194 protein-coding genes, 3 tRNA genes and 2 pseudogenes (1 of these 199 running past the window's edge) are annotated in these 230,686 nt (G+C 60.4%); 97 read left to right on the top strand and 102 right to left on the bottom strand.

The features are described 5' to 3' along the window. Together WN982_RS19855 and WN982_RS19860 are read right to left on the bottom strand one after the other, a co-directional pair. Nucleotides 1-333: the 5' end (the start) of a hypothetical protein gene (locus tag WN982_RS19855; RefSeq protein ID WP_341313600.1), read on the bottom strand. 408 nt of this gene lie to the left of the window's left edge; the window shows 333 of its 741 coding nt (coding positions 1-333); its start codon is at nt 331-333; its stop codon lies off the left edge, out of view. Nucleotides 334-392: 59 nt separating this feature from the next. Next, on the bottom strand, nt 393-1,856 hold the full coding sequence (locus WN982_RS19860) for a hypothetical protein (RefSeq protein WP_341313601.1): 1,464 nt from the start codon (nt 1,854-1,856) through the stop codon (nt 393-395). 710 nt (nt 1,857-2,566) lie between these two features. On the opposite strand from WN982_RS19860, the gene WN982_RS19865 reads away from it, so the two are divergent. Beyond that, entirely contained in the window at nt 2,567-2,749 is a 183-nt protein-coding gene (locus WN982_RS19865) for a hypothetical protein (RefSeq protein WP_341313602.1), read from the top strand. Nucleotides 2,750-2,813: 64 nt separating this feature from the next. Here the strand turns inward: WN982_RS19865 and WN982_RS19870 are convergent, their stop codons facing one another. Beyond that, complete coding sequence (locus WN982_RS19870) at nt 2,814-3,452, bottom strand: sel1 repeat family protein (RefSeq protein WP_341313603.1); 639 nt, start codon at nt 3,450-3,452, stop codon at nt 2,814-2,816. 83 nt (nt 3,453-3,535) lie between these two features. On the opposite strand from WN982_RS19870, the gene WN982_RS19875 reads away from it, so the two are divergent. The 4 genes from WN982_RS19875 (at nt 3,536) to WN982_RS19890 (ending at nt 10,590) form a co-directional block, all read left to right on the top strand. Then, nucleotides 3,536-3,679 carry an H-NS family nucleoid-associated regulatory protein gene (locus tag WN982_RS19875; protein ID WP_341313604.1) on the top strand — a complete coding sequence of 48 codons (144 nt, stop codon included), beginning with the start codon at nt 3,536-3,538 and terminating at the stop codon, nt 3,677-3,679. Nucleotides 3,680-4,150: 471 nt separating this feature from the next. Beyond that, nucleotides 4,151-7,621 carry an AAA domain-containing protein gene (locus WN982_RS19880; RefSeq protein ID WP_341315849.1) on the top strand — a complete coding sequence of 1,157 codons (3,471 nt, stop codon included), beginning with the start codon at nt 4,151-4,153 and terminating at the stop codon, nt 7,619-7,621. Next, nucleotides 7,618-9,108: a phospholipase D-like domain-containing protein gene (locus tag WN982_RS19885; RefSeq protein WP_341313605.1), complete on the top strand. Its 1,491-nt coding sequence runs from the start codon at nt 7,618-7,620 to the stop codon at nt 9,106-9,108. Before WN982_RS19880 ends, WN982_RS19885 begins: the two co-directional genes overlap by 4 nt. A gap of 510 nt (nt 9,109-9,618) precedes the next feature. Further along, complete coding sequence (locus tag WN982_RS19890) at nt 9,619-10,590, top strand: DUF2971 domain-containing protein (RefSeq protein WP_341313606.1); 972 nt, start codon at nt 9,619-9,621, stop codon at nt 10,588-10,590. A 246-nt stretch (nt 10,591-10,836) separates the two neighbouring features. On the opposite strand, the gene WN982_RS19895 is transcribed toward WN982_RS19890, so the two are convergent. From WN982_RS19895 to WN982_RS19935, 9 genes are all read right to left on the bottom strand, one after another. After that, on the bottom strand, nt 10,837-11,421 hold the full coding sequence (locus tag WN982_RS19895; RefSeq protein ID WP_341313607.1) for a hypothetical protein: 585 nt from the start codon (nt 11,419-11,421) through the stop codon (nt 10,837-10,839). 382 nt (nt 11,422-11,803) lie between these two features. After that, the gene (locus WN982_RS19900) at nt 11,804-12,064 is read right to left on the bottom strand and encodes an AlpA family phage regulatory protein (protein ID WP_341313608.1); all 261 of its coding nucleotides are present in this window, start codon (nt 12,062-12,064) and stop codon (nt 11,804-11,806) included. A 138-nt stretch (nt 12,065-12,202) separates the two neighbouring features. Further along, nucleotides 12,203-13,543 (bottom strand): integrase arm-type DNA-binding domain-containing protein, encoded by a 1,341-nt coding sequence (locus WN982_RS19905; protein WP_341313609.1) that lies wholly within the window; start codon nt 13,541-13,543, stop codon nt 12,203-12,205. Between the two features lie 204 nt (nt 13,544-13,747). Further along, nucleotides 13,748-14,932: an integrase arm-type DNA-binding domain-containing protein gene (locus tag WN982_RS19910; RefSeq protein WP_341313610.1), complete on the bottom strand. Its 1,185-nt coding sequence runs from the start codon at nt 14,930-14,932 to the stop codon at nt 13,748-13,750. 164 nt (nt 14,933-15,096) lie between these two features. Next, nucleotides 15,097-15,172 (bottom strand) — tRNA-Ala (locus WN982_RS19915). A 64-nt stretch (nt 15,173-15,236) separates the two neighbouring features. After that, complete coding sequence (locus WN982_RS19920) at nt 15,237-15,587, bottom strand: c-type cytochrome (RefSeq protein ID WP_341313611.1); 351 nt, start codon at nt 15,585-15,587, stop codon at nt 15,237-15,239. Next, nucleotides 15,584-16,375 carry a BON domain-containing protein gene (locus WN982_RS19925; protein WP_341313612.1) on the bottom strand — a complete coding sequence of 264 codons (792 nt, stop codon included), beginning with the start codon at nt 16,373-16,375 and terminating at the stop codon, nt 15,584-15,586. The genes WN982_RS19920 and WN982_RS19925 overlap by 4 nt, the downstream gene beginning before the upstream one ends. A 26-nt stretch (nt 16,376-16,401) precedes the next feature. Continuing rightward, nucleotides 16,402-16,989 (bottom strand): phosphoheptose isomerase, encoded by a 588-nt coding sequence (locus WN982_RS19930; protein ID WP_341313613.1) that lies wholly within the window; start codon nt 16,987-16,989, stop codon nt 16,402-16,404. Nucleotides 16,990-17,194: 205 nt separating this feature from the next. Then, nucleotides 17,195-17,719, bottom strand: coding sequence for a YraN family protein (locus tag WN982_RS19935; protein WP_341313614.1), 525 nt, complete (start codon nt 17,717-17,719; stop codon nt 17,195-17,197). On the opposite strand from WN982_RS19935, the gene rsmI reads away from it, so the two are divergent. Beyond that, on the top strand, nt 17,718-18,593 hold the full coding sequence (rsmI, locus tag WN982_RS19940; RefSeq protein ID WP_341313615.1) for a 16S rRNA (cytidine(1402)-2'-O)-methyltransferase: 876 nt from the start codon (nt 17,718-17,720) through the stop codon (nt 18,591-18,593). The two genes, WN982_RS19935 and rsmI, sit on opposite strands and share 2 nt — an antisense overlap. A gap of 124 nt (nt 18,594-18,717) precedes the next feature. On the opposite strand, the gene WN982_RS19945 is transcribed toward rsmI, so the two are convergent. Next, entirely contained in the window at nt 18,718-19,350 is a 633-nt protein-coding gene (locus WN982_RS19945) for a septal ring lytic transglycosylase RlpA family protein (protein ID WP_341315850.1), read from the bottom strand. Between the two features lie 608 nt (nt 19,351-19,958). Between WN982_RS19945 and WN982_RS19950 the strand changes: the two genes are divergently transcribed. The 3 genes from WN982_RS19950 to WN982_RS19960 all read left to right on the top strand — a co-directional run bounded on the left by WN982_RS19950 (nt 19,959) and on the right by WN982_RS19960 (nt 21,778). Further along, entirely contained in the window at nt 19,959-20,603 is a 645-nt protein-coding gene (locus WN982_RS19950) for an MBL fold metallo-hydrolase (RefSeq protein ID WP_341313616.1), read from the top strand. Then, entirely contained in the window at nt 20,600-21,229 is a 630-nt protein-coding gene (locus WN982_RS19955) for an exonuclease (RefSeq protein WP_341313617.1), read from the top strand. The genes WN982_RS19950 and WN982_RS19955 overlap by 4 nt, the downstream gene beginning before the upstream one ends. A 90-nt stretch (nt 21,230-21,319) precedes the next feature. After that, nucleotides 21,320-21,778 (top strand): Lrp/AsnC family transcriptional regulator, encoded by a 459-nt coding sequence (locus WN982_RS19960; protein WP_012431468.1) that lies wholly within the window; start codon nt 21,320-21,322, stop codon nt 21,776-21,778. Between the two features lie 55 nt (nt 21,779-21,833). Here the strand turns inward: WN982_RS19960 and WN982_RS19965 are convergent, their stop codons facing one another. The 3 genes from WN982_RS19965 to WN982_RS19975 form a co-directional block, all read right to left on the bottom strand. Further along, nucleotides 21,834-23,078 carry a cation diffusion facilitator family transporter gene (locus tag WN982_RS19965; RefSeq protein ID WP_341313618.1) on the bottom strand — a complete coding sequence of 415 codons (1,245 nt, stop codon included), beginning with the start codon at nt 23,076-23,078 and terminating at the stop codon, nt 21,834-21,836. Nucleotides 23,079-23,332: 254 nt separating this feature from the next. Then, complete coding sequence (locus WN982_RS19970) at nt 23,333-23,635, bottom strand: H-NS histone family protein (protein ID WP_115099403.1); 303 nt, start codon at nt 23,633-23,635, stop codon at nt 23,333-23,335. A gap of 394 nt (nt 23,636-24,029) precedes the next feature. Further along, nucleotides 24,030-24,692, bottom strand: coding sequence for a pyridoxamine 5'-phosphate oxidase family protein (locus WN982_RS19975; RefSeq protein ID WP_341313619.1), 663 nt, complete (start codon nt 24,690-24,692; stop codon nt 24,030-24,032). A gap of 200 nt (nt 24,693-24,892) precedes the next feature. Between WN982_RS19975 and WN982_RS19980 the strand changes: the two genes are divergently transcribed. Next, nucleotides 24,893-26,104, top strand: a complete 1,212-nt coding sequence (locus WN982_RS19980) for an MFS transporter (RefSeq protein ID WP_341313620.1) — start codon at nt 24,893-24,895, stop codon at nt 26,102-26,104. A 257-nt stretch (nt 26,105-26,361) separates the two neighbouring features. After that, nucleotides 26,362-27,813, top strand: a complete 1,452-nt coding sequence (locus WN982_RS19985) for a collagen-like triple helix repeat-containing protein (RefSeq protein ID WP_341313621.1) — start codon at nt 26,362-26,364, stop codon at nt 27,811-27,813. Between the two features lie 140 nt (nt 27,814-27,953). On the opposite strand, the gene WN982_RS19990 is transcribed toward WN982_RS19985, so the two are convergent. The 3 genes from WN982_RS19990 to WN982_RS20000 all read right to left on the bottom strand — a co-directional run bounded on the left by WN982_RS19990 (nt 27,954) and on the right by WN982_RS20000 (nt 31,827). Next, complete coding sequence (locus WN982_RS19990; protein WP_341313622.1) at nt 27,954-28,970, bottom strand: cupin-like domain-containing protein; 1,017 nt, start codon at nt 28,968-28,970, stop codon at nt 27,954-27,956. Nucleotides 28,971-29,110: 140 nt separating this feature from the next. Then, nucleotides 29,111-30,256, bottom strand: coding sequence for a branched-chain amino acid ABC transporter substrate-binding protein (locus WN982_RS19995; protein WP_341313623.1), 1,146 nt, complete (start codon nt 30,254-30,256; stop codon nt 29,111-29,113). 467 nt (nt 30,257-30,723) lie between these two features. Further along, nucleotides 30,724-31,827 (bottom strand): nitronate monooxygenase, encoded by a 1,104-nt coding sequence (locus tag WN982_RS20000; protein WP_341313624.1) that lies wholly within the window; start codon nt 31,825-31,827, stop codon nt 30,724-30,726. Between the two features lie 274 nt (nt 31,828-32,101). On the opposite strand from WN982_RS20000, the gene WN982_RS20005 reads away from it, so the two are divergent. Beyond that, entirely contained in the window at nt 32,102-32,800 is a 699-nt protein-coding gene (locus WN982_RS20005) for a dienelactone hydrolase family protein (protein WP_341313625.1), read from the top strand. Between the two features lie 170 nt (nt 32,801-32,970). Then, complete coding sequence (locus WN982_RS20010) at nt 32,971-34,491, top strand: amidase family protein (protein ID WP_341315851.1); 1,521 nt, start codon at nt 32,971-32,973, stop codon at nt 34,489-34,491. 108 nt (nt 34,492-34,599) lie between these two features. Here the strand turns inward: WN982_RS20010 and WN982_RS20015 are convergent, their stop codons facing one another. The 4 genes from WN982_RS20015 to WN982_RS20030 form a co-directional block, all read right to left on the bottom strand. Then, nucleotides 34,600-35,892 carry an MFS transporter gene (locus WN982_RS20015; RefSeq protein WP_341313626.1) on the bottom strand — a complete coding sequence of 431 codons (1,293 nt, stop codon included), beginning with the start codon at nt 35,890-35,892 and terminating at the stop codon, nt 34,600-34,602. Between the two features lie 251 nt (nt 35,893-36,143). Continuing rightward, nucleotides 36,144-36,458: a high-potential iron-sulfur protein gene (locus WN982_RS20020; protein WP_341313627.1), complete on the bottom strand. Its 315-nt coding sequence runs from the start codon at nt 36,456-36,458 to the stop codon at nt 36,144-36,146. A 216-nt stretch (nt 36,459-36,674) separates the two neighbouring features. After that, on the bottom strand, nt 36,675-37,781 hold the full coding sequence (locus tag WN982_RS20025) for an NAD(P)/FAD-dependent oxidoreductase (RefSeq protein WP_341313628.1): 1,107 nt from the start codon (nt 37,779-37,781) through the stop codon (nt 36,675-36,677). Between the two features lie 478 nt (nt 37,782-38,259). Beyond that, nucleotides 38,260-39,237: an AAA family ATPase gene (locus WN982_RS20030; protein WP_341313629.1), complete on the bottom strand. Its 978-nt coding sequence runs from the start codon at nt 39,235-39,237 to the stop codon at nt 38,260-38,262. Between the two features lie 305 nt (nt 39,238-39,542). On the opposite strand from WN982_RS20030, the gene WN982_RS20035 reads away from it, so the two are divergent. The 13 genes from WN982_RS20035 to WN982_RS20095 all read left to right on the top strand — a co-directional run bounded on the left by WN982_RS20035 (nt 39,543) and on the right by WN982_RS20095 (nt 54,490). Next, on the top strand, nt 39,543-40,037 hold the full coding sequence (locus WN982_RS20035) for a hypothetical protein (RefSeq protein WP_341313630.1): 495 nt from the start codon (nt 39,543-39,545) through the stop codon (nt 40,035-40,037). Between the two features lie 64 nt (nt 40,038-40,101). Further along, entirely contained in the window at nt 40,102-40,902 is an 801-nt protein-coding gene (locus tag WN982_RS20040; protein WP_341313631.1) for an endonuclease/exonuclease/phosphatase family protein, read from the top strand. Nucleotides 40,903-41,432: 530 nt separating this feature from the next. Continuing rightward, on the top strand, nt 41,433-42,203 hold the full coding sequence (locus WN982_RS20045) for a ferredoxin--NADP reductase (RefSeq protein ID WP_341313632.1): 771 nt from the start codon (nt 41,433-41,435) through the stop codon (nt 42,201-42,203). Nucleotides 42,204-42,761: 558 nt separating this feature from the next. Continuing rightward, complete coding sequence (locus WN982_RS20050) at nt 42,762-43,712, top strand: ATP-binding protein (RefSeq protein ID WP_341313633.1); 951 nt, start codon at nt 42,762-42,764, stop codon at nt 43,710-43,712. Between the two features lie 10 nt (nt 43,713-43,722). After that, on the top strand, nt 43,723-44,379 hold the full coding sequence (rqpR, locus tag WN982_RS20055; protein ID WP_341313634.1) for a response regulator transcription factor RqpR: 657 nt from the start codon (nt 43,723-43,725) through the stop codon (nt 44,377-44,379). 147 nt (nt 44,380-44,526) lie between these two features. Beyond that, nucleotides 44,527-45,918: an amino acid permease gene (locus tag WN982_RS20060; protein ID WP_341313635.1), complete on the top strand. Its 1,392-nt coding sequence runs from the start codon at nt 44,527-44,529 to the stop codon at nt 45,916-45,918. Nucleotides 45,919-46,857: 939 nt separating this feature from the next. After that, nucleotides 46,858-47,376, top strand: coding sequence for a (2Fe-2S)-binding protein (locus WN982_RS20065; protein ID WP_341313636.1), 519 nt, complete (start codon nt 46,858-46,860; stop codon nt 47,374-47,376). A gap of 10 nt (nt 47,377-47,386) precedes the next feature. Beyond that, entirely contained in the window at nt 47,387-49,771 is a 2,385-nt protein-coding gene (locus tag WN982_RS20070) for a xanthine dehydrogenase family protein molybdopterin-binding subunit (protein ID WP_341313637.1), read from the top strand. Nucleotides 49,772-49,794: 23 nt separating this feature from the next. After that, complete coding sequence (locus WN982_RS20075; RefSeq protein ID WP_341313638.1) at nt 49,795-50,592, top strand: xanthine dehydrogenase family protein subunit M; 798 nt, start codon at nt 49,795-49,797, stop codon at nt 50,590-50,592. 139 nt (nt 50,593-50,731) lie between these two features. Further along, complete coding sequence (locus WN982_RS20080; RefSeq protein ID WP_341313639.1) at nt 50,732-51,619, top strand: MoxR family ATPase; 888 nt, start codon at nt 50,732-50,734, stop codon at nt 51,617-51,619. Between the two features lie 5 nt (nt 51,620-51,624). Beyond that, the gene (locus tag WN982_RS20085) at nt 51,625-52,908 is read left to right on the top strand and encodes a VWA domain-containing protein (RefSeq protein WP_341313640.1); all 1,284 of its coding nucleotides are present in this window, start codon (nt 51,625-51,627) and stop codon (nt 52,906-52,908) included. Beyond that, complete coding sequence (locus WN982_RS20090; protein ID WP_341313641.1) at nt 52,899-53,495, top strand: carbon monoxide dehydrogenase subunit G; 597 nt, start codon at nt 52,899-52,901, stop codon at nt 53,493-53,495. The genes WN982_RS20085 and WN982_RS20090 overlap by 10 nt, the downstream gene beginning before the upstream one ends. Continuing rightward, nucleotides 53,468-54,490, top strand: a complete 1,023-nt coding sequence (locus tag WN982_RS20095; protein WP_341313642.1) for an XdhC family protein — start codon at nt 53,468-53,470, stop codon at nt 54,488-54,490. The genes WN982_RS20090 and WN982_RS20095 overlap by 28 nt, the downstream gene beginning before the upstream one ends. Before the next feature lie 756 nt (nt 54,491-55,246). Here the strand turns inward: WN982_RS20095 and WN982_RS20100 are convergent. Continuing rightward, complete coding sequence (locus WN982_RS20100; RefSeq protein ID WP_341313643.1) at nt 55,247-55,990, bottom strand: PepSY-associated TM helix domain-containing protein; 744 nt, start codon at nt 55,988-55,990, stop codon at nt 55,247-55,249. Between the two features lie 329 nt (nt 55,991-56,319). Between WN982_RS20100 and WN982_RS20105 the strand changes: the two genes are divergently transcribed. Further along, a complete protein-coding gene (locus WN982_RS20105; protein WP_341313644.1) occupies nt 56,320-58,221 on the top strand; it encodes a DUF3857 and transglutaminase domain-containing protein in 1,902 nt (633 codons plus the stop codon). A gap of 33 nt (nt 58,222-58,254) precedes the next feature. On the opposite strand, the gene WN982_RS20110 is transcribed toward WN982_RS20105, so the two are convergent. Together WN982_RS20110 and WN982_RS20115 are read right to left on the bottom strand one after the other, a co-directional pair. Continuing rightward, nucleotides 58,255-59,283 carry a serine/threonine protein kinase gene (locus tag WN982_RS20110; RefSeq protein WP_341313645.1) on the bottom strand — a complete coding sequence of 343 codons (1,029 nt, stop codon included), beginning with the start codon at nt 59,281-59,283 and terminating at the stop codon, nt 58,255-58,257. A 90-nt stretch (nt 59,284-59,373) separates the two neighbouring features. Continuing rightward, nucleotides 59,374-59,586, bottom strand: coding sequence for a hypothetical protein (locus WN982_RS20115; protein WP_007179664.1), 213 nt, complete (start codon nt 59,584-59,586; stop codon nt 59,374-59,376). A 382-nt stretch (nt 59,587-59,968) separates the two neighbouring features. Here WN982_RS20115 and WN982_RS20120 point away from each other — a divergent pair, with 382 nt between their 5' ends. Both WN982_RS20120 and WN982_RS20125 read left to right on the top strand, forming a co-directional pair. Beyond that, nucleotides 59,969-60,112, top strand: coding sequence for a hypothetical protein (locus WN982_RS20120; protein WP_341313646.1), 144 nt, complete (start codon nt 59,969-59,971; stop codon nt 60,110-60,112). A 230-nt stretch (nt 60,113-60,342) separates the two neighbouring features. After that, on the top strand, nt 60,343-60,528 hold the full coding sequence (locus WN982_RS20125) for a hypothetical protein (protein WP_341313647.1): 186 nt from the start codon (nt 60,343-60,345) through the stop codon (nt 60,526-60,528). Nucleotides 60,529-60,687: 159 nt separating this feature from the next. Here WN982_RS20125 and mgrA read toward each other — a convergent pair whose 3' ends face one another. Beyond that, complete coding sequence (gene mgrA, locus WN982_RS20130; protein ID WP_341313648.1) at nt 60,688-61,731, bottom strand: L-glyceraldehyde 3-phosphate reductase; 1,044 nt, start codon at nt 61,729-61,731, stop codon at nt 60,688-60,690. Nucleotides 61,732-61,913: 182 nt separating this feature from the next. On the opposite strand from mgrA, the gene WN982_RS20135 reads away from it, so the two are divergent. Then, nucleotides 61,914-62,120, top strand: a complete 207-nt coding sequence (locus tag WN982_RS20135; RefSeq protein WP_341313649.1) for a DUF3185 family protein — start codon at nt 61,914-61,916, stop codon at nt 62,118-62,120. Nucleotides 62,121-63,016: 896 nt separating this feature from the next. On the opposite strand, the gene WN982_RS20140 is transcribed toward WN982_RS20135, so the two are convergent. Then, nucleotides 63,017-63,778, bottom strand: coding sequence for a phytanoyl-CoA dioxygenase family protein (locus WN982_RS20140; RefSeq protein WP_341313650.1), 762 nt, complete (start codon nt 63,776-63,778; stop codon nt 63,017-63,019). A 473-nt stretch (nt 63,779-64,251) separates the two neighbouring features. On the opposite strand from WN982_RS20140, the gene WN982_RS20145 reads away from it, so the two are divergent. Beyond that, entirely contained in the window at nt 64,252-64,623 is a 372-nt protein-coding gene (locus tag WN982_RS20145) for a hypothetical protein (RefSeq protein WP_341313651.1), read from the top strand. Between the two features lie 175 nt (nt 64,624-64,798). Here the strand turns inward: WN982_RS20145 and metK are convergent, their stop codons facing one another. Then, nucleotides 64,799-65,989 (bottom strand): methionine adenosyltransferase, encoded by a 1,191-nt coding sequence (metK, locus tag WN982_RS20150; protein WP_341313652.1) that lies wholly within the window; start codon nt 65,987-65,989, stop codon nt 64,799-64,801. Nucleotides 65,990-66,268: 279 nt separating this feature from the next. Here metK and WN982_RS20155 point away from each other — a divergent pair, with 279 nt between their 5' ends. The 9 genes from WN982_RS20155 to hslU all read left to right on the top strand — a co-directional run bounded on the left by WN982_RS20155 (nt 66,269) and on the right by hslU (nt 75,788). Further along, on the top strand, nt 66,269-67,153 hold the full coding sequence (locus tag WN982_RS20155) for a lipid A biosynthesis lauroyl acyltransferase (RefSeq protein ID WP_341313653.1): 885 nt from the start codon (nt 66,269-66,271) through the stop codon (nt 67,151-67,153). Between the two features lie 83 nt (nt 67,154-67,236). Then, entirely contained in the window at nt 67,237-68,100 is an 864-nt protein-coding gene (gene dapF, locus WN982_RS20160; RefSeq protein WP_341313654.1) for a diaminopimelate epimerase, read from the top strand. 77 nt (nt 68,101-68,177) lie between these two features. Further along, nucleotides 68,178-68,909, top strand: a complete 732-nt coding sequence (locus WN982_RS20165) for a DUF484 family protein (RefSeq protein ID WP_341313655.1) — start codon at nt 68,178-68,180, stop codon at nt 68,907-68,909. A 32-nt stretch (nt 68,910-68,941) separates the two neighbouring features. Continuing rightward, nucleotides 68,942-69,865, top strand: coding sequence for a tyrosine recombinase XerC (gene xerC, locus WN982_RS20170; RefSeq protein WP_341313656.1), 924 nt, complete (start codon nt 68,942-68,944; stop codon nt 69,863-69,865). Between the two features lie 88 nt (nt 69,866-69,953). Next, nucleotides 69,954-71,156: a class I SAM-dependent rRNA methyltransferase gene (locus WN982_RS20175; protein WP_341313657.1), complete on the top strand. Its 1,203-nt coding sequence runs from the start codon at nt 69,954-69,956 to the stop codon at nt 71,154-71,156. A 188-nt stretch (nt 71,157-71,344) separates the two neighbouring features. Beyond that, the gene (locus WN982_RS20180) at nt 71,345-72,439 is read left to right on the top strand and encodes a GTP-binding protein (protein WP_341313658.1); all 1,095 of its coding nucleotides are present in this window, start codon (nt 71,345-71,347) and stop codon (nt 72,437-72,439) included. A gap of 629 nt (nt 72,440-73,068) precedes the next feature. Continuing rightward, on the top strand, nt 73,069-73,488 hold the full coding sequence (gene dksA, locus WN982_RS20185) for an RNA polymerase-binding protein DksA (protein WP_006050516.1): 420 nt from the start codon (nt 73,069-73,071) through the stop codon (nt 73,486-73,488). A 407-nt stretch (nt 73,489-73,895) separates the two neighbouring features. Further along, nucleotides 73,896-74,432, top strand: a complete 537-nt coding sequence (gene hslV, locus WN982_RS20190) for an ATP-dependent protease subunit HslV (protein ID WP_091797221.1) — start codon at nt 73,896-73,898, stop codon at nt 74,430-74,432. 9 nt (nt 74,433-74,441) lie between these two features. Then, on the top strand, nt 74,442-75,788 hold the full coding sequence (gene hslU / locus WN982_RS20195; RefSeq protein WP_341313659.1) for an ATP-dependent protease ATPase subunit HslU: 1,347 nt from the start codon (nt 74,442-74,444) through the stop codon (nt 75,786-75,788). Between the two features lie 140 nt (nt 75,789-75,928). Here hslU and WN982_RS20200 read toward each other — a convergent pair whose 3' ends face one another. Then, nucleotides 75,929-76,471 (bottom strand): response regulator transcription factor, encoded by a 543-nt coding sequence (locus tag WN982_RS20200; protein WP_028197735.1) that lies wholly within the window; start codon nt 76,469-76,471, stop codon nt 75,929-75,931. Further along, nucleotides 76,468-77,778 (bottom strand): ATP-binding protein, encoded by a 1,311-nt coding sequence (locus tag WN982_RS20205; protein WP_341313660.1) that lies wholly within the window; start codon nt 77,776-77,778, stop codon nt 76,468-76,470. The genes WN982_RS20200 and WN982_RS20205 overlap by 4 nt, the downstream gene beginning before the upstream one ends. 194 nt (nt 77,779-77,972) lie before the next feature. Here WN982_RS20205 and WN982_RS20210 point away from each other — a divergent pair. Then, nucleotides 77,973-78,872, top strand: a pseudogene (locus WN982_RS20210) (hypothetical protein); the annotation flags it as partial. A gap of 40 nt (nt 78,873-78,912) precedes the next feature. Here WN982_RS20210 and WN982_RS20215 read toward each other — a convergent pair. After that, entirely contained in the window at nt 78,913-79,137 is a 225-nt protein-coding gene (locus tag WN982_RS20215; protein ID WP_341313661.1) for a cysteine-rich CWC family protein, read from the bottom strand. A 269-nt stretch (nt 79,138-79,406) separates the two neighbouring features. On the opposite strand from WN982_RS20215, the gene argB reads away from it, so the two are divergent. The 7 genes from argB (at nt 79,407) to WN982_RS20250 (ending at nt 86,676) form a co-directional block, all read left to right on the top strand. After that, nucleotides 79,407-80,306 (top strand): acetylglutamate kinase, encoded by a 900-nt coding sequence (gene argB, locus WN982_RS20220; protein WP_341313662.1) that lies wholly within the window; start codon nt 79,407-79,409, stop codon nt 80,304-80,306. A 227-nt stretch (nt 80,307-80,533) separates the two neighbouring features. Beyond that, the gene (locus tag WN982_RS20225) at nt 80,534-81,325 is read left to right on the top strand and encodes a pyrimidine 5'-nucleotidase (RefSeq protein WP_341313663.1); all 792 of its coding nucleotides are present in this window, start codon (nt 80,534-80,536) and stop codon (nt 81,323-81,325) included. Then, nucleotides 81,292-81,984 (top strand): nucleoid occlusion factor SlmA, encoded by a 693-nt coding sequence (slmA, locus tag WN982_RS20230; protein WP_341313664.1) that lies wholly within the window; start codon nt 81,292-81,294, stop codon nt 81,982-81,984. The genes WN982_RS20225 and slmA overlap by 34 nt, the downstream gene beginning before the upstream one ends. 282 nt (nt 81,985-82,266) lie before the next feature. Next, nucleotides 82,267-83,412, top strand: a complete 1,146-nt coding sequence (locus tag WN982_RS20235; RefSeq protein ID WP_341313665.1) for a homoserine O-acetyltransferase — start codon at nt 82,267-82,269, stop codon at nt 83,410-83,412. Further along, nucleotides 83,409-84,017 carry a methionine biosynthesis protein MetW gene (metW, locus tag WN982_RS20240; RefSeq protein WP_341313666.1) on the top strand — a complete coding sequence of 203 codons (609 nt, stop codon included), beginning with the start codon at nt 83,409-83,411 and terminating at the stop codon, nt 84,015-84,017. Before WN982_RS20235 ends, metW begins: the two co-directional genes overlap by 4 nt. A 14-nt stretch (nt 84,018-84,031) precedes the next feature. Next, nucleotides 84,032-85,426, top strand: a complete 1,395-nt coding sequence (locus tag WN982_RS20245) for an AmpG family muropeptide MFS transporter (protein ID WP_341313667.1) — start codon at nt 84,032-84,034, stop codon at nt 85,424-85,426. Nucleotides 85,427-85,446: 20 nt separating this feature from the next. Beyond that, a complete protein-coding gene (locus WN982_RS20250; protein ID WP_341315852.1) occupies nt 85,447-86,676 on the top strand; it encodes a M48 family metallopeptidase in 1,230 nt (409 codons plus the stop codon). A gap of 58 nt (nt 86,677-86,734) precedes the next feature. Here WN982_RS20250 and WN982_RS20255 read toward each other — a convergent pair whose 3' ends face one another. The 5 genes from WN982_RS20255 to gatC form a co-directional block, all read right to left on the bottom strand. Further along, nucleotides 86,735-87,514 (bottom strand): exodeoxyribonuclease III, encoded by a 780-nt coding sequence (locus tag WN982_RS20255; protein ID WP_341313668.1) that lies wholly within the window; start codon nt 87,512-87,514, stop codon nt 86,735-86,737. Nucleotides 87,515-87,560: 46 nt separating this feature from the next. Then, on the bottom strand, nt 87,561-88,400 hold the full coding sequence (locus WN982_RS20260) for a PPK2 family polyphosphate kinase (RefSeq protein ID WP_341313669.1): 840 nt from the start codon (nt 88,398-88,400) through the stop codon (nt 87,561-87,563). 133 nt (nt 88,401-88,533) lie between these two features. Next, entirely contained in the window at nt 88,534-90,009 is a 1,476-nt protein-coding gene (gatB, locus tag WN982_RS20265; RefSeq protein WP_341313670.1) for an Asp-tRNA(Asn)/Glu-tRNA(Gln) amidotransferase subunit GatB, read from the bottom strand. Between the two features lie 5 nt (nt 90,010-90,014). Then, the gene (gatA, locus tag WN982_RS20270) at nt 90,015-91,502 is read right to left on the bottom strand and encodes an Asp-tRNA(Asn)/Glu-tRNA(Gln) amidotransferase subunit GatA (RefSeq protein WP_341313671.1); all 1,488 of its coding nucleotides are present in this window, start codon (nt 91,500-91,502) and stop codon (nt 90,015-90,017) included. Nucleotides 91,503-91,655: 153 nt separating this feature from the next. Beyond that, nucleotides 91,656-91,955 (bottom strand): Asp-tRNA(Asn)/Glu-tRNA(Gln) amidotransferase subunit GatC, encoded by a 300-nt coding sequence (gene gatC / locus WN982_RS20275; RefSeq protein ID WP_341313672.1) that lies wholly within the window; start codon nt 91,953-91,955, stop codon nt 91,656-91,658. A gap of 379 nt (nt 91,956-92,334) precedes the next feature. On the opposite strand from gatC, the gene WN982_RS20280 reads away from it, so the two are divergent. The 5 genes from WN982_RS20280 to rodA all read left to right on the top strand — a co-directional run bounded on the left by WN982_RS20280 (nt 92,335) and on the right by rodA (nt 98,706). Then, the gene (locus tag WN982_RS20280) at nt 92,335-93,378 is read left to right on the top strand and encodes a rod shape-determining protein (protein ID WP_004189550.1); all 1,044 of its coding nucleotides are present in this window, start codon (nt 92,335-92,337) and stop codon (nt 93,376-93,378) included. Nucleotides 93,379-93,531: 153 nt separating this feature from the next. After that, nucleotides 93,532-94,581, top strand: a complete 1,050-nt coding sequence (mreC, locus tag WN982_RS20285) for a rod shape-determining protein MreC (RefSeq protein ID WP_341313673.1) — start codon at nt 93,532-93,534, stop codon at nt 94,579-94,581. Next, nucleotides 94,578-95,090, top strand: a complete 513-nt coding sequence (mreD, locus tag WN982_RS20290) for a rod shape-determining protein MreD (RefSeq protein WP_341313674.1) — start codon at nt 94,578-94,580, stop codon at nt 95,088-95,090. Before mreC ends, mreD begins: the two co-directional genes overlap by 4 nt. Nucleotides 95,091-95,231: 141 nt before the next feature. Continuing rightward, nucleotides 95,232-97,547: a penicillin-binding protein 2 gene (gene mrdA, locus WN982_RS20295; protein WP_341313675.1), complete on the top strand. Its 2,316-nt coding sequence runs from the start codon at nt 95,232-95,234 to the stop codon at nt 97,545-97,547. A gap of 10 nt (nt 97,548-97,557) precedes the next feature. Next, nucleotides 97,558-98,706, top strand: a complete 1,149-nt coding sequence (gene rodA / locus WN982_RS20300; protein WP_341313676.1) for a rod shape-determining protein RodA — start codon at nt 97,558-97,560, stop codon at nt 98,704-98,706. 89 nt (nt 98,707-98,795) lie between these two features. On the opposite strand, the gene WN982_RS20305 is transcribed toward rodA, so the two are convergent. The 14 genes from WN982_RS20305 to def all read right to left on the bottom strand — a co-directional run bounded on the left by WN982_RS20305 (nt 98,796) and on the right by def (nt 111,522). Then, nucleotides 98,796-99,443 (bottom strand): tetratricopeptide repeat protein, encoded by a 648-nt coding sequence (locus WN982_RS20305; RefSeq protein ID WP_341315853.1) that lies wholly within the window; start codon nt 99,441-99,443, stop codon nt 98,796-98,798. A 50-nt stretch (nt 99,444-99,493) separates the two neighbouring features. After that, nucleotides 99,494-100,276 (bottom strand): aldolase/citrate lyase family protein, encoded by a 783-nt coding sequence (locus WN982_RS20310; protein ID WP_341313677.1) that lies wholly within the window; start codon nt 100,274-100,276, stop codon nt 99,494-99,496. A 206-nt stretch (nt 100,277-100,482) separates the two neighbouring features. Continuing rightward, the gene (queD, locus tag WN982_RS20315; protein ID WP_341315854.1) at nt 100,483-100,926 is read right to left on the bottom strand and encodes a 6-carboxytetrahydropterin synthase QueD; all 444 of its coding nucleotides are present in this window, start codon (nt 100,924-100,926) and stop codon (nt 100,483-100,485) included. A 9-nt stretch (nt 100,927-100,935) separates the two neighbouring features. Continuing rightward, nucleotides 100,936-101,568 (bottom strand): 7-carboxy-7-deazaguanine synthase, encoded by a 633-nt coding sequence (gene queE / locus WN982_RS20320; RefSeq protein ID WP_341313678.1) that lies wholly within the window; start codon nt 101,566-101,568, stop codon nt 100,936-100,938. A 73-nt stretch (nt 101,569-101,641) separates the two neighbouring features. After that, the gene (gene queC, locus WN982_RS20325; RefSeq protein WP_341313679.1) at nt 101,642-102,373 is read right to left on the bottom strand and encodes a 7-cyano-7-deazaguanine synthase QueC; all 732 of its coding nucleotides are present in this window, start codon (nt 102,371-102,373) and stop codon (nt 101,642-101,644) included. 432 nt (nt 102,374-102,805) lie between these two features. Next, a tRNA-Phe gene (locus WN982_RS20330) sits at nt 102,806-102,881 on the bottom strand. 96 nt (nt 102,882-102,977) lie between these two features. Beyond that, nucleotides 102,978-103,667: a response regulator transcription factor EsaR gene (gene esaR, locus WN982_RS20335; protein ID WP_341313680.1), complete on the bottom strand. Its 690-nt coding sequence runs from the start codon at nt 103,665-103,667 to the stop codon at nt 102,978-102,980. Then, a complete protein-coding gene (locus WN982_RS20340) occupies nt 103,668-106,082 on the bottom strand; it encodes a PAS domain-containing sensor histidine kinase (protein ID WP_341313681.1) in 2,415 nt (804 codons plus the stop codon). Further along, complete coding sequence (locus WN982_RS20345; RefSeq protein ID WP_341313682.1) at nt 106,072-106,671, bottom strand: DUF4390 domain-containing protein; 600 nt, start codon at nt 106,669-106,671, stop codon at nt 106,072-106,074. Before WN982_RS20345 ends, WN982_RS20340 begins: the two co-directional genes overlap by 11 nt. Continuing rightward, nucleotides 106,668-108,107, bottom strand: a complete 1,440-nt coding sequence (gene rsmB / locus WN982_RS20350) for a 16S rRNA (cytosine(967)-C(5))-methyltransferase RsmB (RefSeq protein ID WP_341313683.1) — start codon at nt 108,105-108,107, stop codon at nt 106,668-106,670. The genes WN982_RS20345 and rsmB overlap by 4 nt, the downstream gene beginning before the upstream one ends. A 177-nt stretch (nt 108,108-108,284) precedes the next feature. Continuing rightward, nucleotides 108,285-109,142: a zinc metalloprotease HtpX gene (gene htpX, locus WN982_RS20355; RefSeq protein WP_341313684.1), complete on the bottom strand. Its 858-nt coding sequence runs from the start codon at nt 109,140-109,142 to the stop codon at nt 108,285-108,287. A gap of 103 nt (nt 109,143-109,245) precedes the next feature. After that, nucleotides 109,246-109,887: a LysE family translocator gene (locus WN982_RS20360; RefSeq protein ID WP_341313685.1), complete on the bottom strand. Its 642-nt coding sequence runs from the start codon at nt 109,885-109,887 to the stop codon at nt 109,246-109,248. A gap of 113 nt (nt 109,888-110,000) precedes the next feature. Beyond that, on the bottom strand, nt 110,001-110,987 hold the full coding sequence (gene fmt / locus WN982_RS20365; RefSeq protein ID WP_341313686.1) for a methionyl-tRNA formyltransferase: 987 nt from the start codon (nt 110,985-110,987) through the stop codon (nt 110,001-110,003). 31 nt (nt 110,988-111,018) lie between these two features. After that, nucleotides 111,019-111,522, bottom strand: a complete 504-nt coding sequence (gene def, locus WN982_RS20370) for a peptide deformylase (RefSeq protein WP_341313687.1) — start codon at nt 111,520-111,522, stop codon at nt 111,019-111,021. Nucleotides 111,523-111,764: 242 nt separating this feature from the next. Here def and dprA point away from each other — a divergent pair, with 242 nt between their 5' ends. The 3 genes from dprA (at nt 111,765) to WN982_RS20385 (ending at nt 116,328) form a co-directional block, all read left to right on the top strand. After that, a complete protein-coding gene (gene dprA, locus WN982_RS20375; protein WP_341313688.1) occupies nt 111,765-112,946 on the top strand; it encodes a DNA-processing protein DprA in 1,182 nt (393 codons plus the stop codon). Between the two features lie 89 nt (nt 112,947-113,035). Then, nucleotides 113,036-113,413 (top strand): thioredoxin family protein, encoded by a 378-nt coding sequence (locus WN982_RS20380; RefSeq protein ID WP_341313689.1) that lies wholly within the window; start codon nt 113,036-113,038, stop codon nt 113,411-113,413. Between the two features lie 251 nt (nt 113,414-113,664). Beyond that, complete coding sequence (locus WN982_RS20385) at nt 113,665-116,328, top strand: DNA topoisomerase III (protein WP_341313690.1); 2,664 nt, start codon at nt 113,665-113,667, stop codon at nt 116,326-116,328. Between the two features lie 160 nt (nt 116,329-116,488). Here WN982_RS20385 and WN982_RS20390 read toward each other — a convergent pair whose 3' ends face one another. Continuing rightward, on the bottom strand, nt 116,489-117,577 hold the full coding sequence (locus tag WN982_RS20390) for a LysR family transcriptional regulator (RefSeq protein ID WP_341313691.1): 1,089 nt from the start codon (nt 117,575-117,577) through the stop codon (nt 116,489-116,491). Nucleotides 117,578-117,908: 331 nt separating this feature from the next. Next, the gene (locus WN982_RS20395) at nt 117,909-119,765 is read right to left on the bottom strand and encodes a phosphoenolpyruvate carboxykinase (GTP) (protein ID WP_341313692.1); all 1,857 of its coding nucleotides are present in this window, start codon (nt 119,763-119,765) and stop codon (nt 117,909-117,911) included. A gap of 383 nt (nt 119,766-120,148) precedes the next feature. Between WN982_RS20395 and WN982_RS20400 the strand changes: the two genes are divergently transcribed. After that, nucleotides 120,149-121,162 carry a D-2-hydroxyacid dehydrogenase family protein gene (locus WN982_RS20400; protein ID WP_341313693.1) on the top strand — a complete coding sequence of 338 codons (1,014 nt, stop codon included), beginning with the start codon at nt 120,149-120,151 and terminating at the stop codon, nt 121,160-121,162. 74 nt (nt 121,163-121,236) lie between these two features. Here WN982_RS20400 and WN982_RS20405 read toward each other — a convergent pair whose 3' ends face one another. Together WN982_RS20405 and WN982_RS20410 are read right to left on the bottom strand one after the other, a co-directional pair. Then, complete coding sequence (locus tag WN982_RS20405) at nt 121,237-122,112, bottom strand: patatin-like phospholipase family protein (protein ID WP_341313694.1); 876 nt, start codon at nt 122,110-122,112, stop codon at nt 121,237-121,239. A gap of 49 nt (nt 122,113-122,161) precedes the next feature. Continuing rightward, complete coding sequence (locus tag WN982_RS20410; protein WP_341313695.1) at nt 122,162-122,566, bottom strand: PaaI family thioesterase; 405 nt, start codon at nt 122,564-122,566, stop codon at nt 122,162-122,164. Nucleotides 122,567-122,766: 200 nt separating this feature from the next. Here WN982_RS20410 and WN982_RS20415 point away from each other — a divergent pair. Continuing rightward, a tRNA-Lys gene (locus WN982_RS20415) sits at nt 122,767-122,842 on the top strand. 318 nt (nt 122,843-123,160) lie between these two features. Here WN982_RS20415 and WN982_RS20420 read toward each other — a convergent pair. Genes WN982_RS20420 through WN982_RS20450 form a run of 7 tightly spaced genes read right to left on the bottom strand, consistent with a single transcriptional unit; the run spans nt 123,161 to nt 130,999 of the window. Next, nucleotides 123,161-123,913 carry an inositol monophosphatase family protein gene (locus WN982_RS20420; RefSeq protein ID WP_341313696.1) on the bottom strand — a complete coding sequence of 251 codons (753 nt, stop codon included), beginning with the start codon at nt 123,911-123,913 and terminating at the stop codon, nt 123,161-123,163. Between the two features lie 21 nt (nt 123,914-123,934). Further along, nucleotides 123,935-124,894, bottom strand: coding sequence for a LacI family DNA-binding transcriptional regulator (locus tag WN982_RS20425; RefSeq protein WP_341313697.1), 960 nt, complete (start codon nt 124,892-124,894; stop codon nt 123,935-123,937). A 19-nt stretch (nt 124,895-124,913) separates the two neighbouring features. After that, nucleotides 124,914-126,434, bottom strand: coding sequence for a glycerophosphodiester phosphodiesterase family protein (locus WN982_RS20430; RefSeq protein ID WP_341313698.1), 1,521 nt, complete (start codon nt 126,432-126,434; stop codon nt 124,914-124,916). Continuing rightward, on the bottom strand, nt 126,424-127,482 hold the full coding sequence (locus tag WN982_RS20435; protein ID WP_341313699.1) for an ABC transporter ATP-binding protein: 1,059 nt from the start codon (nt 127,480-127,482) through the stop codon (nt 126,424-126,426). The genes WN982_RS20430 and WN982_RS20435 overlap by 11 nt, the downstream gene beginning before the upstream one ends. Continuing rightward, nucleotides 127,479-128,312: a carbohydrate ABC transporter permease gene (locus WN982_RS20440; RefSeq protein WP_341313700.1), complete on the bottom strand. Its 834-nt coding sequence runs from the start codon at nt 128,310-128,312 to the stop codon at nt 127,479-127,481. Before WN982_RS20440 ends, WN982_RS20435 begins: the two co-directional genes overlap by 4 nt. A gap of 9 nt (nt 128,313-128,321) precedes the next feature. Then, nucleotides 128,322-129,641, bottom strand: a complete 1,320-nt coding sequence (locus WN982_RS20445; RefSeq protein WP_341313701.1) for an ABC transporter permease subunit — start codon at nt 129,639-129,641, stop codon at nt 128,322-128,324. Further along, complete coding sequence (locus tag WN982_RS20450) at nt 129,641-130,999, bottom strand: extracellular solute-binding protein (RefSeq protein WP_341313702.1); 1,359 nt, start codon at nt 130,997-130,999, stop codon at nt 129,641-129,643. The genes WN982_RS20445 and WN982_RS20450 overlap by 1 nt, the downstream gene beginning before the upstream one ends. Before the next feature lie 668 nt (nt 131,000-131,667). On the opposite strand from WN982_RS20450, the gene WN982_RS20455 reads away from it, so the two are divergent. The 3 genes from WN982_RS20455 (at nt 131,668) to WN982_RS20465 (ending at nt 135,536) form a co-directional block, all read left to right on the top strand. Continuing rightward, nucleotides 131,668-132,867: a porin gene (locus WN982_RS20455; protein WP_341313703.1), complete on the top strand. Its 1,200-nt coding sequence runs from the start codon at nt 131,668-131,670 to the stop codon at nt 132,865-132,867. A 91-nt stretch (nt 132,868-132,958) separates the two neighbouring features. Then, the gene (locus tag WN982_RS20460; protein ID WP_341313704.1) at nt 132,959-133,228 is read left to right on the top strand and encodes a SemiSWEET transporter; all 270 of its coding nucleotides are present in this window, start codon (nt 132,959-132,961) and stop codon (nt 133,226-133,228) included. A 1,720-nt stretch (nt 133,229-134,948) separates the two neighbouring features. Further along, nucleotides 134,949-135,536, top strand: coding sequence for a LysE family translocator (locus tag WN982_RS20465; protein ID WP_341313705.1), 588 nt, complete (start codon nt 134,949-134,951; stop codon nt 135,534-135,536). Between the two features lie 39 nt (nt 135,537-135,575). On the opposite strand, the gene WN982_RS20470 is transcribed toward WN982_RS20465, so the two are convergent. From WN982_RS20470 to WN982_RS20500, 7 genes are all read right to left on the bottom strand, one after another. Further along, on the bottom strand, nt 135,576-136,421 hold the full coding sequence (locus WN982_RS20470) for an AraC family transcriptional regulator (RefSeq protein WP_341313706.1): 846 nt from the start codon (nt 136,419-136,421) through the stop codon (nt 135,576-135,578). A 127-nt stretch (nt 136,422-136,548) separates the two neighbouring features. Beyond that, on the bottom strand, nt 136,549-137,343 hold the full coding sequence (locus tag WN982_RS20475; RefSeq protein WP_341313707.1) for an ABC transporter substrate-binding protein: 795 nt from the start codon (nt 137,341-137,343) through the stop codon (nt 136,549-136,551). Nucleotides 137,344-137,438: 95 nt separating this feature from the next. Beyond that, a complete protein-coding gene (locus tag WN982_RS20480) occupies nt 137,439-138,593 on the bottom strand; it encodes a pyridoxal phosphate-dependent aminotransferase (RefSeq protein ID WP_341313708.1) in 1,155 nt (384 codons plus the stop codon). A 295-nt stretch (nt 138,594-138,888) separates the two neighbouring features. Next, on the bottom strand, nt 138,889-140,289 hold the full coding sequence (gene dbpA / locus WN982_RS20485; protein ID WP_341313709.1) for an ATP-dependent RNA helicase DbpA: 1,401 nt from the start codon (nt 140,287-140,289) through the stop codon (nt 138,889-138,891). A 36-nt stretch (nt 140,290-140,325) separates the two neighbouring features. Continuing rightward, nucleotides 140,326-140,526 carry a hypothetical protein gene (locus WN982_RS20490; RefSeq protein ID WP_341313710.1) on the bottom strand — a complete coding sequence of 67 codons (201 nt, stop codon included), beginning with the start codon at nt 140,524-140,526 and terminating at the stop codon, nt 140,326-140,328. Between the two features lie 135 nt (nt 140,527-140,661). Then, nucleotides 140,662-141,093 (bottom strand): Cd(II)/Pb(II)-responsive transcriptional regulator, encoded by a 432-nt coding sequence (gene cadR / locus WN982_RS20495; RefSeq protein ID WP_115099320.1) that lies wholly within the window; start codon nt 141,091-141,093, stop codon nt 140,662-140,664. 49 nt (nt 141,094-141,142) lie between these two features. Next, nucleotides 141,143-141,421, bottom strand: a complete 279-nt coding sequence (locus tag WN982_RS20500; RefSeq protein ID WP_341313711.1) for a hypothetical protein — start codon at nt 141,419-141,421, stop codon at nt 141,143-141,145. 114 nt (nt 141,422-141,535) lie between these two features. On the opposite strand from WN982_RS20500, the gene WN982_RS20505 reads away from it, so the two are divergent. Next, entirely contained in the window at nt 141,536-143,611 is a 2,076-nt protein-coding gene (locus WN982_RS20505) for a heavy metal translocating P-type ATPase (protein ID WP_341313712.1), read from the top strand. Between the two features lie 27 nt (nt 143,612-143,638). Here WN982_RS20505 and WN982_RS20510 read toward each other — a convergent pair whose 3' ends face one another. Beyond that, nucleotides 143,639-144,682 (bottom strand): helix-turn-helix domain-containing protein, encoded by a 1,044-nt coding sequence (locus WN982_RS20510; protein WP_341313713.1) that lies wholly within the window; start codon nt 144,680-144,682, stop codon nt 143,639-143,641. A gap of 327 nt (nt 144,683-145,009) precedes the next feature. Here WN982_RS20510 and adh point away from each other — a divergent pair, with 327 nt between their 5' ends. Beyond that, nucleotides 145,010-146,530 carry an aldehyde dehydrogenase gene (gene adh, locus WN982_RS20515; protein WP_341313714.1) on the top strand — a complete coding sequence of 507 codons (1,521 nt, stop codon included), beginning with the start codon at nt 145,010-145,012 and terminating at the stop codon, nt 146,528-146,530. Nucleotides 146,531-146,593: 63 nt separating this feature from the next. Continuing rightward, nucleotides 146,594-146,989: a DUF779 domain-containing protein gene (locus WN982_RS20520; RefSeq protein ID WP_341313715.1), complete on the top strand. Its 396-nt coding sequence runs from the start codon at nt 146,594-146,596 to the stop codon at nt 146,987-146,989. A gap of 4 nt (nt 146,990-146,993) precedes the next feature. Here WN982_RS20520 and eutC read toward each other — a convergent pair whose 3' ends face one another. From eutC to eat, 3 genes are read right to left on the bottom strand one after another with little or no spacing between them, the layout of a single operon-like run. Then, the gene (gene eutC, locus WN982_RS20525) at nt 146,994-147,791 is read right to left on the bottom strand and encodes an ethanolamine ammonia-lyase subunit EutC (RefSeq protein ID WP_341313716.1); all 798 of its coding nucleotides are present in this window, start codon (nt 147,789-147,791) and stop codon (nt 146,994-146,996) included. Further along, complete coding sequence (locus WN982_RS20530; protein ID WP_341313717.1) at nt 147,788-149,182, bottom strand: ethanolamine ammonia-lyase subunit EutB; 1,395 nt, start codon at nt 149,180-149,182, stop codon at nt 147,788-147,790. Before WN982_RS20530 ends, eutC begins: the two co-directional genes overlap by 4 nt. Nucleotides 149,183-149,225: 43 nt before the next feature. After that, nucleotides 149,226-150,629, bottom strand: coding sequence for an ethanolamine permease (gene eat, locus WN982_RS20535; RefSeq protein ID WP_341313718.1), 1,404 nt, complete (start codon nt 150,627-150,629; stop codon nt 149,226-149,228). A 255-nt stretch (nt 150,630-150,884) separates the two neighbouring features. On the opposite strand from eat, the gene WN982_RS20540 reads away from it, so the two are divergent. The 10 genes from WN982_RS20540 (at nt 150,885) to WN982_RS20585 (ending at nt 163,640) form a co-directional block, all read left to right on the top strand. Then, on the top strand, nt 150,885-151,751 hold the full coding sequence (locus tag WN982_RS20540; protein WP_341313719.1) for an AraC family transcriptional regulator: 867 nt from the start codon (nt 150,885-150,887) through the stop codon (nt 151,749-151,751). A 522-nt stretch (nt 151,752-152,273) separates the two neighbouring features. Further along, entirely contained in the window at nt 152,274-153,728 is a 1,455-nt protein-coding gene (locus tag WN982_RS20545; protein WP_341313720.1) for a DUF3375 domain-containing protein, read from the top strand. A 2-nt stretch (nt 153,729-153,730) separates the two neighbouring features. Next, nucleotides 153,731-154,372, top strand: a complete 642-nt coding sequence (locus WN982_RS20550) for a DUF4194 domain-containing protein (protein WP_341313721.1) — start codon at nt 153,731-153,733, stop codon at nt 154,370-154,372. After that, the gene (locus WN982_RS20555; protein ID WP_341313722.1) at nt 154,365-157,739 is read left to right on the top strand and encodes an ATP-binding protein; all 3,375 of its coding nucleotides are present in this window, start codon (nt 154,365-154,367) and stop codon (nt 157,737-157,739) included. The genes WN982_RS20550 and WN982_RS20555 overlap by 8 nt, the downstream gene beginning before the upstream one ends. Continuing rightward, nucleotides 157,736-158,311: a DUF3322 domain-containing protein gene (locus WN982_RS20560; protein ID WP_341313723.1), complete on the top strand. Its 576-nt coding sequence runs from the start codon at nt 157,736-157,738 to the stop codon at nt 158,309-158,311. The genes WN982_RS20555 and WN982_RS20560 overlap by 4 nt, the downstream gene beginning before the upstream one ends. A gap of 382 nt (nt 158,312-158,693) precedes the next feature. After that, nucleotides 158,694-158,936 carry a SymE family type I addiction module toxin gene (locus WN982_RS20565; RefSeq protein ID WP_341313724.1) on the top strand — a complete coding sequence of 81 codons (243 nt, stop codon included), beginning with the start codon at nt 158,694-158,696 and terminating at the stop codon, nt 158,934-158,936. 727 nt (nt 158,937-159,663) lie between these two features. Next, nucleotides 159,664-160,107: a hypothetical protein gene (locus tag WN982_RS20570; protein WP_341313725.1), complete on the top strand. Its 444-nt coding sequence runs from the start codon at nt 159,664-159,666 to the stop codon at nt 160,105-160,107. 169 nt (nt 160,108-160,276) lie between these two features. After that, on the top strand, nt 160,277-161,842 hold the full coding sequence (locus WN982_RS20575) for a recombinase family protein (RefSeq protein WP_341313726.1): 1,566 nt from the start codon (nt 160,277-160,279) through the stop codon (nt 161,840-161,842). Further along, nucleotides 161,839-162,741, top strand: coding sequence for a plasmid partitioning protein RepB C-terminal domain-containing protein (locus WN982_RS20580; protein ID WP_341313727.1), 903 nt, complete (start codon nt 161,839-161,841; stop codon nt 162,739-162,741). The genes WN982_RS20575 and WN982_RS20580 overlap by 4 nt, the downstream gene beginning before the upstream one ends. Beyond that, a complete protein-coding gene (locus WN982_RS20585) occupies nt 162,738-163,640 on the top strand; it encodes a plasmid partitioning protein RepB C-terminal domain-containing protein (protein ID WP_341313728.1) in 903 nt (300 codons plus the stop codon). The genes WN982_RS20580 and WN982_RS20585 overlap by 4 nt, the downstream gene beginning before the upstream one ends. A 235-nt stretch (nt 163,641-163,875) precedes the next feature. Here the strand turns inward: WN982_RS20585 and WN982_RS20590 are convergent, their stop codons facing one another. From WN982_RS20590 to WN982_RS20620, 7 genes and pseudogenes are all read right to left on the bottom strand, one after another. After that, nucleotides 163,876-164,844, bottom strand: a complete 969-nt coding sequence (locus WN982_RS20590) for a DUF6708 domain-containing protein (RefSeq protein ID WP_341313729.1) — start codon at nt 164,842-164,844, stop codon at nt 163,876-163,878. A gap of 180 nt (nt 164,845-165,024) precedes the next feature. Beyond that, nucleotides 165,025-165,309: pseudogene (locus WN982_RS20595) on the bottom strand (PAAR domain-containing protein). Between the two features lie 213 nt (nt 165,310-165,522). After that, nucleotides 165,523-166,041, bottom strand: coding sequence for a hypothetical protein (locus WN982_RS20600; RefSeq protein WP_341313730.1), 519 nt, complete (start codon nt 166,039-166,041; stop codon nt 165,523-165,525). A gap of 188 nt (nt 166,042-166,229) precedes the next feature. Further along, entirely contained in the window at nt 166,230-167,198 is a 969-nt protein-coding gene (locus WN982_RS20605; RefSeq protein WP_341313731.1) for a hypothetical protein, read from the bottom strand. A 10-nt stretch (nt 167,199-167,208) separates the two neighbouring features. Continuing rightward, nucleotides 167,209-169,770 (bottom strand): T6SS effector BTH_I2691 family protein, encoded by a 2,562-nt coding sequence (locus WN982_RS20610; protein WP_341313732.1) that lies wholly within the window; start codon nt 169,768-169,770, stop codon nt 167,209-167,211. A 36-nt stretch (nt 169,771-169,806) separates the two neighbouring features. Then, a complete protein-coding gene (locus tag WN982_RS20615; protein WP_341313733.1) occupies nt 169,807-170,610 on the bottom strand; it encodes a DUF4123 domain-containing protein in 804 nt (267 codons plus the stop codon). Nucleotides 170,611-170,618: 8 nt separating this feature from the next. After that, a complete protein-coding gene (locus tag WN982_RS20620; RefSeq protein ID WP_341315855.1) occupies nt 170,619-173,162 on the bottom strand; it encodes a type VI secretion system Vgr family protein in 2,544 nt (847 codons plus the stop codon). 386 nt (nt 173,163-173,548) lie between these two features. Here WN982_RS20620 and WN982_RS20625 point away from each other — a divergent pair, with 386 nt between their 5' ends. The 3 genes from WN982_RS20625 (at nt 173,549) to WN982_RS20635 (ending at nt 174,796) form a co-directional block, all read left to right on the top strand. Beyond that, a complete protein-coding gene (locus WN982_RS20625; protein ID WP_341313734.1) occupies nt 173,549-174,211 on the top strand; it encodes a hypothetical protein in 663 nt (220 codons plus the stop codon). A 96-nt stretch (nt 174,212-174,307) separates the two neighbouring features. Continuing rightward, nucleotides 174,308-174,571: a hypothetical protein gene (locus WN982_RS20630; RefSeq protein WP_341313735.1), complete on the top strand. Its 264-nt coding sequence runs from the start codon at nt 174,308-174,310 to the stop codon at nt 174,569-174,571. 54 nt (nt 174,572-174,625) lie between these two features. Further along, nucleotides 174,626-174,796 carry a hypothetical protein gene (locus tag WN982_RS20635; RefSeq protein ID WP_341313736.1) on the top strand — a complete coding sequence of 57 codons (171 nt, stop codon included), beginning with the start codon at nt 174,626-174,628 and terminating at the stop codon, nt 174,794-174,796. An 89-nt stretch (nt 174,797-174,885) separates the two neighbouring features. On the opposite strand, the gene WN982_RS20640 is transcribed toward WN982_RS20635, so the two are convergent. After that, nucleotides 174,886-175,401, bottom strand: coding sequence for a hypothetical protein (locus WN982_RS20640; protein WP_341313737.1), 516 nt, complete (start codon nt 175,399-175,401; stop codon nt 174,886-174,888). Nucleotides 175,402-175,469: 68 nt separating this feature from the next. Further along, nucleotides 175,470-175,634, bottom strand: a complete 165-nt coding sequence (locus WN982_RS20645; protein WP_341313738.1) for a hypothetical protein — start codon at nt 175,632-175,634, stop codon at nt 175,470-175,472. A gap of 63 nt (nt 175,635-175,697) precedes the next feature. On the opposite strand from WN982_RS20645, the gene WN982_RS20650 reads away from it, so the two are divergent. Both WN982_RS20650 and trfA read left to right on the top strand, forming a co-directional pair. After that, nucleotides 175,698-177,470 carry a DUF6880 family protein gene (locus tag WN982_RS20650; protein ID WP_341313739.1) on the top strand — a complete coding sequence of 591 codons (1,773 nt, stop codon included), beginning with the start codon at nt 175,698-175,700 and terminating at the stop codon, nt 177,468-177,470. Nucleotides 177,471-178,982: 1,512 nt separating this feature from the next. Next, a complete protein-coding gene (gene trfA / locus WN982_RS20655) occupies nt 178,983-179,810 on the top strand; it encodes a plasmid replication initiator TrfA (protein WP_341313740.1) in 828 nt (275 codons plus the stop codon). Nucleotides 179,811-179,994: 184 nt separating this feature from the next. Here the strand turns inward: trfA and WN982_RS20660 are convergent, their stop codons facing one another. The 8 genes from WN982_RS20660 to WN982_RS20695 form a co-directional block, all read right to left on the bottom strand. Beyond that, complete coding sequence (locus WN982_RS20660; protein WP_341313741.1) at nt 179,995-180,198, bottom strand: hypothetical protein; 204 nt, start codon at nt 180,196-180,198, stop codon at nt 179,995-179,997. Nucleotides 180,199-180,322: 124 nt separating this feature from the next. Further along, complete coding sequence (locus WN982_RS20665; protein WP_341313742.1) at nt 180,323-180,475, bottom strand: hypothetical protein; 153 nt, start codon at nt 180,473-180,475, stop codon at nt 180,323-180,325. Between the two features lie 140 nt (nt 180,476-180,615). Then, nucleotides 180,616-180,996: a hypothetical protein gene (locus WN982_RS20670; RefSeq protein WP_341313743.1), complete on the bottom strand. Its 381-nt coding sequence runs from the start codon at nt 180,994-180,996 to the stop codon at nt 180,616-180,618. Beyond that, nucleotides 180,971-181,300: a BPSL0761 family protein gene (locus tag WN982_RS20675; protein ID WP_341313744.1), complete on the bottom strand. Its 330-nt coding sequence runs from the start codon at nt 181,298-181,300 to the stop codon at nt 180,971-180,973. Before WN982_RS20675 ends, WN982_RS20670 begins: the two co-directional genes overlap by 26 nt. A 446-nt stretch (nt 181,301-181,746) precedes the next feature. Beyond that, a complete protein-coding gene (locus WN982_RS20680; protein WP_341313745.1) occupies nt 181,747-183,594 on the bottom strand; it encodes a TniQ family protein in 1,848 nt (615 codons plus the stop codon). Further along, nucleotides 183,591-184,577 (bottom strand): TniB family NTP-binding protein, encoded by a 987-nt coding sequence (locus tag WN982_RS20685; protein ID WP_341313746.1) that lies wholly within the window; start codon nt 184,575-184,577, stop codon nt 183,591-183,593. Before WN982_RS20685 ends, WN982_RS20680 begins: the two co-directional genes overlap by 4 nt. Further along, nucleotides 184,574-186,607 carry a transposase family protein gene (locus tag WN982_RS20690; protein WP_341313747.1) on the bottom strand — a complete coding sequence of 678 codons (2,034 nt, stop codon included), beginning with the start codon at nt 186,605-186,607 and terminating at the stop codon, nt 184,574-184,576. Before WN982_RS20690 ends, WN982_RS20685 begins: the two co-directional genes overlap by 4 nt. Continuing rightward, the gene (locus WN982_RS20695; protein ID WP_341313748.1) at nt 186,604-187,428 is read right to left on the bottom strand and encodes a hypothetical protein; all 825 of its coding nucleotides are present in this window, start codon (nt 187,426-187,428) and stop codon (nt 186,604-186,606) included. Before WN982_RS20695 ends, WN982_RS20690 begins: the two co-directional genes overlap by 4 nt. A 193-nt stretch (nt 187,429-187,621) precedes the next feature. On the opposite strand from WN982_RS20695, the gene WN982_RS20700 reads away from it, so the two are divergent. Beyond that, nucleotides 187,622-187,909, top strand: coding sequence for a DUF6471 domain-containing protein (locus tag WN982_RS20700; RefSeq protein WP_341313749.1), 288 nt, complete (start codon nt 187,622-187,624; stop codon nt 187,907-187,909). A 278-nt stretch (nt 187,910-188,187) separates the two neighbouring features. Here the strand turns inward: WN982_RS20700 and WN982_RS20705 are convergent, their stop codons facing one another. Beyond that, a complete protein-coding gene (locus tag WN982_RS20705) occupies nt 188,188-189,867 on the bottom strand; it encodes a hypothetical protein (RefSeq protein ID WP_341313750.1) in 1,680 nt (559 codons plus the stop codon). A gap of 1 nt (nt 189,868) precedes the next feature. Further along, a complete protein-coding gene (locus tag WN982_RS20710) occupies nt 189,869-190,069 on the bottom strand; it encodes a hypothetical protein (protein ID WP_341313751.1) in 201 nt (66 codons plus the stop codon). A gap of 933 nt (nt 190,070-191,002) precedes the next feature. On the opposite strand from WN982_RS20710, the gene WN982_RS20715 reads away from it, so the two are divergent. Both WN982_RS20715 and WN982_RS20720 read left to right on the top strand, forming a co-directional pair. After that, a complete protein-coding gene (locus tag WN982_RS20715; protein WP_341313752.1) occupies nt 191,003-191,203 on the top strand; it encodes a BPSL0761 family protein in 201 nt (66 codons plus the stop codon). Between the two features lie 51 nt (nt 191,204-191,254). Then, the gene (locus WN982_RS20720) at nt 191,255-191,671 is read left to right on the top strand and encodes a helix-turn-helix transcriptional regulator (protein ID WP_341313753.1); all 417 of its coding nucleotides are present in this window, start codon (nt 191,255-191,257) and stop codon (nt 191,669-191,671) included. A 300-nt stretch (nt 191,672-191,971) separates the two neighbouring features. Here WN982_RS20720 and WN982_RS20725 read toward each other — a convergent pair whose 3' ends face one another. Further along, nucleotides 191,972-192,154, bottom strand: coding sequence for a hypothetical protein (locus WN982_RS20725; protein WP_341313754.1), 183 nt, complete (start codon nt 192,152-192,154; stop codon nt 191,972-191,974). Nucleotides 192,155-192,243: 89 nt separating this feature from the next. Between WN982_RS20725 and WN982_RS20730 the strand changes: the two genes are divergently transcribed. Genes WN982_RS20730 through WN982_RS20740 form a run of 3 tightly spaced genes read left to right on the top strand, consistent with a single transcriptional unit; the run spans nt 192,244 to nt 198,350 of the window. Beyond that, nucleotides 192,244-193,782: a class I SAM-dependent DNA methyltransferase gene (locus WN982_RS20730; protein ID WP_341313755.1), complete on the top strand. Its 1,539-nt coding sequence runs from the start codon at nt 192,244-192,246 to the stop codon at nt 193,780-193,782. Then, nucleotides 193,779-194,960, top strand: coding sequence for a restriction endonuclease subunit S (locus WN982_RS20735; protein ID WP_341313756.1), 1,182 nt, complete (start codon nt 193,779-193,781; stop codon nt 194,958-194,960). The genes WN982_RS20730 and WN982_RS20735 overlap by 4 nt, the downstream gene beginning before the upstream one ends. Continuing rightward, complete coding sequence (locus WN982_RS20740; RefSeq protein WP_341313757.1) at nt 194,961-198,350, top strand: DEAD/DEAH box helicase family protein; 3,390 nt, start codon at nt 194,961-194,963, stop codon at nt 198,348-198,350. Between the two features lie 172 nt (nt 198,351-198,522). Here WN982_RS20740 and WN982_RS20745 read toward each other — a convergent pair whose 3' ends face one another. Both WN982_RS20745 and WN982_RS20750 read right to left on the bottom strand, forming a co-directional pair. Beyond that, on the bottom strand, nt 198,523-204,774 hold the full coding sequence (locus WN982_RS20745; RefSeq protein WP_341313758.1) for a DEAD/DEAH box helicase: 6,252 nt from the start codon (nt 204,772-204,774) through the stop codon (nt 198,523-198,525). An 8-nt stretch (nt 204,775-204,782) separates the two neighbouring features. Continuing rightward, a complete protein-coding gene (locus WN982_RS20750; protein WP_341313759.1) occupies nt 204,783-208,118 on the bottom strand; it encodes an STY4851/ECs_5259 family protein in 3,336 nt (1,111 codons plus the stop codon). Between the two features lie 645 nt (nt 208,119-208,763). Between WN982_RS20750 and WN982_RS20755 the strand changes: the two genes are divergently transcribed. Then, on the top strand, nt 208,764-210,590 hold the full coding sequence (locus WN982_RS20755) for a DUF262 domain-containing protein (protein WP_341313760.1): 1,827 nt from the start codon (nt 208,764-208,766) through the stop codon (nt 210,588-210,590). 370 nt (nt 210,591-210,960) lie between these two features. Further along, on the top strand, nt 210,961-211,065 hold the full coding sequence (locus WN982_RS20760; protein WP_341313761.1) for an H-NS family nucleoid-associated regulatory protein: 105 nt from the start codon (nt 210,961-210,963) through the stop codon (nt 211,063-211,065). A 305-nt stretch (nt 211,066-211,370) separates the two neighbouring features. Here the strand turns inward: WN982_RS20760 and WN982_RS20765 are convergent, their stop codons facing one another. Continuing rightward, a complete protein-coding gene (locus WN982_RS20765) occupies nt 211,371-211,718 on the bottom strand; it encodes a DUF3732 domain-containing protein (protein WP_341313762.1) in 348 nt (115 codons plus the stop codon). Between the two features lie 637 nt (nt 211,719-212,355). Here WN982_RS20765 and WN982_RS20770 point away from each other — a divergent pair. Together WN982_RS20770 and WN982_RS20775 are read left to right on the top strand one after the other, a co-directional pair. Further along, entirely contained in the window at nt 212,356-212,766 is a 411-nt protein-coding gene (locus WN982_RS20770; protein WP_341313763.1) for an H-NS histone family protein, read from the top strand. Between the two features lie 60 nt (nt 212,767-212,826). Beyond that, nucleotides 212,827-213,351 carry an H-NS family nucleoid-associated regulatory protein gene (locus WN982_RS20775; protein WP_341313764.1) on the top strand — a complete coding sequence of 175 codons (525 nt, stop codon included), beginning with the start codon at nt 212,827-212,829 and terminating at the stop codon, nt 213,349-213,351. Nucleotides 213,352-213,421: 70 nt separating this feature from the next. Here the strand turns inward: WN982_RS20775 and WN982_RS20780 are convergent, their stop codons facing one another. Together WN982_RS20780 and WN982_RS20785 are read right to left on the bottom strand one after the other, a co-directional pair. Beyond that, entirely contained in the window at nt 213,422-213,670 is a 249-nt protein-coding gene (locus WN982_RS20780; RefSeq protein WP_341313765.1) for a hypothetical protein, read from the bottom strand. A 53-nt stretch (nt 213,671-213,723) separates the two neighbouring features. Next, nucleotides 213,724-214,035: a hypothetical protein gene (locus tag WN982_RS20785; protein WP_341313766.1), complete on the bottom strand. Its 312-nt coding sequence runs from the start codon at nt 214,033-214,035 to the stop codon at nt 213,724-213,726. Between the two features lie 814 nt (nt 214,036-214,849). On the opposite strand from WN982_RS20785, the gene WN982_RS20790 reads away from it, so the two are divergent. The 7 genes from WN982_RS20790 to WN982_RS20820 all read left to right on the top strand — a co-directional run bounded on the left by WN982_RS20790 (nt 214,850) and on the right by WN982_RS20820 (nt 220,879). Then, on the top strand, nt 214,850-215,998 hold the full coding sequence (locus WN982_RS20790; protein ID WP_341313767.1) for a hypothetical protein: 1,149 nt from the start codon (nt 214,850-214,852) through the stop codon (nt 215,996-215,998). A gap of 145 nt (nt 215,999-216,143) precedes the next feature. Then, entirely contained in the window at nt 216,144-216,359 is a 216-nt protein-coding gene (locus tag WN982_RS20795) for a hypothetical protein (RefSeq protein WP_341313768.1), read from the top strand. A gap of 1 nt (nt 216,360) precedes the next feature. Further along, complete coding sequence (locus tag WN982_RS20800) at nt 216,361-216,825, top strand: hypothetical protein (protein WP_341313769.1); 465 nt, start codon at nt 216,361-216,363, stop codon at nt 216,823-216,825. A gap of 534 nt (nt 216,826-217,359) precedes the next feature. Further along, nucleotides 217,360-218,088 (top strand): hypothetical protein, encoded by a 729-nt coding sequence (locus WN982_RS20805; RefSeq protein WP_341313770.1) that lies wholly within the window; start codon nt 217,360-217,362, stop codon nt 218,086-218,088. After that, entirely contained in the window at nt 218,081-218,572 is a 492-nt protein-coding gene (locus WN982_RS20810) for a hypothetical protein (protein WP_341313771.1), read from the top strand. Before WN982_RS20805 ends, WN982_RS20810 begins: the two co-directional genes overlap by 8 nt. Then, nucleotides 218,569-220,593 carry a hypothetical protein gene (locus WN982_RS20815; RefSeq protein ID WP_341313772.1) on the top strand — a complete coding sequence of 675 codons (2,025 nt, stop codon included), beginning with the start codon at nt 218,569-218,571 and terminating at the stop codon, nt 220,591-220,593. Before WN982_RS20810 ends, WN982_RS20815 begins: the two co-directional genes overlap by 4 nt. A gap of 118 nt (nt 220,594-220,711) precedes the next feature. Then, complete coding sequence (locus WN982_RS20820) at nt 220,712-220,879, top strand: hypothetical protein (RefSeq protein ID WP_341313773.1); 168 nt, start codon at nt 220,712-220,714, stop codon at nt 220,877-220,879. Nucleotides 220,880-220,949: 70 nt separating this feature from the next. Here WN982_RS20820 and WN982_RS20825 read toward each other — a convergent pair whose 3' ends face one another. The 3 genes from WN982_RS20825 to WN982_RS20835 all read right to left on the bottom strand — a co-directional run bounded on the left by WN982_RS20825 (nt 220,950) and on the right by WN982_RS20835 (nt 226,412). After that, a complete protein-coding gene (locus WN982_RS20825; RefSeq protein ID WP_341313774.1) occupies nt 220,950-224,057 on the bottom strand; it encodes a DEAD/DEAH box helicase in 3,108 nt (1,035 codons plus the stop codon). Nucleotides 224,058-224,103: 46 nt separating this feature from the next. Further along, the gene (locus tag WN982_RS20830) at nt 224,104-224,865 is read right to left on the bottom strand and encodes a virulence associated protein (RefSeq protein ID WP_341313775.1); all 762 of its coding nucleotides are present in this window, start codon (nt 224,863-224,865) and stop codon (nt 224,104-224,106) included. A 242-nt stretch (nt 224,866-225,107) separates the two neighbouring features. Continuing rightward, a complete protein-coding gene (locus WN982_RS20835; RefSeq protein ID WP_341313776.1) occupies nt 225,108-226,412 on the bottom strand; it encodes a reverse transcriptase domain-containing protein in 1,305 nt (434 codons plus the stop codon). Between the two features lie 674 nt (nt 226,413-227,086). Between WN982_RS20835 and WN982_RS20840 the strand changes: the two genes are divergently transcribed. After that, nucleotides 227,087-227,479, top strand: coding sequence for a hypothetical protein (locus tag WN982_RS20840; RefSeq protein WP_341313777.1), 393 nt, complete (start codon nt 227,087-227,089; stop codon nt 227,477-227,479). A 732-nt stretch (nt 227,480-228,211) separates the two neighbouring features. Here the strand turns inward: WN982_RS20840 and gyrB are convergent. Then, nucleotides 228,212-230,683, bottom strand: coding sequence for a DNA topoisomerase (ATP-hydrolyzing) subunit B (gene gyrB, locus WN982_RS20845; RefSeq protein WP_341313778.1), 2,472 nt, complete (start codon nt 230,681-230,683; stop codon nt 228,212-228,214). Nucleotides 230,684-230,686 lie beyond the last annotated feature (3 nt).

Genomic DNA, 230,686 nt, shown 5'->3' on the forward strand with positions numbered 1-230,686 from the left:
GAGATGTGAAAGGTTGGCATTCATCTCGCTTTTGCCGGTTCCGTCGCCCGGATTGCATTCCTCGAACACGGGCCGCGCTGTGGCGGTGTAGTCATTGTCGAGGACGAACACGGACAGTAGGTATCCGACCGGGATGCGCTGCGTTATCAATTGCTCTAGAAACGCTTGAAACGCTTGCTTTTGCGTAAAGTTCAGCGGGTCGGTCTTGTCGACGAGCAAGACAAATTGCCCCCCCGGTCCGCTAACCGGGCACATACGCTGGTCTAACTCCGTTGTGCGGGTGAGGCGCATGTAGAAAATGGCAGTGCCGAGAATCGCGAGGGAGAAGAACATGATGACCGTTCCCCATACCACGTGACGCGTTCGACGTCGGGCGGCTGCTCGGCTACTCCTCATGCTGCCACCGCTTTGAGTGAACGCGAATTGGCGCGGGGCGGAAGGTGGTCCTCAAGGGCAGTAAGCGTGTCAAACTCTTGATTGAAGGACGACTGAATCGCAGCGCGCAGCGTCTGAACCTTCTCGAGCAGCGTTTGTACGCGCGCTTGTTGTGCCTCGAAGGCTGCTCGGTTTTCTTCGAGTTTGAAGTTTGGCCACTCGACTTCCACTAACGTCGGCATCACCGAAAAGCTCGCAGGCGGAGGGGTCCCTTTTCTATGCATCACGTTTTCGGTGCGGAACAATGTGATGAGCGCTTGGTGGCACCGTTGAGCGTTAAGCATCGCGCTCTGAAGGCGCGATAGTGTCTTTGTCTTAATCCCGAGCGACGCCTCCTGCCGCACGAGAAACGCTTGCGCGGCTTTGATGTTTTCGTCGACCAGTTCCAGCGCCTCGTCCTTGAGTGCCGCCAGTTCATCGCGCACGTCCGAAATTTCTTCCTGGTAAGCATCGTGAGCCTCGTCCGCTTCCCGCGAATGCCGTCCGTACCCCGGATAGGTGTCGTCGAAAAGGACGCCGTCAGCGAGCGCGGCAGTGGCGAAGAGCATGCTGAGGCCAAAGAGAAGCCAAGACGTAATGTCGTCAAACCCGAAAGGAGTATGTTTAAGGGTCTCCAACGCGATTTTTCCCGGGGCGTCGATGTCGGCGACCAAGGCGGCACGATAGTGCGCGATGGTGAGGCTGACGCTTGTCATCGTGACAAACGCGGCAATCAAACCGAGGCTCCCCAATACTTTACGAAGCCGACTACGATGAAAGAGATTGGGCAGGAAAAACCGCCCGAGGCTGGCAGCGAGCGCCACGTTGACCAGCGCAAGCCCCGCCGCGTACACGAATCCGCTTATCAGCCCCCCCTCCAAGCCTGTCGCAAAGAGCGCCGAATTTACGCCGCCCTCCACCACGATGAGCAGGACGAGGACGGCAATCCGAAGGAACGTCCCGGCACTCTGCGGATAGCGGGCACTGCGCACCAATCGATTCTGCTGCCTGAATTCATCCAGCGCCGTATCGCATCGAGCGACCTCTTCCTTGAGTTCGCGCAAAACGGCGCTTCGTTCGGATAAGAGCGCGTTTGCCTTACGTGCGAATTCCTCGGCGGCCTGTGCCGCGTGGTTCACGACCGTCGTGACGTCCAATCGCGACAGGTCTCCATTGACAACAGCGAGTCTGCTGGCGGCCCAATCGAGGTAGCTTGCCCGAGCCTTATCGATGCGCTGAACAATCTGTGCCTCGATGCCGGCCGGAATGGTGGAATCGGGGGCGGGCTGCCCTGCTTCTCCCAAGCGTTTCGCTTCTTCGCGCAGTTGGAGTTCTTCCGCGATATCAGCTTCGTTGGGTTCGGGAGGGAACTCCGGCGAACGTGTCTCCTGTCGTCGCGACGGCGAAAAAAACCACGCGATACACCGCTGCCACAGGCCCATGTCAGCTTCTTTTTAATCTATATTTTTGATAAACCGTTCGCCGCTCGTTTTTGTCAGAGTCGGTCGAACTCCCCGAGAGATACTGGAAATAACCATATCTTAGGTACCGCGCTTGGCATTGTTCGCCAGCGTACTCATGACGAAAAGATTGTCGTCAGCATACGCGCCGTCGTTGTTCGCCCGACCAATTGACCGGCTGGCATACACCCCCGGTCCCGCTGGGTATTGTTACCACCGCTACCAGACCAATTGGATGGTCGGCGTTTTCTTGACGCTGATACCACTTTCGTCGCAATCGGCTCGACACGCCCAGCGCACTGGAGACGTGCGTGCGCCCAGTGTTATGGCGTTCGATGACGTCGGATTAGCGTCGAGTCTTGGCGCCCAACCGAAGTGCGTCAGTTCCACCCGAGCTCGCGTCGTGCTTCCACGTGGCATTCGTGCTCCATTTGTGGCAACCCGATTGCGCTTCCTAGCTTCGGTTACGGCTGATTTGGCGTACCCCTTGAGACTGGTAAACCCTTGCCTCGCCGTCGGTGCAATTCCACTGTAGTCGAACACAGCGCCACGCTCGGCAGCGTGGGACGATTGTGTTCGGTGATGCCTTTGGCAGTTTGAAAGCAAACCTATGCCATTCGAAATGAAAAGTGCGTCAATCACATTGAAACGCATATTGATATGTCGATGGGCAGCGTCGAGGGTCTAGGTTTTTGATTGATGGCGCCGGTGCGGTGACGGATACGGGCGCGGCGAGCAAGCCAAAAACTGGCACGAAGAAGCCCGCGACAAAGACGGTGGTAGCGAAGAAGGCACCGACGAAGAAACTTGTTGGGGCCAAAAAGATGGGCGCGACGACGAATGTCGCGGCCGCGCCGGAAGCTGCGGCTGCTTAGTTGACCGTGTAAGCGAGTTCACAGAGTTCGCTTTTTTTGCGCCGGCACGCGCGATTGGCGTGGTTTACCTCGCGCGGGCCCGCAATGCGTCCAGACGAGCGGCGCATTTTGCGTTCGAGCCACCGCGCTTGTAGGCCTGTGCCGCCTTTGCGCTGTCGGGGACGACGTCGCCGGGAGCACTCGTATCCCAGCATCCCTCCCAGTACAAGCCAAGGTTGTACGCGGCCGACCGGTGTCCAAGCTCCAGTGCCGTGGCATACATGCCCTTGGCCATCTCTAGGTCGGGGTCCATGCCGCGACCAAGCCGCGCACTGTCCGCGAGAGCTGCTGCCGCCATGCCGCGCAGCGGCTCACTTGCCGTATCGTCCTTCAGCACGTCGCCTAGGATGACGTGCCCTCCCTCGTAATCCGCAGGTCCACCTGTCTCTGTGACAAGAGACAGTGCAAGCGCGACTCGGAGGGACGGGTGCCGGTCAGGGCCAACCCGTTCAAGCAGCCGCCGGCCGAGGTAAGGCGCGCCAGACAGCGGGCTTGTGAGCAAGCCATTCGCAATGGCCGCGATAGATTCAAGTGAAAGAAAGCCAACCTTGTTTGCCGATACAACGTGCCGGAAGAACTTATCCACGTCGAGTGACGGGTCGCCCTCGCGAAGTTGTGCCCACTCGTGTTCAATCTGGCTAAACCAGCTGGAATCTATGGACATCAGATTTTCCGTCCTTTGGTGAGTGATGAGAACGATGATACCTCACCGCTACTGTCGACTGACGCCGCAGGGCGGACGAGGCCTTGACTTGCCCGGGCAACGCTGGTCAACCCGGAGGTCCGCAGCCGGCGCTCTATCGTGACCCCAAGTCGGGTGCGACGTGGAGCAGCCGTGGACGGGCGCCGGGCTGGTTGGCTAATGCTACGGGCAGGACAACGTTTTGGTAGGGTGAACGGGGGCTGCGCCGACAGCCATATCTGCGACCGCAGCCATTGGGAAAGCACTAGCCGACCACTGGTGCAGACCGATACGCGAAACCGAATTCCGTCCCTCGTCTTCTCTGAAAAAGGACGGGTGGCTCGACTTCGAATCTATGATGAAGTTATCTGGTCAGTCTGGTTGAGACCGAGAACCGCGTCGCCGGATGGACGGCAACGGATATTTTGAACACTTTTCCCGACGCGTCGAAATAGCGTCAAACTGTCTCAAGCGCGGCCGCCGGCCTCGACTTGCAATGCCAAAAATGCACATGCCAAGAGTCGCTCAAAGCATTGATTCTCGAAACGTGGCAGCGAAAATAAAATGGCAGTTCCATTTCGCGAGACCGCCCGATTCTGCAACAATATACGTCGTGTTCAGTGAGAAAACCAGCGCTGATAAAAAGGGCACAGCCAATGAGCGGCGACACTTCAAACGGGATGAGATTTCGGTCAACAATAACCCTTGCGGGCACCGGTCCCAGGTTTTTGTCGAATGGACGGTATGTAATCAAGGGCGCGCCACGCCGTGGCGGACTAGCCTCGGTATTCAAGGCATACGATACCCAGTCCGAGTCTCATGTCGCCGTTAAGATTTTCAGGGCAGACCCGACAGACGAGGTGGTCGAGGAGTCATTTCGGCGGGAGACGCAGGCTCTGCGGGACCTCCGACATCCCAACATCGTGAATATTTTCGACTCTGGTATCGATGACGAGACCGGTGAACATTTTATCGCGATGGAATGGGTAGAGAACGAACTCTCGTCTGTCTTGGACAGGAAGCGCTACGACGAGTGGGGAGACTATTTCGCAGCCATCGGGCGACCAGTATTAGAAGCTCTTGCCTTTGCCCACACCCGCGCAACAGCACATCGCGACATTAAGCCGTCGAATATCTTAATACATCTCGACGGAACGGTTCGGGTTTGCGACTTTGGGATTTCGAAGATAAGGGATTTTCTTGAGCCAGGCATCACCTTGGCTCAGTACGCTTCAATGCCTTTTGCCCCACCCGAACTCGACGATGGCTCATTTACATACAGCCGCGACGTTTTCGGCTTCGCAGCCTTGAGCGTTTTCTCTCTATGCACTGCGCCTTGCTCCACTCACGCCGCATTAGTCGCTGCTGCAGACACGATTAGTGTCCCGGAGCCTGTTCGAGTGCTGTTGAAGCGCTGCCTCGCGCTGGAAAATCCGGCAGAACGGCCTTCCGACGCCGCAAGTCTTCTGATTGAGTTCAGCAGACTGGAGCCACGGCGCGTGGAGGAGAAGCTGGGAACTGTGTTGATTAGTTTGACGAAGAAGGTCAATTCCGTCATCGAGTTCGACCTAGGTCTGCGGAGTGATGCAGAGTGTGTTCGTTTCATCGAATCAGACCTCACGAATGCGAGCTGCGGACGTCAGCCGGCGATAGCCGGTACTGAGGGTCGGTCTGCAGCATCAGGGAAGGGTGCATTGAGACTCATCGGAGAGAAATATCGTTATATCGCAGCGATATCTGATAATGAGCAAAAACTAGTGCTGACGGCTGCTGTAGGCATGACGGCATTCCAAAGCGAGAAGTATCGAGAAGAAACATTGCAGTGTCCTTTCCGGTTGGTCGCGGCAGACGCTGCTGCTCATCTTTCTGAGCGCAACATCGTTACACTCATCGAGACGCTCGATGAGTTCGATGCTGAACAGAAGGTTGTTCTTTTGCAGCAAAGAAAGCACCGTATGTACAAGACGTGGCTTGACCTTCTTTCCGCGAAGACAGAGCTTGAACGCATGCGCGAGCGCCGCATCTACTATTCGGGCGTCGAGCTTCTTTCCGCGTTTGTACTCCAATTTGACTTGTCTTCGACGCTGGCTGACCAGGGGCTCGAAGAAGCTGACGTAAAAATTGTCCTTCCAGAATCGGGAGACTTCTTCGGCCAGATTGTGTCGGTGGCTCAAGACACGTTGGTGGTACGAATCAGCGACAGAAACAAGGTTGCGCCTGATGAACTTCCCGAACACGGCCACTTGGTCGTTGACACTGCGAAAGCCGACGCGGCTCTTGACAAGCAGAAAACCGCGTTAGACGCAGTGCGTTATGGCAGAGCTGTCAACTCATCTCTCGGCGACTATATCGTTGAACCCGAAACTGTGCCTGCATGCGTTCCAGTCGATGTCGACTTCATCCAACCGGAAATCGACGACGATAAGAAGGACGCGATTCGGATTGCTCTCGCCGAGCCGGCCTTGATGGTGATTCAAGGACCACCCGGGACCGGTAAGACCACGCTCATTTCTGAGATGGTCCTCCAGACGTTGCGTCGACAGCCGACCGCACGGATTCTTTTGACTTCGCAAACGCACGTCGCGCTGGATAACTCGTTAGAGCGAATTTCAAAACTGAGTGAGGACTCCGTTAGAGCGGTCCGAATAGGTCACGACGACGATGACAGAATATCCGAGTCTGCTAAGCGTCTGCTGATTGACCGAAAGATGCCAGCGATGCGACGAAGTGCTATAGCCGCAGGAAAGCAGTTCATTGAGAATTGGGCCGCGACCCGCCAGTTACGCTTGGAGGACATCCGGCTCGCTATGGCGTTGGAGCGACGTGCCGGCTTCCTTGAGCGCCATGAAGTAGTCATACATCGTCTTAGCGACCTTCAGTCAGCGCTTTCTGAAGACAAGCGACGCACATTGGAGCCGGACGAACTGGTCGAGATTGAGCAGGAGGTGTCTAGCCTGCTGGCTGAGGAGCGTGCCTTGACTAAGGACGTTCAAGAGACCCTGTCCGCGATTCGCCAGCTTGAATCCGACGCAAGCGCCGTGTCGCATCTTTCAAAGTGCGCCGCAAAGGAACTCCGCGAGTGGGCGGATGCATACGCAAATCCCGGGGACCAAGCGACGGCTCAACTCCGCAAACTGCTCGCCGCGCATGCCGACTGGGAGAGTAGATTTGGACGAGCTCCAGAATTTCGGGCAGCAGTGATTTCCGCATCCCAAGTTGTTGCCGGAACATGCCTCGGCGTCATGGCAATACCTGGACGGAATGAAATTGTATATGACCTCTGTATCGTCGATGAGGCGTCGATTGCTACACCCACCGAGGTTTTAGTTCCAATGGCTCGAGCGCGCCGAACCATCTTGGTTGGCGACAAAAAGCAGCTATCACCGTTTCAAGACCCCGAGCTGAGTGCCAAAGGTCTGCTTGAGAAATACAAGCTCACGCCCGAAGACCAAAAGGCCACTCTCTTCGACCACTTGAGCAACGGTTTGACCGAGGGTCTGCGCAAAGTGCTGGCGACGCAACATCGTATGGTCCCGGCAATCGGGAACATGATTTCAGCGTGCTTCTACGATGACGGACTGCAAAGTGGTCGAAAGGATGCGCCCAGTTATCTTGCAGCGGCGATGCGTCGCCCGGTCACGTGGTTTACGACCAGCAAGTTTCAAAATCGGGCATCTCACACCGTCGGGTCATCTCACTACAATGAGCTCGAGATTCAGATTATCGTAAAGCTGTTGGCGAGGTTTGATTTCTCAATCTCGAAAGGTTCGGACAAGAAAAAGAGCATCTCTGTGGCTGTGCTTACCGGATACGGTGAGCAGAAACGTAGACTTCGCACGGCGATTGAGCGTCGCAAGAAGGAATGGTCCAGCTTCTCCGAGATTTACGTCAATGTCGTCGACGCGTTTCAGGGGCGGGAGGCCGACGTGGTTATATTCTCGGTGACGCGCTCTGAAGCGAACGGTTTAGGCTTTTTGAAAGACCTCGAGCGAATCAATGTCGCCCTGTCGCGTGGCAAAGACTACGTCGCGATAGTCGGCGACGACGCTTTCTGTCGAGGCGCCGATGCTCGTAGAAATCCCTTGAAAGCTGTTCTCGAACATATGAGCGCGCATCCCCAGGACTGCGTGGTCGAAGAGGCAACAAAGTGAAAAAGCTTGAGGACATTCTTCAATCGGCTGCTTATGCGCGGCCGGGATACGTGCTGGCGACCTTCAAGGAAGCCGCAGCACCAGTGTTTAGGCTCAATGCTCGCGTCTTGACGCTTGCCAAGAAGCCGCTCAATCCCATCGAAGAGGGTTATCTGCGAGCCATCTCTGCCGGGCTGACAAACACCGCCGAGATTTCACAGTTTTTAGGACTGCCCTCGCAGCTCCTGACCGGAACGCTGGCAGCCTTGAACGCCAAGGAATACGTTCAGTATTCAAGGGCGACATCCTCCGTGTCGGCGTCCGTTTCACTCACGTTCAAGGGACGCATCGCACTTGCAGAGCTGATATCCATCGTTCCCGAAGAGCGGATGGTGCGATTGGCATACGACCCGGTCCTTAAAAAAGTGATATTTGCGCCTACGTCGTCACTTTGGAAGCCGGCTGAGATTCGTGAATCTGGAAGATTAGAGTTACCTCTTTGTGGAGCCAGAAAACCCGAAGCTTCTGAAGTATCTCTGAGCGAAGTAGACAAAATCCTTAAGCGCTTTCCACGTCGTGACGAAGCTGTCCCTAATCTGCTGGGTATTCAGCGTATCGAGCGAGCGGAACTCAACTTCATTCCGTGCCTCGCGCTTTACTACCGAGCTGTTTCGGGCAATGACGTTCAAGTTGCGTTTGTGTTCGAGGATAGATTCGACGGCAGCAGCGATTTTTTCGACGAGGGCTACGAGTTAGCATTCAGTCGTCTGGGAGGGCCGGAGCTTATTGGCTCGCGGCATGTATCCGAATCAGCGCAGGTTGAAAATCTCTCCGCACTGTTCCCAGACACAGACTCCGCGGCGCAGATGGCCAAACTCGCCGAGCTAGAGCAGGAAATCGCCTCTTCGCAAGAGCATGAGGCGACACCACCAGAGGCGCCGATTGATTTCAAGGTTGACAAAGCGACGAGGGCGCAGTCGCGGCTTCGCGACTTGACGCAACGATTCATCCGATGCCATGAGCACCCTAAAATGCTTGAGAAGGCGCTATCTGAAACCTCGGAGCGTCTACTTATCATTTCTCCATGGGTTAGGGCTCAAGTAGTGGACAAGTCGTTCAGAGAGTCACTGGAAAGGCTGCTCAAAAAGGGAGTCAAGGTACATATAGGATATGGGCTGGCGGAGGACGACGGAAACAAAAAGCCGAAGGACGCGGCACGCGGGAAGGTGCCAATTTCTGACTCGACAAGGCGAGATTTCGAAAGGCTGGCCAAGGCTTACGCAAACTTCAAGGTGTACTTCGTCGGAAACACACATCGAAAGCATCTTGTGTCGGACCAGCGCTTTGCGATTGTTTCCAGTTTCAACTGGCTCTCGTTCAAGGGAAGTCCCGATGACCGCGCGCGCGATGAACTTGGTTTTATGGTGACTGAGCCGGAACACGTCGAGAAACTGTTTCTAGATGGAATCGAACTTCTTCAGCAAGGTTACGACCATCCGGCACAGTAGTATCTACCGCATCTTTGAACAACGCGCATCTCCTTGATGATGCGCTGTCGCGGCCAGCATATCGACAGCATGCTTGGCTGCCAGACCTAACACTATGAGAATGGAATCCGTTACCTCAATTGTGACCTACGCTAGCGCGCTGGCGGCCTTTGTGGCAGCCTTATTTTGGTGGTGGGCGTCTGTCGCAACCGTTGAATCGGACTACGACGGAGCGTTTCCGCAAGGCGTAACGTACCTGACATTCCACGGCGGCCGCGGACCAATCCAAAGAGCCAAGAATGGAAAAATTATCGATATAACTGCCACAACGGCATGGCAGGGTCGGTTGAACTCCTTTGCGGCCCAAGCCGCTGCTGTCGCAGCCGTTTTGCAGGGAGTAGCCATAATGCTGCCGAAAGCATAGCGTCGCACGGCCTTTTTACTATGCAGGTCAGATTCCATCCAACCAGTGACCGAATGCGCGCCACGTTACGCGACGACCTGCTTCAGCTAACTTACAGTGAACCCGCCATGAGCACGCGTCAATACTCCCTCGAAGAGCTTCACAGCCAGTTGTCTCTGCGAACGAAGAAAGGTGTGAATTTCCCTGAGGCGCGGCCGTTGATTGCGCACTATTGCTCCACAGGTACGTTAGAGTCGATTCTCAAAAACCAGCAAATTTGGTTTTCAAATCCTCTTTTGATGAACGACTCCGAAGAGTTAGCTTTCGGCATGCTATGGGGCCGGGAGCGTTTTCGCAACCATGAGGGGCTGAAGAAAGCGCTCGGCTCGCGCGAGCATTACGACCTATTCAGGAACCACCTTGAGCATCTCTTCGACGGATTCGAGCGTGAAGGAGCATTTGATGTCTATATCGCCTGCTTTGCGGAGCATCATCCAGATAACCGGGATGGCTCGCTTTCGATGTGGCGCGGGTATGGCGCAAACGGCAATGGCGCTTGCGTTGTGTTCGACACCGCAAAGCTCACTGAGGTACCGTCTTCTCCGCTCATCATCGGGAAAATCGAATACGCGAGCCGAGACATACGGATAGGCTGGATTGACCGGATTCTAGATGTGTTTGGTGAACTGGTTGCTCTCACGGACTTACCGACAGAAGAATTGCACACAGCCGCATGGACACTATTTCAACGGTTGCTCTCCCTTTCTCTGTACACGAAACATGAGGGCTTCCAGGAGGAGCAGGAATGGCGCATTGTGTACATGAAACATCATGACACGGCTAATCTTCTGACTCGCATGCTCGACTATCACATCGGCCCTCGTGGCATCGAACCGAAGCTGAAATTCGATATCAAGCCGCTACCGGGAGCAGCTGATGAATCGGTTCTGATTGACCGACTAGTCCATAGCGTCATCCTCGGCCCGACGGCGGCAGCAGACATTCACCGGAAGTCCGTACTGCGCATGCTGAAGCGGCTTGAACGCGATGCTCTGGCTGCCAGAGTGTTCTCATCGACGATTCCATATCGTTCCAACTAGAATCGAATGCGACCGAGGAGTGCGTCTGGTGCGAGACACAGCTTACTGGCTCAATACTGTGGCCCTTCACGTTCACAGGTAGGGAACTATGGCGAATGTCGTGATTCGTTCAGCTTGACAGTAGCCGCAGTAAATGTAACTGCGTGCGTCGAGATGTTCGTGCTCGTAGATATGCGTGTCAGTCCTCCCGGCTGTATGACCGCATAGGATACGTCGAGAGTCTCGGATATGGGCACCTCACGGGCGTCACCTCGCACAGGGATGTCGCGTCACCCACCCCCAAGGTGTCCACAGGTAGGGCGAAACAAATCTCTCGCCTGTTCCAGCGTCTGTCCATCCGCCGCCCGTGAAGCGGCGGACGGTGCTACCGCGGGGCAGCAGTGCCAGCAGCCACTGAGGGAGGCCTGCGCGCTGCACCGCAGCCCGACCGCTATCATCCAGTCCGCCGTAGCCGAAAAGGCGGGTGGCTTTGGGAATGCGCGCCACGCTGTTGAACTTGGCCATGTAGCGGCCCCAGCGCTTGACCTGCTTGCAGCAAGCGGTCCACGTGGAGCCCCACGCCCACCATCGCGCCAGCTTCTGCTTGTCGAGGATGAAGTCCCGTGGTAACCAGAGCATCAGGTGATAATGGAGCCGACCTTCGCGCTCGAGAACCCAGGTGTAGGGCAGCGCATGGCCGCGGCGTTTCAGGGCCTTGCGTACGCGTTCAAGGAAATCACTGATGTGCCCGGAGCAGAACGCTCCGTTGTCCTCGAACGTCAGCGTCAGCGCGACAGCACGCAGACCCGCCGTTCGTGCCTGACGACGCTGCTCCCGGATAGCTCCCAGCAACCTCTTTCGGGCTCTGGATTTTCGCCTTTTGGTGGCTGGCGTCGCACTAGTTCCAGTCTTTCTGACAAGTTCAGCAAAGCGGGACGTGGACGCTTCGGTACGGGACGGGCAGCAGACTGCCTTCGGCGAAACAGAACACATGGCACACCTCGTATGTATGCCGCTTCAGCCAGATAGTTGTCCTCAGTAATGAAATATGTCCTCCGCGTGCTGAAATGCGGCAGGTTAAAACGTATTCCGCGCCCATACTCGACCGTTCCGGGAGTATCGGCGTGCAAATCCAAGGCCGCCCTGACCCTCAAGGCCCATGCTTGAGACCTCTGCCAGGCGACCTGGGACAAACCGTAGCTGCTCGAACTGGCAGGTCTACGGTATCGACAGGCTATTCAGCAGGAAGCGCTGACGCGCCTTGACTGACAAGCTGCTGGATATCACTGGCCCGCCACGCAACGCAGCGAGGGCCAAGAGAAATCGGCTTTGGATAGCGGCCGCTTTTCACTCCCGCATACCAGGTGGCACGGGAAACGGGAACAATCGTCAGCACTGCCGGAAGGCGCAAAAGATGGTCAAGCTGGGTTTGCATGGGACTATCAAGCGCCAGCGCTGCGGAAAGGTGCAAAAGTACGTCATCCTGAGTTTGCATGCAACTGTCTCCAGAAAAGAAACCCGTGTAGATATCGCCTATCCACGGATACGCCATGGAAATACGGTTTAAATTTGTCCCATCAGCTGCCGGCGTCGGGGCTTGCCGGCAACTGTGGTTGATGAGCGGCAGAAGACGTCAGACGGCTCCCACGTGGACGCACGCCTCGTCGTCGACATCTTCACGCAGGTGGTCCAGATAGTCCGCCCATTGCTGCATCATCTGTCGCCTGACGGCAAGAAATCTCGTGCGGTTATAGGCGTCCCCCAACGAGTCAGGCACGCGGTGGGCCAACTGATGCTCAATCACTTCCGGTGCGAAGCCCAGACCTTCGTGCAGGATGGTCCGCGCCATCGCCCTGAAACCATGGCCCGTGTGCTCGTCGCGGGTGCTGTAACCTGCACGACGCAGGGCAGCGTTCACCGTGCCGCCAGACATCGGCTGGTTCCTGTCCGCCACCCCGGGGAAGACGTACTCCTGTCGGCCGGTGAGCGGATGCAACTCACGCAGGATGGCGATGACCTGCGTTGCCAGCGGAACCAGGTGCAGGACAGACGAACTGGCAGTGGCAGCATCCTCTCGCCTCTTTTCCGGAACGTAATTCCACTCCGCCATCTCCAGGTCGACGTCCTCCCAGCGCATCGTCCGCAATTCACCTGGCCGACAAAAGACATACGGAGCAATCCTCAGGGCGCATTTGACCGCGAAGGTTGCACTGACCGCATCCATCGCGCGGAGCAGAGGTCCGACATCCGCCGGGTCAGTGACGGCGGCAAAGTGACCGGGCGTGGCGGGTGCCAACGCGCCGCCCAGGTAGACGGTGGGGTTGTGTTGCGCCCGTCCGCAGGCGACGGCGTAGTTGAACACCTGAGAGCAGTTCTGCTTCGCCCGGTGCGCGGTGTCGTTGGCGCCTCGGTCCTCGATGCGTCGAAGACACGCCAGCACTTCGGGCGCAGTGATGTCCGCGATAGGGCGGTTGCCCAGCCACGGGAAAATGTCGTTCTGCAGGCGCGCAATGATTTTGTCGCGGTGCGACTTTGCCTTCCTCGACATCATCCGCTCGAACCACTCGCGAGCGACGGCCTCAAAGGTGTTGGCAGCACTCACCAGCCTCGCGGCCTTGATGGCTTTTCTCTGCGCGCTCGGGTCAATGTGGTCGTCCAGCAGTTCGCGCGCCGTGTCGCGCTTTTTGCGGGCCTTTTCCAACATGGTTGTCGGGTATTGGCCTAACGAAATTCGTTTCTCTTTCCCGTCGAACCGATACTTCAGTCGCCAGAGCTTCGAACCTCCGGGAGTCACTTCCAGATAGAGGCCCTTGGTGTCGTAAAGGCGATAGACCTTGTTGCGCGGCTTGGCGTTTTTGATGGCAAGGTCTGTGAGCAGACTGCGAGCGCCGCGCTCTACTGCAACCGGAGGTTGAACAGGGAACAGCGCCACGACATTTGTCGAGCGCACAAAGGTGTCATGCAGGGTTTGCATGTGACTATCTCCATGTAACGCAAACAGCCCCTGGAGATATGTCCTCAATCCACGAAATGCTCGTGGAAATACAGCCTCAATTTTTCCTGGAAGCTGCGGGAGCAGGGCTTACCGGCAGCTTGTCGTCCAGTGACGACAGCGGAAGTATTGCGGGCCATCATCCGCACCGTCAAGCGGTTGTGGCTCATTATTTTCAACTTTCTTCTAATTTTCGCGCAGTTTATCCAAATAGTCCGCCCATTCCTGCATCATTTTTCTCCTGTCTTCGAGGAACCTGGTCCGGTTATAGGCCGTGCCCAGTGGGTCGGGAACGCGATGCGCCAGCTGATGCTCGATGACCTCCGGCGGAATGCCGAGCCGTTCGTGCAGGATGGTGCGAGCCATCGCCCTGAAGCCATGCCCGGTCTGTTCGTCGCGAGTGCTGATGCCCGCTCGCCGCAATGCAACGTTGACCGTGTTGCCCGACATCGGTTGCTTCTTGTCGTGCCTGCCCGGGAACACGTAGTCCCATCGCCCCGTCACCGCCTGCAACTCCCGTAATATCGCGACAGCTTGTGTCGCCAGCGGGACCAGATGAGGCGCCTGCGTCTTACCGACCACATAGCGCCACTCGGCCGCGTCAAGATGGACCTCGTCCCACCGCATCATGCGTAGTTCGGCAGGACGACAAAACAGATACGGCGCGAGCCTGAGCGCGCATCTGACCGGAAAGGTGGCATTCACGTCGTGCATCTTGCGAAGCAGCGGGCCGATTTTTTCCGGCTCCGTGACGGCGGCAAAGTGACCCGGTCGGGCGGGTGGCAGCGCGCCCCTGAGGTGGGCGGCAGGGTTGTTTTGCGTCTTGCCGATGATGACGGCGTACCGGAAGACCGCCGCGCAGTTTTGCATCGCGCGGTGTGCCGTATCGCGCGCCCCGCGCTCCTCAATGCGGCGCAGACAGGCGAGTATCTCGGGCGCGGTGATGTCAGCTATGGGGCGCTTGCCCAGCCAGGGGAAGAGGTCGTTCTCCAGCCGGGCAATGACCTTGTCCTTGTGCGATTTCGCCTTGTCGGCCATCATCCGCCCGAACCAGTCGCGCGCCACGTCCTCGAACGTGTTGGCGGCGCGCTCCAGCCGCGCGGCCCTGGCCGCTTTCCGGTGCGCGCTCGGGTCGACGTCGTTCGCGAGCAGTTTGCGCGCGGCGTCGCGCTTCTCCCGCGCATCCTTGAGGCTCACCTCCGGGTAATGCCCGAACGACAGCCGCTTCTCTTTCCGGTCGTAGCGGTACTTCAGGCGCCAGAGCTTCGACCCGGCCGGCGTAATCTCGAGATACAGGCCGCCGCCGTCCCAGAGGCGCTGGGTCCGCGCCGTCGCGTGGGCATGCTTGATAGCGAAGTCGGTGAGGGACATGGGGGCATCCCGAAGCGAGCGCGGAGGCCTATGCCCCCTATCCTGCTCCGAAAAGCCTCAAGATTCCAGCAGATGCAGTTGGACAACCGTGGATGCAAAAAAGGCCGGAAGCCTTATGGGATAAGGACTTTCCGGCCTTCGCTGGACTTAACCAGACTTGAATGTGGTGGAGAGGAGGAGGATCGAACTCCCGACCTTCGCATTGCGAACGCGACGCTCTCCCAGCTGAGCTACCCCCCCGACGTGCAAATAATTCTAGCACAAGCATTTTCCGTTTTGCCAAGCGCCGCAGCGTGGCAAAACCTCACCTCGAAGGCGCTCCAGCGAGCACCCAATCGACCACCGCGCGAATGTCCGCATCGCTCATCGACTGATGTGCCGGCATCGGAATCATGCCCCATACGCCAGCCCCACCATCCTTTACTTTGCGCGACAGTTTTGCCGGCGCTTGCGTATCGCCCTTGTACTTCGAGGCGACCTGCTGGAACGACGGCCCGACCAGCTTGCGGTCCACCGCGTGACATCCCATACACGCATTCGCATTGGCAACGATCTGACCGCGCGGCACATCGGCCGCCTGCGCCGTCGATGCAAAAGCACAACACAAAGCACTCACAGTCAACACCGCGCTTACGAAAGAAGCCCCCCACTTCATGGCGTCGCCTTCGGATTACCCGGATGCACCGAGTTCGAATTGCTGACCGGGGCCGGCGCCTGCTGTTCGAGCGGTCGCGCACTTACCGACGAATCGGGAATCGCGCCGATCGTCGGAGCGCTGGCGTCCGGTTGCGATGCAGTCACCGGCGCTGTCGCCGCAGCCGCGGCAGCCGCCGTCGCTTCCTGCGGCTGGATGTACTGGAACACCTTCACGACCTGCGTCACGCCCGGCACGCGGCTCGCCACATCCGCGCCGCGATTGCCCTCGTCCATCGTGACGAGGCCCATCAGATACAGCGAGCCACGCTCGGCCACCACCTTGAAGTCGTTCGCCGAAATATTCTTCTCGGCGATCAGGGCGGTCTTCACGCGCGTTTCAAGGTAGGTATCGTTGGTGCGCGACGAGAACGAGCTGGCCGGTGCGATCGCGAGTTCGTTGACGATCGTGTTCACGTTGTTCAGCCCACGCACGATCGTCTCAGCCCGTTGCTTCGATACGTCGCCCGGCACTTCGCCGGTCAGCAGTACGCGCCGGTTGAACACCGTCACGTTGACATGCGCGGCGTCCGGCAAATTCTGGCTGATCTGCGCCAGCGCCTTCACCTGCAACTCGCGATCCTCGGTCTGCGCGCCGAGCGTGCGCCGGTCGGTGGCCACCAGCGCGCCGCCGCCCGCCGCACCGGCAACGGCGAGGAAGCAGCCCTGCAACGTCGCGGACAGTCCTGCCGCAAACCCGACCACCAGCACGGTTCTCACCAGTGTTTTCTTGACGCGGAATACGCTCATCAACTAGCTCCCCTTCGAAATCAGTCTCAGTCTTCGCCCAGCAACATGGCATCGATGCCGTCGCACAGACAATGGATGGTCAGCAAATGCACTTCCTGGATGCGTGCGGTGCGATCGGACGGCACGCACACGTGGATGTCGGTATCGCTCAATACTTCCTGCATGCGCCCGCCGCCCTTGCCGGTCAGCGCGATCACGATCATTTCGCGCTCATGCGCGGCTTCGATCGCGGCCAGCACATTGGCCGAATTGCCGGACGTGGTGATCGCCAGCAGCACGTCGCCCGGCTGTCCGAGCGCCCATACCTGCTTCGAGAAAATCTGCTCGAATGAATAGTCGTTGGCGATCGCGGTCAGCACGGACGTGTCCGTGGTCAGCGCGATCGCCGGCAAGCCCGGACGCTCGCGTTCGAAGCGGCCAATCAGTTCGGCCGCGAAGTGTTGTGCATCGGCCGCCGAGCCGCCGTTGCCGCACGCAAGAATGCGATTGCCGTTGGCAAGCGCGGTGAACATCGTGTCGACCGCAGCAGCGATCGGCATCGACAGGGTTTCGAGGGCTTCGAGTTTGACTGCCGCGCTGTCGCGGAAGTGTTGTTGAATGCGTTCGACTGACATCGAGTCTCTATCTTGTACCGCGAGTGGGCCGCAGCGCGCGGCCGTGTTGTGAAGTCGGGTGGTGCTGATGAACCATGCAGGCAACGCACTGCGTACGCGCAAATACATTGGAAAACGCGCTGCTTCCTGTGTTGCCGGCGTCGTGCATGTGCCTCGCACGCGAGCGCAAGTTTATCGCACTCATGCATGATCTCAGCGCACCGCGTCAGACTTCGTCGGCGCGAAACGCATCGCGCAGCCAGACAAGCCGGCCCGCTTCGAACGCAATCACGTCGAAACGGCACGCGGGCTCATCGCGCGAATGCCGGCTGCGGGTCGCCAGATAGTGCCGCGCGGCGCGCACGAGGCGCTGCTTCTTATGCCACCCGATGCTCGCCGCCGCGCCGCCATAGTGCCGCTGCGCACGCGCGCGAACTTCGACGAACACCAGCGCGCCGTCACGCTCGCGCATCACGAGATCAATCTCGCCGCCCCGGCACAACACATTGCGCGCAACAAAACGCAAACGCTGTCGCTGCAGAAATTCCAGCGCACGCGCCTCAAAAGCGGCGCCGACGAATTTGGACCCAGCAGGTCTCAAAAAGTTGTGCGCATTGACCGGGGTGCTTGCCGGCGTTGCATCGGCGCGGTGCCGCGCCGGCCGCGAGTCCGGCTGTGAGTCGCCCGGCTCGCGCGCCGCTGCGTGGCACAATGACGGCCTCGTTCTGTCTGTCTGCGTCTTCTGCCTCATGACTCCTCTCTCCGAACTCGCGCAAGGGCAGCAGTACCCCACTGCCGCGCTGTATGTGGTGGCTACGCCGATCGGCAACATCGCCGACGTCACGCTGCGCGCGCTGCATGTGCTCGGGCTGGTGGACCGCATCGCCGCCGAAGACACCCGCAACACTGGCCAGCTGCTCGCGCGCTACGGCATCTCGAAGCCGCTTGTGGCGGTTCATCAGCACAACGAGCGGGAGGCGGCGCGGCGCCTGATCGAACATCTGCAAGCGGGCGAACGCGTGGCGTACGTTTCGGATGCGGGCACGCCAGGCATCTCGGACCCCGGCGCCAAACTCGTCGACGCAGTACGCGAAGCGGGCTTCCCGGTGATTCCGCTGCCCGGCGCAAGCGCCCTCGCGACCGCGTTGAGCGCAGCCGGCGACTGGGTCGCGACGTTCTCGTTCCTCGGCTTTCTGCCGCCGAAAGCAAAGCAACGCGCGGCGACGCTGCAAGCGCTCGCGACGCATCCGCACGCGATGGTGTTCTACGAAGCGCCGCACCGGATCGTCGAAACGGTGCAGGCACTGGCCGACGCGCTCGGCGGCGAACGCAAGCTGCTGATCGCACGGGAATTGACGAAGTTACATGAAGCGCTGCATCGCGGCACCCTGGCCGAAGGGCCAGCGTGGCTCGCCGCCGATCCGAACCGGCAACGCGGTGAATTTGTGCTGGTAGTCGAAGGCGCGCAGCCGGAAGCCGCCGGCGAACACGATCACGACGCGCTGCTGGGCATCCTGCTGGAAGAGTTGACAGTGAGTAGCGCGGCGAAAGTCGCGGCGGCCATCACCGGTGCGTCGCGCAACGCGCTGTACACGCGCGCGTTGGCGCTGAAGAAGGACGAATAAAAACAAAGGGCCGCGCGAGGCGGCCCTTTGACTTGAATCTTTTAAAGACCCGGCGCGCAGTGTTGCGTGCTGGTCCGCTCGCCGGCGTGGCGGACGCACCCGAAGCGCGCCCGCCGCCGTCAACTTACTTCTCGGCGCTCGAAACCGAGTTCGACGCCAGCATTTCGTTACGTGCAGCCCTTGCTTCCTGCTGCGTCAGACCTTCGATCTTGACCCGCGCCGTACCGGCATGGCGCATGTTGAGCACGTTCGCAGCGGCCATCGACAGGTCGATTACCCGGCCGCGCGCGTACGGCCCGCGGTCGTTGATGCGCACGACGACCGAGCGCGAGGTGGTCGGATTGGTGACACGCACATACGATCCGAGCGGCAACGTACGATGCGCCGCGGTCAGCGCATGCATGTCGTAACGCTCACCGTTGGCGGTACGGCGGCCATGGAAGCCGCGGCCGTACCACGAGGCGCGGCCGGTTTCACGATAGTTCGAAATGCTGGGACCATCGTCCGTCAGAGGTTCCGCATCGGCTAGCGATGTGCCTTTGGCGGCTGCATCGGATGCCTGTGCGCCACTGAAGGCTTGCGGCCCAAACGAGCCCGCTTGCGCATTCTTGTTGCTGAGCGGCATGCCGCTTGCGGAGGTGTTGCTGGCGCCAGGAGGCGTCGCACAGCCGACCAGCACAAAAAAGGCAAAAAGACTCCCTAGACCACGGGTTAACCGAGTTTTCATAAGACGTGCAATCACGTTGTCGAGCCGCATCACGCGAAAGTTGAGCGTGTTGCCTGCGACTCCGGCGGCAACGGACGACAACGCGCCGCGCAGACGAGCGCAGTACGTAGAAGCCCGGATGCGGCTCACACAGCCGCTACCGCACGGTTAATTTTCACGTCTGGCGCAACCTGTCCCCGGCAGCCTGACCAGACCCCACATGCCGCCATCGAACGTGGCAAACACGTTCTTGCGCGCGGAACTCAGCGCGCAGGAACGGCGGCGTAGGCCCCACCCAGCGTCACGGCAGTTAAGTCCGTTGCAGGCGCGCGGCGCCTGGCTGGGTAAGACGTGTGCATCGAACGCTTCGATACTGGATTGCCGTCGATAAAACGCGACGGCACATACTTGAGTGGCAATCCGCGTTCCCATTTTTGATGGGGACGCATCGCCTTGTGACGGCACGGTTTCCCGTGCACTGGGGGCATTATACCCAAAAGATATTTTCAGGATGGCAAGCGACTGAAAACCTTGATGATTTTTCACTATCGCTGCAAAAATGGGCAAGCAACAGCCCGCCGCAACTAGGCCTCGACGCCCCCGGCGGGGGTAGGCGAGACGCCGGTACAATCAACGTTTTTCCAGCGGCGCCGTCATCCATGAAAGTCACCTTGATCCCTGTCACGCCGTTCCAGCAGAACAGCTCGCTGCTTGTTTGCGAGGCGACCGGGCGCGCAGCCGTCGTCGATCCAGGCGGTGACCTCGACGTCATTCAGGGCGAGATCGTGCGCCAGAACGTGACGGTCGAAAAAGTTTTCCTGACGCACGGGCACATCGATCACTGCGCGGGCGCGAAGACACTCGCCATGCACTACGGCGTGCCGATCGAAGGTCCGCATCCCGACGAGCGCTTCTGGCTCGACAAGCTGCCGGATCAAAGCACGCGCTTCGGCTTCCCAGCCGCCGACGCGTTCGAGCCGGACAGTTGGCTGCAAAACGGCGACACCGTGCAGTTCGGCGACGAAACCCTCGAGGTCTATCACTGCCCGGGCCATACGCCCGGACACGTGGTGTTCTTCAGCCGCAAGCATCGGCTCGCGCTGGTGGGCGACGTGCTGTTCGCCGGCTCGATCGGCCGCACTGATTTTCCGCGCGGCAATCATGCCGATCTGGTGCGCTCGATCCGCGAGAAACTCTGGCCGCTCGGCGACGATGTCACCTTTGTCCCCGGTCACGGACCGACTTCGACGTTCGGCGCCGAGCGCCGCACCAATCCGTACGTCGCGGACGGAGTAGAAGCATGAGCGGCGAAATCTACGTGAGCACCGACGTCGAAGCGGACGGCCCGATTCCCGGCCCGCATTCGATGCTCAGTTTCGCCTCCGCCGCCTACACGGAAGACAAGCAGCTGATCGCCACTTTCTCGGTCAATCTCGAATTGCTCGAAGGCGCCGCCCCGCATCCGGTGCAGGCTGCGTGGTGGAAGACGCAGCCCGACGCATGGGAGGCCTGCCGCAAGGATTTGCAGCAGCCGGAAACGGCGTTGACTGCCTACGTCGAATGGGTCGAGGCATTGCCGGGCAAGCCGGTGTTCGTGGCAATGCCGGCCGGCTTCGACTTCACCTATATGTTCTGGTACATGATGCGGTTTGCGGGCCGCTGCCCGTTTTCCTGGTCGGCGCTCGACATCAAGACGCTGGCCTTCGCGATGACCGGCCTGCCGTACCGCAAGAACATCAAGCCGCGCTTTCCAAAGCACTGGTTCGACGATCATCCGCACACCCACGTCGCGCTCGACGACGCGATCGAACAGGGCGCGCTCTTCTGCAACATGCTCAAGGAGCTGCGCGCGACTCAGGCGGCAACTGCCGCAGCCGGCAAAGATGGGGACGGCTCAGGACAAAACACCACTGAGGAACCAGCAAATTAGGGAATCTCCCTCGCCGAAGCCGTTTTACATTGCGTTTCGTTTTCGCGCCCTCTACCATGCGTTGATACGGCGACGCAAACGGAGGCGCAGTTGACACTCGATACGTTCTCTCAAAAAATCCTGCGCCTGCTGCAGCTCGACGCACGCCGCTCCGTGCAAGAGATTTCCGACCAGGTCGGCCTGTCGAGCACACCGTGCTGGCGGCGCATCAAGGACATGGAGCAATCGGGGGTGATCCAGCGCTACACGGCGTTGCTCGATCGCGAAAAGCTCGGGCTGCACGTCTGCGCGCTCGCGCATATCCATCTGACGCGTCACACCGAAGGTGGGGTCGAACAGTTCGAGCGCGAAATCGCCACCTGCCCGGAAGTCACCGAGTGTTACAGCACGACCGGCGAATCCGATTACATCCTCAAGATCGTGGCGCCGGACATCAAGGCGTACGACAGTTTTCTGCACGAACGCATCTTCAAGATTCCAGCCGTTGCACAGGTGCGCACGAGCGTCGTGCTACGCGAAATCAAATTCGACACGCAATTGCCGCTATGACACCGTGAAGCCGAGCCTGGCGCGGACTTTTCGGTTCAACGCCATGGCGGTGCGTTCAAGCGGCGTTGTGCGGCTCCGCGAGGTTGGGGTGCGCGATAGCCTCGCCGGTCGTGGCTTCCTGCGTGGAGACGGTTTCGGCCGGCGTCGCGTCCAATGCCTGTACCACGTCGAGCTTGCGCGCGCCCAGGCGGTGTTTGAGCGCAACCAGGTCGACGCGCACCAGCCTCTGCGCGTCGCTTTCGACAGCGCGCGAATCGTCGGGCGGTAAGGTCACTTCGACATCCAGCCCCGTGCTCAGGTAGTGGATATTGACCCCCGCAGCCTTCATGCCGCCCTCGGCAAACGCTGCGTCGACTTCAGCGACGACCCGCTCGCGCGTCGGCAGGTTGACCGGCGGCCGCGCGACTGCATCGTTTTCCGGGTCGACATGGATTAGTGCGTCGAGCACGCGGTTGTCGGTCAGCACACGCAAGCGCGCAGCCTCCGCGATGTAATGCCCTTCCGATACCGAGATCAGCGGATCGACCAGAATGTGTGCGTCGACGAGCGCGAAATCGCCCATCTTGCGCGTGCGCAGTTCGTGCACGTCGCATACGCCGGGCGTCGATAGCAACAGCGCGCGCACGTCGGCGGCCGCGGATTCGTCGAGCGCGCGGTCCGACAGATCCTGCAGCGCGTCCCAGCCGAACGTCCAACCCATGCGCGCCACCATGAAGCCGACAATCGCCGCGGCAATCGGATCGAGCAGACGCACACCCGCGAGGCTGCCGATAATACCGATCGCCACCACCAGCGACGACGCCGCATCCGAACGCGCGTGCCAAGCGTTCGCGATCAACATCGCCGAACGCACGCGCTGCGCTTCGCGCAGCATGTAGCGAAACAGGCTCTCTTTGGAAATCAACACCAGCACGGCGACCGCGAGCGCGCTCATATGCACGGCGGGGATGTTCTGCAAATCGGCGAGACGCGTGCCTGCGCGCCATAACATGCCGACGCCTACCGCGATCAGCAGTCCGCCCAGAAATAATGAAGCGACGGTTTCATAGCGGCTGTGTCCGTAATTGTGATCTGCGTCGGGCTTCGCGCCGCTGTGCCGATTGGCGATCAGTACGACAAAATCGGAAATCAGATCGGCAAGCGAATGGACACCGTCTGCGACCAGCGCTTGAGAATGCGCAAAGACGCCGATGACGATTTGCAGCGTCATCAGCACCATATTCACCGCGATACTGACAAAGGTACTTTTGCGCGCAACGCGATGTTTCTCGGCGGACTGGGCGGTGATAGTGGAAGGCATCTGAAGCTACGAGAAAAGTTCAATGCCCGCATTCTACCCGGCGCGTCTCGAAAACACGTCGCCATGGAATAAAAATTTCCTTTTAAATCAGATGCTTATCTAAACGAAAAGCATTCGCGTTCCAGCTGTATGGAACACGTGTAACACAAATCCGTGTCAATTCGCCGGCGCAGTAATAAAAAAACCGCGCCCTGAACGGTACGCGGTTTTCTCTGTCAGCAGCGGCGCGGTAAAGGCGCCACTGGTGTACGGCATTACTTCTGGATCAGAAACTTCTCACGATCGAGGCCTGCGATCCAGCGCGGCGGCTTGCCACGACCCGACCACGTGCTGCCGCTGTCCGGGTCGCGATATTTCGGCGCAACACCAGCACGCGGACGACCGGCTTTAGCGCCCTTGGCTGCACGGCCGCCGCCGAGTTCGCTCAGCGTAATGCCGTAATCGGCCATTTTCTGCTTGATCTCATTCAACACTTCCGCGTATTCACGCGACTTCGCTTCTTCGATCTGCTTTTCGAGCTTCTCGCGCTGGGCGAGTAGTTCCTTGTAGGAAGACATAGGTTCCCTTGTGATATGGATAAATGACTGCCAGTCTTAAGCCGGCTTGCCCTTTGAAGGTGTTCATGCCTCGGAATTTGCAGGCGAGATTAACACAAAATAGAAAAACTGCAAAAGTCACTTCGTAAAATTAATCATATTTCGTTTCAAAAAATTTCCTTCGAACACGGTGTTACGCACAGTCTTTCAAATGGCTGATTTCGTCTTTTGCAGAAAACTCGTCGCGGCGTTTCCGTAATTATGGGATTAATTATCAAAACATGAAAATTAAGATGCATATTTCGCGCCAACATTTCATGCCATGAAAGCTTTAACATGAAGTCACGAAGCATATTGCGATAGATGCCCACGCCGTTATTGCGATATCCGTGTTTCCCCGAACGGCAATCAAAGCCTAATTAGCGTGGCGTTGGATGCAATCTTCGAGCGCGGTGTGCAAGGTTTCGGTGTCGTGTATGGCGTCGTCGAAAATGAAACGCGTGCGCGCACCGTCTTGTTTCAGATCGACGCCATATCGATCGACGCCAAGCAACTGGAGTTTGGCGGCGCGCGCCGAATGCTTTGTGAAGTGCTCGATCAACGCGTTCTCTTCATCGAAGCCGAGCGGCGCCAGCGGATCGAGTTCGGCGCCGTCGAGCCATCCCATCGCGCCGAAGCCGCCGATGTAGCGCAGCCTTTCAAGCCTCATCACCCAGAACGTGAAGTCGCCGAGAACCAGATAGCGTTCGGCGTCCGGGTGATAGCGCAGATAGCGATCCACGACCTCGGGCGTCGAGTCGACCGGTTCGAAGGTGCCGAGCAAGGTGACGCGCTGGCCGCTCTGCACGTCGCCATCGGGCGCGTCGACGGCCAGAAAACCGGCGCGCGGGTCGGCGTGCAGGTTGTGCGTATGCTCGGCGAGCTGGCTCACGAGAATTGTCGGACGGTGCCGCGGGTCCGGGGCGAACGGCAGCACCGACGGGTAGGGAAAGCCTTGCGGCTGGCGCGCATGGGTCGCAAGCGTGCCGACTGCGGCCGTATGCAGCAGATGCAGCGGAGCGTGGGCGGGAATGTTCAAGTGGGCGCTCCTCGATGGATGGCCGGCAAAATAACCAACGAACGAATTGCAGGCGGGTGCTGCTCTCCTCTCACGCCGCCCCGAATAATCGTAAATACTAGATCACCGCGCGCCGAGCAGAGGGCGGCATGCTTCGATAGAATCGAAAATTCGCTTTCAACGCGCTTTCTTCCGGCGTTCTCTTCCTCGACGAGATTTCAGTGTCCGACCGCTCTTCCGACTTCGCCGCCCTCCCCGCCGCTCACCGCGATCTTTCCTGCACCGCGCGCCAGCGCGCCCGTTTTGCCACCATGGCGGTGTTTTTCATCGCCGGGATGATGTATGCATCGTGGGGGGTGCACGTGCCGACCGTGCGCGACCGCTTCCATCTGAACGCGGCGCTGCTGTCGTTCGCGCTGCTGGCGGTGGCGGGCGGCTCGATCGGCGCGATGGCGGCGAACGCTTCGTGGATCGCGCGCGTCGGGACGCGCCGCGCCTGTCTCACGGGCGGTCTCGTGATGACGGTGTGCGCGGCGCTGATTCTGGTCGTGCCGGCTTACTGGCTGTTGCTGATCGTGCTGGCCATCTTCGGCGCGGGCATGGCCACACTCGACGTCGCGATGAACGCGGAAGCCAGCGCCGTTGAGAAGACGCTCGGCAAGCCGATCATGTCGTCGCTGCACGGCATGTTCAGCGTCGGCGGAATGTTCGGCGCGGCGGTCGGCGGCGCGTTGCTGTCGCGCGGCATGGCGCCGGCGGTTCACCTTGCACTGGCCGCGGCGGTCAGCGCGCTGGTGCTGATCGCGGCCTGCCCATCCGTGCTGCCACATGTGCCGCACGCCGACCACCCCGACGCTGCCACGCCGCGCGCCAACCGCTGGCGCTCGCCGGCGTTGTGGGCACTCGGCGCGATGGCGCTGGTCGCGCTGATCGCCGAGGGCGCCATGTACGACTGGGCCACCGTCTACATGCGCGACGTCGTGCTGGCGACGCCGGCACTCGCCAGCGCGGCATATGCGGCGTTCTCGGGCGGCATGGCAGCGGCGCGTTTCGCCGGCGACGCGGTGCGCGCCCGCTTCGGCGCGCCGCAACTGGTGATGGCGAGCGCATCGCTCGCCTGCGCGGGGATGGTCGGCGCGCTGCTGCTGCCGAATGCGATTGCGGCGCTGATCGGCTTCACGCTGATGGGCCTCGGGCTCGCCAACATGATGCCGGTGCTGTTCGCGGCGGCGGCGAGCGTCAAAGGGTTTCATGCGGCCGAAGGACTCGCGCACGTCGCGGGGCTGGCGTACTTCGGCCTGTTGCTCGGGCCGGTGATTATCGGCGCAGTGACGCAGGTGACCAGTTTGCCGATCGGTTTGTCAGTGGTGGCGGTGTGTTCGGCGCTGATCGCGGTTGCCGGTCCGAAGGTGCTGCGGCGTTTGAAAATCTGAGGCAAAACTGCGCCTCCGGCGTGTCGGCGAACGTAACGACATACGAAAAACCGACGACTTACGTTACGTTACGCGCGGCCTGCACACGGCGGTGTTCCGGGCCACATTGGCTTCTTCGGCGCTTTTATGCACCAGCGCCCGAACCGACAACCCGTTGATCCATATGCATTTTTTCGTCTGTCCGGTCATGCGGATATAGATGGCATGAGCCTTGCAGTTAGCTCCCCAGCAGTTTCCAAGTTACCGGGGAGCAGGCCATGAATCACAATTTCAAACTATCGGCGATCGCTATGTGCGTGACGTCGATGATTATTTTGACGGGGTGCGGGACCACGTTGCACACGCCGAACCTGGCCACTGGTGCGGGAAGCGGTTCCGGCGGCGGCTCGGGAAGCGGCACGCCTACACCAACTCCGACGCCTACGCCGACACCAACACCGACGCCAACGCCAACGCCCACACCAACCCCGACGCCCACCAGCGCCAATCCGATCGGCACAGTCGTTCAAAACACCGGCAACGTCGTCACCGCGACCGGACAAACCGTCTCCTCGATCGGCAGTCAGATCGGCCTGACACCGATCCCGGGCGCGAACCCGGCGACCACCAGCGCGCTCGGCGGCGTCGTATCGAATCTCGGCAATGCCGTCACCGCGCTCGGCGGGGGTGCCACGAACGGCCCCGGCCAGCTCGGCAATTCCACCGATCCGCTTGGCACGACGCTCGCGAGCAACGGCAACCTCGTTTATGACGCGGGCCAGGCCGTCAACAGCGCGGGTCAACTCGTGACCAGTCTCGGCAGCGGCCCCACCGCGCCGCTCAGTCCGCTGACCACGCCGCTCGGCAGCACCGTCTCGACGGTCGGCACCGCGGTCAGCAGCCTCGGCACCATACTCGGTTCGCAAGTGACGACAGGGCCAATGCAGCAGGTCTCGCAAACTGGGAGCACGGCGATCACGCCGATTACGGCCACGCTCGCGCAGACGACCCAAACCGTCGGCGATACAACCGGCCTCGGTTCACCGCTGAACGGCTCGCTATCAACGATCGGCCAGGGCCTCAACAGCGCGGGCGGCCAGATCAGTAGCGCCACCGACAATCCGATCGGCCAGAACCTCGGCAACGTCGTGAGCACGCTCGGCAACACGGTCACGTCCGCCGGCGGCCTGCTGACGGCTGGCAGTTCGGGAAGCGGCAACCCGCTCGGCGGCATCACCGGCATCCTCAATCCGGGCGGCGGCGATGCTTCGGGCAGTCCGCTCGCGCCGTTGACCAGCATTCTCACCGCGTTGCCCGGCACCTTGAGCAGCGGCCTGAGCAGCGGCGGTGGCGCCGGCAGTCCGCTTGCACCGTTGACCAACGTACTGACCACTTTGACCGGCAGCCTCGGCGCCGCCGCCGACGGCTCGGGCGGCCCGCTTGCACCGCTGCGCGGCGTGGTGAGTTCAGTCACCGGCGCATTGAGCGGCGCGACGGGCAGCGCCGGCAATCCGCTCGCACCTGTGACCTCGGCGGTGTCGTCACTGACCGGCACGCTCGCGTCAGCCGCGGGCTCGGGCGGCACCGGCGGGACCAGCAATCCGCTCGCACCGATCACAGGTCTGCTTACCACCGTGACCGGCGCGCTGAGCGGCACGGCGGCACCGACGGGCGGTACATCGGGCGGCGGTTTGCTCGGCGGTCTCGGCGGACTGGCGACGAAGAAGTGACGAACACGAATAACGACAGCAAATAACGACGGCAATACAAGCGTCGAAGGGGGGCGGCGAGCCGGGCAACCGGTTCGCCTTTTTTTATCGCCGCGACCTAAGCTGATGCCGCGGCGCGGGTATCCCTCCGCTTCGCCGTTTCATAGTTCGTGATACGTGTCGTAATTGCTCGAGAAGTCGTTACGCTGCAGAAAATTGGTGAAGGTCATCGTCACCGACGCGTCGAGCCCTTCGACGTAATGCCACCAGCCGATCGGCAGAAACAGCAATTCGCCCGGCGCGAGCGTGCATTCGATCAACTGCGCATTGCGCATCGACGGGAAACGCGCGTAATCGATCGCGCTGCCGTCCACGTGCGAAAAACAATGCAGGTAGTTCGCCATATGGGGCGTATCGGACAACGGAACCAGCTTGATATGTTTGCGGCCGATCACCTGCGCCATGAAGTTATTAGTCAGATCATGGTGAAACGGCGTCCTGGTGCCCGCCGGTCCGAACCAGAAGAATCCGGTATCGGGCGAACCGGCATCGAGATACTCGCGGATGGCCGGCACATCCGACCATAACGCGGCCAGTGCCGCGCGATTGTGCGAAGTGTTATTGGCCGTCATATAGAAATCGTTAGTCGAGCCGCTGCGCTCGACGAGATCGACATAATCGGCAAAGCGCATCATCCGCTTGAGCTTGGGCTGATTGATTTCATAGTTCGCATCCGACTCGCGGCCGAACTGCACTTCGACTTCGCAATCGCCGCAACGCGAGCGAAAGTAATCGAAATTCCATTGAGTACGCGCCGGCCAGAAATCGAAAGCACCGGTGATGATGACCGGCCGGTTCTGAAAGTAGTACTGCTCAAAGAATTCATCGCGCGTTAGACGTTCGCGCCGTTCGACCGTATCGCCGCAAGCGCGTAAACGATTCAACGTGCCGTACACCGACAACATCCAGTCGCGCTTACGCAAACGATTGCGCAAGCGCCCAGCACCCTGCAGATAAGGACTCGCGAGCGCTGCTTCGATTTCGCGCGCAGCTTCGGCCGCGTCGAAACCATGCCCCACCAGCGCGCCGTGCACCGCGGGCGGCGGAGCATCGAGCAACAGATTCTCGGCAATCCAGCGGCGCCAGCCGTCATCGAACGAACGGATCACAGAGCCCACGTCTTTCTCCCCAGCGGTATTCGTCAGACCGTCGGCGTCACATGCGTCCGACCAAAAGAAAAGGCACGCGGGCCATGCGGCGCGCGTGCCTTCTAACCACTTGACCGGCGACAAACAACGTTGTCGCCAGACACGCAGTTTTACATCTTCACTACGTCGAGCAGGGTCTTCTTGCCCGACTTGTAGTTGTACAGCGAGATCACGCCGTGTTGAAGGTCGCCCTTCGAATCGAACGTGGTTTCACCGATCACACCCTTGTAGTCCGTGCTCGGCATTGATGCCAGGATCTTCGCCGGATCGGTCGAGTTCGAACGCTTCATTGCGTCGACGACGATGTACACAGCGTCATACGTGAACGGAGCGTAGATCTGGATCGGCTGACCGAAACGCTTCTGATACTTGGCGAGGAACGCTGCGCCGCCAGCCATCTTTTCGAGCGCCATACCGGCTTCCGAGCAGACGATGTTGTCGGTTGCGTCGCCGGCCAGATCCGACAGCTTGTCGGTACAGACGCCGTCGCCTGCCAGCACCTTCGCGCGCAGGCCGAGCTGCTTGGCTTGCTTGGCGAACGGGCCGCCGGTAGCGTCCATGCCGCCGTACATGATCGCGTCCGGGTTTTCGCCCTTGATCTTCGTCAGAATTGCGCGGAAGTCGACAGCCTTGTCGTTGGTCGCGTCATGCGACATCACGTTCAGGCCCAGCGACTTTGCGGTCTTTTCGAATTCGTTGGCGAGGCCCTGACCGTAAGCGGTCGAGTCGTCGACGATCGCGACGCTCTTCACCTTCATGGTCTTGGAAGCGTAGTTCGCGAGTGCCGGACCTTGTTGGGCATCGGTCGCCACAACGCGGTACGTCGTCTTGAAGCCCTGTAGCGTGTACGCCGGGTTCGTTGCCGACGGCGAGATCTGCACGATGCCTGCATCGCTATAGATCTTCGAAGCCGGAATCGACGTGCCCGAGTTCAAGTGACCGACCACGGCGACGACCTTATCGTCGACCAGCTTCTGGGCGACTTGAGTTGCCGTACGCGGGTCAGCTGCGTCGTCTTGTGCGTCGAGTTGCAGCGTGATTTTCTGGCCGCCGATCGTCAGGCCCTTGGCGTTGATTTCCTCAACTGCCAGACGCGCGCCGTTTTCGTTGTCCTTACCCAGGTGAGCGATACCGCCAGTCAGCGGTGCCACGTGACCGATCTTGACAACCGTGTCGGCCGCGGCCGTTGTTGCCAACGTTGCGAACAGCATCGCCGCAGCGCTGATCGGCAACAGCTTTTGAATCTTGATGTTCATGTAAGTCTCCAGTTTCGGTCCCAAAAACAACGTAATCGCCCTGTGCCCCCCGCTTCCCCTACACGTGTCGCTCAGTCCCGTGGACGACCACGCCGGTTGCATCGTTCATGCACTTGGCCAGCACGTCCGCCAACCTGTTTGTGACAGGCGGCAAACCGTACTTGCGCGCAAGTGTAGGCTATCAAATTAAATTGTGGGACTTTTTTGAGGAAGTGGGATGAACACTAATAGCGTTTATCCAACAAGCGCCGGTTCCGCGTGGACAGACAGGCCGGAAAGCACCAGCCCATGCGGGTTTCCGCTATGTGCTGCGTTCCTCTGACTGGACGGCCTAAAGGTTTTAGCGTGTTAAACCGTTAATGGTTCGAATAGGCTTTGCGCATAAAAGCAGGCGCATCGCGGGCAGGCGCGAGAGGCGTACGAACCGCGTACGACCTGCGCACGAACCGCGCCTGAACCGCGCTGAATCAGCGTTTGAGCGCGGCGATCCGCGCCGCCGCCGCAAGCCATTCCTGATCGAGTTGCTCGACCAGTTCGGCGGCGCCCAGACCTTCGCGGCGCTTGCGGCCAATGGGTGTACCCTGGCCCGACCAGAGCGACAGATAGTCCGCGTTTTCCGCACGGCTCGCGGTTTGACGCAGTTCCTGCGTCAAAGCGTTTTGCACCGGATACGGCGCGATCTTTTGCGCTGATTCCGTCAAGCGCTGCATCAGCGGATTGCGTATGCCGCGCGCATGACGGCCGGTGATGGCGCGCGTCACGCTAGTCGCGGTGTCGGGCATCGAGCGCAAACGGCCTTTCCATGCTGGCGAAATCTCACTCTCCGCACAGGTGATGAACGCGCTGCCCATCATCGCCGCCTGTGCGCCCAATGCCAGCGCGGCGGCCACGCCACGTCCGTCCATGATGCCGCCCGCCGCCAGCACCGGCAGGCCGGTCGCGTCGGCGAGTTGCGGCACCAGCGCCATGGTGCCGATCAGCGCGTCTTCGAACGCGCCGATGAAGGTGCCGCGATGCCCGCCGGCTTCCGCGCCTTGCGCGACGATCGCGTCGGCCCCCGCGGCGCGCCAGGCCAAACCTTCGGCGACATGCGTCGCTGTGCCTATTACATATAGACCGTTTGCCTGCAGACGGGCGACATCGTCTTCAGAGAGCAGTCCGAACGTAAAGCTCGCCACCGGCACGCGCAATTCGATCAGCGTTTCCAGTTGCGCGCGGAAGTCCGGCGCGTAACGTTCGAGCGGCTGGCCCGGCGGCAAACCGAGATCCGCGCGCAATGGATCGATCGCTTCGAGCGCGCGACGTACGGTCGCATCGTCCGGCGCGACCGGCTCCAGCACAAACAGATTGACGCCGAACGGACGATCGGTCAGCAAGCGAATCGCCGCGACTTCGCTCGCGATCTTCTCTGGCGCCAATGCTGCGCCGGCGAGAAAGCCAAGTCCGCCGGCATTCGACACGGCCGCGACCATCGCGGGCGTAGTCGCGCCGCCGACCATCGGCGCCTGCACAACCGGCACCCGCATCCTGAAACGTTCGGCAAACGGCGTCACAAAACTGCCTTCACTCATAGTCGATTCCTTTTCATACAACACCTTCGCAGCACGGGCGAGCAGATACGCTCGACTGTACCCAGCCGCGCAGCAACGGAGAAATGAATAATCGAGAATGTTTCAATCGTCTTACGAGATTGTCGCTGCGCCTTGCTCGCCGTCAGCCCTCGCGCGGCCTCGCTGCACGCCCTTTCTTTTGATGGCAAACTGACCGCCCGCTTCAGGCACTCAGGCCTTTGGCATTCATTCAGACCGGCCTCGCGCATCGACGCGCAGGTAAATGGAGAGCGACATGAGCACGACTTCCCGATGGATCGATATCCCCGCCGGCAACGACAGCTTCGGCGGCTATCTGGCGCTGCCCAAAGGCGGCAAGGGACCGGCCGTCATCATCATTCAGGAAATCTTCGGCGTGAACAGCCACATCCGCTCGGTCGCGGATCAGTATGCGCAAGACGGCTACATCGCACTCGCGCCGGACATCTTCTGGCGCACGCAGCCGCGCGTCGAACTGACCTATGAGGGCGCCGACCGCGACAAGGGCATCGAGTTGATGCAAAAGACCAATGTCGATCTGGCGGTCGCCGATATTGGCGCGGCCTCCGCGGCGCTGCGCGCGATGCCGGAAGTGACCGGCAAGATCGCCGCGATCGGCTTCTGCTTCGGCGGCCAGCTCGCCTATCTGGCGGCAGCGCAAGGCTCGCTCGACGGCGCGGTCGCCTACTACGGCGGCGGCATCCAGAACAAGCTCGAGCAGGCCGCGAAGATCAAAGTGCCGATGCTATTCCACTACGGCGAACTCGACGCGCATATTCCACTGTCGGCAGTCGGCCAGATTCAGGAGCGCTTCGCGGGCCGCACGGATGCGGAATTCAACATCTATCCGAACGCCGATCACGGCTTCAACTGCTCGGACCGCGCGTCGTATAACCAGCGCGCGGCAGCGCTGGCGCACGGCCGCACGCTGACCTTCCTCGGTGAGCGCCTGTAACTCGCGCGTGTATCTCGGTTACTCTTTCCAAAAGACGGCGCGCGTCCGGCGCGCTGTTTTCTCCAATGCGCGTGCATGAACTGGAGGCGGCGGCACGTCCGGCGCTGCGGTTCATCACGCATCAGTGCAACTGGCAGATTCCAACACCCGATAGCGAGGGCTCATCCGTCGTGCAATCAGACTATCTCGCCTATGACGCCATCGGCCTCGCCGAACTGGTTCGAAGCCGCAAAGCAAGCGCGCGTGAATTGCTGGATATCGCGATCTCACGCACCGAGGCCGTCAATCCCGCGATCAATGCGATTGTCCTGAAGGACTACGATGCAGCGCGTCAACGCGCATCGCGTGACGACGCGAGCAGAGCGAATGGCGAAAATCGTGCGGATGGCGTAATCACGCAAGGCGCGCTGGCAGGCGTGCCTTATCTGATCAAGGATCTGGGCGCAGCGGTCGCCGGGCTGCGCATGTCGATGGGCAGCCGCCACTATCGTCACTTCATTCCCGCCGAGGACGCACCGGTTGTAGCGCTCGCCAAAGCGGCCGGGCTCAACATCTTCGCCAAGACCAGCACGTCCGAACTCGGCCAGATGCCTTATACGGAGCCCGAACTGTTCGGCGCGTGCCGCAATCCGTGGAATCTCGACCACACGCCGGGCGGCTCCAGCGGCGGCGCGGCGGCGGCGGTCGCCGCGGGCATCGTGCCGCTCGCGCATGCGTCCGACGGCGGCGGTTCGATCCGCATTCCCGCCTCGTGCTGCGGACTGTTCGGCCTCAAGCCGTCACGCGGACGTGTGCCGCGCGCGACGCCGGCTGCCGCTGTCGGTGAACTCGGCATCGATCACGCGGTATCGCGCAGCGTGCGCGACAGCGCGTTGCTGCTCGATCTGCTGAGCGGTAATGCGGACCGGCTGGCCGGCGCACCGGGCACTTTCCTGAGCGCCGCTCGTGAGCCCTGCAAGCCGCTGAACATCGCGTACGTCACCGAGCCGATGCTCGCGCCGTCGTTATCCGCCGACGCGCGCGCCGCACTCGATGACGCCGCGCAGCTCGCGAGTTCGCTGGGTCATAACATCGAGCCGGTTTCGCTCGGCATCGATTTCGCGGCAGTCCGGCATGCGTTCCTGACGATCTGGTCCGTGACCGCCGAGGACCTGGTGCTGAACGCCGATCGCACCACCGGCCGCAAACCTCAGCGCACAGACTTCGAAATTTCGACGTGGACGATGGCGCACGTCGGCCGCAAGCTGGGCGAACGCGGACTGCCTGCCGCGCTCGAAGAACAGCGCCGCATCACCGAACGGCTCACCGGCTTGCTGAGCCGCTACGACGTGATTCTGTGCGCGACGCTCGCCGCTCCGCCGATCAAGATCGGCGAAATGCAGCCCACCTCCGCGGAGCGCATGCAGATGCGCGCCGTCACCGCGATGCCGCTCGAACCGCTGATGAAAAAATTGCTCACCGAAGCGTCGAACAAAGCGTTCGCGTGGGCCGGCTGCACGGAGTTGTTCAATCTCAGCGGCCAGCCGGCGATGTCGATGCCGCTTTACTGGAATGCGCGCGGATTGCCGGTCGGCGTGCAGTTCGCCGCGCGTGACGGCGGCGAAGCAATACTGTTGCGCCTTGCCGCGCAACTCGAAGCCGCACGGCCATGGTTCGACAAGCGACCGCCGTTGATGCAGGCGCGCAGCTAGCGAAGCCACCCGTTCAGGCGTGCCCTCGCGAAGGTACTCAGGCTGCAGGTGAAGCAGCCTGGGAAACAACGTGAAAACGGCATGAGAAACAGCCGCTGAAAGAGCCGTTCAAGCAGGCTTGCCGCGCGCGTCGAGATCCGCGTGGCGCTTGCCGGGGATGCAGGCTACCGCGACGATCGACAGCGCCAGTCCGCCCATCACGTAGTAAGTCGGTGCGAGCGGTGATCCGGTCGTGTTGATGAGCCACGTCACGACGAATGGCCCGAAGCCGCCGAACAGCATCACCGCGAAGTTGTACGCAAGCGATAAGCCAATGGAGCGCACATTCGCCGGAAACAGTTCGGCAATCAACGCACCGAACGGACCATAGTAGCCAGACAGCGTGATCGACAGAAGCGCCTGCACGAGAATCAGTTTCGACACGGTCGGCTCCGCCGCCAGCCACGTGAACAGCGGATAGATGATCACGAGCGTCAGCACCAGCGACCACAGCGAAAGTCCCTTGCGTCCGATCCTGTCCGACCACGCGCCGGTCAGCGGCGAGAGCACGGTCAGCAGCAGGTTGCCGACGATCACCGCGTAAAAGGATTGCGCGTAAGGCAGCTTGAGTTGCTTGACGGCGAAGGTCGGCAGATAGCTGATCAGCACGTAGATCGTCACAGTGAGTGCGATCACCGCGCCGAGTCCGCACAGGATCTCGCGGCTGTGGCTGCTGAGCACTTCGCCGAGCGTCGCGCGGCGCGCGGTTTTTTGCGCGTGCAGAAAGGCTTCCGAATCGGCGAGATGCCGGCGGATATAAAACCCGATCGGCCCGATGATCAAACCGAGAATGAACGGTACGCGCCAGCCCCAGGATTTCAGCGCTTCAGGCGACAAGCCATGTGTGATCAGGGCGCCTACCACCGCGCCGAGCAGCAGCGCCGCCGCCTGGCTCGCCATCTGCCAGCTGCCGTAAAAGCCGCGTTTCGAGAACGGCGCGGCTTCGATCAGCAATGCTGTCGAACTGCCGAATTCGCCGCCAGCGGAAAAGCCTTGCAGCAACCGCCCGAGCACGATCATCAACGGCGCGCCGATGCCGATGGCCGAGTACGGCGGCGCAATGGCCAGCAGCAGAATGCCGAGCGTCATCAGCGCGATGACGAGCAACAACGCCGCTTTGCGTCCAGCGCGATCCGCATAGAGTCCGAGTACGATGCCGCCGACCGGCCGCATGAAGAACGCGACGCCGAAGGTCGCGGTGGTGAGCAGTAACGATGAGTAATCGTTGCCCGCCGGGAAGAACAACTGGGCGATCACCACCGTCATGAAACCGAACACGGTGAAGTCGTACCACTCGAGCGCATTGCCGATTACGGCCGCCGCGACGGCCCGCGTATTGAGGCTCCTTGACGCTGGTGCCATTCGAATCTCCAGCCTGCGAAAAGTGTCCCGTGGTGCGTCGCGTGTGCGCGATCTTGCGTGCCCTTGCGAGAAAACAGCGCCAGCCTCAGCAATCGCATTGGAGTGTAAAGAGCGCGCAAGCTGTTTTCAAGCAGCAAAAAGGCGTCTGACGCGAGTTGCGGCAGACGCCTCGATGATCGAACTGCAATCCGGCGCCGTCATGTTGCGGCGCGTTTGCCGCGCCGCTGAACGCGTACGCGGCGTGGACGCTATCAGGCCTTCTTGTTATATGCGCTGCACCAACCCGTCTTCGCGACCTGCTTGCCCGGGAACATTGGGCAGCCGGCGAAGGCGTCGGTCGGCTTGCCCTGATAGAAACTGCAATTGCCGCAGTCCTGGCCGGCCGCGTACTTCGCGAATTTGGCCTTGTCGACCTTGGTGGCGTCGGCCTTGTAGCCGAGCGCCTGTGCGGTCGGATCGGTTTCGGCGACGTGCGGCGGTGCGTCGGCGAAAGCCTGACGCGACAGTGCGAAGCTGGATGCAACACCAATGCTGGTGATCAAAAACGTACGACGGGAAGATTTCATGGGGACTCACTCCATTTATATTGAACTGATCGCCGTTCTGATGACAGCGGTACCCAAGGATAGCAATTAAGCCGTCGCTCGTGACGGCCCAAATGATAGAGATAAGCGAATTGGTACTGCGCCGCGCCCGACTATCGAGCGCGGCGTGCGGAATGCGGATGCCTGACGAGAACGCCAGGTGAAAACGCTGGGCGAAACCCGCTTTGCGAAACCCTATTAAGCGCGGCCGCTCAGTTCGCAGACGCGCTGCGCAATCGCAAGCGACGCCGTCAACCCCGGCGACTCGATGCCGAACAGATTGACAAGTCCGCGCACACCATGCGCGGCCGGACCTTGAATCACGAAGTCGGCGGCCGGTTCACCCGGGCCGGACAGCTTCGGACGGATCCCTGCATAGGCCGGCTGCAACGCATCGTCGGGGAGCGCCGGCCAGTACGCGCGGATCGCCGCATAGAAGGACTCGGCGCGGTGCGGATCGACGTCGTAATTGATCGTATCGACCCATTCGACGTCGGGACCGAAACGCGCCTGCCCGCCGAGGTCGATCGTCAGATGCACGCCCAGGCCGGCTTCGTTAGGCATCGGATAGATCAGGCGGCTGAACGGCGCACGGCCTGAAATGCTGAAGTAATTCCCGCGCGCGAGATAGAGCGGCGGCACATGGCGCGCGTCGAGCCCGCGAATCTTGCGGGCCAGTGTATTCGCGTACAAACCGGCGCTGTTGATGACACAGGCGGCGCTGATGGTGGTCGGCGCACCGCCGCCCACTTTGAGAACGAAGCGGCCATTGCTCGCCTCGATTGCTTCGACCGGTGCGTGGAATGCGCACACCGCGCCGTCGCGCTCGGCATCGCCCTGAATCGCCAACATCAGTTGGTGACTATCGACGATGCCGGTCTGCGGCGAAAACACCGCCTCGACGCATTCGAGCGCCGGTTCGAGCGCCTGCGCCTGGTCGCCGCTGATCCGCATCAGGTCGAGCACACCGTTCTCGCGGCCCTTCGCCATAATGCTTTCGAGCTGCGGTATCTGATTGCGCGAGGTCGCGACCAGTAGCTTGCCGCACCGGGAATGCGGCACGTTGTGCTCGGCGCAGTAGTCGTACAGCAGCTCGCGGCCGCGCACGCATAACGACGCCTTCAGCGAGCCACGCGGATAATAGATCCCCGCGTGAATCACCTCGCTATTGCGCGAACTGGTGCCCACGCCGATCGCTTCGGCCGCTTCCAGCACGATCACTTCGCGCCCGCGCGCCGCCAGTGCGCGCGCCACGGCGAGGCCAATCACGCCCGCGCCGATCACTACACATTCGATTTGATCCATGTCCCTTGACGCGGCTAACTCCACCGCGCGCTGCCTCGTTCACCCGATAATGATGAAGACGGGATGCGGCTATCGAGTGCCGCACGCCGCTCGCTGTCGAACGCACCTGCCCACACCTCAAAATTGTACGACGCTGTACAGACACAAATGCCCGCAGTCGGAGACAACTGCGGGCATTCGGTCTTGAGCGGATCTTGAATGTATGGGCCGGACAGAATCAGTGTACGCCGTCCACGGTCGCCGCGCTCGCTTCTTCATGCGAGCGATGGGCTCGCCGCGCGGCTCGCGCTGAGTTCTGCGTGCGGACGCCTTGACGCGACGCGTCCACCACGTCGGTTCTGGCTTGCGCGTGGACATCATCTCGTTATTAGCAACAATTGCCGCGACATTCACCCTATCTCAAGTATGGATTCCGTGAATTGAGGTAGTAAAAAGCCGCCAGAAGGCGGCTTGGAGGGGCAAAACAGGCCAAAAAACATCAAAAACCGATCGGTTTTCGACGATTTCCGTAGTCAAGCCGAATGTCGCCGGCGTCAATCCGATCGCGCCCGGCGATGCGCGCCGCACCGAAGCCATTGAGAATCGCGCGCCGCATTTCGCGCGGCGATGCCTGCTTCAGTACGTCGAGCGCACCGTCGCCCAGTTCGGCGGGAAAACGCAGACCCCAGGCGTGCGCCGAGCGGATCTCGTCGTAGATCGACTGCGCGATGCGGCGTGCGCCTTCGTGATCGGGCGGCGGAATCTCATAGACGTTCATGCGGTTCAGGATCGGTTCGGGAATCGAGCGCTCGTCATTCGCGGTCGCGATCCAGATCACATGGCCCGCATTGATCGGAATCTCGGCGAATTCGTCGATGAAGGTCTGCGCCGTGTCGTGCTCGAGCAGCGCATAGAGCGCGCCGAGCGGATCGTATTGCGAATCGCCCGTGGCCTTGTCGATTTCGTCGACGGCAATCACGGGGTTCGCATAGCTGCCGTTCACCAGCGCCTCGAACACCTTGCCTGGCTTCGCGTTCTTCCATTGCGACGAGGCGCCCGACAGAATCCACCCCGCCGTCAGCGAACTCATCGCCACGTATTGATAGGCGGTGCCGAGCAGGCGCGCCAACTGCTTCGCAAAATGCGTCTTGCCGATGCCGGGATCGCCGAGCAGCAGGATCGGCATCAGTTCGAGCCGGTCTTCGGTCTCGAGACACAAGGCGACCTGCTTGCGGATATCGTCGAGCGGTTCGGAAAAGTTGGGCAGCGCGTCGATCAGATCGTCGATCGAGGGCATCCGGTTCGGCTTGACGCAAAAGCGCAGGTTGCCGGTTTTCAGCATCTTTTCGTATGTGGCACGCAGCGCCTCGTTCGCGCCTTCGCCGAGATCGTTCAGCGCGGTTTCTACCTGATCGAGGTCGTACACCTGACTGAAAGACGCCACCGCGATTTCCTGTTTGACCATAGCTGTTGTCATCGCTCACCCCGTCTGGCTGGTCTTGCTGCAGCGGCCCCCTGTTGGGCGCCGTTTCAAGATCAGTGTAACGAGGCCATATTCGCGTGCAAGCCAGCAGTCGTGCGGCTCTGCTGCTAACAACGGCTTGTTATTCGCGACACCCCGAAGGAAGTCCTCTTGGGGGATTTACAACCCCAGCAGAAATTCACTATTGCTGAACGCGGCCCCCTTTGAAGTGTCAGAAAAGCGTTGCGGTCATCAGGCGTAAGATGGCCGTCTGACTACTCGGGCGGACGCCGTCCCGGACTGTCCCGGAGAATTTTTCTATGTGGAAAACCAGTATCGCGGCCGTGCTGCTCGGCACTTCGTTGCTTGCATATGCGCAACAACGGCCGGCACAGCAGGCCGTGCAATGGCAGTTGCAGGTGATGCGCGACGGCCAGCAGATCGACGCATTCGACGGCACCACGACCGTCGGCCAGGCGCGCACCGACACGCATCACAAGATCGTGCAGCACAATGTCGGTTGCAAAGACCAGCCCGCCGGCAGCCTCGATCTGGCGCGCACGGTGACGGTCTCGCCGCTGCAAGCCGATACGAACGAGATCACACTGTCGATCGAATCGCAGGAAACCTTCGAGGAAAACACCCCGCAACAAACCGACACCGGTTGCAAACTGCCGCCGCAACCGCGTCAGGTGAGCGCGAGCCATCCAGGTCTGAAGGTGCCGGCCGGCCAGTGGACCAGTTGGACGATCGTCGACAAGAACCCGAACCTGGTCTACCGCGTGCGTGCGAGCCTCGCGAATAGCGCAAATTGAAGCTGAAGCGGATAACCGCAGCGAATAACTGAAGCCCCCAAACAGAACACGTGGACAACGCGGCATGCGAAACCCCGAAGAATTGATCCGCGAGAACGTAGCGCCCAAGGATTTCATTGCGGTGAGCTGGAACCTGCATAAAGGCCGCACGCCGCTCGGCTTTCAGGCCTGGCAGGCGATGCAGCGCTGGGTTCAGTCGACCCACGCGGACGCGTACTTTTTGCAGGAAGCGATGGCGCGACGGATGCCGTCGCCGGTGCTCTCGCCCGGCTTCGGCGCGCTTCACACCGCCGATCCGTTGAGCGACGTCTGGCACTGCCAGGCCACCGAGATTGCGCGCGCGCTGGAACTGGAAATCGCGCTTGGGCCGAATGTCTTCAAGCCGTCGTGGCGGCATGGCAATGCGATTCTGTCGCCGCATCCGCTCGATCTCGGCGGACGCTGGGATATTTCCGCGCATCGCTTCGAAAAGCGCGGCTTGCTGGTGGCGCGGGCGACCTTCGGCGGTCACTCGGTCACGCTGCTGTGCGCGCATCTGGCGCTCACGCGCTCGGCGCGTTTGCGGCAGATGAACTGGATCGCCCACTGGATCGCGAAGGAAGCGCCCGAAGGTCCGCTGGTTCTCGCCGGCGACTTCAACGACTGGCGCAACGACTCGGTGCCGCTATTCCGCGAGCATGGTTTACAGGAAGTGGCGACGCTGCTCGGCGAATCGGGCCGCACATTTCCGGCCTTCTCACCGGCGCTCGCGCTCGACAAGATGTTTGTACGCGGCATGCAGCCGATCGAATGGATCCAGCCGACCCAGGAAACGGCGTGGCTGTCGGATCACTTGCCGTATATGGCTCGCTTGCGGGTCGAATGAGTTGTGGGGCGGCGCTGCCGCCTTGTTAAAAATCGCCGCGCTCGCGCTGCGCATCTCGCCGTTCCATCCTGATCTCCGCGCCTTTTTCGCCGATTTCACCCGGGTTTGCCAGTTTCGCCAGCAGGGTCAATGCTGCAGCGCATGGCGGGTTTCGGTATGATCTTGAAAACGTTGCCCGCGCGGCGCGCCTATCCGGCGCATGCCGGACAGCCGATGGCAGCCGCCGTGCGCGGTTTTCGCCCATCGCCGTACCCTCGCCGAAGCGCGGCTGCACCCACGCCAATGTACTTCGCGGCGCCCGATTGTATCGACAGCCGGCGCCGACGCTTCGAGGTCCGGTAACCCGCTTTACCACGTCGCTTTGCCACGTTTATCGCGCTCAACTGCAGCGCCGCAGCCCTTATGCAGCGGGCGCGGTAAAATAGCAGATTGCGCGTGATTCCCGACCACGGGTTAGCGCAGCATCGCCCTTGCCGTGCCGGCCGGCTAAAACGACTGGCCGCCTTTGTTTTCGCACTATCCAAGAAGCCATGAGCAACCTGAATCCACAAACCGTCCTGAGCGTCCATCACTGGACCGATACGCTTTTCAGCTTCACCTGCACGCGCGATCCGTCGTTCCGTTTTGAAAACGGGCAGTTCACGATGGTGGGCCTCGAAGTCGAAGGCAAGCCGCTGATCCGCGCCTACAGCCTCGCGAGTGCGAACTATGAAGAGCACCTCGAATTCCTGAGCATCAAGGTGCAGGACGGCCCGCTCACGTCGCGTTTGCAGCATCTGAAGGTCGGCGACGAAGTGCTGATCGGCAAGAAGCCGGTCGGCACGCTGATGGCCGACAACCTGCTGCCGGGCAAGACGCTGTGGCTGCTGTCCACCGGCACGGGTCTCGCGCCATTCATGTCGATCATCAAGGATCCGGACATTTACGACCGCTACGAGCGCGTGATCCTGACCCACACCTGCCGTTTCGTCGACGAACTGGCGTACAAGGAATACATCACGGATCATCTGCCGGCTCACGAACATCTGGGCGAGCTGGTGCAGGAAAAGCTGCTGTATTACCCGACCGTCACGCGTGAAGCGTTCCAGAACCGTGGCCGCATCACTGAACTGATCGAAACCGAAAAGCTGTTCGCCGACCTCGGCGTGCCGGGCTTCTCGCTCGAAAACGACCGCGTGATGCTGTGCGGTAGCCCGCACATGCTGCGCGACACGCGCGAACTGCTGGACAAGCTCGGCTTCGAGGAAGGCAGCAACAATTCGCCGGGTCACTACGTGGTCGAAAAGGCGTTTGTGGGCTAAGCGTCGCTTGACCGGCAGCTAGCAAGTGCTGCGCAAGTATCGGAAAGGAGCCTTCGGGCTCCTTTTTTTATTGCGTCAAACGTCAAAATAGCCGAAAACCGGCCCGGGAAAAGCGTGGCGGACAGATGTGCCGACGCTTCGCCACGCGTGGCGGCAACGTTGCGCGGCGCCTGAAACGCCCCGAGCCACGTGTGTTGCGTGGTTACAAATGCCGCCCTATGTTTTGACATTTAACGTCAGTATTATTCCTACAAGTACGACGTTGCGGTACATCAACCATTGCGTGAAATATAAGCGCTAACCCTTGGTGTACCTGCACTTTTTCTTTTTTTGAGATATCATCGCGGCGCACGATCAGTCGCTTTAGCATGCCGTCGCAGTACGATCCGTTTGTTACTGAATGTAAATTTCGTTACGCCTTGCCGTAGCGATTTGTCCGTCACGCCATGCGCGTCGCGGACATTTCTGGAGGCCAGAGACTCGCATGCGTTCTTTCGTCTTCGCGCCGCCGACGCGCACCCGCTTTGCCGTCCACACCGCTTCCTGAGAAGGAAAGTCATGGATACGTCGACTGTCGTCCCGTTCAGTGCGCACATTCCGCCCTCTCTGGTCCGTCATGGATTCGTTACGCCCGCAGCGAGCGCCTCCTCGGCCGAGGTCACGGCCCAGCATGCCGCTTCGGCATCCGGTTCGACGCCCGCGTCGCTGCGCCGCCGCGGCGCGCAGCAGTCCGCGCCGCAATCCGCCGCCGAGCGCGAACTTGCACGGCTGCACGCCCGCGTGCGCGAACTGTCGGCTGAACTCGTGCAGGCGCAGGAAGCGGCCTGCCGCCATGTGGCGCGCGAACTGCACGACGGCGTGGGCGCAGAACTGACAGCCACGCGCTTTGCGCTCGCCGGCGTCGAAACCTGGCTACCCGCCGACGCGCCGCCGCAATGCGCCGCCGCGCTCGAAGTCGCGAACCGTTCGCTCGACGCTGTCTGCACCGCGAGCCGTCAGGCCGTGGCTGAGTTGCATGCGCCGTCGCTGGATGCGGGCATCGTCGGTGCGCTGGCGCAATGGGCCGGCGACTTCGCCACGCGCACTCGACTGCGCACGAGTTTCGTCTGCGCCACCGACGTGCGGCTCACACGGCTGCCCGCCGACGCGGCGCTCGCCGTGTTCCGCGTCGCCCAGGAAGCGCTGAACAATATCGCCAAACACGCGCGCGCCGAAGCCGCCGACGTGCGGCTCGAAACCAGCCGCCGTTATCTGACGCTGATCGTCAGCGACGACGGTATCGGCCTGGCGCGCAACGCCCGCAGCCGTCGCGGCCATTTCGGCCTGAGCAGCATGCGGGCGCGCTGCGCCGCCTTCGACGGCACACTGCGCGTCGGCGCCCGGAGCACGGGTGCCCGCCGCGGCGAGAGCGGCAACTCAATGCGCGGCACGACTGTGTATGCACGCTTTGCGTGGGATGCGATCCTGGCGAGCGCGCCGGACACTGAACGCCGCGCGCTTCAATCGTGAGTACGCCATCATGAGCCTGCGCATCCTGCTCGCCGACGACCACGCGGTGGTCCGCCAAGGCGTCCGTCAGTTGCTGCTCGACCGCGGCGTGGCGCGCGAAGTCACCGAGGCGCAAAGCGGCGCCGAGGCGCTCGACGCAGTCGGCAAACACAGCTACGACGTGGTGCTGCTCGACATTTCGCTGCCCGACATCAACGGCGTCGAAGTGCTCAAGCGTCTGAAACGCAAAGCGCCGCGCGTGGCCGTGCTGATGTTCTCGATGTACCGCGAAGACCAGTACGCCGTGCGCGCACTGAAGGCGGGCGCCGCCGGCTACCTGTCGAAAACCGTCGACGCCGCGCAGATGATTAGCGCGATCCAGCAGGTCGCGGCGGGCCGCAAATACGTCAGCCCGGCAATGGCCGAAGCGCTGGCCGACTACGTGTCATTCGACGGCGAGCAATTGCCGCACGAAAAGCTCTCCGATCGCGAATATCAGACGCTATGCATGCTGGCGTCGGGCAAGCGCCTGACCGACATCGCCACTACGCTATCGCTGTCGGTGAAGACCGTCAGCGTGTACCGGACCCGGCTGCTCGAAAAGATGAAGCTGCGCAACAACGCGGAGCTGACCTTCTATGTGATGAGCAACCGTCTCGTCGACCTGAATCCGGCGATGGCGGGCTGAGGCCGGCCGCCGTCCACCCACCTTCCATCCACTGCGCGACGCCTGAAAACACTGTCCCAAAATGGTGCAAAGGCGCGCATCCGTTAAAATCGCGGGTTTCCCGACATTCGGCGCGCAAGATGCGTGCACTACTGGAGACCCCCGCCAATGTCCCTGTTTCGCAAGAAGAGCGTCGAACATATGCTCGTGGCGAGCGCTCAAAGCGCCGGCCTTAAAAAAGCGCTCGGCGCGCTCGATCTGACCTTCCTCGGCGTCGGCGCCATTATCGGCACTGGCATTTTCGTGCTGACCGGCACGGGCGCGGTCCAGGCCGGCCCGGCGCTGATGATCGCGTTCCTGATCGCGGCGCTCGCGTGCGGCTTTGCAGCACTCGCGTACGCCGAATTCGCGTCGACGATTCCGGTCGCGGGTTCTATCTACACGTACTCGTACGCGACGCTCGGCGAACTGGCCGCATGGATCATCGGCTGGGACTTGATGCTCGAGTATGGGCTGGCGACTTCGGCCGTGTCGGTCGGCTGGTCCGGCTATCTGCAATCGCTGCTGTCGGGCTTTGGCATTGCGCTGCCGGTGGCGCTGTCGGCGGCGCCTGGCGCTTTGCCTGGGCATGAGACGTTCTTCAATCTGCCTGCTTTCCTCGTGATGATGGCAATCACTGCGTTGTTGTCGGTCGGCGTGCGCGAATCCGCGCGGATCAACAACATCATGGTGGCGATCAAGGTTGTCGTGGTGTTGCTGGTGATCGCGGTCGGCGTGTTCCACGTGACGCCGGCCAACTGGCATCCGTTCATGCCGAACGGCTGGAACGGCGTGTTCGGCGCCGCGGCGGTGATGTTCTTCGCGTTCATCGGTTTCGATTCGGTTTCTTCCGCTGCGGAAGAAGTGAAGAATCCCAAGCGCGACCTGCCGATTGGGATCATTGCCTCGCTGGGCGTTTGCGCGGTGTTGTATGTGGCCGTGGCGGCCGTTGTCACGGGGATCGTGCCGTCGGCGCAGTTCGCCAATATTTCGCACCCTGTGTCTTATGCGTTGCAGGTTGCGGGTCAGAAATGGGTGGCGGGCTTTATCGACCTTGGCGCCGTGCTTGGCATGCTGACCGTGATTCTGGTGATGGCTTACGGCCAGACACGGGTGATCTTCGCGATGTCTCGGGATGGGTTGTTGCCTGCGCGGCTTTCTCGTGTGCATCCCCGGTTTGCTACGCCTTTCTTTACCACGTGGATGGTCGGGATTTTCTTCGGGTTGATTGGCGCTTTGGTGCCTTTGAATGTGCTTGCTGAGCTGATCAATATCGGCACGTTGGCCGCGTTTTCGATGGTGTCGATTGCTGTTCTTGTTTTGCGTAGAACGCATCCTGAGTTGCCTCGGGCGTTTCGCTGCCCTGGCGTGCCGGTTGTGCCGGTGGTGGCTGTTGCCTCTTGTCTGTTTTTGATGGTCAATCTGCAGGCGGTTACCTGGATTGCTTTTGTGGTTTGGCTTCTTATTGGAATGGTGATTTATTTTGGCTATTCGCGGAGGCATTCCAAGTTAGCGAGGTAGGTTTTTTGTTTTTTTTGCCTGCGCGGCGCTGTGGGTGTGTGCCTGCGGCGGTGGCCTTTCCTTGATTTGTTATTGGTCTATTAGCGTCGCCCCTGTGCGGGGCAGGCACTTACTTTCTTTGCCGCCGCAAAGAAAGTAAGCAAAGAAAGCGGCTTCACCCCGCTAATTCTTAAGCGGGTCCCCTGGCTTGGAGGAGGCAGTGGAGCATCTGGAATCGGTGTTCTCGCACATTCAGCCCTGGTGACAAGGCAGTCATACTTCCGGCGGCGCTTCGCGCGCCGCAGCGGTACTTCATCAAACGACCTCCTGCTTTTGGCACTCGCCTTTCGACCAGCGTTGGCCTGCCGATGCATTGCCAACGCCCAACGTGTGCCAACATTTCGCTCTGGGTGATAAGTTCGCGCATGCACAAAGCTGCGCCTCGCCGAGGCGTAGCCGATGGCCCCCACCGCCCACAAACGAAGCCACTGGTTTCCCTTGCAGACCGTTCCGGCGAGCACGCAGTGCGAGGCGGGAAGCATGACTGCCTTGTCACCAGGGCGGAGTGTGCGAGAGCACCGATTCCAGATGCTCCACTATCCCCTCCAAGCCGGGGGACCCGCTTAAGAATTAGCGGTGTGAAGCCGCTTTCTTTGCTTACTTTCTTTGCGGCGGCAAAGAAAGTAAGTGCCCGCCCCGCACAGGGGCGACGCTAATAAACCACTAAGAAATCAAGGAAAGGCCAACGCCACAGGCACACAGCCATAACGCGCCACGCAAGGCAAAACCCCCAATCACGCGCTACGCGCAAAAAAACCCCAACAACTTCCCCTCATAGCGCCATCGCCCAATTTGTGCTTTACTTTTCGGCAGAACCATAAAAAGAAAGCAACAAACACATCGGACCAGCTGAAGGCAAGAAACAAAAAAGTCCGATCTCACCCCATAAGGAGACACTCCATGGCGATCAGCATCAGTCTGACGGTGAACGGCGCGCCCATCAGCGCCTCAATCGAACCTAACACCCTGCTTGTCCAGTTCCTTCGCGATCAACTCCGCCTCACCGGCACGCACATCGGTTGCGATACTGCCCAGTGCGGCGCATGCACAGTCCACCTGAACGGCCGCTCGATCAAATCCTGCAACATCCTCGCGGTCCAGGCCGAAGGCGCAGAAGTCACCACCATCGAAGGGCTCGCCAAAGACGGCGCCCTGCATCCGATGCAAGCGGCTTTCAAACACTGCCACGGGTTGCAGTGCGGCTTCTGTACACCAGGCATGGTGATGAGCGCCATCTCGCTCGTCCAGCGTCAACCCGATCTCACCAGTGACGACGTGCGCGCCCAGCTCGACGGCAATCTGTGCCGCTGTACGGGATATCACAACATCGTCAAAGCCGTGCTCGAAGGCGCGGCCGGTATGAAGTCCTCCGGCACGGCCCACGCCGGCGCGTCGGCCACCGCCCAAGCGACCGCCTGAGGAGCCAACGATGAACGCCCCCGAAACACATGGCCTGATCGGCGCATCCGTAGAACGTAAGGAAGACTATCGGTTCCTGACCGGCCACGGCCAATACACCGACGACGTCGTCCTGCCTCAGCAAACCTACGCGGTGTTCCTGCGCTCGCCGCACGCACACGCGAAAATCAACAGCATCGATACCGCCGCGGCCAAACAGTCGCCCGGCGTGATCGCGATCTTCACCGGCGCTGACATGGCCGCTGAAAACGTCGGCGGCCTGCCGTGCGGCTGGCTGATTCACAGCACCGACGGCAAGCCGATGAACGAGCCGCCCCATCCGGTGATCGCGCACACGAAAGCGCGCCACGTCGGCGATCAGGTCGCACTCGTGATCGCCGATTCGATCAAGGCCGCGAAAGACGCCGCCGAACTGATCGAGGTCGACTACGACGTGCTGCCCGCCGTGGTCGACACCGCGCATGCAGCGGATCCCGGTCAGCCGGCGGTCCACGACGAAGTGCCCGGCAACGTCTGCTACAACTGGGGTCACGGCGATAAGGCCGCGACCGACGCCGCATTCGCCAAAGCCGCGCACGTTACCACGCTCGATATCGTCAACAACCGCCTGATCCCGAATGCGATCGAACCACGCGCGGTCAACGCGAGTTATTCATCGCAAGACGACAGCTACACGGTCTACGTCGCGAATCAGAATCCGCACGTGGAACGATTGCTAATGGCCGCATTCGTACTATCGCTGCCGGAATCGAAACTGCGCATCATCGCGCCGGACGTCGGCGGCGGCTTTGGGTCGAAAATCTTCCTGTACGCCGAAGACGTCGCGCTGACGTGGGCGTCGAAGAAGATTCGCCGTCCTGTCAAATGGACCGCCGAGCGCTCGGAAGCTTTCCTGTCGGATGCGCACGGCCGCGATCACGTGACCAAAGCTGAACTGGCGATGGATGCCGACGGCAAGTTCCTGGCAATGCGAATCCATACGACCGCCAACATGGGCGCGTATCTGTCGACGTTCGCGTCGAGCGTGCCGACCATCCTGTACGCGACGCTGCTCGCCGGACAGTACGCGACGCCCGCCATCTATGCCGAGGTGAAAGCGGTCTTCACCAACACCGTACCCGTCGACGCGTATCGCGGCGCGGGCCGTCCCGAAGCGACGTACGTCGTCGAGCGTCTGGTCGAAACCGCCGCTCGCGAGATGAAACTCGATCCCGCGGAAATCCGCCGCCGCAATTTCATTCGCACGTTTCCGTATGCGACGCCGGTCGGCCTCACCTACGATACCGGCGACTACGACACCATCCTGGCACGCTCGCTCGAACTGGCGGACGTAAAAGGCTTCGAGGCACGCAGACAGGAATCCGAAAAGAACGGTAAGCGCCGCGGCCTCGGTTACTCGTGCTACATCGAAGCGTGCGGTTTGGCGCCGTCGAACATCGCGGGCGCATTGGGCGCACGGGCGGGGCTGTTCGAAGTCGGCCAGATTCGCGTGCATCCGACCGGCTCGGTTACCGTGTTCACCGGTTCGCACAGTCACGGTCAGGGCCATGAGACAACCTTCGCGCAAGTGGTGGCGGACCGGCTCGGCATTGCGCTGGAAAGCGTCGAGATCGTCCACGGCGACACCGGCCGCATTCCGTTCGGCATGGGCACGTATGGTTCGCGCTCGATCGCGGTCGGCGGCTCGGCGATCATGAAGGCGCTCGACAAGATCGAAGCCAAAGCGAAGAAGATCGCCGCGCATCTGCTCGAAGCCGCAGCGGAAGACATCGAGTTCAAAGACGGCATATTCCGCGTCGCGGGCACCGATCGCACCAAGGCGTTCGCCGACATCTCGCTCGCCGCTTATGTGCCGCACAACTACCCGCTCGACGTACTCGAACCGGGCCTAGAGGAAAGCGCGTTCTACGATCCGAGCAACTTCACGTATCCGGCGGGCGCCTATATCTGCGAGATCGAGGTCGATCCGGATACGGGCGTGTCCCAAATCCAGCAATTCACCGCGGTCGACGATTTCGGCAACGTGATCAACCCGATGATCGTCGAAGGCCAGGTGCACGGCGGGCTCGCGCAGGGCATCGGTCAGGCGATGCTGGAACGCTGCGTGTACGACAACGAGAGTGGCCAGTTGCTGTCCGGCTCGTACATGGACTACGCGATGCCGCATGCCTCCGATCTGCCGGATTTCACCGTCGAAACCGCGAAGGGCACACCGTGCACGCACAATCCGCTCGGCGTGAAAGGCTGCGGCGAGGCGGGCGCGATCGGCTCGCCGCCGGCGGTGATCAACGCGATCATCGACGCGCTCGCGCCGCTCGGCGTAACCGATCTGCAAATGCCGGCGACGCCGCATCGCGTGTGGTCCGCGATTCAAGCCGCCAAGCAACCCAACTGAGATCCTGAGCGGGAGCATTCGACATGTATGCATTCGAGTATCAACGCGCGACGGATCCCAAAGGGGCCGCCGCGGCCATCGCAGCCGATAGCAACGCGAAATTTATCGCCGGTGGACAAAGCCTGTTGCCGACCATGCGCCTGCGTCTCGCGCAACCGTCGCAACTGATCGACGTCACGCGGATTCCGGCGCTCAAATCGATCACCGTCGATGCGAAAACGGTGACCATCGGCGCCGCCGTCTGTCACGCGGACGTGGCGGAGCACGCCGCGCTTCGGCGCGTGTTGCCCGCGCTCGCTGATCTCGCCTCGCACATCGGCGATCGCCAGGTGCGTGCGCTCGGCACGATCGGCGGCTCGCTCGCGAACAACGATCCGGCGGCATGCTATCCGGCTGCGGCGATGGGTCTGGACGCGACCATCGTCACGGACCGGCGGCGGATTTCGTCGAGCGATTTCTTTGTCGGCATGTACGAGACCGCATTGGCGCCCGACGAGCTGATCACCGCCGTCGAGTTTCCGGTGCCCGAACGTGCGGCATACGAGAAATTCGACAATCCGGCTTCGCACTTTGCGCTGGTCGGCGTGTTCGTCGCGAAGTTCGCGAGCGGCGTGCGCGTCGCGGTGACGGGCGCGGCGGCTTCGGTATTTCGCGTGCCGGAACTGGAAAACGCGCTCACGGCGAATTTCACACCGGAGGCCGCGCGCGCGGTCACCGTGTCGGCGGCCGATCTGAGCACGGACATGCACGCGAGCGCCGAATATCGCGCGCATCTGATTCCGGTGCTGGCGGCGCGAGCGGTGGTGAGGGCGAACGGTTAGCGGTACGCGCTGTTGACGGCTGACGTGGCGTGCCAGGCATGGCGCGTCAGCCGCGTTCGCTCGCTGTTCGCTCATTGTTCACTCACTCAGCGACGCAGCCGCGCAGTTTTGCTCCTCACCGTGCGGATTCGGGAACGCCATGCAGCCTGCTTCAATCGACGACACCCTCGCGCAACTCGCCGCCCAGAACTATTTCGCCAGCCGCGAGCTGGCTACCGCGTTGTATCTCGCGCTTCGTATGGAGCGGCCGTTGTTCGTCGAAGGCGAACCGGGCGTCGGCAAGACCGAACTCGCCAAGGCGGCGGCTGGCATGCTCGGCACCTCGATGCTGCGGCTGCAATGCTACGAAGGACTCGACACCGCCAGCGCGCTCTACGAGTGGGACTACCCGCGGCAGATCATGGCACTGCGTCTGGCCGAAGCCGCCGGCGAGCGGCCTGCGAACGACACGCTGTATCGCGGCGAATTCCTGCTGAAGCGTCCGCTGTTGCAAGCGCTGATGCCCGACGAAAATCATCCGGACGCGCGGCGCGTGCTGCTGATCGACGAGATCGACCGTGCCGACGAGCCGTTCGAAGCGTTCCTGCTCGAACTGCTTTCGGACTTCCAGGTATCGATTCCCGAGTACGGCACGGTGCGCGCAGCGCAGCCGCCGCTCGTCGTGATGACGTCGAACCGGACGCGCGAAGTGCACGATGCGTTGAAGCGCCGTTGTCTGTATCAATGGATCGGCTATCCCGAGCGCGATCGTGAGCTGGAGATCGTCGCCGCGCGGGCGCCGCAAACGTCCGCGGAACTGCAACGGCGCGCCGTCGATTTCGTGCATCGGCTGCGCGGCATGGATCTGTTCAAGGCGCCCGGCATCGCCGAAACGATCGACTGGTGCCGTGCGCTGGAGGCGCTGTCGGTGACCGAACTCGATCCACAATCGGTGCAGAACACCCTCGGTGTGCTGCTCAAGTATCAGGACGATCTGGCGCGCGTCGATGCCGCGCAGATTGCACAATGTCTCTCGCTGCCGGGGTAACGGCAATGACCCAGTCAACGGACGCCGCCAACGGCGCTTCGGCAAACGACACCCATCAAACCGGCGACGCCGGCGCTCCGATCCTGGCCCGCAACGTCGTGCATTTTGTGCGCGTGCTGCGCGGCGCGGGCTTGCCGATGTCGCCCGCGCAAGCCGCCGATGCGCTCGCCGCGTTGCACTGGATCGATCTCGGCCGGCGCGACGACGTGCGCGCCGCCCTCGCCGCCTTATTGGTCTCCGCACCGGACGAACGCGATCTGTTCGACGCCGCGTTCGATCTCTTCTGGCGCGACCCTGACTGGGAAGGCAAACTGCGTGCGCTCCTGTTGCCGAAAGTCCGCGACGGCTTGCCGCCGCCCAAGCGCAACAACCGTCTCGCCGACGCACTCGCGGTGCGCACGCCGCCAGCGCCGCACGGCAAGCACCCGCGGGAAACCGAGCAGCATGAACTGCACGCGCACGTCACCTTCAGCGCGGAGGAGCGGCTACGTCATCGCGATTTCGACACCCTTTCCGCCGATGAATGGCGCACGCTGCGTCATCTGATCCGCGGCCAGCGTCTGCCGCTCGCCACCGAGCCGACGCGCCGCCTGAAGGCGGCCTCGCGCGGCACGCATGCGGACTTGCGCGCGAGCGCCCGGCACGCCGTGCGTGCGGGCGGCGACTGGACGGTGTGGAAGTATCGGGCGGTGGTCGAACGCAAACCGCCGCTGGTGTTGCTGCTCGACATCTCCGGCTCGATGAGCAGCTATTCGCGCGCGGTGCTGTACTTCTGCCATGCGCTTTTGCAATCGCGCGAGCGCTTGCAGGTGTTTCTGTTCGGCACGCGTCTGACCAATGCGACGCGCGCGCTGCGCGAGCGCGATCCCGACGTGGCGATCGCCACGCTCACCGAGCAGGTGGTCGACTGGTCGGGCGGCACACGCATTGGCGCGGCGCTCGCCGAATTCAATCGACGTTGGGCACGCCGCGTGCTGACCGGCAGAGCTACGGTGCTCCTCGTGACCGACGGCCTCGATCATGAGGCAATCGACGTGCTCGACACCGAAATGGCCCGCCTGCACCGCTTCGCCCACCGCATTGTCTGGCTCAATCCACTGCTGCGGTTTAGCGGCTTTTCACCGAAGGCGCGCGGCATACAGGCGATCCTGCCGTATGTCGACGCGCATCGTCCGGTTCATAATCTAGACAGTCTGGCAGCGTTCGGCCGCGACCTCGCGCAACTCACGCGTGCGCCTCGTCTACCCGTATCCGCCACGACAACAGCAGGAGCAATGCCATGGAATTGACCGAAACCTATACGCTGCCGATTTCGCAGCAGCGCACGTGGGAAGCGCTGAACGACACCGAGATCCTGCGCGCATCGATTCCCGGCTGCGAGAGCATCGACGCGGATGGCGAGAATGCTTACGCGGTCGTGATGAGCGCCTCGGTGGGTCCGGTGAAGGCGCGCTTCAAAGGGCGTATGCTGCTGACCGATATCGATGCGCCGAACGCTTACACCATCGTCTTCGAAGGCCAAGGTGGCGCGGCAGGCTTCGGTAAGGGTAATGCGCGCGTCACGCTCGAACCTGACGGCGACGCCGCAACAAAGCTGATGTACTCGGCGAATGCGCAGGTCGGCGGCAAGCTGGCGCAGATCGGCTCACGGCTCGTCGACGGCGCCGCGCGTAAAATCGCCGGCGAATTTTTCAAGCGCTTCGGCGCGCAGGTCGGCGGCGACGGCGGCAGCGCGACTGCCTCGGACGACGAGCAAAGTGCGGCCGTGGAAGCGGCGCCGCAGAATACAGATTCGACTGAGGCTGCGGACCCGGGGTCTGACGGCAAGGAACCGAAAAGGAAGAAATCATGGAGAGCGTGGATCTCGAGGTTCTGAAGTCCAGCGCCCGCTGGCTGGAAGAGGGACATCGCGCGCTACTGGTGACAGTGGTGAAGACGTGGGGCTCGTCGCCGCGTCCCGAGGGCGCGATGCTTGCGGTGCGCGACGACGGTCTGGTGGTCGGCTCGGTATCGGGCGGTTGCATCGAAGACGACCTGATCGACCACGTGCGGCAAAAGGGTATCGATCAGACGCGCCCGGAGGCGGTCAAGTACGGCATCACTGCCGAAGAAGCCCATCGCTTCGGCTTGCCTTGTGGCGGGACGATCCAACTGGTGTTGGAGCCGTTAACGCCGCAAAGCGGCATTGCCGAACTGTGCCACGCGGTGGAGGACGGCCGGCTGGTGGCACGCGAAGTCGATATGACGAGCGGCGCGGTGCGGCTCGATGCTGCGCAGGCGACTGACGGCGTGCATTTCGACGGCGAGCGTTTGTTGACGATTCACGGCCCGCGTTACCGGATGCTGGTGATTGGCGCGGGACAGTTGTCGCGCTATCTGTGCCATATCGCGGTGGGGCTGGATTATCAGGTGACCGTGTGCGATCCGCGTGAGGAGTACACCGAGGAGTGGGATATTCCCGGCACGAAGATTGTCCGCACGATGCCGGACGATACCGTGATTGAGATGAAGCTCGACGAGCGGTGTGCGGTGATTGCTTTAACGCATGATCCGAAGCTCGATGATCTCGCTTTGATGGAGGCTTTGAAGACGCCGGCTTTTTATGTCGGTGCTTTGGGGTCCAGACGGAATAATCAGGCACGGCGCGAGCGGTTGAAGGAGTTCGATCTCAACGAGGCGGAGTTGGCCCGACTGCATGGGCCAGTTGGGATTTATATCGGCAGCCGGACGCCGCCGGAGATCGCCGTTTCTATTCTGGCCGAGGTGACGGCGGCCAAGAATGGGGTTTCTTTGCCTACTTTACTTCAGGTTGAAGGCGCTAAGGCAGCGCGGGAGATGGCCGCTTCTGGTAGTGCGGCTTGTGGGGTTTGAAGGTTTTTTTTGCCTGCGCGGCGCTTTGGTTGTTGTGCCTGCGGTGTTGGCCTTTCCTTGTTTTCTTAGTGGTTTATTAGCGTTCCCCCTGTGCGGGGGGGCACCTACTTTTCTTTGCCGGCCGCAAAGAAAAGTAGGCAAAAGAAAGCGGCTCAAACCGCTAATGCTAAGCGGGTCCCCCGCGCAGTCACGGTAGTGGAGCATCTGGAATCTGTGCTCTCGCACATTCAGCGTGAGTGACAAGGCAGTCATACTTCCGGCGGCGCTGCGCGCGCCGAACGGTACTTCGAAAACCGCTAGCGGGGCTTCACCTCTACGGTAATTCTGTGAATCGTTTCAATGGTGAATCTTCATTCGGAATTCAAATAATTTATCGCATTCGCGCGGCAGCGATAATTCGTCACCCCAGCGCTGAGGGAAGCCGACGGCCCCGCAGAGCCAAGCAAAACCGCTGGTTTCCCTTGCAGACCCTTCCGGCGAGCACGCAGTGCGAGGCGGGAAGCATGACTGCCTTGTCACCAGCGCGGAATGTGCGAGAACACTGATTCCAGATGCTCCACTATGTCCTCCAAGCCAGGGGACCCGCTTAAGAATTAGCGGTGTGAAGCCGCTTTCTTTGCTTACTTTCTTTGCGGCGGCAAAGAAAGTAAGTGCCTGCCCCGCACAGGGGCGACGCTAATAGACCACTAAGAAATCAAGGAAAGGCCAACACCGCAGGCACACAGAAACAAAGCGCCGCGCAGGCAAAAAACCCAATTACATCAATCCACAAACAATAGCGGCCACCACCGACCCACCAACCAGAACCACCCCAACCAAGCGTCGCTTATTAAGCTCAGTCCACAACAAGACGCCAGTCAAAGAAAGCAACACCATCCCACCAGCGATCGTATCGATCAACAAAACCCACCCAACACTCAACCCGACACCGCGATGCAGATTATTCATCGTAGTAAGAAAAGAGTTCTGCGTGCGCTTCACCGCAACAAACCCATTCCCGACCCAATACTCGGCCTGCACACCCCCAGCAGGCCCCACAATCCCGACTTGCCAGAACTCTGGCTGCATCGCACTGCGATCCCCCCAGGCAACAGGATGCGCGGGCTCGCGCTTCACTCTCCCTGGTTTGCCGTCAATCTTCAACTCGCCCTTGAGCCACTTCGCCATGTCCATCGGCGAACTCAATTTCTTCTGCGGCAATGGAATCTGCATCTCCTCAACCTGCGGCTCCCCCGACGACACCTTCAACGGCCCACCCCGGTGGTTCAGCAAAAACCCCGTCGCGCCGAACATCAAGCCCAACACAGCGCCCCACAACCCAACCCAGCCATGCACCTTGCGCAGCCACTTGATGAAATTCGCCCGCCGCGAACGCTGGCGCCGCGCGGCCTGTTCGGCATCGTCCATCAAATGACGGCCACGCTCCGGCGCATGAGCGGTGTAATGCGTGCCGCCAGCAGCCGCAGCAGGTTTCAGATCAGTCGATTCAGGCGCGTTCAAATCAAGGCTCCAGGCGCAGCGGTTCAAACCATCGCCGGCGCGCAACGGCCAGGCGCACGCTCACACCAGCGGTAAGTAAAGTATCGAAAAGAAGCGCCGGACAACCCAGCTTGCGGACCAGGCCGCCCGGCTGAGAGGCTGGCTGGCAGTCACAGAGGAGGAGAAATGTGACAAAAGCTGGCGATGCCTTTCAATTGAGAATGGATATCATTACACAATTAGGGTGTTTTCTCAATCGCGACACGCGGCATCCGCTTGACATCCGGGCGGCGCAAACCGACTCTAAGCAGCGATCCCGTCAACGTTGCCGTTTCGGATACCTGCCCGCCATGCGCCTCTCACCGCTTGTCTGTCTCGGCACATTCAGCTGGCTCGTCGGCATCCACGCGGCGAGCGCCAGCGTCCCGGGCAAACCGGACGACCCCTATACGAACGAAGGCGAGATACAGACCTTCACCGTCAATGCCGACGGCTCGTACTCGAAACTCGATTCGATGACGCTGCACGTGAACAACGAAGCAGGCGTCGCGCGTGTGGCGCAGCAATACGTCTGGTTCAATCGCAACATGGCGGATGTGCAGATCATCGAAGCCTACACGACGAGCGCCGACGGCGTGCGTCACGACGTGCAGCCGGAGCAGATTCGCGATGTGCAGGAAGTCCGCTCGTTTGACGCGCCGATGTTCCAGGACATCCAGGAAAAGGTGATCGTATTCCCCGCGGTCGAACCGGGCGCGCGCGTGCATCTCACCTATCGGAAGACGCAAAAGCTCCCGATCGTGCCGGGCGAGTTCAGCGACTTCACGCCGCCCGATCTCGCGCCGACCCACAACTTCCGCCTGATCTACGATCTGCCCGCCGACAAACCGCTCTATGCCGATGCGCGCGGCTTCACCGTTGTGCAACCGGTGACGCGCGACGGCCGCACACGTTATGAATATCGCTATGACAAGGCGCATTTCAGCCGGCTTGAACGCGGCTCGATTGCGTACGTGTCGTACGGCGACCGGCTGATGGTCTCGACCTTTCCTGACTACGCCGCGTTTGCTGCAACCTACAAAGCGTCCGCTGCCGATCCGACCGCGCGCGATGCCACCGTCACCCGTCTCGCGCAGAACCTCACCGCGCATGACCGCACGCCGCGCGCCAAAGCCAAGACGCTGTACGACTGGGTGCGCCGCAACATCCGCTATGTGGCGATCAACGTCGGGCGCGGCGCGGTGGTGCCGCATCGCGCGAGCGCTATCCTCGCGAACCGCTACGGCGACTGCAAGGATCACGTCGCGCTGTACGGCGCGTTGCTCGACGCAGTCGGCATCCGCAATGAGCCGGCGCTGATCAGCAGCGGCACGATCTACACGCTGCCGAGCGTTGCCGGTTACGGCGTCATCAATCACGTCATTACGTGGCTGCCCGACTTGCAGCAATACGCCGACTCGACCGCGTCGAATGTCGAATTCGATTTTCTGCCGTCGTCCGACCTGAACCGGCCGACCGTGCTGGTCGATCAAGGTGTGCTCGCGCACACACCGGCGACCGCGCTGACGACGCGCAGCACAGACCTGTCGATCAAGGTCGAATCGGATGGCTCAGCGAGCTTCACGTACCGGCTGGATGCGTCCGGCGCGTCCGCCGAACAGGCGCGCGCGATGTTGCGCATGCAGACGCCCGCGCAACGCGAGGAGTCGATCCAGGCGGAGTTGCGCAGCGTGAACCTGCGCGGCACGGCCACGCTCACTACCAGCGACCTCACGGCCGCCGACGGTCCGTTGACGATTACGATGAAAGGCACGATGGAAAGTCTCGTGGTGCCAGGCGCGTCGGCATCGATTCCTGCACTGACGAGTCTGGCCGGCGGCTTTGAAGCCGATACGCGCTACTGGCTCGGTGAACGCCAGCGCACGCAGCCGTTCGTCTGTCACAACGTGGCGTTGCACGAACGCGCGCGCATCGCGTTGCCGGCGAATTTCCACGTGCTCGACATGCCGGAAGCGAAACAAGCGCAAGATCGCCTCGTCGATTTCCAGTCGCAGTACACGTTCGACCCGCTAAGCAACGTCGTGACGATGACGCGCGACGGCGCCACCCATTTCGACAGCGATGTCTGCACGCCCGACGACTTCACGCAGATGCGTCCCGCGATAGAAGCGATCGGGCGCGACGTGCGCGCCGAAGTGATCGTCAAATCGACGCTGGTGGAATCGTCGAGCGTGGCGTCGCAGGCGCCGTGAGGCACAGTAAAAGCGCCTTGGAACAGCTAACGGTCAAACCGGCCAGAGCGGCCCTTCCTGCATCGCGCCGAGCTGCTCGCGCAGTTCGAGGATGCGGTCTTCCCAATAGCGTTGTGTGTTGAACCACGGAAACGCCGCCGGAAACGCCGGGTCGTCCCAGCGGCGCGCGAGCCACGCCTGGTAGTGAATCAGCCGCAGCGTGCGCAACGCTTCGACCAGATACAGTTCGCGCGGCTCGAAGTCGCAGAAGTCTTCGTAGCCGGCGAGCAGGTCCGTCAGCGCACACGACGCTTCCGCACGCTCGCCCGGCAGCAGCAGCCACAGATCCTGTATCGCCGGCCCCATCCGGCTATCGTCGAAATCGACGAAATGCGGGCCCGCGTCGGTCCACAACACATTGCTCGGATGGCAATCGCCGTGCATTCGCAGCATGCGAATCTCGCCGGCCCGCTCGAATGCGCCCTCGACACCTTCAAGCGCGAGATTTACTACGGTTTCCCAGGCGGTACGCACGTCGTCCGGAACAAAACGGTGTGACAGCAGGAAGTCGCGCGGTTCGTAGCCGAACGTGTGAATGTCGAGCGTCGGGCGCTCGGCGTAGTTTTGCGTCTGCCCAACCGCATGGATGCGGCCGATAAAACGCCCCAGCCATTCGAGCGTGTCGCGCCGGTCCAGATCCGGCGCGCGGCCGCCGCGGCGCTCGAAGATCGAGAAGCGGAAACCGTCGAAGGCATGCAACGTGCGGCCTTCGAAGACGCGCGCCGGCACCGCCGGAATCTCGCGCATCACGAGATCGGCGACAAAGGCGTGTTCTTCGAGAATGGCTTCGTCGGTCCAGCGCTCGGGGCGATAGAACTTCGCGACCACAGGCGGACCGTCTTCGACGCCCACCTGGTACACGCGGTTCTCATAACTGTTGAGCGGCAGCATGCGCCCGTCGGTGCGCACACCGACCGTGCTGAGCACGCTATCGAGCGCGTCGAGCACAATATCCGGCTTGAGCCGGGCGAAAGGGACGACGCTGTCGGCGCCGTCCTGTGGATCGAGAATGTCGTCGTTCATGCCCGCATTGTGCGCCGCGCCGCCGTCAAAGACGAGGGCGACGGCTCACCTTGCGGGTTACAGCCACCACGAATCGTCCTCAAACCGCCTTCAATGCATCTGCGCGCTCGACGGGCGCACAAGCTCGCCCGTATCGATCAGGTCTTCAAGGAAAAAGGGTTCAGTGTTCAGTTGCAGCGAAGCGCCGGGCTCACCGGCATACCACGCCACCATGGCCATGTCGCCGAGAATGCGCATGACGATCCCGCGTGCGCCTTGCGGCACGGCGATATGCACCGATCGGACAATGGAACCGATTTGCATGATGTTTCCCCGTTTCTCCCATAGCCGGCTTTATGGATTCCCTGCCGGTCAAGGTGATGATAAAAGCGCCGCTTCGCCGATAACGTTGCGTACGCACCCAATCTGCTTCGCGTGATGCAGGTGAGAGGTTCGTGTCATTGTTCCCGTTTTGCGGGGCGATGGAAAGCGCGAACAAACGACTGCTTACCCGTCGTTTCGCCCTATTCCATTACGGCACGCCGAGCCGGTGATCTGAGCGCAATGCGTCGTAACGGGATCATCATAAACCCTGAAGCGGCGGGGTACCAAAATCACGCCCCCGCCTCGCCAACAAGCGATACGTCAGCACGTGATTCGCCGGCGCCTGTTTCAGCGCACAGTTCGACGTCGTGTTCGCCGTTCAGTGCAGGGCAGTTTCGTCACACTGCACAACGACATCGGCTACCCGCTGCTCGCACCGCCTGACCAGTTGAGTCAGATGGAAATCGGCGCGATCTTCGTCGGGTATCTGACAGGGAGACATCGCGTCGCTGTGGCCGGGCCGTAAGTAAGCCCTGTGTAAGCAAACGCTTCACACATCGAGGCATGTTTGCTGCGGCGCGACAATCGCTGTGTGCCTTGCCAGGCCTGCTTCAACGGTCTGCGAATACGCGTTGCAGCGCGACAAAGCGCCGTTATGTTGCACTAACGGTCGCCTATACTCGAATCGAGCATTGGCAGCGCATGACTCCAGAAATAGAGCCGCTGCCATCGCTGATACCACATAAGGAGACGGGCATGACGACCTACTTCACGATCGGCGATTTCATCCTGGTCATTCCGATGGCGCTGGCTGGCGCTTTGTTTGTCGGTGCGCTCCCCTGCAAGACGGAATTGCGGCACAACGCGCTGCGCGTGCTTGGCGCGATTATCGGCGTGGTGTTCGCGGTCGTGCTGGTCGAAGGGTTGCCGGCGCTGGTGTAGCGGGGTCTGGCGAAGACGCCTTGGCTGCTTCGCAAATGGTTTGGTGGACTGAATGCTGTGGCTGCGGTCGCGGCGTTGGAGTCGCGCGCCTCGAACGCGCCCACAAAAAAGCCGCCTCACGGCGGCTTTTCTATTTCTACGACACGAAAATCTCCGAGTTCAGATCGCCTGATCGGTCGACGGCTTTTCCCACAGGTTGATACCGCCTTCGGTCGCGTAGCGGTCGATTTCCGCCAGTTCGTCTTTCGAGAACGCGAGGTTTTTCAACGCACCGACGTTTTCGCGCACCTGCTCGGCACGGCTTGCGCCAATCAGCACGGACGTGACGCGCTTATCGCGCAACGCCCAGGCCAGTGCCATTTGCGCGAGGCTTTGTCCGCGACGCTGCGCGATGTCATTGAGCTTGCGCACGTGTTCGATGTTTTGCGGGCTCAGATGCTCCTGCTTCAGCGAACCGCCGCCCGGCTTGTTGACACGCGCGTCTTCCGGCACGCCGTTGAGATATTTGCTCGTGAGCAGGCCCTGTGCGAGCGGTGTAAACGCGATGCTGCCCGCGCCGACCTGGTCGAGCGTATCGAGCAGTTCGTGCTCGATCCAGCGATTGAGCATGTTGTACGCCGGCTGATGGATCAGGAGCGGCACCTTGTATTCGGCGAGCAGCTTCGCCATTTCGAGCGTCTTGGTTGCCGAGTATGACGAGATACCGATGTACAGCGCCTTGCCCTGCTGTACGGCACTCGCCAATGCGCCGGCGGTTTCTTCGAGCGGCGTGTCGGCGTCGAAGCGATGCGAATAGAAGATGTCGACGTAGTCGAGACCCATACGTTGCAGGCTTTGATCGAGACTCGCGAGTATGTACTTACGCGAGCCGCCGCCCTGGCCGTACGGACCCGGCCACATATCCCAGCCGGCCTTCGACGAGATCAGCAGTTCGTCGCGATACGGCTTGAAGTCGTCTTTGAAGAGACGGCCAAAATTGGTTTCGGCGCTGCCGTACGGGGGGCCGTAGTTGTTGGCGAGATCGAAGTGTGTGATACCCAGATCGAAGGCGGTGCGCAGGATATCGCGCTGCGTGGAGATCGGCGTCGTATCGCCGAAGTTGTGCCACAGGCCCAGCGACAGCGCCGGCAGTTTGAGACCCGACTTGCCGCAGACGCGGTATTGCATGTCCGAGTAGCGTGCTGAATCTGCTTCGTAAGCCATTGCTAGAGTCCTTGTATCGCGTGCCGCAAAGCGGCGCTTTGGTTCGATGATTCGGCGTTTGGGTGAAGCTGGTTTGCTATGGTAGCCAATCGGCGCCTTGCATGCAGATGCCCAGTATGCGGGATGGACGGTTGCGTGTCGGTCCCCTACACTTTGGCCGATCAGATTTATCGGAGGGATTCATGACGAAGGCGATTTCAATCGCATTGATTGTTGGCGGGATTGTGATGCTGTACTTCGGTGGGCAGGCGTTCAATTCTGTTAGCAGCGATGTGTCTCGGGTGTTTACTGGGTCTCCGACCAATAAGGCGATCATGCTGATTGTTGGTGGTGTTGTTGCTACTGTTGCCGGATTGACCGGCGTGGCTTTGTCTGGACGGAAGAAGTAAGGGTTTTTTTGCGCGTGGCGCCTGGTTGGGTTGTTTGCCTGCGGTGTTGGCTTTTTTCTCGTTCTGTTTGCCTGCGCGGCGCTTTTGGTTGTTTGCCTACGGGGTTGCCTTTCCTTGATTTCTTAGTGGTCTATTAGCGTCGCCCCTGTGCGGGGCAGGCACTTACTTTCTTTGCCCACCAAGTGGACTTCCTTCGGGGCGCCGCCGCAAAGAAAGTAAGCAAAGAAAGCGGCTTCACACCGCTAATTCTTAAGCGGGTCCCCTGGCTTGGAGCAGGCAGTGGAGCATCTGGAACCAGTGTTCCCGCACACTCCACGCTAGTGACAAGGCAGTCATACTTCCGGCGGCGCTGCGCGCGCCGTAGCGGTACTTCATCAAACCACCGGCTGGTTTCGGCGCTCGACGGTACCTCATCAAACCGCCCGCCGGTTTCGGCGCTCAGTGGTACTTCGCGAAACCGCCTGCCGGTTTCAGCGGCGACGTTTCGCCCGGCATAGTGGCTCGCGCTCCCAAGCTTCAGTGCTTCGCCGAGGCGAAGCCGATGGCCCCCACCAAACCAAACCGAAGCCACTGGTTTCCCCAGCAGACCGTTCCGGTGAGCACGCAGTGCGAGGCGGGAAGCATGACTGCCTTGTCACCAGGGCTGAATGCGCGAGGACACAGATTCCAGATGCTCCACTACCTCCTCCAAGCCAGGGGACCCGCTTAAGAATTAGCGGGGTGAAGCCGCTTTCTTTGCTTACTTTCTTTGCGGCGGCGCCCCGAAGGAAGTCCACTTGGTGGGCAAAGAAAGTAAGTGCCTGCCCCGCACAGGGGCGACGCTAATAGACCACTAACAAATCAAGGAAAGGCAACGCCGTAGGCACACAGACATAATGCGCCGCAGGCAAAAAACTCTAAAACGCAATTTCAGGCTTAGCAGCCGACCGAGTCCCCGGCAACGGGACATTACTCGCCCCGTGATAGGTAAACACCAAAGAAAACTTAACCTGATCGCTAAGATTCTTCCCAGCCGAATGCAACGTATTGCAATGAAAAAAAACCACATCGCCGGCGCGAAGCTCAGGCGAAACAGCGGTTCGAATCAGCGCCTGATTCTCCTCCAGATCGGAGCGAAAAAACTTGGCCTCATCAAACCGATCAGAAGTAAAAGAAGCACTATGTGACTTCGGCACCAACCACAACGCACCGTTATCGACAGTCTCCGCCCCCACAGCAAGCCACACAGACACCAGGTCGTCACGCTCGAACGACCAATACCTCACATCGCGATGCCAGCCCGTCAAACTGCCATAAGCAGGATGCTTGGTCATCATGCAGTTGTGATGCGCCCGCGATAACCGCGGCTCCTCACCGAAATACAACTCCATCCAGCCGCGAATTTCCGGTGCAGTCGCCCATTGAGCAAAACTCGGATGACGCGCATACGCGTCGAGCAACCGCCGAACCGTATGCCCACCCGGCGCATATTTAGACTCCGGCGCCCCCGGATAACGCAGATCCGCTTCGAACTCGATCGGCGCCGCCGCCTCCTTCAATTGCCGCTCCGCAATCTGCTTCAGTTCGCCGCAACGCTCGGGTGACACCAGTCCCGGCACAACGACAAAGCCCTGCTCCCGCAACGTTTGAATCTGTTCTTTCTTCGAGTGAACTGACATGGATATTCCGTTACTTTCGACTGGCTGATGCTGGATTGTAAAACGGGCGCGATCGGGCTGCGCGCAGTTTCGCCCACCAACTCGCCCACCAGCCAGCCATCGTCTTACGCACGACTTTCATGCGCAATGAAATTTCATCGCACGTTGTAAGGGCAATCACGCACGATAGACGGGCGCAAAGGGCACGATCCGACAGGCATGCAGGACCTTCCAACCCCGTAAAAACCCGGATTCGCAGGGTAAAAACGGACTTTCTGACGTCACGAATCGCGTGTAGCCTGCACGCATGTTGATCGCCACTCCCGCACTTCGGCGACGCGCACAGGCCGCCATGGCCGATTCCGCCGTCCTCCGTGCCCTTTCCAGTCGATTCCCAGGCTTTCGCGCCGTCCATCGCGACACCGCCGTTGGCACATTTGGTGCTCCTTTCGGTGCGCATTCCGTCGCGCGACACGTTGCCTACTTGTGAAGCCATGCATACTCTTCTGAGCACCCGTCTTACCCGCGCCGCGTTGAAAGCGGCGCGTCCCGCGCGCCGCCATGTCGTGCGCGCACTGCGTCACCACGCCACCCGCACTCGCGCGCTAGGCGAACAATGGCGCGACGCCAAAGCGGTCGACGGTATTCGCACGTGGTTCCAGACCTTCTTTGCAGCGCTGCGCATACAAGGTGGCTCGCGCCGTTTTTCGCTGCGTACGCTGCTGCGCAAACCGACGCCGCTGCGTGCGTTGACTGCCACACGCCGTGCACCGGTTGCCGCGCCGCAGAGCACGAGCCGCCGCCCGCGCCGGATGTCGACGAGCGGTAGCACCGGCTGGTTTGCGTTCGCGTTTGCGAGCCGTTAAGCCAATCAACAGGCGCGCCGTCAGCCCGTAGTTTCTGTGCGGCGAGCATGCTCGCCGCAGTTCAGCGTTGATGCCCTCGTCTAACCCTGCGGCAAAGCAACGCATGCAACGGCTATAAAAAAACCCCGCCCGGCTCACGCCGGCGGGGTTTTTCGTTAAAGCGAACTGCGCGCGCTTAATCTGCGAGCGCGGCGACCGGCTCCGTGCCGGCAGCTTCAGCGAGCGCCAAAGCCTTGTCCGTGGCTTCCCACGTGAATTCCGGCTCTTCGCGGCCAAAGTGACCGTAGGCCGCGCTTTTCTCGTAGATCGGGCGCAGCAGGTCGAGCATCTGGATGATGCCCTTCGGACGCAGATCGAAATGCTCCTGCACGAGCTTCGTGATCGTCGCATCCGACACGCGGCCCGTGCCGAACGTGTTGACCATCACCGAAGTCGGCTGTGCCACGCCGATCGCATACGACACCTGAATCAGGCAGCGCGAAGCCAGACCAGCGGCAACGATGTTCTTCGCCACGTAACGGCCGGCATAAGCCGCCGACCGGTCGACCTTCGACGGATCCTTGCCCGAGAACGCGCCGCCGCCGTGAGGCGCCGCGCCGCCGTAGGTGTCGACGATGATCTTGCGGCCGGTCAAACCGCAATCGCCTTGCGGACCGCCGATCACGAACCGGCCGGTCGGGTTCACCAGGAACTTGATGTCGCCTTTGATGAGCTCAGCCGGCAACGTCGGCTTGATCACTTCCTCGATCACGGCTTCGCGCAGCGTGTTCAGGTCGATGTCCGGCGAATGCTGCGTGGACAACACGACGGTGTCGATCGAATACGGCTTGCCGTCGACGTAACGCACAGTGACCTGCGACTTTGCATCCGGACGCAGCCACGGCAGACGGCCGTCGCGGCGCAGATTCGCCTGGCGCTCGACCAGACGGTGCGACAGATGGATCGGCAACGGCATCAGTTCCGGCGTTTCTTCGCACGCGTAGCCGAACATCAGGCCCTGGTCGCCGGCGCCCTGGTCGAGGTTGTTGTCGTGCGCGCGATCCACGCCTTGCGCGATGTCCGGCGATTGCTTGTCGTACGCGACGAGCACCGCGCAGCCGCGGTAGTCGATACCGTAATCGGTGTTGTCGTAGCCGATGCGCTTGATCGTGTTGCGCGCGACCTGGATGTAATCGACGTTCGCGGTGGTGGTGATTTCACCGGCCAGCACGACCAAGCCCGTGTTGCACAGTGTTTCGGCAGCAACACGCGAATATTTGTCTTGCGCCAGAATGGCGTCGAGGATTGCGTCCGAAATCTGATCCGCGACTTTGTCGGGATGGCCTTCGGACACGGATTCGGAAGTGAAGAGATAATCGTTTGCCACGTTGCAGACTCCTGTTTTGTGGTTACGGTTGAGTTTCACGTAGCCAGCTTCGGGAGCCTTGAAGCGGCGACGCTTTAGCGGATTACATGACCGCCAGGCGCGCCCCATATGGGTTGTGTGCCTGACAGCTTCGCCCCGCAAGTTGTCTATTAACTCGGCGAAGCCCTTATTATAGCGACTTCCTTTGATTGTCACAGAGTGTTCACCCGTGCCGTATTTCAACCCGTTTCCAGGTTTCTTGAGCAAAGCGTCGCTCGACGCCCTACACGGAGGGGCGGCATGCTGAGTCGTATTGGTGCTTACCTGGCCATTGGGCTGCTGAAATTTTTAGCGCTGCTGCCGTACGGCCTCGTTGCAAGAATGGGCGACGGGCTTGGCTGGCTGCTCTATCAGATCCCCAGCAATCGTAAGCGCATTGTTCACATCAACCTGAGCTTGTGTTTCCCGGAATGGAGCGAGGAGCACCGCGCAGAGATCGCGCAGAAACACTTCCGCCATGCGATCCGCAGTTTTTTGGAGCGCAGCGTGCAGTGGTTCGGCTCTGCGAAGAAGCTCGAAAAGCTCGTGCAGGTGGATAGCGAGATCGATCTGCTCGATCCTGACATGCCGCCCACCCTGCTGCTTGGCGCGCATTTCGTCGGTATCGAGGCAGGTTCCGTGTTCATTAATCACGCACTGCGCCGGCAGTGCGGCGCGCTCTATCAGCCGATGTCCAACAAGGTGCTCGACGACGTGGCCATAGCCGCGCGCGGTCGCTTCGGCGCGGATATGGCAAGCCGCGCCGACAGCGCGCGCATCGTGCTGCGCTGGCTGCGCGACCGCAAGCCCGTCATGCTCGGCGCCGACATGGACTACGGCATGCGCAACTCGACGTTCGTGCCGTTCTTTGGTGTACAGGCATGCACGCTGACGGCCGTCGGACGGCTTGCCAAAGTCGGGCATGCGCAAGTGGTGCCGTTCATCGGCGAAGTGCTGCCCAACTACAAAGGCTACCGGTTGAAGGTATTCAAGCCGTGGGACAACTACCCCTCCGGCGACGACGATATCGATGCGCGTCGCATGAATGCCTTCCTCGAAGAGCAGATTCCGCTGATTCCCGAGCAGTACTACTGGGTGCACAAGCGCTTCAAGACGCGCCCGCCGGGCGAACCGGGTGTGTACTGAGCGCATTGCGTCGAGAAAGCGCCGGAGCGCGGAAATAACGCGGTGTCCGGCTCACCTGCCGGCGCGTCACTTACAATAGCGTGATGAAACTGAAATTCACCAAAATGCACGGCGCGGGCAATGACTTCGTCGTGCTCGACGGCTACACCCAACCGGTCAACCTGACGCCGGAACGGGTGCGCGCGCTCGCGGACCGGCATTTCGGCGTCGGCGCCGACCAGTTGCTGCTGGTCGAAAAGCCCACGCTCGACGGCGTCGATTTCCGCTATCGCATCTTCAATTGCGACGGCGGCGAGGTCGAGCATTGCGGCAACGGCGCGCGCTGCTTCGTCAAGTTCGTGCGCGATACCGGCCTGACCGACAAGCGCAGCGTGCGCGTGCAGGTCCAGAACGGCACCATCACGCTGACCATGCAGGACAATGGCGAAGTGCTGGTCGACATGGGCACACCTGTGTTCGAACCGGCGCGTGTGCCGTTCGATGCCAAGGGCCTCGAAGGCCGTAGCGAAGGCGCCGACACGCTCTGGCCGCTCGACGTGAACAGCGTGACGCGATGGATCTCGGTGGTGTCGATGGGCAATCCACACGCGGTGCAGGTGGTCGACGACGTCGAAGATTTCCCGGTACTGACCGATGGCCCGGTGATCGAGCGGCATGCGCGTTTCCCACAGCGAGTGAACGCGGGCTTCATGCAGATCGTCGGCCGTAGCGAAATCAAACTGCGCGTCTACGAACGCGGCGCCGGTGAAACGCTGGCGTGCGGCACGGGCGCTTGCGCGGCGGTCGCCGCCGGCATTCGCCGCGGGCTGCTGGATGCGCCGGTCCTCGTGCACACGCACGGCGGCAAGCTGACGATTTCGTGGGACAGTACGCGCGAGGCCGCGCCGCTCCTGATGGCCGGTCCCGCGGCAACTGTTTTCGAAGGCGAAATCGAGCTGGCCGATTAACCGATTAAGCGGCCACACCAACTCATTGACCGATGCGCCGCCCGAAGGCGTCGTCCCGTAGTCCTTTAGCCGAAACCATGAACGATCGCGAAGTCTCCGAATATCTGCTCGCCAACCCCGAATTCTTCGCCGAACACGCGGAAATGCTCGCGACGATCCGGCTTGCGAACCCGCACGGCAAAGCCGCGGTGTCGCTGCAGGAACGGCAGATGGAAATGCTGCGTGACAAGAACAAACATCTCGAACGGCGCCTCGCCGAGTTGCTGCGTTACGGCCACGAGAACGACAGCATCGCGTCGAAATTCAATCGCTGGACTATCCGCGTGATGGCCGAGCGCGATCCGTATGCGCTGCCGCGCACGATCGCGACCGGCTTGCGCGACATTTTCGACGTGCCGCAAGCCGCGCTGCGCGTGTGGGATATCGCCGAACCGTACGCACAGGCCGACTTCGCGCGCCATGTCGGCGAGGAAGTGCGGATCTTCGCGAACAGTCTCGCCACGCCGTATTGCGGCGCGAACACCGGCTTCGAAGCGGCGCAGTGGTTGGCGCCCGCAGTGTCGGCGGTGGCCGACGACGCGTCGTCGTCTTCGTCGGCGGAAAACGCGAGCGAATCCGCCCACGCCACCGAGTCGATCGCGCTGCTCGCGCTGCGCGACCCCGAAGGCAAGGAAGAAGCGCCCACCTTCGGCCTGCTGGTGATGGGCTCAGGCGACCCGCGCCGCTTCCACGACGGCATGGCCACCGATTTTCTGACGCAGATCGGCGCGTTGGCGAGCGCGGCACTGAGCCGCCTGCTGCCGCGCTGATCCCACGCCGATCCGCCCAAACGCCGCCCATCGTGACCGAAGCCGACCCGATCGCCGCCTATCTGTCGAACCTCGAACACGAGCGGCGGTTGTCGGCTCATACGCTGCGCGGCTACGCCCACGAACTTGAAGAGCTCAAGCTGCTGGCCAAAGGTCGGCCGCTCGAAAGCCTCACCGCCATCGACATCCGCGGCGCCGTCTCACGCGCGCACGCGGGTGGACTGACCGCGCGCTCGATCAGCCATCGGCTTTCGGCGTGGCGTGCGTTTTATCGCTGGTTCGCGGGCCACGTCGACTTGCCGGCCAATCCGGTCGCCACGGTGCGCGCGCCGAAACAGGCCAGGACGCTGCCCAAAGCGCTTTCCGTCGACGACGCCACGCGCCTGATGGAAAGCCCGCCCGCCGCCACACCCGAAGGTTTGCGCGATCACGCGATGCTCGAGCTGTTCTACTCGTCGGGCCTGCGCCTGTCTGAACTGGTCGGTCTCGACGCCCGTTTCGCCGACGCCGGCGGCTACCGTTCCGCGGGCTGGCTCAAGCTCGATTCCGCCGAAGTCGAAGTGCTCGGCAAGGGCAACCGGCGCCGCATCGTGCCGGTCGGCAGCAAGGCGCTCGACGCCTTGCGCGCGTGGCTCGAGGTGCGCGACCAGATGGTGAAGCACGATCCGCATCCGCTGTTTCTGTCGGTGCGCGGCAATCGTCTGTCGCCGAACGTGGTGCGTGAACGCGTGAAGCGCGCGGCGCTGGTCGCCGGCATTCCCGCCAACGTGCATCCGCACGTGCTGCGGCATTCGTTCGCCACGCATGTGCTGCAATCGAGCGGCGACCTGCGCGCGGTGCAGGAACTGCTCGGCCACGCCAGCATCACCGCCACTCAGGTCTACACCGCGCTCGATTTCCAGCATCTCGCGCACGTCTACGATCAGGCGCATCCACGCGCCAAAAAACGCGACTGACTCCGCTTTTTGCGGTTTGCAGTCTCCGCCTTCGCTTGACCTGCCGTGTGGGTCTCTCCATGCGGCCTATTGCTCTGCTGACACCCTGATGAATACCGTTACGCTCAAACCGTCGAAAGAAAAGTCGCTGCTGCGCCGCCATCCGTGGGTCTATGCCAACGCGATCGATCGCGTCGACGGCAATCCCGCCGCCGGCGCCACCGTACTGGTGCGCGCGCACGACGGCCGCTTCCTCGCGCGCGCCGCCTACAGCCCGCATTCGCAGATCCGCGCCCGCGTATGGAGCTTCGACGAAACCGAGCCGATCGACCACGCGTTCTTCAAACGCCGCGTGCAGCGCGCACTGGCGCATCGTCAAACGATGGTGCACGACACCGGCGCCGTGCGGCTGATTTTCGGCGAAGCGGACGGACTGCCAGGCCTGATCGTCGATCATTACGTCGCCGAGGACGAAGGCCAGCGCAGCCAGCTCGTCTGTCAGTTCATGGCGGCGGGCGTCGAAGCATGGAAGGAAGCGATCGTCGCCGCGCTGACCGATGCGACCGGTTGCCCGAACGTCTACGAACGCTCGGACGTGTCGATCCGCCAGAAGGAAGGTCTCGAGCAGATCGCCGGCGTGCTGGCGGGCGAATCGCCGTCCGAGACGCTGATCGCGAGCGAAAACGGCGTGCGTTATCACGTCGACGTGCGCAACGGCCACAAGACCGGCTTCTACGTCGACCAGCGCGACAACCGCGCGCTGGTGCAGCAACTCGCGCGGGACCGCGACGTGTTGAACTGCTTCTGCTACACCGGCGGTTTCTCGCTGGCAGCGCTCAAAGGCGGCGCCAAACGCGTGGTGTCGATCGATTCGTCTGGAGAGGCGCTGGCGCTCGCGCAGCAGAACGTCGCGGCCAACGGCTTCGACGCGGAGCGCGCCACGTGGCTCGACGCCGACGCGTTCAAGACCCTGCGCCGCCTTTACGACGACGGCGAACGCTTCGACCTGATCGTGCTCGATCCGCCAAAATTCGCGCCGTCGCGTGAACACGTAGACCGGGCCGCGCGCGCCTACAAGGACATCAACCTGACCGGGCTGAAGCTGCTGCGCCCGGGCGGCCTGCTGTTCACCTATTCGTGCTCCGGTGCGATCGACGCCGAACTGTTCCAGAAGATCGTCTCCAGCGCGGCCGCCGACGCGCGCGTCGATGCACGGATTCTCAAGCGCCTCGGCGCGGGGGTGGACCATCCGCTGCTCACCGCATTCCCGGAAGGCGAGTACCTGAAAGGCCTATTGTTGCAAATCGCCTGATCGCCCATAGTTTCAGGGTTATTTCCCGCGCTGGCAGCGTAGGCAAACCAGGGTTCGAACCCGGCCGCCAGCGCCGGTTCGACAGATATGTTCCAATAACCGGCTAGATTGGGCTGCGCACCATCAGGCTGCCGCGCCCGGTCCGACGCATTCGATTACGCAGACTCACGTACATACAGGCGACCAACATGATCCCAGTCACGATCCTGACCGGCTTTCTCGGCAGCGGCAAAACCACCCTGCTCAAGCGCATCCTGAACGAAAAGCACGGCATGAAGATCGCCGTGATCGAAAATGAGTTCGGCGAAGAGAACATCGATAACGAAATCCTCGTGCAGGACACCAGCGAACAGATCATCCAGATGAGCAACGGCTGCATCTGCTGCACGATCCGCGGCGACCTTTCGCGCGTGCTGGGCGATCTGGCGGCGAAGAAGCAGTCCGGCGAACTGGATTTCGACCGGGTCGTGATCGAAACCACCGGCCTCGCCAATCCGGGCCCGGTCGCTCAAACGTTCTTCATGGACGACCAGATCGCCAATGAATTCCTGCTCGACGCGATCATCACGCTGGTCGACGCGAAGCACGCGAACCCCCAGCTCGACGAGCACGAAGTGGTGCAGCGCCAGGTCGGCTTCGCCGATCGCCTGTTCATCACGAAGGCCGATCTGGTCGAGGAAGAACACGTGGCCGATCTGCGCCACCGCCTGCTGCACATGAATCCGAGGGCGGCGATCAAAGTCGTCAATTTCGGCGAAGCGGAGATCAAGGAAATCTTCGACCTGCGTGGCTTCAACCTGAATTCGAAGCTCGAGATCGATCCGGAATTCCTCGCCGAAGACGAACACGCGCACAGCCATGCTCACGCGCACGACGAGCACGGCCATACCCACGGCGATCACGATCACGAAAACTGCGATCACGACCATGGCCGTTGCGATCACGACGGCCACGATCACGCGAATCATCACCACGCGCACCACGACGACAAGATCAAATCGTTCGTCTACCGCAGCGACCGTCCGTTCGATCCGAACAAGCTGGAAGACTTCCTCGGCGGCATCCTGCAGATCTACGGTGAGCGTCTGTTGCGTTACAAGGGCGTGCTGTACATGAAGGGCGTCGACCGCAAGGTGGTCTTCCAGGGCGTGCATCAGATGATGGGCAGCGATCTGGCCGCGAAATGGCAGCCGATCGAGAAGAAGACCAACAAGATGGTATTCATCGGCATTGAACTGCCGCAAGACCTGATCACCGACGGTCTGAATGCCTGTCTGGCGTAAGGCGCGAGCGGCGGTTGCTCGTACCGTGCCGTTCCGTTGGACCGCGTGTGTGTGCCTTCAGGCACATGGGCGCCGCGTCAATCGTCTGCTGAATGCGCCGAAAGGCCACTGAAAAGTCGTGTGTATGAAAAGCGCGTGAAAACCCTGCTGTATTAAAGCGTGCACGACCATCGCTTTTTGGTCGTGCGCGCGTTATATTTTCAGGATATCGACGCGCTGCAGCGGGATTTCCACCAGTTGCGGTGCAGGATTGTGATTCAGTTACAATACGTGCCCACTGGAGAATGACAACGAATTGCCCGGTCAGCGCGTATCCCGCGCCGGGCCTGAAATGGCGCCGGAAAATCTTGTCCGGAAACACGCCGACAATGCCGGCTGGCACAGCCTGAACGGGCGCGCGGCCGGTAAGCACTGCCTCAGGAGCATTTGAGAACCGGTTTCCAGAGGAGTTCGGCCCCGCATTGGCGTAGCGACGCCCAGCGCGCAGGCGCTCGGCGCTTCGGCGTCACGACAGTCCACCGTCCGTGTTCGCCCTGCGCTCGTTGAGCGTCTTCGAGGCGCCTTTGCGGGCAACACGAAAGTGCGGGCACTATGTAAGAGTTTTGCCTCACATTGAAGAAGCAAGCCAGATGACGACGAAACGACTCTTGACTGAAGCCGAAATCCTGAAGATGAGCGACAAGGATTACATGAATGAGGATCAGCTCGCTTTCTTCAAGAACAAGCTCGAACAGCTGCAGGCGGAGATTCTCCGCAATGCCGGCCAGACGACCGAAAACCTGCGCGAAACGGTAATCGTGCCGGACCCGGCCGATCGCGCAACGATCGAGGAAGAGCATGCGCTCGAACTGCGCACGCGCGACCGCGAGCGCAAGCTGCTGAAGAAGGTGCAGCAATCGCTCGCGCGCATCGATTCGGGCGATTACGGCTGGTGCGAAGAAACCGGCGAGCCAATCGGCATCCCGCGTCTGCTCGCACGGCCCACGGCCACCCTGTCGCTCGAAGCGCAGGAACGCCGCGAACTGCGCCAGAAGCTGTTCGGCGACTGAACGCCAGCGGCGCGGCTTCGGCTCCGCGCCCTGTTACGCTGCTTCATCGAGAGGCGCACGGTGATCTGTGCGCCTTTTTTCTTTTGCAAGGCACTTTTTAGCGTTCGCTGGGGACACGGCCCCGATCGTCCGGCTGGCTGCGGTTCTACGCTGCGCCGGTGCTGCCACCTGCCTCTTCGCCCTCTCCCGTGCGCCGTCCTGGTCACGTGTTTTTTGTCTTATGCCATTTGCCGGCTCTTGATATGACCGCGCACGCCCTAAAATAAACCGAACATGCGCTGCACGAGCGCGCGCCGGCCAGTTGATCGTTGAGTTGATTGTTTCAGCGTCGCGCGCCGTCCGCTTCCCGGATTCATGCGGTGGCGCTGCGCTACCGCGTCCTACCCGTTTTGCAAAGAGGAACGCATATGGAGCAATTTCACGGCACGACGATCGTCTCCGTGCGCCGCGGCGACAAGGTCGCGCTCGGCGGCGACGGCCAGGTGACACTGGGCAACATCGTCATGAAGGGTGGCGCGAAGAAAGTCCGGCGCATCTATAACGGCAAAGTGCTGGTCGGCTTCGCAGGCGGCACGGCCGACGCCTTCTCGCTGCTCGACCGCTTCGAAGCGAAGCTGGAAAAACATCAGGGCAATCTGACGCGCGCGGCCGTCGAACTCGCGAAAGACTGGCGCACCGACCGCATGCTACGCCGCCTCGAAGCAATGCTGATCGCCGCCGACGCGACCACTACCCTCGTCATCACCGGTAACGGCGACGTACTGGACCCGGAAGGCGGTATCTGCGCAATCGGTTCGGGCGGCGCCTACGCGCAAGCCGCTGCGAAAGCGCTCGCCGACAACACTGAGATGTCGCCGCGCGAAATCGTGGAGAAGTCGCTGGAGATTGCCGGCGACATGTGCATCTATACGAACCATAACCGCGTCATCGAGACGATCGAGTAAGGACCCACGATGAGCACCATGACCCCTGCCGAGATCGTCTCGGAACTCGACAAGCACATCATCGGCCAAGGCCGCGCTAAGAAAGCAGTGGCGGTGGCATTGCGCAACCGCTGGCGCCGTCAGCAGGTCGAGGAACCGCTGCGCCAGGAAATCACGCCGAAGAACATTCTGATGATCGGACCGACCGGCGTCGGCAAAACCGAAATCGCGCGGCGCCTGGCGAAACTGGCCGACGCGCCGTTCATCAAGATCGAAGCCACCAAGTTCACAGAAGTCGGCTATGTAGGTCGCGACGTCGACAGCATCGTGCGCGATCTGATGGAGATTTCGATCAAGCAGACGCGCGAAACGGAAATGCGCAAAGTGCGGACCAAAGCCGAAGATCAAGCCGAAGACCGCATCCTCGACATCCTGCTGCCCACCGCGCGCCCGGTCGGTTTCGGCGCGAGTTCGAGCGCCGCGGACACCGTGGATGAAAGCAGCCCGACGCGTCAGACCTTCCGCAAGCGTCTGCGCGAAGGCCTGCTCGACGACAAGGAAATCGAACTCGACGTCGAGCAGCCGCAAGTCGGCATGGACATCATGGGGCCGCCGGGCATGGAAGACATGACCGAGCAGATCCGCTCGATGTTCGCCAACATCGGCGGCGGCAAGAAAACGCGCCGCAAGATGAAGGTGAAGGAAGCGCTGAAAGTCCTCACCGACGAAGAAGCCGGCAAGATGCTCAACGACGAAGATGTGAAAACCAAGGCGGTGCAGAACGTCGAGCAGAACGGCATCGTGTTTCTGGATGAGATCGACAAGATCGCGTCGCGTAACGAAGTGGGCGGCGGCGAGGTGTCGCGCCAGGGCGTGCAGCGCGATCTGTTGCCGCTCGTCGAAGGCACCACGATCAGCACCAAGTACGGCATGGTGAAGACCGATCACATCCTGTTCATCGCGAGCGGCGCGTTTCATCTGGCGAAGCCGAGCGATCTGATTCCGGAACTGCAAGGTCGTTTCCCGATTCGGGTCGAACTGGATTCGCTGTCGGTCGGCGATTTCGAGTCGATCCTGGTTGCGACCGACGCGAGCCTCGTCAAGCAATACCAGGCGCTGCTCGAAACCGAAGACGTGCACCTCGAATTCGGCGACGACAGCATTCGCCGTCTCGCCGAGATCGCTTTCGCTGTGAACGAGAAAACCGAGAATATCGGCGCGCGCCGCCTGTACACGGTGATCGAAAAGCTGCTCGAAGAAGTCTCGTTCTCGGCCGGCAATCATTCGGGCACGACGGTGAAAATCGATGCGTCATATGTCGACCGCGCGCTGAATGAAGTGGCCGAAGACGAAGACCTCTCGCGCTACGTGCTGTGAAGTCGCATCTGCCGCCGTGCATGCCACATTACAGCCGTACGCCTCGCCGGATCCACATCATGTGTGAAGCGTAAAAAACGGGCTGCCTTGTAAAAGGCAGCCCGTTTTGCTTTCTGGCCTGCGAACGAAAGACCCAGCGCTTACTGCTTGACCGGCCGCTTGGCCAACTTGCGCTGCAGCGTTCGACGATGCATGTTCAACGCGCGCGCGGTGGCCGAAATATTACCGCCATGCTCAGCGAGCACGCGTTGAATATGCTCCCATTCGAGACGCGCGACCGACAACGGCGTGGGATGCTCGATCGCCTCTTCGGCTTGCAACGCGCTCGCTTCGCTTTGCAGCGCCGACAAAATCGTTTCGACGTTCGCCGGCTTCGCCAGATAGTTATCGGCGCCGTCTTTCACCGCTTGCACCGCGGTCGCAATGCTCGCGTACCCGGTCAGCACCAGCATCCGCGCGTCCGGCTGCAAGTCGCGCAGCGGCGCGACGAGCGTGAGGCCCGAGTCGTTGCCGAGATGCAGGTCCACCGTGATCTGGCTGAACTTCTGCTGGTTCGCGAGCTTGATCGCCTCGTCCGCGTTGTGCGCTTCGGCCACCGTGTAGCCGCGCCGCGTCAGACCGCGGGCGAGGATGCCGGAGAACACCTCATCGTCGTCGATCACCAGAAAATTCATATCGCTCATGCCTGTTTCTCCGTGTTGGATGGCGCGGCGCCGCGACGGCCCGTGCCGGATAATTTGCGCGCCGCGAGCGGTAGCCGCAGCACTGCGCGCGTGCCACGTGGCTTGTTCTCACTCACGTCGGTCAATTCGATCGAACCGCCCAGGCGCGCCGCCGCTGAAAACGCCAGATAAAGACCCACGCCGTGCCCGCCCTGCGTACTGTCGACCGGCATCGCGCCGAGTGAACCGCGCAACGCCGGCGGAATACCTGGGCCCGCGTCGCATACTTCGAATTCGATCTGGTCGCCTTGCTTCGCGAGCGTACATGCCAGCGTCACATGATCGCGGCTCGCACGCGCCGCGTTGTCCAGCAAAATCGTGAGAATTTGACTGACGGCAACCGTGTCGTCAAGACTGACCTCCGCGGGCGGCACGCCGAGCCGCTCGAATTTCACATGCGGATGGCGCAAGCGCCATTGCTCTCCGAACGACTCGAGCCACTCGGCGACCGGTTGCCGGTTGCTCGACGTCGATGCGCGGCTGCGCAGCCGGGCAAGTGCCGAGGTGCACAACGTCATTTGCTGTTCGAGCAGTTCGAGATCGGCGGTATAGGGCGCGAGGCCCCGATCCGTGCGCGCGGCGTCGCGCAATTCTTCGGACAGCATTGCAATAGTAGACAGCGGCGTGCCGATTTCGTGCGCGACGGTGGCGGCCTGCACGCCGAGTGCGACGGCGCGCTCGTCTTGCAGCAAGCGCTGCTGGGCCTCGCCAAGCGCTGCGTCACGTAGCCGCAGAGCCCGCGACATACGCGCCACGAACCACGCAATCAAGCCAACGCTGACCATGAAGTTCACCCACATGCCTGCGCGATAGTAATCGAACAGGTTGGCGGGGTTATCGAGATTAAGCGGCACCGAATCGAAACCAAGCACGGCGTAGCAGGCCACCGCGAAGGCGGCGAGCCACGCCATCAGACGCCACGGCAACACGGCCGCGGCAATCGCGAGAGACGGCAAATACAGCGAGACAAAGGGATTGGTCGTGCCGCCGGACAGAAACAGCAGCGCCGACAACGCACCCAGATCGACCCAGATCTGGCCGAACAATTCGAGATTTGACTCGGGCCGCTGCTGCGAGACTCGCCACCATGTGAGGCCGTTGAAGATCACTTCGAGCGAGATCACGAGCAACATCGCGGGCAACGGCAGGTGCACGCCGATGAAGGTCTGCACGAACGCGATCGTCATCAGTTGGCCGATGATGGCGAGGCTGCGCAGCCAGAACAGATGACCGAGATTGACCCGGCCGGTGTTGGTAATACGATGCATGACGTCAGTTTACCTGTTCGGAATTGTCGGACTAGTCTGACTGACCTCGCGACGTCGCGCCGGTAACATGGATTTTTTGCGATAGCGCCGCACGGGCCATCGCCCACCATCGGTTCTCCAGCCGTCCGGACATACTCGTACCGTCTCCGTCCTCAGATTCCGAGCAGCACGTCTCGTCAGCTTTCCTGAATTTTCTGCGGCATGCTGCCGCAGCTCAACAAAACGGCACGGCACGAGTACAGGCCCGTTGGCTCGATGCCGCCGCGAAACTGCATCCACTCGACGACGACTCACTCGATTCGCTGACCACGGCTTCGCTTGCGCAACACCGTCACGGCGACGCCATCGCGCTCGCCGCCATTATTGCCCAACTCGACCCAAACCGCGCTGTTGCACACTTTCGCCTTGGCTACATGCTGCAATTGGCGAACCGGCATGGCGAAGCGATTGCACCGTATCGTCGCGCACTCGCGCTCGATCCGCGGCTGCCGCAGTTGCGCAGCAACCTCGCTGGCGCGCTGATGCTCACCGGCGGCGACCTGAGCGAACAGCTCGCGCTATTGAAAAACGCAGTGCAAGACGAACCTGGCGAAGGCGACGCCTGGACCAATCTCATGCAGGCAAGCCGCACAGGTTTGAATCTGTCGCGCGCGCTCGAGGCCGGCGCACGAGCCGTGCAATGCGCGCCGCATAGCCCGCTGGCGCATAACAACTATGCGCTGGCACTGCGTGAAGCGCAACGCTGGGACGACGCGGAGCAAGCCGAAAGGACCGCCTGTGCACTTGCGCCCAACGACGCGACCGTGCGCTCCAATCTCAGCATGTTGCTGCTGATGCGCGGTAATTACGCGCACGGCTGGCCGGCCCAAGAAGCGCGCTGGAACGGTTCTTTAGAACTGGGCGGCAACCGCCCACAGATGCCGGCTCCGACCTGGCAAGGCGAGTTGCTCGCCGGCAAAACGCTGTTGATGTGGGGCGAGCAGGGCATGGGCGACGTGCTGCAGTTCAGCCGCTATATTCCGTTGCTGGCCGAGCGCGTTCATCGCGAAGGCGACCGCCTGATCTGGAATTCGTTTCCGCAGATGGGCTCGCTGGCGGCGTAGCTCGCCACAGCGTCGCCACAGCGCGCCGGTTTCAAGCGGGACCGGCGCCAGGCCCGGCTTGCGCGGCTCTTGCGATCTCCTCGGCGAGACATTCGGGGCACAGGCAGCGGCCGCTCGGATCCAGCCTGTCGGCCGGCAATGCGGGCATGGCGCGGCACCAGCAGTCGAACGGCTCCCTATGCATGGCGCAGTCGAACGCGTTGCCGCAACGCGGACAACGCGCGCTGCTTTGGGAGCGGGAAGCAGACGGTTTCATGACAGGCCGGATGGTCTTGCTGAAGCATCGGTCAGGAAATGATGCCACGAGTGGCGCGGCTCCGTTAGTCGGCCGTTCGGTCTATTCACGGCCTGCCGTGACTGGCCGTACGCTTGTTCGCCCGCCGGCCGCCTGTTTGAGCCGTCGATTGCGCAGTGCGCCAGGCACGTGTCGCCCGCCGCCAGCACCGGTGTCGAAAACCCTGTTGCAGCGCGCCAGTCCTGTACAATTCGCCCTGTTTCAACTGTCCCGTACCTGAGCCTGCCGCCATGTCCGAGCTTCCCGACCTTTCGCAGATCGCGCCCACCCTCAAGGCTGAAATTCTGGCCGAGGCGCTGCCCTATATTCGCCAATATCACGGCAAGACCGTGGTAATCAAATACGGCGGCAACGCCATGACCGAAGAGCGCCTGAAGCAAGGCTTCGCGCGCGACGTGATTCTGCTGAAACTGGTCGGTATCAATCCGGTGATCGTGCACGGCGGCGGTCCGCAAATCGACCAGGCGCTGAAGAAAATCGGCAAGCAGGGTACGTTCATCCAGGGCATGCGCGTCACCGACGAAGAGACGATGGAAGTCGTCGAATGGGTGCTCGGCGGCGAAGTGCAGCAGGATATCGTCACGCTGATCAACCATTTCGGCGGCCACGCCGTCGGTTTGACCGGCAAGGACGGCGGCCTGATCCACGCGCGCAAGATGCTGATGCCGGATCGCGACAATCCCGGCCAGTATGTCGATATCGGCCAGGTCGGCGAAGTCGAGGCGATCAATCCGGCGGTCGTGAAAGCGCTGCAGGACGACGCGTTCATTCCGGTGATCTCGCCGATCGGTTTCGGCGAAGACGGCCTGTCGTACAACATCAACGCGGATCTGGTCGCGGGCAAGCTGGCGGTCGTGCTGAACGCCGAAAAGCTCGTGATGATGACCAACATTCCCGGCGTGATGGACAAGGAAGGCAATCTGCTGACCGATCTGTCGGCGCGCGAAATCGACGGCCTGTTCGACGATGGCACGATCTCCGGTGGCATGCTTCCGAAAATCTCGTCGGCGCTCGACGCAGCGAAGAGCGGCGTGCGTTCGGTGCACATCATCGACGGCCGGATCGAGCACTCGGTTCTGCTGGAAATTCTCACCGAACAGCCGTTCGGCACGATGATCCGTTCGCATTGATCCGCGCCTCGAGCACGGCATGCACGGCGCGCCCAACATGCGCGCCATGCATGCCCGTTGTACTGCTCGCTTCTCAGCCTGGTCCGCAGCCCGGTTCGCAGCTCGCCTCACACCGCGCCGCCCAATCGCGCGAAAATAAACTCCCCTTTCCTCCCCCCGCTCGCATCGCGAGCCGCCCGCGTTCGTTGCACGGCGCGGCAGCACGCCGCTAGCCGGCTTTACTCATCATGCGCACCCCCACTTCCCGGCGCCGTCGTCCGCACATCGCGGGTGGCAGTCCGGTCTGGCTGTTCGATCTCGACAACACGCTGCACCACGCTTCGCACGCGATCTTTCCGGCGATCAATCAGGCGATGACGCAGTACATCATCGACGCGCTGCAGGTCGAAATCGACGAAGCCAACCGCCTGCGCGCCGGTTACACGCAGCGCTACGGCGCGACCCTGCTCGGGCTCACGCGGCATCATCCGCTCGATCCGCACGATTTCCTGAAGGTCGTGCACACGTTTGCCGATCTGGGTTCGATGATCCGCCACGAACGCGGTATCGCGCGCCTCGTCGCGGCGCTGCCGGGCCGCAAGATCGTGCTGACCAACGCCCCGGAAGCCTATGCGCGCGCCGTGCTGGCTGAACTCGGCATCGAGCGGCTGTTCGAACAGGTCATCGCGATCGAGCATATGCGCGACCGTCGCGGCTGGCGCGCCAAACCCGACCACGCGATGCTGCGCAAAGCGATGCGCGACGCGCACGTGTCGATGAGCGATGTGATCCTCGTCGAAGACACGCGCTCGCATCTGAAGAACTACCGGCGACTCGGCATCCGCACCGTGTGGATCACCGGTCATCTGCCGCGCAAACCGCATGCGGACGGCGTGCCGACGCGTCTGCCGGGCACCGGCCGGCCGCACTATGTCGACCGGTGCATTCGTTCGTTAAAATCGTTACGACTGGGCACCCGCTCGGTGCGACTGAAGGGACGACAGACATGCAGCCGATCGACAAGCCTGACGAAGCCGTAGCCGAACACGAGCCCGAACCCGCGGCGGGCCCACGTGCGACGCGCCTGAAGCCGGGCGAGCGCCGGGTGCACATCCTCCAGACGCTTGCCGCGATGCTGGAGGCGCCAAAGAACGAAAAGATCACCACCGCGGCGCTCGCTGCCCGCCTCGGCGTCTCGGAAGCCGCGCTGTACCGGCATTTCGCCAGCAAGGCGCAAATGTTCGAAGGGCTGATCGAGTTCATCGAGCAAACCATCTTCGGCCTGATCAACCAGATCGCAGACAAGGAGAGCAACGGCGTACTGCAAGCGCGTTCGATCGCATTAATGCTGCTCAATTTCCCCGCGAAGAACCCCGGCATGACGCGCGTTTTGACCTGCGAGGCACTGGTCGGCGAGCATGAACGACTGACGGAACGCGTCAATCAGATGCTGGAACGGGTCGAGGCTTCGTTGAAGCAATGTCTGCGGCTCGCTCAAATGGATGCAAACGCAAGCGAAACCGCAAGCGCGGGCGGCACACACGCCGCCGTGCCGCTGCCCGCCGGCTACGATCCCGCGATCCGCGCGAGCCTGCTGCTCAGCTACATCATCGGCCGCTGGCACCGGTACGTGCGCAGCGGCTTTGCGCGGCCGCCCGCCGAACACGCCGACGCCCAGTTGCTGCTGATTCTTCAGTAGTCCGCGGCCTCATGCGAGCGCCCACGACGTTGCCGCATGAGAATTTCCGCTATACTTTGCGCCTGATTGCAGCACCCGAATGCACCCGGCGCGGCAATCCAGAACACCCTGAACATCTCACGCGCCGATTTGCTGACTCGATTGCGGGCGCGCGAACCACCGGGAACGTTTCCCGGGGTTCACTACAAATGCGGCTAAAGAGGTCGTCAGCCGCGCACACCGTCTTTCCCCGTGCCTCGCCGACGCCATCTAGCCGCCCTGTTTTGTTAAATGGCGGAATGAATGGAATCGATCGGTATCGTCGCTCCCCAAAAAATGCATTTCACCGAGCCGCTGCGCTTGCAGAACGGCAGCTCGCTGGCCGGTTACGACCTGATGGTCGAAACCTACGGCACGCTCAATGCCGCGCGCAGCAATGCGGTGCTGGTGTGCCACGCGCTCAATGCCTCGCACCATGTCGCAGGCGTGTACGCTGACAATCCGAAGGACATCGGCTGGTGGGACAACATGGTCGGCCCTGGCAAGCCGCTCGACACCAACAGGTTCTTCGTGATCGGCGTGAACAACCTGGGCTCGTGCTTCGGCTCGACCGGCCCGATGAGCATCGATCCGGCCACCGGCAATCCGTACGGCGCGACGTTTCCCGTTGTGACGGTGGAAGACTGGGTCAACGCCCAGGCGCGCGTCGCCGATGAATTCGGCATCACGCGCTTTGCCGCGGTAATGGGCGGCAGCCTCGGCGGCATGCAGGCGCTGGCGTGGAGCATGATGTATCCGGAACGCGTCGGCCATTGCATCGTGGTCGCATCCACGCCGAAACTGTCCGCGCAGAACATCGCCTTCAACGAGGTGGCGCGCTCGGCGATCCTGTCCGACCCGGACTTCCACGGCGGCAACTACTACGCGCACAACGTGAAGCCGAAGCGCGGCTTGCGCGTCGCGCGGATGATCGGCCACATCACCTATCTGTCCGACGACGACATGGCCGAGAAATTCGGCCGATCACTGCGCCGCGCGGAAGGCGCGGTGGATGCGTACAACTTCAACTTCGACGTCGAGTTCGAGGTGGAGTCGTATCTGCGCTACCAGGGCGACAAGTTCGCCGACTACTTCGACGCGAACACCTATCTGCTGATCACCCGCGCACTCGACTATTTCGATCCGGCCAAAGCCTTCGACGGCGATCTGACCGCCGCCGTCGCGCATACCACGGCGAAATACCTGATCGCCAGCTTCTCGACCGACTGGCGTTTCGCGCCGGCCCGCTCGCGCGAACTGGTGAAGGCGCTGCTCGACCACAAACGCACGGTGACCTACGCGGAAATCGACGCGCCGCACGGCCATGACGCCTTCCTGCTCGACGACGCGCGCTATCACAACCTGATGCGCGCCTATTACGAACGTATTGCGAACGAGGTGAACGCATGAACCAGCGAGCACTCGATTATCTGGCGCTGCGCCCGGATTTCCGCGCGATCGCCCGCTGGGTCGAACCGCGCGCAACCGTGCTCGACCTCGGCTGCGGCGACGGTTCGCTGCTGTCGCTGCTGACCGAAGAACTGGACGTACAGGGCTACGGCATCGAAATCAACGACGCCGGCGTGCTGGCGTCGACGCAAAACGGCGTCAACGTGATCCAGCAGAACCTGGAAGACGGACTGCGTCTGTTCGAAGACGGCAGCTTCGACTTCGCGATTCTGTCGCAAACGCTGCAAACCATCCATCAGACCGCCGCGATCTTGCGCGAGACGGTGCGGGTCGGCAAGGAATGCATCGTCTCGTTTCCGAATTTCGGCTACTGGGCGCACCGGCTTTCGGTGCTGCAGGGCCGCATGCCGGTGTCGAAGTCGCTGCCTTTTCAATGGCACAACACGCCGAACGTGCGGGTGCTGACCATCAAGGATTTCGAGGCGCTCGCGCCCGAGGTGGGCATCGAAATTCTCGACCGAGTGGTGCTGCACGAAGGCCAGGTGGTGCGGTGGGGCGTGAACTGGCGTGGTAGTCTTGCGGTCTATCGCGTCAAGAAAAGCTAACGCAAGTTATCCACATGTCGAACCCGCCGCACGAGGCGCCTGCACTTACCGCTCACGTAGAACATCCCGGCTGGCGCGCGTTCCTGAATACGCGCATGCTGATCTGCGTCTTTCTCGGCTTTACGTCCGGACTGCCGCTGTTCACGCTCGTCTATCTGGTGCAGGCCTGGCTACGCTCCGAAGGCGTCAATCTGAAGGAAATCGGCCTGTTTGCGCTGATCCAGTTCCCGTACACCTGGAAATTCATCTGGGCGCCGCTGATGGACCGCTACGTGCCGCGTTTCCCGGGCTGGCGTCCGGGAAGACGGCGCGGCTGGATGCTGGTCACGCAGATTCTGGTCGCGGGCGCGATCGCGGCGCTCGGTTTCGTCTCTCCGCGCGACTCGATCTGGACGGTCGCGGCGCTCACGGCGCTGGTCGCGTTCTTCGGCGCGAGTCAGGACATCTCGATCGATGCGTACCGGCGTGAACTGCTGAGCGATACGCAGCAAGGTCTCGGCAATGCGGTGCACGTGAACGCATACAAGATCGCCGCGCTGGTGCCGGGTTCGTTGGCGCTGATTCTGTCTGATCATTTGCCCTGGACCACCGTTTTCATCGTCACCGGCGCGTTCATGCTGCCCGGCATGATCATGACGCTGGTGGTGCGCGAGCCCGAGGTACACGGCACGCCGCCCAAGAATCTGCGCGAAGCGATCGTGCAGCCGTTCAGCGAATTCATTCAACGCGACGGCTGGCGCGGCGCGCTGTTCGTACTCGGCTTCATCTTCCTGTACAAGCTCGGCGACACGATGGCGACCACGCTGTCGACCTCATTCTTCCTCGATATCGGCTTTTCACGCACGCAGATCGGTGTGATCGCGAAAACCACTGCATTCGGCGCGAGTCTTGCGGGCGGAATTGTCGGCGGGATCTGGCTGATGAAGATCGGCATCGGCCGGGGGCTGTGGATTTTCGGCATCCTGCAGATGGTGTCCACGCTCGGTTTCGCGTGGCTCGCGCATCTCGGGCCGGCTTCGCCCGGTCTTACCGCGATCTATGACATCGCCGTCTGGCTAAGCCAGGGCACGACGAAGCTACTCGCGCTGGTCGGCGTCGACTGGGCCGTGCAGCTCGATCCGCGCTCCGTCGCGCTCGCACTCGTCTACGGCTCCGAAACCTTCACAACCGGCCTGACAATGGCGGCCTTCACCGCCTACATCGCCAGCACCACCGATCCGCGTTACACGGCCACGCAGTTCGCGCTGTTCACGAGCCTGGCCTCGGTGCCTCGCACGCTGGCATCGGCGGCAAGCGGCTATGTGGTTGCCAGGATCGGCTGGTTCGACTACTTCATCGTGTGCACCGCGCTGGCGCTGCCCGGCATGCTGCTTCTGCTGCGGATCGCCCCTTGGAGAAGCCAGTCGTGACGGCGTTCCTGCCAAAGCGCATGACGCGCGCGGACGCCTTTTCGGCTCAGCCCTTCAAGGCCGGCCGCGCCGCATTGCGTGCGGCATTGGCGCTCGGCTATGCGGGCGTCACGCTAGCTACGCCGTTAAGCGCACACGCGGCAGCCATACCTGCGGTCGCCACCAGCGCACCGGCGCCGGCTACGGCACCAGCGGCGCCGGCGGCAAAATCGGCGCAGAGCGCAGCGAGCCCCGAGAATGCGACACCGGCGGCACCCAGCGCGAATAGCGCCGCAACCGCCGGCAGCGCGGCTGCCGCCGCCACGCCGCCCGCGCCGCAACCGGTAACGGCTAAGACGCCCGCGCCTACCGCTACGCCGCCCGCAGCTGCAAAAGCGCCTGCGGCCACCTCGACGCCAGCAGCGGCTGCAAGCCCGGCCGCGTCCGCGTCGTACAGTCCGAACTCGCAACTGCGCTACGGCGGCTACGTGGTATTCCGCAACCTGATTCCATCGCCGATGCTCGAGGCGCAAGCCGCCGAAGAGTTCGACCAGATCGCACGCGGCGCGGATCACGCGAACCGTCTGTACGGCGAGACCGACGCACACGTCACGCGCGTGCGTTCGATCACGGACAAACTGATCCCCTACTCGCTGAAATGGAACGAGCGGGCGAAGGGCTGGAAGTGGGATGTTGCGGTGGTGCGCTCGCCCGATATCCGCATGTACTGTCTGCCAGGCGGCAAGATCGTCGTGTATAGCGGCCTGCTTGACCGCGTGCGTCTGAACGACAACGAACTCGGCATGCTGATCGGCCATGAGATCGCGCACGCGTTGCGCGAGCATGCGCGCGAGCGGCTCGGCGAGCAACAGGCGGGACAACTGGGTTCGTCGGGCGCGATTCCGCAGCTATTCGGGCTCGCCGATCTGGGCGCGGCGCCGCTCGGCATCGGTTCGCAGTTGCTGGAAATGAAGTACGAAAACACCGACGAAACCGAAGCCGACGTGATCGGCAGCGATATCGCGTCGCGCGCCGGCTTCGATCCGCGCGCGGCGGTCACGCTGTGGGACAAGCTGGCGACGGCAACGCGCAGCAATCGTGAGCAAGGGTTCATCTACGTGCATCCGTACACGCAGGCGCGCCGCGAGGACATCATCAAGCGCTTGCCGGATATGCTGCCGCTCTATGCAAAAGCGCTCGGCAAGGGCGTGGATGCGCTGCCGGACTATGCCGGCATGGGCCGTCCGCGCCGCAAGCTGGTCCGCGATTGAGTTTCGCGAGCCGCGCAATTGTGGTTCGCCTGCGGCTCAGGCGGCGCTCATCTTGTGATTACTTCTTGAGCTTGTGGTCGTAGTCGACGGTCAGCGGCGCGTGGTCGCTGAACTTGATGTCGCGGAACACGTCGGTGCGCTTCGCCTTGCCTGCGATGCCCTGCGTCGCGATCTGATAATCGATCCGCCACCCGACGTTCTTCGCGTACGCCTGACCGCGATTGCTCCACCACGTGTACTGCTCCGGCCGCTGATCGAGCGTGCGGAACACGTCGACATAACCGACATCGTCGAACAGTTTTGTCAGCCACGCGCGCTCTTCCGGCAAGCAACCTGAGTTCTTCTGGTTGCTCTTCCAGTTCTTGATGTCGATCTCTTTGTGGACGATGTTGACGTCGCCGCACACGATCACTTCGCGCTCTTCAGCCAGCTCCGCGAGATGCGGCATGAACACGTCCATGAAGCGGTACTTGGCCTGCTGACGTTCTTCGCCGCTCGAACCCGACGGCACATACACCGACACGATCGACAGCTTGCCGAACCGCAGTTCGACATAGCGCCCTTCGGCGTCGAATTCCTCGCTGCCGAAACCGATCACGACTTCGTCCGGCTCATGACGCGTGTACACGCCCGCGCCGCTATAGCCCTTCTTCACCGCATGCTGAAAATAGCCGGTGAAATCGTGCGGCGCCATGAATTCGGGCGTCATATCGTCTTGCGAGCATTTGATTTCCTGCACGCACAGCACGTCGGCTTTCTGTTCGCCGAACCAGTCGAAAAAACCCTTCTTCGCCGCTGAGCGGATGCCGTTCAGGTTCGCGGTAATCACACGCAACATGTCGTTCCTCTTATGTTCAATTCGTTGTTAGAGCAAAGGGGAAAAGTCACTCGACCTTGACGCCCTTCAGTGACTCTTTGGGAGGCGGATATTCGAGCTTCAACCCTTCGAACGTGCGCAACAGCAACTCGGCGACCATCACGTTGCGATGCGTCTTCGAATCGGCCGGAATCACATACCACGGCGCGTAATCCGTCGAAGTGGCGGCTAACGCATCGCGATACGCCGCCTGATATTTGTCCCACTGCTTGCGCGCGTCGAGATCGGACACATCGAATTTCCAGTGCTTGCTCGGATCGTCGATCCGCGCTTGCAAACGCGCACGCTGCTCGTCTTTCGAAATGTGCAGCATGCACTTGATGATGGTCGTACCGTTGTATGCCAGCATCTCTTCGAACTGGCGAATGTGGCAGCTGCGTTGCTCGAATGCTTCGGCGCTCAGGTTGCCGAGCACGGTGGGCACGAGCAGATCTTCGTAGTGACTACGATTGAAGATCGTCAGCTCGCCGGCAGCCGGCGCTTGTGCATGCACGCGCCACAAGAAGTCATGCGCCAACTCGACAGGCGTCGGCGCCTTGAACGGGACGATATGCAAACCGAGCGGATCGACTTCATGAAACACCGCGCGAATCGTGCCATCCTTGCCGCTCGTGTCCATGCCTTGCAGAACCAGCAACACGCGACGCTTCTGCTGCGCGTGCAGGCACTCCTGCAACGTGTCGAGCTTAGCTCCAATCTCCGACAACCGTGCGCGGTCGCTTTCTTTCGAACCGGTCGAAAACGGCTTTGCGGCCGGGTCGAAATCGTCCAGCGAGAATTTGCTCTTCTTTTTGCCGTCTTCGAAAAACGGTACGCGGAAATCGTCGAGTTCGGGTTGCTTCGCCATTCACACACTCCGTGATCTGCGTTTAAACGTGCCCGCAAAATGAAACGGGCCGTTGCCACACTTTCGTTTCCGGCAACAGCCCGCGATAGCTAAAGCTCGCGCCTCAGCCGTGCTTCTTCAACTGAGCTTCAACTCAGGACAGCTTCTTCTTCAGCAGTTCGTTGACCTGCGCCGGATTGGCCTTGCCCTTGGTCGCCTTCATCGCCTGGCCGATCAGCGCGTTGAACGCCTTTTCCTTGCCGGCGCGGAATTCCTCGACCGACTTCTGGTTCGCAGCAAGCACTTCGTCGATGATCGCTTCCAGCGCGCCGGTGTCCGAAATCTGCTTCAAACCCTTCGCTTCGATGATGCGATCGGCGGCGGCTTCGTCCGAGGCCTTCTCTTCCCAGATGGCGAGGAAAATTTCCTTGGCGATCTTGTTCGAGATGGTGCCGTCGGCGATACGTTGTAGCAACAGCGCGAGTTGCGCCGACGAAACCGGACTTTCGGCGATATCCAGGCCTTCGCGATTCAGTTGCGACGACACTTCCCCCATCAGCCAGTTTGCCGCGACCTTCGCCTGGGCAGGGCCGACCTTGACGACAACGGCTTCGTAGTAGGCAGCCATCGCCTTGCTCGACGTCAGCACGTTGGCGTCGTACGGCGTCAGGCCGTATTGCGACACGAAGCGCTGCTGAATCGCTTCCGGCAGTTCCGGCATCTCGCTCTTCACGCGCTCGACCCACGCCGCGTCGATCACGAGCGGCATCAGATCGGGATCGGGGAAATAGCGGTAATCGTGCGCGTCTTCCTTGCTGCGCATCGAACGCGTTTCGCGCTTGTCCGGATCGTACAGACGCGTTTCCTGCACCACCGTGCCGCCGTCTTCGATCAATTCGATCTGACGGCGCACTTCGTACTGGATCGCTTCTTCGAGGAAGCGGAACGAGTTCAGGTTCTTGATTTCGGCGCGCGTGCCGAATTCCGCCTGGCCGACCGGGCGCACCGAGACGTTCGCGTCGCAACGGAACGAGCCTTCCTGCATGTTGCCGTCGCAGATACCGAGCCACGTGACCAGCGTGTGCAGCGTCTTGGCATACGCGACCGCTTCAGCCGCGCTGCGCATTTCCGGCTCGGTGACGATTTCGAGCAGCGGTGTGCCGGCGCGATTCAGGTCGATGCCGGTCATGCCCGCGAAGTCTTCGTGCAGGGACTTGCCCGCATCTTCTTCGAGGTGAGCGCGCGTCAGGTTGACGACCTTCTCGTACGCTTCCTTACCCGTCTTTTCATTGGCAGGCACTTGAATCGTCACCTGGCCGCCCTGCACGACGGGAATTTCGTACTGGCTGATCTGATAGCCCTTCGGCAGATCGGGGTAGAAATAATTCTTGCGCGCAAAGATGCTGCGCGGCGCGATGGTGGAGCCGATCGCGAGGCCGAACTGGATGGCTCGCTCGACAGCGCCGCGGTTCATCACCGGCAACGTGCCCGGCAATGCGAGGTCGACGGGGCACGCTTGCGTGTTGGGTTCAGCACCGAACTGCGTGGCGGCGCCGGAGAAAATCTTCGATTTGGTCGACAGTTGCGCGTGGGTCTCCAGACCGATCACGACTTCCCATTGCTTGGTCATGGTGTTCACACTCCTGCCGGTGCTTTGCGGTGCCAGTCGGTGGCGCGCTGGAACGCGTCGGCCACTTGCAGCATCCGGGCTTCATTGAAATAGTTGCCGATGATCTGCAGACCCACAGGACGCTGCGCATTCGCGCCCGCGCCGAAGCCGCACGGCACGCTCATGCCGGGCAAACCGGCGAGGCTCACCGACAGCGTGTAAATGTCGGCCAGGTACATCTGCACCGGATCGTCGCCCTTCGCGCCGAGGTCCCACGCCACTGACGGCGAGACCGGTCCCATGATCACGTCGCACTGCTTGAATGCTTCCTGGAAATCCTGCGCAATGATGCGGCGGATCTTTTGCGCCTGCAGGTAGTACGCGTCGTAGTAGCCATGCGACAGCACGTACGCGCCCACCAGAATGCGGCGCTTCACTTCCGGGCCGAAGCCTTCAGCACGCGACTTCTTGTACATGTCCAGCAGGTCGCGGTATTCCGCGGCGCGATGGCCGAAGCGCACGCCGTCGAAACGCGACAGGTTCGACGAGGCTTCCGCCGGCGCGATCACGTAGTACACCGGAATCGACAGTTCGGTTTTCGGCAGCGAGACTTCCACCAGCGTGGCGCCGAGCGCTTCATATTGCTTCAGCGCGGCGTCGATCGAAGCGCGCACGTCGTCGGCCAAACCTGCGCCAAAGTATTCCTTCGGCAAACCGATGCGCAGACCGGCGAGCGGTTTGTCCGCGCCGTCGTCTTTCCACGTCTTGCCGATGTAGCGTGTGAAGTCTTCATCGTCGCGCGTGAGGCTCGTCGAATCGCGTTCGTCGAAACCGGCCATGGCGTTGAGCAGCGTCGCGCAATCCGCGGCGGTTTGCGCGAACGGACCGCCCTGATCCAGCGACGACGCAAACGCAATCATCCCGTAACGCGATACGCGGCCATACGTCGGCTTGATGCCGGTGATGCCGGAGAACGACGCCGGCTGACGAATCGAGCCGCCGGTATCGGTGCCGGTCGCGGCGGGCGCCAGACGCGCCGCCACAGCCGCCGCCGAGCCGCCCGACGAACCACCCGGCACGGCCTTACGATCCCACGGGTTCTGCACGGGACCAAAGTACGAATTCTCGTTGGACGAGCCCATCGCGAACTCGTCCATATTGGTCTTGCCCACACACACCATGCCGGCGTTCTGCAAGCGGGCGACCACCGTTGCGTCGAACGGACTTTCGTAGTTCGCGAGCATCTTCGAGCCGGCGGTGGAGCGCCAGCCCTTCGTGACGAATACGTCCTTGTGCGCGATCGGCAGGCCGACCAAGGGGCCGGCATGGCCGGTGTGGAGCAGCGCGTCGGCCTCTTTCGCCTGCGCGAGCGTCAGATCGGCGTCGACCTGAATGAACGCGTTCAGGCTGTTGGCCGCGTCGATCCGCTTCAGATACAGCTGCGCCAGTTCGACTGCGGAGCATTCCTTGGCAGCGAGTGCGGCACGCAGTTCGGTCAAGCTTTTTTCATGCATTGCGTTTCATCCTGAAGAGCGCGGCAGCGTGTGCAACGCTGCCGTGGAGGCGTTCGGCTGCCCGCCGGCAAGCCGAGCCGAGGAGGCCGGATACAGGTGGACATGCGAGCGGCGATCCGCTGGGGGCAATCCGCTCGCACGCCGCGCCGGGCTTTATTCGATCACCTTCGGCACGAGGTACAGGCCGTCCTGGACAGCCGGCGCCGGGCGCTGGAAAGCTTCGCGTTGAACGGCTTCGGTTACCGCGTCGTCACGCAGGCGCAGCGCGACGTCTTCGATCTGCTCGATCGGATGAGCAAGCGGCGCGATGCCGGTGGTATCGACTGCCTGCATCTGCTCGACGAGGCCGAAGAAATCATTGAGCTGGGCAAGCGTGTGCTCAGCGTCGGCGTCGGCCAGTTCGAGCCGCGCAAGATGCGCGATGCGCTTAACATCGGTCAGGGTCAGAGCCATGCAGTCACCGGAAAATGTGGTGGACCGCCGCAGCGCGGAAAAACAATGCTGCGACAGCGGGTTACGACACTGGAGGAACGCCTCGAAAAAGGGGCCAGCGGCGGCAAAAAGTGCCGTCCGTTTCCTTCAAATCATCCAAAATTATAAGGTATCATTACGCGTTCGACCCAAACCCGGACCGACTTGCCAAAGCCTTTCTGAACAATTCCCAAAGATAGTTCGGATTTTTCTGACATGGCTTTGCTCCGGCCTCCGGTAGACTCCCTCGCAGCTTCAAGTTCCTGTGGCGCCGCTTCCGCCCGGTTGAAGCTGTTATTTTTTCCGCTGCCGCCCTGCGCATACGTTGCGAGGCCCGGCGCCAAGCGAGACAGGATTTTGAATGTTCGGTTTTCTGCGCAGTTACTTCTCCAACGATCTGGCGATTGACCTTGGCACTGCCAACACGCTCATTTACATGCGTGGCAAGGGTATCGTTCTTGATGAGCCGTCGGTGGTCTCGATCCGCCAGGAAGGCGGTCCCAACGGTAAAAAAACCATCCAGGCAGTCGGCAAGGAAGCCAAGCAAATGCTCGGCAAGGTGCCGGGCAACATCGAGGCGATCCGCCCGATGAAAGACGGCGTGATCGCCGACTTCACCGTCACCGAACAGATGATCAAGCAGTTCATCAAAACTGCTCACGAATCGCGCATGTTCTCGCCGTCGCCGCGCATCATCATTTGCGTGCCGTGCGGTTCGACCCAGGTCGAACGCCGTGCGATCAAAGAAGCGGCTCACGGCGCAGGCGCTTCGCAGGTTTATCTGATTGAAGAACCGATGGCCGCCGCAATCGGTGCCGGCTTGCCGGTGTCGGAAGCCACCGGCTCGATGGTCGTCGATATCGGCGGCGGCACGACCGAAGTCGGCGTGATCTCGCTGGGCGGCATCGTGTACAAGGGCTCGGTGCGTGTCGGCGGCGACAAGTTCGACGAAGCCATCGTCAACTACATCCGCCGCAATTACGGCATGCTGATCGGCGAGCAAACCGCCGAAGCCATCAAGAAGGAAATCGGCTCCGCGTTTCCGGGTTCCGAAGTCAAGGAAATGGAAGTGAAGGGCCGCAATCTGTCGGAAGGCATTCCGCGCAGCTTCACGATCTCCAGCAACGAAATCCTCGAAGCCCTCACCGATCCGCTGAACCAGATCGTGTCGTCGGTCAAGATCGCGCTCGAACAAACGCCGCCGGAACTCGGCGCCGACATCGCCGAGCGCGGCATGATGCTCACGGGCGGTGGCGCACTGCTGCGCGATCTGGATCGCCTGCTCGCAGAAGAAACCGGCCTTCCGGTGCTCGTCGCCGAAGACCCGCTGACGTGCGTCGTGCGCGGCTCGGGCATGGCGCTCGAACGTATGGACAAGCTGGGCAGCATCTTCTCGTACGAGTAAGCGAGCCCGTCTCCATGCCAGTAGCGCGGATCAGGCAAACGGCCCATTGTGGGCCGGTTTGCCGTTGGCTGGGCTTACCAGCCGCCGCGCACTGAACGCGCGTCCCTCGCGCGCCGCCGTCTCACCCAACCGCTCACGCCCCCGGCGCCGACCATGGAATACAGTCCGCCGCCCCTGTTCAAGCAAGGCCCGTCCGCGCTCGCACGGCTGGTGTTTTTCGTCGTGCTGGCGCTGGCCCTGCTGATCTCCGATGCACGCTTCAAAACGCTCGAAATCGTTCGCGGCGTGCTCGGCGCGGGTCTTTATCCGTTGCAACGCGCGGCTCTCGTGCCGCGCGACGTCTTCATGGGCGCGGCCGACCTGGCCGTGACCAGCGCCACATTGCGCCACGAAAACGACAAACTGCGCACCAAAAATCTCCAACTGTCGCAGCAAGCCAATACGGCCGCCGAACTGGCCGCCGAAAACACCCACTTGCGCGCGCTGCTGCAACTGTCGCAGCGCTCGACCACGCAATCGCTGCCCGCCGAAATCCAGTACGACACGCGCGACCCGTTCACGCAGAAGGTGGTGATCGGCCGCGGCGCGCAGCAAGGCATCCAGAACGGCTCGCCAGTCGTCAACGAAGACGGCGTGATCGGTCAGGTGACGCGTGTGTTCCCGCTGCAAGCCGAAGTAACGCTGCTGACCGACAAGGATCAGGCGGTGCCCGTGCAGATCGTGCGCACCGGCTTGCGCAGCGTGATTTACGGCACGCCGAAGGGCGATACGCTCGACCTGCGCTTCGTGCCGATCAGCGCCGACGTGCAAACCGGCGACGAACTCGTCACCAGCGGGCTCGACGGCGTTTATCCGCCGGGTCTGCCCGTCGCCAAGGTAGTTCGGGTCGATAAACAGGCGGATACGGCGTTTGCCCGCGTGATCTGCCTGCCGGTCGCACCGGTGCGCGGCGCGCGTCAGTTGCTGGTGCTGCACTATCTGAACAATGTGCCGCCGCGTCCGGCGGAAGAGCCCGATGCGGCCACCACCGCAAAGGACGCGAAGAAGAAGGGCGCGAAACCCGCGGACAGCAAGGCCGCCGCGGACAAATCCGCCGCGAGACCCGCCGAGAAATCGCCGCCGGCCAAACCCGCTGCAGCGGAGAAGAAACCGGCCGCCGACAAGAACGCGAAGCCGCCAGCCAAGCCGGGGGCCCAGCCATGAACCGTCCGCAATACATCCTGCAGCCGGTCAACCCGTACTTCATCGCGTTTAGCCTCGCTGCGGCGTTTTTGCTGAACCTGATGCCGTGGGGGCGCCTCGTCGGCGTGCCTGATTTCGTGGCGCTCGTGCTGCTGTTCTGGAACGTGCACCAGCCGCGCAAGGTCGGCATGGGCATCGCGTTTTTCCTCGGTTTGCTGATGGACGTGCATAACGCCAGTCTGCTCGGCGAACACGCGCTGGCTTATACGCTGCTGTCGTACGGCGCGATTACGATCCATCGCCGTGTGCTGTGGATGTCGCTCGGCGTGCAGGCCTTTGCGGTGATGCCGCTACTGGTCGTCGCGCAACTGGTGCCGTTCGTGATCCGTTTGCTGACGGGCGCGGCGTTTCCGGGCTGGGGTTACCTGATCGACGGCTTCGTTGAAGCCGCGCTGTGGCCGATCGCCAGCGTACTGCTGTTGATGCCGCAGCGCCGCGCGGCCGATCCGGACGATACGCGACCGATTTAACCATGCAACGCGCGCGCCGGCCGATCTGATGGAACCCGGGTTCCCGGCCCGCTCGACGCGCATCGCTGTTCATGCCTCCCGGTTCCGGCCGGATTGGGCGCACACTCATGACGGCCGTCACACGGCCTTTTGCAGAATCGCATGACCGAATTCAAGGACACCCAGCAACAGCTCTCGAAGTTCCGCCTGCGCGTCGCGGCGGCGGGTCTGTTCGTGTTCGTGTGCTTCGGGCTGATCGGGTTCCGTTTCCTGTTCCTGCAGGTTTGGCACTACAGCAAGTACTCGCTGCAAGCGGACGAAAACCGCATCTCGGTCGCACCGATCGTGCCGAACCGCGGCATCATCACCGACCGCAACGGCGTGGTGCTGGCCAAGAACTACTCCGCATACACGCTCGAAATCACCGCGTCGAAGCTGAACGACACGCTCGAAAACGTGATCGACAACCTGGCCACGGTGGTTTCGATCGACGCACGCGACCGGCGCCGCTTCAAGAAGCTGCAGGAAGACTCGAAGAACTTCGAGAGCCTGCCGATCCGCACCCGCCTCACCGACGACGAAGTCGCGCGCTTCACCGCGCAGCGCTTCCGCTTTCCGGGCGTGGAAGTGCGCGCGCGCCTGTTCCGCCAATATCCGCTCGGGCCGACCGCGGCGCACGTGATCGGCTACATCGGGCGGATTTCGCAGCGCGACCAGGAGCGTATCGACGACGCCAGCGATCAGAACGACAGCGATCCGGATCACTACGATCCGCGTCTGGACGCGAACAACTACAAGGGCACCGACTACATCGGCAAGATCGGCGTCGAGCAGAGCTACGAAACCGAACTGCACGGGCAGACCGGTTTCGAAGAAGTCGAAGTGACAGCGGGCGGCCGGCCGGTGCGCACGCTGTCGCGCACCCAGGCAACGCCAGGTAACAACCTCGAGCTGTCGCTCGATATCGGCTTGCAGCAGGTCGCCGAGCAGGCCTTCGCGGGCCGCCGCGGCGCGCTGGTCGCGATCGAACCGGCGACGGGCGACGTGCTCGCGTTCGTCTCGGCGCCGAGCTTCGATCCGAATTCTTTCGTCGACGGCATCGATCAGCAGACTTGGGACGAACTGAACAATTCGCCCGATCACCCGCTCCTGAACCGGCCGCTGCACGGCACCTATCCGCCCGGCTCGACCTACAAGCCGTTCATGGCGCTCGCCGCGCTCACGCTTCACAAGCGCACACCGGGCTGGGGCTTCCAGGATCCGGGCTCGTACACCTTCGGCGGCCACACGTTCCGCAACGACGTGCGCTCGGGTCAGGGCTGGGTCGACATGAACCGCGCGATCGTGGTATCGAACGACACGTATTTCTACATGCTGGCGCACGACCTCGGCGTCAACAACATCGCCAACTTCATGAAACCGTGGGGCTTCGGCCAGATCACCGGCATCGACATCTCGGGCGAAGCGCGCGGCATCCTGCCCTCGACGGAATGGAAGCGCAAGGCGTACCGCAAGCCCGAGCAGCAACGCTGGTATGAAGGCGAAACGATCAGTCTCGGCATCGGCCAGGGCTACAACTCGTTCACCATTCTCCAGCTCGCTCACGCCACGGCGACGCTCGCGAACAACGGCGTGGTGATGAAGCCGCACCTCGTGCGCGACATCGAAAACCCGATCACGAAGGACACCCGTGCGGTCGTGCGCGATCCGAGCGACAGGATCGCCGTGAAGCAAGCGGACATCGACATTATCAAGCGGGCGATGGAAGGCGTCGTGACGAACGGCACCGCGTCGAAGCTGTTCATCGGCGCGCCGTATCTGGCGGCCGGCAAGACCGGCACCGCGCAGGTGTATTCGCTGCAAGGCGCGAACTACAAGGGCCACGCGATCGCCGAGCATCTGCGCGACCACGCGCTGTTCATCGCATTCGCGCCTGCCGAAGAACCGAAGATCGCGCTCGCGCTGATCGTCGAAAACGGCGGCTGGGGTGCTGAAGCGGCCGGCCCGATTGCACGGCGTGTCCTCGACTACTACCTGGTCGGCAAGCTGAAGCCGGGCGCTGAAGCGGCAGCCGTAGCGGCAGCAGCCTCGGCGACGCAGGATGCGTCCGCGCCGGAAGTGGGCGACGCACCGACGCCGCAGGAAGCGGGCCAGCCGGTCAAAGTCGCGGCGGGCTTCACGGCGCTGCCGATACCGGGTGCGGCTTCGGCGGCAGCGGCGGCCTCGGCTGCGGCTGCCGCATCGGCAGCAGCCGCGGCATCGGCGCCTGCTGCTACGGCTGCGGCATCCGGCGCTTCGGCGGCCGTTGCCGCCTCTGCGTCCACCGCCACAAAGAATCCGCCGTCGCGCAAATCCGGCGGCCCGCGTAAGCCCCGCCCGAGCAGCGAGGCGGTTCCGACCGCCGCCGCGGCGTCGCGGGATGACGGCATTCAGTCCACGTCGCCACGCCAGCCGGTTTCCGGCGGCATCGACGAGTAAGGAGAAAGGCATGCAATTCGACAAGCGCGCCTGGCTCGACCGCATCAAGCGCATGTTCGCGGGCTTCGATCGCCCGCTCGCGCTGGTCGTGTTTCTGCTGCTGTGCGTCGGCATCGTTACGCTGTACAGCGCGAGTCTGGACGTTCCCGGCCGCGTGGAAGACCAACTGCGCAACATCATGCTGACGTTCGTGCTGATGTGGGCGCTCGCTAATGTGCCGCCCACCACGCTGATGCGCTTCGCGGTACCGCTCTATACGTTCGGTATCGCGTTACTGGTTGCGGTGGCCCTGTTCGGTTTGACGCGTAAGGGCGCGAAGCGTTGGATCAACGTCGGCGTGGTGATCCAGCCGTCCGAGATTCTGAAGATCGCCACGCCGTTGATGCTCGCGTGGTACTACCAGCGCCGCGAAGGGGTGATGCGCTGGTACGACTACCTGGTCGGTTTCGCGATCCTGATCGTGCCCGTCGGCCTGATCGCGAAGCAGCCCGACCTGGGCACCGCCGTGCTGGTGTTTGCGGCCGGGTTCTTCGTGATCTACTTCGCGGGCCTGAGTTTCAAGCTGATCGTGCCGGTGCTGATTGCCGGCGTGATCGCAGTCGGTTCGATCGCCGCGTTCCAGGACAAGATTTGCCAGCCCGAAGTGCAGTGGCCGCTGATGCACGACTATCAGAAGCACCGCATCTGCACGCTGCTCGATCCAACCTCCGATCCGCTCGGCAAGGGCTTTCACACGATCCAGGCAGTGATTGCAATCGGCTCGGGCGGGCCGATCGGCAAAGGCTGGCTGAAGGGCACGCAGGCGCACCTGGAGTTCATCCCCGAGAAGCACACCGACTTTATCTTCGCGGTATTTTCCGAGGAGTTCGGGTTGGCGGGCGGGATCGTGCTGCTGACGCTTTACATGCTGCTGATCGCGCGCGGCCTGTATATCGCTGCCAATGGCGCGACGCTGTTTGGACGCTTGCTGGCCGGTTCGCTAACGATGGCGTTCTTCACCTACGCGTTCGTCAACATCGGGATGGTGAGCGGAATCTTGCCGGTGGTCGGCGTGCCGCTGCCGTTCATGAGTTACGGCGGCACGGCGCTCACTACGCTGGGGGTCGCGATCGGCCTGATCATGAGCGTCGCGCGGCAGAAACGGTTGATGCAGAGTTAAAGCGACAGAGTTAATTCGACAGAGTTAAAGCGGGCCACGAACGGCCCAGGAAGCAAAAGGGGCGCACCGCAAGGAGCGCCCCTTTTTATCTACTGCGGTTTCACTTCCTTCTGATCCCGCAATTGCGCGCTCAGTTGCTGATACTTCAGACGCGCCGCCGGATCGCCCTGTGCCGCCGCCGCCGCGTAATACGCGCGCGCCACGTTCAGGTTCTTATCCACGCCATCGCCACCGCGCTCGTAGAACGAGCCGGTCACGTATTGCGCGGTCATGTCGCCGCCTTGCGCCGCCTTCTTGTACCAGACGAAGGCCTGCTTGTTGTCGCGGTCGGTGCCGCGACCGTCGAGAAACTGATTGGCGAGCGCCAGTTCCGCCTGCACGTGCCCTTGCTGCGCGGCCTTCAAAAACCACCGATGCGCCTCGACCGGATCGCGCCCGACGAACTCACCATCGTCGTACATCTTGCCGTACACGTACTGCGCATGCGACATGTTGGCATCGGCCGCCTTGCGCAGCCACTTCTTGCCTTCGTCGACATTCGCGGTGGTGCCTTCGCCGTTGAGCAGCATCATCGCGTAGTTGAACTCGGCGAGCCGGCTGCCGTGCTCGGCTGCCTGGCGAAACTCGGAAAACGCCGCCGTCAGGTTGCCGGCGTTGTAGTCGGCAACCGCGGTTTGCGTCTCGGGATCATTCGACTTCGCGATCTTGTCCTGCGCATACACCGTCACATTCGCCATCAACGCCGCGGTGACCGCCAGACGCACGACGACGCACTGCACCATCCCCTTCATGACCTCACCTCCTGCAGCGCCTGGCGAGTCGCGCGCAACATCCACATGACGTCCGCGGCCAGAGCGATAAAACGGAAACCAGCGTCGCGATACTGCTTCGCACTCGCGACGTCGACGGCAAACATGCCCGTTGCGATGCCAGCCTTGTTGGCGGCGTCGACGATGCGCGCCATCGCCGCCTGCACGTCGGCATGCTTCGAATCGCCAAGATGACCGAGGCTCGCGGCCAGATCGGCCGGCCCGACGAACAGGCAATCGATACCCGGCGTTGCGGCGATCTTCTCGACTTCCTGCAAGCCGCGCGCCGATTCGATCTGCACAATGGTCGCGATCTGCGCGTTGGCCGTCTGCACGTAATCGCGCCGCATGCCGTACGAAGCCGCCCGCACCGCGCCGGCGACGCCGCGCAAACCGTCGAGCGCGTCGACGGTCGGATATTGCGTCAGACGCACAGCGTGGGCCGCCTCCTCGGCGGATTCGATATTCGGAAACATCAGCGTGCGCGCGCCGGCGTCCAGCACGCGCTTGACGAGCCACGCCTCGCTGGCGGGCACCCGCACGACCGGCTCGCTCGGCAGATGCGCGGCGGCGATCGCGCGCAATTGCGCGGTGACGTCGCCGCTATCGTTCGGCGCGTGTTCCATGTCGATCAGCAGCCAGTCGAAACCGGCATGCGCGAGCGCCTCGGCCGCCGATTCGCTACCGAGCGACAGCCACAGGCCGAACAGCGGATCGGTTTCCTTCAGACGTTGCTTGAGGGGATTGGTAAAGGTGCTCATCGCCGCGCTCCCTGGCGACGAAACATGTCGCCTGAAACGCGGGAAAGGACACTGGTTTGGCGAACCTGGTAGCCGCCAAGGCCGTGGTGGCCAACATACCTGCTGCGACGCAATGCGGTGACCGGCATGTCTCGCTCCGTGTGGTTATCGGAGCGATCATACCGTGACAATAACGCGGGGGTTGGATCGTACTGCTGGCCACAGCTTCAGTCGCGGACCACGTCGGCCCAGCAGTTCGGCGTCTCGAACAGACGCACCTTGTGCAGACGCAGATTCACGCCGTAGTGTGCGTCGTAGACGTTCGCGAGGATGTCGAACGCGACGGCGGCGAGATTCTCGACTGTCGGAATGCGATCGAGCACGACTGTCTTATGCCCCGCCATGGTTTCCAGAAAGCAACGCACCTGCGTATCGCCTTCGTAGACGAGGAATGCATGGTCCCATTTGTCCACCAGATGCTCGACGGCGAGCGCCTTCACGTCGGCGAAGTCCATCACCATGCCGCGATCGGGCGCACCTTCCGTATCGACCAGGTCGCCTTGCAGCGTGATTTCGAGCACATAGCGATGCCCGTGCAGATTACGGCACTGGCTGCGGTGGTCAGGGATGCGGTGACCCGCGTCGAATTCGAGTTTTCGTGTAATCGTCAGCACGGCAAATCAGGGAATGTTCAGATACTTGTGGGTCTGCATCGACAGGCGCCATTGCGGATGGCGTTTGCACCAGTCGATCGCGAGCTTGGTGTTGAGGTCGCGTGACGGGCCGTCCATCGGCTGGACGAGGAAATACTCGAAGTCGAGCTTCGCATAGTCGGACAGCCGCTGGTTGTCCTGCGGAATCACGACCTTCAGTTCGTTGCCTTTGGTAACGACGAGCGGCGCGTCGGCCTTCGGGCTCACGCAGATCCAGTCGATCGTCTCGAGCACTGGCAGCGAGCCATTGGTTTCGATGGCGATTTCGAAACCGGCGGCATGCAGCGCATCGACGAACGGCTGATCGATTTGCAGCATCGGTTCGCCGCCCGTGCACACCACGAAGCGTTCGCCCTCGCCTTCCGGCCACAGGGACGCAATCATCTGCACCAGCTCTTCGGCGGTGCGGTACTTGCCGCCGTTCTCGCCGTCGGTGCCGACGAAATCAGTATCGCAGAAGCGGCACACAGCCTCCCCGCGATCTTCTTCGCGGCCCGACCACAGATTGCAGCCGGCGAACCGGCAGAACACGGCCGGACGCCCGGCATTCGCGCCCTCGCCCTGTAATGTGTAGAAGATTTCCTTGACCGCGTACGTCATGCTGCTTTCTGCCTTGTGTTCCTGAAAATGATGGCCTGCGCGGCGTTCGTTGTGACGGCGCCGCGCCGAGCCGTCAAACCGGCTCGGTAACCTTCTCGCCGGCCAGATACGCTTCGTAGCCCCGCTTGCGCAAGCGGCACGCGGGGCATTCGCCGCAACCGAAGCCCCACGCATGCAATTCTGCGCGCTCGCCGAGGTAGCAGGTATGCGTTTCGACGCGCACCAGTTCAACCAGTTCGTCGCCGCCCAGCTCGTGCGCGAGACGCCACGTGTCGGCCTTGTCGAGCCACATCAGCGGCGTTTCGAGCAGGAAGCGCTTGTCCATGCCGAGGTTCAGCGTGACCTGCAATGCCTTCATCGTATCGTCGCGGCAATCGGGGTAGCCCGAGAAATCCGTCTCGCACATCCCGCCGACCAGCACCTGCAAGCCACGCCGATACGCGATGGCCGCGGCGATTGTCATGAACATCAGATTGCGGCCCGGCACGAACGTATTCGGCAAACCGTTCGCGGTGGCTTCGATCTCGATCTCACGCGTCATCGCGGTATCGCTGATCGAACCGAGGACCGACAGATCGATCATGTGATCGTCGCCGAGGCGGTCGGCCCATGCTGGAAAAGCGCGCACCACAGCGTGACGAAAACCTTCGCGGCATTCGAGTTCGACCCGGTGCCGTTGACCGTAATCGAAGCCGAGCGTTTCGACCGTTTCATAACGTTCGAGCGCCCAGGCGAGGCACGTGGCGGAATCCTGGCCGCCGGAAAACAGCACCAGAGCGCTACGTTTAGCGTCTTTGCGGATCACCGTGAAACTCCGTGAATGATGAGTGCCACGTCGCGCTGCGCGAGGTGCGCCATGCAAGCAACGCGGCGCGACGCGTGCCGGCACTGCTGCCGGCCCAAACCAGTATAGGCCGCGCCTTCCGCATGCAGAGTCGCTGGGCGCTTATACCGTTAATCGTCGGACGCAGGGTTCGGCGTCTGCCGGAGACTGGCCGTTTGCAACCAGGATGCCTCACAAGGCCAGCGCCGGAAACACGAAAGGACTTGTCTGGCGCGGCGGCACTCAGGCACCACACTCGGCACCACACTCGCGTGCAAGTCCTTGAACTGTCGCGATTTTATCACGCGACGCCGAGCGTGCCGCACTCGCATCGTGCGCACAAGCCGGAACCGACGAATGCCCGTCAGAAAAGGAAAAGCCCCAGGAATCTTGCGATTTCCTGGGGCTGAATCCTGGTGGCCTGGGACGGAATCGAACCATCGACACGCGGATTTTCAATCCGCTGCTCTACCAACTGAGCTACCGGGCCAACGAAGAACGAGATGATATCAAAGGGTCAGCAGCACGGCAAGCCCCTTCTCGAAAAAATCTGCCGGTGCAATATCTGCGCGCATGGCGCGGCCGTTCACTCCCCTTTGTTCTTGCCGAGATCGACGCCGAGCTGCTTGAGCTTGCGATACAGGTGCGTGCGCTCCAAACCGGTCTTCTCCGCAACGCGCGTCATACTGCCGTTCTCACGTGCGAGGTGATATTCGAAGTACGCGCGCTCGAAAGCATCACGTGCATCGCGCAGCGGGATATCGAACGAGATCGACGCCGTTTGCGCAGCCAATGCGCCGCTGCCGATGCCGTCCGACGACAGCATCGGCAACGCCGCCGCTGAAGCCACTGCCGACGCATTGGTCGGCACGACCGGCTTGGCTGCCACGCCGCCCGGCGCACTTGCTGCATTGCCACGCGCCAGCCCTTGCTCGACCGCCTTCAACAGCTTCTGCAACGCGATCGGTTTCTCGAGAAAATTGAGCGCGCCGATCTTGGTCGCTTCGACCGCCGTATCGATGGTTGCGTGGCCGGACATCATGATCACCGGCATGGTCAGTTGCCCTTGCGCGGCCCACTCCTTGAGCAAGGTCACGCCGTCGGTATCGGGCATCCAGATGTCGAGCAATACCAGATCGGGCGCCTGGCGCAAACGGAAATCGCGCGCCTCCTGCGCGTTTTCCGCGGCCTCCACGACATGCCCCTCGTCGCTCAGGATCTCCGAGAGCAATTCCCGGATGCCCATTTCATCATCTACCACCAGGATGGTTGCCATTTACGCTGCCCTTGTCTGCACTGTTGCTTTTGTCGTTCCCTGCGACACACTGCTGTGCGCCGCCCGCGGCCCCGCTTCAGGTGCCGCAGCATCGTCTGCCAGTTGAAGGAAGAGGATCGAGATCTGCGCGCCTTCGATCACATCGCCCGCTTTCATGCGGTTGCGAATGTCGATCCGCGCGCCGTGTTCGTCGACGATCTTCTTGACCATCGCAAGACCGAGACCCGTACCTTTGGCCTTGGTCGTCACGTAAGGTTCGAATGCACGTGTCAGGATACGCGTAGGGAAGCCCGGTCCGTTATCCGACACCGTCAGACGCACCGCGACGCGTACTTTGCCTTCCGCGTCGGGGTCTCCGTATTCTACTGTCCTCGTCTCGAGCAACACACGTGGTTGCTCAACGTCGGCCACTGCATCCTGCGCGTTCTGCAGCAGGTTGTGAATCACCTGACGCAATTGCGTCGCGTCGCCGCGAATCACCGGAAGCTCCGCGAGTTCCACTTGAATCGCGCTCTTGCCTTCCTCGATACCGTACAACGTGAGCACTTCGCTGACCAGATCGTTCAGTTGCAGATGCGCGAGCACCGCCGGCGGCGTACGCGCATAGTCGCGGAAATTGTCGACCATCTGCTTCATCGCCGCGACCTGGTTCACGATCGTGGTCGCGCCACGCTTGAGCACGTCGGCGTCCGACGGCGACAGCTTGTCGGCGAGCTTCATCTGCAAGCGCTCAGCCGAGAGCTGGATCGGCGTGAGCGGATTCTTGATCTCATGCGCGAGCCGCCGCGCGACTTCGCCCCACGCGATCGAACGCTGCGCCGAGATCACGTCGGAGATGTCGTCGAACACGACGACGTAGCCCGAGGTCTGCATGTCTTCGGCGTCGCGCTCGGTGGCGGACACGAGGCGCGCGCCGCGCACCAGCAAGGTGAGCGGCTCGGTTTCGTCGGGCACCTGCACCGAGAATTGCTGCTGCCAATGGCCGCGGTCGTCGTGACCGTCGCCGCTTGCCGCTTCACGATCGGCAAAGGCCTTGCGCACCATGCCGCCGAATTCGCTCAACACGCCGATCTGTTCGAGCGCCGAACCCAACACCTCCTGGAACGGTTGACGGAAGATCCGCTCGGCGCCGCGGTTCGCGGTGGTGAGGCGGAACTGCCGGTCGAATACGAACACGCCCGCGGTCAGGTTCGCGAGAATGCTTTCGAGATATGCCTTCGAATGCTCGAGCGCGATGCGGTTGTTCTCGACCGCCGCGCGTGCTTCGGAAAGCTGCCGCGTCATCGCGTTGAACGACTGCGTGAGGAAGCCCAGTTCGTCGCGCGACTTGATTTCGCGCTTCGGCGTGTAGTCGCCCTCGGTCACTTCCTTGGTGCCCTGCGCGAGCAGGAACAACGGCCGCGCAAGCTGATTGCCGAGCGCGAGCGCCAGCATCATCGCGATGAAGGTCGCGAGGAACAGCGCAAGCGTCAGTGTGCCGATGTACATCTTGCGCAAGCCGGTGCGGCCCAGCGCCTTCTCCTGGTACTCGCGATACGCGCGCTGCACCGCATCGGCATTGCGTGCGAGCGACGGCGAGACCGGCTGCGTCAGTTGCAGGAAGCGTTCGGTGGGCTGTAACAGCGACGCGTTCGAATCCGGAATGCGCTGCACGACGCGCAGCCGCAATGCGCCCTTGCTGCCATGCGCGTGCGGATCGCCGTCCACTTCGCCTTCGATCGCCGCATAGCCACGTCCGCGCGCCTGGTCGATCATCAGCGGTGTGGGCAAATCGTTCGGCACCAGCGTCGCGAAATTGCCGGATGCCTGCGCGACCACATGCATATCCGGCGTCGCGCCCGACATGCTGCGCGTAGGTTCGACGATCGTCGCGTCCTGCACGCCGAACTGATCGCGCAAGCGCAAGAGCGTGAGCGTCGTGCCGGCCGCATCCGCGCTCGCCAGCTGCTCGGACATCAAACGGCCCTTGGTCTGCAGATCCGACAGCGACGCGTCGAGCATGCCGCGGCCGAGGTTCAGCCCCGAGGTCAGTGCGGTTTCAACGTTCACGTCAAACCACGATTCGATACTGCGCGACACGAACTGATACGACACGACGTAAATGATCCCGCCCGGCACCACGCCGACCAGCGCCATGAAGAACGCGAGTTTCGCGAGCAGCCGCGTGCCGAATTTGCCCTTGCGAAGCCGGGCAATGATGATGATGACGAGCGTCGCCACCACCAGCAAAAAGATCATCGCAACGGCGAGATTGGCTGCATACAGCCACTGGTAATAACGGTCGAAGAATTCGGTGTTCGCGCTCGCGGCCGCGAGCAGCACGAGCAGCAGCACGGCCGTCACGGCGACCGTAGTCACCAGCACGCGCACGACGATGCTGCTGACACTGGTGGCGCGGCGCACTCTATTTAGCACGTTCGGTCACCGTGAAGGTAAAGCGCTTCCATTCAGATGAGAGATTCCAGTCGCGGTTGTTCACAGCGTCGATCTGGAACGGCTTGGGCATCAGCGCGATGTCGAGTTGCATGCGCACGGAGGCGTTGTAAGTCTCGCCGGTATGCACCTGATTGCGGTCGATCACATGCCACGAGGTGACGTGCTTGATCACCGCGAGTGCGTCTTTGAGCGTAGTGAAGCCGAGCTGCAAACCGCCCGACGACACGCTCGACACGCGGTACTCACGCGTGAGCGGCTGGAACGACAGGCGGATGCTCTGCGACACGCTCACCGGCTGCTCGTCGAACCAGTACCAGCGCGGCCGGCTCAGTTCGAAATCGGTCGTGAAGTAAAGCGGAATGCCTTTATTGACAGCGTCTTCGAGGTTGCTGTTCAGATCGAAGTCAAAGCGCGCGTCGAGGTTCCAGCCGGTACCGTCGGATTGCAGCGACGCACGCTGCACCGCGATCGAGTCAGCGTGCGCCACGCCCGGTGCGGCAAGCCATACGGCCAGCGCGATCCAGAGCACGGCTGCGAGCCGAAGCGGGAAGAAGCGTTTGATGGTCACCGTTTCTGAAAGCGCGCGTAGAAAAATCCGTCGTGGTCTGAGTTCGAGCCGGCGCCATCTTCAGCGGCATGTCCGGCATAGGAATCGGCCGATGTGTCGGCGGGCGCGCGGGAAACTGTGGGTAAAAGTTGCCCCGGCGCGTCCAATCGTACCGCATCCTGGTACTTGTCTCCAAACCACTGTGCCTGCAACTCGCCTTCTTCGGGGAAGATCGAACACGTAACGTAGAGCAACTCGCCGCCCGGCTTCACGAGCGGCCACAGCGCGTCGAGAATGCGGCGCTGTTCGGCGACCAGCGCGGGAATATCGGACGCGCGACGCAGCCAGCGAATATCCGGATGACGCCGCACGATGCCCGATGCGGAACACGGCACGTCGGCAAGAATACGGTCGAAGGGCTGGTCGATGTCGTCATGCCATTTTGACGGCTGGCCCGCATCGCCGATGCGCACTTCTGCTTCGAGCTTCAGCCGCTGCAAATTTTCGCCGATGCGACGTGCGCGCGACGCGTCGCTTTCGAGCGCGATGAGCTGAAGGTTGGCGAGTTCGAGCAAATGACCGGTCTTGCCGCCCGGCGCCGCGCACGCATCGAGCACGCGCATGCCGTCGCGCACGCCGAGCAGTTGCGCCGCGAGTTGCGCGCCGGCATCCTGCACGGACACGACGCCGTCGCTGAAGCCGGGAATCCGGTCGACCGGCATCGGCGTGGTCAACTTGACCGCGTAGTCGCCGGCCTTGCTCGCGGCGATGTGACGGTCTTGCAGCACTTGAAGATACGCGTCGACTGTCGAGTGGCGTGCGTTCACGCGCAGCGTCAGCGGGCCTTGCGTGTTGCCGGCGGCGAGCACCGCTTGCCACGCGTCGGGCCAGGCGCGCTTGACTGCGTCGATCCACCACGCCGGGTAATTCCAGCGCGCCACTTCGTCGGCCTGCAATGCGCTCAGCAGCGTCTCACGCTCGCGTAGGAAATTGCGCAGCACGGCGTTGACGAGCCCCTTCGCGAACGCGAATTCACGACGTGCGGCGATTGCGCTGACGGCCTGATCGACGACGGTGAACGGCGCGTAAGCGGCACTCGCTTCATCGTCGACGAGCAAGGCCAGCGCGCACGCGAGCACGTGACCGACGTGCGGCGGCGGCGCCTTCTTCACCAGCTTCGCGATCAGCCATTCGGCGGTCGCCAGACGCCGCATCGTGCGGTACGCGATGTCCTGCACGGCGCCGCGCGCAGCGGCGGCGCTGCCCTCAGGCGCTGACACGAACACGGATTGCAGGGCGGCCGGCAAGGCGGCGCCGAGGCGCACGGCGCCGACGGCCTGGCCCGCGCAATCGAGCGCAAAACCAAGCGATTCGGGCGCGAGATGCAGCATCGACAGACGTGATTCGCGCGGACGCGCCGATTGGGAAGCAGAACGCGAAGAAGGCTTTGGAGTCATGAAAGAGGCAAAGGCAGGCCGCGCGGTGCGCGCGACACAAACAACACATTGTAGCGTGGCGCGGCTTGGGGCTTCTGCGGCAGGGCCGCGGCCGCCACGCGCGATCCTCGCGGGTCGAATAAAAAAGGCGAGCCCGCTGACTCGCCTTTCATCACACAACGTTAGCGCCGCGCGCCGTTATTCGAAGCGCCCGGTGCGCGCCATTTCCATCAACCGGGCGATCCGTTCCTCGGTGGCCGGGTGCGTCGAAAACAGATTCGCGATGCCGCCGCCCGACAGCGGATTCATGATCATCATCTGAGCGGTGGCCGGATGCTGCTCGGCTGTCGGAAACGGAATGCCGCTTGCATAGCGATGAATCTTGTCGAGCGCCGACGCGAGCGCCTGCGGGTCGCCGGAAATCTGCGCGCCGCCGCGGTCCGCTTCGAATTCACGCGCGCGCGAAATCGCCATCTGGATCAGGGCGCCGGCGATCGGCGCGAGCAACGCGACGGCAATGCTCGCGATCGGATTCGACGGACGGCCGTTTTCATCGCGGCCACCGAAGAACATCGCAAAGTTCGCCAGCGCGGAAATGGCGCCGGCCATGGTTGCCGAGACGGTCGAAATCAGGATGTCGCGGTGCTTCACGTGCGCCAGTTCGTGTGCCATCACGCCGCGCATTTCGCGCTCGGACAGCACCCGTAGGATGCCGGTGGTCGCGGCAACCGCCGCGTGCTCCGGATTGCGGCCGGTGGCGAACGCGTTTGGCGCGTCTTCGTTGATCAGGTAGACGCGCGGCATCGGCAGGCCGGCACGCGTGGAAAGCTCGCGCACCATCCGGTAGAACTGCGGCGCGCTGGCTTCGTCGACTTCCTGCGCGTTGTACATGCGCAGGACCATCTTGTCCGAGAACCAGTACGAGAAGAAATTCATTCCAAGGGCGATCACGAGCGCGATCGTCATGCCGCGCGACCCGCCGATCATCCCGCCGATCACGATGAAAAGGGCCGTGATCGCGGCCATCAACATCGCGGTTTTGACCCAATTAAACATGTCTGCTACTCCTTGCCCGAGCGCGGGTTCATATCTGCGCCGCGTCATCGCGGCGACTGATTGTAAGCGAAATGTTAGATATGGGCGCGCAGGGAAAATTCAATCATCTCGATGCGGTGGCGAGCTTGATGCCCAAGCCGACGAATGCGCTACCGACGCCGCGATCCAGCCACTTCTTCACCGACGGCTTGCCGGAAAAGCGCCGCGTCACACTGCCCGCGATCCACGCGACAAAACTGTTCCAGATCATGCTCATCACGACGAACACCACGCCGAGCGTGAGGAAGGCGAGCGCTTTGTGGTCGCTGCCGGTCGTCACGAACTGCGGGAAAAACGACACGAAAAACAGCACCACTTTCGGATTCAGCACGTTGGTCCAGAAGCCTTGCAGGAACAACTGACGCAGCGATTTCGGCGCACCCGCAGCACGTGCTTCGCCAGCCGCTGCGTCTGCCGCTGGTTTCGCGAAAATCAACCGCACGCCCAGATAGATCAGATAAATAGCGCCGACAAACTTGATGACGGTGAACGCGGTGGCCGACGCGGCCAGCAGCGCCGTCAAACCGAACGCGCAGGCAAGCGAATGAACGCAGCAACCGGCGGAGATACCAAGCGCGGACATCAGGCCCGCGCCACGGCCCTGCGCGACGCTGCGCCCGACGATATAGGCCGTATCCGGCCCGGGCGTCACGTTCAGCAGAAAGACGGCGACGACAAAAAACTCGAAATGGGTGATGCCGAACATGGGAATCCTCGAAAACTGGGCTGTTGCATGGAGGATTCTAACGCGCCGCAGGGCTGCGGCGGGGGTGTTGAACATCGGCCGAACGGACAATGTTCAGGGCATGTGGACGGCTGTTATTGCCCTTCGGGAAGCTGGAAACGCTGCCCCGCGGCCAGCGTCGCGCCGGCCAGGAATTCGCGCACCGGCAAGCGCTTGCCGCCAGGTTTCTGCAATTGCGTGAGACGCAGCGCGCCTTCTCCGCAGGCCACGACCACGCCTTCGGGCGAAACATCGGTGATCGTGCCGGGCGCGCTGTTGCCTTGCGTCTCTACGGGAGCCGCCGCCCAGATCTTCGCTGACGTGCCGTCGTCCAGCGTGGCCACGCCGCCGGGAAACGGGTCGAATGCGCGCACCTGGCGCGCGAGAACGTCGGCCGGCTTGCGCCAGTCGAGCGCGGCCTCATGTTTGCCGATCTTTTCCGCGTACGTCGCGCCTTCGGCCGGTTGCGGGGTTGCCGGCAGCTTGCCGTTGCGCTCGAGCTCGATCAACGCGTCGACGATCAGCTTCGCGCCGTCTTGCGCAAGCCGGTCGTGCAAGGTGGCCGTGGTGTCGTCTTCGGAGATCGACGTGCGCGCTTCGGAGATCATCGCGCCGGTGTCGAGGCCGACATCCATTTGCATCAGCGTGATGCCTGTTTCCGCGTCACCCGCTTCGATCGCCCGATGGATCGGCGCGGCGCCGCGCCAGCGCGGCAACAACGATGCGTGAATGTTGATACAGCCATACGGCGGGATATCCAGCACTTCCTGCGGCAGGATCAGGCCATAAGCGGCCACCACCATCACGTCGTGCGGTGTAGCGCACAGCAGGTCGATGGCGGCGGCGGCTTCGGCCGGAAATTTGCCGGCGCGGCGCAGCGAAGGCGGCTGCGCGACAGCGAGCCCATGCTCCTGCGCATAGCGCTTCACCGGGCTCGCCTGCAATTTCATCCCGCGTCCGGCGGGCCGGTCGGGCTGGGTCAGCACGAGCGGCACCGAAAAACCGGCGCTGTGGATCGCGGCCAGCGCGGCCGCGGCGAACTCCGGTGTACCGGCAAAGATGACGCGCAACGAATGACTCATGAACGAGGGAAGTAGGCGAGGTGGACGCGTATTACATCGCGTGGGCGAGCTTCTTCATCTTGCTCTTGATACGCGTCTGCTTCAGCGACGACAGGTACTCGACGAACACGCGGCCTATCAGGTGATCCATTTCGTGCTGGATGCAGACCGCGAGCAAGCCTTCGCAGTCCATCTCGAAGGTTTCGCCCTTCTCGTTCAGCGCCCGCACGCGCACTTTCTCGGCGCGCTCGACGTTGTCGTAAATGCCAGGCACCGAAAGACAGCCTTCTTCCGAAAGCTTCCTCTCGTCGCTCGACCAGATGATTTCCGGGTTGATGAAGGCGAGCAGTTCGTCGTGCGCGTCCGACACGTCGATCACGACCACGCGCTCGTGCACGTCCACCTGGGTCGCGGCGAGACCGACGCCGGGCGCGGCGTACATCGTTTCGGCCATGTCGGCGACAAGCCGGCGGATGCGGTCGTTGACCACTTCGACCGGCTTCGCGATCTTGTGCAGCCGTTTGTCCGGGTAATTGATGATGTTCAGTAAAGCCATGATCTTGAAGTCGATTTGAGGCGCCGCTGACCGGTGGAAGGTTCGCGTTGGCCATTCGGCCAGGTTGTGAGCCCGTCGCGTTACGCAGAGGATAGATGGTGTCGAACCGGTTCGATTCAACGCGCTACTTGCGCTAGACAACGAGCCCGCGCGGGTGGGCGCGGCGCTGCGGTTATTTCGGATGATGAAAATTTTAGCATGGCGCCCGCCTGCCCGCTGGCCCTGTACGAGGATCGACCGCAATGCACACCTTGCCCGCAACGGATATTGAACTCGCCGCCTGGTTGCGGCTGTCGCTCGCGCCGGGGCTGAAACCCGCCGCGCTGCGCTTGCTTCTGAGCGCTTTTGGACTGCCGGAAGCGATCTTTGAGCAATCGCCCGAGGCGCTCGCCGGCATCGCCGGCGAGGCTGCGGCGCGCGCCGTGCTGGCCCCGACCAGTCCCGAATTTGACGCGCAGTTCGCTACGGTGATTGCGTGGCGCGAGCTGCCCGGCAACCATCTGGTCGCGCTCGACGACCCCGCCTATCCGCCAACACTGCTGACCATGCCCGATCCGCCACCGCTGCTATATATAAAGGGTCGGCTGGATCTGCTGCATACGAGGGCGATCGCCGTGGTGGGCAGCCGCAGCGCCACGCCGCAAGGTGTCGAGGACGCGGAGCGTTTTGCGCGTGAGCTTTCAGTGGCGGGCGTGACGATCGTGTCGGGGCTGGCACTGGGCATCGACGGCGCCGCGCATCGCGGCGGTCTGGAAGGCGCCGGCGGCACGGTAGCGGTCATCGGCACCGGCGCGGACCTCGTGTACCCATCGGCGCATCACGCCCTGGCTCGGCAGATCGCGGTACAAGGGGCGATTGTCTCGGAATGGCCGCTCGGCACGCCTGCGCGTGCCGCCAATTTTCCGCAGCGTAACCGGCTGATTGCCGGCCTCGTTAGCGGCGTTCTGATTGTCGAGGCAGCAATGCGCTCAGGCTCGCTGATCACCGCGCGGCTCGCCAATGAAATGGGGCGCGATATCTTTGCGTTGCCGGGGTCGGTCCATGCGCCGCTATCGCGTGGCTGTCATCGGATGATCAAACAAGGTGCCAAGCTGGTCGAAACGCCCGATGAGGTGCTCGAGGAACTCGGCTTCGCCAAACCGTCGGCGGCTGCGTCCGCTTGCGCATCGCCAGTGCCGCGCGACGGTGAGGTTCGGGCGGATTCGGCACCGGCGGCGGCATCCGCAGTAGCCTCGTCAGCGATCACGGCAGAAGGTCAGCGACTGCTCGCCGCGCTCGGCCACGCGCCAACCACACTTGAAATTCTTGCCACCCGCACCGAGATGGAGGGCGCAGTATTACAAAACACGCTGCTGCAACTCGAACTCGCTGGCCGACTGACCGTCCTGCCTGGCGGCCGCTTCATGCGGGCAAGCCACGGCTAACCCTGCATTGACCAAGGTTGACCACGACTCGTGATCGGCCATGCTACATTCGCGCCAAAGCACCTGACAAAAGTACGCAAGGAACCACCATGCCCGCGCTGAATCTCGACACCGACCAAGACCGGATCGCCGAGCGCGTCAACGAACCCGAGACGCTGTTCGTTGCCTGCTTGTGCGCGGAGTGGTGCGGAACCTGCCGTGACTATCGGGAAGCTTTCGACCGGCTGGCGGACAAGCACCCGGACATCTGTTTCGCATGGATCGACATTGAAACCCACGCCGACCGCTTCGACGACCTGGACGTCGAGAATTTCCCGACCATCCTGATCGAGGACTCGGTAACGACACGTTTTTTTGGCACGGTTTTACCGCAGGCTGCGATTGTCGAGCGGATGCTGGCCGACCTGACTGCCGTGCCCGGCATCAGCGGGGCGCCAAAACTGCGGCCCGCGCTGGCGGTCGCCTGAAGCGTAGCTGCCAGCCCCGCAGCCTTGCGGCACGGGCGTTGCGGGCTGTGCACAGTGCACTTGCCGGCGCTTCTTCAAGCGCTGGGCACAACATTATATTGGTCCGCTTTTTTATGGCACTTGACGCGCCGCTCTCGCGCCGTGTGCTATAAAGCGGTCGTTATTGGGTCACAAAGGTCACAAACGAGGGTCGCGCTAAAGAAAGCGCACTCAAGGCCACCAACCCGAATCTACCAACCTCACATCGAGTCATGTCCAAAGCACTGATCATCGCCGAAAAGCCTTCCGTCGCGAACGACATCGCGCGCGCTTTGGGCGGTTTTACCAAGCATGACGAATACTACGAAAGCGACGACTACGTCCTTTCCTCGGCAGTCGGCCATCTGCTGGAAATCGCCGCGCCCGAAGATTATGAAGTCAAGCGCGGCAAGTGGAGTTTCGCCAATCTGCCCGTCATTCCGCCACATTTCGACCTCAACCCGATCGCAAAAAGCGAGTCGCGCCTGAAGGTGCTGACCAAGCTGCTCAAGCGCAAAGACGTCGACCGGCTCATCAACGCATGTGACGCGGGGCGCGAGGGCGAGCTGATTTTCCGCCTGATCGCGCAGCACGCAAAAGCCAGGCAACCGGTTCAACGCCTGTGGTTGCAATCCATGACGGCGGGCGCCATTCGCGACGGCTTTGCCAGTCTGCGCAGCGACGAAGAAATGCAACCGCTCGCCGATGCGGCGCGTTGCCGCTCAGAAGCGGACTGGCTGGTCGGCATCAACGGCACGCGCGCGATGACCGCGTTCAACAGCAAGGGCGGCGGTTTCTTCCTGACCACGGTCGGGCGGGTGCAGACGCCGACACTGTCGATCGTCGTCGAGCGTGAAGAGAAAATTCGCCGCTTCGTGCCGCGCGATTACTGGGAAGTGAAGGCGGAGTTCGTCTGCGCAGCCGGCTTCTATGAAGGCCGCTGGTTCGATCCGAAATTCAAGCGCGACGAGTTCGATCCGGAAAAACGCGACTCGCGACTGTGGGCGCTGCCCGCCGCCGAAACCATCGTCGCCGCCTGCCGCGGGCAAATCGGCACAGTAACCGAAGAATCGAAGCCGTCCACACAACTGTCGCCGGCGTTGTTCGATCTGACCAGCTTGCAGCGCGAGGCCAACGGCCGCTTCGGCTTCTCGGCCAAAAACACGCTCGGTCTCGCTCAGGCTCTGTACGAGAAGCACAAGGTGCTGACCTATCCCCGGACCGACGCACGCGCGTTGCCGGAAGACTATATGGATACGGTCAAGCAAACGCTCGGCATGCTCAAGGAGAGCAATAACTATCTGCCGTTTGCCAAGCAGGTGCTCGACAAGGGCTGGGTGAAGCCGAACAAGCGCATCTTCGATAATTCGAAGATCAGCGATCACTTCGCAATCATCCCGACGCTGCAGGCGCCGAAGAATCTGTCCGAACCGGAACAGAAGCTCTACGACCTGGTCGTGAAGCGCTTCCTGTCGGTGTTCTTCCCGGCCGCTGAATACCGGGTGACGACGCGGATCACGGAAGTGGTCGGCCACCATTTCAAGACTGAAGGCAAGGTGCTGGTCGAACCGGGCTGGTTGCAGATCTACGGCCGTGAAATCAGCGGCGAAGACGCGAACCTCGTGCCGGTGCAAAAGGACGAGAAGGTCAAGACCGACAAGATCGCCGCGCAGCAACTGGTGACGAAACCACCCGCACGCTACAACGAAGCGACCTTGCTGTCGGCAATGGAAGGCGCGGGCAAGCTCGTCGAGGACGACGAACTGCGCGAAGCCATGGCAGCCAAGGGTCTGGGCACGCCGGCCACACGCGCCGCCATCATCGAAGGGCTGCTCGGTGAAAAGTATCTGATTCGCGAGGGCCGCGATCTGATTCCGACCGCCAAGGCGTTCCAGCTGATGACGCTGTTGCGCGGCCTCGGCGTGAAGGAATTGACCGCACCGGAACTGACCGGCGAGTGGGAATACAAGCTCTCGCAGATGGAGCGCGGCAACCTGCCGCGCGACGCGTTCATGCAGGAGATCGCGCGCATGACGCAGACTATCGTCAAGCGCGCGAAGGAATACGATTCCGACACGATCCCGGGCGATTACGCGACGTTGCAGACGCCGTGTCCGAATTGCGGCGGTCAGGTGAAGGAAAACTACCGGCGCTTTGCGTGCTCGAAGTGCGAGTTCTCGATTTCGAAAATTCCGGGCGGACGTCAGTTCGAAATTCCGGAAGTCGAAGAGTTGTTGCAGAACAAGACGATCGGACCGCTGTCCGGTTTCCGCAGCAAGATGGGCCGGCCGTTCTCGGCAATCCTGAAGCTCTCGCTCGACGACGAGATCAAGAACTACAAGCTCGAGTTCGACTTCGGTCAGGATTCGGGCGGCGAAGATGGCGAACCGCCTGACTTCTCCGACCAGCAGCCGGTCGGCGCATGCCCGAAATGCAAGGGTCGCGTGTTCGAGCACGGCATGAGCTATGTCTGCGAAAACTCGGTCGCAAGTCCGAAGACGTGCGACTTCCGCTCGGGCAAGGTGATCTTGCAGCAGGAAATCGCCCGCGAGCAGATGGCGAAACTGTTGGAAGAAGGACGCACCGACCTGCTGACGAACTTCAAATCGTCGCGCACCGGCCGTAACTTCAAGGCGTTCCTCGTCAAGCAGAACGACGGCAAGATCGGCTTCGAGTTCGAGAAGAAGGAGCCGTCGGCGAAAACCGCTGCGAAGACTGCGGCGGCGAAGTCGGCAGCCAGCGCGGCGCCGGAACCGGATGACGAAGAAGCGGCAGTCGCTGTGAAGGCGGCGCCGGCGGCCAAAAAGGCGGCAGCGAAGAAAGCACCCGCCACCAAGACCGCGGCGGCCAAGAAGGCGCCCGCTAAAAAAGCAGTAGCGCGCAAGACCGGTTCGTAATTGGAGCCGGCGGCCGGGAGGTCACTCGCGTCCGGCCAGCTTCGCGCTTGCGATAAAAAAGGCGCAGTCACATGAAGTGACTGCGCCTTTTTATTTGCCTACCAGACTGCGCTTACCACCGCGCTCCCCGGCTAGTACGTGAGCTCACCTCAAGCTCAGTTCACAGCGGCGACAAAGCCGTCGGCCGCGAGCGATTCGATGTCCTCGGCACGGGCGACAACTCGCTGTCGAGGAGACGTGACAGCGGCTCAGCGCCGTCGAACGCTTCCGGCGGGGTGATCTCGGCGGAATCCAAAGCGGTCGCCGTGGCAGGCCGCACAAGGCCATCCTTGATCCACTGCTCACCGAGCAGGCTGTTCGGCGTCTGGCTGAAATGCTCGACCAGGTGATCGATGAACGTGCGCACCTTCGCCGGCAAGTGGCGGCGGCTCGGATACGCAATGTTGATCTCCACCTGCGGCAAACGGTAATCGCCGAGCAGACGCACGAGCCTGCCGCGCGTCATGTCGCGCCCGATCAGATAGCTCGGCAGAATCGCGATGCCCATGCCGAGCAGCGCAAACTGCCGCAGCATTTCCGTGTTGTTCGCCACGATCACGTTCGACGGACGCACCCGCACCTCGCCTTCCGGCCCCGTGAACACGCGCTCGTCGCCCCAATACTCGGACGGCAAGCTCAGGCACGGGTGCTCGAGCAGGTGCTCAGGACGTGTGGGCATGCCGTGCTTTTCCAGATACGCAGGCGTCGCGCACACCGTCATGCAACCGGTGGTCAAACGCCGCGTGACAATGCTCGCGCTGCGCATCTGCCGCGCGATAACGACGCCGACGTCGAAACCTTCTTCGACCAGATCGACCTGCCGATCCACCAGCGTGACATCGGGAATGACTTTCGGATAACGCTCCGCATAGGTCTGGAGCACCGGCGCCAAGTTATGCAACCCGAACACGACCGGTGCGACTATCCGCAACGTGCCAACGGGTTCGTGATTTCGCGCGACCACCATTTGCTCGACGTCTTCCAATTCGTCGAGAATCTGGCGCGCACGCTCAAGATAAACCTGGCCTGATTCGGTCAGCGACAAGCTGCGGGTTGTGCGATTGAGCAGCCGCGTGCCAAGGCGGCCTTCGAGATCGGCAACGTGGCGGGTCGCGACTGCGTTGGAAATATCCATCGCGCTTGCAGCGCGGGCAAAACTGCCGAGATCCGCCACTTTGACGAAAACTCGCATCGACTGCAAATGATCCATAGGACTACTCCTGCCGTGTTACAGCTTCCTGAAAAGCAGTGAAGCGAACTTGGAATTCTCCTACGACTCGCGAAATCATGCAGAAGTTGCCCGTCAAAGCGGAAATATTGCCAATATTTGTGCCACTGTGTTCCCCAGTGTGGGGCATGAACGCTCATTGTTCCCGAAAGAGAAACAATCTGCTGCACTGCAGCTTGCACTGTCTTTTTTGTTCGAACAGATGCAACGGTCGCGCGGGCATTGCTGAATCAGCAAATGTGTTATGGGGTCGAATCAGAAAACAAAAAACCGCCCGAAGGCGGCTTTCCGTTCGAAGTGAATACTCACATGATCAGACCGCGAGTTTTCCTTCCAAGGCTGCTTTGGCCTGAGTCAGAGCCGGTGGCAACCCATGCTGCAGTGTGTCAAACAACTCGGCATGCAGAGCGAGTTCATCGCGCCAGGCAGCGTCGTCCACCGAGATCACCTGCTGGAATTGCTCGCGGCTGAAATCGAGCCCGCTCCAATCGAGGTCTTCATAGTGCGGCGACACGCCAAATGCATGTTCCTCGCCTTGCGCCGAGCCTTCAATGCGGCCGACCATCCAGCTCAACACACGCATGTTCTCGCCGAAACCCGGCCAGACGAACTTGCCGTCCGCGCCCTTGCGGAACCAGTTCACGCAGAAGATTTTCGGCAGCTTCGCGTTCAATTTCTCGAGGCGCTCGCCGGTTTTGAGCCAGTGACCGAAGTAGTCGCTCATGTTGTAGCCGCAGAACGGCAGCATGGCAAACGGGTCGCGGCGCACCACGCCCTGCTGGCCGGCGGCAGCGGCGGTCGTTTCCGAGCCCATGGTCGCGGCCATGTAGACGCCTTCGACCCAGTTACGCGCCTCGGTGACGAGCGGCACCGTGGTCGAACGGCGGCCACCGAAGATGAACGCGTCGATCGCGACGCCCGCCGGGTTCTCCCACTCAGCATCGATCGACGGACATTGCGAGGCCGGCGCCGTGAAGCGCGCGTTCGGGTGCGCCGCCTTGCGTCCGCTTTCTTTCGCGATCGCCGGCGTCCAGTCCTTGCGCTGCCAGTCGATCAGGTGTGCGGGCGGCTCGTCGGTCATGCCTTCCCACCAGACATCGCCGTCGTCGGTCAGCGCAACGTTCGTGAAGATGACGTTTTCCTTCAGCGTGGCCATTGCATTGAAGTTGGTCTTCTCGCTGGTGCCCGGCGCGACGCCGAAATAGCCCGCTTCCGGATTGATCGCGTACAGGCGGCCGTCCTTGCCCGGCTTGATCCATGCAATGTCGTCGCCGATTGTCGAGATTTTCCAGCCGTTCAGGCCTTTCGGCGGAATCAGCATCGCGAAGTTGGTCTTGCCGCAGGCCGACGGAAACGCGGCGGCGACGTGGTGCTTGCGCCCTTCCGGCGACGTCACGCCGAGAATCAGCATGTGTTCGGCGAGCCAGCCTTCGTCGCGGCCCATGGTCGACGCAATGCGCAGCGCAAAGCACTTCTTGCCGAGCAGCGCGTTGCCGCCGTAGCCTGAACCGTAGCTCCAGATTTCACGCGATTCGGGGAAGTGAACGATGTATTTGGTGTCGTTGCACGGCCACGGCACGTCATTAGCACCCGTAGCGAGCGGCGCGCCGACCGAATGCACGCACGGCACGAACTCGCCGTCGGCACCCAGCACGTCGTACACCTTGCGGCCCATGCGCGTCATGATGCGCATGTTGGTCACCACGTACGGGCTATCGGTCAACTCGACGCCGATGTGAGCAATCGGCGAACCGAGCGGTCCCATCGAGAACGGCACGACGTACATCGTGCGGCCGCGCATGGCGCCGTCGAACAGGCCGTCGAGCGTCGAACGCATTTCGGCTGGGGCGATCCAGTTGTTCGTTGGCCCGGCGTCTTCACGACGCTGCGAGCAGATAAAGGTGCGGTCTTCAACACGAGCCACGTCCGACGGATCGGACCACGCCAGATACGAATTCGGACGTTTGGCGGGATTGAGTTTCCTGAGGGTGCCGGCTTCGACCATCTGCGCGCACAGGCGGTCGTACTCCTCCTGCGAACCGTCGCACCAGACAACCTGATCCGGCTTGGTCAACGCCGCGACGCGCTCGACCCACTCGACCAGTTTTCGGTGTTTGACCCATGCGGGCACCTCGAAGGTGGGCTGTCCTTCGAATGAGGGATGATTCATCGACCTGTCTCCGTTTTGATAGCAATAGAAAAACGGTACAAGCCCAGCGACGCTGCATGCGAGAGGCGTTCAATCCATCACGTCGGCATTCCTACGACTCGACGCGCAATTCGATTGTGCAGGTCATCGTGGGCTACACACAGCCCGTTGCGCGGAGGCGTCCGCCGACAGCCTTCTGAAACCGTCTGTAAAGCGGCTTGCCTCAACACCCAACAAACTGTTAAAAACGATGTCAATCGGCGTTGCCGTGGTGCTGCTGTTCTTCGCGGCAGCTTCTACTGTAAAGCATCCATCCAGACCAACGTGTGACCTGGGTCACATGATGGGACAGCCAGCATAACACTCCGTTCCGCACCGCCATGGTGCGCCGCAAGACACATACCATGAAGATTGCCATCCTCGACGATTACCAGGACGCCGTTCGCAAGCTCGACTGCTTTCAATTGCTGGCCGACCATGAGGTCAAGGTTTTCAACAACACTGTCCGTGGTTTGGGCCAGTTGGCGAGCCGTCTTTCCGAAGTCGACGCGCTGGTCCTGATTCGCGAACGTACCCGCATCAACTCGCAACTGCTCGACAAGTTGCCGCGTTTGCGCATGATCAGCCAAACCGGCAAGGTGTCGAGCCATATCGACCTGCCGGCGTGTACCGAGCGCGGCATCGCCGTGCTGGAAGGCAGCGGCTCGCCGTTCGCGCCGGCCGAATTGACGTGGGCACTCATCATGGCTGCCCAACGGCGGATTCCGCAATACGTAGCAAACCTTAAGCAAGGTGCCTGGCAACAGTCGGGTTTGAAAACGTCGGCACTGCCGCCGAACTTCGGTTTGGGTCAGGTATTGCGCGGCCAGACGCTGGGGATTTGGGGCTATGGCAAGATCGGGCGGCTGGTTGCCGGATACGGCAAGGCGTTCGGCATGAACGTGCTGATCTGGGGCCGCGAACATTCGCGCGAAGCGGCGCGCGTCGACGGCTTCGGCGTCGCCGAAAGCCGCGAAGCGTTGTTCGAGCAGAGCGATGTGCTATCGCTGCACCTGCGTTTGCATGACGACACGCGCGGCATTGTCAAGCAGGAAGATCTGATGCGGATGAAGCCGACCGCGTTGCTCGTGAACACGAGCCGGGCCGAACTGCTCGACGAAAACGCGCTGGTGAGCGCGCTGTCGCGCAACCGTCCGGGGATGGTCGCGATCGACGTCTACGAAAGCGAGCCGATTCTGCAGGGCTACAGCCTGCTGCGGATGGAAAACGTGATCTGCACGCCGCACATCGGCTATGTCGAGCGCGAGAGCTACGAGTCGTACTTCACCGCGGCGTTCAAGAACATTCTGGCTTTCGACGCCGGCGATACGGCCAGCGTGGCGAATCCGGAAGCGTTGCAGGGCGGTCGGCGGCGTTAAACGCGGGCTTGAGGCTCGGCGCGCGGAGGCGCTCAACGAAAAGAAACTCCGAAGCGAAACCGCGCCGCCGCTGCTCAGCGCGCTTCGTGCGCGGCGGCTTCCCACAGATCCGGCATGCGTTCCAGGAAGATCTCGCCGTCGGCGCGGCCGAGGTTATACGCGTGCACCATCTGCGAAGGGCTCGTGTAATCCCAGCTTGAAATCGGCACCTTGCGCGACGGCTGCACGTAGAGCCGTTGCTGCACGCCATGCGGCACGACGAACATCTGCGGACGCGGATAGAGACGCGTGACCATCACCAGCACGTTGCCTGGCGCGTCGGCATCGAGCGCGCCGACCGGCACGTTATCGACCATCCCGCCATCCAGCACCGGCCGGCCGTTGCGGCGTAGAACCGGCGTGAACGGCGGCGTACTCGACGATTGCAGAATCAGATCCGCGAGGTCCTCGACAGTCGCGCAATCCTGCGCGCGCACGAATTCCGGATGGAAACCGAGCGTCTGACCAAGCGTCGGATGCAGCGTCTTGCGCACGTACTTTTCGATGTTGTACGCGATCAGCCCCGCGGCGACCGCGCTGCGCGCGCCGAGCCAGCGCGGCAGATGCGACACGCCGATGCGGATTTCCGGCGCCTGTGCGAGCGTCGAGAACTTGTCGCCATAGATGTCGAGCAGAGCCTGCCGGTAGATGCGGTAATGCGGAAACACCGATTCGCCGCGCAGCAGGTTGCCCCAGTACGCGTTGCGGGTGTTGTGACGCAGCGCGTCTTGGTAATAGCGCATCACCCAGTCGGAATCGCGCGTGTAGAGCATGCACGCGGTGGCGGCGCCGGCCGAAATGCCGGCGATGACGCGCGGACGGATATGCAGCTCCGGCTGCACGACGTCCCAGAATCCCGCCTGCCACCAGCAGCGATTGCCGCCACCGGCGAATACGACCTGATCGAACATCTTGGCTTTTTCCTCTAATGCGGCGTGCGGAGTGTCGTTTTAAGTCGATTTAGTCGAGTAGCGCGTAGGTCGTGGTGGCGTGGACGGCCATGTTGCCGGTTTCATCGAACAACTCGACTTCGCCGAACACCAGATTACGGCCCATGCGCAACACGCGCGCGGTGATCAGCACATCGCCCTTACGGACCGAGCGCATGAAACTGATGTTGAGAGAGACCGTGCTCATCGGCTTGAAGCCGCCGAGCGCGGCTGAAATCGCGACGATCATCGCTGTGTCGGCGGCCGCCATGAACACCTGACCGCAGATCACGCCACCCGAATGACGCAGTTCGCCGGAAAACGGCAGGCGCAGCGTCGCGCGCTCTTCGTCGACCTTGACCGGAGTCAGCATGAGCGTACGTACCCAAGGCGCCAAGATGCGGTCGAGCAGCTCGAGAATCGCTTTGTCATCCATGTCTGTCCCCGGTCGATCGTCGCGCGACGATTCGCGCGGTATGGTGTCGCGACATGATACCGGGACGGCGAGCTCAACGTCTTTCTGGCGAGGACCGGCCTGCTGGGAGGACCCGTGGTGGCCGCCACAAATATTTTTAAGAAAGTTGCGAAAGGGACTTGGCAATCTCGGAAAGTTACTGCATAATTTCGCTTCTGTTTGGGGCGTTAGCTCAGTTGGTAGAGCAGCGGACTCTTAATCCGTAGGTCGAGTGTTCGAGTCACTCACGCCCCACCACCGAATTTAGCAGTAGGAAATCAAGCACTTGCGAGCGATCGCGGTGCTTTTTTTTCGTCTGTAGCCCGCGTGCGCAGGCGTCAAAAACTGGCCTTTGCCGGAAATCTGCCGGAACGGAAAAAATCGGCCAACAACAAGAACCTGTTAGCGTTCAAACACTCCTGGCGCAGCCCCGGGTCCGGTAGGCACTTCGGCCTATGGTTGGACTTCCCTCGGAACGGTAGACAGATTCCAGCCTCACGCCGAGGCAAATTCAAAGGCTTCAGGACCGCCGTCGAGCGTGCAGACGCAAGCGCGCTCGTGGTCACTCAAAAGAATTTACGGCAGCAAATCCACCAGCCCCGGCAGCCCTGCGCGAATCGCGTAGCCGTTATCGACCGGCTTCAGGTCCAACCGCAGCCCGGCCTCGCGCACAATCACCACGCCCGCCATCACATCCCACGCGTTGATATGCGCCTCGACGTAGCCATCGAACCGGCCTGCCGCGACATATGCAAGACCGAGCGCAGCCGACCCGAGACGACGATGCTCGATGCCCTTCAGGTAAAGCTGTTCGATGGTACTCAGGTACGTCGACAACGCCGTACGCGCCGAATAGCCGATATTCACAAGCCCTGCCCCGGCCTGCAGCTTGCGGCCTTGCAGACGCGCCTCGTTCAGGTAAGCCCCTTCGCCCTTGCAGGCATGAAACAGCTCGTCGTTGACCGGATCGAAGATCACACCGAGCACCGGCTCGTCGGCGACAACGTAGGCAATCGACACGCACCAGTGCCGGTGCTGGCGCAGATAGTTGCTGGTCCCATCGATCGGATCAACGATCCACATGCCGGCCTGGCCTTCGGTACGTCCTGTTTCCTCGCCAAGAAACCCGTCTTCCGGAAACTGCGTGGTCAGCACGTCGCGGATCAGCCGCTCGGTTGCCCGGTCAGCCTCGCTGACGAAGTCCTGCGGCCCCTTCTCGACGATTACGAGATCGTCGCGCTTCAGTCGTTCCTGAAACGACAGCGCGAGCGCACCGGCGTCCCGCGCAAGCTGCCTGGCCACCGCCAGGCGCTGATGTAATGAATCCATGGATAACGTTCGGAGAGTGGGTCACTGGCGCACGATCAGTTGCACGTCGATCGTCTCGGTCTGCGCGTCGCGCTCCGGGTGATCGATACGCCGTTTTAGCAGACCGACGGCGGCATCCGCCAGCTCGCGCGTCGATTGCCGGACCGTGGTGAGCTGGTAGCCGAGCCAACTGGCCTGGGGAATGTCGTCGAAGCCCGCGATGCGCAGTTTCCGGAACCGCGCGGCGCTCAGCTTCTGCCGGAGATGGTCGATCAGTCCGAGCGCAAGGTAATCGTTGGTACAGAACACGCCATCCGGCAGGGCCTCGGCCTCGAGCAGTTCGCGTGCCGCCATGCCACCGCCCTGGTAGTGATGCCGAGGCACGTGGACCCGCGAGGTCCGCATACCTAGCGCCGCGGCCTGCTTCACGAACAGCCGCTCACGCGTCTGGATGCTGTAGGAACCATCTTCCGCAGCAACAACCGCAACATGCCGGCAGTCGGCCTGACGGAAGAAATCCGCAAGCAGTGAGATGCCCTTCGCGTTGTCGCACAACACGCGGTCGACCATGGGAGGCTGATCCGCCTTGTTGATCAGAACCACCGGCACCTCGTGGTGAATGCACCTCCGGTAGATCTCGGCGGGCGGTGTATCGGACGTAATGATGACGCCCGATACCGCATAGCGCATCAGCATGTCGATCACCTGCGCACTGTCGCGGCCTTCCGCGGTCGGGATCAGCAACGGGCGGAACTGCTGCTCGAGCAGTGCCTCGCTGAGGTCCTTCAGTTGCAGGGCGCGAAACGGGTTGTCGATATCGGCCACCACCAGGCCAACCAGATCGGAACGCTGCATGTTCAGGCCACGCGCGAGATGGTTCACGCGATAGCCGAGCGTATCCGCCGCCTTGAGCACCTTCCGCCGCGTTTCCTCCGACACGTAGCCGCTATTGGAAAAGGTCCGCGACACCGCGGAACGGGAAACCCCCGCCGCTTCCGCCACTTCCTGGGCTGTTACCTGTTTAAGCATCCGTATTCGTACCCGTATTCGTATCTGCGGTCCGGCCCGCTTCGCTCTGCAGCCAGGCATCATAGGCGCGGCTGAACACGAACGGATCGTCAATATTCACCATATCGGGCTTCAGCGCAATCAGCGCCCGGGCATCGTCGGGGACTTCCGAGAAGAAGCGCACCATGATCCGTGCGCCCGCCGCACGCGCGCGTGCGAACTCCGACAGATCGTCGATACGGTAATCGTATTCGATAACATACGGCTTTCCGGCTGCCAGCAGCGCGTCGAGACTCGGGAAATCCTGGCGGCGGCGCATCGTGCGCGCCTGCGGATAGCCCGCTTGGATCCGGTCGATCACGGCGCTGTCTTCGCACCAGAAAAAGCAGTACGTCCATGCATCGTGCGCCGCCACTTCTTCCATGACCCGGCGCACTTCCGCCGCCTTGATTTCGACGAAGAGTCCGCCACGGTGCTTCGCAAGGGAGAGGTAATCGCCGAGCTCGCTCACGACCTCGCCCGCATAGCGTGCATGGAACCACGAACCCGCGTCGCAGTGCGTCAGTTCTTCCTGGGTGCGGTTGGCCACCGGGCCGTCAAGGTTCGTCGTGCGTGCGAGCGTGTCGTCATGAATCACGACCAGCCTCCCGTCCGAACTCGTGCGCACATCGAGCTCGACCCGCTGCGCGCCCATCCGATACGCGAGTGCCGCACCGGCCAGCGTGTTCTCGGGCGCAACGGTATTTGCGCCGCGATGGCAGACGATCTCGATCGGATTGTCCTTGCGCGGGCGGTACCCACTGATCATTTCCGGCAGATCGCTGCAGATCGCCAGGATCGGCAATTTGCGGAGCGCGGCAATCTCACGCTCACGCTCTTCGTGCCAGGCGACGATCGGCAGGTCGCGCCTGCCTGCCTCGGCCATCAGTTCGTCTGTCAGTAGTTCGTGCGGCGCATCCGACGCGCGCTCCCAGCACAGGTGGATCATGTCGGCCCCTGCGGCTTCCGCCAGCACAAACGGATCCGCCCCGACCGGCACCAGCACCGACAGCGGATACGGGCATGCCGCCTCGGCCAGCTCGGCCACCTGCGCGATATCGAACGAGCCGAGCACGGCACGGTCGAACCGCATGGCCTCGAGCAGTGCGACGACCTTGGGCCCGCTGCCCTTCGCCTTCAGTTCGACATACAGGCCGCACCCGGTACGTTGCGCAAGCTCGATCACTTCGCGCACGCTCGGCACGGGCTCGCCGTTATTCAGCTTGTATTTGCGCAGTTCGTCGAATGTGAATTGCGCGATTTCGACATCGACGCCCGCATGCTTGAGCAGATTGGCGTCATGACTCACCACGCAGATGCCATCGGCAGTGAGATGGACATCGATCTCCCACATGTCGGCGTTCAGGTGCGCGGCGAGCGCGAAGGCTTCGAGTGTATTCTCGAGTCGGTGGCCACTTGCGCCACGATGGGCGACACAGAGCGGCTCTGGGCGAGCCAGCGCGGCGATGGCCTGGCGGACGTGTTCACGCGACATGCAGACGGTCTCCGAGTGCATCGAAAAACAGGACGTCGTTCGCTTCGATATGCCACTGCACCGCTTCACCCGCCTTCAGCACCGCCCCGCCGGATTGCAGCGTACGAATGATGTCGCCATTGGCCAATTGCAGGTCGTACAGGATCTCGCGCCCCTGATGCTCGACAAAACTCACGGTCGCGGGATTCCCGCCCTCGGATACGAGCGTCACATGCTCGGGACGCAACCCGGCGCGCGCGGGACCCTGCGCCACCGCGCGCGTCCCGCCAAGCGCGATCCGCGCGCCGCCGCTCACGAACTGCTGCGCATCCACACTGCCGCCGATAAACGAGATCGGCGGATTGCCGAGAAAGCCGGCCACGAATTCGGTGCGCGGATTGCGATACATTTGTACCGGCGTATCGACCTGCACGATCCGGCCATGCTGCATGATTGCGATGCGATCGCACATGCTCATCGCCTCGACCTGGTCGTGCGTAACGAGAATCGCAGTGATGCCCGATTCCCGCTGGATGCGGCGGATCTCCGCGCGCATGGCCATGCGCAGGCTCGCGTCGAGGTTGGCGAGTGGTTCGTCCATCAGCAGCACATCCGGACGGCGGATAATCGCCCGCGCGAGCGACGCGCGCTGCTGTTGACCGCCCGACAGCTCGGCGGGCTTGCGGTGCAGCAGCGAGTCGATCCGCACGAGTGCAGCGATCTCGGCCACCTTGCGTTTGATCTCTCGGGGCGGTTCGCCGCGCACCTTTAGCGGAAAGCCGACGTTCTGCTCAACAGTCATGTGCGGATACAGCGCATAGGATTGGAAGGTCACGCCCACATTGCGTGTCTGCGGCGGTTCCTGCGTCACATCGCGTCCGCCGATCAGGATCTGCCCCTCGTCGGCGCGATGAATGCCGCTGACCGCGAACAGCGTGGTGGACTTGCCGCAACCCGACGGGCCGAGCAGTGCGATCATCTCGCCCTGCGCGATATCGACGTTGAGATTGTCGATGACGAGGGTTTCGCCAAAGCGCTTGGTGAGATTGAGAATCCGGATGCCACTCATCCCTTGTTCCCCCCGCTATACATGTTCATCAGTTGCTTCTGGAATACGATGAAGAGAATCATGACCGGCGCAGCGTAGAACAGTCCCACTGCCTTGAAGGTGGCCATGTCGTAGTTGTTGTCGTCAGCGATCAGGCCGGCGAGATAGACGGACAGCACCTGGGCATGATTGCCAGGTGCCAGCACCTGCGGCAGCAGATACTCGCTCCAACCTGCCAGGAACGAGAATATCGCGAGCGGCAACAGCGCCGGCCGCACCAGCGGCAGTACGATCTCACGCCAGACGCGGAAACGGCTCGCCCCATCCTGGATGGCGGCCATTTCGATTTCCCAAGGTACCTGGTCGTAGAAACCCTTGAGAATCCAGATGCCGAACGGCAGTTCGAGCGAAGCCTTGACGAGAATCACGCCCGGCAGCGTGTCATAGAGCCCGATGTACTGCAGGATCAGAAACGTTGCGATCAGCAGCGTGACGGTCGGAAACGCATGCAGCACCATCACGCCGCCAAGGAAGAAGCCGCGCAACGGGATATCCATGCGCGACAGCGTGTAGGCTGCCGCCGACGAGATAACGACTACCAGCAAGGTGGTCGTGCTCGCAAACAGCAACGTGTTCAGCGCAACTGTCCAAATATTTGGACGGCCCGGCAGGTCCTGCCACAGGAAATGCCAGTGCGCGAGCGTGAACGCGTGCGGCAGCCACTCGCCCGCACGCGTGTCGGTGAATGTATCGACCAGCAGGTACACATACATCAGCACGAGCGGCACACTCGCCAAACCAAGCAGAATGGTGACCACAAGCAGCAGCACGTTCGATGGTTTATTGCTCATCGTCGGCTCCTAGATTTCAATGCGTGGCCGAACCACGAGCTTCGTGAAGCCAAACAGCTTCAGGTAGAGGCAGGACAGCACGAGGCCGATGCCGACCAGCACCATCGCGAGTGCTGAGCCATAGCCGTACTGCAGGTTGCCCGCATAGTTGTGCAGCGCGACGTGGAAAGCGCTCAGCGCCCAGACTTCGGTCGAGCCGCCGGGACCGCCGTCGGTCGCGAGCAGAATATATTCAAACGAGGTCAGCAGCGACAACGTCTGGTAGCACGTGACAAACAGCAGCGGCCAGCGCAGTTGCGGCAACACGATATAGCGGATCTGCTGCCAGCGGCTCGCACCGTCCACGTCGCTCGCCCAGAAATGGCTCTTGGGAATGGCGGCCAGTGCCGATGAAAAGATCAGCATGCCCATCGAGGCGCCCACCACACCATTGATCAGGAACACGAATATCCAGGCATTCGTGGCGGAATCGAGCATCCAGTTGCGCGCCGGTACGCCGAAAGCCGACATCATCATCGAGATGAAACCGGTGTCCCAAGCCAGCCACTTCCACAGCAGCACATACAGCACAGAAGGCGTAATGCGCGGCAACAGCCAGATCGCGCGCAGACCGCCCGCCAGCCGGGCCGGCATGTAGTGCGTTGCAAGCGCGAGCACGAGCGCAAAGCCGATATTGAACAGGCTGAGCGTACCGAACACGTAAAACAGCGTGTTGCCGAGCACTTTCCAGGTGCCGGGCGAAGACACCATCCGCGCATAGTTGTCGACAGACAGGGTCCAGCCTGTATAGCTGGCCTTGACCACGGCCTGCTGCTGTTCGGGCGTCAGGAATTGCCCAGCGTCGGACACCGCAGCGAGCAGGCTGCCAGCACTGTCGTACTTGCCGTCGCCCGCTGACTGCAGGAACGCGTCTGCATCGCGCTTGAGCACGAACACCTCGTCCGGCCGCCCCGGAAGCACGCGCAACGCGGACACGAGATCGTCGCGCGGCCCGTAGCTGCGGCCCATGAGTTGTGCGGCAATCGCATCGACAAAAGCACTGGGCGCACCATTGGCCTTGAGTCTATCGATGCCGTGCGCATCGACCCTATATCCGGCCTGCCCAAGACGGGTGGCGAGGTCAGGTTGTTTGAACTCATTCGACAGGCGGGACAGGGCCACGGGAGTCAACTGGTACGTCCCGCGGCCAATCCCGGTGGCCGTGCTCATGTCCGTCATCGAGAACACTGCTGTCATCACGACCGGCAGCAGGAAGAAGAGCGACAGGAGAATCAGGGCCGGCGCGAGCATCGCCGGCCCCAGGGTGCGCGACCGATTTAGCACGCTCATTACCGGACTTCGACCTTGCTGGCGAAACTGCTGGCACGCACTTCCTTCTCGGCGTCGGCAGCGGCTTCTTCCGGCGACTTCGAACCCGTCCATGCGGCCTCAAGACCCTTCCAGTAGATGTTCCAAAGATTGCCGAGGTCACTGTCGTTCGGCATCGCGTACGCGTACGGCATCAGTCGCTCCGTGGCTTCGGTGGACCAGCGGTCGGCGCGGTAGGCTTCGACGTTCGTCTCCGCCGGGCTGATGCCGAGGTGCGCCGACTTGAGCGCATGCAGCGCATTGATGCGCGGCTCGGAAGCGATTTCGATCAGCCTGGCTTCGATCGCCTTCTGCTTGTCGCTGCCCTGTTTCGTGATCAGATACACGAGCGGGTGCGTGAGGGTATTCGCCTTGCCGGTCTTGTCGCCTGCCGGGATCATCGAGTAGTCGACGTTACCGAAGAAATCCTTCAGGCCCTCCTTGCCCGTGTAGCGCACATAGTGCCAGGTGCCGCCCTGCCAGAACACCGCCTTGCCGGCCGCCACTTCGTGATACCACTGGTCCCACGGCGTGCCAATCATGTTCTTGCGAGTCACGCCCATCTTCACTGCGTCAGCAAAGAACTGATAAGTCTTGCGGATCGCCTGCTTGTCGAACACGAGCTTGCCGGTCTTCGGATTCTGCATCTGGCCGCCGAAGCTCACGTAGTACTGCCAGTAGTCAGGGCCGGCCGACGGACGCGGATAGAAACCGTAGCCCGGCGCGACGAGACCCTTGTCCTGTGCCTTCTTCGCATCGGCGAGCATGTCGTAGAGCGTGTATTCGCCGGACTTGATCTTGCCCGGAAGCGCATCGATCTGCTTGTCGCTATAGCCGATCGCGCGCAGGCTGCTCCTCCACATGAACATCGTGCGGGCTTCCGCGTCCTGCGGCACGCCATACAGCTTGCCGTTGTACGAGGCAACCTTCATCAGGTTCGGGTAGATGCCCTTGATCGACGGGGCCGAGGTCTCGAGGTAATCCTCGATCGGCACGATGATGCCCGACTGCGACCACGGTGCGATGTCTTCATGGCCAGTCACCACAATGTTCGGCGCGTTGCCCGATTCGGCCGACAGCGTGACTGCCTGCTTGAAGCTGTCCCAGTCGGAATAGCTGCGCTTTTTCACCGTGATCTTCAGATGCTCGCCCTTCGCGACGGCCTGCTTCATCAGCACGTCGGCGGCTATTTCGATCGCGTCGGTACGATAAGTGTCGTTCGGACCCGAGCCGCCAGCCACCACCGAGATCGTGTAGTCCGCAGCCAGTGCGTGGCCTGCGAACGCCAGCGCGGCAACCATCAGGCCGCGCTTGAAAACCCGCTTCGTCGATTTGCTCATTTCCCCTGTCCCTTCAACCATGTCGAGATTGTCCCGGCACACTCGGCATCGCTATCGACCGATGTGCACACGTGTTCATAGCGGGCATTATTCGGGCGTTCCGTGAAAGATTTGTGATAGTGCGCCAGATTTTTTCCACATCCTCCCCAGTACCCGGGCAACGTCCCGGCAGCCATGCCTGTTGACGGGCGATCACGCGGCTATCCAACGGCATCCTCCGCAAGTGGATCGATCCGCCACATCGCAACCGGCGCATGCCCCGGAATTCCCGTGTTTTCACGCTGTTTCCCCAAGGTCAATGTGATGAGGAATACGATTCATCGAAGATTTCTTCGTTCCTGTCACACACGCTTCATCGACTGACGTGAGACTGCGAACCGTTCCGGAACCGGATCACCTGACGGCGTCACGCCGACAGGTCGCAGAAAGGGGGCAAACCGCCCCCAATTTTTACAGCTGTTGTGCACACGTGTTCAGTTTTGACTGAAGAATGCCGTGAACGATGTGGGGGCGATCGCTTTTTCGCCCCCTTTTTCTGGCGAAAGACTGCACACGTGTGCATATCCGCACGCACGGGGAGCGCACTGCCGGGGTGCAGCCGCATCGATGGCTGCGCGCCGCAGGTTTTCCTCCATGAACGACAAAGGGAATCGGGAGTTAAAGAAACGATGAAAAAGTCATGCTTCGCATTGCTCGCGCTCGGTGCGTTCGGCGCCGCCCATGCTCAGAGCAGCGTCACGCTGTACGGTGTGGTTGACGCCGGCCTCGGCTACACGAGCGGCCAGCGCGTCCTCGTCACCGCTGGCAAGGCCGGTCGCCCGGCCGTCTATCAGAACAAGCCGTTCTACGGCTTCGTCAGCGGCACGTGGTCCGGTCCTCGCTGGGGCCTCAAGGGTAGCGAGGATCTCGGCGGCGGCCTGTCGGCGATCTTCCAGGTCGAAAGCGGTTTCAACATCGGCACCGGTCAGGGCTGGTCGGGCGACCGCCTGTTTGGCCGCCAGGCCTACATGGGCCTGTCGAGCGCGCAGTACGGCACGCTCACGCTCGGCCGCCAGTACGACCCGATCGTGATGTACGTGGCGTCGATCGGTCCGGGCTCGTTTACGACCGGCGTGACCGCCCACCCGGGCGATCTCGACAACGAAGACAACCAGTCGCGCGTCAACAACGCGATTCTGTATCGCACGCCGACCTGGAACGGCATGCAGTTCGGCGCGATGTACGGCTTCGGCAACCATGCGGGCAGCGTGAGGTCCGGCAGCTTGTGGAGCCTGGGCGGCAGCTACACCTACGGCCCGTTCGCCGTCGGCATGGCCTACCTCAATGCGACCAACAACGCCAGCCGTTCCAGTACCAGCACGTGGGACAGCGCGTACGACGGCTCGTTCGGCTCGTCGGTGACCGAGGGTTTCGCCTCCGCGAGGGACCTGCAGATCATCGCGGCGGACGCGACTTACAAGGTCGGCAACGCGCGCTTCGGCTTGAACTACGGCAATACGCAATACACGCCTGACGGCGACTCCCTGTTCACGCATAAGGAGACGTTCAATGCGGTCGGCGCGAACGCGGAATACAACTTCACGCCTTTCCTGCGCGTCGCGGTGGGCTACAACTACACACGCGGCGGCAAGATCGACGGCGCATCGGCGCCGGCGTACCACACCGTCGGCGCAGGCGCGTTCTACTCGTTGTCGAAGGCGACGCAGTTGTACCTGATCGGCGGCTACACGCACGCCACCGGCAAGACGCTCGACCGCTACGGCAATCAGGTCGACGCCACGGCGACGATCGGCGACTTCACGAGCAGCACGTCGTCGGCCACGCCGACGCAGACCGTCGTTCGCGTCGGCATGCGTCACTCGTTCTAAGCACGACGAAAGCCGGTTCCCACGACCGGATCGTCACGCAATCCGGCGCGGCCGCGCACTCGTGCGCCCGCGCCGTCCTCATTCTTGCGACATGGCCCCGCTTTTCAAACTGCTGACCCAGCCGATCGGCTATCTCGCCGCGATCTGCACCACGGCCGCGTTCGTGCCCCAGGTGGTCCTGACCTGGCGCACCCGGTCCGCCAAGGGTGTGTCGTTCGGCATGTATGCGGTGTTCGTCACGGGCATCGCGCTCTGGCTCGCCTACGGCGTACTGACCGGCAACCGGCCGGTGATCGTGGCGAACGCCGTCACGCTTGCGCTCGCGGTGTGCATCCTCGCGATGAAACTACGCTATGACTGAAGCCACGCGACCGTTACGCGGATGCTTTTGCGAGCTCGGCCCCCTGTAACCATCAACGCAATGTCCCCAACGCCCGGTAGCGTCGCCGGTGCCAACTCAATCTGGCCATCTGATAAACACCGGCGACAGCTACCCGTCTTCATGCGCCAGATCAGGAAATCAGCGCTCGCGGCGGTGCACCTTCTCATTTTTGCGACGTTTTCGGCGCGTACATCCATGACGCGGATGAACACCGCTCTCACTCGCCAGCTGCGGCAAAAACCGGCCTGTCATAGCACCGAAGTCGACCGGGTTGGTACCGCCGCTTCCGCTCAGGAGCGTTACAGGATTGAAACCGTTTGTGCCGGCATGGAGCTTTGGAGAAACTGCCGTCGCCCCTGCCTCAAATGCTCGCCTTGGGAAATCGGGGGGTGGCCCGCTATTTGCGTCGGCATGCTACAGACCATCAAGACGCTGCATCGAGCAAATTCAATACAGCAGCACAAGCAGTAAAAAGGCAATGCGCGAACCGGGGGAGAACCATGTCCATACACGCCGGCTGCCGTCATGGCGGCTCAGCAATCCGTTTCTTATCGCCGCGTCGGACCACAGACGCAACAAACCCGTTCGATGACGCTCTGGATAAACGCGTCACAAGGTTGGTAACGCGTCATTCGCATTTCTCGCAGGACGGGAAACGAAAATACGTCTCGCGTCCTCAACGTGATCTTTGTCACTTAGTCTCTCGCGTCAAGCGCGACGATTGAAAGGCTGGAACCGCGAGCGCTATCAGCGCGGCGTGATCGCGGTCGACATGGGTGAGGATGGTGTGATGCGCTCGGGGTATCAGGATAGTGCTGCGCAGGGTGCGTTATTTCGAGCGCGCGCCCCTCACCGACAGCGAATGAACGGTTGGTTTCTATCCTGCAATCAATTGCAACGGGGGAAAACGATGGAATTCTTACTTGGCTTTGGAGTGGGGGGATCCTTTGGCGCGTGCCTTGGTCTGCTGGTCGCAGCAATGCTTCGAGCAAGCAAGGACGACGCGCTAGAGACACGGTTCACGGAGCCGGACCGAGCAGCGCTGTGCAAAGCCGCAGAGTCGCCGAATTGACAGTCGAGTCCTCTCAGGAGAACAGGCACGAGGCCGGTCATTCCGAAATGACAACACTTGCTTGGACTGTCACATGGCGATGACCGCACGGATGTGATGGAGGACGTTCAGAGGTCGGGCGGCAAGTGGCGTGCCGCGCTCGACTCGCTTGCGCTGAATCGAAACCGAGCCGCTCGCGGGTAGGTTCGCGCGCCAAGTCAAATGCACCAATTCCACGAGCAATTCTTGGGAAACCGAAGGATGATTGGTATCAGACAGATTGGCAGTTGCGCGGGTACTCACGCAGCATCGACTACTTGATTCCCCGCCGCCGAGCCGTCCACTAGCAGAAGCTCGCCACCACGATCCAACGCACCGAACCCAAGATCGGCCTCAATGAGCCGTGCTCGTCTGGCAGCGGCAAGAAATTCAAGAAATACTGCGACGCTGTGGAAACGCGTCACTGATGCGCCGATAAGGCTGACACCCAATTTTGCGCCACAGGAGCCAGGTCACTCACGGCTCGCGAGCAAGCGCCACCTGCCCTTCCCCATCAGTTGAAGAGCAATTTCCTTCAATACACCCCACCCTGTCGCCCGATACCGTTGGCCGTCGCAAATCCTGCGCACCCACTTGTCGAGGCATCAGATGACCGTATTACTCTCCATGGCCGCCTTTGCGTTGGCCTCGTCGATCTCACCCGGCCCAGTCAATGTCGTTGCGCTCAGCGCCGGCGCCCAGCACGGACTCGCCGCGAGCATGCGGCATGTCACCGGGGCGACCGTCGGCTTCACGCTGCTACTTCTGCTCATCGGCCTGGGTCTACGTGAACTGCTCGCTCATTTCCCCAACCTGATCACAGTCGTCCGATGGGCCGGCGTCGGCTTCCTGCTTTACATGGCCTACAAACTCGCCGCCGACGACGGCAAGCTCGGCGCTGACAAGCCCACCCGAGGCCCGTCCTTCGCATATGGCGCCGCCATGCAATGGCTCAATCCGAAAGCATGGCTCGCGTCGCTGGCCGGCATGGGCGCCTACGCAGCCGACGGCGACGGCAGGCTCGTCTGGCAGTTCACCGTCGTGTACTTCGTGATTTGCTATGTGTCGATTGCCAGCTGGGCGTATGCCGGTACGTTCCTGCGTCGATACTTGCAGGAACCGAAGCGCGTGAGGCTATTCAATCGTGTAATGGCGGCTTTGCTCGCCACTAGCGCGCTGTGTCTGCTAATAGCGTGACACGCACAGCAGAACGCACCTCCACGCGCGCCGTTTGCTTCAACTGCGATACTGCCCCGGCGTCGCCGCAACCAGTCGCTTGAAGGTCCGCTGCAAATGCGCTTGGTCGGCAAAGCCGGCATCGAGTGCGACGTCCGCAATCAGACGGCCTTGCCTGAGTTGCGCACGGCTGTACTGGATGCGCCGATTGATCAGATATGCATGCGGCGTCATGCCGTAGCGCTTTTTGAACGCGCGGATCAGATGCGAGGCGGAAAGATCGGCTGCCTTGCAGACCTCCTCCAGCTTCAGCGGACGCGTGCAGTTTTCGGCAATAAATTCAGCGGCGCGCGTGAGTTGGCGGCTGGCATCGTCATCCGGCAAGGGTGCCGGATTGAGGCTCTGCTGTACTTCAGAAAAGAATGTGACCGCAGCGCTTTCCTTGCGCAAGGTCTCGGCCTCGTCGTCGACGAGAATCGCGTGCAAACAGTTCAACCCGTTATACAACGCAGGCGCCGTCGTCATGGTTTGCGAGAAAGCGCGGAACGCGTGGTTGTCGCTGAAACCCAAGTCATGTTGCAGACCGGTAAGCCACGCGACATCGACATGCAGCATCCGATACGACCAGCGTTCGTCGGCAATCGGATTACACGCGTGCACGTCGTCCGGGTTCATCAAGACAACCGCACCGGCGCCGACCCACTCGCGCGCGTTGCGATTCAGATACACACTGCGCCCGCCGGTCACAGCGCCGATCGAGAACGTTTCATGTGAGTGTTTGGCGTAGCAGACCTGGCGGCCGTCCTCAATGGAACGCGCCTCGATGAATGGCAACGCGTCATCTCGCCAGAACTTCGGTGCAGCAGCACGCTTAGCTGTCGTTGCCGATTCCGTCGTCTCGCTCATCTATGCGCTCTCCGATTTTCGCGTCAGCCTCGCTGCGGCGACGCCCACGTATCGTAGCCGTCAAAGACGCCGCCAACAAGCAAGCTAACGGACTTCGGCGGCACAGCGCATCTGATGTCCAGACGAGTTACTTCGGCGTTATGTCGATATTCCCAAGATACTTCGCCGCCAGCGTCTTCACCGTGCCATCGGCCTGCACCTTCGCGATCGCCGCATTCAACTGATCGCGCAGCGCGGTATCGCCCTTGCGAATGCCGTATGCAATACCGCTGCCGAGGATCTTGTCGTCGCGCACCGGCTGGCCGACGAAGGCGTAATCCTTGCCGTTAGGCTTCGACAGAAAACCCGTCTCTCCTGCCGGCGCCAGAACCAGCGTCGCGTCCAAACGACCCGCGACGAGATCCGTATAGACCTGGTTCTGATCCTGATACGGCACGACGGTGACGCCCGCCGCTTCCCAATGCGCCTTCGCGAACGTCTCCTGAATCGACGCCTGCAACACGCCAACGCGTTTGCCCTTCAACGATTCGGGGGTCGGCAGCAGACCGCTGTCGCGCTTCGCGATCAGTTGCGTCGGCACGCGATACACGACGGTGGTGAAATCGATTGCCTGACGGCGCTGCTCGGTCGCGTTCATGGCCGAATTGATGGCGTCGAACTTGCGGCCCTGCAATGCGGGAATCAAACCGTCGAACGAAGTTTCGACCCATTTACACGTCATATGCGCGGCGGCGCAGACGGCATTACCGACATCGATATCGAGGCCTTGCAGCTCACCGTTCGGCCCTTTCGATTCGAACGGCGGGTACTGCGCTTCGAGTCCGAAACGCAGCGTCGATGTATCGGCGGCAATGGCGACAGACGACGCTGCCACCGATGCCAATGCGCAAGCCAGCGCCAGTAGAGGTTTGAGCAACTTCATAGCAGGTCCCTTTCCCTTGAATTTATTGTGACGGCGAGCACGCAGCGCGACGATCATACTGCGGCCAAAAAAGCCGCCGACTCGTGCAACGCCCATCAGATTTCGCACAAACGCCGCGCACCTTCGATCAGCGTCGCGTCGTCCTTCGAGAAGCTGAGGCGGATCAAGCCCGCATCCGTGCCGTCGGTATAAAACGCCGACAGCGGAATCGTCGCGACGCGCGCATCGCGAATCAGGCGCAGCACGAAATCGCTGTCGCTTTCATCGGAGAAGCCGCGAAAGCGCGCGAGCATGAAGAAGCTGCCTTCGCTCGGCAGCAACTCGAAGCGCGACTCGCGCAGCGCATGCGCCAGCAGATCGCGCTTCTTCTGATAGAACGCGGACAGGCCAAGAAAGCTTTCGCGATTCGCTAGCGCGTCGACGAACGCGTATTGCATCGGCGTATCGGCGGAAAACACCATGAACTGATGGACCTTGCGGATCTCTTGCATCAGCGCGGCGGGCGCAAGGCAATAGCCGACGCGCCAACCGGTCACGTGATACGACTTGCCGAACGACGACACGATCACGCTGCGCTCCGCAAGTTCGGCGTCGCAGGCCATGCTTTGATGTTTGGCACCGTCGAACACCACATGTTCGTAGACTTCGTCGGCGAGGATCACGATATCGGTGTTGCGCGTGATGGCCTTCAACCGGGCGATGTCGGCCTCGCTGAACACAGTCGCGGTCGGATTGTGCGGCGTGTTGATGATGATCATGCGCGTCTTCGGCGTGATCGCGGCAGCGACCTCATCCCAGTCCACACGGAAATCGGCGAGCGCCAGTTTGATCGGAATCGGCTTCGCGCCTTGCAGGCGCACGATCGGCCCGTAGCTGTCGAACGAAGGCTCGAAGTAGATCACTTCGTCGCCGGGATGCACCAGCGCGCTGATCGTCGAGTACAGACCTTCGCTGGCACTGGCGATCACGGTCACTTCGCCGGCCGGGTCGTAACGCACGCCGTATAGCGTCTCGACCTTGTCGGCGAGCGCGTCGCGCAGCGCGCCGATGCCGGCCATCGGGGCATACTGGTTGTGGCCGGCGCGCATGGCTTGCGCGACGCCGTCGATCAGCTTCGCATCCGGCGCAAAATTCGGCGCGCCTTGCGACAGGTTCAACGCGTCGTATTGCGCGGCCAATTGACCGATCACGGTAAAAATCGTCGTGCCTACGTCAGGCAATTTCGAGCGGGCTTGCAAGGCGCTCTGCATAAGGCGTTCTCCATCGGGCGGCGGATTCGCGGACAGCCAGGTGCGCGGCGGTCCCATCCGGTTCGATGATTAGGCATCAGCCAAAGAACCGTCACAATCGAAACTTTGTCATGCGCGGCATGCGTTTACGTCATGGCTGGCGCAATGCCGCGCCGGAGCGGGCTAAGCCAATGAAATTGGGGCTTTGAAGGAAGAAATGAAGCCGCGTGGAGAACGCGGAAAACGGCAGAGGTATGACGTAATGTGATGAATGCGGGCGGCTGCGACCGGGCGATCGCAGCCGTTTGAAGCAGAATTACTCGTCCATCAAGCGGACTTTGACCTTCTTGCCCTTCACCTTGCCGGCACTGAGCTTGCGCACCGCGTCACGCGCGACACTGCGCTCCACGGCCACATAGGTCGACATTTCTGTCACGTTGATCTTGCCGATCTGCGAACCGGCGAAACCCGCTTCGCCGGTCAGCGCGCCGAGCACGTCGCCGGGGCGGATCTTTTCCTTGCGGCCGCCGAGAATCTGCAGCGTTTCCATCGGCGGCAGCAGCGGCTCGCTGCTGGCGGGCTTCAGATCCGCCAGCTTGTGCCACTCGACATCGCGCTTATGCGCCTGTTCGAGGCTGCCCACGCGGCCCATCTCGTTCATGCTCGCGAGGCTCAGCGCCCAGCCTTCCTGATCGGCGCGACCCGTGCGGCCGATGCGGTGCACGTGCACTTCCGGGTCCGGCGTCACGTCGACGTTGATCACCGCTTCGAGTTGTGCGATGTCGAGGCCGCGCGCGGCGACGTCGGTGGCGACCAGCACCGAGCAGCTACGGTTCGCGAACTGGATCAGCACCTGATCGCGTTCACGCTGATCAAGTTCGCCATGCAACGCAAGCGCATGAAAACCTTGCGCGCGCAGCACGTCGAGCAGATCGCGGCATTGCTGCTTGGTGTTGCAAAACGCCAGCGTGCTCACCGGACGATAGTGATTCAGCAGCATACCGACCGCATGCAGACGCTCATCCTCGGTCACTTCATAGAAGCGCTGACGGATCTTGGTGTTGTCGTGCCGCTCGGCGAGCTTCACTTCCTTCGGATTGCGCAGGAATTGCTGGCTGAGTTTGACGATGCCTTCGGGGTAGGTCGCGGAGAACAGCAGCGTCTGGCGCTCTTTCGGACATTGCCGCACTACCGTGGCGATATCGTCGAAGAAACCCATGTCGAGCATGCGGTCGGCTTCGTCGAGCACCAGCGTGTTCAGCGCCTGCAACGGCAGGCTGCCGCGCTCGAGGTGATCCATGATCCGGCCCGGCGTGCCGACCACGATGTGCGCGCCGTGTTCGAGGCTGGCTGTCTGCGGACGCATCGGCGTGCCGCCGCACAGCGTGAGCACCTTGATGTTTTCTTCGGCGCGCGCGAGGCGCCGGATTTCCTGCGTGACCTGGTCGGCGAGTTCGCGCGTCGGGCACAGCACCATCGCCTGCACGGCGAAGTTGCGTACGTCGAGGCGCGCGAGCAGCGCCAGCGAAAACGCCGCGGTCTTGCCGCTGCCGGTTTTCGCCTGGGCAATCAGATCGTGGCCGGCCAGCGCGATCGGCAAGCTGGCGGCCTGGATCGGCGTCATCTCGACGTAGCCGAGCTGCGTCAGATTGGCGAGCGTCGCGGGCGGTAAGGGAAGCTCGCTGAACGGCGCGCCGGCTGTGGTGGGACTGTTCATATTCTCGATGGCTCGCTAAAGGCTGAAGGCTAAGGACTAATCGGCCATGGGGCCAAGGGTTGGACGGCCTTCGATCTGCTCGTAAAGCACCGAGCCATCGTCCGCGTCGAAACGCTCGACGTAATTGCGCGCGCCGCACATCGGGCAACGGAACAGGAGCCCCTGCCCCTCGTTCTTGATGACGACGTCCGACTGCTCCCACTGCGCGCCGCAGGACTGGTTTCTACAGGTAAACACGTTGATTCTCCAACTGGATTCGATTGTTTATTGGGCGGGCCGTACGAGCGGCCCAGCCGTGAATGGGGTCACTACCGAGGACACTGCCGAGGTCACCACCGACGTCACTGCCGCAATGGCTACGAATAAAACGCTTTAGCCCAGATGCGTATGCCGTGCTCGTGTCGCGCTCACTTCCATACCGGTGAGGCCCTGAACGATGCCGCAGTCTTCGACCGCCTGCTCGCCATGGCATTGCTCGCGCAACGTGGTCAGTTGCACTTTCAGTTGCTTCAGTTCGTCGATGCGCGTGTCGACATGCGCGATGTGCTCGTCGATCAATGCATTGATGCCGCCGCAGCCGTCCGCCGGTGCGTCGGTCAGACGCAGCAATGCACGGATTTCGTCGTGGGTCATGTCGAGCGCACGGCAATTCCGGATGAAACGCAGCCGTTCGACGTGCTTTGCCGTATAGCTGCGGTAATTCGCCTCGGTGCGCTCCGCTTCGGGCAACAGGCCCTCTTTTTCGTAGAAACGGATGGTTTCGGTCGTGCAATGGGCGATTTTCGCCAGTTCGCCGATTTTCATGGAGCCTCCAGATTGCGGCCTTGACCTTATAGTGGCTTCAAGGTGTTTACTAGACCACAAATCGAACCAGGAAGCCACCATGCCGTACGCCAGCCATGCCGAAGCAGAACGTCACGAACACGGTGAAGCCTGTGCCCACGGGCATAAAGCGCGTGCTCGTGAGCACGCCCATGAGCACGATCACAGCCACAGCCATGGCGAAACCTGCAGCCACGACCACGCAGCGCATGCTCATGAGCGTGGACAGGTTCAAAGCCACAGCCACAGCCACGGCGAAACCTGCAGCCACGGCCACGAAGCGCATGCTCACGAGCATGGAGACGCTCATAGCCACGCCGACGCCGCCTGCTGCGGGAGTGCGTCCGTTTTGCCGTTACCGAGCCGGCTCCCACAATCCGAAAGCGTCGGCAGCGACGTACGCACCGCCATCCGCATCATGCAGATGGACTGTCCGACCGAAGAAGCCCTGATCCGCAAGAAATTCAGCCGCATGCCGGCCGTGCGCAGCATGGATTTCAACCTGATGCAGCGGGTGCTGACGGTCGTGCACGCGCCCGACGCGCTCGGCACCATCCTTGCCGCGCTGCGCTCGCTCGACTTCACGCCTGAACTCGCCGACGCCAATCCAAACGCAGACGCAGGGCCCGCCGCGCCTCACGCGCCGTCCAGGCCGTGGTGGCCGCTGGCGCTGGCAGGCCTCGCCGCAGTGGGCTCAGAGGCCGCCAGTTGGCTCGGCGCGCCCGTCTGGCTGGCGGCGGGTCTGGCGATCCTCGCGATCGTCTCCTGCGGCCTGACAACGTACAGGAAAGGCTGGCTCGCGATCCGCAACGGCAACCTCAACATCAACGCGCTGATGAGCATTGCGGTGACCGGCGCGCTGATCCTGCGCCAGTGGCCGGAAGCCGCCATGGTGATGGTCCTCTTCACGATCGCTGAATTGATCGAGGCGAAGTCGCTCGACCGTGCCCGCAACGCGATCAAAGGCCTGATGCAGCTGACGCCCGACCAGGCGAGCGTGCAGCAAGCCGACGGCAGTTGGCGCTCGCTGGCGCTCAAATCGATCGCGCTCGGTGCTTTGGTTCGCGTGAAGCCGGGTGAGCGCATCGCGCTCGACGGCGAAATCGTCGCGGGCCGTTCGAGCGTGGACCAGGCGCCGATCACCGGCGAAAGCCTGCCGGTCGACAAAACCGTTGGCGACGCCGTGTTCGCCGGCACGATCAACCAGACCGGTTCCTTCGACTATCGCGTGACGGCCGCGGCCAGCAACACGACGCTCGCCCGCATCATCCACGCAGTCGAAGAAGCGCAAGGCACCAAAGCGCCGACGCAACGTTTCGTCGATCAGTTCGCGCGCGTCTATACGCCGATCGTGTTCGCGACCGCGCTTGCCGTCGCGGTGCTGCCGCCGCTGCTGTTCAGTGGTCTGTGGCACGAGTGGATCTACAAGGCGCTGGTGATGCTGGTGATCGCCTGTCCGTGCGCATTGGTGATCTCGACGCCGGTGACGATCGTCAGCGGCCTCGCCGCGGCCGCCCGCCACGGCATCCTGATCAAAGGCGGCGCCTACCTCGAACAGGGCCGCAAGCTGGCGTGGCTCGCGCTCGACAAAACCGGCACGATCACGCACGGCAAGCCCGTGCAAACGGAGTTCGCATCGCTGGCCGACGTCGATGCCGCCCGCTGCCGGTCGCTCGCGGCGAGTCTCGCGGGCCGCTCGGATCATCCGGTGTCGATGGCGATTGCCGCAGCGGCCAAAGCCGAAGACGTCGCGAGCACGACAGTCGATGCATTCGAAGCGCTGACGGGACGCGGCGTACGCGGCGACATCGACGGCTCGCCGTATTGGCTCGGCAACCATCGGCTGGTCGAAGAACTCGGCCGCTGTTCGGCATCGCTGGAAGCACGCCTCGATGCGCTCGAACGGCAAGGCAAAACGGTCGTGATGCTAGTGGATGCCGAACGCGTGCTGGCGTTGTTCGCCGTCGCCGATACGGTGAAGGACACGAGCCGCGCCGCCATCGCCGATTTACATCGCATCGGCGTGCGTACCGCGATGCTCACCGGCGACAACCCGCACACAGCGGAGGCGATCGCGCAGCAGGTCGGCATCGACGAAACGCGCGGCGATCAGTTGCCGGAAGACAAGCTGAACGCGGTGGCAAGCTGGTCGAAGGACGGTACCGTGGTCGGCATGGTCGGCGACGGTATCAATGACGCGCCGGCGCTCGCGCGCGCCGATATCGGTTTCGCGATGGGCGCGATGGGCACCGACACTGCGATCGAAACCGCCGACGTCGCGCTGATGGACGACGACCTGCGCAAGATTCCACTGTTCGTGCGGCTCTCGAAGGCGACGCGTTCCGTGCTGGTTCAGAACATTACGTTGGCGCTGGGCATCAAGTCCGTTTTCCTCGTGCTGACGCTAATGGGCCTAGGCACGATGTGGATGGCGGTGTTCGCCGATGTGGGCGCGAGCTTGCTGGTGGTGGCGAACGGATTGCGGTTGTTGCGTCAATAAACGCCGGCCGCGCGTCACGCTAAAGCGCTAATGAGCGAACGAATAGGCGTGTTCTTCGGCACGTCCGTTGGCGGCGGCCTTCAAGGTATCAGAAGGCCGCATGCCGAACAGTTTCCGATAATCGGTGGCGAACTGGCTCAGATGCCAGAAGCCCCACGTCGCGGCAACATCCTGCACTGAACGCGACTCGCGCCACGCGCTGCATAAATCACGGCGCGCGCCGTTCAGCCGGATCGTGCGCAGATACGTGGCGGGCGCCATGCCGAGCACATCCTGGAAGCAGTATTGCAAGGTGCGCCGGCTCACATGCAGCCGTTCGCACAACTCCGGCACATTGACCGCGCGATCGCGATTCGCCAGCACATATTCGCGCGCTTCCGAGACGATCGACTGCCGGCGTGGACGCGCAGGCATCGCAACCTGCTCCGAGCCGGGCAACGCGCCCACGTCGAATAGCGACGCCAGCACCGACGCCTGCAAATTGTTGCGCGCGAACGAGGACAGCGGCGCGGCGCTCGCCGCACCGTCGTCGAGAAGCTGCCGCAGCGAAGCGCACAGCCGCTCCTTTCTCGCCATGCCGATCGGCACGACCTCCGTATTCGGCACATGATCCGCCAAACCGACGCGCTCCACTTCGGCCGCGTAACGGCGCAACACTTCGCCTTTCACCACCACGCCGAAAATCTCGTAACCCGACGACGTCAGCAGTTCGAATTCGATCCCGCCCGGACGAAATGCGAGCGCATCGCCTGCGATCACCTGCGCGTCGATACGCCCGGAGCCTTCAGGACAAGTGGGAATGCCGAACCAGTAAGCGTCGTCCTGCACTTCGCAAGTCTGCCTTAGCGTGTGGCTGGTCGTTTCGACGAACACCTGCATGTGATCGAGACACAACTCCGTCAACCCGCCGACAAAGCGGCCAGCGGTCAACTGGTCATAAGTCTGGCTCCAGCCGTGAAGGTTGCGCGCCTGTTCGTCGGCATCGTGGGCGACACAGGTGTGCACGCAAAAGCTCGGCTGCGGCGCTGCGGGCCGATCAGTGAAGCTGTCGCTTTGGAGTTCGATCGTCATACCGGGTCGGCGAAAAAAGGAACATGAGCGGAATATTGAGGGAAAAAAGAAGGCAATTCCCATGCCGAACGCATTCATTGCGTGCGGGGCCGACACGCGCCCATGCCCTGTTCAATTGATGAACAACACTGCGCACACTGATCAGAAACGGGACGTTCATCCCTGTTGCAGGTTGAACAGCTGATCGTGCGATGCGTCGCAACGGTGCTTGTTACGCATGCACAGCTCACCAGCGCGGTGCATTGGCACACTTCTGGCTCTAGCCTCTCGCGGCCAAGCGAAATATCGCGCCGAATACAGCCCATTCAACATGTGAGGAGCACACAGATGAACCACGCAGAGATGCAATTTCTGACCACCGAATTCCCGTACAAAAAGCAGTATGCGAATTTTATCGGCGGTGAATGGGTCAAGCCCGTCGGAGGCGAGTACTTCGACAATGTCTCGCCGATCACCGGCGAGCCGTTCACGTCGATCCCGCGCTCACGTGAGGCCGATATCGAACTCGCGCTCGACGCCGCCCATCGCGCGAAAGCCGCCTGGGGCAAGACCTCGACCACCGACCGCGCCAACATTCTGAACCGTATCGCCGACCGGATGGAAGCGAATCTGCAACGACTCGCAGTCGCCGAAACGATCGACAACGGCAAGCCGCTGCGCGAAACCATGGCCGCCGACATTCCGCTGGCGATTGACCACTTCCGCTATTTCGCCGGCGCCGTGCGCGCGCAGGAAGGCTCCATCTCCGAGATCGACGACGACACCGTCGCTTATCACTTTCACGAACCGCTCGGCGTAGTCGGCCAGATCATTCCGTGGAATTTCCCGATCCTGATGGCGGTCTGGAAACTCGCACCTGCACTGGCCGCCGGCAATTGCATCGTGCTGAAGCCGGCTGAACAGACGCCGGCATCGATACTCGTGCTGCTCGAATTGATTCAGGACTTGCTGCCGGCGGGCGTGCTGAACGTGGTGAACGGTTTCGGCCTCGAAGCCGGCAAGCCGCTCGCATCGAACAAGCGCATCGCGAAGATTGCCTTCACCGGTGAGACCACGACCGGCCGCCTGATCATGCAGTACGCGAGCCAGAACATCATTCCGGTGACACTCGAACTCGGCGGCAAGAGCCCGAACATTTTCTTCGCCGACGTGATGGATCAGGACGACAGCTACTTCGACAAGGCGCTCGAAGGCTTTGCCATGTTCGCGTTGAATCAGGGTGAAGTGTGTACGTGCCCGTCGCGCGTGCTGATCGACGAAAAGATCTACGACCGCTTCATGGAGCGCGCTTTGAAACGCGTTGCCGCGATCACGCAGGGCCATCCTCTCGATACGAAGACCATGATCGGCGCGCAGGCTTCGCAGGAACAGCTCGAAAAAATCCTCTCGTATGTCGATCTCGGCAAGCAGGAAGGCGCCGAATGTCTGATCGGCGGCGAACGCAATACGCTCGACGGCGAACTGAGCAAGGGCTACTACGTGAAGCCGACAGTGTTCCGCGGCCACAACAAGATGCGCATCTTCCAGGAAGAAATCTTCGGACCAGTGGTGTCGGTCACGACCTTCAAGACCGAAGACGAAGCGCTGGAGATTGCCAACGATACGCTCTACGGTCTGGGCGCCGGCGTATGGACACGCGATGGCACGCGCGCTTATCGTTTCGGCCGGCAGATCCAGGCGGGCCGCGTGTGGACGAACTGCTATCACGCGTATCCGGCACATGCGGCGTTCGGTGGCTACAAGCAATCGGGCATTGGCCGCGAAAATCACAAGATGATGCTCGATCACTATCAGCAAACCAAGAACCTGCTCGTCAGCTATAGCCAGAAGCCGCTCGGCTTCTTCTAAGCGTAGCGATCCTGTTCAAGCGGGCCGCGTCGTGCGACCCGCTTTTTTCAGCGAGGGCATGTGATGGCCGATGAAAAGGAAGTCGCACGCGTCATTGCGACGCCTGCCGCGGTGACGTTGATCGACACGCTGCGTGCCGAGCATGGCGCCGTGATTTTTCACCAATCCGGTGGATGTTGCGACGGCAGCGCACCCATGATGTTTTCGCAAGCCGAATTCATGGTCGGCTCATCCGACGTGAAGCTCGGGACGATCGCCGGCGTACCGTTCTACATGAGCGAGTCGCAGTTCGAGTATTGGCAGCACACGCAACTGATCATCGACGTGGTGCCGGGCAACGGCGGCATGTTTTCTTTGGAACGACCCAGTGGATTGCGATTTTTGACGCGCTCGCGACTCTTCGAGGACGACGAGAACGCGTGGCTGGACACGCATCCGGTGGAACGGGCGGATGCGTGATTTCTCAGGCGGCGCTTGGGTTCGAATCGTCGCCGACCGCGGGTGCTGAGGGCGTACTCGCCAGCGACGCGTCGCTATCGTCTTTGAGACCGACACCGGTGAGTCCCAATCGCCGTGCATGCGTCAGCAGGTAATGCAATTTGTGCGCAGCCAACGCGTAGTTCAAACCTTCAGGCCGCACGTTCGAAATGCAGTTGCGCTGCGCATCGCTACAGCCCACTTTCGGCGCGTACGTCAGATAGATGCCGAGACTGTCGGGCGAACTCAAACCGGGCCGCTCGCCGATCAAAATCACCACCAGCTTCGCGCCTAACAACTCGCCGATTTCGTCGCCGAGCGCGACACGTGCCTGCCGCGCGACCACCACCGGGCCGATTTTCCAATCCGTGAGTTTCGGACAGACAGCTTGTAAAAACGGAATCGATTGCTTCGATGCGGCGAACGCCGAAAGACCGTCACCGATCACAAACACCACATCGGGTGAATCGACCGGAACCTGTGCGAGCGCTGTGCGGCTCTCTTCCGACAAGCGCCTGCCGAGATCGGGACGCCGCAAGTAATGCTCGCGATCGGGCGCGGCGCTATGCACGTCGAGCGTGCTGAAATTCTGCGCGCGCAACTGTTCATGCAACACATCGGTATCGAGCGGATGATGCACCGCGTCGCGTGCTTGCGCATGCGACAGGTTGAACGCCAGCAACGGCGCGGTCGGCAAGCTGCTGCCCGCGCGTCCCAACGCGATGCGCGCATTGGTGAACTGGCGCAGCGCGTTCCATGGATTTTTTTCGAGGAAGTCGCTCATGCGATGCCCATCCAGTCGCGCGCGCCTTCCAGCAGCGGTTGTTGAGTCGATGCGCTGAGCAATGCGCCGCGCGCGTCGGTGATCTGCATCGACTCCAGCCATTCTTCGAATTCAGGTGCGCGGCGCAAGCCGAGCACGTCGCGCACATACAGCGCGTCGTGAAATGACGTGCTTTGATAGTTGAGCATCACGTCGTCCGCGCCCGGAATGCCCATGATGAAGTTGATGCCCGCCACGCCCAGCAGTGTGAGCAAGTTGTCCATGTCGTCCTGATCGGCCTCGGCGTGATTCGTGTAGCAGATGTCGCAACCCATCGGCACGCCGAGCAGCTTGCCGCAGAAGTGATCTTCGAGACCCGCGCGGGTGATCTGCTTGCCGTCGTACAAATATTCCGGTCCGATGAAACCGACCACCGTGTTGACCAGAAACGGATTGAACTTGCGCGCGACCGCATAGGCGCGCACTTCGCAGGTTTGTTGATCGACGCCGTGATGCGCGTTGGCTGACAACGCGCTGCCCTGCCCGGTTTCGAAATACATCAGGTTATTGCCGACCGTGCCGCGTTTGAGCGACAAGCCCGCTTCATACGCTTCCTGCAGCAGCGCGAGCGAAATGCCGAATCCTGCGTTCGCCTTCTCCGTACCGGCAATCGACTGAAACACCAGATCGACCGGCGCGCCTTTTTCGATCGCGGCGATCGTGTTGGTGACGTGGGTCAGTACGCACGATTGCGTCGGCACCTGATAGCGCTGGCGAAAGTCGTCAATCATCACGAGCAGTGTGGTGATCGCGGCGAGATTGTCGCTGGCGGGGTTGATGCCGATCATCGCGTCGCCGCAGCCGTACATCAGGCCGTCGAGCATCGACGCGGCGATGCCTTTGACGTCGTCGGTCGGATGATTCGGTTGCAGACGCACCGACATGTGGCCCGGCAAGCCGACCGTATTGCGAAAGCGCGTGACCACCGGACGCTTGCGCGCCGCCGCGATCAGGTCCTGATTGCGCATCAGCTTCGACACCGCCGCAACCATCTCCGGCGTAAGGCCGGCGGTGATACGTGTGAGCGCGTCGGCATCGGTCGTGCTGCTGAGCAGCCAGTTGCGGAAATCGCCTACCGTCAGATGCGCGATCTCGGCGAAGGCTTGCGGCGAGTGATCGTCGATCACGAGGCGCGTGACCTCGTCGCTTTCGTACGGGATCAGCGCTTCGTTGAGGAAAGTGCGCAGCGGCACTTGGGCAAGCGCCATCTTGGCTGCGACGCGTTCTTCTTCGCTGGCCGCGGCGACGCCCGCGAGTTGATCGCCCGAACGCTGCGGACTCGCTTTCGCCAGCAGCGTTTTGAGGTCGGCGAAACGATAGGTGCGGCTGCCGATTGTCTCGGTGTAGCTCATCTTTACGACTCCATCGCCGCTGCTTGCGCAGCGGCTCGATCCGTCATTCTTCGAGCAAAGTGTCCGCCGGCGCCGTTTCGCGTTGATGGCGCGTCAGCAGGAAGTAGACGTAGCCCAGCGCGAGGAAGATCGCGAACACGATGGCCACCAGAAAATTGAAGTAGACCATCGTCGCCAGACAAATCACCGCGGCCACCAGCGCGAACGCCGGAAAGAACGGAAACAGCGGCGCGCGGAACGGGCGCTCCATGTTCGGGTCCGAGCGGCGCAGCTTGAACAGCGACAACATGCTGATGATATACATCACGATAGCGCCAAATACGGACATCGTCACGATGTTCGCCGTCAGCGTCTGGCCGCCGAACTGGATCAGCTCATCGCTGTAAATCGCGGCAATGCCGACCACGCCACCCGCGAGAATCGCGCGATGCGGCGTCTTGAAGCGCGGATGCACTGTCGAGAGCCACTCCGGCAGATAACCCGCGCGGGCCAGCGCGAAAATTTGCCGCGAATAGCCGAGGATGATGCCGTGAAACGACGCGACGAGCCCGAACAGGCCGAGCCACACCAGCATGTGCATCCAGCCGCTATGTTCGCCGACAATGAACTTCATCGCTTGCGGCAGCGGGTCGTTGATGTTCGACAGCTTGGTCCAGTCGCCCGCCGCGCCCGCAAACACCATCACACCGATGGCGAGCACCACCAGCGTCAGAATGCCGGCGACGTAGGCGATCGGAATCGAGCGCTTCGGGTTCTTCGCTTCCTCGGCGGCCATCGCGACGCCTTCGATCGCGAGAAAGAACCAGATCGCGAACGGGATCGCCGCGAACATGCCATGGAACGAGCCCATGCTGAAGGTGTCCGCGCCCGACCAGCCGCCCTTCGTGAAGTTGGACCACTGGAAACCTGGCGAGACGACGCCCATGAACACCAGCAGTTCGAAGATCGCGAGCAGCGTCACACACAACTCGAAGGCCGCGGCGATCTGCACGCCGACGATATTCAGCGCCATGAAGACGAGATACGCTCCCATTGCCGCGTGCTTCGGTTCGAGGCCGGGAAACTGCACATGCAGATACGCGCCGATTGCGAGCGCAATGGCCGGTGGCGCAAACACGAATTCGACGAGCGTCGCCGCACCAGCCAGATAACCGCCGGTCGGGCCGAACGCATGCCGTGCGTAGGCGAACGGGCCACCCGCATGCGGGATCGACGTGGTGAGTTCGGTGAAACTGAAGATGAAGGTGGTGTACATCGCTGCGATAAACACCGCCGTGACGACGAAGCCGAGCGTGCCGGCGCTTGCCCAGCCGTAGCTCCAGCCGAAGTACTCGCCCGAAATGACGAGACCGACCGCGATTCCCCACAGTTGCCACGTGCCGAGCGTCTGTTTCAACTCGTGATGCGTGACCTTGCCGACGTGCTGACTTTTGGACTCTGATTTCATCGGGGGCTCCCTGATGTTGTCGCTTGCTTTATGCCGCAAGGTGTTGCGGTGCATGGGCGGACAGGCTTCAGCCGATGGTAGTGAGCCATTAATCGAGGTGTTATCGAAATTCGGCAATTTTCGGCTGCAGATGTGTCAGCGAGCGCTTAAATGTGCCGACGCTCGGTGCGTGAAATTCGCAGGATTTGGTAAATGGGGACGTGGTACTTTGGTTTGCATCCATTCGGCAAACTTCTGTTGATTAGCCACTCACTCATGAACCAATCGGACAATCGGTCGCGCTACGAAGCTCGGCTGGGCCGCGTGCTCGACCATATTTACGATCATCTGGACGAACCGCTGGATATAGACCGTCTGGCGGAAATCGCCTGTTTGTCGCCGTATCACTGGCATCGAATCTACCAGGCGATGTACGGCGAGACCGTGGCGACGACGGTGCGCCGCTTGCGGCTGCATCGTGCGGCTGGATACCTCGCGAATGGCACGATGCCAATCGCAGAAATTGCCGAGCGCTCGGGCTACAGCAGTTTGCAGTCTTTCTCGCGCACCTTTCGCGCGGCGTTTGGTGTTCCACCGGCGCAGTATCGCAAGCAGGGCACACATAGCCGGTTTCGTCCGGCGCTTTCAGGAGACAAGCAAATGACGATGCGTGAAGTGGTGATTCGTGACGTAGAGGCGATGGAGGTTCTGTCGGTGGATCACGTTGGGCCGTACATGCAGATCGGCAAGGCGTTCGACGGTTTGTTCGGTTGGCTGGCGAAACACAATCTGCTGGCAGCGCAGATGCGGATGATCGGGATTTACTACGACGATCCGGGTGTGGTTGCGGAGAACGAATTGCGGTCGAAAGCTGGCGTGTTGTTGCCGCATCCGATTCAGGCGGCTGTGACGGTGAGCGCGCCGGTTTCGGTGGCTCATGTGAAGGGTGGTCAATATGCGGTGCTGCGGCACAAGGGGCCGTATAGCGATATGCGTGCGGCGTATGAGTGGCTGTATGGAACGTGGCTGGTGCAGTCGGGACGTGAAGCTGCGGATGCGCCGGTGTTCGAGGAATATCTGAATAGCCCGAAGGAGACGGCGCCTGCGGATCTGGTCACAGAGATCTGTTTGCCGTTGGTTTGATGTTTTGTCTGCTCTGTGCTCGCTTGTGCAGCGCGGTTCACTACTGCCTCTCTGGTTTTTATAGTCTTTGTATATGTATACGTAGTAATAGTTAACAAGCAGCGCGCCTGGCTGTGGATAACTTGAATCTTCTTTTACGGATCAAAGGTCTGCGGAATCGATAACCCTGCGGAGCGTAGACGGACAGTGGCAGGGAGCCGGGGAAAACTTTTGCGCGATTTAGTGGGGCCGCGCTTTTATCAAAGTTTCACCCACAGTGTGTCAGGTGGCTTTTACAAAAGTTATCCAGAGGAGGCTGTGGATAAGTGGGGTCGCTTATGTCACGCTCAATCCGCCAACTCGTACGACGTGCTGCGCCCCCTGCTGCTGATTTTTTCAACACCTCTAATGCCAGCAGTTCGCTGATGTCGCGCAACGCGGTATCCGCTAGCCGAGCCCCACGAGCCCTCGTCGACCAACGACGTGGACTATCATCGACGTTTCGGACACTGCGGTCGCTTCAGCCTTTCCAACGCCTGCCTCATGAACTTCGACTATTCCACGCTGGACCTGTTGCGCCAGAACCATCCCGCATGGCGCCTGCTACGCTCGGATCACGCACCGCTCGTCGCGAGCTTCCTGCAGCGAACTTTCACGGCGCCCAACGTGCGGGTAATCGCGCAAGCGGATCTGGCCGAAGCCCTCGAAGACGAACTGTTTGCATTGCGCGAACAACTCGGTCCCTTCGCCTTTCCCAAAGCGGCTTCGGACTATCTGAACGACTGGGCGGCTAACGATAAAGGCTGGCTGCGCAAGTTCTATGGCCCGGATTCGGATGAACCGCATTTCGATCTCACGCCCGCTACCGAGAAGGCCATCGCATGGCTTGGCACATTGACTGAACGCAGTTTCGTCGGCACGGAATCGCGCCTGCTCACGCTGTTCGAATTGCTCAAGCAAATGAGCGAAGGCAGCGAGCGGGACCCCGAGGCGCGCCTTGCCGAACTTCATAAGCGCCGTGCGGAGATTGACGCAGAGATCGCGCGTGCGGAGGCCGGCGACATTCCTATCATGGACGACACCGCGCTGAAAGACCGCTTCCAGCAATTCACCGCCATTGCGCGTGAACTACTGACCGACTTCCGCGAGGTGGAGCACAATTTCCGCGGCCTCGACCGTCGAGTGCGCGAACGCATTGCGCTATGGGACGGTGCAAAGGGCGAACTGCTGGAAGAAATCATGGGCGAACGCGATACGATCGCCGACTCGGATCAGGGCCGCAGCTTTCGCGCATTCTGGGACTTTCTGATGTCGAGTCGTCGTCAGGAAGAACTGACCGCCTTGCTCGACCGCGTGCTCGCCCTTCCGCCTGTGGCCGAACTCAAGCCCGATGCGCGCACCCGGCGAGTCCACTATGACTGGCTCGAAGCCGGCGAGCACACGCAGCGCACGGTCGCCTTTTTGTCGCAGCAGCTGCGGCGCTTTCTCGACGACCAGGCGTGGCTCGAGAACCGCCGGATCATGGACATCTTGCGCGGTGTCGAGGCTAAAGCGCTGGCATTGCGGGACACGCCGCCGTCCGGTGAAATAATGACGATCGCCGATACGGCCGCCGACATCGAATTGCCGATGGAGCGCCCCCTCTATTCAGCTGCGCTGAAACCGCGCATCGCGTCGATTTCGATCGAGGCGGGTGACGCCGACATCGATGCGGCGGCGTTGTATGCACAAGTCGTCGTCGACAAAGCCAGACTGACCTGGCACATCCGTCATGTCCTGCAGGATCGCTCACAAGTGACGCTGCGCGAACTGTGCGAGATGCAGCCGCTGCAGCAGGGTTTGGCCGAACTGGTCGCCTACCTGCAACTTGCCGGCGACACCTTCAGCAGCGTGGTGGACGAACAGTCCAGTGAGACGATCATGTGGCGCAGCGTGAAAGAAGGCGGCGAACACCAGACCCGGCAGGCAAGCCTGCCGCGCGTCATTTTCGTGAGATGAACATGCTGGAACCCGAACAAGACGCCACGGCGTCGATGCACGATCTGTCGAGCCTTCTGATTCCTTTGCTCAAAGGGGTCATTTACCGGGACGCGGATACGGCACTGTGGAGCGCGTTGCTCGACCTGCAAGCCCGCGTCCGCGACTACGTCACGGTCCTGAACCTCGAGTTGGTACTCGACGAAGCCGAAGGCTACGCATTTCTGCGCTCACGCCCCGAGAACGGCGACGATGCTCCCGCTCTGCCGAGGCTCGTGGCAAGACGTCCGTTATCGTTTCCCGTGAGCCTGTTGCTGGCGTTGCTGCGCAAGAAGCTCGCCGAGTCCGATGCCAGCGGCGGTGAGACACGCCTCATTCTCGTGCGGGAGCAGATCGTCGACATGGTCCGGGTGTTCCTGCCCACCGGCAGCAACGAGGCCAAACTGACCGATCAGATCGATACCCACATCAACAAGATCGTCGAACTCGGCTTTTTGCGCAAACTCAAGCCGGTCGCCGGCAAGCGCGACGGGCAAGCTGCCGCGTTCGAAGTGCAGCGCATCCTCAAAGCGTTTGTCGATGCACAGTGGCTGGCCGATTTCGATGCGCGGCTCGCTGGTTATCAGGCGCAACTCGGGGCAGCAGCAGGGAGCGCCGATGACTGACATGCAATTGCCCGGACTCGATTTTGTCGCCGACGACGCCCTGTCCGGTTTTCGCCTGCATCAGCTGGAAGTCTTCAATTGGGGGACATTCGACGGGCGGGTGTGGACACTGAAACCGGACGGCAAAAATGCGCTGCTGACAGGCGATATCGGCTCCGGAAAGTCGACACTCGTCGATGCCGTGACCACGCTGCTGGTGCCCGCGCATCGCATCGCGTACAACAAGGCAGCGGGTGCCGACAGCAAGGAGCGCACACTGCGCTCGTACGTGCTCGGCCATTACAAATCGGAACGCAATGAGTCCAGCGGGACAGCCAAGCCCGTGGCGCTGCGAGATCACAACAGCTATTCGGTGATTCTCGGACGGTTCCACAATGCCGGCTACGACCAGACCATCACCCTTGCGCAGGTGTTCTGGATGAAGGATCCGCACGGGCAGCCCGGGCGGCTGTTCGTTGGCGCGGAACGGGCGTTATCGATTGCTGCTGACTTCGCCGGGTTTGGCCCCGACATCTCCGGCCTGCGCAAAAAGCTGCGCGCGGCCGGTGCGGAGGTGTTCGACAGTTTCCCGCCTTACGGTGCGTGGTTCCGCCGCCGCTTCGGCATCGAGAATGATCAGGCGCTGGAATTGTTTCATCAAACGGTGTCGATGAAGTCAGTGGGCAATCTGACGGATTTTGTCCGCAGTCACATGCTCGAACCGTTCGATGTTGCGCCACGTATGACCGCGCTGATCGGCCACTTCGACGACCTGAACCGCGCGCATGAGGCGGTGTTAAAGGCCAAGAGGCAGATGGAGCGGCTCAATCCGCTCGTCGACGATTGCGAGCGGCACGCGCTGCTCGTGTCGCAAGTCGACGATCTGCGTGCCTGTCGGGAAGCGCTCCGCTCCTATGCCGCCGACCTCAAACTCGGATTGCTCGACAAACGCATTGAGAATCTCGCCGCGGAATGGGAGCGACAGGACGCTCATGTGAAGCGGCTCGACGCGACACGCTCCGCTCAACGAATCCAGGAGAGCGAACTGCGGCGCCATATTGCCGACAACGGAGGCGATCGGCTGGAGCGGCTCGAAGCCGAGATTCGCTCGAAGGATCAGGAGTGCGCGGGACGTAAGCACAAGGCACAGCGCTACGATGAACTCGCGAAGATTATCGGCGAGCCGCTTGCGCAAGACGAACTCGGCTTTCTCGCGCTCCGGCGGCGCCTACCGGAACTTATCGAAAGCGCGCGATCGGACGATGACCGCCTGCAGAACGACCTGACCGAACACGGCGTCAGTTTCCGCACGGGCAAACAGGAGCATGACGCGCTGCTGGCCGAGATCGGCAGTCTGAAGAGCCGGCGCAGCAATATCCCGGCGGAACAGATCGCCATGCGTGCAGCGTTATGCAACGCACTTGCGCTGCCCGAAGCCGATCTATGCTTTGCCGGCGAACTGCTACAAGTCCGCGATGACGAACACGATTGGGAGGGCGCCGCCGAGCGTCTGTTGCGCAATTTTGGCCTGTCCCTGCTGGTCTCTGACGAGCACTACGCCGCCGTCGCCGAATGGGTCGATAGAACCCATCTGAAGGGGCGGCTGGTCTATTTTCGAATCCGGCAATCTGCGCGACGCGAACGCGCCGAATTGCACCGTGACTCGCTGGCACGAAAGATTTCCGTCAAACCCGACTCGCCGTTTTACGACTGGCTCGAGTGCGAAGTGGCGCAGCGCTTCAATGTGGTGTGCTGCGAGACGCAGGAACAATTCCGCCGCGAGACGCGCGCCATTACACGAGCCGGTCAGATCAAAGCGCCGGGCGAGCGGCACGAAAAGGACGATCGACATAGACTGGACGACCGCCGGCGTTACGTATTGGGTTGGACCAACACCGCCAAAATCCAGGCGCTTGAAGCGCAATCCGCTCAGTTGGCCGCGCAACTGCAAGATCTCGGTGCGCAGATCGGCAGGATTCAGGATCGGCAGAGCGCATTGAAGACGCGCCTGAACGCATTGTCGTTGCTCTCTGAACATGCAGACTACCGCGAGCTCGACTGGGGCACGCTCGCGACGGAGGTCGCCGAGTTGCGCGGCGAGAAAGCACGTTTGGAATCCGCATCCAACCTGTTGCAACAGCTGACGGAACGTCTGAATCAGGTCACCGCCGCGCTTGCCGATGTCGAGACGCAACTCGATGGACATAAAGCAGAGCGCACACGTACTGAAGAGCGGCAGCGCATCGCTGACGATCTTCACGCGCAAACCCGGACGATTCTGGATGATCAGGCTTACGCCGGTCATGTCGCTTACTTCGCCCGGCTCGCGGCGTTGTGGCCCGAGGTGCTGGGTAAGCACCAGTTGACCGTCGAGTCTTGCGACAATCGCGAGAGCGATATGCGCAAGTGGTTGCAAGACAATATCGATGCCGAAGAAAAAAAGGTCTCACGCCAGCGCGACAAGATCATCGATGCCATGCGGGCCTACTGCGTGGCGTTCCCGCTGGAGACCCAGGAAGTGGATGTCGCGATCGAGGCAGCGGCAGAATATCGCACCATGCTCGACACGTTGAAAGCCGACGATTTGCCGCGTTTCGAGGCCCGCTTCAAAGACCTGCTCAACGAAAATACCATCCGCGAGGTAGCCAACTTCCAGTCGCAGTTGGCTCGCGAGCGCGAGACGATCCGCGAGCGGATCGAGCTGATCAATGGGTCGCTTACGCAGATCGACTACAACGCCGGGCGCTACATCGTTCTCGAAGCGCAGTTGAGCCAGGATGCGGAGATTCGCGACTTTCAGAGCGACCTACGGTCGTGTACCGAAGGCACGCTCACCGGCTCGGAAGACGTGCAATATTCCGAGGCCAAGTTTCTCCAGGTCAAGCAGATCATCGAGCGCTTTCGCGGCCGAGAAGGATTGACTGAGCAGGATCGCCGCTGGTCGGCCAAGGTCACCGACGTGCGCAACTGGTTTGGGTTTGCGGCCAGTGAACGTTGGCGTGAAGACGGCAGTGAGCACGAGCACTATTCCGACTCGGGCGGCAAATCGGGCGGGCAGAAAGAGAAACTCGCCTATACGATTCTGGCGGCCAGCCTCGCGTATCAATTCGGTCTTGAATGGGGGGCGGTGCGTTCGCGCTCGTTCCGCTTTGTGGTGATCGACGAAGCCTTCGGACGCGGTTCGGATGAGTCCGCGCAATACGGTTTGCGGCTGTTCGCGCAGTTGAACCTGCAATTGCTGATCGTCACCCCATTGCAGAAGATTTACATCATTGAGCCGTTTGTTGCCAGCGTTGGTTTTGTCGATAACAAGGAAGGACGGGAGTCGCGGCTGCGTAATCTGTCGATTGAAGCGTACCGCGCGGAAAAAGCCAGGAGCGAAACGTGAGTTGGACCACTGCGGCCGATCTCCGCGCACAGGTGAACCGGCTCTGGGAACGTGGCGAACTGCTTGCCAACGTGGCAGTGGATGCGCCTTCATTCCCGAAGCGTCTCGTCCTTAAAGGCCCCACGTCTACCGAGATCGCTGAGCGCTTCGAAGATATCCGTCAGTGGAGTAGTGCGCTCAGAGCCATGCCGCATTGCCGCCTGCACATGCGTGAGTTTCGACATCGCGTGTTCGGCGCGAATGCCTTGCCGAATGAGGCGTGGATCGACTCTTTCGAGGACGCGGTTGCGTTGATCGGAAAGCAGCGCGACGCGGCGCGGTTTAGATCGTTGTTGAACATCACGCGCGTGCGCGAGCCACGCCTCGTTCCGTGGCTTGCCAAACGGCCGTTGCGGGCACTTGAACTCGCTGAGGTCTGGGAGCGTTTGCTGGACGTGTGTGTTTGGCTCGAGCAGCATCCGCGCCCCGGTGTGTATCTGCGGCAGATCGATATCGCAGACGTGCACACCAAATTTATCGAAGGCCATCGCAGTGTGCTTGCCTCGCACGCTCTTCACGCTTACGGAAAGTGAGGCAAAGCGTCGGGGCTGGGGAGAGGTGCACTTCGACAGTTACGCTGGCATTCTCGCCGAACTGGAACTTGCTTTGAACGACCAGAAACTGAACCCCGGCACTGGGGATCCCCGCGACTTGCCGGTGTGGACAGTCGCAAAGACGCTGAAAGACGCCGAAGGCCACGACGTATTGAAGGAATGCCTAACAACATAACCGACGATCACGACGCGTTACGTTTATAAAGCATCACTGAACGATTGGCTCGTTGGAGGGAAGAAGAAGACGCGAAAGCGCCGAGCCGAGCATCAAGGAGAACGAGGAAGGAGATGAAGCGCGGGACGCGTGGGCTGCCACCCACACGACCCGCTGACCACAACCAGCTCTCTACAGGAGTTGATCATGGCTGACGCCAATCATAAAGCAGTTGCAGCTGTAACCCAACGCATCTTGACCATTTCGGCACAAAGACGGCCGCGGCCGATGAAGGTCTTAGGGCCTGAGAACTATGAGTTTTATAACGACTTGCCGCCGGCGCCTTGGATTCGGCTTTCGGGGAGATGGTTGGAGGAGGCGGGGTTTGAAATCGGGGTGAGGATTCGAGTAGGTGTCGAAAAGGGGAGGCTGATTATTACGCCAGTGTGAGACGGACATGCGGATTTCTGACCTTCAGTCCCGGCGCATTCGTAGCGACCAACGCTAAATTTTTTTGTTACTTGTCTTTAAATTAGATCCCGGTCTTCCGCGTAGTGACGTGCTCAAAGTTCGACGGCGACAGCTGGATCATTTCCCCGGTGGTAGGAAAATGGTCCAGCCTTCGCAAATTTACAAATTGTGCGACGCGTCTTGTTCCCTACAAGACTTTGGGCGGAGGAGGATCGAACTCCCGACCTTCCGCTCTCGCTCTGCAATAAGATCCCGTCTTGAATCAAGTCATTTATTTGTGAATCTTTTCAACTATTCTGAGACGCTACACTACCCTGTAGCGATACTCAAAACGTGAGATTTTTGGGCCCGTCAGACAAGGCTCTGCGGACTGTGCGACGCATCGGATGAGATTTGGGGAATCATCGCGTGAGATTTTTTTGCAGGCAGCTGAACCGGCATGACAACGGGGTACCTTCCTGGCGAAGCTCTCCCATCGCCATCGCCCATAGGGCCGTCGTGAGCGACCCATCTCGATGCACGCCGGCGGTCAAGAAAGGTCCAAGTTTCTGAGACTGGCCTACTAACGCGCCAGGCAGACAGCGATGGCTGTTTAACGAAGCAGCTACCGAGTTAAACCCCTCTCTATTCCGTCTCAGACCAGCGGTGTCGGTGACTGGTCGAGGCGTCGGCGTCTGCCCGTCGCAACCCGACCTCGAGGGCACCCATGAAATCCCCCCGCCTCTGTCTCGCCTGTGGCAACGCGTTCGTGCCGCTGCTGCATGTTCCTCGTCAGCGTTACTGCTCGTCGGAAGCGTGCCAGCGCGCCCGTCGACGCGACTGGCAGAACCACCGGCTCCGTGTCGACCGTGACTATCGCGACAACCAGGCCCGTGCCCAGGCGAGATGGCGCGCAGGCCACTCCGACTATTGGCGCGAATATCGAGCTGCACATCCGGCGTACCGGGAGCGCAACAGCAGCATGCAGCGGATGCGCAATGCACGACGGAGTTTCAAGCCGATTGCAAAGATGGATGTCATCGAACTGCCCCGGCCGCTGGGCTCTGGCTTCTACGTGCTGTGTCATGCGGATGATGCCAGCGCTGCAAAAATGGACGCGTGGACCGTCCACATCGCCGTCCTGTCTGCGCCGCCAGCACCGCCCGTGTGATTGCAAAGAGATGACGTGATACACATTGGCGTCTGGCCTGCTATGTTTGCCTTGTCACCGTTCGCTTTTAAACGCCACCGCCTGATGTGAAGCCGCGGCGTTCGCACTTTGGGGCTCCCCTTGCGCTCGGTGCCTGCCGCGTGTCTGTGTCTGAGTTGCGGAGCGGAGCATGTCAATCAATAGCGCGGGTCCAGCAGTCGTCGCCGGCTCCATGGCAGGACGGGCGGCTGAGTACGTCCGCATGTCGACCGAGCACCAGCAGTATTCGACCGAGAACCAGCGCGACCGAATTCGGGACTACGCGACCCGCCGCGGATTCGAAATCGTCCGCACATATGCCGACGAGGGTAAAAGCGGTCTTCGAATCGACGGTCGCCGGGCACTTCAGAATCTCATCTCCGATGTGGTCAACGGCAAAGCCGATTTCGGCGTAATCCTCGTCTATGACGTGAGTCGCTGGGGGCGATTCCAGGATGCCGACGAGAGCGCGTATTACGAGTACATCTGCCGCCGTGCGGGCATCCAGGTGGCGTACTGCGCCGAGCAGTTCGAAAACGATGGGTCACCTGTCTCGACCATCGTGAAAGGGGTAAAGCGGGCAATGGCTGGCGAGTACAGCCGCGAATTGTCCGCGAAGGTTTTCGCGGGCCAGTGCCGTTTAATTGAGATGGGCTTTCGGCAAGGAGGCCCAGCCGGTTATGGCCTTCGCCGGGTAATGGTCGATGAGCACGGACTCATGAAGGCGGAGCTGTGCCGGGGCGAACATAAAAGCCTGCAGACGGACCGGGTAATCCTCATGCCGGGGCCGGAAAGCGAGGTGCGAACTGTCAATCTAATCTATAACTGGTTTATCGACGAGTCGCTCGACGAATACGACATCGCAGCTCGCCTGAACGGCATGCACGTGCGGACCGACCTTGACCGGGAGTGGACTCGAGCCACGGTACGGGAGGTATTGACCAACGAGAAATACATCGGCAACAACGTATATAACCGTGTGTCGTTCAAGCTGAAAAAGATGAGGGTGGTCAACACGCCCGACATGTGGATTCGAAAGGAGGCGGCATTTCAGGCAATTGTGCCAGGCGAAACGTTCTACACCGCTCAGGGCATCATGAGAGCGAGAGCGCGGCATTACTCGAATGAGGAGCTAATCGAGCGACTGCGCAACCTGTTCCGCAGTCGCGGTTTTCTGTCCGGCGTAGTGATTGACGAAACAGATGGCATGCCTTCTACGTCGGTCTATGTGTACCGATTCGGCAGTTTGATTCGTGCCTATCAGACAGTCGGTTTTACCCCCGGCCGAGATTATCGATACATTGAGACCAACCGCTTCCTGCGACAACTGCATCCGGAAATCATTGCGCAGACGGAGAGGAAAATCGCGGATTTGGGCGGCACGGTGATGCGCGACCCGGCAACCGACCTGCTGACGGTCAACGAAGAGTTCACGGCGTGCATCGTGCTCGCGCGCTGCCAGGCGCATGACAATGGCCGGAATCATTGGAAGGTGCGCTTCGATACAAGCCTCCTGCCGGATATAACGGTCGCGGTGCGGCTCGACCAGACGAATGCATCGACGCTGGACTACTATCTCTTGCCACGTCTGGATTTTGGACAACCGCGTATTCACCTCGCCGACCAGAATCCAGTCGAGTTTGAGAGTTATCGCTTTGATACGCTGGACTACCTCTACGGCATGGCCGAGCGTGCCCGTCTCAGGAGAGTAGCGTGAACTCGCGGCAGCAGCCCGGAGAAATCCGGATGGTCCCCATCTCCCAGATTGAAGTCATCAATCCGCGAGAACGCAACGGTCGGGTTTTCAATGAAATCGTCGACAACATCAAGGCCATCGGACTCAAGAAGCCTATCGTGGTCACGCCGCGGGCAACGGCCGGCGGCATAGAAAAATACCTGCTCGTGTGCGGCGAGGGGCGATTGAAGGCGTTCCGCACGCTCGGGGAAGCGACTATTCCCGCACTCGTGGTGAGCGTCAGCGATGAGGACGCGTTCGTCATGAGTCTGACGGAAAACATCGCGCGCAGACAGTGTCGCCCACTCGAACGGCTCGCCGGCATTCGGCAATTGCAGGAGCAGGGATATGCGCCGAAGGTCATTGCCGAAAAGACAGGTCTTACGCCGGCTTACGTTCACGGCATCCTCGCGCTGCTGCGCCCGGGAGAAGAGAGACTTGTCGTTGCGGTGGAGAAAGGCGTCGTTCCCCTGAATGCGGCCCTCATGATTGTTGGCGCCGGCGACGACGACGCTGAAATACAGGCAGCGCTCCAGGAGGCCTATGAGTCGGGAAAATTGCGGGGCAAGCAACTGATGAGCGCTCGCCGCGTCATCGAGCGCAGAAAGGCACTCGGGCGAAGCACGGCGCACAATATGACGAGCAAATCCGCCGCTGTCACCACATCGAGTCTTGTGCGGACGTATGAGCACGAGGTTGAACGTCAGAAGTCCATGGTGCGAAAGGCCGAGTTCACGCAACAGCGGTTGCTTTTTGTGGTCGGTGCATTGAGGCAACTGTTTGCCGATGAGAACTTCATCAACCTGTTGCGCGCGGAGGGACTGGCCAGCCTGCCGAAGTATCTTGCCGAACGCGTTTGGCCAACCGGGAGTGCCACATGACTGGCGTCACTCTCGGATTCATCCCCGAGCCGTTGTCGGTGCCGGTCTCCTGCATCTTGCCATCGCGGAGAATACCGGCGCCGGTGCTCGAGTCGCGCAAATTCAGGCAGATAAGAACTTCAATTGAGGAGGTAGGCCTCATCGAACCGCTTTCCGTAACGCCTGCGGACCAGTCTTCCGGGCAACATGTTCTGCTGGATGGGCATCTACGATTGCTCGCCATCCAGGACTTGGGCCACGAGCGGGCTGCCTGCCTTGTCGCGACCGATGACGAAAGCTACACCTATAACAACCGGGTCAATCGCCTCTCGACAATCCAGGAGCACTATATGATTCGGCGTGTAATCGACAGAGGCGTATCAGCCGAACGATTGGCAAAATCTCTTTCCGTGGACGTATCACAAATCATAAAGAAGGCGTCGCTGCTCGACGGCGTTTGCCCGGAAGCGGCTAAACTTCTCGCCGACCGGCAGTTCTCGCCGGAGCTCGTTCGCGCGATTCGCAAAATGAAGCCCACGCGGCAGGTCGAATGCGTTGAGCTGATGGTGGCCGCTAACAATGTGTCAGTCTCCTACGCCGAGGCATTGTTGGTAGCAACGCCTGCAGCGCGTCTTGTCGAGGGCAAGAAGCCACGCAAACTGACCGGCGTCAGCCCGGAGCAGATGGCGAAAATGGAGCGCGAAATGAGCAATCTGCAGGGGCAGTACAAGCTCGTGGAACAGACTTACGGTCAAGACGTGTTGAATCTGGTGCTTGCGAAAGGATATCTCGCCAAGCTCCTCGAAAACGATTCTGCACGGCAATACGTTGTTCAACACCATCCGGATTTGATGGCGGAGTTCGAGTCCATCATTGCAACCATTTCCCTCGACCAGCAGCAATTCGGCACGGTCGTCTAGCCGAACCCTGACATCGTGGCCGTAACACGCCGCGTGCGACGCACTGCGAGATGAGCGCCATCGCTGTGACGTCTGCGCCACGCAATGGCGATGCTGCATCTTTATCTGGTTTTTGCTCAGCGGCGACGCCGTTTTACATCGACAATATTATTTAGAAGCAGGCGACCTCGACGTCCGCGGGCCAAACGGGTTTGCGCCTTCCAAGGCCATTGCATGGGGTGGCATCCGTCGCCAGTCACACTTCCGCTACCACCGTTGGCCGGACGTTGTCGCAAGCTGCCTCGACGTCCTCCGGCCAATTCGGTTCACGAGATGTTAGCTGTGCAATGTAGTGAAGCACGGACAGCAAAAAAACCGGGACACTGAGTACGAGGGAGAAAATGCGAAATCCCGCGCTAACACCGCCAAGGTCGCGCAGCCCATAGAACCAAAGGCTCATGGAGGCTCGAAGAGAGGGGCCGCGCGGCAGATACTTTTTCACAGGTGGCGGTGAATCTGGACCGCCTTCCATGTAGCGGCGAATGAACTCGAAGTTAGTCTGGACCTGATAAAGCACCTGTTTGCCGTAGCGGGTGGACTCTTTCGCCCCATTGACTGTCCGAAGCCCAAAGCTGAAGGTATCAACGATTTTCTTGCCCGAGTCGTCAAGAACGAAACAGCGCATCAGGGTGGGTGCTCCGCCAAACGTGGCGTTGGAGGGCAACCGGTGTACAAAGAAGAATGCCTTATCCCATGAAACGGCGATGACACCGCCCGGGCCGCTGTGTCGAAACGCATACACCGTGCGAGTCTTGCGGTTGAACCGCACAGATTTGTGTCGGTAGTTGAAGCAGTCGCGTAGGAGAAGTACTACCGTGAACGCACAGCAGAGCACTCCCACCACAGCAAACACCCACATCCCGACGCTGAAGGCACCCTGCTCACCATTCCTGACCATAGCCGGGTTCACCTCCACAGCGCCCTGTATCGCAGTGACCGTAAAAAATACGAACGCAGGGAACCCAATCAGGAAGGCAAGCAGACACCACCCGACCTGCGAATACGAGGCGTCACACACCTCCAGGTAGACATCGTTCATGCCGAACACGGCATGGGCGTCAGCGGCCTCGTCCGCGACCGGTTTTCGGACGTCTATGCGCCGTGCCGCTTCACTCTCGTCAACTGGGCGATTCAAGGCCACCCTGGTCATGTAGTCATACGCCATATCTTTTCGCATGCGATGCCATAGCGATTCCTCTTAAGTTCCGAGACCGCTCGCGAAACAACTCGGCGGGCAGCAGCAGTTCTCCATAGTCGCGGCGCTTTGTCCACGTCTTATCGACCGCCGATTCTCTTTGAATGAAAATGGTTAAGTCGACGCTGGACCGCAATGAGCTGGCGTCAATCAGGATGTTAGTGAGCCCATGGTCTGCGACGCCACCAGCTTGGGAAGAGGCTCGCATTTGCACTGGCACAAATCGTTCTCGAGCGCGACCTGCTTGCCCATGACACTCATCGTATGAGGCGAGCCATCGCTGACGATGATGCCCTCGGTATTGCACGTGTGGCACAACACAGACGCTCCGAGATAAGCCTACGGCCGGCCGTCGAACGACGAACCGACGATGCCGTCGAGCACCACACCATTGTGGGTAGTCTTGTCGTCTTTCAGGATGAATCTGCGGCTCATGGTAAGACATCCTCCTTTCGCTCAATACATTCGACGAATGACGTAGCGCGTTTCTGGGCGGAGTCGCTTGATTTCAGGACTCTCGGGAATCCCATCAAATGCGGCTTCGGGTTTAACGTCGACGCTGACGGCGAATATCACATGACCTCAACGTCGCTTCGGTGATGTCGCGACGCAGTGACCATGATTTGGCCATTTGACGGCGCACCAGGCCTAGCTGCCGCTCTGTCCCGATTTGCGAAGCGACTTCGCGTTCTCGATATCCTGCTTTTCCAGCGCGCGCAGTCCCGTTACGACGGCGTTGTCCGGGCCAAGATGGCTCTCAAGCAAACCGATAGACATCACGTGCGTGGCGCAGTCATGCAGCCTCGCCTTGAGCGTGCTCTCATCCAGCGCGTCTTTGCCATCATCGGTCTTCGCGTCTGACCATACCTCGCCTGACGACCAGGAACCACTTGCCCCATCCTGTTGGATGCGGGCGTGAATAGCATATTGCCCCGGCTTGAGCCCGATGCGCGCGGTCCAAGGGCGGTCGTCGTCCGGGAACTTGATGGCACACTCCTGCACGGCCGCGTCACTACTATCGAGCTGAACCCACTGGGCATCATGCGGGGCCTCCGTCTTTGCAAGCGTGGCGGCTGCGCCAGCGAGTGGGCTGTCTGATGCGCTGTGGCAGGCTGTGAGGAAAATCAGCGTTGTGGTGCAGACCAGAAAACCGCAATTCTTTTGCATCGGGTATATGGCGACAAGTTGAATGTGGACGTGCTTGCGCGCGTGTGAATTTGAGCCCGGAAAGGCGTGACGTCACGACACGGGTTGACGCGCTGACCGCGACCACGACGCGGACCCTTGCCGTTCACCCAGGCGATTCGGGGCAAGGCAGCAGCAGCACGTTCAGACAGCAACGGAAGCCCGCAACCTTAGGCTTGAACCATTGCCGTCGACGCTGAGTTGCCGCAGGCGGCCTCTACATCGGTCGGCCAAACTGGCTCCCGGCTTGTCAGTTGGGCAATGTAGTGCAGAATCGACAGCAGGAACATTGGCCCCGAAAGCAGTATGGTAAGAACGCGCATGGCACCGTTGGCGCTGCCGACAGCTCCGATGCCGTAGAACCAGACGCTTATTGAGGCGCGCAGCGAGGGGCCCCGCGGCAGATACCGCTCGACCTTCGGTAGCGCGCCCGGGCCGTGCTCCATGTACCGCCGGATGAACTCGAAGTTGGCCTGAACCTGATAGAGGACCTGTTTGCCAATTGGAGTGGACTCGTCTGCACCGTTGACCGTGCGAGCACCGAAGCTGAACGTGTTCACGATTTTCTTTCCAGCGTCGTCAAGCACAAAGCAGCGCATCAGGGTTGGCGCTCCCCCGGCCAGCCCGTTGGACGGCAGCCGGTGCGGGTAGAAGAACGCCTTGTCCCAAGGTACCGCGATTACACCGCCGGGCCCGTTGTGCCGGAAGGCGTACACCATGCGCGTCTGGCGATTGAAGCGCACCGCCTTGTGCCTGTAGTTGAAGCAATCGCGGAGCAGTACCACGACGGTGAGTACGCAGCACAACACCGTAATCGCGACGAAAATCCACATTACGGCACTGAACGTCTCCTGCTCCCCATTCCTGACCATGGCCGGCGTATCGACGACTGCGCTTTGAAAAAATTCTATGGTAAGAAAAGCAAATGCCGGGAAACAAAGCAGAAAACCAAGAAGACCCCAGCCAACCTGCGGGTAGGAACTATCGCAGACCTCGAGATAGACATCATTCATCCCGAACACGGTGTACGCATCGGCGGCTTCATCAGCGACTGGCTTGTGAACATCAATCCGCCGCCCGACCTCTCCTTCGGTTAGTGGACGGTTGATTCGAATCTTTGTCAGGTAATCGTACGCCATGGTGTCTCGCTTATGATGTCAGCGCTTCAAACTGTTTGCGTTCGTCGAGTTCTGAGAACTTCTCCGCAGCTGTACCGAAGATGCACTTGCTGAGCCATTCCTCGATTTCCCGGTGCTTCTTCCATGCTATCAAAATGCCTATGACAACCAGCACGACCATTAGCGCAAAAACCAGGATGGTCGCACTGGCAATTACGGCCAGGCAAAGCAGGACGTTCGTAATGGCAGACGCACCATAGAGGTAGGCCAGGCCTGCATGTCCGGACTGTCGCTCGGACTTGAATTGCTGGAAGTCATACCAAGCCCCAACCAGTCCTGCTACGGCGCCCACGACACGGAAGGCAAATTCGACAACGGTGCCCCATTTCAGTAACAGCTGCGAATAACGTCCCCCTAGTTTGCCAAACGCCTTCATGCCATGACCAACCGTCTGGAAGCTCGCCGCACACGTTGAGACAGTAGCAGCAACGAACTTGTCATGATTCTCCTTACGGTTCAACGCACTGGACTTTGCCAACTCCTTGCTAGCCAACATCCAGTTCACCGCATTGAAAATAACCCCGATGACGCCGTATCCAACTTCACCCTGTGTCGCGGCCCGAAATTTTGGAAGAAAGCTCGCATTGATGTTCTCTTCCGTCAATACCGCGCGCACTCCCGGTGCAAAGATTGCCGTCCCCCTGCCACTGAGGGAAGTTGCGCCCGATGACGCCTGGAGAGCCTCATCGGCGTTGAAGACAATGAACTGCGGAACCTTGATTGGGCCATCCTTGGGAGACGAGCTCTGGAAAGTCTTACGCAGGTTCGCGTTCAACGAACCCAGGCTTGGACGTTTGTTCGCGGGCATCTGTTCGTACATCTGGCGCGCCATATAGGAAATCCACTGGTTGACGGTTCCTTCGACGGGCTTGTAGATGATGGTGGTGCGTGAACGCAGACTCATGCACGCCGTGAAAACCCGGACACTCGCTGTATCACCAGTCTTGGCGATAAAGCCGGCAATCGGGCCACCCAGCTCATGCAGCATTCCAGCCACTGCCTTGTCGGCCCGCAGAATCAGGCCCTTATCTTCCTTCTCGAGAATCTCGTTGGCAGCGTGGTTCAACTCAATGAGCTTCGCACTGGGCTCCCGCAGTTCAAGCAGAGGGAATCCTGCTGCTTCCTTCAGTTTTTCAGCTGAGGGGTCGTGGTTCAGAATCATCGAACGCAGAAGCGGATTGTGGCGGTCCTTCAGGTCGCCCTTGGCCCATTCGAGGACCAGGTCATAGACCACTCTACGGTCAGCCGACCCATATATACACTCGTAGAAGAGTTCGGCGTATTCGACGCCCTTTGCTACATCGAGTTCATGGTAGTCCCACGCAAACACCGTCCTCAGCTGCGTGCCCTTTAGCCAGGCGACATAGTCGTCTGCGAGCGGGTTGAGCAGCGTGTCTTCTACCTGTTGCATCTGCGTCTTCATGTCATTGCGGAACTGCGTCACCGCATTCTCGCTGTAGGATTCGGTGTACGGCTTCCATGCCCCTGCCTTCACCGAATCCATTTCCCGCTCCTTCTGCTCGTCGATGGACTTGACCTCCTTTTCATAGGCCTTCCCGCCATCAAACAGGGAGTAAAGGGCGTACGTCTCAGCCGCCTGCCCCTTGAGCTGCTCGGCGGCCGAGTTCTCGTCCTCCTCTGCACTTTCTTCGATGGAGGACTTCATTCCATCAATCGCGCTCGCCGTCCACATCTTTCTCTGATACGGCTTCATGGCCGCACCCATTGCTACAAACTGCTCGGCATTGAGCTCCTGCGTGATGCCAACTGGGTCCCAAAGTGCGAAGAAGACGCCATTGCCCTTGTCGTGTGCGTCCGTAAATTGCTTGAGCCCGCTCGCTTCACTTGCACGGTCCTTGAAGGCAAACGGCGAGCAAGATGCTGCTACGTCCACGCCGCCCTTGTACTCGAGCACATAGTCGGTGACGTGTGAAATGGTCTGGGCATGCTTCTGCGAATGGTTGCCGCTCGCCCATCCCGCTGCATCGAAGAGCTGCATCCGGTGGTCCCTGCAGCCATTTTCGTTGGCTTCATAGCGCTTGCGCACAGGGGCCGTCCAGCGTACGTCGCTGAAAGCCAGATAGACCTTGCCCGCATTCTGGGGATGGTCGATGCTGATGCACTGCGCGAGCTCCTTGTGCCCAGTCTGCTGGCAGTTGAATCCCTTCTCCTGCGTTTCGGGAAGGTCAACGTCGAGCGGGTAGTTGAATACATAGCCCTCCGACGTCACGCCGTAGATTTGCCACTTGCTTTGGGAGGGGTAATAAACGTGGATGAACCCCTTGCGCACAGAGCGCAGGAAATAGGACGCCTTCTTGGCACTTACGCCTGTAACGCCGTCACCGAACGGCCCCTTCGGCAATGCAAGCGCTGCGGCCGCACCAAGATTGTGGGCAGTGGTAGCGGCAGCGGCCGCATACCGTACCGGCAAAATGAGAAGACCTTGCTTCTCGCACATGTTGCAGGACTTCTGGCACGCTGCATTGGCTTTGGCGTTAGCCGAGGCGGCCTGGACCTTCGGAATGGTACCCATAGTTACTCTCTCTGTTTTGCGTTATCCGTGGTTCCGCTACGCGTACAGCGCCACTTCCTGGGCAATCACCGCCCAGTTCTCGTCAGTCCACTGCGCGGTGATTTCCGAGTACGACGTCGTCTGACCAGATTGAAGCGCCGCGGCGACCTTTGGATGTCGGTCGAGATTCGGTGAGACCAGCAATGCCTGCACGGCAAAGACCACCAGGTCTTCTCCCGCGAGGCGATATCGGGCTCCCTTCGTGAACAAGGCGTCGAGTTGGCGAGGGGTCCGCTCATCAACGGGCTCCCCTGCGTCGCGTATGGACTTCAGCGCCTGCTCGATGAGATGCAGGCGGCGCAGCGTTGCCCACTGGTCAGTCGATGGCAACAGCTGTTCAGCGGGAGCGGCGGCCTGGCGCTCCACCGTCAGCCATCCACTATTTGAGAAATAGCGCCAGCGCTGCACCGGTCTGAATATGAGCGTTAGTTGCTCCGGTCGAAGAACCCATCCCAGGTTGCGAGCCACCCGAGGGTCGTAGAACCGGAATACCGAGTGGCCCTCAGGTTCGCGCGGCAGAGCAATCGTGTCACTGATGTGCCGCATTAATGTCTCAGTGCCTGCATCAGTCTCAATCAGCGCACAGACGCGCGGTGCAAGACCCTCCCGCAAGTCCCGAGCCGCAATGGCCTCGATAGCTGGAAGTTGCTGTTCAGGGTGCTCGACCGAGTAAAGCATCGGCATCACACCCTTGAGTTCCGGCATCGCAGCCGGAACAATCTCGCCGACTTCGTACATCCGGGGCGCCGCGCCAAGGTCAACTCGGCCGTTGTCGGGCTCGACAATCAGGTACTGGTCCAAGAGTGCTCCTAGTCGACAATCGCCGCACCAGCCTGCGAGGCAGAAGCGAATTTCTGAGCGCAAGCTTCAGTGGTCGGTAGCTGGGCTGCACTGTTTTCGCTCGCTGGCCCCTCGAACGAATGCTGGGCACCCTTGATTTCGACCAGGCCCGGCGCATGCACATAGATGTTGCCCCCAGCCAGGCGAATCGTTGCACCACCCGCCATCAGTTTGATTTCCTTGTCTGCCATCACATTGACGGCATCAGAAGTCGACACAACCTTGACAGTCCTGTCGGCCGTAATCTCGACGTTATCGGACTGAGCCTGCAGCTCGACCTTTCCTTTGCCTGCGAAGAGCTTCATGCCCGAGTTCTGCACGAAGAGACTGAGTTTTTCGCCCACGCTTGCGATGAGTGACTTGGACGCCGCAATGTGCGTGCTGGCGCCACTCACGATGTTGACGTGCTCCGTCGCCGCGGCCTGGATGGATTTCTGCGTCGAAAGGCCGATACCGGAGGGGCTGGCGAGCAGCATCACGGGCTGAGCGAATCCGTTCGCCTCGCCAGTTCCACCGCCGGCCGTGCTGCCGCCACCCGAGTTTGCCTGCCGCGCGCTCTGCGTCGCGGCTGCGAAATCGTTGATGGTGTCCTGAGCATCCTGCAAGCCTTCGGCCTGACTGCCTGTTGCGACTTCGGAGCGCCGCTCAACGACACCGCCCGAGTCGACGAGGTGCTGGTGTGCCTCCTTGACATCGAGCGGCTGGCTCGACGTGCCGACCTTCGCGTACGTCGACAGATACATACCCTGCGAAGCGCGCACAGCGCCGTACGAATCGGTCTTCAGGTCGAAGCCAGTCCCGAGATAGCTGCCGCGCGTATTGCCTTGCTGGTCAATGAGGTAGCCGAGATGCAAATAGCTTTGAGACGTGCTGCTGAAAAGCTGCACCCGGTTCTGGCCCGTCGAATCGTCCATGACAAGCTGGTTGTAGCCTGTGCCCTGGAGTTCCTTGGACTTGTAACCCGACATCAAGCCGTTGGAGTGCCATTGCGGCGTCTGCTGTCCGTTGAACAGGCTTCCGCTCACTACCGGACGGTCGCAATCGCCGTCCAGATAGACGATTCCCACTTCGTGTCCCACGCGCGGGACAAATACACCACCGAGCGTTCCACCAGCGTTAGGTGACATTACGCGCAGCCAGCACGAAGCCTTTTCATCGCCACCGTTCTGCCGGTCCCAGTGCATCAGCACCTTGACTCGATTGAGGTTGTCCGTGAACACTTCCTCCTGATTCGGGCCGACCACTGTCGCGGTCTGCGTATGCATCACAGGCTTGCGGTGTTCAAAGGGACTGCGAAAAGGAACGGTGCGGCGCTGCGCTTCCATTTCGACCAGAAAGAATCCTTCACCGCCCAACGCGTCCTTTACATTGAAGACGTCTGACGAACCCGCGTGATATGTGCGAGCTTCAGCAAGTTGTGACTGGAGGCTATGACGGAACTGTGTTCCGGTCGAAACAGGCAGATTGTTCTCGATGTACCAGGTCACTGCCAGAATCGCAAACTGGCGGTTTTCTGCGCTGTCAGATGCGAGAGCGGTAGCGCCCTCGAGCTGGAACCAGCGTCCCGCATCGGCTCGCCGCACGCCGCCCGTCGCAAAAAAACGCTTCGCGCGGGACTCCCATTCTTCCATCCGGGTCTTGGACAAAGTGTCGCCGCGAGCGCTGTCGCCGTAGGTATAAGCGCCCGTGTACTCGTAGACCTCGGCCTGGTCGGGCAGGTCGCCTTGCTTGTCGACTGTCGGCGTGGACAGCTCTTTGTTAAAAGTCGGATTCTTATAGTCGAATGTGCGCGTGGTATAGCTCACGCTCTGCAATGTGCGTGCTCCACCCCACTGGACTATCGCATCCGTTTCACTTCCAGGGCCTGCTCGATAAAACGACACATCTCGCGGAGCCAAGGCTTTAACGGTGTAGAGGTCGTCCGTGATGACCAGCGTGTGCGCTTTGCCGTCATCCGCCTGTTCAAAATAGCCGAAGAGCCCTTCGGCCTCCATAATCCGGTGCACGAAGTTCCAGTCGTCTTCATACTGGACGCAGAACGACCGCAGAGGTAACTGGCGACGGAGCTCAAAGCGATAGGCGCCGCGTGATTGGGGATGCTCGTCGAATACCGCTGCGATAATGTCCTCTGCAGTCTTGTCCTGGAATATCCGCGCGTCACTGCGAAATTTCAGGAAATGCAGCCACGACGAAAAGCTGAGCTGATAAAGTTGAACGCTACCGTCTGAACCCAGAAATCGCGCAGTGTGCACGTAGCCGTGACGCGGCAGATACGACGAGTCAGTCTGTTGAGTCCAGAGCGTCACCGGTTTCGCGATGAGAGATTTGAGCTCGACAGAATCTTTTAGGGTGGCGACATCGACAGTGAAGTCGTAATTGCGCCCAATGCGCGAAGTGCCAACCACGCGGACTGGCACCAGCACATTTCCGCCCAGAGCTGTATCCAGCTTCAACAAGCGTCGAGATTGGTCCAACCCCGCGCCCAGCACGGCTGCCCAGTCATTTACCGTCATTTTTAGACTCCCCTGCGGATTGCCACCCGGAATAATATGATGAAAATCTTTACCGGACAATTATTGTCAACTAACGCGTGCAATCAGCCTGCGATTCGGAATTATTTGCAGGCACGAGCATGAAAGGTAGTTTTTCCCGCTTTGGCGTTTATCTACGCGGCGGGAGATAGTTTCGCTAAGCTAGGAGTAGGCTGCGTTGATTGTCGCAGCAATCTCCCGCAAAAGTTGAAATATCGAAGCGTCCGAATCATGGACAAACACAAATATCGCCCATACCGAGTACGCGCAGCGCTCCGACTGACACGCCATTTACGTTCCCAACCAACATTCGTTGCCCCCTTCCGGCATTTTCTGGAAAAACAGTTTGCTGGGGCGACTACCGATGAATGACACATGATGTTCACGTATTCATCACTTTTCAGATTGTTAAATATTGCAATCCACGGCAGCGATTTTCGTTTTGGGTTCATAGTGCCTCTGTTTTCGGCGGGTCATTGACGAAAAGGCTCCACAAGAGTGAAAACGAGTACAACGTGCATGGATTTCACGGGCCAGCACCGGAATCAATCGATTTGCGATTTTTATGCCAAATGAATAGAAAGAGGGGTGGGGGTCGTTATGTATCCGGTAAGACATCTGCAAAGGTCGCGCTTCTACCACCGACGCTAGAATCTGTCCGCGCGCATTCACTACGCAATCACCTTGCACTCGCCGCATTACGAGCAGGCAGTGGAAACGGGCACCTGCTAAGCGACCTCATACGTGCGCTGTACCTAGCCTGGTATCTTCATGAAGCAGGCTTCGGAACGGTTCGCCACGCATTTTTTCCGGAAGCAGCCAAGGCGCTCGAGAGCAGCGCGGCGCGGGCGACAGCAGACGATGTCTGGCAGGTCAGTCCGGACGAAGCGGCGATTCTGGAACGGCTGCTGGCACTTCTTGACGAGCAACTGGCGAGTACGCCTGTCGGCGTCATGCTCGGGGCACAAAGGCGGCTATTGCGATTCGCAACGAGTGACCGGAAAACACCATGGCCGGACGCCGGCCCGTGACCAGGGAAGACGGGTGCGTGGCGCTCACGCGCGCTTTTCCGACCTGACCGCGACAGCCGCTAAATCGGCGCATCGCGAAGGACGAGGAAAATTATGATGCCTGCAAGAGGCGCCTCCGGCGCGATGACGCTGATAACGGAATACGACGTGGTGGGCAGCCCAATGCGCGTGCTGCGACTGGAATCTGCGACCGACGGAAGAGCCGTCCTGCTGCTAGAAGTCGATGAACGCAGACCGGGCATACACCGCGAGGTGAGGTACGAGATAACGCCGTCGGAACTCATTGCCGCCATTCGAGCAAACGGCGCAGCGCTGCCAGGTAAACCGTACAACGACCGCTTCATCTCCGAACCGAGGTGAGCGCCCTCCATGGGTAATAGGTACGTCATTCAACACAATCTTTACGACAAGGCGATGGACGGCTTCATTAATTTAGTGCTTGCGAAAAGATATCTCGCCAGGCTTCTCGAGAACAAAACTGCGCGGCGATACGTTGTACAGCGCCACCCGGATTTGATGATGGAGTTCGAGCCCATCATGGCAACCATTTCTCTCGACCAGCAGCGATTCAGCGCGGCGCTCTAGCCGAACCCGACATGGTGGCCGTTCGAATCGCGTGGGACGCGCTGCGAGATGAGCTCCGTCGCTTGGCGGCGAAGACTGATGAAGAGAACTTAGTCGGTGGCGAACTCAATCAGATATTCAGCCTCCTGTTGCACGACCCGCCACCCTTCGCGCAAAATCCGCGCAGCCTCCTCGACGACCTCATACCTCAGCTCAAAGCTATCGATGTCCGTGATGCCCATCGTCGCGAGGTCAGAGGCCGAGGCCTCTCCATCCGAGATTTTGAGGTAAATGGCATCGGCAATTGCGCCGGCATCGTCCGTGTCGTCGCTCAGAATTTCCTCGGCCACCAAGCCAGCAATGCCGACAAGCATCTTCCAGTTCGAGGGCAGGTCAAGAGCGGAAACCCCGGACGCCAAAGCAATCGTTCGCATCTCCTCGGGACAGGTGCGGGGACGAAACTGCCCGAACCACGCTTTCTCGTCCGGGTTCCCGCTCTCGTTTCTCCACACGACCGCGTCGCCAGCGCCACCGAATCGTTCGTAGACCATTTTGTGAGCCGCTTCATGGTAGGCAGCGTTACGGAGTTCTCGGGCAGCTATCTGTTCTTCGGTGAGTTCAATCATGTTCGTTAAGTGTGTTCGGTCCAGTCAAATGAGCGTATAGCTTAGGTTCAGCTAGCTCCGAAGTCAGGTCAAAATAATCTATGGTTGGATAAGAAACTTTGATGCTGCACCGTTAGCTGTTCGCCCGTCAGAATGCCCAACTGGAAGCTGAAGCAAAGCCGCGCCGAACCGGGCAGGATGTTGTTGTTCAGGTCATTACGCACACGTTCCGAATCGGGCGCCCGCTTGCCCATCGCCGTATCATCGTGCCTGTGCGCCGCCCGTCGCGGCATTTCCCGTCTTTCACCAGTCACCCGATGTCCAAGTCTGCAAAGCTTTCCGAGGTTCTCACGCTTGCCGAAGTCCAGTCGCTGGCCGACACGAAGACGTTTGCGCGCGGCAAGGCCTATTTCCACGATGGCGTCGTCTCCCGCCTGGACGAGCGCGACGAAGCGGTTCGTGCAACCGTACGCGGCACGCACAGATACCGGGTCGAACTCGCCGTCGACAATGGCGAACTCGCATACGACTGCAACTGCCCCGTAGGCGACGATGGCGTTTTCTGCAAGCACGCTGTTGCCGTTGCGCTCTCCTGGCTCGAAAATTCTGGTGAGGACGTGTTTCACGCCGAAGAGCCGGCGCCGGAGAAGCCGCGCAAGAAGCGGAAGACCTACGAGGAAGTCATTCGGGAATATGTGGCGACGTTAGGCAGGGACGCGCTTCAGGGGTTGTTGATGGACGCCGTCGAACAGGACCTTGCGCTGCGCGACAAGCTGCTGTTCGCTGCGCGTGCGGCAGGGGCCTCCGACCTGCCCGGCATGAAGGCCGCCGTCAAGCAGGCCACACGCATTTCACGCCCGCTGGACTGGCGTGAGTCTGGCGCATACGGCGACGGCCTGATGTCGCTGGCCGACATGCTGCGTCAAAGACTTTCCGGACCTCACGCAGCGCAGGTGGTCGAGCTATCCGAGCTGGCGATTGCCGGTGCGGAAAAGAGCCTCGAACAGATTGACGACTCCAATGGCGACGTGATGCCGGCGATTCTCGAACTGGCCTCTGTGCATCTCGATGCCTGCAGGGTAACTGCCCCCGACCCGGTGAAGCTTGCAGAGCGGCTCTTCCGCTTCCAGACAGAAGGCAGGTGGGACACCTTCTACAACATCCTGCCGGCGTACGCGGTGCCACTGGGCAAGAGCGGGTTGTGCCGCTATCGCGAACTCGTCAACGAGGCATGGAAAGCGATGCCCATACTCGCCCCGGGCAAGGAATATCGACGCTCATACGACTCGCCGCGGATGCAGCTCGAACATGCGATGGGGGCGCTGGCCGAACTCGACGGAGATGTCGACGCGCTCATCCGCATTCGCTCGAAGGACCTGTCGGGCCCGTACCGGTTTCTGCTGGTTGCGGAGCTTTGTGTGAAGCACGGTCGTCCGGACGACGGGCTCGAATGGGCCGAGCGCGGCATCACGGAGTCAGGCCAAAGCTTTGACCAGCGTCTGCTCGACTTCTGCATCGACGCGTATCTGCGGCGCAGCGAATTCGACAAGGCCAATGCGTACGCATGGCGACGTTTCGAGATGCGTCCGACGGCTGAAGCATTTCCGGCTTTGATGGAGGTCGCTAGTGTCACCGGCAGAAATGCAGAAACCCGGGAGCGTGCACTCAAACATCTCTGGGCGCTGGTCAGTGAAGAGGAAGCGACCGCAAAATCGAAGCGCACCGTCTGGCAACGCGGCGCGCGAACCGAGCTGGTCAGGATTTATCTTGCTGGCAAGGAGAACGACATCGCATGGGAAACGTTTACCTGCGGCCCGGTCTCCACGCAGCTATGGCCTGAAATGGCGTCTGTCCGTGGCAAGACTCATCCGCACGACGCCATCGCCCTGTATCACCGGCTGCTGCCGGTAGCTGCCGAGGGCGGTACGCGCAACGCCCGATATGACGAGGCGTTCGAAATCGTGCAGGCTATCGGCATGCTGCGGGCGCGGCTGGATGAACGTGCAGAGTTCGCCAGTGAACTGGAGGAGATTCGGGCGGCGTATCGCGCGAAGCGCAACTTCATCAAGCTGCTCGCCAAACTGTCGTGAAGTCGCCCGCGGAAGATGGATGCATCTGCCAGCTTCGGATGCGTGCGCGGTAAAGCGGCCGCGAACGACCAGAGCTGATTCGACCTTATTGATGTACGTCGAGGAGAAGTCGCTGGACAGAGAGAACGGCTGGAGCCTGTCATCGACGAGCGGTACCTCGTCGGGCCGGGCTATCGTTTGCGCGGCGCTGGCTCCCGGAGTTTCGGCGGGAGCCAGCGTGCTGACCAGTTATCCGTCCGTTCGCGGTCATCGTTGATGCGAACCGCCGATTCACATTGAGGTTTACCGGCGCACCAGAGACTGGCTTGTCAACGCGCATTCGGGCATTCACCGAAAGGCGGAAGTTGCGTCGTCCGCCCGGAAGCGTGGTGAGGGCGGGACGGTTGGAGGGTTATTCAGAAACGCGAGGCGACACGCCCATCGGGCGGTAGCGGGACTCAAGACGCGCGGTGTAGCATCGCCCGCCCTGGTCAGCAAGACGTCGACCGAGGATTCAATTCCGGTTCTGGTAGCGGATGGCGTTTGCGATGACCGTCCGGTTGCCATCGAACGGGGGCGTGACAAGAGACTCGCGTGAGGCACGCCTTGCTGACCAGGGCGGGTGACTGTCGCTTGCATTCACGAGGAGGCGCGTCGCATCGCAGTTTTCCTCGAACATCGGGCGATGTCGCGCGACAAAACAATGCAGGCCGACTGGGCAGGAGGTATCCGCGTCGCGCCGGAGCACCGGAAGTCAACTGACGAAGAAAATCGCCAGCCCTAGGCTGCACTCGCCCGGCTATCTCGATTACAGAGTCTATAGATATTAGGCCATGCTGCAGCCGGCGATAATTTCCTGACTTCAGTGGTTGTTCTTCACATCGACCACGCGGAATGCGATGCAGTGTACAAGTTGCGGTGATGTGGGGTACACGCGCCGGCGACGTAGGGTACAAGCTACGCCCATGCGGAGTACAAGTCGCGCAATCTGTGGCCGAAGCGAATAACTGCCCTGATTCTTTGGGATATTTGGGAAGGTAGTGCTGCAAGGCTCATTTTCGTGATGCCGTGGTCGTCCGGCGCGCATATACACAGGTATCACCAACCTGCACGTCTTCGCCATGACCAGACCAGATTCACGTTGCCAGCTTCAACCGGCTTGCTGTTCGAGCGGCCTGCGCGTTTCGCGGAGCACACCTCCCGAATTATTCCAGTCCCGCGTCGTTGACGCCGCGATGCCGCAGACGACGAAAGGCATTGTCCAGCTCACGGAGCAGCAGAATGATTAGGTCGCTTCCGGGGGACAAAGTCGCTGACCTGCGCGCTCTCGCGAGCCTCACGGCCGACGCGGCATTAACTGCTGCTCCCGACCGGCAGGTGACTGTACTCGATGCGGCGAAGCGGCTCCATGACATCGCCGACGGACTCGAACGCCGGAAGAGGAAGTCGCTCGAGCAACTCGCGGTCGCCGAACTTCCCGCAAATGCCACGGCGTACGAGATTCATCATTCGCGGCGGCGACAGGCTACCCGCGTGGGCGCGGACGTGCATCTGCCGGGCTGGTCCGCAACATCGCGGGCACTGCCGAACGCGTTTCTCCGTTCAGCCCTGTTTGCAGCGACGCGAGGCGTTCAGGCCGACAACGCAAACCTGCTCGCGGGCGGCTCGACCGGTCTGGTGGCTGAAGAGAAAATTGGCACGTTCAAAGACATGAACATGATGTTCAGCGGGTACGGTCTTTGTCAGTTCGACCGGCTGGTCTACTCGACCTGCCTCGAATACTACCGTGACGTACCCCTTTGCCCTGAGGGGAGTCTCCAGTATCAGCGAACTACGTTCTACGAGTTCGCGTGTCGCATGGGAAACAGATACAGCGTCAAAGCGCACAGGGCGATACGGGCCAGTCTGTTTCGCCTGAGCTTTGCCCGGGTGCGCATTCGCCACGAGCGCATGAACATCGAGGTGCCGAAGCTGCTGTCGGTGAAGTTCGAGCACGGTGAGTCAGTTGAAGGTTTTAAAGGCAGCGACGAGCTTTTGCTTCGGGTCACGACTTCCGTGGCGGAACTGTTCGGACCGGGCGCGTGGACATCTGTCGAAAATGGCGCCGCAAGATATGATGGATTGAGAGGATGGCTCGCAAACTTCTATGCGGGGCACGCTCATCCGAAGCCGCTGCCGGTTGAACTGTTGCATCAGCTCTGCGGATACGGGCCCAACAAGAGTAATTTCAGGGCCAGTCTCGTGCGTGCGCTGGAAAAGCTCAAGGACCCAACCACACCTGCATGCAGCCGAGTCGCGAGCTATCATTTCTCCAAAGACGGCACGAATATTTACGTCGTCCGTTCCGCGTGGGTGGTATGACCTGCTGATTGGAGACGTAAGAATTATTGCTCGCACCGGCTGTCGGTGGCTACGAAGAGCGGCGCGCGCAATGCCGAATATGACGACGCGTTTGAAATCTTCCGCGTCCATGCAAAGCCAGATGGCAATAGCGGGGATATACGTCCACGAGTTCGCAGCCCACGTCCGGCGTGTCACTGGACTTTCAACCAGTGGCGTGGGCAAGCATCGCGCGACATCGTTCCAGTTCCTTTGCAAGCGAATCTATTTCGGCTTGCATGCCGGCTGCCCGCTGTAAGAGCTGTCCAATTGCGTACCAGTATTCGTATCCCAAGTCGCCGTCGCCCAGGGACAGTTCATGAATTTTCTGAAGCGCAATCTCGAGGTCCAGACTATTTTGCGAGAGCATGTGGCTCCTCCGTCGCGACAGGTGATAGTTGCACGGCAAGGCGGCCAGACGTCGGTACTCGGCCAACTTGGTCGCAAAGACATGTCTGGTAGTCGCCGCCGCCCATGTCGTTACCAGGCATAGCTCATTTGTGCAGCAGCATGACAATGACAGCGATGATAAACGTCGCTGCCAGAACCGAGACGCCGCCGCCGAACCACATCGCCACGCGGTCGATGTTCCTCTGTGATGACGCGAAGCGGAGTAGCCATTCAGAAAAGCGATTGAGGCGCTTCACGTTTTACCTCCTTTGATTCCAGAATCGTCCGGGACGTTTCGGCGGCAGGACCCTTCGCCGGTCGTCCAACGCCGACACGGCCGTAGCGGATGTGGACACCGGCCTGCCCGCCAGCGCGAAGATTTCTAACACCCGTAGAGTCAACCCTTCGCATTCCCGCCCCCTCTGCCATTCGCCACGGCCAGCAGTAGCTCACGCGTGTGCTTCATTACCCACGCTATCTCCGCAGAAGAAAAATCCCACTGGCCGGAGCTGACCTTCACTTTCAGACCTTTCTCGACCCGCCTCAGTGCGTCGTCCAGCGACAGGCCAGACGCAGGCATCTTTCGCGATGCGTACTCCGCGAGCTGACCGGCAAGGTCCTCGCACGCGTCATAACGTGTCCACAGCTCTTCGTCTGTAAGACCGGTGTGATACCGCCCGTCCATCTCGCGCACGGGAAGCTTGGGCTGCGCACCGGGCACCAGTCCGGGCGACGGCCCTCTCGGAAAGTCGTCAGGAACCGCATGCCGTCTGGTCATCATCTGCTCCTGGATTGCAAATATCATCCGCATCGCGCCGGCCGGGGATGCGTGTTTGACATTCTGGCGCTGCTATTGAGTCAGCCCGCCGGTGTTCCGGCGCGGCCCAGATTCCGGGTAATGCTGCGGCCGACACTTCAATGTCGACGTCGAGCGGGTAGTGCCTGAGCAGGACTAACGCCACCGACTGGATGAGACCGTTGATGGTTATCTCGTCGGCAGACGCGAGCATCTGCAACAGCTCGCGCGCATCAGTAACGGATTTCGTACGCTCACGTGGGGTCGTCATCATCAGCTCCGTCAAGTAGTCGTTCGGTGACGTCGGTGTACGACGTGACCTCATACAGTTCGCACCACCTCATCCAGACGTACTCAACATTCAGTGACGAGCCTTTCCTACCGACCAGTTCGTAAATACGCCCAGTCTCAGTCGTACCTTGCATAGTGACCGGGTCGAACGTCAATATTGGGGAGCTGACCCGCCCCGACGAGTCAAACATATCCACGCCAACAAAATGCCGGCTCCCATCCTCCGTCTCGAATATGCGCCATCGAGACAGCGGAATCCTCGGCAATTCGGAAGCGGGGCGTGGTCTCCAGATTGGCATCGCAGTCTCCTGGTGGTGGAAGGTCATACCTTTCTGTTCTGTCGTGGACCTGGCGGCGCTACGTGCGAGCCCAACCATGTCCCGACCGGCGCACACATTGCCGGTCAGCCCACGGACGCGGTTCGACGTATCGCTCGCGCGTTCATGACGTCAACGATGTGGGCACAAAAAGGTCGTGCCCGGCTCTCGCGCCGATAACCGCCAGCCGGCCGAGGTCGGCGATACGAATCAGCGCGCCCCGCATGGTGCCGTCAGGAAGCTGTTTCGCACCGACCAGTTCGACGCCGGACAGCAAGCGGGACAGCGCCGACGACCTCTTATCCATGGCACGGGCGAGGTCGGCCAGCGGAACATAGGCTCTCCGGAACTCCAGCAACTGCTGCGGCAGCACGACGCGACAACGCTGGCCACGTCGTTGAATCAGTTCCGACGCGAGCAATCCTTCGTCGACCCAGTTCTGGATGGACTCCCATTTCCATCCGGTCGCTTTGGCGAGCTGCTGGATTGACATGCCGGCCTCGAGCAACGGTGTGCCGAAATACGGCGACACATCCGCCCTCAGGAATGACGTCTCGCCCAGTGCCCGACCACGCGCGACGGCTCTCACCTTGCCCCCTGCTATGGCCTGCATCAGTGACTCGATAGCCCGTCGGTCACCCATACGCCGGCTGGTCAGTTCTCCCCAGGTGAGCGTCGAATCATCGCCCACCACACCGCGTTGAGCCGAAAGCTCCACACGCTCATACAAATCCAGGACGGATTGGCGCTCGACCGGTCCACCCTTCATCAGGTCTTCGCGCCAGCGGGCATCCGACTGGATTACGCCAGCCGTTTTCATGCGTGCGAGCACGATGGGTGTAACGCCCGCCAGTTCGCAGGCAACGACGTCGGAAATCCATCCGGCACGTTGCCGCTGGATGCGCTCAACTTCATCGCACGGAATTTCGAACAGCTGGCCACGCGTTCCAGTGCGTCGGGCACGGTGCTCGCATTCGCCCGCTTCAATCGAGTCGCGCAGACGCGAGACGCTGACGCCGATAGCCTTTGCAGCATCCGGCGCGCGCATGTATCCAGTCGTATCCTCGGCCATTGCTTTGGCCGAATCCAGGCCCAACACACAATCGGACTTCCGTGCGGCAACTTCGATGATGATTTGGAGCAAAGGCTCGAACGAGGTGCCCTGGCAGAGCTTGCGCAGACTGACGTACCAGTCGCCGAGCAAGGTGTTCAGCGTGCGAGCATCCTTGCGACCGGCGTCGATGCGTTGCTCGACGTGATTCCGGAAACCGGTTGGCCAGTCGGCGAGCAATGCTTCGAGCGGGGAGAGGAATTCGACGGCTTCGTTGACGAATTTCGGCAATACCGCGCTGCGCGGCAACCCGGGGCGCGTCGGGTCCGCATGTTGGCAGAGCGTGCGGATGACCTTCGTCAGCACATTGACGTCCACGTCGCGCAGACCCGGCTTCATGCTCCCAGACTGCTGCCCGTTGCTCGCAATCAGCGTCGATAGCCACTGCTGTGCTCGTGTCGCTGGCACACGCGGCAGGCTGCTCAGGTCATGACCGCACGCGCACAATCCAATATAGAGCCGCTCCGGTGAGAGATGTTTCCCGCAGGCGTCGCACTGGTCGACCAGCAGGATTCGATGTTGCGGACATGCGGTGACATAGGCGTGTTCCCAGTGATGCCGCAGGTAAGGCGATTCAGCCAGGCACGCGGGACACACGGCGTCAGATTGCGCACGGTGCAGACGTCCCCAATCCCGGCAGATACTTTCCTGCTGTCGGGTGAATTCGGTCCATGCCGTTTCCAGGCCGAGCTTACGGGCTACGTCCTCCGTGCGTGTGAGCAAGGCACGGCGATTTCGCTCGACACCCGCTGCATTTGCCGGGTCGCGCCAGCTGAAAAGCGCGTTGTCGGCGCAGAGGCGCCGGTAATACCCCATTCCAGACTCGTCGTCCCGAGGTGCATAGGTGAGAATGAGGCTCATTGTTTATCTCCTGATTTTTTGCGAACTGGTACGGACGCCGCGTTACTGGTCAGGACATACACGTATGCCTGTTTTAGCGCCGCCGGCTCTACGCTCGTGTCTTCAATGCCCGAGTCCTGGAAAGCCAGTTTGTGCGGGGACCCCGCGTGGCTGACATATTCAAGCGCCTTCTGGCAGTCTGCGTATGTAATGGCGCGCGGCGCTTCGTGTGCCATCAAACTTGCCAGCTCACGCATGAAGTCAGCGAGCACTCCTATCAGGCCGCCGGTGAGCAGATAGCTTTGTTGCGTCAGCACGCGAGGCCGCACGTCAATGGGGTAACCAGCTGCGGCGAACATTCGTGCGTAGTTCGTCACGCACGCGTCGTATGCCGTAATCTGCGCAGCATCGCTTGCGTCGTACGGCAAGAAATTGCGCGCAGGACAAGCCCGATTGCGCAGCTGTTCGTTAGCCGAAAAAAGGCGTTCAAGACGCGGAATGCCGAAGAGAATCAGCGTCATCCCGGGCGTGTCTGTCAGGGTCTTGAGCCAGTCGCTGGCTGCGCGCGGAGGCACGCGCGACCCTTCATCAACGAGATGCGATATCTCATCGAAAATGACGACACGCGTGCCGGCGAGACGAAGCTGCTCCACCATCAGGTCGAACATCGCGCTCTCCGTCATGCTGCCGCGAACCTGGATGCCCAGCGCACGCAGCACACTTTTGGGAAGCAGTTTGACCGTTGCCGAGTGGGGCACCCTCACAACCAGCACGGGGACATTGCGCCGTCCTTCATTGCGGGTTTCAGGATAGTCACGCGACAGCTTTGCGATGAGCGAAGATTTGCCTACCCGGCTTGGGCCAGGCACTCGAACGACTTTGGGGGCAAAGCCAGCGAGAGCGTCATCGATGCGCCGTTTGAGCGCAGCGAGGTGCTCTACGAACACCGGATGCGGAAGCTCGCAGGTCTCGATGTCCCTGCGCAGTTGTTGGGCTGGCGTCACAGCAGTTTTTCTCCAGTGTTTCTGTTCACGATGTTCATCAAGGGCGCGTCGCCATACGAGATGGCGTCGGCCTTAAGGTCTTCCGCCGGCAACGACGGATTGGTCGAAGGCGCAGGTCCAAACGGGGCTGCCGCTGAAAGCGGCTGGTTGGCGGCCCGCTGGACGGCTAAACTGTTTTTGGCCCGGCGCACGGTTTCCTTGTTTTCCTCGCGCTTGCCGCGAGTCTTGGGCTTACGGGCTTTCGCGTTTCCGGTGACTGCCTCGTCCATGTCCCGCTCGAATTGGAGCTTTTCGTCCGGGACCGTCCAGTTAGCCATGCCTGAATCGAACCGCTTTTTGGCTTCAGCAAACGTCCACGCCGGCGTGTCCCGACGAACGTGTTCGTGCGTCAGTGCGACGAGTGGAAGGTCAGCTCCCTCGTACACGTACGCCTGACGGAAATCGTCGGGGTTGTAGAGCACATGAAGTTCCTTACGGTCGCCGTACTTGTCCAGCAGGTACGACTTGGCTTCGCCTCCGTACCTGAATCCATGCTCAAGCGAGATGCCCGTCTTCGCGCTCAACACGCACGGCTTATGTTCGAAAAGCGCAGCCATCCATTCCTGGCGCGGTGGCGGCAAAGGGATGGGCAGTCCCAATTCTTCGGTCTGGTATTTCAGGCGCTCACGCGGTGTTTTTCCCTTCACCGAATCGACCAGTAACTCGTCCCAACGCAGCCGGTCGAGCGGGCTGTTGACCCACTTCTCGTAGAGCCATCTCACAATCCACTGCTCGAGCGCCTCGATGGTTATCAACTCGTCGCCGCGCGCCTCCGGGTCGCGCACACCATCCTTTCCTTCGAAGCGTGTGCAGCCGGGGAGGAGCTGCAATGCCTCCTTGAGCGACCTGTTCAGGCGCTCGATGAATGGCTTGCCTTGCGCTTCCTTTGCTTTGCAATGCTTGACATCCATTCCTAACCGCTCGAGGCGGACAATCCGTCCACCTTTTGTCTCCGGGCCATTGTCAAAAATGACCTGTCCCGGCGTGCCATAAACGTTCAGCGCGTGAGCGATGCCAAGCTCCGCGAACCGGGCTGCCTTGGCAGGCGTCAGATACATCTCGAGGCACAACAGCGAATCCATCTCTCGCGGCGAACCAATGACGAGTCGCCATCCCACCGGATACCCGGTGCAGACATCAATCGCGAGAACCAGATAGATGGTCCGGGCGGTGCCATCGGGCGTGCGCACGACAAATGGCAGATGGACTGCATCCTGCTCAATACGGGCGAACGGGAACGCCGCCCGGATACGCTTCTTCGCGAACGATTTGCCGGCGACCCGATTGAGCGGGTCCATCCGGTCGTATTCGGCATCGACGGTCAGGTCATCAATCCTGGCGCACACGAACTTGCGGCTGATAGCGTGTCTGCCATCATGCAGGCCGAGGCGACGAGCCTCACGGTTGACGTATCCCGTCAGATTGAGGACTGTCCACTTCGATTCCGTGACCAGAAAATGGTCCTGGATGACCTCTTTGACGAATTCGACAAGGTCCTTTGAATACCTGGCCGCCGCGTTGCCCTTATTTTTGTCACCCTTTAGAACCGGCAGGCCCAGCCGTTGATTTGCGTGAGCCCGGTACAGGGTTGCGCGCGACGGAAACGGGCAGACAAGTGGGTTGTCTTCGTTTTCCATCAGATAGGCTTCACAGGCCAGAGGTATCGCTGCGCTAAACGACAGACCCCGTTGGTCCCGGATGGCATCAATGCGCCGCAGTGTGTCGTTCAGCAGGCGGACCTTACTGTGCAATTCCGGATTGTCGTACTGGGCGGCAATGCTGACGCGCGGCATTCCCTTCCGATGCAGGACCAGACTGCCTTCCGAAATCCGGGCGCAGATGGCATCGTATTTGTCAAACCAGTCCTGGCTTTTCTCAGCATCGAAGAGATGGATGGAGCCAGCATGCAGGCGACTGTCCAGCACCTCGAAGTAGCAGTCCGGTTTACCGGGGGGCACCAGCTTGTCTCCAGTGTGCAGGTCGGACATCATCGCCGCAGCTCCTCAATGAGACAGAGGTGGCTCAGGTCGCCATACGCGGCTGACAGTTCCAGCGTGGCGCAGATATGGTGATGCGCGAGGTCGGCCTGCAACACGCCCCTGGCGAGCAGCGGAGGAATCAGGCCTGTCGGAATCTCGAGGTCGGCGCACAACGCGCGCTGCAGCACCGGGCCCGACTCGCAGTAGCTTTCGACCCGGTTGATGATGTCCGGCGTCAGGTATTCGCGGGCACGCGCTATCGCCGGCTTCAACAGTTGCGCGTTGACGACGACCGGGTGCCGTTCATCCGCAGGCACGACCACCGTGGATAGCGGATAGCAGTACGCCTCCATGATTTCCTGGGCGCGCTCGACCTTGGCCCAGTACTGGCCATCGCCCTCGAAGCCTTCGAGCTTGACCTCGTATGCGCGCTGCAGGCCGTCGGCCTGAACGGTGGCGAAGTCGGGCGTGTACTCCGCATCCCCGCCGCGACCACCACGCGCCTTGCGCGCTTCGGACAGTTCCTCACGCGTGAACAGCAGCCGTTCACCAACCAGGTCGACCGTGAAAGGTTGCTGCCTGAACGAGCGCACGCGCGGGTCAAGGCACAGCATGTGCGCTACGAGGCGTTCCGCGTCGGATTCGACGGTGATGTGGCCGTCGGCCTTGTCGGCATAGGTGCCGATGCGGGCCTTGCCATACGTCCGTGCTGTGAGCCGGACGCCGGCGTTCGCAGCACTTCGGCGACTACGGACGCCATAGGACGGTGCGCTTCTCATTTCGCGCCTCCGTCGGGAGTCAGCAGCCGGCTGCGCGTACGGCCGGTCGTCCATGGTGCAGTTTCGGCCCATCGGGCCGGCCAACTGGCTTGTAAAGTTATTGTCAGCATTCTGTCCTCGCAAAAAAATGGCTTGCTAAGGACGTGTAGTGATGCCGGTTTAGAGTCGGTCGTATACGACCGAAAATAGCCGTGAGAAAATCCCGGCAACAGAAAAGCAGAGGCCCGAACAAGGTCGAGGGGGAACAATGGAAGAACTGCCGCACAAGCGAGGTCGGCTGTCGGCTGAGCCGTACGGGCAGTGGGAAGAAGAAGCGAAGGGGCTGATAGAGGAAGAGATGATGCGGCGCGGCATTCGCTACAAACAGCTTTCGCGAATGCTGGAGCAGCTCGGCATCTACGAGTCGCCCGACCAGCTCAACCGCAAAATTAATCGCAAGCGGTTCTCGGCCGCCTTCCTCATTGCCTGCCTGCGTGTCATAGGCGTGGAGACCATCACGCTCCACCAGTTCAAACGGGGACAGAACATTGAGTAGGCGACTGATTATCCACGTCGCCCAATCCGCCCGCAGCCAGACCAGTTTCATCGCCTGCTCCCGCCATACCCTCTCATAAATAGAGGGCCTGACCTGGCGGGCGGTCAACGCGACGAATAAAGGCTCATTCCTGGTACTGCGTGCCGGCATTGCACCGGCTTGGGTTTACCAACGTAGGCAATAGTGGGGGGATTTTCAAGCAGGACAAAAATTCCAACGGCTGGGTGGCGTGATTGCGCGACTCTGAAGGACCCCCGCGACCTGACGACCAAGTGGACCTAATTGCTCTGCTCGGACATTGCGTCGACCGCATCGGCAAATATTCGGGCGCGTTCTTCTTCCAAGCGGTGGATTTCAAGCGTTCTTTCGTTGATGGCTCGAAGTGCATCCTTGGCCGCTGCACAAGCGCGCGCTGAAGGAAGTGGAACGGCAAGTCCTCCAAGGTCAGAAAGTCGGATGTTACGGACCGTACTTCCAGTGACGATTTGTCGAAGACGCTCTACTCCGGTCCGACTTCTGAAAAAGAGATACAGTGCTTCCGCGTAATTCGCAGATTTCGGACGCAATATGAGGCAGGAGTTCGGCACGAATACATGACCAGCGTAAGCATCCTCCACGAGCCCCATGGCACCGACCGCCCCCTTCGCCACCATGACTATGTCGCCAGGTTGAAGGTCGGCAGCTGTGTCAGGAGTCTTGATACGTTCTGTCTCGCGGGTCTGGTCTTGCGTTGTTTCGATAAATCGAACATATGGGGACGCACGGACTATGCTTTCGGTGCTCAGGCTTGCGCCCAAGCTAGCCGAGCCCATAGATATTGACGATGGACGAATAATCTCCACGAGGTCACGCAGTGACACGCCGTTGTCGGCCGCTTCCTCCCCGGACGATGAGCCTGTAAGTATCATGCGCGGGAGAAGCGAGCCACTGCGCGCAATTTCTTCGCTGGTCAGTCTGCGACTGGTATTGGCATTCTCGACGCGGCCGTCGATGCCATCGAATATGCAGCGGGTGAGAGTGCGGCTCGACTCAACCTCAATTCTCCGACCCCGTCCCCTGGTGCCCGCAGTTGGACGCTCAGGCAAAGTCATAACGAACACGGTTGCGTCGGCAGATGGCTCTCCAGAGAGTCGCAGAATCAACACAGAATACTGGTGGGTTGCGAGCGGCGTCACGCCACTGGGAAGCTCAAGTATCGCTTCTACACGACCTGAGGAGAGAAGTTCACTCCGAAAATCAGCCGCCTTTCCAGTGCGATAGAGCATGGAACTCGGTACAAGTGCGATTAGCCGCCTAATACTCGAACCGACTGCCGAAATAACCCCGCGTAGGTCTTCACTGGCTGCATAAGGAAGCTGTTTTGCATGCGCACCGCCCGAAACGCCGGGAATAAGTGGAAACGCCGCTATTGCAACATCGTTACTAGCATCCGCTTTAGAGACGCGCTCAAACGGCAAAAATCCGTTGGACTTAGCGCCAACTACGTCTTCAGCCCCTCCGATGACGGTCCAGGTGGCAGCGCGGGTGATTGCGACACATAGCGCCGGAATGTCAGACCCGGAGCAATACTGTTCGACCGACACGCCAGCGCCGTTCAATCGAGATGCCACAAGGCAAAGCGGGTCCTGCAGGACAATTGCCCGCGTATGTGCCCCCTCTATAACAAGGTCAGTCAGGAGCTGCGCAATATCCGGCGTCAGCGACGCCTCCCCACGACGTCTCGACGTGTCCGAAACCGAAACCCAATCAAGGATTTCAGAAAGTTGCGGCGTCGCCTGTTCTAGTATCGCCTGCAAGTCAGCCTGGAGGATGGGCCCCGTATTTGACTTGGGCAAATCGCCCCTTTGCGTGTCAGCGAGCATCGACAACGCAGCCTGATATGCATCAGGAACACCGTGGTCGCGCAGGGTCACCACCAAGTCCCGGAATACGACGGTCGGGCTCAAAGGACGATTCATCTTAGTTGCGCTCCATCTGCGGGCTTCTGACCGGCCCTTCCGCGTACGGACGGGTATCGAACGTAACGTGAAAATCTAGCTTCACCGGCGGCAAGTTCACCGGGTGTAGCGCCAGTACCGTAGCGATAGCAGCGAAAGCCGACCGCCGGGACTGGCGCGACTTGGGCGCAATTGACTCTTCTTCTCGCGTCAGATTTTTCATGTTTTTCGTGATTCAGAGATTCGATGCAGAAATCATGACATGATTTATTCGTCGCTTGCAAGCATCTTTTGCGCAGCCGGAGAGCGAAAATTCAGGCCAAGATGATGTCCAAGTAAATGAAAGTATGTTGTTAGGACGAGTTGCCGAATGCGCTTTGGCTTTCGAGGTCGTGAGCCAGCGCTTCTGCGAAACCCTCAAGAACATGACAACCGCACGCAGCCCTCATCGTCGACGGTCTTCTCCAGCTCTCGACCGAAGTTTTGGCGGAGAACACAATGGCGTTTCGCCGGAGAGAACAGCCGTTCAGCGATACGCTAGCCGCAAATATCTGCGTGGGCCACCCGTAGGTCGGTCGCCCGACCTAAGTTGGCCTCAACCGGTACTAGGGCGCGCGATGACTGTGGCTGTTGCGATAGCCAAGGAGACGGCCGAGACGAAACTCTCCTCGAGGGGCACCGCGTTGCCGTCTCGAGCTGTTGACCAGCGAGGCGTACCGGTTGAGGGTTCCCTTGTTCGGGGTTCGGCTAACGATGTCTGCCGAGCACCAAAGCAAGTTCGGGTCAACGCGTTGACGTTGAGGTACACCAAAGTGTTCTGGTCAGAACACTTCACACTCGTTCTCGTTGACAGACCGGCCCATGCAACCTCTCCTCTCGAACGAGCAATAGCGCTTGTATTGGATTGGGTGCAAACAGTCCTATTGCCGTTTTGGCGAATGGCTCTTTCGCTTTGCTTCATCTCAAGAAAATATCGACCGCGTAGCGAAGTGGCTCTGCTGGACCGTTGTTGTCGTCGTTGCGTTTGTGCTTGCTACTGTGCTCTTTGTCACCTTAACGCGAAGATGGTAGGGCGCAAATCCAGGTGGCAATGGTGGCTGCGTCGGCGGCGATGGGTCGCCGAAATCCAAGAAACAGCGAACGGGGGTCGCCGCCAATGACAACAGCATATGAGCGCACCAAGGCAGTCATCGAGGCGCGCGAGCTTTTGCAACCGCTCGCTTCCGCCACTGGCACTGGCGCGCGCAGAGCCGTTCGAGAAGCCGCACGGCAACTCTTCCAGCACCATCCGCTCGACGTCGACCTGGAGGGTTCAGCCGCGGCGCTCCCGGGAATCTGGGCACCCTTGTGCAGGTAGCCATCAACTCCACGACCGCCCGCGCCAACAGTCCAGCTCGGGCTCTGCAACATGCGGCAGTATTTTTCCCCTTATCGCACATTCGGCTCCATGGGGCAACATATTGCCGGTTGTTGCAATGGCGCTCGGGTGCTTTACGAGGTATGGACGAAGATTCCGAACCGCACACTGCACATTCACACACCTGAAGAGCTGGAGGCCGAACTCGGGCGGCGCTTGAAAACGCTACGGGTGCACAAAAACCTCGACCAAGCCCCTGTGTGGGCGCGCGCCAGCATCAGCGTCAGTTCGTTGAGTAAACTCGAGAATGGCGGTGGCTCGTCACTGCGTACACTCATTCGGGTCCTTCGTGTTCTTGGGCGCGAAACGTGGCTGGAGACCATCGCTCCGGTCGCGACCATCAATCCCGAGATGATGGTGCCGCGTCAGCGTGCCAGCAAGCTGAGGCTTAAGAGGCCTGACAGATAGTCCTGACCGGGCACGTTTGAGCAGCACGCGTCAGCTGTCTTTGGCTCTCAAAAGACGACGTACGCATCCGCGAGATTTTTCGGGTGAGCCATCGCAGCGCCATCCTTTACTAGCCTGAACAGGTAATGGATACTCCGACTCATGCCCGTGAAGAAGAGGGTCCAAGGTTCGCAAATACGCGTTGCGGTGGCCATCCTCCGCGAATTGTACCGTTAGCGTTGCTGCGTGAATGTCACGGAAAAGTCGCAGGATTTCCACAGAACATCGCAACGCGTGGTCGAAGACCGACACAGAGCCGGGTTAGTCTGCAGCGAACTTAATTGAATACTCGGCCTCTTGCTGCACGACCGGCCATCCTTCGCGCAGAAGCCGCACGACTTCGTCGACCACCTCATAGCCCAGTCCGCACCTATCGATGTCCGCGACGCTCATTTGCGCGAGGTCGGAGGTCGAGGCCGCTCCATTGGAAATTCTAAAGAACAAGGGACTCGCTGATAAGGGCCTTGTTAGCTCGTGTGCGAAAATCTAACCTATTCACATCCGAAGAATCTCGAAATTCAAGGCAAGAACCCATGCTCACAGGCGAAATTCGCAGCCAAATCAATGCCATCTGGGACTCTTTCTGGTCCGGTGGCATTTCCAATCCCCTGGAGGTGATGGAGCAACTCACCTACCTGCTATTCATCCGTCGACTGGATGAAACCCATACGCTCGAAGAAAGCAAGGCGCTGATGCTGAAGAAGCCGATGACCAAGCGGATTTTTCCCGTCGGGAAAGACGAGAAGGGGCGCGATTATGGGGACCTGCGCTGGTCTCACTTCAAGAATTTCTCGCCGGCCGAAATGTACACAGTGGTCGGCGAGCATGTGTTTCCTTTCCTGCGCAGCATGGGTGGTGACGACTCAACCTATGCGCATCACATGAAGGATGCCCGCTTCACCATCCCGACGCCGGGTTTGCTGGCCAAGGTGGTCGACATGCTCGACCACATACCGATGGAAGACCGGGATACGAAGGGCGATATCTACGAATACATGCTGGGCAGGATTGCCAGCGCCGGGCAGAATGGTCAGTTTCGGACCCCTCGCCACATCATCAAGTTGATGGTTGCGCTTACGGAGCCCAATCCGAAAGACATCATCTGCGACCCGGCCAGCGGTACGTGTGGCTTCCTCGTTGCCGCAGGTGAATATCTGCGAGAGAACCATGGCGAGTTGTTTAGTGACCTTGCGGCTCGGGAGCATTTCCATCATGCCATGTTCCATGGGTATGATTTTGACAACACCATGCTCCGAATTGGCAGCATGAACATGGCATTGCATGGGGTCGATAATCCAGATATCAGGTACAAAGACTCGCTGGCCCAGGACCACGCTGGGGACGAAGAGAAGTATTCTCTGATTCTGGCCAATCCTCCGTTCGCAGGCTCACTCGATTACGAGAACACCGCCAAAGACCTGCTTGCAATCGTCAAGACGAAAAAGACGGAACTGCTTTTCCTTGCACTGTTCCTGCGTCTCCTCAAACCGGGCGGACGTGCCGCAGTCATCGTCCCAGACGGTGTGTTGTTTGGCTCATCTAACGCGCATAAGGAATTACGCCGGATGATTGTCGAAGACCAGAAACTTGACGGAGTTATTTCGCTCCCTGCAGGGGCGTTCAAACCCTATGCCGGTGTGTCGACCGCTATCCTGCTTTTCACCAAGACGGAGTCCGGAGGCACCGACCATGTTTGGTTTTACGATATGGAAGCCGATGGGTGGAGTCTCGATGACAAACGCCAGCCGCTGCTCGATGAGGAAAAGCTAGGCGTGACGCCGGCGAACCAACTGACCGATTTGGAGCACGCCAAGAACAACCTGCCGGACGCCCTTGCACGTTGGAGGGAGCGCGACGGCAGCGAACGCGAACGCGCACGCACTGCGCAGAGCTTCTCTGTGCCCAAGGCCGATATCACGGCCAAAGGTTACGACCTTTCCATCAGCAGCTACAAGGAGGTTGTACATGAGGCAGTTGACCATCTACCGCCGTTTGAGATTCTCGCCAAGCTCAAAGGGCTGGAAGAGGAGATTCGGGCTGGGATGCAAGAACTTGAAGGAATGCTCAAATGAGTTATCCCTTTCGACCGCTAGAGAGCCTAGGGACTATCCAAACTGGTTCGACGCCACTAACTTCTGAAGACTCATATTGGGGCGGTGATATTCCGTTCGTGACGCCCGGCGAACTCGACCAAGATTCGCCAGTTACTAAGACTCCAAGGACCCTATCGGCCCTTGGGGCAGAGCAAGCTCGCCTCCTTAAAGCGCATGCTGTCATGGTGTGCTGTATTGGCTCACTCGGAAAAGTTGGCATCGCTGGGCGGCAACTCGTTACGAACCAACAGATAAATGCAATCGAATTTCACGAAGACAAAATTCTCCCGAGATTCGGGTACTACGCCTGTCAAAGACTAAAACAGAAAATGTTCTCGGTTGCGCCAGCAACCACGGTAGCAATTGTAAATAAATCAAAATTTGGACAGCTCGAAATTCCTGTTCCGCCCGTACCGGAACAACGCCGCATTGCCGCCATTCTCGACCAAGCTGCCGCGCTCCGTGCAAAACGCAGGGCCGCCTTGGCTTGGCTCGACAGTCTTGTGCAGTCGGTTTTTCGTGAAACGTTTCGTAGCAGCCTAGAAAGTGAAAAACGAATTCCCCTTAAAGAGTTCGTTACTGAATTTCGATATGGAACGTCAAACAAGTCTGAGTCGAGCGGCTACCCCGCTTTGCGAATTCCAAACGTAGCTGGCGGGACATTGGACCTAGGTGAATTGAAAACTGTACCGGTGGATGACGCCGAATATTCCCGCCTGAAGCTAATTGATGGGGACCTTCTATTCGTACGTACGAACGGGAATCCAGACTTTGTGGGACGATGTGCAGTGTTTGATTCGACGTTGGTGGCGACGACCGGGTTCGAAACGTCTTCGTTTATTTACGCCTCTTATCTAATACGCGCTCGCCTAGATACGAAGCAGCTTCTTCCTGCTGTTTTGCAGCAGTATCTCTCATTTGATGAGGGAAAGAGAGAGGTGCGCTCGAAGAGTAAGACTTCGGCTGGACAATTCAACATAAACACGGAGGGCTTGGGGACGCTACGTATTCCCATGCTCCCCATGCAGGACCAACTTGCATTTCTAGAGCAGTTGACGAAGATAGAAAGGCAACGAAGCATTCAGCGTAGGTTCCTAGATGAGAGCGATGCGCTGATGGCCTCACTGGACTATCGGGCTTTTCGAGGAGAACTTTAATTGAGCAACTTTGCCTTTCTCCAATCCGAGTGGTCTTTATTGTTCGAGGCTGCCAGCAAGGCGGAAGGCACAGTTAACAGTGACCCGCGCGCGTCCTGTTTCTACGCTCGACGCGCGCTGGAAATCGCGGTGGCGTGGCTATACACGCACGACAAATCGTTCAAACTCCCTTATCAAGATACGCTCAGTGCATTGATACACGAGCCCACATTCCGTAAGGGGGTGGGCGAAACTGTGTTCGCCAAGGCGAGATACATCAAGGACCTTGGCAACGACGCGGTTCATAGCGCAAAGAAGATAGCGCAGTCCGATGCGCTCAACGCGACCCGGGAGCTTTTCCATCTGTGTTACTGGGTGGCTCGTACCTATGGGAGGACCTCCCGCCCGGCACCCGGATTGGGCTTTTCTGCCGACCTCATACCACCGGCATCCGGTGTTTCGCGTCAGACGCTGGAGCAGTTGCAGACTTTGAGCGTGCAGCTTAAGGAACGCGACGAGCGTCTATCCTTGCTGCTCGCTGATAAGGCGGAGTTCGATGCAGAACTGCAGCGTCTACGTGACGAGGTCGCTGCTGCCAAGAAGGCCAATGTAGCCCAGCCGGATACCCACGACTATTCTGAGGCCGAGACTCGTAAGGCCTACATCGACCTTCTGCTGCGAGAGGCTGGCTGGGAGCTCGACAAGACCAAAAACTTCGAGGTCGAAGTCAATGGCATGCCCAATAACGAGGGCAAGGGCTTTGTTGACTACGTACTGTGGGGTGACGACGGAAAGCCGTTAGCGCTGATTGAAGCCAAGCGGACAACGAAAAGCCCGACCGTGGGACAGCAGCAGGCCAAGCTCTACGCGGATTGTCTCGAGCAGATGTATGGCCAACGCCCGGTCATCTTCTATTCCAATGGCTACGAGCACTGGATTTGGGACGACGTCTCATATTCCCCCCGTGCGGTCCAGGGCTTTTATAAGAAAGCTGAGCTTGAGTTGCTGGTCCAGCGACGAAGCAGCCGGAAAAAATTGTCCGAGACGGTCATCAACGGGGCAATCATTGAGCGCTATTACCAGACACGCGCGGTGCGTCGCGTCGGCGCGACTTTCGAGGTAGATAACCAGCGCAAATCGCTACTTGTCATGGCGACGGGTTCGGGCAAGACGCGTACTGTCATCGCGCTGGCTGACGTGCTGATGCTTAGCAACTTGGTCAAGCGCGTTCTCTTTCTGGCAGACAGAATCGCTTTGGTGAATCAGGCGGTCAATGCTTTCAAGGCACATCTGCCAGACTCCTCGCCGGTGAATCTGGTCACGGACAAGGACACGGAAGGCCGGGTTTTCGTGTCGACATACCCCACCATGATGGGCCTCATCGACGAGGCGCAAGATGGCCAGCGACGCTTCGGTGTGGGGCACTTCGACCTTATCGTCATCGACGAGGCACACCGGTCGGTGTATCAGAAGTACCGTGCCATTTTCGAATATTTTGATTCCCTGCTTGTTGGGTTGACTGCCACACCGAAAGACGAAATCGACAAGAATACCTATGGTCTGTTCGACCTCGAAACGGGTGTCCCGACCGATGCCTATGGTCTGGATGAGGCGGTTGCGGACGGCCATCTGGTCCCGCCGGTTGCCGTTTCCGTACCACTGAAGTTCCAGCGTCAGGGAATCCGCTACGACGACCTGTCGGAAGAAGAGAAAGAGGCGTGGGACGAGAAAGAGTGGAACGAAGAGGGGAGTACGCCAGACGAGGTCGGTGCCGAAGACCTGAACAAATGGTTGTTCAATAGCGATACGGTTGATAAAGCGCTGGAAGTGGTGATGACGAAAGGCCACAAGACGGCGGGCGGCGACCGGCTCGGCAAGACCATCATCTTTGCCAAGAACAACGACCATGCTGACTTTATCGCCAGACGATTTGATATTAACTACCCGCATTACAAAGGGCACTTTGCTCGCGTCGTGACGTACAAGACGGAGTACGCGCAGAGTCTCATCGATGACTTCTCCATGAAGGAGAAGGCACCTCACATTGCCATTTCTGTGGATATGCTCGACACCGGCATCGATGTGCCGGAAGTGGTCAATCTGGTGTTTTTCAAGGTAGTTCGCTCGAAAACGAAGTTCTGGCAAATGCTTGGGCGCGGCACCCGTCTGTGCAAAGACCTGTTCGGGCCGGGTCTGGACAAGAGAGATTTCTTCGTTTTCGATTTCTGTCAGAACCTCGAGTTCTTCAGCCAGAATCCGGATGTCTCGGATGGCTCGACCACCGAATCCCTGAGCACACGCCTCTTCAAGGCGCGGGTAGAAATGATTGTCGAACTCGACAAGAGATTGAAGGGCGGCGATGACGCTAACTCAGATGGCACCAATCTGACCACCGGTCAGCTCCGTGGAGAGACCGCGGATATGCTGCGTGAAAGGGTGGCCGCCATGAATCTGGACAATTTTGTGGTTCGGCCTCAACGGCAGTTTGTCGAGAAGTTCTCGAAGGGCGACGCGTGGCAGTCAATTGGCTCAGAAGAGGTCCACGAACTGACATCGCGCCTGGCCGTGCTGCCGTCCGAATTGACTGACGATGACGAGGAGGCCAAACGCTTCGACATGCTGGTCCTGCGGGCGCAACTTTCGATACTGCAGGCTACATCCGGGTTTCCGGGGCTCCGCGAGAAGATTCAGGCCGTCGCCAGCGCGCTCGAGGAGCAAATGGCCATCCCTGCTATCAAAGCAGAGATGGTGCTCATACAGAGCGTGGCGAGCGATGACTGGTGGGAGGATGTGACTGTTCCAATGCTGGAGACAGTACGGCGCAGGCTGCGTGCTCTCGTGAAGTTGATACCGAAAGGCCAGAAGAAGATTGTATATACGGACTTCGAGGACGAACTCGGTGAGTCTTCCATCATTGACCTGCCGCAGGTGACGGCCGGACTTAACATGGGTAAATTCCGGGAGAAGGCTCGCCAGTTCCTCAAGGCTCACGAATCGCATCTGTCACTCCAGCGGCTACGCCGGAATCAGCCGTTGACTCAATCCGATTTAAATGAACTTGAAAAGATGTTGCTCGACGCCGGTGGGACACAATCGCTTATCAACGAAGCAAAGGAAAAGAGTCACGGACTCGGGATTTTCATCCGTTCGCTGGTCGGCCTTGACCGTGAGACCGCCATGCAGGCCTTCAGTGCCCTCATCAACGGCACAACGACTACGCCAAATCAGATTGAATTCATTAACCTGATTGTGCAGGAGCTTACCCAGAACGGCGTCATGGAGGCGGATAGGTTGTTTGAGTCGCCGTTTACAGACCTGAATGTTCAGGGGCCGTTCGGTGTTTTTCCTCAAGCGACGGTGACGCAGATTGTGCAGGTTCTGAGCGAAATTCGCGAACGGGCGGTCGCCTGAAGTGTAGCGCCAATCGGTGTAATGGCGGAAAGAACACTGAATGAAGGATTTCGCAGCGCGTTGCTCCGTATGATGATAGTCAGGTCGGGTCGTTCGCAGAAAAAGCCCACGAACGACCCGTAAACTACTTGCGCTTGCGACATACGCAGAGGCGAGTTCAACAGGGAGCACGCTATTCCGAGACAATGGACAGAAAGGTCGGCCACGTCCCGCCATTGGTCATGTTGGTAATTTTGTACTGTTCCACCATGCGACTGGCCTGCGCTTCGAGGCTCTCGCTAAAATCGAAGGACATCTGGTCCCGATAGGCTACCTTCGGCTGCCAGTAGCCAACACCCTGGTCCAGGATGAGTCGCGTCTTCCTGCCTGACGCCCAGGACACGGAGATGACGCGGCTGTGTTGCAGGTCATAGGACTTCTCGACCATTGTAACTTGGGGCTCAACGGAAACCATGGTTTGCAGCCAGGCCTTGACCAGTTCCTGCATATCTTCCCGGCGATTCCAGTCATGCTTGACGCTGTTGCTTACCTGAGTGGCCTGAGGTTGCAGGGTTGCTATTTCCAGACTACGCAGCTCACTACTTTTGAACAATGACAGGAAGCCGCCCACCACCATCAGCGACCATGGCGATTTGAGATACCGGTCGCTGTAGCTCACCTCTGTCGCTCTGTCCCGCTCTATCAGGCTTGCCAGTCCGGGCACCTTCTCGCTGATTAGTCCGCGCAGTCGCGAGGCCAACGACGACACCGGTCCGTTGAGTTCCGTCACCACCTCCAAAACGGTTACACCTGAGTCGTGGGCATCCCAGGCAGTGATGTCAATCGGGGTGAGGTCCACAGCCTCGACCCGACCGCTGGACACCCATATACGGGTCTCGCGCGTTTGCAGCCAGCTTTCCCCGGGAAGACCCGGCTCGTCATCAACGGTATAAAGTGTCTGTGCGGTTTCCCCACGGCAAACCTGCACGATAGCCGGAACGCCAAAGGCATTCCAAGCGTCTTCCTGCTGGCATACACGCACACCGAGCTTTCCCAGGAAACTCAGACTCCGCCTGTTCTCGGTCGAGAGAAGCTTCGCCGATGGCACGGCGATGGAAACGTCAAGCGAATCCCTGACCTTCCAGGTCAATACTTTGTCGCGGAACGATGGATGGTCAATGTCCCACTCCCTAGGGTCGCCTCTCAATACAAACTGAATTGCAGTCGCGCCCTTGTTGATGCTTTCGCGAATGAAACGTTCCGGGCCGAACGCACAGTAGGTCGCGCCGGGAATGCCTTGAAACTGGCCGGGCAACGCGAGGTGACGCAGGAACTCATTGATATCGAGCCATTGCCTTGCGGCACGCCTGTCCAGCTCTTCCTGTTCGACACGGCTATCCTGGCTCGCGAGGCACGAAGAACAGACGTTCTCGCAATCCTGCCGGCAGTCGAGCTTGTGGGCAGCCTGCTCGAGCAGCTTTATCACCTGCGGCAATGCAGCCAATACAAATCCGGCACCACCACTTACTTGGTCGAAAAGCTGGATTACCGACCTGACTTTTCCGGTTGCCGTGTCCCTGTCGAGCCGCGTACCGAAACCCATTTCGGTGCTCGCGACACCAACCTCGTCCGCAATCGCATCGCGCAACGCAACTGCAAGGGTAGTCGCAATGATGGTTTCATCCTGTGAGTCCCCCAGCCACTCCCCGGTCTTCGGACTCCTCAGGACGAGCTCGAGGACGTCGGTAGAGGTGTGATAGCCGAAATGGATATTGGACTTGACTGCGGCGCCTGAGCAGGTCTTGTCCCGTTGGCTGCCAGTCGTTCCGCCGACCGGGCGATGGAATTTGTCCGGGCGCAGCGACGCGGGAATTTCGCCGTCGTGCGTCATTGATTCTGTACGACCACAGGCAAGGCATACCGCATATCCGTTTTCATGCTCGCCGGAAGAGTGATAGAAGACGCTGCCATTGTGTCCAAAATGCAGGTACCCGCAGCGGCTGTCCGGCAGGGCAAGCGTTTCGCCGTCAAGCTGGATTCGGGGAGGAGCAACCCGGACGAATTTCTGTGTGCTGATGTCGTTGGTCGTCGACTCATAGAAATCTGTGACGAAGCCTGATGGACGCAAGACCAGCTTCCGTTCCGTTGAGTGAATCGCACGGTCGCATCGCGTACAGCGAATGTTATCGCTGTTGGAGTACGCGTTCTCGGTGATTCCGGCGGTACCGCAATGTCCGCATCGCCACGCAATATCAAATTTCTGCGCCTCATGCCTGGCGCCGCCGGAGTGCCAGTGCAGCCCTATGCCCGCGGAACGGTAGACCCGACCGTCAATCACGATTTGTGCGCCTGGTGCGTATTCGCGAATCGCGATGTTCAGTCCACGTGTGGGCTGCTCCTTGGACGTGAAGATGTTGTCCTCACGACTCTTCTCTTCTCGCTGGCGCGTGCGCTCCTTAAAATCCTCAACGTTGTAGATATTCAGATTCACTACGTCAGTCGGAAAGCCGTAACCGGGCAAAAAGGCTCGAGCGGCCAGGTCGCGCAACAGATACTCGTCCTCGTGACGTTTAAGTTCGAAACTGAGTGCTTTCCTGTATGGTTCATCAACGGCGGACGTTAGGAGCTGAACCAACTTCTGATGCTCGGAACACCATCTCGACTGGATTGGCAAAAGCGTCGCCACCGCGTTGTCGACGATTGAAATCATGGAGCATGCTGCTAGGCTGGTTCCGCGCGTAATGTCCGCAATACTATCGCCGAGGCCCTCAGGATTGCTTTGCATCCAGTCGACGAAGCGCGTACAGGCTGACGACCCACCACCAAAGAACCAGTTCAGTGTCAGTTTTGTGCGGTCGGTCCCGGTGTCCCCCAGCGTCCGTAGGAACCTGCCGAGCAACGTCGAATTGACGTGCCGCTGCACAATCCTTTCCGAGCTGAGCGTGATGGCCGGCGCGGGGATTGCTGTAATGAACGGCCACTTCGGTTCCCGGAACGCCCGCTGGTTGTGCGGGTCAGCCTTGCACAGCGTGTAAGCGATTGAACGGGCTTCGTTCCGGCGACCGGCGCGTCCTGCTCGCTGCAAATAGTTGGCCGGATGCGGAGGTACGTTGTTCATGACAACCGCTGATATTCCCCCGATGTCAACCCCCATCTCCATCGTGGTCGAACAGTTGAGCACATTGATTTTGCCGCGCTTGAACATGTCCTCGTAGGTTTCCAACCGGGTCGAGGACTGCTGCGCCGAATGCTCGGCGGTGCGATAGTAGAACCCCCCCTCCGCAGTCCGGTCACATAAGTCCGTCCAGAGGTTTTGTGACCTTAATTGCTGGATTTGTGGATTTTCCGCAATGAGTCGGCGAACCTGCGACTGCGCGGCCTCGGCATCGCCGGCTGGGGATAGCAGCGAGAAGGTGGGTAGCTGCACCTTCCGGCACCGGTAATCTCCCTCGCGAAAGCGGTCCGGCATGTATGGTGTCAGGGCGCGAAACGCCGTATCAAACATGCGGTGAGTGAGCGGGCACACCCAGGCGATGGAGGGAAGCGAAAAGGTCAAGGTGCTGAGGTTGAGTGCGTAGCCCCCCTCAAACTGCTCGAGTATCGTTGCGCCTACCAGAGCCGTCCATGCCTGCTCAAGGAAGTGGTTAATGATGTCCCGGTCATCGGGGCGGCTCCGGTCGAGGTTACCTCCCTGCTCGAGTAATTTAATGAGGCGATGAGCTCTGCCTTGCCTGAACTGTGGCCATTTCTTGAACGTGGCGCTTTCCGCGGCTTCCCTCTTCGGCGGCATGAGGGCCTTCGACGTGAATCGTGCTCCCATCCATCGCTGCATCGTGGGGTCGAGGCGGATAAACGTATTTTCACGGACGTGAAAATCGAGCGCTACCTTGAGAAAATCCTTCCAGTCCTGGAGAGTCAGGTTGGCGGAAGTGGTTTCACCCGGGAGGGGAGCCGCCTTGCGGTCAAGCCATAACGCTGGCGCCGAAGCGATGCTATCGAGACCTCGGTAGCTCACACGAACCAAGCCTAACGTCTCTGTGCTGTTCTGGTTCTTTGGGCGACGCGCATACTCGCGGGCGAGAAGCAGGCGGGCCATTGGAACGGCGGCTTCGTGCCCGTCGAAGAGTTCAGGATTCGCGTACTTGTTGTAGTCTCGAATCGATAGCGCAATGTCTCTTGACGTTGCGAGGTCGGTGACCATGTCGGACCAAGAGATTTCGCTGGTCCCGCCTGTGGATACCCCAGCCTTTGTCTCCTCCGCCGCCCGGAACAATTGTGCGGCAAGTTCGTTCATCCCAATGGCTTGCAGACCCTTTGCCCGTTCGACGAGCTCTTCGTAGCCAACCGTAGGAATGTCTTTGGGTCTTGAATCAACCTTTGCCTGTGCGTTGCGCAGAATTTCAAACACGAGTCCGCGAAGCCGGGAGCGTTCGGCTTCCTGTTGCATACGCACCGCCATGCGGGCGGTTCCCTGACGGCTATCGGTGAACGTAATCAGCTTCCGGCCTCGCCCCGGAAGTTCTTCGGGTGATTTCCCCTCAGAATCCTCTGGCATCGGGTCAGGGCAGAATTCGAGAACCGTGGGCACCGCGTTCGCAACATAGAATGGTGCGCCGAGATAAGCTTTGCGAAGCTGACCGGGCGAACCAGTGAAGCTCGTTTGACACCGGCTGCAGGTCGCCAGAGACTCCGGAGCGACGGCGAGTTCTCTTGTGCCAAATGATGCGAGGGCGCCTACATTGAGGGTCGACAGGTCGACCAGTAGCGGGAAATAGGGCTCCTGTCGGGTTTCCGACGCAGCGATGACGAACTTCTCGGCGGACTGCCGGCGTGAATGGCCGGATGATAGTTCGATATCCGGCTCGTCTTCAGCCGGGCTTTCGTAGCTGAGCGAGAACTCATCGTTAGCGTAGGGACTGCGTTGCAGCAGTTGCCCAGCCCGGTCCTCCGCGAGCAGATGCGGGGTTTTGCACTCGTCACAAAAGGCAAGCTCATACACCGGAGCATGACAGTCACATCGCGAGCGCTGCGTGACGTAGACGTTGCCGAACGGCCAGTCTTCAATCCCCGCGGGTTTGGCACTGCACCGTGCATCGATGCAGGCCCACAGGCCGTGCAGCATGCGCTGAAAGAGATGAATACGCAGCTTGATGAACGGAGGTTCACTTGCCGCACGTCGTGTGCCGCTCATCAGGTCTAGCCATTCCAGAACCTCACGTTGTTGCTCAGCCGAATTCTGGCCCTGCAGTTTGTTGCCAGCAATTTCAACAAGTTCGTTCAGGTCAAGCGGCCGCCCTTTACTCACGATGCCGTGGCGAAGCGTGCTGGCAACCGGATGATGGGCGAGTACGGAAAAGCGGGCGGCCGATACTTCCTGGCCGACGTCAATGGAACACGCCGCTTCGTAGCTTCGCGAGTCTGATGTTCCTGTGCACACGATGTCTGGTACCTTTCGTGAGCCCCCCACCACGACTACCTGTTCCGGGTGCACCCCAGCCAGACTTGCAAGATACTGCTGTAGCCGTTCATTTGCATTGCTGTCGGCAATGGTGGCTGAAGTCGCAACAAACCGGATTTCTTCAGGGCGCTTTCCAAACGCCTGAACCACACGTCGCAGAAGCAGCGCAAGTTCGGCCGCTTGGGAGCCGACATAAGTGTGCGCCTCATCGAGGACTATCCAGCGCAGGGACTGGTGTTGCCGTGACAGCTCGAGAATGGGCGCATCCACCTGGCGAACCAGCATGTACTCAAGCATGGTCGCGTTGGTCATCAGTACAGGCGCCGGCCGCCTGCGCAGCTCCTCCCGTGACAATACCTCGTTCGACCTTTCATGCTGCAGCTTGCGCACTTCACTCGTGCTTTCCGCAGTTTTGCCGTTATACAGGCAGAAGCGGATGTCGGAGCCGAATGGCATCGTCCAGGCGTGGAGACGTTCGCGCTGCGAATTGATAAGAGCGTTGAGCGGATAGAGGAAAAGCGCGCGTACGCCGACGAGTGGCTGCCCCAAATTTGCGCGCTCCCGGACCAGGTCCTCAAGTATGGGCACCATGAAGCACTCCGTCTTTCCAGAGCCCGTGCCGCTCGTGATGACGGCGGATTTTGGCGTGGGTGCCAAAAGCGTTTCCCACGCCTTCAACTGATGGACGTAGGGATGAGTCTCTGGTGCGAAGCGGTAGGGACCCTCCGCGCTTTGCAGCGTATCGAGCAGACTTGCCGACAACAGATTGCCCTTCAGGTCATTCAACGTTGTTTCATCGGCCTCCTGCCATCCAAAGGTGTGCTCAAAAACGGGCGGAGCAAGAAAACACCCCTCAGAGCCAAGCTGGCTGTTCATCTGCGTACCGAGGTGGCGTCGCAGATTCTCGTCGTTGATACCGAGAACGCTCAACGTAGCTTCCCGGGTACGACTCAGACTTTGTTCTATCAGGTTGGTAAAGTACTTCATTCGCTTCCTCAGGCCCGTGCTGATGCGAGTAGATAGGAGACCATCATCCCGTGAACCGGCGTATACCAGCTGCTCCTGTCAAAGTCGGACACCATCTTGATGGCAAACTTCACGTAGGAACGGCTCTCCTTCAGCTCTTCGATATGCGCAATCCCGGCTGTGACATACGCCATAAATATCGGCAGGAAGGTGACGGCGTCAGTAAATTCGACCATTGACAGGTTGGTTATCTGTTTTGGAAGCGGCTGCCTCCTTATCCATTCCTTGAGCGGAAAGCCCAGGTCAGTCGGCCAATGGTTGTTGCCCTCGTGCGTTCGACGCAACTGCTGGTACCAGTCCGGCAGGATGGCTTCGATGGGAAGCTTGGGCAGGCTGGTCGGGTCAGCGGTTTCCAGATAGTTGCCAACCTCCTTAAAGCCCGACACCACGGCAGGAAGCATGGCCCGACGATTCTTCAGCACGCTATCCAGCAAGACCTCAGGTACGCCCTGTCGCATGAGCCACTCGCGAAACTGCACGTAGGCGGTTGCCCAACCCGGCAGCGGTATGCATTCCCATATCACCGCGAGTTCGTCCCGAATACGCTCGCAGAACGCTTCGTCGAACTCAAGGCGGAATACCGCAATCGCAAGGGCTGACGGGTTGCGTGACAGTGCCAGCCATGCTTCGAATACTGAGAGGGGAAGGTGGCGATAATGCTGTCTGAGGTCAGCGAGATACTGCCAGCCGCTGTGGTCCAGGTCGGTTGCCATATCAGCAATCTGTCGTTTAATAACGTCTGGCTGGCTTACGGGATGAAATACCCGTGCCGCGGTGTGCAGCGAACGGATTTCGGCTGGTACACCAGTGCTGGCCGATTGTTCCGGTACGTAAAGGACAGGACGGAACTGCGTTGATGAGTCTGTGGCGGGATAGATGAGCCACGGGCCGTCGCGGCGCATCGGTGGTGGCGTCCGGAACCGGCCCGTACCCGCTCCTTCACTGGTCATTTCGGGGATTTCGACGCAGGCCTGTTTCGGGTCGGTGAGGAGCATCGCCTCAACGGCAACCTCCGTCTGCAGCGTGCCTCCAGACGGGTTCGTCAGGCCGAACGTTTCCTTGTCTTCCCATCGAACGGCGCCGTTATAGCGCCGTACTTCGAACCGTACGAGTGGCTGATTCGTCTCCACGGTAACGCGCAGATAGGCATCCTGGTCGTTCACCGCACCGAGCATCTGCAGCATATCAGCCTGATAGCTGAAGAGGCTTAGCAGTACTGGCGTGTTGCCTGCCCTGACTGAATAGTGGCGGGCGCATCGACCTTCCCGGCTAGCCAGTTCAATCCGCAAGCAGAATTCCGTACCATTCGACGCCGACGTTGACAGCGCAACGCGCAGGCCCAGAAGTTCAGCCAGGGTGAAGTCACGGCGAGAAGTTGTCGCCCCATCGGGACCCAGTAGCCGGGCGCCCTGATAGGGATACGCCAGCCTGAACTGAATCGGGTCGGTTCCTGATTTTGGCCTGGCTTCGAGTGTCAGGAAGGACGGGGGAGCATCGCCCAATGGTTCAAGCGCGATTGTTGTGCCTTGGTCGCCAACCTCGACCTGGCTTTTAATTGCGCCGTCGATAACCCGCAAGTCTAGCGGGCGCGCATTCTTCACCACCAAACGCGCGGGTTTGCTGGTCGACGCCGGAAGCGCGTGTATCGCGAAGCCTGCGGGAACTACGCCGAAGCGTCGCTGGAGCACAATCTCTCCGAGTGAATTTTTCGCGAGATAACGGACACTTCCAAAGTGTTCGCCGCCATTTGTCCGTGTGACCGGTCGACGATTCGCAAACTCCTGGACATGCGCGCTGGATTCCTCTGCATCAATGGACGCGTCCAGCCTCGGCCAGCCCAGATACACCACCTGTGGTACCGACTCATAATGGGCCACGTTGCCTTTCAGGGCCAGCTGGCCCTTTTGCTCCCGGCTGCTCTTGAGGGTTATCGTGTACCGGTCGCCAGAGTCTGACGTGAGTCGCAGGTCGTCGGTTGCTTCAAGCCAGAGCGTATTGTCCGTGCCTTCCCGGACGCCGACCGCGCCATCGCACGAGTAGCTAAACCGTGCCGGAATGTGTACGCGAACCCGACCGCTCGTGGTCGAACACGAGGCGCTGGCGATAAACCACCACTCATCGTCCCTGCATTCGAAGACAAGCGGAAGTTCTTGCTCGTCGAGCGCGCCCTGCTCAAAGCGGATGGTATACGCTAGCCTGCCGTTTGCGAGCAGGCGCAGAGTGAGCTCGTCACGCAGCTGCGACCTGTCGAGTGATAGCTGGGTCCGAAGGAAGCGTACTGACAGTGCGGATTGGTCATCACTCTGCTGGCCATATGCTGTGCCGGCTCTCGCGAGGAACCGGTCACCCTCAAAAAAAGCCAGTTCGAAGCGCGTCGTATCGGCGACAAGCGGGTCGACGGGAAGCTGTGCCTCGCGGGGAATCGTCACTTCCGAGCGAATGTGCCAGCCTTGCGGCTGCTCAACCAGGCGATGGGCACATGAGAAAGTGCCAACCTCTGCGCGTTCAGCCTCGCGTTCAGCACGGCGGCGGCTCGCGTCGCGGAGCCACTCACTAATCAGGCGGCGCGCGTTGCCCTCATCTAGGGGCAGCGGAAAATCTCGCCACCAGCGGGGATTTGCCTCATCCAGATATTGCGCCGGGTCCGCTTTTCCCCGCAGCTCATATCGCGTGGCCAGAGACATCAGCTGCTCGACGATGCCGGCGAGCAGTTGGCGCGTTTCGAGCGTCCGGAAGGTCTGTGGAAGTTCCTGCTCAAAGTCAGCCAGCAAATCGGCGGTCGTGCGGCGGCCACCTTCTGTCCGGTAAAAATACTTGAGACCCTTCCGAACTACCCTTCCGAAGCCATGCGATTCGCCTTGCACCAGGGGCCATGGGAGGCCACCCTCGATAAACACGGAACCAAGCAGGTTATCCCGGCCATCCTGGTATTGTCGAATCGGGCGCTTCCAGTATTGACTGAGCCCTTGCCGCACCAGTTCGCCGTGCTGCTGAGGCGTGAACCTGCAGTCAAGACGGCTTTCGAAGCGTGCCCACGCCCATCCGCCGTCCTTTGCGTCATACTCGCGCCGGAAATTTTCAGCCACAAACAGGCAAAAGGCCGCCGCCCACGAAAGACCATAGGTCGGGTGTACGGCATGTGTGCGGTGCTTGCGAAGGACCTGCTCGAGTTCCAGATATTCACCGGGCGTGACCTGGTACCTGTACAACGGCCAACCGGGTGGTTCCCTGATAATGTCCCGAATGAACAGAAACTCTGTTATCCACGCCCGGACGGGCGACACCGGCTTTGGTACCTGCGACATGCCCTCTTCCCCTCATGCTCTTATTGTCCTTCCACCACATGTGCAGATGCGGTCTTCGATTAAAGCTGCGGGCAATGCTTTACACGTTCCACTGCTCGCAGCGGAATCGCCACGCCAACACTAATCTTGCGACAGCCCGTCGCGCTGATTAATGCAGCATCGGCACTTTCCCGGGATTCTTTAGCTATTATTGTACGACGTGATTTGCCCGTGGCATGCGGGAGTCTCGGACTTTCCGGGCGATTCGGAGTGGAATATTGCTCACTCTGCAAGGGCCTTCTGCCTCAACGTACATGATGACTTTATCCACGACGAGGGCAGACACGGCTATCTCTGTTACTGCGGGTCTGTTGGAGCAGTCCACTTCATGATTTGCCGGCTGGTTCTGCCGTTCACCGTGGCGCCCCATCCATTCCGCATCAACCGCGCCGTCTCCGGAAGAATCGTGACGTGTCTTCAATCCGCAATTCAGGGCAACTTTGACGGACCGAGCGGTTTTGCCTGACTCTACTTCCGACATGTCGTAATCTCCGCAATAGCCGGGACACTATGAGCGATGGCGGGTACTTGCTTCCGAGGCAGCCCAGTCGCAAGCATCGCCCTCCTGAGAATTCGAATAACATTCCGGTAAAAGGAAAGCAAAACATGAGTACAAAAACCATCGAGAATTTTTTCACCGGCAAGACGCTGGTCATACCCAGTTATCAGCGTGACTATGCGTGGCGCGAACGCAACGTCGACGATTTGTTCGACGATGTGGAGGAAGCGCTGGAGGTCGGTGGGAGCCACTACCTCGGCACCTTCATCCTGTCCCAGTCGGACAGGAGTGCCCCGGTGCACGTCGTGGACGGGCAGCAGCGGCTCACGACGCTGACCATGCTCCTTGATGTGCTAATTGAGGCGGTCGACGACAATCACATCAAGCAGCACTATCGCAATACTTTTATTGAACATCCCGTCACCGGCGCAAAATTTCGGGTACTGGGCGATAACGAAGCATTCTTTCGCGACCTGCTCGCCGGGAAGAATCCCGCGCCGGTGTCCGACGGCCAGGAGCGCTTGCAGAACGCGCATCGATGGATACGTCAGCGTGTCAATGCGCTTGAGGGAAGGGGCGGACAGGCGTTGGTCAAGCAGTGGCTGCTTTGTATTAGCAGCATGGAAGTACTGGAATTCATCGAAGCCAACGAAGGCAAGGCGATTCGAATGTTCCAGTCAGTCAATGACCGCGGTGTGCCATTGGCCAAGATGGACATCGTGAAAAGTCTCTTGGTCTACTACTCGAACCGTTATCTTCAGGGCGAACTGGACGAGCTGATTTCGGCGCAATTCGGCCAGGCGTTCCGTAGTTTCAGCCGTATCAAGAGGTTAGCGGGCGAACCCGGCTACAAGGTCCGGCAAATCGACCGCGATGCGTTCCGCGAGGATGACGTACTGCGATATCACTACCTGGCATTTGACGGCGCTCCGTTCGGGCTTACCGCAGGAGGGGATTACTCGGCTACCTCGGAAACTGTACTTGAGGCTTTTCTGAAACCCGCGCTGAAGAGATTGCGGGGCAACATTGACAAGCTACGTGAATTCATCCACGCCTATACCATCGACCTGACGGAATTCTTCGCCAGCCTTGAGCAAGTCATTCAGGCAACACGCACGGACAAGCAGTCCTACCTTCTGTGGGTTGTGCAGGACCTGTCGGCAACCTTGTATCCCCTAGTTGTCCGGCTGTATTTGAAAAGGTGGCTGGACAAGCGCGGTACCACGGACCAGCGTCGCCTAATTGACATCATCGAACTGACTGACCTGCGTGTTTTCAAGCTGCGCGGCACGAATCCTCAGGCCGACATTTTCCGTATTACACGGGAACTGCATCAGCATTCCGTCGAGTGGGTCATCGGTGCGCTGCAGGATTTCTGCCGCTGGGGTATGCCCGATGCAATGATGGCATCCCGCCTGATAGACGAGGACATGTTTCGCAATCCCGCACTGCCCAGAATGCTTTTGCAGGAAGAGGCGGTGGCCCGAGCAGCCATGGATGAGCCAGACGTGTGTTTGACGGATTTGGCAACCCTGAATCAAAACGGGCTGACCGTGGAACACATTCTTCCCCAGGAGCCCGACAACAGCTTCAGCATCGGCAGTTACGGGTTTGCAAGTGACGAGGACTATCTGTTACACAAGCACAAACTTGGGAATCTGGTCCTGCTCGAAGGGAGTATCAACAGCGCGTGCAAAGACCGTACGGTTGAGACAAAGATGACCGCTCCGAACCTCTATATGGCGTCGTCGCTATGTGCACCCAAGGCGGTGGCAGCCTCCTGCGCAAGCGACAGGCGTTTTGACCGGTCGCAACTTGTTGAACGTTCAGTGCACCTGTCGAGGACGATGGTGGAGTGCTGGCCCATCAGGAAACCGTACGCTCCCCGGGCACTCGATGAGATGACCAATCCGGCGGACGCCGACGTTGAGTAGGGGCAAGTCTCCCTCAAGCGGTTGGCGAATACGGCGGCTGTCAGGGAGGCAGTCGCGACGACTTGTGCCCTCACGGTTGCGGTACTGCCGTGGCAACGTACCGCCGGTTCTCGTACGGTGGCCGCTATAAGATGGTCAAGGTTCGGAAATGACGCTGCGGGTTGGAATTCCAGCCGACTATAGGTCCCCAGATACCGGCACTCGTGACCGGCAAAATCCGGCCCCTGCCGGCAGGTGATTCGGTCCACAAGTTTTAAATGGCAAGCGCGAATTTTCTGACATAAAGGCCCCCAGTGTCGATTGGCTCCAAAAGTCCCGGAAGAGGTCATCGTCACGGGACCCAAATCAGTAAAGCAAGCAGCGCACGAAGATGCTTGGCGCCACGGCTGACGCCAAACCGGCCACGACTGTTGCTAAATTTCGGGAACCGAAGAGTGGTGCAACGTGGTCGGGACACGGCCGGGCGCCCAAGTAGATTGCAAGTGCGAAGAATCGCGATAGGTTCTTTGTCGACGGAACTGCGCCGGTTCCGTCGACCGCTTCGAGCAAGGCGAAAGCTGCGGTCAACATCGCTTGGCTCGTCGCCGGGTGGCTGATTGCAAACGGCCTGCGGTCTTTCACGGGCGGAATGCCTCTGTGGCTCGAGCAACTCATTCCGGCATGTGCGTCGTCTATCGGACGGGCCATAGGAAGGGAGACGACGTGAACGTCCGGCCTCGCGCTAAACGCCGGCTGCCGACCTTCGTGGCATTACCAGCGCGGCGCGTTCGCGCAGCGTGCCTAGCTTCGCCCTTCTCCGTAGCATTTTGGCCAGTCTTCAGGAACGAGCTTTTCGCCATCCCGCCAACGATGGCGTACATGCTGCTGGAATTCTGCGTCGTCGAAGTCAGCGTGGTCGGTGACTATCACCTGATACTCGCGCCCCGCGACCTGCGCCGACCGCGCCATCAGTTCATACATACGCCGTACTGTGGCCCTATCAATGTCCCTCTTCTTCGGGCCGTTGTCAGAGTCGGTCGGAAAGTGCGCTTGAGATGACTGGTCAATCATCAGGAAATTCGGGACCGGACGGCTCTTCTGCGCGAACCACTCGTGAAGCGCGAGGTGAACCACAAGGTGGTGGCCCACCCAGTTTTCTCCGCTTCCCATGCGCTTCAATGGAACGGGAGCCTAACAAGGCGTGCAGCCCACGGTTAGCGCTTGCGAAGATAAGCGATGACTCGCTTCGCTACGTCGACAAGCGTCTTGTGCTTGCCAGCCGGAATTGTTGGCGAGTTGAGCGCAGTTCCTGGAGCAGCAACGATTCGGACTCGGATGTATTCACCATCGATGAGGATTTGCACGCAGGCTTCCGACGTCGGCGTGGAATATCCAGCTGTCTGTCGCTCAACAAAAGGCGTAGATTGCCGAACGTCCAGATAGGGACCCAGCGGCCACCGATATCCTCCTGAATGCAACGCCTCGGATGCACGTTCCGACAACGGTCGACGAGGGTCTCGTAGCGCTACTGGAATGAGCACCGGCCTGATGGCTGTTGCTCTCCTCGCGATTGCATGCGGCGCATTTGTCATCCGCCGAACCAAGAGAGTTCGACGCAACGGGGAACCAACAAAACATATCCGAGGTAGGGACTAACGCTCAGCTGCATTCACTAAAAGGCAACATCGCGTTGCAATGTTCAGCAGGTCGCTCTCGAAATCAATGCTCTAGCCTTTTCCGGCCTGAACGTGGCATATTGCGACCACATTCATGAGGAGGCCACTTGATGGCAACGACTTTGGAAGCAATTCGGGCGAAGATGAAAAAACTGCAAGCCCAGGCGGACGCTTTGATTGCAAAGGAATCGACAACGGTCTTGAAAACCATCCATGAGCTGATGGAAAAGCACGGCCTCACGACTGCGGATATTGATGCGCATGCTGGCGGCAAGCAACGCGCGAAGAAGGTCGAAACAAAAGCTGCCGCCAAAGGAAGGGCTACTGCGGCCAAATATCGCGACCCGAAGACCGGCGCGACTTGGTCAGGACACGGCCGTGCGCCCGGTTGGATTGCTTCGGCGAAGAACCGCGACAAGTTCCTGGTTGACGGAAGTACGGCGACCGCGAAGGCAGCTCCTGCGAGCAAAGCGAAGGCCGCTGGCAACTATGTCCGCGGGCCGCAGCCGGCGATGTACTAGGACCCAAAGTCGGGCGCGACGTGGAGTGGACGTGGGCGCGCGCCGGCGTGGCTGGCTGGCGTGAAGAACCGGTCTGAATTCATGATTGCAGGCGGCGCTGAAGCGACTGTCGCGACGCCCGCGGGTGCCGTGAGCAAGGCGAAACCTGCGGTGAAGAAGGCCTCGAAGGCGGTCGGTGCGACTTCTACCAAGGGACAGCCAAAAGGTCCGCAGCCGGCCAAATATCGCGACCCGAAGTCCGGCGCGACTTGGAGCGGACGCGGTCCGGCTCCGGCGTGGCTAGCCGGAGCGAAAGACCGCAGCAAGTTTCTGATTGATGGCACCAGCGCAGCGGCGGATGTGAGTGCTTCGACGGCGACGAAGCCTTCGGCCAAAAAGGCAGTTGCCAAGAAAGCCGTCGTCAAGAAGGTCGCAGCGACAAAGACCGCACCGACGAAGAAGGTTGCTGTGAAGAAGATGGTTGCCAAGGAGTCCGTGAGCGCGAAGTTGCCGGCTAAGAAGGCGCCTGCGAAAAAAGCGCCGCGGAGCGTGGCCGTGCCCGCTCCGGTGGCCGCAGTCGAGTCTGGCGCCGAGTTGACGACCTAAAGATAGTTGTCAGGTGCCCGGTGAACCAACGATTTTCTGGTTCCACCGGGTACACCAAGCCGACGACGTTTTATTGCGCCTGTGCTGCCTGACGTTGCGCGGCTTGCTGTTGAGCTTCCTGTTGAGCGTGTTGCTTCGCAAGGTGCCTGCCGACCATGCAGCCACCGACCGCACCAACGACAGCGTGATGCCCCGCGTAATGCCCAGCGACCCCGCCTACCACCGCGCCCTTGAGGCAGCCTGCGGCGTTTGCCGTGCCTGCCGTTGCGAAGACCAGCGTCATTGCAATCAAGGCGGTTCTTATCGGGCTAGCTTTCATTCGAAGGTACTCTGAGGTTGGATTTTTCGGATGCGCCGCTTTCCGGCACTGTGTCAATACCCGCGCCAATCACGGTGCTCGCGCCACTGGTGCTCACGCCATTCCTGGCGGCGCCATTCACGTTCTCGCCACTCGCGACGTTCGCGCCATTCGCGGGCTCGCCAGTCGTCGTCACCGCCGTACGCGACGGCGACGGGCGCTGGAGCATACACGACGGGAGGTGGTGGTGCGTACACTGGCTCAGCCGGCGCATACACGGCGCCGGGGATGCCCAATCCGATGGCGACGTCGACGTGTGCCGATGCTGCCGTTGATGCTGCCAGTACTGCCAGACCGAGCGCTGCGCCGAGAATCTTCTTGTTCATCTTCACTACTCCTCGCACATTGAGTGCAATGTCAGTGACTACGGCTCGGAGTGTAAGGAGCGATGTCGGATACGTGTGAAACGGCGGTGCGGGATTGGTAACATGGCATTACTAGCGTCGGCGTACCTCATGCGCTTGAGAATTACCGTCTGCGCTCGAATCGCATGTCCCAGAGAACGTAACCGCACGATGAAGAGACTCGAAAGAGCGCACGTTTGCAGTGCGTCTTTGAGTCACCGTTGACTGTGATGACTATGACACCGCGATTGACGTGCGCGGTCTCGACGAATTCGTCAGCGTGAGCTCGCAAATATGCGAGTGAAAATAAGCTTTGCTTCATCGTCTCGCCCCCCGTTTTCAGGCGCGCGCATTCGTGGACCCGGCCAGGAGCAACCGTTCGGTCCGCCTATCAAGCCACCCGACGGAACAGTTAGAATCGGCAGCCATTTAGTCAACGAGACCTGCATCCGACTTTATGCATCACCGCATCGTTTTTGCGCTCGACCGTCAAGGCCGGCTCGTCGACATACACTCGGTGCCCCAAGGCCTAGCGTGTGGTTGCGTTTGTCCGGGGTGCGGCGGCCGCCTTTTAGCGAAGCAGGGGCAAATCCGGGCGTGGTATTTCTCGCACGCGTCCGGGGCCGAATGTGTCAGTGGCGCGGAGACCGCTCTGCACCTTGCTGCGAAACGTCTGATACTCGAGCATCGCTCTGTCGCGCTTCCACCGCTCGTGGTCAATTTCAAAAGACTGCACCCGAGGTTCGGTCTCTTCGAGCGCTCGAAGACCGTTGAGCTGCCGGAGAAAGTTTGGCGATTGAGCGAAGCTCGCGCGGAGTCGCGCATCGGAACGTACATCGCCGATGTCGCGGGACATCTGGACGACAGGACCGAGGTCATCGTCGAAGTGAAAGTCCGACACGAGGTTGAACCGGAGAAAGCGAAGTATCTTCGTGCGCGCCGCGTGCCGTGCATCGAGATTGACCTGCTCCCACTGTTGGAGGAGGCGCTCACACTGCAGGACCTCGCATGGCACGTACTCGAAAGCGGGACCAATCGCAGCTGGGTCAGCAACAGCGCCTACGCTGAAATCGAGGCGGAACTGCTTGCAGAATACCAAACCTGGATTGCGCGCAAAAGCAGCGAGGTCGCAGGCGTTCCGCGTCACCGGCCCGAACCGCCGAAGCAGCGGAGCAAGGCGGACGAGGCTAACGCGCGGTATCAGGCTCTACCCGATGAGATGAAGCGTCTTGAATTGCGCATCGTGCTCGGGCTGGCTAACGGTGCACGCTGGCCACGGCATCTGCAGGTATCTGTCCGGGAAGGAGCGCAGGCCATACCCTCTCCGATTGATGTATGGCAAGGCGCTACCTTTGTCCGGTTCATCTATGACCCCATCGGCGGTCGGGAAGAGACGAAGCGGTTTTCTCTGTCGCATGTTTACGACTGGGTCAGCGGCAGATTCGGCACCTCGGAACTGGTCCGGCATCAGGTGTCGGCGGCGCTGAGACTTTTCCTCGGGTATCTTGCGAAATGCGGATTTCTCGAGCGTAACGGCGACGCATTTTCCGTTCTTCACGGGGGCCTCTGGCCGCCGGCGCGGCCGGAACCGCCTGTGCATCCCGCGAAACCCACGACACCGGCCCGAGCAGTAAGCACGTCTACTGCCGTTGCTCTACGGCGAGAGTGGACGTGGCGGGAGCGATGGCCGTTGGAAGACGTTGCGCTCTTACGCGCAAGTGACGCGACCGTCCGCTATGCGGGCGCCCAGTTCAACGCTCAACTGTTCGTGGATATGCTGTACAGCATGTCAATCGAGCCTTCCGAGACTGCCGTTAAAACACTGGTCACCCAGTGTGGTGGCATCGCGGATGCTGCCTTCGACCTGTTGAAGGACATCGGCGTGGTGGAAGAGTCTTGGCGGATGCTGCGAGGAGGTGTCGAGCCCCCATGGCGGTGTACATAACCTCGTCTCGTTACTTTCGAGAAACAGGCTTTTGGAGCCTTCCTGACAGAGGTCTAGGCGCCGAAAGCTCTCGAAGCGGGACTGCGCGGGAAAAACGTTCCGACCGATACGGTGCGCTATGTGCTTGTCATCCAGGGCGGGGCCTATGGACGCGAAGAACATCGAAAGCGACCCACACGCGGGGCGCATATTGGCTGCATGTCATGGTGGCAATCGAGCGCAGGCGCATTGTGGCGCGAAGCGTGTGACGGTGCTCACTCCACTTAACGATGGCCGGACGGTTTTCCTCCCGCTTGCTCAAGTTCGCGACGTAGCTGCCGATATTCAGAGTGCCGTCTTTGCATTCAAACCGGAAAAATAAAATGCGCACTCTGGTCTCCGCTGTCGCCGCTGTGTTGGCGCTCGCCAGTCTTTCTGGATGTTCAACGACTCAAAACGTCACCGCGGGTCCGCAGGCGAAAGGCTCGCCGATGACGACAGCGTGCTTTACCACGCACGGCGGCAAGTCGGCTGATATGGACGCTGCAATCCAACGCAACTTGGAAAACCACGGCGTCTCGGTGTCGATTGCCCCTGCGTGCGACAAAGCCGACATGAATGTCACTTACACCGACAGCTGGTTCTGGGACATCGTTATGTACTTGCGTTCGATGGACATCCGCTTTTATAAGGCGCCAAGCGGCGGCCTTATCGCGTCCGGCCACTGGAAAAACTCGGTTTTGCATCAGTTTCCAAATGCCGACGGCGTCGTCCAGGACTTGATGGACGACATGTTCAAGGAGGCCGGCGAGCCCACTGCCGTTAGGACCAAAGCGGCTTCGAACTAGACGGGCGGGTTTGCTGACGGGTATCGCTGCACTTGTATTTTATGCAAATTACATAACAGCCAGTCCTACTTGCAGGGACTTGCTGAGCTGCTTCAAGCACAACTGTTCCGTCGGGTGGGGCGGCCCAGTATGAGGACTGTACCAGCCGTTCAAAGACACGCAGCTGAACAAATACATTGAGTTTGATGCCATAGTCCCACCCGACTAGCTCAACACCCCTTGACCGCAGAGTCCGCCTAACTGTCCGAAAAGGATGTCATGCGCTAGTATGATAAAAACGAGCGTTCGTGCGTTGTCGGAAAGGCTCGTGAATCGCTACGTTAATTCTGGGTGTGAAAAATAATTATGCCAGGGGAACAGTGGAAACGCGGAGCGACCGAATGGCAGCACTACGTCGGGAATCTGATACGACGGAGAGTGCCGTTTGGCGATTACGTTGAGATTCCGGACCGTGTCGCCGGAGATTGCGGGCTAGAAGGCTTTTGCCGTGACGGAAACGCGTTCCAATGCTATGCGGCCACTGAACCGCTTAGTGTGGCCGAGCTGACTGAAAAGCAAAAACGGAAGGTGACCCAAGACCTCGGCAAGCTGGAAAAGAACAGAGCTGTCTTAGAAAAACTCCTGCAACCCACAAAAATTCGCAATTGGGCTCTAGTTGTGCCCCGCTGGGAAGATAAGGCTCTGTTAACCCACGTTTCGACAAAAATTCAGGGGATTTGTTCGAAGAACTTACCTTTCGTTGAACCCGGGTGCACGGCCAATATTATGACGCTCGACGATTTCGCCGTCGAAGTTCAAATTCTGGCGAGAGCGGGTGTTGGAAGCCTGGCGGTTCCAGTCACCGACCCTCACGCGGCATCCGTTGCCGAGTTCTCGGTTAAGCATGACGACTGGCTACGTCATTTGGACCGCAAGGTCACTACATTGACGGCGGGTAAAAAGGAGCAAGCGACCCAACTGTTTGAAGGTTTTCTCCAAATGTACCTTCGAGGCCAGAACGTCCTTGATACCCTACGCACAAAGTATCCGGACATTCATGCTGGAGCGGACGCAGCCAAAAGAAGCCAAGAGAGGAAGCTAGCTCTACATTCGGCGTTACATGAAGGCTCTGCAAAGGCCAGTCTCCGCGAAGTAATGCTAAATTTTGGCGGAGCGTTGAGAAACCAGTTGCCCGGCCTGGACAACGAAACCGTTTCCGCCCTCACAGACGAAGCCATCGCCGACTGGCTTCTGCGATGCCCGATGGACTTTCAAAATGAATGACGCACATTCACGGGACCGGTTGGAGCAGCTCGGTCGGCGCTGGAGCTTCACTGACAGGCCTGCTCCGTTGCCGGCCGACCTACGTCCAGTCTGGCGCATTGCAACAATTCTCCTTGTGCTTCACACGTCACGGGGGAAAAGCGCGTCGCTACGAAAGCTACATTTTGCGACCTGGGCCCTCAAAGACCGCGACGTTAGCAAACAGCTAATTGCTTCCCTCAACTCCGACGAACTTTCAACGGCACCGCTGCCTCGCATAGACCCCGCCCTGAACCGAGCAGTTGATTTCGCGGTTGCGGAAGGATTAGTCGAAATATCCGGCAAGAAGTCCGTAAAGCTTTCGGAAAAGGGCTTGCGCATAGCGAAAGAGCTCACGGAATCTACTGAGTGTTTGGTTCAAGAAAAGGAGTTACTTTCCGAATTGGTTCCGCATCTCACCGAACCTGCCATAGACCACTTGTTCAAGAGCCTTGCGTCCTCATGACAATTAAATTCGAAAGGCTTCATCTCGACGTGCTGACGCCTGAAGGCCGTTATGGAGCGAAGCTTCGCTTTCATAGTGGCCTTAACATACTGCATGCTGAGAACAGCATGGGCAAATCTACCTGCATCCAGTCAATCATTTACGCGTTGGGCCTTGAGCGTATGCTCGGGCCCAAGGCGGTGATTCCGCTTCCACCTGCGATGACCACGTTTTTGGAAGATGCGGATGGAGAGCACCTCGTGTTGGCCTCGGATGTTTGGCTGGAAGTCAGCAACACTCGCGGTGAGGCGCTAACGATACGGCGAAGTGTAAAGGGAAACCGGGACTTCCGACTGGTGACCGTGTGGGAGGGCTCACTATCGGAGGACGGCGCCGCGGCATTGCAAAGTCGCGACTATTTCTTGCGAGACCCAGGCGCAGTCACTCATGAGGCAGGCTTCCATTCAAAACTGGCGAGCTTCCTTGGCTGGACACTTCCATCAGTGCCTAGAAGCTCCGGGGGAGAGTGCCCTTTGTATATGGAGGGCATCTTCCCTCTTTTCCTGGTTGAACAGAAACACGGTTGGTCGGGCATCCAAGCGAATTTGCCCACCTACCTAGGAATCCGGGAGTTGTCCAAGCGAGCCATCGAATTCGTACTAAAACTTGATGCGGCTTCCATTCAGGCGGAACGCCAAGCGGTGGCAGAGAGAGATGCGTCACTTCGAAGTCAATGGAAGAACGCAATCTCGGGTCTTAAGGCCGTAATTGCGAGCACCCATGGAAGAATAAAAGATGTTCCACGAGACCCGGTCCCCGACTGGCCTCCCACCCCCGAACCATCCTTCGAGGTTGTTCGAGACGGTGTATGGAAGCCGTGGAATTCCGCTAAATCAGACGCTGAATATGCGCTCGATTCGTTGCGGCAGGCCGAGACGCCGACTAACGATGAAATTGCAACGCTTGCTCGGACAGAACTGAACGTATCTGAATCGGAACTGGCGGAAGTCGATTTTGCGGCCACTACAGCCCTTGAGGCGCTAGACCTCGAGTCTGCTCAACAACGCGCACTCATCTCGCGTATTAGTTCGCTTGAGGAGGACTTGCGCCGCAATCAAGACGCAGAAAAGTTGCGTAAGTTCGGCTCGATTGCAGAGTGGGAATTGAACCGAGACACTTGTCCGACGTGCCATCAGCACTTGGCAGATACCCTGCTCTCTCAGAATGACGAGCCACAAATAATGCCGTTGTCTGAAAATATCGAATTTATTCGCGCCCAGCTCGCCACTTTTAAACGACTGCAGGAGGCGGGTAGTATTCAAATCGCTTTGAAAAGCCAAAATCTCGACTCATTGCGTGCCCGGCTTGGTGAACTGCAAGGCAGAATAAGGTTACTTAAACAGACCTTGGTGGGAGCCAGCGGCGCACCGGCGGCAAGCCGCATCAGAAGGGAGCTCGAGTTGGAGACTGCAATCGCAACGCTAAAGAGAGCCGGGCAGGACTTTATCGACGAGTTGGCCGAGTTCGAAAGTCTCGCCGCGGAGTGGCGGGACCTTGAAGTTCGACGAAAGGCGCTTCCTTCGAAGGAGCTTAGTACGTTGGACGAACAGAAACTGAACGCCCTTCAGACTATCGTCAGAGAACAACTGGTCACGTATGGCTTTAAGAGTATCCCTGCAGAGTCGATTTCCATATCGCACGACAATTATCGTCCGACTCGGGACGGCTTCAACCTAGGATTTGACCTTTCCGCAAGCGACAATATTAGGATTATCTGGGCATATCTCGAAGGCATTTTGGAGCTCTCGCGGGGATACGCTACGAACCATCTAGGTTTTCTGATTTTTGACGAGCCGCGTCAGCAGGAAGCGAAGGAGATGAGCTTTGCGCAACTGCTGTCGCGGACAAGTGAAAGCGGGGTCGCAAAACAACAGGTTATATTCGCAACCAGCGAAAAATGGGAGAAGTTAAAAGAGATGGTATCTGGGCTCGCAGTGAACACTATCCGGTTTGAGGCGCGAGTTCTTTCGCGTATCGACTAGCGGGATTTCGAGCCGCCGCCCCTGGTTTGCGTGCGTCGGGGTGCTGCAAGGCCAAACCCCGTTAATCGTTGTCGCAGCAGCCAGCGCTGTGCGTCTGCTAGGGCCGGAGGTCATCCACATGCAGTATCCGAGGGAGCCGAAGCCAAGATTCGTCCTTACTGTGGTCGAAAATCAGAACGTCGTCGGCAAGTGCCAGTTCGAACCGGCAAACTACTACACGGGTAAGACGGTCACGTTCAACGAATATGACTTCGGCTCATTACTGCCGTCTACGCTCAACTCTTAGCCATAATGCTGGAGGCGCATATTCACTATGCGTCGCTTTGCCGGCCCCGCCGAACAGGGCCCTTATTTCCTCACTGCTGAGTTAGACCTGCAAAGACCATCTGAAAATACGATGGGTATCTATCAAGCACAGCGCGAACAGCAGCTGGATTATTTCGAGCATAGGTTACGACCGCGCCTCTAGAAGGGTGTACCGCTGCGAAGACCGGTCGCAAATCCAGCGCAAGCATCCTGTCCGCGAAACCCGCCTCTTGAATGGCCACAGCCAACGGGTCTGGAAGGCCGTACTTTAATCCGCTTTGAAGGCGCTTTATCAGTTCCACAGTATCGACGTTGTTCACGTCGCCATCCTGCTCAAAATACGTCACCAATGCAGTCAGATACAGCGAGAACTCAAAGCCGAAGCAATTGTCGCAAATATCAACAACGTCTTCAGGTGTGAACCGGCGCGTACCCTCTCCGTGCCGCTTCGAAATGCCAGCGGCCGCAATGACCTCACCGATTTGCGAATATGCGGCCCCCGACAACCACGACTGCGCGACGTTTATGAGCAACTCTCTGCCCACCACTTTTTCAAGCAGGTCGTCTTCGCCCACCTCGAGCAAGACTGGCCAAATCGCATTCAGCAGTTCCGCCTCGGTCTGGGATGCGAGCACCAGGTCACGGCTTCTCTCGCACCATCGATAAATCTTCGCGAGTGCATTAAGCCCCAGGAGCGTCCGCGAGTTCCGAGTCTGGTTAGCAGCTTCCGGCTCACGCTCTTGAACGGCCCGCGCGATTGCGATAAAACAGTCGACCAGTAACGTCTTCTGCTCGTCCGAAGCCAACGAGTACGCTAGCGTGCTCCTCGCGAGTCCACGTACTACCTCAATAAACTCGTCGAATACGGTTTCTCCACGACTGGCCTGCAAGAAGCTGGCAACAGCGTTGACCAGCCGCTCCTTGGCTTTTACCTGCTGCGCAACATCTTCAGGGTTAGCGCCGATGCCGGCCAGGTAATCCGCATCGTCATTGATTTGCGCGAGTGCGTTGTCTTCGTCTGCAAGCAAGGCAATGATAACGTCGAAGGCGGCCTGCACCTCCTGCGTGCCATCGTCGTTCATTATTGGAGCGACAAGACCTAGAAGCGAGCTGCCGGTCGGTTCGACATTTGCGGTATTTAAAAGCTCGCGAACTGTATTCCATCGCCACCGCTCACGTCGAGCACTCCTACCGTCAAAGACGCGCGTATCTGCGAAGATAACGGAACCCTCGATGTGCATTCCGGCACGGCCCGCTCGGCCCATCAAATTGTGAAAGTCTCGCACCTTCACCCGCTCTCCACCTTGGTAGATTGTTGAGACAATCAGGTATCGGAGCGGCAGATTCACTCCTTGTGCCAAGGTGGACGTGCACACGACCAAAGGCACAAGACCCTCTTTCACCGCATGTTCGATACAGAGTCGAAGACCTTGGGGGGTATTGCCATGATGCGCCAACACACCGAACCTTGCACCTCGGGTCACAACCGCATCGTCGCCGAAATGCATTGCGTGGAGGTGCACCAACCTCTGCAGTTCGTCCTGATTCGCGATTTCCGCTGGCGACTGATAAGGTAAGCCTCGCTCGAAATATTCAACGGCATCTCTGACAATGCCTGCGGCACTATCCTTTCTTCCGCAAAAAATAGCGGCGCTACCCTGCGGCGCCAACTTTAATCCGAGATACAAGGCGATTTCCGAAGCACTACGCTCAGGAAACACTCGGACTACTCGTTCTCTACCACGAAGCGGAAATGAATATGGCTCAATGACCCTCGGAACGAAGTAAGGGAAGTCATCAGGCTGACCCAGAGCATCGAACTGAAGAGTGCCCAAGGTATGCTGCCAACTCGTGAAGACAACAGAACGCTGGGTCGGCATCAGGTCCTTTCCATCAACCACAGGAGCGCGTTCGCCGATTAGCCACTTGCCGACTGCTTGTGCATTCGAAATGACCGCCGAGACTAGGACCACCTGCGCTCGGCGAGGCAGATACTGCTTCAGAGTGGTAAGTAGCAACTCGTACGTCACGCCGCGGGGACCAGAATCAAACTGGTGTCCCTCATCGTAAACAATCAACCCGATTTTGCTGGCAATCTGAGGCGCCTGCCGCAGAACATATAAAAGCTTCTCTGGCGTCAGCACCAAGACTTGTGGGGACGGCTGAGCAATCTCACCTATCAGGTCCGCCAGCGACTCCAGAAAGTCCTGCTGCAGAACGTCCGAGAGCTCGTCGATAGATACCTGCTCGCCTGCAAACGTCTGGCGTAGAGAGTTGGATATCTCATGGCATAGCGCGCGAAACGGCGCGACCACCACCGCCGTCCGGGCTCTGCCAGATAACATCGCGCTTCGAATTACAAGTTCAATCGCTCGAGTCTTTCCCGCACTCGTCGGCATCTGAACAACGGCCGACGCTCCCCCAAACAAGCCGGCTCTTCCGAGTAGGCGTTGTGCCGGCCAAAGCTCTGAAACAAAATTGGGTTTTCGAAGAACATCAGACCACTGCTCTTCGTCTAGCCGCGAGTATCGAGGTAAGTTCAGGCGACTCGAATTGCCGACCTTGCGTAGAGTGACTGCCACGCATAGGTCCACAAACGCGACATCCCTCGAGCTACCGTTTCGATAGACAGCTTGCCGCAGCCCCGAGCAGTGCCTCAGAAGGATTCGCTCGTCGCCTCCGTCGCGCGATAGCAAGTCACTCGTAGCACGCAACATAGTTACAAGCAAAGGCGAAAATCGAGTTTCGGGAGGAACCTCCGCGTCGTCCCATCGATTCGCGAGCACCAAGTGCAAAACCGCCGAGAATGGGTCTAACTGTTGGCGGGCACGTGTCGATAGCAGGTTGCTGACCACGAAACTACTGCCGGGAGTCTCGGCCAGGTAAAACGTCGCTGCAGCAAGCGTCAGCAATTCTTCGTCGAGGTCAACGTCAAACCTCGATTCGACATATGCGTAAAAGAACGAGGCCGCAAATCGCAGACCCTGCTGGTCCGTCGCGACGGGAGCGCCGAGCACCGTGCGCTGTTCGAGAAACTTATCGCATATGGCCGCTGCCTCGTCGCCCAGAATACCTATGGCAAGCGCAAAGAGGTCTTCAGGATGTGTACCGGCAGGAATATCGATATGTTCCTCTTCTCGCACCGCGTACTCATACATCCGGGCTTTCGCTTGTGTTATCCCGAACAAGCGCCGAGAATTTGCCTCAGGCCTCATCTGCGGCCCTCTCGTAGAGACTATGGGCGAGCGTCATCAAATCCTCACCTCGAATTACCAACAAAAGGACAGACGAACCCGGGGGATGTGATGCTGTTGTCGTCGCCACAATTAGCTCGGCGTCAAATGCGCCGTTGTTCAGCACGGCGGCCGCGCCAGTCTGTTCTATAAAGGGCCTGTCCGGCTTCGCTTGGAAGCGCTCGACTAGCGCTACCCGCGCGTTGTCGCCCTGCATGAGAGCTTTCCGCTTCATGGCGAGCAGCGTGTAAGCTTGCCGTACTTTGTCTTTCGCCGCATCGTCCACAGCAACTTGAAGCCTACGCTGAGGCTTGCCTGCACTCAACTGCGCTTTGACTTCAAAGGTCGTCAGCGTGTCCTCGGCAGAGTTACCTGTCGGAGACAAATACAGGCCGATGATGTCAGTGCCCTTCACCGATTCATTGGGCGTTGCTTTCTCAGCAAATCGCCCCCTCGGAACCCAGTGATTCATACTGTACTCGAGGAAGTCGCAAACCAATATTTCAGCAAAATCGCCGGACCGAATTGACGGTCCGGGTTTGGTGGTATTGGGAAATACCAGTTTTTTCAAAAATTCGGAACGCGAATGCTCAGTACCAGCTCGTAGAACGTCAATATCGTCATCGGAACAGTAATGCTGGCGAAAATGTCGGGCCCACGCCGACAGGACAGCGTTGTCCGGTTGATGTTGAAACTCTAAAATGGTAACTGTCTTCCCCTCACCGGTCCTCAACGGTTCTCGTTGTACCAACCAGCTGAGGTGCTCAGGCGGAGGCATGGATACCCTCGGGGACTACTCTCTCAAATGACATTTTTGTTTTACCAGTGTCGGCGACGGTGTTCATGGTCACAATAAAATCGGGTCGCTTCGTCTAATATCCACGGGCAAGCAAATCTACACAAGCTTTCAGCGTCTAGGTGAAGGCAGGATGTGCCTCCCTCCCGTCGATGCTATGGCGGCGCACGACCGAATGCCTATTTGGTTCTTGTACCCGCACGCGACGTGACCATCTCAGCGAATGACGGGTCGAACTCAGTGTCGTCCAGTAGATGCATTCCCATCAATCGTTGGCGTTCAGCCGAGCTCAGCGAGCTTGTTTTCGACCGCCAGAGACGGCGAAATTCGGCCAGCTTCATCGCGACGTCATTGTCCAGTTGTCGGAAGATGCGGTGGTCAGTACAGAAAGAAAAAGCTGCGCCCCAAGCGCGGACCGTGTTGGAGACGCGCCAGAGCGTACTGAGCAGCGTCGGGTCGGAGGCTAACGTCATCGGCTCCGATGTGCCAGTCTTCAGATGTCGCTGACTCGTGAGCGCTTTGTTGCAGAGAGCGTCCACCTTTGCTAGCAACGAGCCGCGGGCACGCTTTCCCGGCGAGATGGCCTCTGGAGATACGTCGCAGCCAAGAAAGGAGAATCCCTTCTTGGTTTCCCCCGCCGCAGCCTTTGCCGAGGCTGCAGGACTACCTTTTGTCGGCGGGTCGTAAGCATCAAGCCCAAATCGCTTGAGTTCATGCTTGAGCTGCTTCAAGCCTTTCAAGGCACGGCTCCGACTCGGCGCAAAAATTATCAGGTCATCGATATAGCGTACGGACATCGTGCCGCCCGTATTTAGCTGCTCGTCTATGTCGTGGAGAAGCAAGTTGCACAGGAGCGGCGACAGACAAGAACCTTGTGCGACGCCGCGAGACGCCAGCGGAAAAATATCTTTATGCTCGCGCAGTTCGGCAAGGTTATCGAGTTCGACATTGACTGCCCGCGTCAGCAGCGCATTGAACTCCGGGTCGTCCGTATGCTTCGTGACGATTGCCAGCAAGTCCTCTTTTGGAACCTGCGTAAAAAAGTCCCTGATATCGGTCCGGACGTAGTACTGGTATCGAATGGTGCCTTCGTAGGTTTGGGCGATAGCCTTCGCGACCCCGCCGTCTTTTACGCCACCGTGATTCCACGCCTTTTTCTGGATACTCTGAACGAAAGGCAAGCCAGTCAGCACATCAAGAATCGCTCGTTGTACGACACGGGAGGCAATCGGCGCAATCACAATAGGCCTCCTGGCCGTCTTGCCGGGCTTCCGGGCGGCGACGCCGCGAGCCGGCGGAAACTCGAAGGTCCCGGCTACCAGTTGCTTGCGGAGGTCGCTGATATTCTGCTCGAGCCGCAGCTGAAATTGCTTTGCTTCGTCCCGGGTGCTTTCAGAGGTGGAAATCAGGGCGTTAGCGAGCACTGAACGCGCCGCTTTGCGGAGGTTCGGTTTGCGGCAAACCTTCCTGTACAGGATACCCATTTTTTTTGCTTCTTATGTTGGGTACGGGGCCGCATTGGTAAGCTTGCCCCAAGCCCGAGGAGTCAGTTTCCTGCGGGCGCGCCGATGCTATGGCTGACCCGTCCGGCGAGACATTGCTGCACGCCGGGCGCTCCGTGCGAATTTGCGGTTCCGGAGGCCGGACCACTCAGCACGAGGCACAAGAACAAAGCGCAAGCGGACACGCCGCCGCCGACGCGCCAACCGCTGGCACGTTTTTGCTTTCGGCCTGAAACGTCACTTTTGCCTCCAATTCTAGGGTTTTTGCCCGAGCTGGCAAGCGCCGCGAAGCGTCAACGCCGCCCAAGCCTGAAAATAAAGTCTACCGACCGTCCAATGCGACCTCAAAACGGCTGAAGCTACGGTATTCCGGCTGACTGCGAGGCTTGGGCTGTTTCCTGCGGGCGCGCCAATGCTATGGCTGACCCGTCCGGCGAGACATTGCTGCACGCCGGGCGCGCCGTGCGAATTTGCGGTTCCGGAGGCCGGACCACTCAGCACGAGGCACAGAAGAACTGCAGTATTGATACCAGAATTTGGTTGCGCTTACAACGGCGGCCCGGAACAGCAGCAGCCGCGTACAGCAGAGTGCCCCCATCAACCGAATCGCTGCAGTCGTTTAGCGAGTTCGCATAAAAGGCACCGCTGTATTGGCCATGGAAACACTCAATCCTAACGACAACGAATTCGGTCGAAAGTTGGCGCTCACTCACACCGAGAAGCGTCTCCCCGACCTGCTCGCGTGCGTCCTGACTGACGCGGTTACCGACATTGAGGTGGCAGCACGAGACCTGCAGATTTCTGACGCCAATTTCGTGCGCTTGCGCCGGGCGATGGACCGGGTTGCTCGTGCGCAATCGGTTTTGGAAACAATGAGGGTGGGCAGCGTGGGGGCGAGCGGCGCCGAGACGGTGCTGCGGGTACGGGAAGCGGTGAAGTTGCTGGCAGCAGAGTGGCCAGAGGACTACCCCGCCGGGGCGGTCGAGTGGCTCTTGTTACAGCCTCGCAGCGTCAGTCGAGCGCTTGAGAACGTCGTCCATGGCGCGTGACCGTTAGTTCCGTAGCGGAGCGACGCTGTTAATCAAAACCGACTGCGCTCGCCACTTGTGCATCATTCTGAGTGGCATTTCCCGAAATTTCACCGCCAAACCGGCCAATTTTCGACCTTGCAATTAAAAGCGTTTACGCTTTCAAACAAGGCTGTATCGACGAAAAGCTTGTCGGGAAAGCCTAGAAGCGTTTACCTGTAAACGCTTCTATTTCTGTTTAGCAAACACACCCGCCCCAGCCGCCCACTCGCCCAACCGTCACCGACTTCGCCAGATTCCACGTTTTTTCCGGCGTCAGATTGGAGAGCATCAACGGCCATCGCCGCTTGGAGTCGTTCGGAGGAGGTGGGCGCCGTGTATCTATCTACATGAAGCGCATTCGCTAGAGCAGCAAACCGGGTCACCCCGACGCCGACTGCTCTGGCGACCAACGAAGTCGCTGTGCGTGAGTTGGACGATGCTGTCGCAGGCCGAATCGCTTTCAGTACATCGGGCTGGAGCACAGGCAAGAACCGCGGACCAGCGAAGGCAGCAGAAGTCGGGCTGGAAAGCCTTCCCATGATTGCTGCCGGGACCGAGAAAACAACGGCCACCTCAACACCGTGGCCGTCGTTCCTGCGGCTGTGACGTCAGTTAGGTGCCTTCATCTGAGCTATCGAAGCGCATCCATCAATAAATGTCTCAGTGGATGCTTCCCAAAATCTCAGGTTATGGCTCCCGCTACATACCCACTCAAACGTCAATATTCCCCGCCCTGAGCGCATTCGACTCGATGAAAGCCCGACGCGGCTCGACATCATCCCCCATGAGCGTCGTAAAGATGCCATCAGCCGCAATAGCATCCTCAATCTGCACACGAAGCAAACGACGCACGGTCGGATCCATCGTAGTCTCCCAAAGCTGCCCAGGATTCATCTCGCCGAGACCCTTATAGCGCTGCTTCGAGATATTCCGTTCAGCATCAGCCAGCAACCACTTCATAGCGCTCTTGAAGTCGGTCACAGCCATACTCCGCTCACCGCGCTTGATCACCGCACCAACACCAATCAACCCCTTAAACGTATTAGCGGTATTGATCAGCTGTTGGTAATCCGCGGTCAACTGAAAATCCTGATCCAACACAGAAATCTTCTGATTACCGTGATGAGTCCGAGCAACACGCAGCGAGCGCAGCTCACGCACCGGGTCATACATCGTCGTGACCTTAACCTCAGGCTTCAGCGCATCATCCCGCAACTTAGCCTCAAGCGCCGCCGCCGACACCGCAGCCGCTTCCTCACTGGAAAGGTCAATCACAACCCCATCCATCACAGCCTCAAGCGCCCCAGCGTCATACAACCGGCTCAGACGGTTAACAACAGCTTGAGCCAGCAAATAAGCCCGAGCCAACTCACCAAGCGCATCGCCGGTGATAGGCGTAGCACCTTCGGAAGCCAGCAGTTCAGACCCCTGCAACGCCAGCTTCAGAATGTGAGCATTAACCTCAGCCTCATCCTTCAAATACCGCTCATCCTTACCCGCCTTGATTTTGAACAACGGCGGCTGCGCGATATAGATATACCCACGCTCGATCATGTCCGGCATCTGACGATAGAAGAACGTCAGCAGCAGCGTCCGGATGTGCGCGCCGTCCACGTCAGCATCGGTCATGATGATGATGCGGTGATAACGCAGCTTGTCGAGGTTGTAATCTTCCTTGCCGATCCCGCAACCCAGAGCAGTAATCAGCGTCACAATCTGCTCCGAAGAAAGCAGCTTGTCATAACGCGCCTTCTCGACGTTAAGCACCTTACCCCGCAGCGGCAAGATCGCCTGAAACTTCCGGTCACGCCCCTGCTTCGCCGATCCGCCTGCCGAGTCGCCCTCGACGATATAAATCTCCGACTTCGCCGGGTCCTTCTCCTGGCAATCCGCCAGCTTCCCTGGCAGACCAACGCCATCCAAAACGCCCTTACGACGCGTCATCTCGCGCGCCTTCCGAGCCGCATCCCGCGCCCGCGCCGCATCAACAATCTTGCCGCAAATGATCTTCGCGTCGTTCGGCGTTTCCAGCAGGAATTCCTCGAGCGCCTTCGCGACCACATCTTCCACCGGCGCGCGCACTTCCGACGACACCAGCTTGTCCTTGGTCTGCGCGCTGAACTTCGGCTCCGGCACCTTCACCGACAGCACGCACGACAGTCCTTCGCGCATGTCGTCGCCGGACGTCTCGACCTTCGCTTTCTTCGCGACTTCGTGATCGTTGATGTACTTGTTCAACACGCGCGTCATCGCCGCACGCAACCCGGTCAGGTGGGTGCCGCCGTCGCGCTGCGGAATGTTGTTCGTGAAGCACAGCACGTTTTCGTTGTAGCTGTCGTTCCACTGCATCGCCACTTCCACGCCCACGCCGTCCTTCTCGCCACTGATGTGGAAAATGTTCGGGTGCAGCACGGCCTTGTTCTTGTTGATGTACTCGACAAAACCCTTCACGCCGCCCACAAAGGCGAAATCTTCTTCCTTGCCGCTGCGCTGGTCGGTCAGGCGAATCCGCACGCCGTTATTCAGGAACGACAGTTCGCGAATCCGCTTGGCCAGAATGTCGTAGTGATATTCGACATTGCCGAAGATCGTGTCGTCAGCCAGGAAGTGCACTTCGGTGCCGCGGTTTTCGGTGTCGCCGATCACCTGAATCGGCGAGACTGCCACGCCGTCGACCTCTTCGAGCACGCGGTTCTGCGGCACGCCACGGTGGAATTCCATGAAGTGCTTCTTGCCGTCGCGGCGAATCGTGAGGCGCAGCCACGCGGAGAGCGCGTTCACGCACGACACGCCCACGCCGTGCAGGCCGCCGGACACCTTGTAGCTGTTCTGGTCGAACTTGCCGCCGGCGTGCAGTTCGGTCATCACGATTTCAGCGGCGCTGCGCTTCGGATCGTGCTTGTCGTCCATCTTCAGGCCGGTCGGCACACCGCGGCCGTTGTCGGTGATCGAAATCGAGTTGTCCGCGTGGATGATCACCTGGATATCGTTGCAATGCCCGGCCAACGCTTCATCGATCGAGTTGTCCAGCACTTCGAATACGAGGTGATGCAGACCGGTCCCGTCCGACGTATCCCCGATGTACATCCCGGGACGCTTGCGCACCGCCTCCAGACCTTCAAGGATCTGAATCGACGAGGCGCCGTAGCTGTTATCGGGTTGCGAATTGTTCAGTTCAGTCATGGA

Source organism: Paraburkholderia sp. IMGN_8, from assembly GCF_038050405.1.
Taxonomy (GTDB): domain Bacteria; phylum Pseudomonadota; class Gammaproteobacteria; order Burkholderiales; family Burkholderiaceae; genus Paraburkholderia.

Bases quoted from the DNA above. Each gene is read 5' to 3' on its own strand.
- WN982_RS19860 (WP_341313601.1), bottom strand. From the start codon at position 1,856: ATGGGCCTGTGGCAGCGGTGTATCGCGTGGTTTTTTTCGCCGTCGCGA.
- WN982_RS19870 (WP_341313603.1), bottom strand. From the start codon at position 3,452: ATGTCCATAGATTCCAGCTGGTTTAGCCAGATTGAACACGAGTGGGCA.
- WN982_RS19880 (WP_341315849.1), top strand. From the start codon at position 4,151: ATGAGATTTCGGTCAACAATAACCCTTGCGGGCACCGGTCCCAGGTTT.
- WN982_RS19890 (WP_341313606.1), top strand. From the start codon at position 9,619: ATGAGCACGCGTCAATACTCCCTCGAAGAGCTTCACAGCCAGTTGTCT.
- WN982_RS19900 (WP_341313608.1), bottom strand. From the start codon at position 12,064: ATGCAAACTCAGGATGACGTACTTTTGCACCTTTCCGCAGCGCTGGCG.
- WN982_RS19905 (WP_341313609.1), bottom strand. From the start codon at position 13,543: ATGCAAACCCTGCATGACACCTTTGTGCGCTCGACAAATGTCGTGGCG.
- WN982_RS19910 (WP_341313610.1), bottom strand. From the start codon at position 14,932: ATGTCCCTCACCGACTTCGCTATCAAGCATGCCCACGCGACGGCGCGG.
- WN982_RS19920 (WP_341313611.1), bottom strand. From the start codon at position 15,587: ATGAAGTGGGGGGCTTCTTTCGTAAGCGCGGTGTTGACTGTGAGTGCT.
- WN982_RS19925 (WP_341313612.1), bottom strand. From the start codon at position 16,375: ATGAGCGTATTCCGCGTCAAGAAAACACTGGTGAGAACCGTGCTGGTG.
- WN982_RS19930 (WP_341313613.1), bottom strand. From the start codon at position 16,989: ATGTCAGTCGAACGCATTCAACAACACTTCCGCGACAGCGCGGCAGTC.
- rsmI (WP_341313615.1), top strand. From the start codon at position 17,718: ATGACTCCTCTCTCCGAACTCGCGCAAGGGCAGCAGTACCCCACTGCC.
- WN982_RS19935 (WP_341313614.1), bottom strand. From the start codon at position 17,719: ATGAGGCAGAAGACGCAGACAGACAGAACGAGGCCGTCATTGTGCCAC.
- WN982_RS19945 (WP_341315850.1), bottom strand. From the start codon at position 19,350: ATGCGGCTCGACAACGTGATTGCACGTCTTATGAAAACTCGGTTAACC.
- WN982_RS19950 (WP_341313616.1), top strand. From the start codon at position 19,959: ATGAAAGTCACCTTGATCCCTGTCACGCCGTTCCAGCAGAACAGCTCG.
- WN982_RS19955 (WP_341313617.1), top strand. From the start codon at position 20,600: ATGAGCGGCGAAATCTACGTGAGCACCGACGTCGAAGCGGACGGCCCG.
- WN982_RS19965 (WP_341313618.1), bottom strand. From the start codon at position 23,078: ATGCCTTCCACTATCACCGCCCAGTCCGCCGAGAAACATCGCGTTGCG.
- WN982_RS19970 (WP_115099403.1), bottom strand. From the start codon at position 23,635: ATGTCTTCCTACAAGGAACTACTCGCCCAGCGCGAGAAGCTCGAAAAG.
- WN982_RS19985 (WP_341313621.1), top strand. From the start codon at position 26,362: ATGAATCACAATTTCAAACTATCGGCGATCGCTATGTGCGTGACGTCG.
- WN982_RS19995 (WP_341313623.1), bottom strand. From the start codon at position 30,256: ATGAACATCAAGATTCAAAAGCTGTTGCCGATCAGCGCTGCGGCGATG.
- WN982_RS20000 (WP_341313624.1), bottom strand. From the start codon at position 31,827: ATGAGTGAAGGCAGTTTTGTGACGCCGTTTGCCGAACGTTTCAGGATG.
- WN982_RS20005 (WP_341313625.1), top strand. From the start codon at position 32,102: ATGAGCACGACTTCCCGATGGATCGATATCCCCGCCGGCAACGACAGC.
- WN982_RS20015 (WP_341313626.1), bottom strand. From the start codon at position 35,892: ATGGCACCAGCGTCAAGGAGCCTCAATACGCGGGCCGTCGCGGCGGCC.
- WN982_RS20020 (WP_341313627.1), bottom strand. From the start codon at position 36,458: ATGAAATCTTCCCGTCGTACGTTTTTGATCACCAGCATTGGTGTTGCA.
- WN982_RS20025 (WP_341313628.1), bottom strand. From the start codon at position 37,781: ATGGATCAAATCGAATGTGTAGTGATCGGCGCGGGCGTGATTGGCCTC.
- WN982_RS20030 (WP_341313629.1), bottom strand. From the start codon at position 39,237: ATGACAACAGCTATGGTCAAACAGGAAATCGCGGTGGCGTCTTTCAGT.
- WN982_RS20035 (WP_341313630.1), top strand. From the start codon at position 39,543: ATGTGGAAAACCAGTATCGCGGCCGTGCTGCTCGGCACTTCGTTGCTT.
- WN982_RS20040 (WP_341313631.1), top strand. From the start codon at position 40,102: ATGCGAAACCCCGAAGAATTGATCCGCGAGAACGTAGCGCCCAAGGAT.
- WN982_RS20045 (WP_341313632.1), top strand. From the start codon at position 41,433: ATGAGCAACCTGAATCCACAAACCGTCCTGAGCGTCCATCACTGGACC.
- WN982_RS20050 (WP_341313633.1), top strand. From the start codon at position 42,762: ATGGATACGTCGACTGTCGTCCCGTTCAGTGCGCACATTCCGCCCTCT.
- rqpR (WP_341313634.1), top strand. From the start codon at position 43,723: ATGAGCCTGCGCATCCTGCTCGCCGACGACCACGCGGTGGTCCGCCAA.
- WN982_RS20060 (WP_341313635.1), top strand. From the start codon at position 44,527: ATGTCCCTGTTTCGCAAGAAGAGCGTCGAACATATGCTCGTGGCGAGC.
- WN982_RS20065 (WP_341313636.1), top strand. From the start codon at position 46,858: ATGGCGATCAGCATCAGTCTGACGGTGAACGGCGCGCCCATCAGCGCC.
- WN982_RS20070 (WP_341313637.1), top strand. From the start codon at position 47,387: ATGAACGCCCCCGAAACACATGGCCTGATCGGCGCATCCGTAGAACGT.
- WN982_RS20075 (WP_341313638.1), top strand. From the start codon at position 49,795: ATGTATGCATTCGAGTATCAACGCGCGACGGATCCCAAAGGGGCCGCC.
- WN982_RS20080 (WP_341313639.1), top strand. From the start codon at position 50,732: ATGCAGCCTGCTTCAATCGACGACACCCTCGCGCAACTCGCCGCCCAG.
- WN982_RS20085 (WP_341313640.1), top strand. From the start codon at position 51,625: ATGACCCAGTCAACGGACGCCGCCAACGGCGCTTCGGCAAACGACACC.
- WN982_RS20090 (WP_341313641.1), top strand. From the start codon at position 52,899: ATGGAATTGACCGAAACCTATACGCTGCCGATTTCGCAGCAGCGCACG.
- WN982_RS20095 (WP_341313642.1), top strand. From the start codon at position 53,468: ATGGAGAGCGTGGATCTCGAGGTTCTGAAGTCCAGCGCCCGCTGGCTG.
- WN982_RS20105 (WP_341313644.1), top strand. From the start codon at position 56,320: ATGCGCCTCTCACCGCTTGTCTGTCTCGGCACATTCAGCTGGCTCGTC.
- WN982_RS20110 (WP_341313645.1), bottom strand. From the start codon at position 59,283: ATGAACGACGACATTCTCGATCCACAGGACGGCGCCGACAGCGTCGTC.
- WN982_RS20115 (WP_007179664.1), bottom strand. From the start codon at position 59,586: ATGCAAATCGGTTCCATTGTCCGATCGGTGCATATCGCCGTGCCGCAA.
- WN982_RS20125 (WP_341313647.1), top strand. From the start codon at position 60,343: ATGACGACCTACTTCACGATCGGCGATTTCATCCTGGTCATTCCGATG.
- mgrA (WP_341313648.1), bottom strand. From the start codon at position 61,731: ATGGCTTACGAAGCAGATTCAGCACGCTACTCGGACATGCAATACCGC.
- WN982_RS20135 (WP_341313649.1), top strand. From the start codon at position 61,914: ATGACGAAGGCGATTTCAATCGCATTGATTGTTGGCGGGATTGTGATG.
- WN982_RS20140 (WP_341313650.1), bottom strand. From the start codon at position 63,778: ATGTCAGTTCACTCGAAGAAAGAACAGATTCAAACGTTGCGGGAGCAG.
- WN982_RS20145 (WP_341313651.1), top strand. From the start codon at position 64,252: ATGCATACTCTTCTGAGCACCCGTCTTACCCGCGCCGCGTTGAAAGCG.
- WN982_RS20155 (WP_341313653.1), top strand. From the start codon at position 66,269: ATGCTGAGTCGTATTGGTGCTTACCTGGCCATTGGGCTGCTGAAATTT.
- dapF (WP_341313654.1), top strand. From the start codon at position 67,237: ATGAAACTGAAATTCACCAAAATGCACGGCGCGGGCAATGACTTCGTC.
- WN982_RS20165 (WP_341313655.1), top strand. From the start codon at position 68,178: ATGAACGATCGCGAAGTCTCCGAATATCTGCTCGCCAACCCCGAATTC.
- WN982_RS20175 (WP_341313657.1), top strand. From the start codon at position 69,954: ATGAATACCGTTACGCTCAAACCGTCGAAAGAAAAGTCGCTGCTGCGC.
- WN982_RS20180 (WP_341313658.1), top strand. From the start codon at position 71,345: ATGATCCCAGTCACGATCCTGACCGGCTTTCTCGGCAGCGGCAAAACC.
- dksA (WP_006050516.1), top strand. From the start codon at position 73,069: ATGACGACGAAACGACTCTTGACTGAAGCCGAAATCCTGAAGATGAGC.
- hslV (WP_091797221.1), top strand. From the start codon at position 73,896: ATGGAGCAATTTCACGGCACGACGATCGTCTCCGTGCGCCGCGGCGAC.
- hslU (WP_341313659.1), top strand. From the start codon at position 74,442: ATGAGCACCATGACCCCTGCCGAGATCGTCTCGGAACTCGACAAGCAC.
- WN982_RS20200 (WP_028197735.1), bottom strand. From the start codon at position 76,471: ATGAGCGATATGAATTTTCTGGTGATCGACGACGATGAGGTGTTCTCC.
- WN982_RS20205 (WP_341313660.1), bottom strand. From the start codon at position 77,778: ATGCATCGTATTACCAACACCGGCCGGGTCAATCTCGGTCATCTGTTC.
- WN982_RS20215 (WP_341313661.1), bottom strand. From the start codon at position 79,137: ATGAAACCGTCTGCTTCCCGCTCCCAAAGCAGCGCGCGTTGTCCGCGT.
- argB (WP_341313662.1), top strand. From the start codon at position 79,407: ATGTCCGAGCTTCCCGACCTTTCGCAGATCGCGCCCACCCTCAAGGCT.
- WN982_RS20225 (WP_341313663.1), top strand. From the start codon at position 80,534: ATGCGCACCCCCACTTCCCGGCGCCGTCGTCCGCACATCGCGGGTGGC.
- slmA (WP_341313664.1), top strand. From the start codon at position 81,292: ATGCAGCCGATCGACAAGCCTGACGAAGCCGTAGCCGAACACGAGCCC.
- WN982_RS20235 (WP_341313665.1), top strand. From the start codon at position 82,267: ATGGAATCGATCGGTATCGTCGCTCCCCAAAAAATGCATTTCACCGAG.
- metW (WP_341313666.1), top strand. From the start codon at position 83,409: ATGAACCAGCGAGCACTCGATTATCTGGCGCTGCGCCCGGATTTCCGC.
- WN982_RS20245 (WP_341313667.1), top strand. From the start codon at position 84,032: ATGTCGAACCCGCCGCACGAGGCGCCTGCACTTACCGCTCACGTAGAA.
- WN982_RS20250 (WP_341315852.1), top strand. From the start codon at position 85,447: ATGACGCGCGCGGACGCCTTTTCGGCTCAGCCCTTCAAGGCCGGCCGC.
- WN982_RS20255 (WP_341313668.1), bottom strand. From the start codon at position 87,514: ATGTTGCGTGTGATTACCGCGAACCTGAACGGCATCCGCTCAGCGGCG.
- WN982_RS20260 (WP_341313669.1), bottom strand. From the start codon at position 88,400: ATGGCGAAGCAACCCGAACTCGACGATTTCCGCGTACCGTTTTTCGAA.
- gatB (WP_341313670.1), bottom strand. From the start codon at position 90,009: ATGACCAAGCAATGGGAAGTCGTGATCGGTCTGGAGACCCACGCGCAA.
- gatA (WP_341313671.1), bottom strand. From the start codon at position 91,502: ATGCATGAAAAAAGCTTGACCGAACTGCGTGCCGCACTCGCTGCCAAG.
- gatC (WP_341313672.1), bottom strand. From the start codon at position 91,955: ATGGCTCTGACCCTGACCGATGTTAAGCGCATCGCGCATCTTGCGCGG.
- WN982_RS20280 (WP_004189550.1), top strand. From the start codon at position 92,335: ATGTTCGGTTTTCTGCGCAGTTACTTCTCCAACGATCTGGCGATTGAC.
- mreC (WP_341313673.1), top strand. From the start codon at position 93,532: ATGGAATACAGTCCGCCGCCCCTGTTCAAGCAAGGCCCGTCCGCGCTC.
- mreD (WP_341313674.1), top strand. From the start codon at position 94,578: ATGAACCGTCCGCAATACATCCTGCAGCCGGTCAACCCGTACTTCATC.
- mrdA (WP_341313675.1), top strand. From the start codon at position 95,232: ATGACCGAATTCAAGGACACCCAGCAACAGCTCTCGAAGTTCCGCCTG.
- rodA (WP_341313676.1), top strand. From the start codon at position 97,558: ATGCAATTCGACAAGCGCGCCTGGCTCGACCGCATCAAGCGCATGTTC.
- WN982_RS20305 (WP_341315853.1), bottom strand. From the start codon at position 99,443: ATGGCGAATGTGACGGTGTATGCGCAGGACAAGATCGCGAAGTCGAAT.
- WN982_RS20310 (WP_341313677.1), bottom strand. From the start codon at position 100,276: ATGAGCACCTTTACCAATCCCCTCAAGCAACGTCTGAAGGAAACCGAT.
- queE (WP_341313678.1), bottom strand. From the start codon at position 101,568: ATGACGTACGCGGTCAAGGAAATCTTCTACACATTACAGGGCGAGGGC.
- esaR (WP_341313680.1), bottom strand. From the start codon at position 103,667: ATGGCAACCATCCTGGTGGTAGATGATGAAATGGGCATCCGGGAATTG.
- rsmB (WP_341313683.1), bottom strand. From the start codon at position 108,107: ATGACTCCAAAGCCTTCTTCGCGTTCTGCTTCCCAATCGGCGCGTCCG.
- htpX (WP_341313684.1), bottom strand. From the start codon at position 109,142: ATGTTTAATTGGGTCAAAACCGCGATGTTGATGGCCGCGATCACGGCC.
- WN982_RS20360 (WP_341313685.1), bottom strand. From the start codon at position 109,887: ATGTTCGGCATCACCCATTTCGAGTTTTTTGTCGTCGCCGTCTTTCTG.
- fmt (WP_341313686.1), bottom strand. From the start codon at position 110,987: ATGAGTCATTCGTTGCGCGTCATCTTTGCCGGTACACCGGAGTTCGCC.
- def (WP_341313687.1), bottom strand. From the start codon at position 111,522: ATGGCTTTACTGAACATCATCAATTACCCGGACAAACGGCTGCACAAG.
- dprA (WP_341313688.1), top strand. From the start codon at position 111,765: ATGCACACCTTGCCCGCAACGGATATTGAACTCGCCGCCTGGTTGCGG.
- WN982_RS20380 (WP_341313689.1), top strand. From the start codon at position 113,036: ATGCCCGCGCTGAATCTCGACACCGACCAAGACCGGATCGCCGAGCGC.
- WN982_RS20385 (WP_341313690.1), top strand. From the start codon at position 113,665: ATGTCCAAAGCACTGATCATCGCCGAAAAGCCTTCCGTCGCGAACGAC.
- WN982_RS20390 (WP_341313691.1), bottom strand. From the start codon at position 117,577: ATGGATCATTTGCAGTCGATGCGAGTTTTCGTCAAAGTGGCGGATCTC.
- WN982_RS20395 (WP_341313692.1), bottom strand. From the start codon at position 119,765: ATGAATCATCCCTCATTCGAAGGACAGCCCACCTTCGAGGTGCCCGCA.
- WN982_RS20400 (WP_341313693.1), top strand. From the start codon at position 120,149: ATGAAGATTGCCATCCTCGACGATTACCAGGACGCCGTTCGCAAGCTC.
- WN982_RS20405 (WP_341313694.1), bottom strand. From the start codon at position 122,112: ATGTTCGATCAGGTCGTATTCGCCGGTGGCGGCAATCGCTGCTGGTGG.
- WN982_RS20410 (WP_341313695.1), bottom strand. From the start codon at position 122,566: ATGGATGACAAAGCGATTCTCGAGCTGCTCGACCGCATCTTGGCGCCT.
- WN982_RS20420 (WP_341313696.1), bottom strand. From the start codon at position 123,913: ATGGATTCATTACATCAGCGCCTGGCGGTGGCCAGGCAGCTTGCGCGG.
- WN982_RS20430 (WP_341313698.1), bottom strand. From the start codon at position 126,434: ATGTCGCGTGAACACGTCCGCCAGGCCATCGCCGCGCTGGCTCGCCCA.
- WN982_RS20435 (WP_341313699.1), bottom strand. From the start codon at position 127,482: ATGAGTGGCATCCGGATTCTCAATCTCACCAAGCGCTTTGGCGAAACC.
- WN982_RS20440 (WP_341313700.1), bottom strand. From the start codon at position 128,312: ATGAGCAATAAACCATCGAACGTGCTGCTGCTTGTGGTCACCATTCTG.
- WN982_RS20445 (WP_341313701.1), bottom strand. From the start codon at position 129,641: ATGAGCGTGCTAAATCGGTCGCGCACCCTGGGGCCGGCGATGCTCGCG.
- WN982_RS20450 (WP_341313702.1), bottom strand. From the start codon at position 130,999: ATGAGCAAATCGACGAAGCGGGTTTTCAAGCGCGGCCTGATGGTTGCC.
- WN982_RS20455 (WP_341313703.1), top strand. From the start codon at position 131,668: ATGAAAAAGTCATGCTTCGCATTGCTCGCGCTCGGTGCGTTCGGCGCC.
- WN982_RS20460 (WP_341313704.1), top strand. From the start codon at position 132,959: ATGGCCCCGCTTTTCAAACTGCTGACCCAGCCGATCGGCTATCTCGCC.
- WN982_RS20465 (WP_341313705.1), top strand. From the start codon at position 134,949: ATGACCGTATTACTCTCCATGGCCGCCTTTGCGTTGGCCTCGTCGATC.
- WN982_RS20470 (WP_341313706.1), bottom strand. From the start codon at position 136,421: ATGAGCGAGACGACGGAATCGGCAACGACAGCTAAGCGTGCTGCTGCA.
- WN982_RS20475 (WP_341313707.1), bottom strand. From the start codon at position 137,343: ATGAAGTTGCTCAAACCTCTACTGGCGCTGGCTTGCGCATTGGCATCG.
- WN982_RS20480 (WP_341313708.1), bottom strand. From the start codon at position 138,593: ATGCAGAGCGCCTTGCAAGCCCGCTCGAAATTGCCTGACGTAGGCACG.
- dbpA (WP_341313709.1), bottom strand. From the start codon at position 140,289: ATGAACAGTCCCACCACAGCCGGCGCGCCGTTCAGCGAGCTTCCCTTA.
- cadR (WP_115099320.1), bottom strand. From the start codon at position 141,093: ATGAAAATCGGCGAACTGGCGAAAATCGCCCATTGCACGACCGAAACC.
- WN982_RS20500 (WP_341313711.1), bottom strand. From the start codon at position 141,421: ATGAGCGTCTCCATGCTCGTGAGCATGCGCTTCGTGGCCGTGGCTGCA.
- WN982_RS20505 (WP_341313712.1), top strand. From the start codon at position 141,536: ATGGACTGTCCGACCGAAGAAGCCCTGATCCGCAAGAAATTCAGCCGC.
- WN982_RS20510 (WP_341313713.1), bottom strand. From the start codon at position 144,682: ATGACGATCGAACTCCAAAGCGACAGCTTCACTGATCGGCCCGCAGCG.
- adh (WP_341313714.1), top strand. From the start codon at position 145,010: ATGAACCACGCAGAGATGCAATTTCTGACCACCGAATTCCCGTACAAA.
- WN982_RS20520 (WP_341313715.1), top strand. From the start codon at position 146,594: ATGGCCGATGAAAAGGAAGTCGCACGCGTCATTGCGACGCCTGCCGCG.
- eutC (WP_341313716.1), bottom strand. From the start codon at position 147,791: ATGAGCGACTTCCTCGAAAAAAATCCATGGAACGCGCTGCGCCAGTTC.
- WN982_RS20530 (WP_341313717.1), bottom strand. From the start codon at position 149,182: ATGAGCTACACCGAGACAATCGGCAGCCGCACCTATCGTTTCGCCGAC.
- eat (WP_341313718.1), bottom strand. From the start codon at position 150,629: ATGAAATCAGAGTCCAAAAGTCAGCACGTCGGCAAGGTCACGCATCAC.
- WN982_RS20540 (WP_341313719.1), top strand. From the start codon at position 150,885: ATGAACCAATCGGACAATCGGTCGCGCTACGAAGCTCGGCTGGGCCGC.
- WN982_RS20545 (WP_341313720.1), top strand. From the start codon at position 152,274: ATGAACTTCGACTATTCCACGCTGGACCTGTTGCGCCAGAACCATCCC.
- WN982_RS20550 (WP_341313721.1), top strand. From the start codon at position 153,731: ATGCTGGAACCCGAACAAGACGCCACGGCGTCGATGCACGATCTGTCG.
- WN982_RS20555 (WP_341313722.1), top strand. From the start codon at position 154,365: ATGACTGACATGCAATTGCCCGGACTCGATTTTGTCGCCGACGACGCC.
- WN982_RS20565 (WP_341313724.1), top strand. From the start codon at position 158,694: ATGGCTGACGCCAATCATAAAGCAGTTGCAGCTGTAACCCAACGCATC.
- WN982_RS20570 (WP_341313725.1), top strand. From the start codon at position 159,664: ATGAAATCCCCCCGCCTCTGTCTCGCCTGTGGCAACGCGTTCGTGCCG.
- WN982_RS20575 (WP_341313726.1), top strand. From the start codon at position 160,277: ATGTCAATCAATAGCGCGGGTCCAGCAGTCGTCGCCGGCTCCATGGCA.
- WN982_RS20585 (WP_341313728.1), top strand. From the start codon at position 162,738: ATGACTGGCGTCACTCTCGGATTCATCCCCGAGCCGTTGTCGGTGCCG.
- WN982_RS20590 (WP_341313729.1), bottom strand. From the start codon at position 164,844: ATGGCGTATGACTACATGACCAGGGTGGCCTTGAATCGCCCAGTTGAC.
- WN982_RS20600 (WP_341313730.1), bottom strand. From the start codon at position 166,041: ATGCAAAAGAATTGCGGTTTTCTGGTCTGCACCACAACGCTGATTTTC.
- WN982_RS20605 (WP_341313731.1), bottom strand. From the start codon at position 167,198: ATGGCGTACGATTACCTGACAAAGATTCGAATCAACCGTCCACTAACC.
- WN982_RS20610 (WP_341313732.1), bottom strand. From the start codon at position 169,770: ATGGGTACCATTCCGAAGGTCCAGGCCGCCTCGGCTAACGCCAAAGCC.
- WN982_RS20620 (WP_341315855.1), bottom strand. From the start codon at position 173,162: ATGACGGTAAATGACTGGGCAGCCGTGCTGGGCGCGGGGTTGGACCAA.
- WN982_RS20625 (WP_341313734.1), top strand. From the start codon at position 173,549: ATGACACATGATGTTCACGTATTCATCACTTTTCAGATTGTTAAATAT.
- WN982_RS20630 (WP_341313735.1), top strand. From the start codon at position 174,308: ATGCCTGCAAGAGGCGCCTCCGGCGCGATGACGCTGATAACGGAATAC.
- WN982_RS20635 (WP_341313736.1), top strand. From the start codon at position 174,626: ATGGACGGCTTCATTAATTTAGTGCTTGCGAAAAGATATCTCGCCAGG.
- WN982_RS20640 (WP_341313737.1), bottom strand. From the start codon at position 175,401: ATGATTGAACTCACCGAAGAACAGATAGCTGCCCGAGAACTCCGTAAC.
- WN982_RS20645 (WP_341313738.1), bottom strand. From the start codon at position 175,634: ATGGGCAAGCGGGCGCCCGATTCGGAACGTGTGCGTAATGACCTGAAC.
- WN982_RS20650 (WP_341313739.1), top strand. From the start codon at position 175,698: ATGTCCAAGTCTGCAAAGCTTTCCGAGGTTCTCACGCTTGCCGAAGTC.
- WN982_RS20660 (WP_341313741.1), bottom strand. From the start codon at position 180,198: ATGCTCTCGCAAAATAGTCTGGACCTCGAGATTGCGCTTCAGAAAATT.
- WN982_RS20670 (WP_341313743.1), bottom strand. From the start codon at position 180,996: ATGACCAGACGGCATGCGGTTCCTGACGACTTTCCGAGAGGGCCGTCG.
- WN982_RS20680 (WP_341313745.1), bottom strand. From the start codon at position 183,594: ATGAGCCTCATTCTCACCTATGCACCTCGGGACGACGAGTCTGGAATG.
- WN982_RS20690 (WP_341313747.1), bottom strand. From the start codon at position 186,607: ATGATGTCCGACCTGCACACTGGAGACAAGCTGGTGCCCCCCGGTAAA.
- WN982_RS20695 (WP_341313748.1), bottom strand. From the start codon at position 187,428: ATGGACGACCGGCCGTACGCGCAGCCGGCTGCTGACTCCCGACGGAGG.
- WN982_RS20700 (WP_341313749.1), top strand. From the start codon at position 187,622: ATGGAAGAACTGCCGCACAAGCGAGGTCGGCTGTCGGCTGAGCCGTAC.
- WN982_RS20705 (WP_341313750.1), bottom strand. From the start codon at position 189,867: ATGAATCGTCCTTTGAGCCCGACCGTCGTATTCCGGGACTTGGTGGTG.
- WN982_RS20710 (WP_341313751.1), bottom strand. From the start codon at position 190,069: ATGAAAAATCTGACGCGAGAAGAAGAGTCAATTGCGCCCAAGTCGCGC.
- WN982_RS20715 (WP_341313752.1), top strand. From the start codon at position 191,003: ATGACAACAGCATATGAGCGCACCAAGGCAGTCATCGAGGCGCGCGAG.
- WN982_RS20720 (WP_341313753.1), top strand. From the start codon at position 191,255: ATGCGGCAGTATTTTTCCCCTTATCGCACATTCGGCTCCATGGGGCAA.
- WN982_RS20730 (WP_341313755.1), top strand. From the start codon at position 192,244: ATGCTCACAGGCGAAATTCGCAGCCAAATCAATGCCATCTGGGACTCT.
- WN982_RS20735 (WP_341313756.1), top strand. From the start codon at position 193,779: ATGAGTTATCCCTTTCGACCGCTAGAGAGCCTAGGGACTATCCAAACT.
- WN982_RS20745 (WP_341313758.1), bottom strand. From the start codon at position 204,774: ATGAAGTACTTTACCAACCTGATAGAACAAAGTCTGAGTCGTACCCGG.
- WN982_RS20750 (WP_341313759.1), bottom strand. From the start codon at position 208,118: ATGTCGCAGGTACCAAAGCCGGTGTCGCCCGTCCGGGCGTGGATAACA.
- WN982_RS20755 (WP_341313760.1), top strand. From the start codon at position 208,764: ATGAGTACAAAAACCATCGAGAATTTTTTCACCGGCAAGACGCTGGTC.
- WN982_RS20760 (WP_341313761.1), top strand. From the start codon at position 210,961: ATGCTTGGCGCCACGGCTGACGCCAAACCGGCCACGACTGTTGCTAAA.
- WN982_RS20770 (WP_341313763.1), top strand. From the start codon at position 212,356: ATGGCAACGACTTTGGAAGCAATTCGGGCGAAGATGAAAAAACTGCAA.
- WN982_RS20780 (WP_341313765.1), bottom strand. From the start codon at position 213,670: ATGAAAGCTAGCCCGATAAGAACCGCCTTGATTGCAATGACGCTGGTC.
- WN982_RS20785 (WP_341313766.1), bottom strand. From the start codon at position 214,035: ATGAACAAGAAGATTCTCGGCGCAGCGCTCGGTCTGGCAGTACTGGCA.
- WN982_RS20795 (WP_341313768.1), top strand. From the start codon at position 216,144: ATGGACGCGAAGAACATCGAAAGCGACCCACACGCGGGGCGCATATTG.
- WN982_RS20800 (WP_341313769.1), top strand. From the start codon at position 216,361: ATGCGCACTCTGGTCTCCGCTGTCGCCGCTGTGTTGGCGCTCGCCAGT.
- WN982_RS20810 (WP_341313771.1), top strand. From the start codon at position 218,081: ATGAATGACGCACATTCACGGGACCGGTTGGAGCAGCTCGGTCGGCGC.
- WN982_RS20815 (WP_341313772.1), top strand. From the start codon at position 218,569: ATGACAATTAAATTCGAAAGGCTTCATCTCGACGTGCTGACGCCTGAA.
- WN982_RS20820 (WP_341313773.1), top strand. From the start codon at position 220,712: ATGCAGTATCCGAGGGAGCCGAAGCCAAGATTCGTCCTTACTGTGGTC.
- WN982_RS20825 (WP_341313774.1), bottom strand. From the start codon at position 224,057: ATGTATGAGTACGCGGTGCGAGAAGAGGAACATATCGATATTCCTGCC.
- WN982_RS20835 (WP_341313776.1), bottom strand. From the start codon at position 226,412: ATGGGTATCCTGTACAGGAAGGTTTGCCGCAAACCGAACCTCCGCAAA.
- WN982_RS20840 (WP_341313777.1), top strand. From the start codon at position 227,087: ATGGAAACACTCAATCCTAACGACAACGAATTCGGTCGAAAGTTGGCG.
- gyrB (WP_341313778.1), bottom strand. From the start codon at position 230,683: ATGACTGAACTGAACAATTCGCAACCCGATAACAGCTACGGCGCCTCG.